Origin of the sequence: Parahoeflea alexandrii, assembly GCF_024105735.1 — a bacterium.
Classification (GTDB): domain Bacteria; phylum Pseudomonadota; class Alphaproteobacteria; order Rhizobiales; family Rhizobiaceae; genus Hoeflea; species Hoeflea alexandrii.
Window position 1 is genome coordinate 229,582 of sequence record NZ_JAAAML010000003.1, and the last position, 224,205, is coordinate 453,786.

General features: G+C 62.6%; 225 protein-coding genes, 1 tRNA gene, 1 other RNA gene and 1 pseudogene (2 of these 228 cut by a window edge). 135 read left to right on the forward strand and 93 right to left on the reverse strand.

What is annotated here, in order from left to right:
• The 4 genes from GTW23_RS15945 to bhcC form a co-directional block, all read right to left on the reverse strand.
• Positions 1–263, reverse strand: partial view of an efflux RND transporter periplasmic adaptor subunit gene (locus tag GTW23_RS15945; protein WP_252916479.1) — the 5' end (the start) only. It extends 706 nt beyond the left edge of the window; the window shows 263 of its 969 coding nt (coding positions 1–263); its start codon is at positions 261–263; the stop codon falls past the left edge of the window.
• Positions 264–514: 251 nt separating this feature from the next.
• A complete protein-coding gene (locus tag GTW23_RS15950) occupies positions 515–1,663 on the reverse strand; it encodes a hypothetical protein (protein WP_252916480.1) in 1,149 nt (382 codons plus the stop codon).
• A complete protein-coding gene (locus GTW23_RS15955) occupies positions 1,660–2,862 on the reverse strand; it encodes a glycosyltransferase family 2 protein (protein WP_252916481.1) in 1,203 nt (400 codons plus the stop codon). The genes GTW23_RS15950 and GTW23_RS15955 overlap by 4 nt, the downstream gene beginning before the upstream one ends.
• A gap of 89 nt (positions 2,863–2,951) precedes the next feature.
• Positions 2,952–4,115: a 3-hydroxy-D-aspartate aldolase BhcC gene (gene bhcC / locus GTW23_RS15960; protein ID WP_382264597.1), complete on the reverse strand. Its 1,164-nt coding sequence runs from the start codon at positions 4,113–4,115 to the stop codon at positions 2,952–2,954.
• A 230-nt stretch (positions 4,116–4,345) separates the two neighbouring features.
• Between bhcC and GTW23_RS15965 the strand changes: the two genes are divergently transcribed.
• The 3 genes from GTW23_RS15965 (at position 4,346) to GTW23_RS15975 (ending at position 5,745) form a co-directional block, all read left to right on the forward strand.
• Complete coding sequence (locus GTW23_RS15965) at positions 4,346–4,594, forward strand: hypothetical protein (RefSeq protein ID WP_252916482.1); 249 nt, start codon at positions 4,346–4,348, stop codon at positions 4,592–4,594.
• Between the two features lie 129 nt (positions 4,595–4,723).
• Positions 4,724–4,800: transfer RNA gene (locus GTW23_RS15970), tRNA-Pro, on the forward strand.
• Between the two features lie 201 nt (positions 4,801–5,001).
• The gene (locus tag GTW23_RS15975; RefSeq protein ID WP_324288638.1) at positions 5,002–5,745 is read left to right on the forward strand and encodes an EAL domain-containing protein; all 744 of its coding nucleotides are present in this window, start codon (positions 5,002–5,004) and stop codon (positions 5,743–5,745) included.
• A 39-nt stretch (positions 5,746–5,784) separates the two neighbouring features.
• On the opposite strand, the gene GTW23_RS15980 is transcribed toward GTW23_RS15975, so the two are convergent.
• Positions 5,785–6,678: a LysR family transcriptional regulator gene (locus tag GTW23_RS15980; RefSeq protein WP_152009554.1), complete on the reverse strand. Its 894-nt coding sequence runs from the start codon at positions 6,676–6,678 to the stop codon at positions 5,785–5,787.
• A gap of 100 nt (positions 6,679–6,778) precedes the next feature.
• On the opposite strand from GTW23_RS15980, the gene GTW23_RS15985 reads away from it, so the two are divergent.
• Positions 6,779–6,973 carry a hypothetical protein gene (locus tag GTW23_RS15985; RefSeq protein WP_152009553.1) on the forward strand — a complete coding sequence of 65 codons (195 nt, stop codon included), beginning with the start codon at positions 6,779–6,781 and terminating at the stop codon, positions 6,971–6,973.
• A 78-nt stretch (positions 6,974–7,051) separates the two neighbouring features.
• Positions 7,052–7,450, forward strand: a complete 399-nt coding sequence (locus GTW23_RS15990) for a tautomerase family protein (protein ID WP_252916484.1) — start codon at positions 7,052–7,054, stop codon at positions 7,448–7,450.
• Here GTW23_RS15990 and GTW23_RS15995 read toward each other — a convergent pair.
• Positions 7,409–8,140, reverse strand: a complete 732-nt coding sequence (locus tag GTW23_RS15995; protein ID WP_252916485.1) for an ArsR/SmtB family transcription factor — start codon at positions 8,138–8,140, stop codon at positions 7,409–7,411. The genes GTW23_RS15990 and GTW23_RS15995 overlap by 42 nt on opposite strands.
• A 70-nt stretch (positions 8,141–8,210) precedes the next feature.
• On the opposite strand from GTW23_RS15995, the gene GTW23_RS16000 reads away from it, so the two are divergent.
• From GTW23_RS16000 to GTW23_RS16010, 3 genes are all read left to right on the forward strand, one after another.
• Positions 8,211–8,540 carry an NIPSNAP family protein gene (locus GTW23_RS16000; protein WP_252916486.1) on the forward strand — a complete coding sequence of 110 codons (330 nt, stop codon included), beginning with the start codon at positions 8,211–8,213 and terminating at the stop codon, positions 8,538–8,540.
• A complete protein-coding gene (locus tag GTW23_RS16005) occupies positions 8,537–8,965 on the forward strand; it encodes an antibiotic biosynthesis monooxygenase family protein (RefSeq protein WP_252916487.1) in 429 nt (142 codons plus the stop codon). Before GTW23_RS16000 ends, GTW23_RS16005 begins: the two co-directional genes overlap by 4 nt.
• Positions 8,966–9,131: 166 nt before the next feature.
• On the forward strand, positions 9,132–10,295 hold the full coding sequence (locus tag GTW23_RS16010) for an MFS transporter (protein ID WP_252916488.1): 1,164 nt from the start codon (positions 9,132–9,134) through the stop codon (positions 10,293–10,295).
• 62 nt (positions 10,296–10,357) lie between these two features.
• Here GTW23_RS16010 and GTW23_RS16015 read toward each other — a convergent pair whose 3' ends face one another.
• Positions 10,358–11,116, reverse strand: coding sequence for a cobalamin B12-binding domain-containing protein (locus tag GTW23_RS16015; RefSeq protein ID WP_193217300.1), 759 nt, complete (start codon positions 11,114–11,116; stop codon positions 10,358–10,360).
• Positions 11,117–11,420: 304 nt separating this feature from the next.
• Positions 11,421–13,370 (reverse strand): 1-deoxy-D-xylulose-5-phosphate synthase, encoded by a 1,950-nt coding sequence (gene dxs / locus GTW23_RS16020; RefSeq protein WP_252916489.1) that lies wholly within the window; start codon positions 13,368–13,370, stop codon positions 11,421–11,423.
• Positions 13,371–13,752: 382 nt separating this feature from the next.
• Here dxs and bchI point away from each other — a divergent pair, with 382 nt between their 5' ends.
• The 6 genes from bchI to GTW23_RS16050 are packed head-to-tail and all read left to right on the forward strand — an operon-like array spanning position 13,753 to position 20,297.
• Entirely contained in the window at positions 13,753–14,784 is a 1,032-nt protein-coding gene (bchI, locus tag GTW23_RS16025; RefSeq protein WP_252916490.1) for a magnesium chelatase ATPase subunit I, read from the forward strand.
• Complete coding sequence (locus GTW23_RS16030) at positions 14,777–16,612, forward strand: VWA domain-containing protein (protein ID WP_252916491.1); 1,836 nt, start codon at positions 14,777–14,779, stop codon at positions 16,610–16,612. The genes bchI and GTW23_RS16030 overlap by 8 nt, the downstream gene beginning before the upstream one ends.
• Positions 16,612–17,511 carry an alpha/beta fold hydrolase BchO gene (gene bchO, locus GTW23_RS16035; protein ID WP_252916492.1) on the forward strand — a complete coding sequence of 300 codons (900 nt, stop codon included), beginning with the start codon at positions 16,612–16,614 and terminating at the stop codon, positions 17,509–17,511. Before GTW23_RS16030 ends, bchO begins: the two co-directional genes overlap by 1 nt.
• Before the next feature lie 54 nt (positions 17,512–17,565).
• The gene (locus GTW23_RS16040) at positions 17,566–19,098 is read left to right on the forward strand and encodes a phytoene desaturase (protein ID WP_252916493.1); all 1,533 of its coding nucleotides are present in this window, start codon (positions 17,566–17,568) and stop codon (positions 19,096–19,098) included.
• 7 nt (positions 19,099–19,105) lie between these two features.
• On the forward strand, positions 19,106–20,119 hold the full coding sequence (locus GTW23_RS16045) for a phytoene/squalene synthase family protein (RefSeq protein ID WP_252916494.1): 1,014 nt from the start codon (positions 19,106–19,108) through the stop codon (positions 20,117–20,119).
• Position 20,120: 1 nt separating this feature from the next.
• The gene (locus GTW23_RS16050) at positions 20,121–20,297 is read left to right on the forward strand and encodes a hypothetical protein (RefSeq protein WP_252916495.1); all 177 of its coding nucleotides are present in this window, start codon (positions 20,121–20,123) and stop codon (positions 20,295–20,297) included.
• Between the two features lie 14 nt (positions 20,298–20,311).
• Here GTW23_RS16050 and GTW23_RS16055 read toward each other — a convergent pair whose 3' ends face one another.
• Both GTW23_RS16055 and crtD read right to left on the reverse strand, forming a co-directional pair.
• Positions 20,312–21,169: a carotenoid 1,2-hydratase gene (locus GTW23_RS16055; RefSeq protein WP_252916496.1), complete on the reverse strand. Its 858-nt coding sequence runs from the start codon at positions 21,167–21,169 to the stop codon at positions 20,312–20,314.
• Between the two features lie 26 nt (positions 21,170–21,195).
• Positions 21,196–22,740, reverse strand: coding sequence for a 1-hydroxycarotenoid 3,4-desaturase CrtD (gene crtD, locus GTW23_RS16060; RefSeq protein WP_252916497.1), 1,545 nt, complete (start codon positions 22,738–22,740; stop codon positions 21,196–21,198).
• A 128-nt stretch (positions 22,741–22,868) separates the two neighbouring features.
• Here crtD and GTW23_RS16065 point away from each other — a divergent pair, with 128 nt between their 5' ends.
• The 12 genes from GTW23_RS16065 to pufC all read left to right on the forward strand — a co-directional run bounded on the left by GTW23_RS16065 (position 22,869) and on the right by pufC (position 33,899).
• Positions 22,869–23,738: a polyprenyl synthetase family protein gene (locus GTW23_RS16065; RefSeq protein WP_252916498.1), complete on the forward strand. Its 870-nt coding sequence runs from the start codon at positions 22,869–22,871 to the stop codon at positions 23,736–23,738.
• A 4-nt stretch (positions 23,739–23,742) separates the two neighbouring features.
• Positions 23,743–24,906 carry an acetylserotonin O-methyltransferase gene (locus GTW23_RS16070; protein WP_252916499.1) on the forward strand — a complete coding sequence of 388 codons (1,164 nt, stop codon included), beginning with the start codon at positions 23,743–23,745 and terminating at the stop codon, positions 24,904–24,906.
• Positions 24,907–25,009: 103 nt separating this feature from the next.
• On the forward strand, positions 25,010–25,954 hold the full coding sequence (gene bchC / locus GTW23_RS16075; RefSeq protein ID WP_252916500.1) for a chlorophyll synthesis pathway protein BchC: 945 nt from the start codon (positions 25,010–25,012) through the stop codon (positions 25,952–25,954).
• On the forward strand, positions 25,951–26,958 hold the full coding sequence (locus tag GTW23_RS16080) for a chlorophyllide a reductase iron protein subunit X (protein ID WP_252916501.1): 1,008 nt from the start codon (positions 25,951–25,953) through the stop codon (positions 26,956–26,958). The genes bchC and GTW23_RS16080 overlap by 4 nt, the downstream gene beginning before the upstream one ends.
• 56 nt (positions 26,959–27,014) lie before the next feature.
• Entirely contained in the window at positions 27,015–28,505 is a 1,491-nt protein-coding gene (gene bchY, locus GTW23_RS16085) for a chlorophyllide a reductase subunit Y (protein WP_252916957.1), read from the forward strand.
• The gene (gene bchZ, locus GTW23_RS16090; RefSeq protein WP_252916502.1) at positions 28,502–29,962 is read left to right on the forward strand and encodes a chlorophyllide a reductase subunit Z; all 1,461 of its coding nucleotides are present in this window, start codon (positions 28,502–28,504) and stop codon (positions 29,960–29,962) included. The genes bchY and bchZ overlap by 4 nt, the downstream gene beginning before the upstream one ends.
• Before the next feature lie 36 nt (positions 29,963–29,998).
• Positions 29,999–30,235 carry a hypothetical protein gene (locus GTW23_RS16095; RefSeq protein WP_152009532.1) on the forward strand — a complete coding sequence of 79 codons (237 nt, stop codon included), beginning with the start codon at positions 29,999–30,001 and terminating at the stop codon, positions 30,233–30,235.
• A gap of 119 nt (positions 30,236–30,354) precedes the next feature.
• Positions 30,355–30,576: a light-harvesting antenna LH1, beta subunit gene (gene pufB, locus GTW23_RS16100; RefSeq protein ID WP_152009531.1), complete on the forward strand. Its 222-nt coding sequence runs from the start codon at positions 30,355–30,357 to the stop codon at positions 30,574–30,576.
• A gap of 12 nt (positions 30,577–30,588) precedes the next feature.
• On the forward strand, positions 30,589–30,789 hold the full coding sequence (gene pufA, locus GTW23_RS16105; RefSeq protein ID WP_152009530.1) for a light-harvesting antenna LH1, alpha subunit: 201 nt from the start codon (positions 30,589–30,591) through the stop codon (positions 30,787–30,789).
• A gap of 129 nt (positions 30,790–30,918) precedes the next feature.
• Complete coding sequence (gene pufL, locus GTW23_RS16110; protein WP_152009529.1) at positions 30,919–31,764, forward strand: photosynthetic reaction center subunit L; 846 nt, start codon at positions 30,919–30,921, stop codon at positions 31,762–31,764.
• Between the two features lie 10 nt (positions 31,765–31,774).
• Positions 31,775–32,743, forward strand: coding sequence for a photosynthetic reaction center subunit M (pufM, locus tag GTW23_RS16115; RefSeq protein ID WP_252916959.1), 969 nt, complete (start codon positions 31,775–31,777; stop codon positions 32,741–32,743).
• Between the two features lie 4 nt (positions 32,744–32,747).
• Entirely contained in the window at positions 32,748–33,899 is a 1,152-nt protein-coding gene (gene pufC / locus GTW23_RS16120) for a photosynthetic reaction center cytochrome PufC (RefSeq protein WP_252916503.1), read from the forward strand.
• Positions 33,900–34,246: 347 nt separating this feature from the next.
• On the opposite strand, the gene idi is transcribed toward pufC, so the two are convergent.
• The 16 genes from idi to bchF all read right to left on the reverse strand — a co-directional run bounded on the left by idi (position 34,247) and on the right by bchF (position 51,362).
• Positions 34,247–34,771, reverse strand: a complete 525-nt coding sequence (gene idi / locus GTW23_RS16125; protein WP_252916504.1) for an isopentenyl-diphosphate delta-isomerase — start codon at positions 34,769–34,771, stop codon at positions 34,247–34,249.
• Positions 34,772–34,785: 14 nt separating this feature from the next.
• Positions 34,786–35,565, reverse strand: coding sequence for a spheroidene monooxygenase (locus GTW23_RS16130; protein WP_252916505.1), 780 nt, complete (start codon positions 35,563–35,565; stop codon positions 34,786–34,788).
• A gap of 73 nt (positions 35,566–35,638) precedes the next feature.
• Positions 35,639–36,856, reverse strand: a complete 1,218-nt coding sequence (gene hemA, locus GTW23_RS16135) for a 5-aminolevulinate synthase (protein ID WP_152009525.1) — start codon at positions 36,854–36,856, stop codon at positions 35,639–35,641.
• A 21-nt stretch (positions 36,857–36,877) separates the two neighbouring features.
• Complete coding sequence (gene puhE / locus GTW23_RS16140) at positions 36,878–37,720, reverse strand: putative photosynthetic complex assembly protein PuhE (RefSeq protein WP_152009524.1); 843 nt, start codon at positions 37,718–37,720, stop codon at positions 36,878–36,880.
• Between the two features lie 12 nt (positions 37,721–37,732).
• Positions 37,733–38,836, reverse strand: coding sequence for a magnesium-protoporphyrin IX monomethyl ester (oxidative) cyclase (gene acsF, locus GTW23_RS16145; protein WP_252916506.1), 1,104 nt, complete (start codon positions 38,834–38,836; stop codon positions 37,733–37,735).
• Complete coding sequence (locus GTW23_RS16150) at positions 38,833–39,138, reverse strand: hypothetical protein (RefSeq protein ID WP_152009522.1); 306 nt, start codon at positions 39,136–39,138, stop codon at positions 38,833–38,835. Before GTW23_RS16150 ends, acsF begins: the two co-directional genes overlap by 4 nt.
• A complete protein-coding gene (gene puhC, locus GTW23_RS16155; protein ID WP_252916507.1) occupies positions 39,135–39,641 on the reverse strand; it encodes a photosynthetic complex assembly protein PuhC in 507 nt (168 codons plus the stop codon). The genes GTW23_RS16150 and puhC overlap by 4 nt, the downstream gene beginning before the upstream one ends.
• A gap of 4 nt (positions 39,642–39,645) precedes the next feature.
• Positions 39,646–40,326: a photosynthetic complex putative assembly protein PuhB gene (gene puhB, locus GTW23_RS16160; protein ID WP_152009520.1), complete on the reverse strand. Its 681-nt coding sequence runs from the start codon at positions 40,324–40,326 to the stop codon at positions 39,646–39,648.
• Positions 40,323–41,120 (reverse strand): photosynthetic reaction center subunit H, encoded by a 798-nt coding sequence (gene puhA, locus GTW23_RS16165; RefSeq protein WP_252916508.1) that lies wholly within the window; start codon positions 41,118–41,120, stop codon positions 40,323–40,325. Before puhA ends, puhB begins: the two co-directional genes overlap by 4 nt.
• Positions 41,121–41,146: 26 nt before the next feature.
• Positions 41,147–42,589, reverse strand: coding sequence for a BCD family MFS transporter (locus GTW23_RS16170; protein WP_252916510.1), 1,443 nt, complete (start codon positions 42,587–42,589; stop codon positions 41,147–41,149).
• Entirely contained in the window at positions 42,586–43,287 is a 702-nt protein-coding gene (bchM, locus tag GTW23_RS16175; RefSeq protein WP_252916512.1) for a magnesium protoporphyrin IX methyltransferase, read from the reverse strand. The genes GTW23_RS16170 and bchM overlap by 4 nt, the downstream gene beginning before the upstream one ends.
• Positions 43,288–43,296: 9 nt before the next feature.
• Complete coding sequence (gene bchL / locus GTW23_RS16180; protein ID WP_375589034.1) at positions 43,297–44,241, reverse strand: ferredoxin:protochlorophyllide reductase (ATP-dependent) iron-sulfur ATP-binding protein; 945 nt, start codon at positions 44,239–44,241, stop codon at positions 43,297–43,299.
• Positions 44,238–47,996 carry a magnesium chelatase subunit H gene (locus tag GTW23_RS16185; RefSeq protein WP_252916514.1) on the reverse strand — a complete coding sequence of 1,253 codons (3,759 nt, stop codon included), beginning with the start codon at positions 47,994–47,996 and terminating at the stop codon, positions 44,238–44,240. Before GTW23_RS16185 ends, bchL begins: the two co-directional genes overlap by 4 nt.
• Positions 47,971–49,554, reverse strand: coding sequence for a ferredoxin:protochlorophyllide reductase (ATP-dependent) subunit B (gene bchB, locus GTW23_RS16190; RefSeq protein ID WP_252916516.1), 1,584 nt, complete (start codon positions 49,552–49,554; stop codon positions 47,971–47,973). Before bchB ends, GTW23_RS16185 begins: the two co-directional genes overlap by 26 nt.
• A 3-nt stretch (positions 49,555–49,557) precedes the next feature.
• The gene (locus tag GTW23_RS16195) at positions 49,558–50,859 is read right to left on the reverse strand and encodes a ferredoxin:protochlorophyllide reductase (ATP-dependent) subunit N (RefSeq protein ID WP_290129009.1); all 1,302 of its coding nucleotides are present in this window, start codon (positions 50,857–50,859) and stop codon (positions 49,558–49,560) included.
• Positions 50,856–51,362 (reverse strand): 2-vinyl bacteriochlorophyllide hydratase, encoded by a 507-nt coding sequence (gene bchF, locus GTW23_RS16200; protein WP_252916518.1) that lies wholly within the window; start codon positions 51,360–51,362, stop codon positions 50,856–50,858. Before bchF ends, GTW23_RS16195 begins: the two co-directional genes overlap by 4 nt.
• Positions 51,363–51,635: 273 nt before the next feature.
• On the opposite strand from bchF, the gene GTW23_RS16205 reads away from it, so the two are divergent.
• From GTW23_RS16205 to GTW23_RS16250, 10 genes are all read left to right on the forward strand, one after another.
• Positions 51,636–52,649 (forward strand): hypothetical protein, encoded by a 1,014-nt coding sequence (locus GTW23_RS16205; protein ID WP_252916519.1) that lies wholly within the window; start codon positions 51,636–51,638, stop codon positions 52,647–52,649.
• A gap of 85 nt (positions 52,650–52,734) precedes the next feature.
• Positions 52,735–54,090, forward strand: coding sequence for a transcriptional regulator PpsR (gene ppsR, locus GTW23_RS16210; protein WP_193217297.1), 1,356 nt, complete (start codon positions 52,735–52,737; stop codon positions 54,088–54,090).
• 92 nt (positions 54,091–54,182) lie between these two features.
• Positions 54,183–55,079, forward strand: a complete 897-nt coding sequence (gene chlG, locus GTW23_RS16215; RefSeq protein ID WP_382264564.1) for a chlorophyll synthase ChlG — start codon at positions 54,183–54,185, stop codon at positions 55,077–55,079.
• A gap of 25 nt (positions 55,080–55,104) precedes the next feature.
• On the forward strand, positions 55,105–56,487 hold the full coding sequence (locus GTW23_RS16220; protein ID WP_252916521.1) for a BCD family MFS transporter: 1,383 nt from the start codon (positions 55,105–55,107) through the stop codon (positions 56,485–56,487).
• A 5-nt stretch (positions 56,488–56,492) separates the two neighbouring features.
• Positions 56,493–57,722 (forward strand): geranylgeranyl diphosphate reductase, encoded by a 1,230-nt coding sequence (locus GTW23_RS16225; protein WP_152009508.1) that lies wholly within the window; start codon positions 56,493–56,495, stop codon positions 57,720–57,722.
• A complete protein-coding gene (locus GTW23_RS16230) occupies positions 57,722–58,000 on the forward strand; it encodes a hypothetical protein (RefSeq protein ID WP_252916523.1) in 279 nt (92 codons plus the stop codon). The genes GTW23_RS16225 and GTW23_RS16230 overlap by 1 nt, the downstream gene beginning before the upstream one ends.
• Before the next feature lie 191 nt (positions 58,001–58,191).
• Positions 58,192–59,829, forward strand: a complete 1,638-nt coding sequence (gene bchE, locus GTW23_RS16235; protein ID WP_252916524.1) for a magnesium-protoporphyrin IX monomethyl ester anaerobic oxidative cyclase — start codon at positions 58,192–58,194, stop codon at positions 59,827–59,829.
• Positions 59,826–60,512, forward strand: a complete 687-nt coding sequence (gene bchJ, locus GTW23_RS16240) for a bacteriochlorophyll 4-vinyl reductase (protein WP_252916525.1) — start codon at positions 59,826–59,828, stop codon at positions 60,510–60,512. Before bchE ends, bchJ begins: the two co-directional genes overlap by 4 nt.
• Before the next feature lie 306 nt (positions 60,513–60,818).
• On the forward strand, positions 60,819–62,063 hold the full coding sequence (locus GTW23_RS16245) for an efflux RND transporter periplasmic adaptor subunit (protein WP_252916526.1): 1,245 nt from the start codon (positions 60,819–60,821) through the stop codon (positions 62,061–62,063).
• Positions 62,060–65,248, forward strand: a complete 3,189-nt coding sequence (locus tag GTW23_RS16250) for an efflux RND transporter permease subunit (protein ID WP_382264557.1) — start codon at positions 62,060–62,062, stop codon at positions 65,246–65,248. Before GTW23_RS16245 ends, GTW23_RS16250 begins: the two co-directional genes overlap by 4 nt.
• 103 nt (positions 65,249–65,351) lie before the next feature.
• Here the strand turns inward: GTW23_RS16250 and GTW23_RS16255 are convergent, their stop codons facing one another.
• Positions 65,352–66,290, reverse strand: a complete 939-nt coding sequence (locus tag GTW23_RS16255; RefSeq protein WP_252916528.1) for a DUF808 domain-containing protein — start codon at positions 66,288–66,290, stop codon at positions 65,352–65,354.
• 398 nt (positions 66,291–66,688) lie between these two features.
• Here GTW23_RS16255 and GTW23_RS16260 point away from each other — a divergent pair, with 398 nt between their 5' ends.
• Positions 66,689–67,534, forward strand: coding sequence for a DMT family transporter (locus GTW23_RS16260; protein ID WP_252916529.1), 846 nt, complete (start codon positions 66,689–66,691; stop codon positions 67,532–67,534).
• Between the two features lie 62 nt (positions 67,535–67,596).
• Here GTW23_RS16260 and sthA read toward each other — a convergent pair whose 3' ends face one another.
• Positions 67,597–68,991: a Si-specific NAD(P)(+) transhydrogenase gene (sthA, locus tag GTW23_RS16265; RefSeq protein WP_252916530.1), complete on the reverse strand. Its 1,395-nt coding sequence runs from the start codon at positions 68,989–68,991 to the stop codon at positions 67,597–67,599.
• Positions 68,992–69,243: 252 nt separating this feature from the next.
• The gene (locus GTW23_RS16270; RefSeq protein ID WP_252916531.1) at positions 69,244–70,125 is read right to left on the reverse strand and encodes an AraC family transcriptional regulator; all 882 of its coding nucleotides are present in this window, start codon (positions 70,123–70,125) and stop codon (positions 69,244–69,246) included.
• Between the two features lie 163 nt (positions 70,126–70,288).
• Here GTW23_RS16270 and GTW23_RS16275 point away from each other — a divergent pair, with 163 nt between their 5' ends.
• Complete coding sequence (locus GTW23_RS16275) at positions 70,289–71,203, forward strand: aldo/keto reductase (RefSeq protein WP_252916532.1); 915 nt, start codon at positions 70,289–70,291, stop codon at positions 71,201–71,203.
• An 87-nt stretch (positions 71,204–71,290) separates the two neighbouring features.
• On the forward strand, positions 71,291–73,171 hold the full coding sequence (locus GTW23_RS16280; protein WP_252916533.1) for a monovalent cation:proton antiporter-2 (CPA2) family protein: 1,881 nt from the start codon (positions 71,291–71,293) through the stop codon (positions 73,169–73,171).
• A gap of 271 nt (positions 73,172–73,442) precedes the next feature.
• Here the strand turns inward: GTW23_RS16280 and cysN are convergent, their stop codons facing one another.
• From cysN to GTW23_RS16295, 3 genes are read right to left on the reverse strand one after another with little or no spacing between them, the layout of a single operon-like run.
• Positions 73,443–74,906 carry a sulfate adenylyltransferase subunit CysN gene (gene cysN / locus GTW23_RS16285; RefSeq protein WP_252916965.1) on the reverse strand — a complete coding sequence of 488 codons (1,464 nt, stop codon included), beginning with the start codon at positions 74,904–74,906 and terminating at the stop codon, positions 73,443–73,445.
• A gap of 35 nt (positions 74,907–74,941) precedes the next feature.
• Positions 74,942–75,874 (reverse strand): sulfate adenylyltransferase subunit CysD, encoded by a 933-nt coding sequence (cysD, locus tag GTW23_RS16290; protein ID WP_152009495.1) that lies wholly within the window; start codon positions 75,872–75,874, stop codon positions 74,942–74,944.
• Between the two features lie 21 nt (positions 75,875–75,895).
• Positions 75,896–76,708: a phosphoadenylyl-sulfate reductase gene (locus GTW23_RS16295; RefSeq protein ID WP_252916534.1), complete on the reverse strand. Its 813-nt coding sequence runs from the start codon at positions 76,706–76,708 to the stop codon at positions 75,896–75,898.
• Between the two features lie 274 nt (positions 76,709–76,982).
• On the opposite strand from GTW23_RS16295, the gene cysQ reads away from it, so the two are divergent.
• Positions 76,983–77,768: a 3'(2'),5'-bisphosphate nucleotidase CysQ gene (cysQ, locus tag GTW23_RS16300; RefSeq protein ID WP_382264760.1), complete on the forward strand. Its 786-nt coding sequence runs from the start codon at positions 76,983–76,985 to the stop codon at positions 77,766–77,768.
• A 56-nt stretch (positions 77,769–77,824) separates the two neighbouring features.
• On the opposite strand, the gene betA is transcribed toward cysQ, so the two are convergent.
• Positions 77,825–79,501, reverse strand: coding sequence for a choline dehydrogenase (betA, locus tag GTW23_RS16305; protein WP_252916971.1), 1,677 nt, complete (start codon positions 79,499–79,501; stop codon positions 77,825–77,827).
• A gap of 86 nt (positions 79,502–79,587) precedes the next feature.
• Here betA and GTW23_RS16310 point away from each other — a divergent pair, with 86 nt between their 5' ends.
• Positions 79,588–79,833 (forward strand): type II toxin-antitoxin system RelE family toxin, encoded by a 246-nt coding sequence (locus tag GTW23_RS16310; protein WP_252916537.1) that lies wholly within the window; start codon positions 79,588–79,590, stop codon positions 79,831–79,833.
• 6 nt (positions 79,834–79,839) lie between these two features.
• Positions 79,840–80,190 carry a helix-turn-helix domain-containing protein gene (locus tag GTW23_RS16315; protein ID WP_252916538.1) on the forward strand — a complete coding sequence of 117 codons (351 nt, stop codon included), beginning with the start codon at positions 79,840–79,842 and terminating at the stop codon, positions 80,188–80,190.
• Between the two features lie 19 nt (positions 80,191–80,209).
• On the opposite strand, the gene betB is transcribed toward GTW23_RS16315, so the two are convergent.
• The 5 genes from betB to GTW23_RS16340 all read right to left on the reverse strand — a co-directional run bounded on the left by betB (position 80,210) and on the right by GTW23_RS16340 (position 85,293).
• The gene (gene betB, locus GTW23_RS16320) at positions 80,210–81,676 is read right to left on the reverse strand and encodes a betaine-aldehyde dehydrogenase (RefSeq protein ID WP_252916539.1); all 1,467 of its coding nucleotides are present in this window, start codon (positions 81,674–81,676) and stop codon (positions 80,210–80,212) included.
• Between the two features lie 48 nt (positions 81,677–81,724).
• Entirely contained in the window at positions 81,725–82,006 is a 282-nt protein-coding gene (locus GTW23_RS16325) for a cytoplasmic protein (RefSeq protein ID WP_252916540.1), read from the reverse strand.
• Positions 82,003–83,541 (reverse strand): choline-sulfatase, encoded by a 1,539-nt coding sequence (betC, locus tag GTW23_RS16330; protein WP_252916541.1) that lies wholly within the window; start codon positions 83,539–83,541, stop codon positions 82,003–82,005. Before betC ends, GTW23_RS16325 begins: the two co-directional genes overlap by 4 nt.
• Positions 83,538–84,131, reverse strand: a complete 594-nt coding sequence (gene betI / locus GTW23_RS16335; protein WP_152009489.1) for a transcriptional regulator BetI — start codon at positions 84,129–84,131, stop codon at positions 83,538–83,540. Before betI ends, betC begins: the two co-directional genes overlap by 4 nt.
• A 127-nt stretch (positions 84,132–84,258) precedes the next feature.
• Positions 84,259–85,293, reverse strand: coding sequence for a DMT family transporter (locus tag GTW23_RS16340; protein WP_252916542.1), 1,035 nt, complete (start codon positions 85,291–85,293; stop codon positions 84,259–84,261).
• Positions 85,294–85,636: 343 nt separating this feature from the next.
• Here GTW23_RS16340 and GTW23_RS16345 point away from each other — a divergent pair, with 343 nt between their 5' ends.
• From GTW23_RS16345 to GTW23_RS16360, 4 genes are all read left to right on the forward strand, one after another.
• Positions 85,637–86,245, forward strand: a complete 609-nt coding sequence (locus GTW23_RS16345) for a glutathione S-transferase family protein (protein ID WP_252916543.1) — start codon at positions 85,637–85,639, stop codon at positions 86,243–86,245.
• A gap of 144 nt (positions 86,246–86,389) precedes the next feature.
• Entirely contained in the window at positions 86,390–87,556 is a 1,167-nt protein-coding gene (locus GTW23_RS16350; RefSeq protein ID WP_152009486.1) for an acetyl-CoA acetyltransferase, read from the forward strand.
• Positions 87,553–88,308, forward strand: coding sequence for an SDR family NAD(P)-dependent oxidoreductase (locus GTW23_RS16355; RefSeq protein ID WP_252916544.1), 756 nt, complete (start codon positions 87,553–87,555; stop codon positions 88,306–88,308). The genes GTW23_RS16350 and GTW23_RS16355 overlap by 4 nt, the downstream gene beginning before the upstream one ends.
• A gap of 125 nt (positions 88,309–88,433) precedes the next feature.
• Positions 88,434–89,369, forward strand: coding sequence for an RES family NAD+ phosphorylase (locus GTW23_RS16360; RefSeq protein ID WP_152009484.1), 936 nt, complete (start codon positions 88,434–88,436; stop codon positions 89,367–89,369).
• A 118-nt stretch (positions 89,370–89,487) separates the two neighbouring features.
• Here GTW23_RS16360 and GTW23_RS16365 read toward each other — a convergent pair whose 3' ends face one another.
• A complete protein-coding gene (locus GTW23_RS16365; RefSeq protein ID WP_252916546.1) occupies positions 89,488–90,330 on the reverse strand; it encodes an EamA family transporter in 843 nt (280 codons plus the stop codon).
• A gap of 224 nt (positions 90,331–90,554) precedes the next feature.
• Entirely contained in the window at positions 90,555–90,887 is a 333-nt protein-coding gene (locus GTW23_RS16370) for a hypothetical protein (RefSeq protein ID WP_252916548.1), read from the reverse strand.
• A 279-nt stretch (positions 90,888–91,166) separates the two neighbouring features.
• Here GTW23_RS16370 and GTW23_RS16375 point away from each other — a divergent pair, with 279 nt between their 5' ends.
• Positions 91,167–91,610 (forward strand): hypothetical protein, encoded by a 444-nt coding sequence (locus tag GTW23_RS16375; RefSeq protein ID WP_252916550.1) that lies wholly within the window; start codon positions 91,167–91,169, stop codon positions 91,608–91,610.
• A gap of 136 nt (positions 91,611–91,746) precedes the next feature.
• Here GTW23_RS16375 and GTW23_RS16380 read toward each other — a convergent pair whose 3' ends face one another.
• Positions 91,747–92,388, reverse strand: a complete 642-nt coding sequence (locus GTW23_RS16380; protein ID WP_252916551.1) for a transglycosylase SLT domain-containing protein — start codon at positions 92,386–92,388, stop codon at positions 91,747–91,749.
• A 369-nt stretch (positions 92,389–92,757) separates the two neighbouring features.
• On the opposite strand from GTW23_RS16380, the gene GTW23_RS16385 reads away from it, so the two are divergent.
• On the forward strand, positions 92,758–93,762 hold the full coding sequence (locus GTW23_RS16385) for an asparaginase (protein WP_252916553.1): 1,005 nt from the start codon (positions 92,758–92,760) through the stop codon (positions 93,760–93,762).
• 3 nt (positions 93,763–93,765) lie between these two features.
• Here the strand turns inward: GTW23_RS16385 and GTW23_RS16390 are convergent, their stop codons facing one another.
• On the reverse strand, positions 93,766–94,800 hold the full coding sequence (locus tag GTW23_RS16390) for an AraC family transcriptional regulator (protein WP_324288434.1): 1,035 nt from the start codon (positions 94,798–94,800) through the stop codon (positions 93,766–93,768).
• Positions 94,801–94,903: 103 nt separating this feature from the next.
• Here GTW23_RS16390 and GTW23_RS16395 point away from each other — a divergent pair, with 103 nt between their 5' ends.
• The 7 genes from GTW23_RS16395 (at position 94,904) to GTW23_RS16425 (ending at position 103,126) form a co-directional block, all read left to right on the forward strand.
• Positions 94,904–95,731, forward strand: coding sequence for an NAD(P)H-binding protein (locus GTW23_RS16395; RefSeq protein ID WP_252916556.1), 828 nt, complete (start codon positions 94,904–94,906; stop codon positions 95,729–95,731).
• Between the two features lie 32 nt (positions 95,732–95,763).
• Complete coding sequence (locus GTW23_RS16400) at positions 95,764–96,159, forward strand: DUF4345 domain-containing protein (protein WP_152009477.1); 396 nt, start codon at positions 95,764–95,766, stop codon at positions 96,157–96,159.
• Between the two features lie 91 nt (positions 96,160–96,250).
• On the forward strand, positions 96,251–96,736 hold the full coding sequence (locus GTW23_RS16405; protein WP_152009476.1) for an anthrone oxygenase family protein: 486 nt from the start codon (positions 96,251–96,253) through the stop codon (positions 96,734–96,736).
• 102 nt (positions 96,737–96,838) lie between these two features.
• Entirely contained in the window at positions 96,839–98,959 is a 2,121-nt protein-coding gene (locus GTW23_RS16410; RefSeq protein WP_252916558.1) for a S9 family peptidase, read from the forward strand.
• A 184-nt stretch (positions 98,960–99,143) separates the two neighbouring features.
• Positions 99,144–100,337, forward strand: coding sequence for a TadE/TadG family type IV pilus assembly protein (locus GTW23_RS16415; RefSeq protein WP_252916559.1), 1,194 nt, complete (start codon positions 99,144–99,146; stop codon positions 100,335–100,337).
• A gap of 372 nt (positions 100,338–100,709) precedes the next feature.
• Positions 100,710–101,801 carry a vWA domain-containing protein gene (locus GTW23_RS16420; RefSeq protein ID WP_152009473.1) on the forward strand — a complete coding sequence of 364 codons (1,092 nt, stop codon included), beginning with the start codon at positions 100,710–100,712 and terminating at the stop codon, positions 101,799–101,801.
• Between the two features lie 230 nt (positions 101,802–102,031).
• Positions 102,032–103,126, forward strand: coding sequence for a vWA domain-containing protein (locus GTW23_RS16425; protein ID WP_252916561.1), 1,095 nt, complete (start codon positions 102,032–102,034; stop codon positions 103,124–103,126).
• A 54-nt stretch (positions 103,127–103,180) separates the two neighbouring features.
• On the opposite strand, the gene GTW23_RS16430 is transcribed toward GTW23_RS16425, so the two are convergent.
• The 4 genes from GTW23_RS16430 to GTW23_RS16445 all read right to left on the reverse strand — a co-directional run bounded on the left by GTW23_RS16430 (position 103,181) and on the right by GTW23_RS16445 (position 106,019).
• Positions 103,181–104,104, reverse strand: a complete 924-nt coding sequence (locus GTW23_RS16430; RefSeq protein WP_252916562.1) for a c-type cytochrome — start codon at positions 104,102–104,104, stop codon at positions 103,181–103,183.
• Positions 104,105–104,144: 40 nt separating this feature from the next.
• Positions 104,145–104,591, reverse strand: coding sequence for a c-type cytochrome (locus tag GTW23_RS16435; RefSeq protein WP_252916564.1), 447 nt, complete (start codon positions 104,589–104,591; stop codon positions 104,145–104,147).
• A 201-nt stretch (positions 104,592–104,792) separates the two neighbouring features.
• Complete coding sequence (locus GTW23_RS16440; protein ID WP_152009469.1) at positions 104,793–105,395, reverse strand: superoxide dismutase; 603 nt, start codon at positions 105,393–105,395, stop codon at positions 104,793–104,795.
• A gap of 165 nt (positions 105,396–105,560) precedes the next feature.
• A complete protein-coding gene (locus tag GTW23_RS16445) occupies positions 105,561–106,019 on the reverse strand; it encodes a PilZ domain-containing protein (RefSeq protein WP_252916565.1) in 459 nt (152 codons plus the stop codon).
• A gap of 345 nt (positions 106,020–106,364) precedes the next feature.
• Here GTW23_RS16445 and GTW23_RS16450 point away from each other — a divergent pair, with 345 nt between their 5' ends.
• Positions 106,365–106,631, forward strand: coding sequence for a hypothetical protein (locus GTW23_RS16450; protein WP_252916569.1), 267 nt, complete (start codon positions 106,365–106,367; stop codon positions 106,629–106,631).
• A gap of 106 nt (positions 106,632–106,737) precedes the next feature.
• Here GTW23_RS16450 and GTW23_RS16455 read toward each other — a convergent pair whose 3' ends face one another.
• The 3 genes from GTW23_RS16455 to GTW23_RS16465 form a co-directional block, all read right to left on the reverse strand.
• A complete protein-coding gene (locus GTW23_RS16455; RefSeq protein ID WP_252916571.1) occupies positions 106,738–107,361 on the reverse strand; it encodes a LysE family translocator in 624 nt (207 codons plus the stop codon).
• A gap of 119 nt (positions 107,362–107,480) precedes the next feature.
• A complete protein-coding gene (locus tag GTW23_RS16460) occupies positions 107,481–108,023 on the reverse strand; it encodes a histidine phosphatase family protein (protein WP_252916572.1) in 543 nt (180 codons plus the stop codon).
• A gap of 123 nt (positions 108,024–108,146) precedes the next feature.
• On the reverse strand, positions 108,147–108,884 hold the full coding sequence (locus GTW23_RS16465) for a dienelactone hydrolase family protein (RefSeq protein WP_252916574.1): 738 nt from the start codon (positions 108,882–108,884) through the stop codon (positions 108,147–108,149).
• 225 nt (positions 108,885–109,109) lie between these two features.
• Here GTW23_RS16465 and GTW23_RS16470 point away from each other — a divergent pair, with 225 nt between their 5' ends.
• From GTW23_RS16470 to GTW23_RS16485, 4 genes are all read left to right on the forward strand, one after another.
• Positions 109,110–110,003, forward strand: a complete 894-nt coding sequence (locus GTW23_RS16470; protein ID WP_252916575.1) for a LysR family transcriptional regulator — start codon at positions 109,110–109,112, stop codon at positions 110,001–110,003.
• Positions 110,004–110,099: 96 nt separating this feature from the next.
• Entirely contained in the window at positions 110,100–110,723 is a 624-nt protein-coding gene (gene wrbA / locus GTW23_RS16475) for an NAD(P)H:quinone oxidoreductase (protein WP_252916578.1), read from the forward strand.
• Positions 110,720–111,361, forward strand: coding sequence for a DsbA family oxidoreductase (locus GTW23_RS16480; protein WP_252916579.1), 642 nt, complete (start codon positions 110,720–110,722; stop codon positions 111,359–111,361). The genes wrbA and GTW23_RS16480 overlap by 4 nt, the downstream gene beginning before the upstream one ends.
• Before the next feature lie 18 nt (positions 111,362–111,379).
• Positions 111,380–112,279, forward strand: coding sequence for an EamA family transporter (locus GTW23_RS16485; protein WP_252916580.1), 900 nt, complete (start codon positions 111,380–111,382; stop codon positions 112,277–112,279).
• Here the strand turns inward: GTW23_RS16485 and GTW23_RS16490 are convergent.
• Positions 112,263–113,201, reverse strand: coding sequence for a LysR family transcriptional regulator (locus GTW23_RS16490; RefSeq protein WP_252916581.1), 939 nt, complete (start codon positions 113,199–113,201; stop codon positions 112,263–112,265). The genes GTW23_RS16485 and GTW23_RS16490 overlap by 17 nt on opposite strands.
• 157 nt (positions 113,202–113,358) lie before the next feature.
• Here GTW23_RS16490 and GTW23_RS16495 point away from each other — a divergent pair, with 157 nt between their 5' ends.
• The 5 genes from GTW23_RS16495 to GTW23_RS16515 all read left to right on the forward strand — a co-directional run bounded on the left by GTW23_RS16495 (position 113,359) and on the right by GTW23_RS16515 (position 119,529).
• Positions 113,359–114,534 (forward strand): cytochrome P450, encoded by a 1,176-nt coding sequence (locus GTW23_RS16495; protein ID WP_252916582.1) that lies wholly within the window; start codon positions 113,359–113,361, stop codon positions 114,532–114,534.
• Positions 114,535–114,591: 57 nt separating this feature from the next.
• Positions 114,592–114,915, forward strand: a complete 324-nt coding sequence (locus tag GTW23_RS16500; RefSeq protein WP_252916584.1) for a 2Fe-2S iron-sulfur cluster-binding protein — start codon at positions 114,592–114,594, stop codon at positions 114,913–114,915.
• A complete protein-coding gene (locus GTW23_RS16505) occupies positions 114,912–116,138 on the forward strand; it encodes an NAD(P)/FAD-dependent oxidoreductase (protein ID WP_252916586.1) in 1,227 nt (408 codons plus the stop codon). Before GTW23_RS16500 ends, GTW23_RS16505 begins: the two co-directional genes overlap by 4 nt.
• 117 nt (positions 116,139–116,255) lie before the next feature.
• A complete protein-coding gene (locus tag GTW23_RS16510) occupies positions 116,256–117,293 on the forward strand; it encodes a TRAP transporter substrate-binding protein (RefSeq protein ID WP_252916587.1) in 1,038 nt (345 codons plus the stop codon).
• 514 nt (positions 117,294–117,807) lie between these two features.
• Positions 117,808–119,529 (forward strand): DNA sulfur modification protein DndB, encoded by a 1,722-nt coding sequence (locus GTW23_RS16515; RefSeq protein WP_252916589.1) that lies wholly within the window; start codon positions 117,808–117,810, stop codon positions 119,527–119,529.
• Positions 119,530–119,810: 281 nt separating this feature from the next.
• Here the strand turns inward: GTW23_RS16515 and GTW23_RS16520 are convergent, their stop codons facing one another.
• Positions 119,811–121,193: a TIGR03808 family TAT-translocated repetitive protein gene (locus GTW23_RS16520; protein ID WP_252916972.1), complete on the reverse strand. Its 1,383-nt coding sequence runs from the start codon at positions 121,191–121,193 to the stop codon at positions 119,811–119,813.
• A 238-nt stretch (positions 121,194–121,431) separates the two neighbouring features.
• Here GTW23_RS16520 and GTW23_RS16525 point away from each other — a divergent pair, with 238 nt between their 5' ends.
• Positions 121,432–121,626 (forward strand): CTP synthetase, encoded by a 195-nt coding sequence (locus GTW23_RS16525; protein ID WP_152009453.1) that lies wholly within the window; start codon positions 121,432–121,434, stop codon positions 121,624–121,626.
• Positions 121,627–121,771: 145 nt separating this feature from the next.
• On the opposite strand, the gene GTW23_RS16530 is transcribed toward GTW23_RS16525, so the two are convergent.
• The 3 genes from GTW23_RS16530 to GTW23_RS16540 all read right to left on the reverse strand — a co-directional run bounded on the left by GTW23_RS16530 (position 121,772) and on the right by GTW23_RS16540 (position 123,762).
• The gene (locus GTW23_RS16530; RefSeq protein ID WP_252916591.1) at positions 121,772–122,161 is read right to left on the reverse strand and encodes a hypothetical protein; all 390 of its coding nucleotides are present in this window, start codon (positions 122,159–122,161) and stop codon (positions 121,772–121,774) included.
• 220 nt (positions 122,162–122,381) lie between these two features.
• Entirely contained in the window at positions 122,382–122,972 is a 591-nt protein-coding gene (locus tag GTW23_RS23425) for a DUF2780 domain-containing protein (RefSeq protein ID WP_290129012.1), read from the reverse strand.
• On the reverse strand, positions 122,884–123,762 hold the full coding sequence (locus tag GTW23_RS16540) for a dienelactone hydrolase family protein (RefSeq protein WP_252916595.1): 879 nt from the start codon (positions 123,760–123,762) through the stop codon (positions 122,884–122,886). The genes GTW23_RS23425 and GTW23_RS16540 overlap by 89 nt, the downstream gene beginning before the upstream one ends.
• Before the next feature lie 342 nt (positions 123,763–124,104).
• On the opposite strand from GTW23_RS16540, the gene GTW23_RS16545 reads away from it, so the two are divergent.
• From GTW23_RS16545 to GTW23_RS16565, 5 genes are all read left to right on the forward strand, one after another.
• Positions 124,105–124,866 carry a hypothetical protein gene (locus tag GTW23_RS16545; RefSeq protein WP_252916596.1) on the forward strand — a complete coding sequence of 254 codons (762 nt, stop codon included), beginning with the start codon at positions 124,105–124,107 and terminating at the stop codon, positions 124,864–124,866.
• A gap of 43 nt (positions 124,867–124,909) precedes the next feature.
• Positions 124,910–125,320 carry a carboxymuconolactone decarboxylase family protein gene (locus tag GTW23_RS16550; RefSeq protein WP_252916597.1) on the forward strand — a complete coding sequence of 137 codons (411 nt, stop codon included), beginning with the start codon at positions 124,910–124,912 and terminating at the stop codon, positions 125,318–125,320.
• Between the two features lie 7 nt (positions 125,321–125,327).
• On the forward strand, positions 125,328–126,317 hold the full coding sequence (locus GTW23_RS16555; protein WP_152009447.1) for a magnesium transporter CorA family protein: 990 nt from the start codon (positions 125,328–125,330) through the stop codon (positions 126,315–126,317).
• Positions 126,318–126,402: 85 nt separating this feature from the next.
• Positions 126,403–126,876, forward strand: coding sequence for a YchJ family protein (locus GTW23_RS16560; protein ID WP_152009446.1), 474 nt, complete (start codon positions 126,403–126,405; stop codon positions 126,874–126,876).
• Between the two features lie 172 nt (positions 126,877–127,048).
• On the forward strand, positions 127,049–127,939 hold the full coding sequence (locus GTW23_RS16565; RefSeq protein WP_252916598.1) for a polysaccharide deacetylase family protein: 891 nt from the start codon (positions 127,049–127,051) through the stop codon (positions 127,937–127,939).
• A gap of 111 nt (positions 127,940–128,050) precedes the next feature.
• Here GTW23_RS16565 and GTW23_RS16570 read toward each other — a convergent pair whose 3' ends face one another.
• On the reverse strand, positions 128,051–128,962 hold the full coding sequence (locus GTW23_RS16570; protein ID WP_252916599.1) for a fatty acid desaturase: 912 nt from the start codon (positions 128,960–128,962) through the stop codon (positions 128,051–128,053).
• A gap of 100 nt (positions 128,963–129,062) precedes the next feature.
• Entirely contained in the window at positions 129,063–129,623 is a 561-nt protein-coding gene (locus GTW23_RS16575) for a glyoxalase superfamily protein (protein ID WP_252916601.1), read from the reverse strand.
• A 345-nt stretch (positions 129,624–129,968) separates the two neighbouring features.
• Here GTW23_RS16575 and GTW23_RS16580 point away from each other — a divergent pair, with 345 nt between their 5' ends.
• Positions 129,969–132,464: an ATP-dependent helicase gene (locus GTW23_RS16580; protein WP_152009440.1), complete on the forward strand. Its 2,496-nt coding sequence runs from the start codon at positions 129,969–129,971 to the stop codon at positions 132,462–132,464.
• Positions 132,465–132,514: 50 nt separating this feature from the next.
• Here the strand turns inward: GTW23_RS16580 and GTW23_RS16585 are convergent, their stop codons facing one another.
• Positions 132,515–133,378 (reverse strand): LysR substrate-binding domain-containing protein, encoded by an 864-nt coding sequence (locus GTW23_RS16585; RefSeq protein WP_252916602.1) that lies wholly within the window; start codon positions 133,376–133,378, stop codon positions 132,515–132,517.
• Positions 133,379–133,486: 108 nt separating this feature from the next.
• On the opposite strand from GTW23_RS16585, the gene GTW23_RS16590 reads away from it, so the two are divergent.
• The 6 genes and pseudogenes from GTW23_RS16590 to GTW23_RS16615 form a co-directional block, all read left to right on the forward strand.
• The gene (locus tag GTW23_RS16590) at positions 133,487–133,651 is read left to right on the forward strand and encodes a hypothetical protein (protein ID WP_252916603.1); all 165 of its coding nucleotides are present in this window, start codon (positions 133,487–133,489) and stop codon (positions 133,649–133,651) included.
• 250 nt (positions 133,652–133,901) lie between these two features.
• On the forward strand, positions 133,902–134,753 hold the full coding sequence (locus tag GTW23_RS16595) for an META domain-containing protein (RefSeq protein WP_252916604.1): 852 nt from the start codon (positions 133,902–133,904) through the stop codon (positions 134,751–134,753).
• A gap of 273 nt (positions 134,754–135,026) precedes the next feature.
• Positions 135,027–135,359: a Flp family type IVb pilin gene (locus GTW23_RS16600; RefSeq protein ID WP_152009437.1), complete on the forward strand. Its 333-nt coding sequence runs from the start codon at positions 135,027–135,029 to the stop codon at positions 135,357–135,359.
• Between the two features lie 123 nt (positions 135,360–135,482).
• Positions 135,483–135,860: a DUF2946 family protein gene (locus GTW23_RS16605; RefSeq protein ID WP_252916605.1), complete on the forward strand. Its 378-nt coding sequence runs from the start codon at positions 135,483–135,485 to the stop codon at positions 135,858–135,860.
• A gap of 42 nt (positions 135,861–135,902) precedes the next feature.
• The gene (locus GTW23_RS16610) at positions 135,903–137,309 is read left to right on the forward strand and encodes a PepSY-associated TM helix domain-containing protein (RefSeq protein ID WP_252916607.1); all 1,407 of its coding nucleotides are present in this window, start codon (positions 135,903–135,905) and stop codon (positions 137,307–137,309) included.
• A 393-nt stretch (positions 137,310–137,702) separates the two neighbouring features.
• Positions 137,703–138,203, forward strand: a pseudogene (locus tag GTW23_RS16615) (GGDEF domain-containing protein); the annotation flags it as partial.
• Positions 138,204–138,311: 108 nt separating this feature from the next.
• On the opposite strand, the gene GTW23_RS16620 reads toward GTW23_RS16615, so the two are convergent.
• From GTW23_RS16620 to GTW23_RS16635, 4 genes are all read right to left on the reverse strand, one after another.
• Complete coding sequence (locus GTW23_RS16620) at positions 138,312–138,728, reverse strand: MAPEG family protein (protein WP_252916608.1); 417 nt, start codon at positions 138,726–138,728, stop codon at positions 138,312–138,314.
• A gap of 124 nt (positions 138,729–138,852) precedes the next feature.
• Positions 138,853–139,107 carry a DUF2164 domain-containing protein gene (locus tag GTW23_RS16625; protein ID WP_152009432.1) on the reverse strand — a complete coding sequence of 85 codons (255 nt, stop codon included), beginning with the start codon at positions 139,105–139,107 and terminating at the stop codon, positions 138,853–138,855.
• Between the two features lie 71 nt (positions 139,108–139,178).
• On the reverse strand, positions 139,179–140,816 hold the full coding sequence (locus tag GTW23_RS16630) for a chloride channel protein (protein ID WP_252916609.1): 1,638 nt from the start codon (positions 140,814–140,816) through the stop codon (positions 139,179–139,181).
• A gap of 3 nt (positions 140,817–140,819) precedes the next feature.
• A complete protein-coding gene (locus GTW23_RS16635) occupies positions 140,820–141,317 on the reverse strand; it encodes a thioesterase family protein (protein ID WP_252916610.1) in 498 nt (165 codons plus the stop codon).
• 159 nt (positions 141,318–141,476) lie between these two features.
• On the opposite strand from GTW23_RS16635, the gene GTW23_RS16640 reads away from it, so the two are divergent.
• Positions 141,477–142,892 carry an FAD-binding oxidoreductase gene (locus GTW23_RS16640; protein WP_252916611.1) on the forward strand — a complete coding sequence of 472 codons (1,416 nt, stop codon included), beginning with the start codon at positions 141,477–141,479 and terminating at the stop codon, positions 142,890–142,892.
• 65 nt (positions 142,893–142,957) lie between these two features.
• Positions 142,958–146,854: an AsmA family protein gene (locus GTW23_RS16645; RefSeq protein ID WP_486651771.1), complete on the forward strand. Its 3,897-nt coding sequence runs from the start codon at positions 142,958–142,960 to the stop codon at positions 146,852–146,854.
• 123 nt (positions 146,855–146,977) lie between these two features.
• Here GTW23_RS16645 and GTW23_RS16650 read toward each other — a convergent pair whose 3' ends face one another.
• From GTW23_RS16650 to ssrA, 4 genes are all read right to left on the reverse strand, one after another.
• Entirely contained in the window at positions 146,978–147,223 is a 246-nt protein-coding gene (locus tag GTW23_RS16650) for a ribbon-helix-helix domain-containing protein (protein WP_252916613.1), read from the reverse strand.
• A gap of 3 nt (positions 147,224–147,226) precedes the next feature.
• Positions 147,227–147,442 (reverse strand): DUF4169 family protein, encoded by a 216-nt coding sequence (locus tag GTW23_RS16655; protein WP_252916614.1) that lies wholly within the window; start codon positions 147,440–147,442, stop codon positions 147,227–147,229.
• Positions 147,443–147,455: 13 nt separating this feature from the next.
• Complete coding sequence (locus tag GTW23_RS16660) at positions 147,456–148,019, reverse strand: SspB family protein (RefSeq protein WP_252916615.1); 564 nt, start codon at positions 148,017–148,019, stop codon at positions 147,456–147,458.
• Between the two features lie 248 nt (positions 148,020–148,267).
• Positions 148,268–148,638: a transfer-messenger RNA gene (gene ssrA, locus GTW23_RS16665) on the reverse strand.
• 116 nt (positions 148,639–148,754) lie between these two features.
• On the opposite strand from ssrA, the gene GTW23_RS16670 reads away from it, so the two are divergent.
• The 10 genes from GTW23_RS16670 to GTW23_RS16715 all read left to right on the forward strand — a co-directional run bounded on the left by GTW23_RS16670 (position 148,755) and on the right by GTW23_RS16715 (position 158,392).
• Positions 148,755–149,063: a DUF2853 family protein gene (locus GTW23_RS16670; RefSeq protein ID WP_152009425.1), complete on the forward strand. Its 309-nt coding sequence runs from the start codon at positions 148,755–148,757 to the stop codon at positions 149,061–149,063.
• A 218-nt stretch (positions 149,064–149,281) separates the two neighbouring features.
• Positions 149,282–150,442, forward strand: coding sequence for a WD40/YVTN/BNR-like repeat-containing protein (locus tag GTW23_RS16675; protein WP_252916974.1), 1,161 nt, complete (start codon positions 149,282–149,284; stop codon positions 150,440–150,442).
• A 184-nt stretch (positions 150,443–150,626) separates the two neighbouring features.
• Positions 150,627–151,421, forward strand: a complete 795-nt coding sequence (locus GTW23_RS16680) for a thymidylate synthase (RefSeq protein WP_252916616.1) — start codon at positions 150,627–150,629, stop codon at positions 151,419–151,421.
• Positions 151,422–151,423: 2 nt separating this feature from the next.
• Positions 151,424–151,774 carry a MazG nucleotide pyrophosphohydrolase domain-containing protein gene (locus tag GTW23_RS16685; RefSeq protein WP_244615195.1) on the forward strand — a complete coding sequence of 117 codons (351 nt, stop codon included), beginning with the start codon at positions 151,424–151,426 and terminating at the stop codon, positions 151,772–151,774.
• Positions 151,767–152,282 (forward strand): dihydrofolate reductase, encoded by a 516-nt coding sequence (locus GTW23_RS16690; protein WP_152009422.1) that lies wholly within the window; start codon positions 151,767–151,769, stop codon positions 152,280–152,282. The genes GTW23_RS16685 and GTW23_RS16690 overlap by 8 nt, the downstream gene beginning before the upstream one ends.
• Before the next feature lie 143 nt (positions 152,283–152,425).
• Entirely contained in the window at positions 152,426–153,541 is a 1,116-nt protein-coding gene (hflK, locus tag GTW23_RS16695; protein ID WP_152009421.1) for an FtsH protease activity modulator HflK, read from the forward strand.
• Entirely contained in the window at positions 153,541–154,494 is a 954-nt protein-coding gene (gene hflC / locus GTW23_RS16700; protein ID WP_152009420.1) for a protease modulator HflC, read from the forward strand. The genes hflK and hflC overlap by 1 nt, the downstream gene beginning before the upstream one ends.
• A gap of 16 nt (positions 154,495–154,510) precedes the next feature.
• Positions 154,511–154,699 (forward strand): DUF2065 domain-containing protein, encoded by a 189-nt coding sequence (locus GTW23_RS16705; protein ID WP_152009419.1) that lies wholly within the window; start codon positions 154,511–154,513, stop codon positions 154,697–154,699.
• 106 nt (positions 154,700–154,805) lie between these two features.
• Positions 154,806–156,281 carry a DegQ family serine endoprotease gene (locus tag GTW23_RS16710; protein WP_244615194.1) on the forward strand — a complete coding sequence of 492 codons (1,476 nt, stop codon included), beginning with the start codon at positions 154,806–154,808 and terminating at the stop codon, positions 156,279–156,281.
• A gap of 329 nt (positions 156,282–156,610) precedes the next feature.
• The gene (locus tag GTW23_RS16715; RefSeq protein ID WP_252916617.1) at positions 156,611–158,392 is read left to right on the forward strand and encodes a B12-binding domain-containing radical SAM protein; all 1,782 of its coding nucleotides are present in this window, start codon (positions 156,611–156,613) and stop codon (positions 158,390–158,392) included.
• A 278-nt stretch (positions 158,393–158,670) separates the two neighbouring features.
• Here GTW23_RS16715 and GTW23_RS16720 read toward each other — a convergent pair whose 3' ends face one another.
• Both GTW23_RS16720 and serB read right to left on the reverse strand, forming a co-directional pair.
• Positions 158,671–159,225: a GNAT family N-acetyltransferase gene (locus GTW23_RS16720; protein WP_252916618.1), complete on the reverse strand. Its 555-nt coding sequence runs from the start codon at positions 159,223–159,225 to the stop codon at positions 158,671–158,673.
• Positions 159,222–160,112, reverse strand: a complete 891-nt coding sequence (gene serB / locus GTW23_RS16725; protein ID WP_252916619.1) for a phosphoserine phosphatase SerB — start codon at positions 160,110–160,112, stop codon at positions 159,222–159,224. The genes GTW23_RS16720 and serB overlap by 4 nt, the downstream gene beginning before the upstream one ends.
• Between serB and miaA the strand changes: the two genes are divergently transcribed.
• Positions 160,111–161,016 carry a tRNA (adenosine(37)-N6)-dimethylallyltransferase MiaA gene (miaA, locus tag GTW23_RS16730; RefSeq protein ID WP_252916620.1) on the forward strand — a complete coding sequence of 302 codons (906 nt, stop codon included), beginning with the start codon at positions 160,111–160,113 and terminating at the stop codon, positions 161,014–161,016. The two genes, serB and miaA, sit on opposite strands and share 2 nt — an antisense overlap.
• 109 nt (positions 161,017–161,125) lie before the next feature.
• Entirely contained in the window at positions 161,126–161,899 is a 774-nt protein-coding gene (locus tag GTW23_RS16735) for a GGDEF domain-containing protein (protein WP_152009414.1), read from the forward strand.
• Between the two features lie 118 nt (positions 161,900–162,017).
• Here the strand turns inward: GTW23_RS16735 and GTW23_RS16740 are convergent, their stop codons facing one another.
• Positions 162,018–163,991, reverse strand: coding sequence for an ATP-binding protein (locus GTW23_RS16740; RefSeq protein ID WP_252916621.1), 1,974 nt, complete (start codon positions 163,989–163,991; stop codon positions 162,018–162,020).
• 325 nt (positions 163,992–164,316) lie between these two features.
• Between GTW23_RS16740 and GTW23_RS16745 the strand changes: the two genes are divergently transcribed.
• Complete coding sequence (locus tag GTW23_RS16745; RefSeq protein ID WP_152009412.1) at positions 164,317–166,092, forward strand: acetolactate synthase 3 large subunit; 1,776 nt, start codon at positions 164,317–164,319, stop codon at positions 166,090–166,092.
• Positions 166,093–166,119: 27 nt separating this feature from the next.
• Entirely contained in the window at positions 166,120–166,692 is a 573-nt protein-coding gene (gene ilvN / locus GTW23_RS16750; protein ID WP_152009411.1) for an acetolactate synthase small subunit, read from the forward strand.
• 11 nt (positions 166,693–166,703) lie between these two features.
• Here the strand turns inward: ilvN and GTW23_RS16755 are convergent, their stop codons facing one another.
• Entirely contained in the window at positions 166,704–167,549 is an 846-nt protein-coding gene (locus GTW23_RS16755; RefSeq protein WP_152009410.1) for an aldo/keto reductase, read from the reverse strand.
• A gap of 121 nt (positions 167,550–167,670) precedes the next feature.
• Here GTW23_RS16755 and GTW23_RS16760 point away from each other — a divergent pair, with 121 nt between their 5' ends.
• From GTW23_RS16760 to GTW23_RS16780, 5 genes are all read left to right on the forward strand, one after another.
• Positions 167,671–168,264 carry a LysE family translocator gene (locus GTW23_RS16760; RefSeq protein WP_152009409.1) on the forward strand — a complete coding sequence of 198 codons (594 nt, stop codon included), beginning with the start codon at positions 167,671–167,673 and terminating at the stop codon, positions 168,262–168,264.
• Between the two features lie 166 nt (positions 168,265–168,430).
• On the forward strand, positions 168,431–169,024 hold the full coding sequence (locus GTW23_RS16765) for a LysE family translocator (RefSeq protein ID WP_152009408.1): 594 nt from the start codon (positions 168,431–168,433) through the stop codon (positions 169,022–169,024).
• A gap of 26 nt (positions 169,025–169,050) precedes the next feature.
• On the forward strand, positions 169,051–169,731 hold the full coding sequence (gene nthA / locus GTW23_RS16770; RefSeq protein ID WP_252916622.1) for a nitrile hydratase subunit alpha: 681 nt from the start codon (positions 169,051–169,053) through the stop codon (positions 169,729–169,731).
• Positions 169,728–170,387: a nitrile hydratase subunit beta gene (gene nthB, locus GTW23_RS16775; protein ID WP_252916623.1), complete on the forward strand. Its 660-nt coding sequence runs from the start codon at positions 169,728–169,730 to the stop codon at positions 170,385–170,387. The genes nthA and nthB overlap by 4 nt, the downstream gene beginning before the upstream one ends.
• A complete protein-coding gene (locus tag GTW23_RS16780; RefSeq protein WP_382264505.1) occupies positions 170,356–170,751 on the forward strand; it encodes a nitrile hydratase accessory protein in 396 nt (131 codons plus the stop codon). The genes nthB and GTW23_RS16780 overlap by 32 nt, the downstream gene beginning before the upstream one ends.
• A 95-nt stretch (positions 170,752–170,846) precedes the next feature.
• Here the strand turns inward: GTW23_RS16780 and GTW23_RS16785 are convergent, their stop codons facing one another.
• Together GTW23_RS16785 and GTW23_RS16790 are read right to left on the reverse strand one after the other, a co-directional pair.
• Positions 170,847–171,296, reverse strand: a complete 450-nt coding sequence (locus tag GTW23_RS16785) for a group III truncated hemoglobin (protein ID WP_152009404.1) — start codon at positions 171,294–171,296, stop codon at positions 170,847–170,849.
• On the reverse strand, positions 171,289–171,447 hold the full coding sequence (locus GTW23_RS16790) for a hypothetical protein (protein WP_193217292.1): 159 nt from the start codon (positions 171,445–171,447) through the stop codon (positions 171,289–171,291). Before GTW23_RS16790 ends, GTW23_RS16785 begins: the two co-directional genes overlap by 8 nt.
• Before the next feature lie 86 nt (positions 171,448–171,533).
• On the opposite strand from GTW23_RS16790, the gene GTW23_RS16795 reads away from it, so the two are divergent.
• The 3 genes from GTW23_RS16795 (at position 171,534) to GTW23_RS16805 (ending at position 173,666) form a co-directional block, all read left to right on the forward strand.
• Positions 171,534–171,923 carry an RrF2 family transcriptional regulator gene (locus GTW23_RS16795; RefSeq protein ID WP_152009403.1) on the forward strand — a complete coding sequence of 130 codons (390 nt, stop codon included), beginning with the start codon at positions 171,534–171,536 and terminating at the stop codon, positions 171,921–171,923.
• Between the two features lie 94 nt (positions 171,924–172,017).
• Positions 172,018–172,479, forward strand: coding sequence for a GNAT family N-acetyltransferase (locus GTW23_RS16800; RefSeq protein WP_252916625.1), 462 nt, complete (start codon positions 172,018–172,020; stop codon positions 172,477–172,479).
• 59 nt (positions 172,480–172,538) lie between these two features.
• Complete coding sequence (locus tag GTW23_RS16805; protein WP_252916626.1) at positions 172,539–173,666, forward strand: ATP-dependent DNA helicase; 1,128 nt, start codon at positions 172,539–172,541, stop codon at positions 173,664–173,666.
• Positions 173,667–173,732: 66 nt separating this feature from the next.
• Here the strand turns inward: GTW23_RS16805 and GTW23_RS16810 are convergent, their stop codons facing one another.
• Complete coding sequence (locus tag GTW23_RS16810; protein ID WP_252916627.1) at positions 173,733–174,398, reverse strand: hypothetical protein; 666 nt, start codon at positions 174,396–174,398, stop codon at positions 173,733–173,735.
• A gap of 161 nt (positions 174,399–174,559) precedes the next feature.
• Positions 174,560–175,681, reverse strand: a complete 1,122-nt coding sequence (locus GTW23_RS16815; protein ID WP_252916628.1) for an NADH:flavin oxidoreductase — start codon at positions 175,679–175,681, stop codon at positions 174,560–174,562.
• Between the two features lie 101 nt (positions 175,682–175,782).
• On the opposite strand from GTW23_RS16815, the gene GTW23_RS16820 reads away from it, so the two are divergent.
• Positions 175,783–176,151 (forward strand): winged helix-turn-helix transcriptional regulator, encoded by a 369-nt coding sequence (locus tag GTW23_RS16820; RefSeq protein WP_252916629.1) that lies wholly within the window; start codon positions 175,783–175,785, stop codon positions 176,149–176,151.
• A 78-nt stretch (positions 176,152–176,229) separates the two neighbouring features.
• Here GTW23_RS16820 and GTW23_RS16825 read toward each other — a convergent pair whose 3' ends face one another.
• Positions 176,230–176,907 (reverse strand): TorF family putative porin, encoded by a 678-nt coding sequence (locus tag GTW23_RS16825; RefSeq protein ID WP_152009397.1) that lies wholly within the window; start codon positions 176,905–176,907, stop codon positions 176,230–176,232.
• Positions 176,908–177,378: 471 nt separating this feature from the next.
• Here GTW23_RS16825 and GTW23_RS16830 point away from each other — a divergent pair, with 471 nt between their 5' ends.
• Together GTW23_RS16830 and GTW23_RS16835 are read left to right on the forward strand one after the other, a co-directional pair.
• Positions 177,379–178,053 (forward strand): spermidine synthase, encoded by a 675-nt coding sequence (locus GTW23_RS16830; RefSeq protein ID WP_152009396.1) that lies wholly within the window; start codon positions 177,379–177,381, stop codon positions 178,051–178,053.
• A gap of 280 nt (positions 178,054–178,333) precedes the next feature.
• Positions 178,334–179,839 carry a globin-coupled sensor protein gene (locus GTW23_RS16835; RefSeq protein ID WP_152009395.1) on the forward strand — a complete coding sequence of 502 codons (1,506 nt, stop codon included), beginning with the start codon at positions 178,334–178,336 and terminating at the stop codon, positions 179,837–179,839.
• A 52-nt stretch (positions 179,840–179,891) separates the two neighbouring features.
• On the opposite strand, the gene GTW23_RS16840 is transcribed toward GTW23_RS16835, so the two are convergent.
• The 3 genes from GTW23_RS16840 to GTW23_RS16850 form a co-directional block, all read right to left on the reverse strand.
• Positions 179,892–180,470, reverse strand: coding sequence for an HD domain-containing protein (locus tag GTW23_RS16840; protein WP_152009394.1), 579 nt, complete (start codon positions 180,468–180,470; stop codon positions 179,892–179,894).
• Positions 180,467–181,669: an alkane 1-monooxygenase gene (locus tag GTW23_RS16845; protein ID WP_252916630.1), complete on the reverse strand. Its 1,203-nt coding sequence runs from the start codon at positions 181,667–181,669 to the stop codon at positions 180,467–180,469. The genes GTW23_RS16840 and GTW23_RS16845 overlap by 4 nt, the downstream gene beginning before the upstream one ends.
• A 134-nt stretch (positions 181,670–181,803) precedes the next feature.
• A complete protein-coding gene (locus tag GTW23_RS16850; RefSeq protein ID WP_252916631.1) occupies positions 181,804–183,189 on the reverse strand; it encodes a diguanylate cyclase in 1,386 nt (461 codons plus the stop codon).
• A 270-nt stretch (positions 183,190–183,459) separates the two neighbouring features.
• Here GTW23_RS16850 and GTW23_RS16855 point away from each other — a divergent pair, with 270 nt between their 5' ends.
• Both GTW23_RS16855 and GTW23_RS16860 read left to right on the forward strand, forming a co-directional pair.
• On the forward strand, positions 183,460–183,735 hold the full coding sequence (locus GTW23_RS16855) for a hypothetical protein (protein ID WP_252916632.1): 276 nt from the start codon (positions 183,460–183,462) through the stop codon (positions 183,733–183,735).
• 207 nt (positions 183,736–183,942) lie between these two features.
• Positions 183,943–184,686, forward strand: a complete 744-nt coding sequence (locus tag GTW23_RS16860) for a pyridoxine 5'-phosphate synthase (RefSeq protein ID WP_252916633.1) — start codon at positions 183,943–183,945, stop codon at positions 184,684–184,686.
• 692 nt (positions 184,687–185,378) lie between these two features.
• Here the strand turns inward: GTW23_RS16860 and GTW23_RS16865 are convergent.
• Positions 185,379–186,266 (reverse strand): SDR family oxidoreductase, encoded by an 888-nt coding sequence (locus GTW23_RS16865; RefSeq protein WP_252916634.1) that lies wholly within the window; start codon positions 186,264–186,266, stop codon positions 185,379–185,381.
• 182 nt (positions 186,267–186,448) lie between these two features.
• On the opposite strand from GTW23_RS16865, the gene GTW23_RS16870 reads away from it, so the two are divergent.
• The gene (locus GTW23_RS16870) at positions 186,449–186,814 is read left to right on the forward strand and encodes a winged helix-turn-helix transcriptional regulator (RefSeq protein WP_152011564.1); all 366 of its coding nucleotides are present in this window, start codon (positions 186,449–186,451) and stop codon (positions 186,812–186,814) included.
• Positions 186,815–186,821: 7 nt separating this feature from the next.
• On the opposite strand, the gene GTW23_RS16875 is transcribed toward GTW23_RS16870, so the two are convergent.
• A complete protein-coding gene (locus GTW23_RS16875; RefSeq protein ID WP_252916635.1) occupies positions 186,822–187,829 on the reverse strand; it encodes a L,D-transpeptidase in 1,008 nt (335 codons plus the stop codon).
• A 247-nt stretch (positions 187,830–188,076) separates the two neighbouring features.
• On the opposite strand from GTW23_RS16875, the gene GTW23_RS16880 reads away from it, so the two are divergent.
• From GTW23_RS16880 to GTW23_RS16890, 3 genes are all read left to right on the forward strand, one after another.
• A complete protein-coding gene (locus tag GTW23_RS16880; RefSeq protein ID WP_252916636.1) occupies positions 188,077–188,571 on the forward strand; it encodes a hypothetical protein in 495 nt (164 codons plus the stop codon).
• 195 nt (positions 188,572–188,766) lie between these two features.
• The gene (locus GTW23_RS16885) at positions 188,767–189,384 is read left to right on the forward strand and encodes a MarC family protein (RefSeq protein WP_252916637.1); all 618 of its coding nucleotides are present in this window, start codon (positions 188,767–188,769) and stop codon (positions 189,382–189,384) included.
• 47 nt (positions 189,385–189,431) lie between these two features.
• Entirely contained in the window at positions 189,432–189,842 is a 411-nt protein-coding gene (locus tag GTW23_RS16890) for a DUF2721 domain-containing protein (protein ID WP_252916638.1), read from the forward strand.
• A 51-nt stretch (positions 189,843–189,893) separates the two neighbouring features.
• Here GTW23_RS16890 and GTW23_RS16895 read toward each other — a convergent pair whose 3' ends face one another.
• Positions 189,894–190,697 (reverse strand): lipid II flippase Amj family protein, encoded by an 804-nt coding sequence (locus tag GTW23_RS16895; RefSeq protein ID WP_252916639.1) that lies wholly within the window; start codon positions 190,695–190,697, stop codon positions 189,894–189,896.
• 261 nt (positions 190,698–190,958) lie between these two features.
• Here GTW23_RS16895 and GTW23_RS16900 point away from each other — a divergent pair, with 261 nt between their 5' ends.
• The 4 genes from GTW23_RS16900 to GTW23_RS16915 all read left to right on the forward strand — a co-directional run bounded on the left by GTW23_RS16900 (position 190,959) and on the right by GTW23_RS16915 (position 195,335).
• On the forward strand, positions 190,959–191,579 hold the full coding sequence (locus GTW23_RS16900) for a TetR/AcrR family transcriptional regulator C-terminal domain-containing protein (RefSeq protein WP_252916976.1): 621 nt from the start codon (positions 190,959–190,961) through the stop codon (positions 191,577–191,579).
• Positions 191,580–191,660: 81 nt separating this feature from the next.
• A complete protein-coding gene (gene ilvC / locus GTW23_RS16905; RefSeq protein WP_152009382.1) occupies positions 191,661–192,680 on the forward strand; it encodes a ketol-acid reductoisomerase in 1,020 nt (339 codons plus the stop codon).
• Between the two features lie 159 nt (positions 192,681–192,839).
• Positions 192,840–193,985, forward strand: coding sequence for a GGDEF domain-containing protein (locus GTW23_RS16910; protein WP_252916640.1), 1,146 nt, complete (start codon positions 192,840–192,842; stop codon positions 193,983–193,985).
• 144 nt (positions 193,986–194,129) lie between these two features.
• On the forward strand, positions 194,130–195,335 hold the full coding sequence (locus GTW23_RS16915; protein WP_252916641.1) for an acyltransferase family protein: 1,206 nt from the start codon (positions 194,130–194,132) through the stop codon (positions 195,333–195,335).
• 10 nt (positions 195,336–195,345) lie between these two features.
• Here GTW23_RS16915 and GTW23_RS16920 read toward each other — a convergent pair whose 3' ends face one another.
• On the reverse strand, positions 195,346–195,657 hold the full coding sequence (locus GTW23_RS16920) for a DUF1272 domain-containing protein (RefSeq protein ID WP_252916642.1): 312 nt from the start codon (positions 195,655–195,657) through the stop codon (positions 195,346–195,348).
• A gap of 38 nt (positions 195,658–195,695) precedes the next feature.
• A complete protein-coding gene (locus GTW23_RS16925; protein ID WP_252916643.1) occupies positions 195,696–196,958 on the reverse strand; it encodes an aminotransferase-like domain-containing protein in 1,263 nt (420 codons plus the stop codon).
• 386 nt (positions 196,959–197,344) lie between these two features.
• Between GTW23_RS16925 and GTW23_RS16930 the strand changes: the two genes are divergently transcribed.
• The 10 genes from GTW23_RS16930 to GTW23_RS16975 all read left to right on the forward strand — a co-directional run bounded on the left by GTW23_RS16930 (position 197,345) and on the right by GTW23_RS16975 (position 205,754).
• Positions 197,345–199,717, forward strand: coding sequence for a putative monovalent cation/H+ antiporter subunit A (locus GTW23_RS16930; RefSeq protein ID WP_252916644.1), 2,373 nt, complete (start codon positions 197,345–197,347; stop codon positions 199,715–199,717).
• On the forward strand, positions 199,717–200,136 hold the full coding sequence (locus GTW23_RS16935; protein ID WP_152009378.1) for a Na(+)/H(+) antiporter subunit B: 420 nt from the start codon (positions 199,717–199,719) through the stop codon (positions 200,134–200,136). The genes GTW23_RS16930 and GTW23_RS16935 overlap by 1 nt, the downstream gene beginning before the upstream one ends.
• Positions 200,136–200,513, forward strand: coding sequence for a Na+/H+ antiporter subunit C (locus GTW23_RS16940; protein ID WP_152009377.1), 378 nt, complete (start codon positions 200,136–200,138; stop codon positions 200,511–200,513). The genes GTW23_RS16935 and GTW23_RS16940 overlap by 1 nt, the downstream gene beginning before the upstream one ends.
• Before the next feature lie 13 nt (positions 200,514–200,526).
• Positions 200,527–202,098 (forward strand): Na+/H+ antiporter subunit D, encoded by a 1,572-nt coding sequence (locus tag GTW23_RS16945; protein WP_152009376.1) that lies wholly within the window; start codon positions 200,527–200,529, stop codon positions 202,096–202,098.
• Positions 202,095–202,568, forward strand: coding sequence for a Na+/H+ antiporter subunit E (locus GTW23_RS16950; RefSeq protein WP_152009375.1), 474 nt, complete (start codon positions 202,095–202,097; stop codon positions 202,566–202,568). Before GTW23_RS16945 ends, GTW23_RS16950 begins: the two co-directional genes overlap by 4 nt.
• Positions 202,568–202,963 (forward strand): cation:proton antiporter, encoded by a 396-nt coding sequence (locus GTW23_RS16955; RefSeq protein WP_152009374.1) that lies wholly within the window; start codon positions 202,568–202,570, stop codon positions 202,961–202,963. The genes GTW23_RS16950 and GTW23_RS16955 overlap by 1 nt, the downstream gene beginning before the upstream one ends.
• Positions 202,960–203,301 (forward strand): monovalent cation/H(+) antiporter subunit G, encoded by a 342-nt coding sequence (mnhG, locus tag GTW23_RS16960; RefSeq protein ID WP_152009373.1) that lies wholly within the window; start codon positions 202,960–202,962, stop codon positions 203,299–203,301. Before GTW23_RS16955 ends, mnhG begins: the two co-directional genes overlap by 4 nt.
• Positions 203,302–203,560: 259 nt before the next feature.
• The gene (locus GTW23_RS16965) at positions 203,561–203,983 is read left to right on the forward strand and encodes a Ros/MucR family transcriptional regulator (protein WP_152009372.1); all 423 of its coding nucleotides are present in this window, start codon (positions 203,561–203,563) and stop codon (positions 203,981–203,983) included.
• A 357-nt stretch (positions 203,984–204,340) separates the two neighbouring features.
• Positions 204,341–204,931 carry a helix-turn-helix domain-containing protein gene (locus tag GTW23_RS23525; RefSeq protein WP_324288438.1) on the forward strand — a complete coding sequence of 197 codons (591 nt, stop codon included), beginning with the start codon at positions 204,341–204,343 and terminating at the stop codon, positions 204,929–204,931.
• Positions 204,918–205,754, forward strand: a complete 837-nt coding sequence (locus tag GTW23_RS16975) for a DUF6456 domain-containing protein (RefSeq protein WP_252916645.1) — start codon at positions 204,918–204,920, stop codon at positions 205,752–205,754. The genes GTW23_RS23525 and GTW23_RS16975 overlap by 14 nt, the downstream gene beginning before the upstream one ends.
• On the opposite strand, the gene GTW23_RS16980 is transcribed toward GTW23_RS16975, so the two are convergent.
• A complete protein-coding gene (locus GTW23_RS16980) occupies positions 205,717–206,145 on the reverse strand; it encodes a SufE family protein (protein ID WP_152009369.1) in 429 nt (142 codons plus the stop codon). The genes GTW23_RS16975 and GTW23_RS16980 overlap by 38 nt on opposite strands.
• 199 nt (positions 206,146–206,344) lie before the next feature.
• On the opposite strand from GTW23_RS16980, the gene GTW23_RS16985 reads away from it, so the two are divergent.
• The gene (locus GTW23_RS16985; RefSeq protein ID WP_252916646.1) at positions 206,345–207,241 is read left to right on the forward strand and encodes a PhzF family phenazine biosynthesis protein; all 897 of its coding nucleotides are present in this window, start codon (positions 206,345–206,347) and stop codon (positions 207,239–207,241) included.
• Positions 207,242–207,412: 171 nt separating this feature from the next.
• On the opposite strand, the gene GTW23_RS16990 is transcribed toward GTW23_RS16985, so the two are convergent.
• The gene (locus tag GTW23_RS16990; protein ID WP_152009367.1) at positions 207,413–207,736 is read right to left on the reverse strand and encodes a DUF5330 domain-containing protein; all 324 of its coding nucleotides are present in this window, start codon (positions 207,734–207,736) and stop codon (positions 207,413–207,415) included.
• 469 nt (positions 207,737–208,205) lie between these two features.
• On the opposite strand from GTW23_RS16990, the gene GTW23_RS16995 reads away from it, so the two are divergent.
• The 3 genes from GTW23_RS16995 to GTW23_RS17005 are packed head-to-tail and all read left to right on the forward strand — an operon-like array spanning position 208,206 to position 211,349.
• On the forward strand, positions 208,206–210,104 hold the full coding sequence (locus GTW23_RS16995; RefSeq protein WP_252916647.1) for a sensor histidine kinase: 1,899 nt from the start codon (positions 208,206–208,208) through the stop codon (positions 210,102–210,104).
• Positions 210,079–211,011, forward strand: coding sequence for a peptidoglycan-binding domain-containing protein (locus GTW23_RS17000; protein ID WP_252916648.1), 933 nt, complete (start codon positions 210,079–210,081; stop codon positions 211,009–211,011). Before GTW23_RS16995 ends, GTW23_RS17000 begins: the two co-directional genes overlap by 26 nt.
• Positions 211,008–211,349 carry a DUF1491 family protein gene (locus tag GTW23_RS17005; protein WP_252916649.1) on the forward strand — a complete coding sequence of 114 codons (342 nt, stop codon included), beginning with the start codon at positions 211,008–211,010 and terminating at the stop codon, positions 211,347–211,349. The genes GTW23_RS17000 and GTW23_RS17005 overlap by 4 nt, the downstream gene beginning before the upstream one ends.
• Positions 211,350–211,429: 80 nt before the next feature.
• Here GTW23_RS17005 and GTW23_RS17010 read toward each other — a convergent pair whose 3' ends face one another.
• On the reverse strand, positions 211,430–212,371 hold the full coding sequence (locus tag GTW23_RS17010) for a helix-turn-helix domain-containing protein (protein ID WP_252916650.1): 942 nt from the start codon (positions 212,369–212,371) through the stop codon (positions 211,430–211,432).
• 128 nt (positions 212,372–212,499) lie between these two features.
• Between GTW23_RS17010 and GTW23_RS17015 the strand changes: the two genes are divergently transcribed.
• From GTW23_RS17015 to GTW23_RS17030, 4 genes are all read left to right on the forward strand, one after another.
• A complete protein-coding gene (locus GTW23_RS17015; protein ID WP_252916651.1) occupies positions 212,500–213,516 on the forward strand; it encodes an NAD(P)H-dependent flavin oxidoreductase in 1,017 nt (338 codons plus the stop codon).
• 5 nt (positions 213,517–213,521) lie between these two features.
• The gene (locus GTW23_RS17020; protein WP_252916652.1) at positions 213,522–214,388 is read left to right on the forward strand and encodes an NAD(P)H-binding protein; all 867 of its coding nucleotides are present in this window, start codon (positions 213,522–213,524) and stop codon (positions 214,386–214,388) included.
• 84 nt (positions 214,389–214,472) lie between these two features.
• A complete protein-coding gene (locus GTW23_RS17025) occupies positions 214,473–214,730 on the forward strand; it encodes a hypothetical protein (RefSeq protein WP_252916653.1) in 258 nt (85 codons plus the stop codon).
• Positions 214,731–214,748: 18 nt separating this feature from the next.
• Entirely contained in the window at positions 214,749–215,531 is a 783-nt protein-coding gene (locus GTW23_RS17030; protein WP_252916654.1) for an MOSC domain-containing protein, read from the forward strand.
• A gap of 124 nt (positions 215,532–215,655) precedes the next feature.
• On the opposite strand, the gene GTW23_RS17035 is transcribed toward GTW23_RS17030, so the two are convergent.
• Positions 215,656–216,813 carry a hypothetical protein gene (locus GTW23_RS17035; protein WP_152009358.1) on the reverse strand — a complete coding sequence of 386 codons (1,158 nt, stop codon included), beginning with the start codon at positions 216,811–216,813 and terminating at the stop codon, positions 215,656–215,658.
• A 149-nt stretch (positions 216,814–216,962) separates the two neighbouring features.
• On the opposite strand from GTW23_RS17035, the gene GTW23_RS17040 reads away from it, so the two are divergent.
• Positions 216,963–217,196 carry a hypothetical protein gene (locus GTW23_RS17040; RefSeq protein WP_252916655.1) on the forward strand — a complete coding sequence of 78 codons (234 nt, stop codon included), beginning with the start codon at positions 216,963–216,965 and terminating at the stop codon, positions 217,194–217,196.
• Between the two features lie 125 nt (positions 217,197–217,321).
• Here the strand turns inward: GTW23_RS17040 and GTW23_RS17045 are convergent, their stop codons facing one another.
• The 4 genes from GTW23_RS17045 to GTW23_RS17060 all read right to left on the reverse strand — a co-directional run bounded on the left by GTW23_RS17045 (position 217,322) and on the right by GTW23_RS17060 (position 220,337).
• Complete coding sequence (locus GTW23_RS17045; RefSeq protein ID WP_152009356.1) at positions 217,322–217,933, reverse strand: LysE family translocator; 612 nt, start codon at positions 217,931–217,933, stop codon at positions 217,322–217,324.
• 150 nt (positions 217,934–218,083) lie between these two features.
• Entirely contained in the window at positions 218,084–219,358 is a 1,275-nt protein-coding gene (locus GTW23_RS17050; RefSeq protein WP_252916656.1) for an NAD(P)/FAD-dependent oxidoreductase, read from the reverse strand.
• A gap of 104 nt (positions 219,359–219,462) precedes the next feature.
• The gene (locus GTW23_RS17055) at positions 219,463–219,951 is read right to left on the reverse strand and encodes an anthrone oxygenase family protein (protein ID WP_252916657.1); all 489 of its coding nucleotides are present in this window, start codon (positions 219,949–219,951) and stop codon (positions 219,463–219,465) included.
• Positions 219,948–220,337, reverse strand: coding sequence for a hypothetical protein (locus tag GTW23_RS17060; protein WP_252916658.1), 390 nt, complete (start codon positions 220,335–220,337; stop codon positions 219,948–219,950). The genes GTW23_RS17055 and GTW23_RS17060 overlap by 4 nt, the downstream gene beginning before the upstream one ends.
• An 87-nt stretch (positions 220,338–220,424) precedes the next feature.
• On the opposite strand from GTW23_RS17060, the gene GTW23_RS17065 reads away from it, so the two are divergent.
• Positions 220,425–221,021: a TetR/AcrR family transcriptional regulator gene (locus tag GTW23_RS17065; protein ID WP_252916659.1), complete on the forward strand. Its 597-nt coding sequence runs from the start codon at positions 220,425–220,427 to the stop codon at positions 221,019–221,021.
• Positions 221,022–221,112: 91 nt separating this feature from the next.
• Here the strand turns inward: GTW23_RS17065 and GTW23_RS17070 are convergent, their stop codons facing one another.
• The 3 genes from GTW23_RS17070 to GTW23_RS17080 form a co-directional block, all read right to left on the reverse strand.
• Positions 221,113–221,667, reverse strand: a complete 555-nt coding sequence (locus tag GTW23_RS17070; protein WP_252916660.1) for a DUF1254 domain-containing protein — start codon at positions 221,665–221,667, stop codon at positions 221,113–221,115.
• Positions 221,660–222,247 (reverse strand): DUF1214 domain-containing protein, encoded by a 588-nt coding sequence (locus GTW23_RS17075; protein ID WP_152009350.1) that lies wholly within the window; start codon positions 222,245–222,247, stop codon positions 221,660–221,662. The genes GTW23_RS17070 and GTW23_RS17075 overlap by 8 nt, the downstream gene beginning before the upstream one ends.
• A 149-nt stretch (positions 222,248–222,396) precedes the next feature.
• Positions 222,397–224,205: the 3' portion of a transglycosylase domain-containing protein gene (locus tag GTW23_RS17080; RefSeq protein WP_252916661.1), read on the reverse strand. 399 nt of this gene lie beyond the right edge of the window; the window shows 1,809 of its 2,208 coding nt (coding positions 400–2,208); its start codon lies off the right edge, out of view; its stop codon occupies positions 222,397–222,399.

The following is a 224,205-nucleotide window of genomic DNA, read 5'->3' on the forward strand; positions in this document are numbered from 1 at the left end:
TCGAGTGCAGCGATCTGGAAGGCGATCTTGTCGTCCTTGACCAGGCCGAGTTGCTGTCCTGCGGTCACCAGATCGCCCTCACTAATGGTCAGTTCCTGGATCACGCCACCGATCCGGGCACGCGCTGGCACGATGTCGCGCGATTCGACGCGCGCCTGTACGGCTTTCCATTCGGTGATTTCGGTGGGCGACAGCGTCAGCGTCTCGGCCTGCGCGACACTGGCGGAGACGGAGACAAGAAGCGCAAAGCTGAGCATTTTCATGGGTTGCCTCATTTCGATCGGTCCGGATGGATAGCGGCGAGCATGATCATGGAATGACGGGCTGTCATTGCGCGAGATCAATCGCCGCTATCCTGTTGGTGACCTATATAGGCGCTTATATATAAGATCGCAAATATAAAATAGATCGAGCAGAAGGGAGAGGGCCCTTGGGGGCAGAGAGCGGGGCGTGGGCTCGGGATTGGAGGCTCTTCGAGCGACGCCCGGATCACGTCCGGAGCGGCGGTGGATTGCTAGGCAAGCTTGTCATCAAGCAGGTGCACCGGAAACAGCATGGCGTTGATCAGCCGGTAGAACTCCGCGGCCGAGGCGGTCCGGTCCATCTCCATGTCGAAATGGAGATGCTGGTCCTTCAGTCCCTGGAAGCGGGGCAGTTTGGGATTGCGCCTGAATTCCGGCTTGAAGCCGGCCAGCCCTTTCTTGCCGCGCCATTGCGTGATCGCCTGGGCATAGGCGGCCTTTCTGGTGTGGAATTCCTCGCCCGACGTCGCGGTCTCACAGTCATGGGCGCAGGCCTTGATAAAGCCTGCTTCCCATCCTTCGAGCTCAATGCCGCAACGCTGCTTGAACCGTTCCATGCTCAAGGCAATGGCTGCGGCGTTGCCCATCCCGGTGGTGAAGGGAAAGCCCTCAAGCCGAGCCTCTGCCTCGGGCAATGCGTGTTCCGGTGTTCCCGCAAGGCCCTGCACTGAAAGGGGCCGTTCCCAGTACACCATGCATTGCGCCATCAGCACGGTCTTGCACAGGCTGTCGGTTTCGGGCGCCTCCTGCTCGAAATAGACATCCGAGAACGCTGCCCGTATTCGCTCCAGCAACTCTCGCCTGACGGCGCCGTGCCAGGCACCGAAGAAGCAGTCCGGCCGTGCGCCTGCATCTGCCCAGTAGAACAGCTTCTGCATCATGTCCTTCTGCTGGGGCAGGTTGAGACTGCTGCCGGTGCCGATCCGGGCGATCTCGCGTCCCGCGCGCGCTGCCGGCCAGACATAGCCGGCCCGGCTCCATGACAGCGCATCGGCCTGCGGCACGCGCTTGAGCGTGGCTTCCAGCACCGCGCAGATGTCAGGGTCGGCGTAGTCCGACGCCTCGATCAGGCAGATCCATTCGCCGCGCGTATGCGGGACCATCCAGTTCCAGCAGGCAGCCTTGCTGGCAGCTGCTGCAAGTTCGCCACTCGCGGGCCCGGGCGACATGACGGTCAGGCGGGGATCAGACTGTTGGGATGCAAAGCGGGACAGCGGTTCGGTGTCGCTGGAAAAGTCGCCGATCAGGATCTGGAAATCATCACGCGCATTGCCCAGCATCTGCCGCACGGAATCAATGACTGCGGCCTGCGATCCGGGACTGTGTCCAAACACGGGAATGCAGATCGAAAGCAGGGTCACAGGGCGAACACCTTTGTGCCTGCCAGCAGGTTGTCCATCGGCATGATGACATGTTCGGCAAAGCGGTAGAACTCTTCCGGCGTGGTGGGTCCGAGCTCTGCCTCGCGCACATGCAGCGTCTCGTCGCTGACCCCGGAAAGCTGATTGATGGTCTTGGGCGGTGCAAAAGCCGGCGGCTTGAACATCGCGGCCCACCTGCCGCCCTCCCACGCCGCAAAGCCGCGGGCAAAGCAATCAACCTTGGCGTCATATTCCTCGCGGGTATGCGAATAGCGGCATTCATCCATCGCGGCATGGGCGAAGTTGGCGCCAAAGCCCGCGAGATCAATCCCGTAGGTGTGGCAGAACCAGGTGGTGGTGGTGGCGATGCTCAGGCACAACGATGCGCCTGAACCGGCCAGCCGGAACGGGAAGAAGGGCTGGTTCAGGCTGATGCCGCCGGTCGTTTCCGTCTCGAAAGTGGCGAGCCTCGTCCCCATCGTCTCGCGCGACACTGTTGCCGCTGAATTGGATGCGGCGCAGGCCCCCAGTACCGACAAGGGTCGCTGCGAATGGACGATGGCCCTGGCAGTGGAAACGACCTTGCAGCTGCTTTCCCAGTCGACATTGGGGTGTTCGAAATAGCGGCCGCCATAGCTTTGTTTGACTCGCTCCATCAATGAGCGCTTGATCGCTCCGTGATAGATGCCGACCCCGACACCCGGATGCCGCTTGCGCTCGCTCCAGCGGTACAGCTGATCAGCCAAGGCCTGTTTTGACAGGATGCTCGCACCGCTTGCCAACGGAATGCGGGCCAGTGTGGGCGCCGGACGGTTGTCAGGCCACTGGAAGGTCATGCACTCCCAGCTGATGGCATCTGCATCGCGGTACTTCACCTCGAAAAGGCGGGTCAGCTCGGAAAGCCGCGGATCGACAAAATCATCATCGCCGATCACCGTGATCCAGCGGCCCTCTGTCTGCTCCACCGCCCGTTCCCAGTTGTTCACCATCGGCAGCACAGCCGGGGCAGGGGGGATCAGCCGGAATCGTCCGTCCTTGAGTTGCTTGTTGAGGAACGCGTCCAGCGGGCCCGGATCATCGGAGTTGTCGGCAACGATCACCTCGAAACCGCGGCTTTCACTCGCCGCGAGCGCCTTGATGGTCTCGATGCAATAGCTCTGGCGGTTTCGCGTCGGCAGGCAGATTGACAATTGTACCATGAAGAGCCTTCGTCGACGGTCGGTTCCCCTGAACCACTAGCCGATGAAACTTGCGTTATGCTTGCCCGAACCGATCTCCGGCGACGGCATCAGAATGCCTTGCCCCGTGCCGAGACCGGCCAGAGGCATTCAACCTTGCCGTTGCGCAGCCCGACATACCAGTCATGAAGATTGCAGGTCGGGTCGCAATGGCCCGGCACCAGCCAAAGCCTGTCGCCGACCTTGAGTGCGCCGGCAGGATCGGTGATCTGGCCGTGCTCGTCCGAACACTGGACATAGCCCACGTCGCCGCGCCCGAACACCACCGGCAGGCCGCTATCGACGGAGAGCACCTTCAGCCCTGCGTCACACACCGCCAAGTCGGTTTTGACATGGCTCATCACCGATGTGAGAACAAACAGCGCGTTCTCGAATTCGCCGTGGTCCAGGCGCTTGCCGTCCAGATCGAGAATGCGGCCGTAGTCCGCGTCCATGAAGGCATAGGACCCGCACTGCAGTTCGGTGTAGACGCCCGAATTGCCTTCGAACGCAAAACTGCCCGTGCCGCCACCCGTGACGCTGTCGCACTTCACGCCGGCAGCTTGCAGCGCCGCCAAGACGTCTTTGACGAGAGCAATCGCCGCATCGGCCTTGGCCCTTCGGTCCCGGTGATCTTGCAGGTGCTGCATGGCGCCCTGATAGGCCTGGATGCCCGCAAATATCAGGCCCGGGGCGGCGTTGACTGCTTTGGCCAGCGCCACCACCTCTGCCGGGTCCGTCACCCCGCAGCGACCCGCACCGCAATCGATCTCGACGAGACACTCAAGCGTGGTGCCATGCCGAGTGACTGCCTCTGAAAGCTCTGCAACATTCACCGGATCATCGATGCAGCAACTTACGCGAGCCCCCAGCTTTGGCAGTTGCGCCAGCCGGTCGATTTTCAGCTTGCCGCGCACCTGGTTGGAGACGAGCACATCGCAGATGCCGCCACGCACGAACGCCTCCGCCTCAGAGACCTTCTGACAGCAGATCCCGGTCGAGCCTCCGATTGACTGCTGCAGCTTCGCCACGTCGACGGACTTGTGCATCTTCCCGTGAGCGCGCAGGCGCATACCCATCTCCCGCGTGCGCCCGGCCATCCTGATCAGGTTGCGCTCCAGTGCATCGAGATCGAGCACCAGGCACGGCGTCTGCACATCGGCCTCGTCCATGCCGGGCAGGGCAGGGATATCATAGCCAACCGTCAGTCCGGCGAGATGGGGTTCGGTGTTCACGGTGTAACCTTTCCGTGTCCGCAAGGCGCGCGCATCGGGATCTTCCATGCGATGAGTATGACTTCGCTTTGTTTTGACGGGAAGATGCGATTCCGCTTTTGCGCGCCGCGTGTTGACCCGGCCCGAGCGATCGGCTCTTGTGTGCGGTAGAGGCTTTGGGCAGAGGTGCAGACGAGCATGACACATGGCGGCAACGGTCAGGGCAGAAGATTTGCCGGAAGGATTGAACCATGAGATGGGCACTGGTGGATTTCGGGCATCCGTTTTACCGGCCGCTCACGCGCCGCATCATCATTTTTGCTTTGGTCCTGGCATGGACCGTGGTCGAGTTCTTCTCAGGCTCCACCGGTTGGCTGCTGTTCTTCCTGGTGCTCTCCGCTTATGTCGGCTGGGGGTTTTTTCTTTCCGGCCAGCCCGATCAAGCTGCTGAGGATCAGCGCGGCACGCCGCCGCCTCCGGGCTCCGGCAAGGACGGCTAGACCTCCGCAAGCTTCTGATACCCTTCTGTCCGGCGGCAACCGCGATACTGATCCCGACGGGTCGCTGATTTCATCAAGAAGGGGCTTGTGGCCACGCCTGCCTCGGTCTATAAGCCAGCCCGCTGGTCACGGAGTGTAGCGCAGCCTGGTAGCGCACGTCGTTCGGGACGACGGGGTCGGAGGTTCGAATCCTCTCACTCCGACCAGATTTTTCCCGATTTTGCTGGTCCTATGGTTTGTCGCCACTTCATTGGTATGGGCTTGTCACGGCCAAAGTGGTGCCCGACACCTTCTCTTAACGGCTTTTGCCTATGGTCTCCGAACATAGCGAGCGAGAGACCAAAATGACTGACCGGAAGACGTGCGAAGGGTGCCGAAACGGTGCAAAATTCGCGGCTGACATCACCATGGCTTTCCAGCCGATCTTGGATGTCCGGAATAAGCGCATGTTTGCCTACGAGGCACTCTTGCGTGGCGCGGAAGGTGAGGGCGCAGGCGTCCTCCTGTCCCAGGTCACCGATGCGAACCGCTACGCTTTCGACCAGAAATGCCGGGTGACGGCGATCGAGCTTGCGACCGCGCTCGATCTCGCTGAACATGATGCCTACCTCTCCATCAATTTTCTGCCCAACGCGGTCTATGAACCCAAGGCCTGTATCAAGTTGACCCTGGAAACCGCGATGCGGACCGGATTTCCGGTCGAACGGATCATGTTCGAATTTACCGAATCCGAGCGCGTCGACACGGCGCATCTGCTCAACATTCTTCACGCCTACCGCAATCTGGGCTTCAAGACGGCCATCGATGATTTCGGTGCCGGCTATGCGGGCCTCGATCTTCTCTCCAAGTTTCAACCCGACGTGGTCAAGCTCGACATGGGTCTGATCCGGGATATCGACGGATCTCCGGTCAAGGCCACCATGCTTCGCCACAATGTGCACATGTTACATGATCTCGGTATCGAAGTCGTGTGTGAAGGCGTTGAAACGCAAGCCGAGTTTGACGTGCTGCATGATCTCGGCGTCGACCTCATGCAGGGCTACTTCTTTGCCAAGCCCGCCATAGCTTCCCTGCCGGAGCCACACTGGCCAGCTCGCTCCGCATTGCCCGTTTCTGAAGCGCAGCGGTCGGACCTCGACCTCGCGGTCTAGCCATCTCCGCTCGCCGGTCATCTGCGGCTGGACAGGCTTTTACGCCGCGTGCTCGACCAGAAAGTCGATGAATGCCCGCACCCGTGGCAGGTGCTGCCGCCCCGGGGGCATCAGCGCGGTAATTGGCACCGGTTCGGAGACATGGCAATCGACCAGCAAGGGCTTCAGCCGACCATCGGCGATGGCGTCCTCGATGACGAAACTCGCCAGCCGCACGATTCCAAGCCCCGCCAAAGCCATTTCCGCCAGGATGTCGGCATTGTCGCAGGTGACCGCCGGTTTGACAGCCACCGGGACAACCTTGCCGTCGACCTTGATCGGCCATTCCGCGAGACGCGCGAATCCGGTGATCGCCAGGCAGGCGTGGTCCTTGAGATCGGCGGCCGATTGTGGTTCGCCGTGGCGCTCGAGATAGGCCGGACTGGCCGCAATAATCCGTCTTGATTGGCCAAGCTGCCGCGCAATCAGGCTTGAATCCGTCAGCGCTCCGGTCCTGATCGCCATGTCGAGCTGTTCGCCGATCACATCGACGCGGCGGTCGGCCACCGAGACCACGAGGTCGATGTCCGGATAACGGGCCCTGAAATCCGGCAGCACGGGCGCCAGCCGGTGCTTGGCGAAGGCCGTGCCCATATTGACCCGGATGGTGCCTTGCGGCCTGCCGCGGGCGGACATCACCTCCGCTTCGGTCGCTTCGATCGCAGCGAGGATCTCGCGGCCGCGATTGAGCAGGGTTTCTCCCTCTGCCGTCATCATCAGCCGCCGGGTCGTGCGCTGCAGAAGCTTCACACCCAGCCGGTCCTCGAGCCGCGTGACTGCCTTGGAAACGCCCGAAGGCGTCAGTCCTGTCTCCTCGGCGGCCGCGGCAAAACCGCCGCGTTCCACCACCCGGACAAATATCCCGATCTCGTCGGATGCTGCGGTTCTATTCATGACTGAAAGTCCGGAGTGATCCTCAATAATGGCAGATTATAAATCCTGAAAACAATAATACAACTCTGTCAACGCCACGACATCACCGAAGGAGACTGACATGTCGATACAGAGCAACCGGCCACCACATCATGATCTGCATGCAATCGATCATCTGCCGGATTTTGACCGGTACCGCGAACGGGCCCACCAGGAGCGCACGAGAGCCATCAACCATGCCATGTCGCTGATCTGGAGCCGGATGACGGGTCGGCGGACACGCCGGCAGAAGGATGCCGCATTCTGGGTGGCCTGACCGGCTCCACTGCCTTTGAACGGATCCGTTCGCACCTGCTGCGCCGGTCCGGCCTTGTTGTCAAAAAGGGAGACGACCATGCCCCTGGTCAAGTTCAATGTGCCGCAATCGCTTGCCGATGACCGGGTTGCCGGTTTGCGCGACGCCGTTCACGAAGCGCTGGTGGCGACGGCCAATGTACCGGGAGATGATCTGTTTCACGTCGTCCACCGACTGGATCCGTCGAGTCTGGTTCTGAACCCGAGCTTCCCCGGTCTTGAGCGCAGTCCGGAGGCGGTTATCGTCGAGATCACCTTCCGGATGGGGCGGACGGAAACCCAGAAACAGGCGCTCTACCGCGACATTGCCCGCCTGGCGCAGGCCAGGGCCGCGATACGGCCTGAGGATGTCATGGTCGTACTCTTTGAAAACACTTCGCTCGACTGGAGCTTTGGTTCAGGTATCGCGCATTATGCGCTGGCTCCGGTTCCCGTGTGAGTTTTGGTCTTGCCGGCAAAAGGTGGCCAGCAATTCGGTCTCGCCCCGCTCGGTGAAATGCACAACGCGAGAAGCTGCTTCACGGCGAGCCCAACCCAGGCTTTCAAACCGGGAGAGCAGGGTCTGGCCGAGTGATCCGGCCAGGTGCGTGCGCCGCGCACTCCAGTCAAGACAGGACCGGCACAAGGGCCGCCGCTGGGTTTCAAGTGCTGCCAGATCGATGCCGAACTGCATCATCCGTTCACGACCGGCCTCAGTCAAAACCGGTTCGCCGTCCACCTCGTCCAGCATCGCCGACGCCAGAAGTCCGTCATAAAGAGCAACCCCGAGCTCGCCCGCCAGATGGTTGTAGCAGACCCGCGCCTTTCTGAGCGCCGGATCCTTCGGCCCGGTGCGGGTGCGCGTCAGTCCGCGCCGGGCCGCGAGCCCCATCATGGTTTCCAGAAGCGCGCCGACATCATCATCGGCAAGGGCAAAATAGCGATGCCTTCCCTGTTTGCGTTGGATCAGGAGGTCGGCGCTTTCGAGCTTCTTGAGATGGGAACTCGCCGTTTGCACGGTCACGCCAGCCTCCGCGGCCAGTTTGCTCGCGGTCAGCGCCCCGCCGGCCATCAGCGCGGTCAGCATGTTGGCGCGCGCCGGATCGCCGATCAACGCGCCCAGCTGGGCTATGTCTGGACCTTCTTTCATACTTCGATGCTAGTCGAAGCATAAGCGATCGTCAACGTGGCATAGAAAGCTTCCCAAACCGGAGGCATACATGATCACCTGTTTCATTCGCTATCACATCGATCCGACGAAGAAAGCCGAGTTCGAGCACTACGCACGTAACTGGGGCAAGGCGATACCGCGTTGCGGCGCCAATCTGATCGGCTACTTCAGTCCGCACGAAGGCTCATCGACGCTCGCATATGGCGTCTACTCCCTCGACAGCCTGGCTGCCTATGAGGCCTATCGGCAACGCCTGAGCGAGGACCCGCTGGGCCGCGAGAACTATGAGTTCGCCCAGCGCGAAAAGTTTCTGCTGCGCGAGGATCGCACTTTTCTCAGGCTGGTCTCCGGCCCGCACGCCGGGGTGGTCCGGCCATGATTGCTGTCATCTTCGAGGTCGAACCTGCCGATGGCCGTCGCCAGCAGTATCTCGATATTGCTGCCTCGATGCGTCCGTTGCTCGACGAGGTCGATGGCTTCATCTCGGTCGAACGCTTCGAAAGCCTCACCACGCCGGGCAAGCTGCTGTCGCTCTCATTCTTTCGGGACGAGGATGCCGTCAAGCGTTGGCGGACCCTGAGCGCCCACCGCAATGCCCAGGCGCGGGGCAGGGCGGGCGTGTTTGCCGGTTACCGGCTTCGGGTTGCTGAGGTGCTGCGCGATTACGGACTGCATGACCGGGATCAGGCCCCGGCCGATAGCAAGGAGGCCCACCCTCACGGATTGGCGGGTGAAGACCGGCATGGGAGCAATTCCAGCGAAAGTGGAAACCGGCTTCGCGATCGGAATGACATAAAAACATAAGTAGAGCATTTCCGGTGACTTGGTTTTCATCGGAAATGCTCCAGCCCATGGCGCAATTCATCGGCATGGATTAAAGCTCGGTCGGTGATTTGTGATTGGTCCCGTTTTTCTTGTCCTGGCTGCTGCACGGGTCACGCCCACTTCTATCGCTGAAGGCCTGTCCCCGATGTCAAAGCCGGAATTTGCGGCGACCCGCTACTATGCCGTGGCATTCTGGGCGCCGGCGGTCACCGTCACCTATTTGCCGATCTGGCTTAACGAACGCGGCATTACCGATGCACAGATCGGGCTGATCAACACCCTTCCGATGCTTGGAATGCTGCTGTTCAGCGTCTTCGTCGGACGCCTTGCCGACCGGGCCGCCGATTGGAAGCAGGCCATCACGATCGGCACCGGCCTGGCCGCGGCCTGCTCTCTGCTGCTCGGCTTTGCCGAAGGCTTCTGGATGATCCTGCTCATCTGGACACTTGCCACGCTTCCCGCTGGCCTGGTCAGTCCGGTGGCCGATGCCGCGACCATGCGGCTGTCACTGCGTCTTGGCTTCTCCTTTGGCGTGACCAGGGCCTGGGGCACGGTCGGCTTTCTTGCGATGTGCTACGCCACCGGTTTCCTCGTGCTCTGGTTCGGGCCCGAGACCTTTGTCTGGCTTTTGGCATTCGCCTGCTTTGCGCGTTTCCTCGCCGCGATCGGCTTGCCGCGCCTGCGCGATGCCGAACAGCCGCGCACCCGGTCCGAGGGTGCCTTCCTGTCGCGCGATGTCATTGCCGCATTCCGGCCCTGGGTGCTGCTGCCGGTGATCGCCGGCGCCATCCTGTTTGCCAACCACATGGTCATGAATGCCTTTTCGTCGCTGGTCTGGAAACAGCAGGGCCTGAATGAATCCACCATTGGACTTCTCATTGCGCTCGGAGCGGCAGCGGAAGCCGCCACCATGTTTGCCTGGAAGCGGATCAATTTTCGCTTTCCGGCCCGCATCCTCATCTTGATCGCCGGCGCGGTCTCGGTCCTCAGGTGGACCGGCATGAGCATGTCCCCGCCGCTGTGGCTGATCGTGCTGATGCAGCTCGGCCAGGCGATTACCTTCACATTCTCCTATCTCGGATGCCTCTACTTCATCGCCAAGCGCACCGGCGAAGACATCTCGGCCGAGGCTCAAAGTCTCTTCGGCGTCATGATGCAGGGGTTTTCGATTCTGGTCGTCGCCAGTTTCGGTGTCGCTTTCGGCCTGATCGGCGTCAACGCCTTCTGGATTTGCGTCGCGCTTTCGGCGGTTGCCATGGCGATGGTTCAGGTGTCGCTGAAAATGCGCGGGCCCGATCCGTCTGATTGAGATGGTCGCGCATGGCGCTTCCTGGTCGCCTTGTCAGGCCATTGCCCAGCAGCTTGGGCGCGTCAGCCTCTACTCTTCAGGAGCGTGTTTGCCTGCTCGATGGCCTGACGCACATCCAGCGCCACGATGTCGGCGCCCGCGGCCTTGAGCTCTGGCGCCCGGTCACTGAGGGAGGCGCCGCCGAGCAGGATCGACATGGATGGATCCGGGCAGGCTTTGCGGATTTTGTTGATGATGGCGCTGATTTCGTCGACGGAGGAACCGACCGCGACGGAGACCCCGATCATCCGGTAGCCGCCCTCACGGGCCATCCCGTAGGCGCGGTTGCCGGCCTGCAGACTTGGCCCGCCCTCCACCGACCAGCCTTCCTCATGAAAGACCGAGGAAATCACGCTCAGTCCGAGCGTGTGGTCGTTGCTGGGCATTCGCATCAGCAGGATTCGTGGGCGCTCCTCGTCGTGAAACGAAGGGCCTTCGACATCGGCAAGGCTGTTCAGCAGCAGCTGCAGTCGCGCGGTTGCGGCGGTGATGCTTGCGAAACTCTGCTGGTCCTCGCACCACATTCGGCCAAGTTCCTCGGCCACCGGAACGATCAGCGTTTCGCAGATGACCAGAAGCGGTGCGCGTTCGCTGCGAAGCCGGTCGAGTGCTGCGCGAAAGTGCTTGGGATCCTTTTCCAGCAGCGTGCTGAGAAACTGGCGGAAGTGAACCGTCCCATCCATGAGTTGGCGTTCAGCCGCCCCGGTGTCGGCGGCGGTTTCATGGTGGTGGAAGTGTTGCCGGATCGCGCCCTCGAGCCTGCTGCGGTCGGCAGTTCCCATCTGGGATTGCGACCCACTGCCTCGAATGCCCCTTAGCGCACGCGCAGACGATCCCCTCGTTCCCTCGGTCATGTGTATTCTGTCCGGGATGAACGGCTGGTGTCCACCTCCCTCTTCATTGCCGGACATTGATCCTCCCCATCACACGGAATTGATCCCGCATGAGGAAAAGGTATGACGGATTTGGCAAAGAAACGAGTGCCAGATAGGTGATACTGCAATGCGGTTATTGCCGAAACGGATAAAAAGCCCATCCCTCGTGCAAGAATTCCAGTGGAATTTCAGGGCGCAACTCACCCGTCTATCATATGGCGGCCAGTTGCGCCTTCTTGTTCGGCTGCTTCTGTTGTTTCCTGACCAGGCTTTCCAAGGCCGTGGCCATGAGGTGAGGGGCTGTCAGACCCGACCGGTCATACATCGTCTGAGGAGCCGCGTGCTGCTCGAACCGGTCGGGCAGGCACAGGCTGCGAATGGCGAAGGAGCCGTCAAGCTGACCGGTTTCCGTCAGGTGCTGCAGCACACAGGCTCCGAAACCGCCGCTGGCGCCTTCTTCCACCGTGATCAGCAGGTCGTGACGCTTGGCCAGTTGCGCGATCATCGCGGTATCGAGGGGCTTGGCGAAGCGGGCATCGGCCACGGTGGCAGTCAGCCCATGCGCTTCAAGCATGTCGGCAGCCTCAAGGCATTCGCCGAGCCGGGCGCCGAAGGACAGGAATGCTATGTCATCGCCCTGCCGGACAATGCGGCCCTTGCCGATCTCGAGCGGTTCGCCCCGTTCGGGCAGCGCCACACCGGTTCCCTCTCCGCGCGGATATCTGAACGCAATCGGCCCGCTATCATGCGCGGCGGCGGTGGCCACCATGTGGACAAGTTCGGCCTCGTCGGCGGCCGCCATCACCGTGAAGCCGGGGAGGTTGGACAGATAGGCGATATCGAAGGCCCCGGCATGGGTCGGCCCGTCGGCGCCAACCAGGCCGGCGCGGTCAATGGCAAAGCGGACCGGCAGCCCCTGCAGGGCGACATCGTGGACGATCTGGTCATAGGCGCGCTGCAGAAAGGTCGAATAGATCGCGCAGAACGGTTTCATTCCCGCCGCCGCCAGCCCCGCAGCGAAGGTCACGCCGTGCTGTTCGGCAATGCCCACATCGAACATCCGCTCGGGATGGGCCTTTGCAAACACATCGAGGCCCGTTCCCGATGCCATCGCCGCGGTGATTGCAACAATGCCCCTGTCGCGGCTGGCTTCATCGGTCAGCGCGTTGGCAAACACCTTGGTGTAGCTCGGAGCACCCGGTTTGGATTTGGCAAGCGTGCCTGTTTCGGCGTCAAAGCTTCCGACGCCATGATACTTGTCGGCGCTGTTTTCCGCCGGCGCATATCCCGCGCCCTTGCGGGTGATTGCGTGAATGAGAACCGGGCCATCGGCGATGCCCTTGAGGGTACGAAGAACTGACAGCAGCTGCGGCAGGTCATGTCCGTCGACCGGGCCGACATAGGTAAAGCCCATGTGTTCGAACAGGCTTGAAGTGCCGGTCAGCGCACCCATGGCCTGGCGCGCCCGTGCGGCCCCGGTCCTGAACGGTTCGGGCAGCATCGAAGCCGCCTTCTTCATCACGGCGTCCATGCCGATGGCCGGAGCCTGGGCGCAAAGCGCTGACAGGTGTGTGGAAAAGGCACCGACCGAGGGCGAGATCGACATTTCATTGTCGTTGAGAATGACAAACATCCGCTTGCCCAGCGCGCCGGCATTGTTCATCGCCTCATAGGCCATGCCCGCCGACATCGCGCCGTCACCGATGACCGCCACGACGTCGCCCGTGCCAAAACCGAGCGATCGGGCGGCGGTGAAGCCGAGGCCGGCCGAGATCGATGTCGAGGAATGCGCCGCGCCGAACGGGTCGTATTCGCTTTCCGACCGCTTGGTGAAGCCGGATAGTCCGCCATCCTGTCGCAGGCCGGCCATGGCCTGGCGCCGGCCGGTCAGGATCTTGTGGGCATAGGCCTGGTGGCCGACGTCCCAGATCAGCTTGTCGCGGGGGGTGTCGAACACGGCGTGGATCGCGACCGTCAGTTCGATAACGCCGAGAGTGGAACCGAGATGGCCACCGGTTGCGGCCACTTTCGCGATGGTGTCGCGCCGGAGTTCGTCGGCCAGGCGAACCAGATCTGCATCCTCAAGCCGGCGAATTTCCTCGGGGCCGTTGATGCCGTCCAGTATCGGTGTCGCGTTCTCCGGTTTCGAAACGATCCCCATTGCCTGCCTCCATCTTCGCCGGGTCTCATGCCCGCCAGACACCGCCCTTCTTTCAGGCCGGTCCTGCGCATACTCTGCTCAATACCGGCAAATGTAAACTATAATTTACACCGCAAATGTAATGTAAAATATACAGACGGTGCAGGCTCGAAGAAAATTTGTGAATGAATTCAACACTTCGCTCTCAAGCGGCTGCTGGCGCACCCCAGCGTCACACCAAGGCGGGAGACATTATCCAGATTGCAAATGGTGCGGGAGTGTATATTCTGGTTTACGTTGAAGTGTCCAATTGAATGGACATTATCGGTTTGAAGTCCGGTCCTCATCCATAGCCTGAGCGCGTGGCCGGGAGCGGATAGAATGGAATGAGAGGTCACCACCCATGGCAAAGCCTTATCCCTTCAGCGCAATTGTCGGACAGGAAGAGATGAAGGATGCGCTGCTCATGGCTGCGGTCGAGCCATCTCTGGGCGGTGTTCTGGTGTTCGGTGATCGCGGAACCGGGAAATCCACGGCGGTGCGGGCTCTGGCGGAACTGGTGCCCGAACTGGCCGGGACCAGAGGCTGCCGCTACAATTGCGATCCGGCTCACCCGGCTGACCCGTGCCCGGTTTGCGCTACGGCGCCGAAATCGGCGCGAATCAAGAGCAGGGCGCCGATGGTCGATCTTCCGCTCGGTGCCACGGAAGACCGCGTTTGCGGCGCGCTCGATATCGAGAAGGCGCTGGTTTCTGGCGAACGCGCATTCGAGCCGGGCCTGCTTGCCAAGGCCCATCGCGGCTTTCTCTATGTCGACGAGGTCAATCTTCTCGAGGATCACCTTGTGGACCTGCTGCTCGATGTTGCCGCTTCCGGCGTCAATGTTGTCGAGCGCGAGGGCCTGAGCGTGCGCCATCCCGCCCGTTTCGTTCTGGTTGGCAGCGGCAATCCCGAAGAGGGCGAATTGCGCCCGCAATTGCTTGATCGTTTCGGCCTGTCGGTCGACGTCTCTTCCCCGCGTGACATCGCCTCGCGCATCGAGGTGCTCAAGCGCCGCGATGCCTATGAGCAGGACGCCGAGGCTTTCCACGCAAAATGGGCCAAGGATGAGCAGCGCCTTGCCGCGCGAATTGTCGCTGGACGCAAGGCTGTCGGTTCAGTCGCGCTGTCCGACCGCTTGATGACCATGATGGCGCATCTGTGCATGCAGTTGGGGGTCGATGGCCTGCGTGGCGAACTGACACTGATGCGCGCGGCCCGCGCCAAGGCGGCGCTTTCACGGCGGAAGGAAGCCACGCTCGAGGATGTGCTGGCGGTTGCGCCGATGGCCTTGAGGCACCGGCTCCGCCGCGATCCGCTCGACGAAGCCGGCTCGAAGACCCGGGTCGACCGGGCGATCAGCGAAGTTGCGGGAGAGCCGGTTGGGCATGCCTGAAAAGAACGACGGCACACAGATCAACCCGCGCTGGGCGGATGCGCTTCTGTCGGCCCAGATCCTGGTCGCTGGCGCCGGGCTGATCGGCGGCATCAGGCTGCGTGCGGGCACCGGTCCGGTGCGCGACCGCTGGCTTGAAGCTGTCCATGCGCTGTTTGATGCCCAGTACGGCCGCGGCCTGCCATGGATCCGGATCCCGGCCTCTTCGGCCACCGGACGGCTGACCGGTGGAATTGACATTGCCGCCACTCTGGCCGCCGGACGCCCGGTGCATGAAAACGGCATTCTGGCCCGCGCCGACGGTGGTTTCATCATTCTGGGCATGGCCGAACGTCTGGCCGATGCCAGTGCCGCGATCATCGGGCGCGCGCTTGATGATGGCGTGGCGACCGGATCCTCCGGTCGTGTGCAGCCGGCCCGTTTCTCGCTGATTGCGCTTGATGAATCCGTCGATGATGAAGAGGATCTGCCTTCGGCGCTCGCCGACCGGCTGACGCTGGATCTGTGCCTTGACGGCCTGTCGATCCATGACGCGCTCACCGATTCCGACCTCGCCCGCAGGCTGGCGCAGCCGCTGCCATCAGCCGGCGATTGTGCTTCGGCCATGCGTGCGGTTACCGTTCCTGATGAGGTTCGCGAGGCCGCCGCCGCCGTCAGCATGGCGTTGCCCGGAAGTCCTGTCCGCCGGGCGCTTGATCTCATCCGCGTCGCTCGCATTCTGGCTGTGCTCGAGCACGGCACGGATGTGAAGCCGGACCATCTGGCGACCGCGGTCAGGCTGTGCCTGGGCATGAACATGGCCCCGCAGTCCGAACAGCCGCAACCCGCCGAGACACCCGAAAGTGCCGAGGGGGACGATCAGTCACCACCACCCTCGGAACCGCCGGCAGGCGAGGATCAGCCGGATACCGAGGTCTCGCAGCCCGACCCGTCGGAAGAAGACATGCTGGTCGCTGCCGCCCAGGCCTCGCGCGCTGTCCTTGCCGAACTTGACCGGCCCGACCGGTCGATGGCCGCCAAGCTGGCTCGTACAGGAAAGTCCGGCGGCATCAAGACCGGCAGCCGCAGGGGCCGGCCCGCCGGCATCGTCTCGCGTCCTCCCTACGCGGAGGCCCGGCCCGATGTCGTCTCCACCTTGCGCGCGGCCATCCCCTGGCAGCGGTTGCGCAATCCGGATTTCGCGCTTCGCGCAGATGGCTCGGCGCCGCCGCTGCGTATCCTCCCAAGCGACTTCCGCTATATCCGGTTCCGTCACCGCACCGAATCCACCGCCATCTTCGCCGTTGATGCGTCCGGCTCCACCGCCATGGAACGGCTGGCTGAAGCCAAGGGGGCGATCGAACTGCTGCTTGGCGATTGCTATGTCCGGCGCGATCAGGTCGCGCTGATCAGCTTTCGTGGAGTTTCGGCAGAGACCCTGCTCGAGCCGACCCGGTCGCTGGTCCGCGCCAAACGCTCGCTGACCGGTCTTCCCGGCGGCGGCCCGACACCGCTGGCAGGCGCGATCCGGCGGTCGCTCGAAATCGCCGGAATGGTCCAGCGCCGCGGCCAGTCGCCGTTGATCGTCTACCTGACGGACGGCAGCGGCAACATCGCGCTCGATGGCAAGGCCGATCGGGTCCGCGCCGGCGAGGACGCGCAGATGCTGGCGCGGCACGGGGCGGCACTGGGCTACCGCTCGATCCTGATCGACATTTCGCGCCGGCCGCGCGAATCAACACGCGAACTGGCCCGCTCCATGCAGGCTCAATACTGTCCGCTTCCCATCGTCTCGGCCAGCGCCGTCAATGCCATTGTCAGCGCCGAGCTGTCGAAAGGCGCCGGGTAATGACGCTCTCCGGCTCCTGTCCCACTCTGGCGGATGCGGGCCGGAACTGGCCGTTTCGTGATGCAAGCCGCATGCTGCGTGTTGGCCGGCTGGACTGGCACGTCCAGAGCCTCGGCGATCCCGAGGCGCCAGTGGCGCTGCTGGTGCATGGAACAGGTGCTGCCACCCATTCCTTTCGCGGCCTGATCCCGCTTCTTTCCAGGCGTTACCGGGTGATTGCCATGGATCTGCCCGGACACGGTTTCACCTCGGGCGCCCGCGCTGAGGATCTGACCCTGCCGGGCATGGCGCGCGCTCTTGCCGGCCTGCTCCGGGCGCTTCAGGTCGAACCCGCACTCGCCATCGGCCACTCCGCGGGCGTTGCCGTTCTCATCCAGATGGCGCTCGATGGCGCTATCCGCCCCTGCCGCATCATCGGTCTCAACGCCGCGCTCGAGCCGATCCGCGGCAACGCGCTGCTCTCGCCTCTGGCCAAGCTGCTGTTCGCCAATCCGCTAACCTCGCGGCTTGTCTCGTTCCAGGCCCGGATCGGCAACATGGCCGACAATCTCATCAAGGCGACCGGCTCCGCGGTCGATAAGACCGGCCGCGATTGCTACCACATGCTGCTGCGCCAGCCCTCCCATGTCAGCGGCGCGCTCGGAATGATGGCGAACTGGCGGCTGGAGCCGATGCTGGCGCGGTTGGGAGGGTTGAAGACCCCGGTCACGCTCATTGCCGCGGCCGATGATCCGATGGTTCCCTCAAGTGTCTCCGACCGCGCCGCACGTCTGATACCGGAGGGGAATTTCATCGCGGTCCCCTGTGGCGGACATCTGTTGCACGAGGCTGATCCGCAACGCGTCTGCGAGCTGATCGAGGCATCATGCGCCCCGGCCTCCGCCCGGTCGGTGGCTTGAGATGCAGGATCGACCGACGCGAAATCGAAGCAAGAGCCCCCGGGGAGCGACGCCATGATGACCGTCCACGATCCATCGCTTGCCGGTGGCCAAAGCCACGACGCCAGACCCCACGCCATTGTCATCGGGGCAGGGTTCGGCGGCTTGGCTGCAGCCGTCAGGCTGGGCGCGCGCGGCTATCGGGTCACCGTCGTCGAGAAGCTCGACGAGCCGGGAGGGCGGGCATCGCAGTTCCGCCAGGATGGCTTCACCTTCGATGCCGGTCCGACGATCATCACCGCTCCGTTCGTGTTCGAGGAACTCTGGGCCCTGTGCGGCCGCAGGCTCTCCGACGATGTCGACCTCAGGCCGCTCGATCCGTTCTACACGGTCCGCTTCGATGACGGTCAGGAGTTCCACGTCAATGGTGACGACAAGGCGATGGAAGCCGAGATCGCGAAATTTTCACCCGGCGATGTCGCCGGCTACCGGCGCTATCTCGCCGAGAGCGAGCGCTGCTTCCAGGCTGGCTTCACCGGCATGATCGACAAGACCTATGCGACCCTCGGCGCCATGGCCGGCGCCTTGCCCGACCTGATTTTGCGCCGGGCCGAGCGCTCGGTCTACAAGCTCGTTTCCAAGTACATCAAGAACGAGAAACTGCGGCAGGGGCTGAGCTTCCATCCGCTGTTCATCGGCGGCAACCCGATGCGGTCTTCGGGCGTATTGAGCCTGATTTCCTATCTCGAACGGGAATACGGCGTGCACTACGCCATCGGCGGCACACACGCGCTGGTCAAGGGACTGTCAGGGCTGATCAAGGGGCAGGGCGGCGTGATCCGCACCGGGGTGGAGGTTGCCGAAATCACGGTCGAATCCGGCCGCGCCACGGGCGTCCGGCTCGCTGACGGAGAGCATCTCCCTGCATCGATTGTTGTCTCGAACGCCGATGCGGGCTGGACCTACACCAAACTGTTGGCAAACCACCCGCGCAAGCGCTGGACCGACGCCAAGGTCGATCGTGCCAAATACTCCATGAGCCTGCTTGTCTGGTATTTCGGCACCGACCGCCGTTACGAAGATGTCGGCCATCACACGGTGATGATGGGGCCGCGCTACGGCGGGCTGCTGCATGATATCTTCGATGCCAAGGTGCTCGCCGATGATTTCAGCCTCTATCTGTACCGTCCGACCGCCACCGATCCATCCGTCGCGCCCGAGGGCTGTGATAGCTTCTACGTGCTGTCGCCGGTTCCGAACCTGGATGCGGGAATTGACTGGACCGCCGCCGCCGAACCCTATCGCCGCAAGATCGAGGCCCATCTCGAGGCGACGCTGCTGCCCGGCCTTGGCCGGCATGTCGTGACGCAGCGCCTGATGACGCCGGTGGATTTTCGCGACCGCCTGCTCTCGGTCAAGGGGGCGGCCTTCGGCATGGAACCGGTGATCACCCAGCTCGCCTGGTTCCGTCCCCACAACAAGAGCGAGGAAGTCGAAAACCTGTTTCTCGTCGGGGCCGGAACCCATCCCGGTGCCGGGCTTCCCGGCGTCGTCTCCTCGGCCAAGATACTCGACAAGGTAGTGCCCCATGCCAGCACCGTCGTCTGAGACTTTCATGCTCGATCCCGGTCTTCGCCGCGAGTGCGAGGAAGCAATCCGTGCCGGCTCGAAATCGTTTCTGGCGGCCTCCATGCTGCTGCCCGGCTCGACCCGGTCGGCTGCCCGCGCACTCTATGCCTTTTGCCGCGCCGCCGATGATCTGATCGATGAGAGCGCCGATCCGGCGGAAGGGCTTTTCGAGATCCGCGCCCGGCTCGACGCCATCTATCGCGGCACGCCGGGCAGCCATCCCGCCGACCGCGCCTTTGTCGCCGTTGTCGAGCACTACGCCATGCCCCGCGCGCTGCCCGCGGCCCTGATCGAGGGCTTCGAATGGGATGTCGAAAACCGCACCTACCGCAGTTGCGACGAGCTTTGCAGCTATGCCGCCCGCGTCGCCTCAAGCGTCGGTGTGATGATGACGCTGATCATGGGCGTCTGTGACCGTGCGGTGCTGGCCCGCGCCGCCGATCTCGGACTTGCGATGCAACTGACCAACATCGCCCGCGATGTCGGCGAAGACGCCCGCCGGGGCCGCATCTACCTGCCGCTCAACTGGCTTGACGAGGCTGGCGTCGATCCCCAGGCCTTCGTGTCGGACCCGAAAGCCTGTCCGGCGATGCGCGCCACCGTCGAGCGCCTGCTCGATGCGGCCCACATCCTCTATGCCCGCGCCATGACCGGAATTGCCGGCCTGCCGCTGAGTTGCCGCACGGCAATCCGCAGTGCGGCCTTGATCTACCGCGAGATCGGCCGTGAGATCGAGATCGCCGGTCACGACAGCATCACCGCAAGGGCACACACCTCGACCCGGCGCAAGCTCGAGCTCATAGCCCGCGCGGCGGCGACGCCGTTTCTGTTCCAGCCGGTTTCCACCGAACCTGCCCATCAGGAGGTCCGTTTCCTGGTCGAGGCCGCCGCTGCCGGTCGCATCAACGCGCCATCCGGGCTCGATGCGAAGGCCGGACGCATGATCGAACTGATGACCCTGTCGGAAACCCGTCGGCGCGCCGTGGAAGCGGAGGCGTGATATGAGCCACTACGCCGGCCTGATCGAGATCGCGCTGACCTTCGGCGGCTTCATCCTGTTCATCATCTGGCAGATGCGCACGCTCAAGCGCGATATCCGGGCGCGCGAAGAACGTGAGGCTCGCGAGCGTGCGGCGGATTCTGAACAGGCGGTAGACGAGGCGCCGAAGACGAGCTGATCAGAATGATTTGATCAACCGGCCCGGCGCGGCATCCGGAACGGCAGCATCGCCTTGACGATGGGCGAAGCGAAACGGTCGCCCGACAGGCTTTCATGCATCAGCTCTATGTCTGCGCCCAAGAGCCGGGTGGCCATCACCGAACGGGTGTAGAACGGCCCGTCCTCCAGCGTTCGCACGATCCGCGCCTTCGCCTGTGCGCCCGGATCGTGATGACCCGAACGCGGCACGCCCCAGAAGCCTTTTGAAAGCTGCGTTTTGTCCGGCATCTCGAACGGGCTTATGGTCCCGTCGCGGCCGATCCGGAGCGCGATCAGGCCACGGCCGCCATCCTTGCGGATCGAATCGTAGAGGATCACCGCATCGCCACCGGGCAGCAGCCCGCGCGCCCAGTCCCATATCCTGAAACCCTCTTCGAGCGGTTCGGTGCCCCAGTTGCTGTCCATGTAGCCATGGCCGGACCACTGCTCAGTGCCCCCGTCCATATCAAGTGTGATCCGCCCGGTAGGCGAGACCGGCCACCATTTGTGCGATCCGTTCTGGTCGATGTTGAAAACCTGCGACGTCACGGCATCGGGCGAGAACCGGATTGATCCCTTGATGCGTCTGGGAAGGAACTGAGCCGGCGGACGCGGTACGGAAACCTCGTCGAAATCGATGATGATGTCCGCTCCTTCCCGGCGGATAGCGCTCGGTCCGACCTGAAAGGAGGTGGCATTACGCTCCGTCTGGCGGCGGCCGCGCTCGGTCATGCTCCAGCGGTTGCCGTCTGGCCGGTAGAGCGCGACGTTGATGCAGACGTGATCATCCGGATCTCGCCGCCCGGCCCAGTGGTAATAGGGTGAGAACACCGAGCCGACAAAGGCGATCACCGACAGCCCGTACCGGCCGCAATCGCTCAGGCCGTCGACATACCACCAGAGATAACCGCCCGCCGGGACGGCAGCATCGAAGCGCGGTCCACGGCCAGGCTCTCCGCCGCCAGCATGCCGGAAAGCGTCGCCATCGGCACGCCCGGACCCGGATGGGCGCTGCCTCCTGCCAGATACAGACCCTGAATCCGCGTCCGCGCTCCCGGCCTCTGGAACGAGGCCATCCAGCCGTGCGAGGCTCTCCCGTACAGGGCTCCCCCGGTCGCGGGAAACAGCCGGTGAAACTGGTCCGGTGTGGTTGGAACGACCTCCATTAAGGTTCGATCCACGCTCAGTCCGCAGGCCGACAGATGGTCCAGTGCTTGGTCGAGGCATTCCCCGGTCTCCTTGGTGGTGAAGGTTTTCGTGTCGCCATCCGCCGGCGCGTTGAGGATGAACAGCATCCGCTCGCCATCGTGACCCGCCGCGAGCCCACCCTCATGGCTGCGATCCTGCGCGCAGATGTAAGTGGTCGGGATCAAGGGCATGGTGTGCTTGCCGATCAGCGCCTCGAACTCCGCGGCGTAATCATCGGAAAAGAACACATTGTGGTGGGCGAGGGGGAAGCCGGATGTCCTGGCGGTCATTGCAAAGGTTACGGCGGAAAGCGACCGCGCCTCGGGCGGGGTTCGCGCGACACCGGTACCTCCGGCTTCTCCGGTCAATGCGGCGAGTGCCGAAATGTCGCCATTGAAGATGATGCTGTCAGTCGGAAGCGTTTCACCATCTTTGAGCGTGACACCCTTCACGCAGCCGTCCCGGGTATCGATGGCTTGCACTTCGGTGTTGTAACGAAAGCGCACGCCCATATCAGCGGCCAGGCGCTCCATCGCGCGTGCCACCGCGTGCATGCCGCCATCGGCCAGCCAGATGCCATCCTGTTCGACATGGGCGACCAGCATCAGTGTTGCCGGAGCCATGAAGGGCGACGAGCCGCAATAGGTGGCGTAGCGCCCGAAAAGTTGCTGCAATCGCGGATCTGGAAAATAGGAGCCGAGCGCCGACCACATTGAGGACAGCGGCTTGAGAGCAAGCTGGTCGCGCAGGTTGAAGAGGCCAATCCGCTGCATCAACGCCAAGGGTCCGGGTCTCTGCGCGTCGATATAGCTCGGCTTCAAGGTGGAAAACATTGCGGCGCTGTCGGCCGCAAACCGGCGATAACCTTCGGCATTTTCCCGATCCGAGAAATCCGCGATGGCGCGGGCGCTGTCCTCGATGCTGGCAAAAAGGTCGAGCCGGGCGCCGTCGCGCCAGCCATGCCGGGCGAGCAGCTCGGCCCGTTTGAGCCCGATCCGGGCACCCAGATCCGCACCGGCCAGTGCGAAGAGCTGTTCGAAGACCCAGCGCATGGTCAGCACAGTCGGCCCGGCATCGACCGGCCGTCCGCCGGCACTCAGTTGCCGCATCTTGCCGCCCGGCGCGCTGGTTCTCTCAATCACGGTGACGTCGAAGCCCGCCGCCGCCGCCGAGATTGCGCTTGCAAGCCCGCCGGCGCCCGCGCCCACCACAATCACAGTGTGCGTTTGCCGCATCGTTTGTTGTCCCTATCCAAATCGGCAACCGGTGCGTTGACAATTCAATCAACTGTGTCAGGATAAATTGACATACATGAGCGTCATTTAAAAGTGACAATCGTGATGGTGATGGAGGGAGACGCCAGATGGATCTGCAAGGCCGCATAGAACGCAACCTCGAGCGGGCCGTCACCTACGCCACCGCGGGAGGCAATCCCTCGCTGATGTGCGATGCGCTGAGATATGCCGTCTTTCCCGGCGGCGCGCGGATCCGCCCGAGACTGTGTCTCGCCGTGGCGCTGGCCGCGGGCGATAGCGCCCCCCAGGCGTCAAGCGCGGCGGCGACCGCGATCGAACTTCTGCACTGTGCATCTCTGGTGCATGACGACCTGCCGTGTTTCGACGATGCCGATATCCGTCGCGGCAAGCCAAGCCTGCATTCGGCTTTCGGTGAAACCACCGCGGTGCTTGCAGGCGATGCGCTGATCGTGCTTGCGTTCGAGACGCTGGCGCGCGAATGCCTGGCCACACCCGACCGGATCGCGCCACTGATCAGCGTCGTTTCCCGTGCTGTCGGCATGCCGCACGGCATCATTGCCGGACAGGCCTGGGAGAGCGAGGACCGCATCGACCTCAAGGTCTACCACCGTGCCAAGACATCTTCCCTGTTCATTGGCTCGACGACAGCCGGCGCCATCGCCGCCGGTGTCGATCCGCAGAACTGGTACCGGCTGGGCGAAGCGCTCGGCGATGCCTTCCAGGTCGCCGACGACCTGCGCGATTGCGCCGCCAACGCCGATGAGATCGGAAAACCCTGTGGCCAGGATGCCGCCCACGATCGCCCCAATGCGGTCCGGGAGCTCGGGCTCGAAGGGGCGATACATCGTCTGCAGGATCTGGTCGGGGAGGCCGCGGCCTCCATTCCCGACTGCCCCGGATCGGGCATGCTCAAGCAATTGATCCTTGATGAATCAAAACGCCTGGTGCCCAAGAGCCTGGCAACCGCGGCGGCCTGAGGCCGTGCCGGTCGAGGTGTCGGTCTCCGGTTCGTGCGACGATTTCGGCCCGCGGCCGGACTGGCGTTCGCGGCTGCAGGCATGGCGCGCGCGCCAGGTGGCACGGCCCGCGTTCCGCAGGTTTGTTCAGCGCATGCCGCTGTCGAGCGGCTTTTCCCGGGGCCGTGAAGAAGAGCTGTTCTCGATCGTCACCGGCTTCGTGCGAAGCCAGATCCTGTTTGCCGCGTTGCAGAGCGGCCTTATCGACGCCGTCGCCGGCGGGCCGGTCACCATCAGGCATCTCGCCAAGACAACCGGCCTCGGCGAGGACCGGCTCCAGCGCCTGTTGCAGGCAGCGCAGTCGATCCGGCTGGTCCGGCTCGGTGCCGATGGTTACGTCACGCTCGCCGATCACGGTGCCGTCGTCCAGAGCGATGCGGGCATTCGCGCCATGATCCGTCACCATGCGCTTCTCTACCGCGACCTGGCCGATCCGGTCGGCCTGTTTGACGGCACACGCACCGATACGGAGCTGCGACGTTTGTGGTCTTACGCCGGTGCGGGCCGCGAATCATCGGTCAAGCCTGGTGATGCAGCTGCCTATTCGGAGCTGATGGCGGCCAGCCAGTCGATGCTCGCGGGCGAAATTCTCGAGGCCTATGATTTCGGCCGCCACAAGCGCCTGATTGACGTGGGCGGAGGCGAGGGCGTCTTCGTCGCGGCGCTGGCCGAGCGGCATCCCGGGCTCAAGCTTTCACTGTTCGAATTGCCCCCGGTGGCCGACCGGGCACGCATCAGGTTTGCTTCCCAGCCGCTGAGCCAGTGTCCGCACTGCCATGGCGGCAGTTTTCTCGATGATCCGCTGCCGCGTGGTCATGACTGCGTCACCCTGGTGCGGGTGCTGTTTGATCACGAGGATACGATTGTTCTCAGGCTGTTGCGCAACATCCGCGCATCGATGGAGCCCGGACAAACCCTGGTAATTGCCGAGCCGATGGCGGGCGAGGGATCGCAAGCGCAACGGCTCTCGACCTCCTACTTTGGCGTCTACGTCCTGGCCATGGGGTCGGGCAGGTGCCGCACGCCCGAAGAGATCATCGGGCTCGCCCGCGCGGCAGGCTTCTCCGGTTTCGATATCCGCCCGTGCCGGTCCGCCCTGATGGCGACCCTGGTGATCGCGCGTCCATGAGAATTGTCACATTGAGTGTAAATAAAAGTTGACATACTGAAGAGTAAAATAAATATTACATGCAGGAGGAGTGTCCTGCCTGAGTCAGGCTCGACCAATCAAGATGCAAACAACAGCAGTCGTCTTCGAACAACCGGAACACATCGGACTTCAGTCGCTGAACGTGGCTGACCCTGGTGCCGGCGACGTGATTGTCGAGGCAATCTGGAGCGGCATCAGCGCCGGCACCGAGAAGCTTCTATTCGAAGGCCGCATGCCTCAATTTCCCGGCATGGGCTATCCGCTTGTCCCCGGCTACGAAACCGTGGGACGGGTGATTTCCGCCGGTCGCGACTGTTCTTCCGAACTCGAGGGGCAACTTGTGTTTGTGCCTGGTGCTCGCGGATATCAGGATGCCGCGGCCCTGTTCGGCGCATCCGCCTCCCGGCTCGTAGCCGCCGCTGACCGCGTGATCCCGATCGATGATGGCCTGGACCGCGATGGAACGCTTTTGTCACTCGCAGCTACTGCGTACCACGCCCTTACCTTGCCGGGGATGGCGCCGCCGGACCTGGTCATCGGTCACGGCATTGTTGGCCGTCTGACCGCCCGGCTGATTGTCGCCATGGGCAATCCGGCACCGGTTGTCTGGGAAACCAGCCCCGCGCGCCGCCAGGGCGCGAGAGGATACGAAGTCACCACGGCGGAAGCCTGCGAAGGCCGCAAATGGTCCTCCGTGCTCGATGCAAGCGGCGATCCCGACATTCTCGACAAGGCCATTGCCGTGCTTGAGCGCGGTGGCGAAATCACCTTGGCCGGCTTCTACGCCGAGACCATGAGTTTCCGCTTCACCCCGGCCTTCATGCGCGAAGCGCGGTTCCGCATCGCAGCCGAGTTCAGGCCCGCCGATGTGCATGGCGTGCTCTCTCTGCTGGCAAGCGGCCGGCTCTCGCTCGACGACCTGATCACCCATACCGCCAGCCCCGGCAAAGCCGAGGCTGCCTACCGGACCGCTTTTGGCGATCCGGACTGTTTGAAAATGATACTCGACTGGAGGGAACTGCAATGACCGAAGGCTTCGGCGGAAACGCCACGGACCGGATTCATGACCTCCTGCGCGAAGAGGCGGAGATCGAGCCTGATCAGCCGCACACCGGCCCGGTCAAGAAAGACACGCAGATCATCGCAATCTATGGCAAGGGCGGCATCGGCAAATCCTTCACGCTTGCAAACCTGTCCTGCATGCTGGCCCAGCTCGGCAAGAAGGTGCTGCTGATCGGCTGCGACCCGAAGAGTGACACCACGTCCTTGCTGTTCGGCGGTCGTGCCTGCCCGACCATCATCGAGACATCCTCGAAGATGAAGGCCGCTGGTGCCGAGATCACCATTTCGGACGTCTGCTTCAAGCGCGATGGCGTCTTCGCCATGGAACTCGGCGGTCCGGAAGTCGGTCGCGGCTGCGGTGGGCGCGGCATTATTCACGGCTTTGAAACACTCGAAAAGCTCGGCTTCCACGACTGGGACTTCGACTATGTGCTGCTCGACTTCCTCGGCGACGTGGTCTGCGGCGGCTTCGGCCTGCCGATCGCCCGCGACATGTGCCAGAAGGTGGTTGTTGTCGGCTCCAACGATCTGCAGTCGCTCTATGTCGCCAACAATGTCTGCTCGGCGGTTCAGTACTTCCGCAAGCTCGGCGGCAATGTCGGCGTCGCCGGCATGGTCATCAACAAGGATGACGGCTCGGGCGAGGCGGCAGCTTTCGCCGAAGCGGTCGGCATCCCGGTTCTGGCCGCGATCCCGCAAGACGACGACATCCGCAAGAAGAGCGCCAACTACCAGATCATCGGCCACCCGGACAATCGCTGGGGCCCGCTGTTCCGGACGCTGGCCACCAATCTTGGCCTGGCTCCCCCGGTACTGCCCGAGCCGCTTGACCAGGATGGCCTGATCAACCTGTTCGATGCCTCCGACACCGGCGGGGACTACGTGCTTGTCCCGGCGCTGCCGGAAGACATGTGCCCGGCCTCCGCCCTGGCGCGTCCGTCCCTCGAAGTCGTCTACGACACGGTATGATGATGGAAGATCTCTCCCCAGCTCGCGACGATATCGCTCCCGCAACGGCCGAGGAAATGCCGGTGGAAGGCATGTCGTGTGCATCGGGCGCTCAAAAGATGAAGGCCCAGGCCGTGGCCTCGGGCAAGTCCGAACTGATGGACCGGCTTGAGGCGGACTATCCCAAGGGCCCGCATGACCAGCCGCAATCCATGTGCCCGGCCTTCGGCTCGCTCCGTGTCGGGCTGCGCATGCGCCGCGTCGGTACCATTCTGTCGGGCTCGGCCTGCTGCGTTTACGGGCTGACCTTCACCTCGCATTTCTATGGCGCCAAGCGCTCGGTCGGCTATGTGCCGTTCAACTCGGAATCGCTGGTCACCGGCAAGCTCTACGAGGACATCCGCGATGCCGTCCACGAGATGGCTGATCCGGACGCCTATGATGCCATCGTGGTGACAAGTCTGTGTGTGCCCACCGCCTCGGGTGTCCCGCTGCAGATGCTGCCCAAACAGATCAACGGCGTGCGCATTGTCGGCATCGATGTCCCGGGCTTCGGTGTGCCGACCCATGCGGAAGCCAAGGATGTCTTGTCCTCGGCGATGCTGACCTACGCCCATGAGGAAGCCGAGAGCGGTCCGGTTCAGGCGCCGCGCGCGGGTGTCGAGGAACGTCCCTCGATCACGCTTCTGGGCGAGATGTTCCCCGCCGATCCGATGATGATTGCCGCCATGCTCGAGCCGATGGGCCTTGCCGCCGGTCCGGTTGTTCCGGTGCGTGAGTGGCGCGAGCTCTATGCAGCACTTGATTGCGCCGCGGTCGCTGCCATCCATCCCTTCTACACCGCCTCCGTGCGCGCCTTCCGCGCCGCCGGGCGCAAGGTCATCGGCTCCGCGCCGGTTGGCTTTGAAGGCACCGACGCCTGGCTGCAGGCGATCGGCGACAGCTGCAATGTCTCCCAGGCCCGGATCGACGCCGCCCGCAACGCCTTTGGCGGCGCGATCCGCGGCGCTCTCTCGGAAAACCGCATCAAGGGCCGGATCACGCTCTCGGGCTATGAAGGCTCGGAGCTGATCGTCGGTAGGCTGCTGGTCGAAAGCGGCGCGGATCTCAAATATGTCGGCACCGCCTGTCCCAAGACTGAATTTTCCAGGCTGGACGCCGATTGGCTCGAAGCTCATGGCGTTCATGTCGAATACCGCGCTTCGCTCGAGCAGGATCTCGCCGCCATGGCTGAGTTCAAGCCGGATCTGGCCATTGGCACGACGCCTGTCGTGCAGAAGGCCAAGGAACAGGCGACGCCCGCTCTTTACTTTACCAACCTGATCTCGGCTCGGCCGCTGATGGGCCCCGCAGGAGCCGGTTCGCTTGCCGCCGTGGTCAATGCAGCGATTGCCAACAAGCCGCGCTTCGACCGCATGAAGGCCTTCTTCGAGGGCGTCGGCCAGGGCGACAATGCCGGCGTCTGGGAAGACACCCCGGTCGACCGTCCCGCCTTCCGCAAGAAATTCGCCGCCAAGGCCGCCGCATCGAAAAATGCGGTCGATTCCGGGGAGGCAGTGGGCACATGACGCTGATCATCGATCATGACAGGGCAGGGGGCTATTGGGGCTCGGTCTATGTCTTCACCGCGATCAAGGGCATGCAGGTGATCATCGACGGTCCGGTGGGCTGCGAAAATCTACCGGTCACCTCGGTGCTGCATTACACCGACGCGCTGCCGCCGCACGAACTGCCCATCGTGGTCACCGGGCTTGGCGAGGAAGAACTCGGCCAGCACGGCACTGAAGCCGCGATGAAACGCGCCCGCGCAGTGCTCGATCCGGATCTTCCAGCCGTTGTCGTCACCGGTTCGATTGCCGAGATGATCGGCGGCGGCGTAACGCCCGAGGGCATGAACATCCAGCGGTTCCTTCCGCGCACCATCGACGAGGACCAGTGGCAGTCCGCCGACCGCGCGCTCAAGTGGCTGTGGACCGAATACGGCCCGAAAAAGGGCAAGGTGCGTGACGTGAAGCCGCGCAAGGAAGGCGAGAAGCCCAAGGTCAACATCATCGGCGCGATCTACGGCACCTTCAACCAGCCTTCCGATCTGGCCGAGATCCGCCGCCTGGTCGAAGGCATCGGCGCTGAAGTCAACATGACCTTCCCGCTTGGCAGCCATCTTGCCGATGTCGGCAAGCTTGCCGACGCTGAAGCCAATGTCTGCCTGCACCGCGAATTCGGCCGACTGCTCTGCGAAGCGCTCGACCGGCCCTATCTGCAGGCCCCGATCGGCATCCATTCGACCACTGCCTTCCTTCGCTCGCTTGGCGAGATGCTCGGCCTTGATCCCGAGCCTTTCATCGAGCGCGAAAAGCACACGACGCTCAAGCCGATGTGGGATCTGTGGCGCTCGGTCACCCAGGATTTCTTCGCCACCGCGAGCTACGCCATTGTCGCCGGCGAGACTTACGAGCGCGGCATCCGCAATTTTCTCACGGAGGAAATGGGCATGCCCTGCACCTTCTCGGTGCAGCGTGTGGCCGGCAAGAAGACAGACAATCAGGCTATCCGCCAGATGATCAAGGACAAGCCGCCGCTGGTCATGTTCGGCTCCTACAACGAGCGCATGTATCTGGCCGAAGCGGGGGGGCGTGCAATCTACGTTCCGGTCTCGTTCCCCGGCGCGATCATCCGACGCCACACCGGCACGCCGGTGATGGGCTATTCGGGCGCGTCCTGGCTGATCCAGGAAGTGTGCAACGCGCTGTTCGACGCGCTGTTTTCAATCCTGCCGCTGGCCACCGACATGGACCAGGTCGAGGCGACACCGGCAAAACTGCGCGGTGAAATTCCCTGGGCGCCGGAAGCAAAAGCAAAACTCGATCACGCCATCGGTCTTGAACCGGTGCTGGTCCGGATTTCCGCGGCCAAGCGGCTGCGCGATGCCTCGGAAGCGGAAGCCCGCTCCCGCGGCAGCGAAGTCGTCAACCAGGAAGACGTGGATTTGGCAAGCCAGGCGCTCAGGCGCGGGCGGGCCGCATAGAACGCCGGGAAGGTTCCGGCAGACAAGGAGAGTGCGATGAGCATGACAATGCACCACAGGGAACGGCAGGCCGCCCGCGGTCAGTCACGGGCTGACCGGATCGAATACCGGCTTCTGGTCGCCATAGCCTTTGTCATCTGTTTCGTCATGGCGGGTGCGTCCCGCCTCGTCGCGGCGATGCGCGGCAAGCCGCTCGACAGCCATGGCCGCTCTGTTTTTGCGGAAGCGAGGGCCTCGGCCCACGCCACCGCGGGTTACGCGTTTCTCGCCTGACCCGAACGTCTTTGCCGGTGTCCAAATCCGGCAATACCCCGCCGAAGACGCCTCTTGGGGCGGTCTGAGGCAGACCCGGCTGCGGGGAACCGCAGCGCTTGTGACTAGGAGGTACTTCAATGTCCAGTCCAAACACCGTTTCGCTTTCGGGAATGACCGAAGGCGAAGCACAGGAGTTCCACTCGTACTACCTCCAGGGGATGATTGCATTCGTGGCAATAGCCGTCGTTGCACATCTTCTCGTCTGGTTTTGGCGCCCGTGGATCCCCGGTCCGGAAGGCTACGCCTCGCTTGAAGGCGTCGGTCAGTCGGTAACCGCACTCCTGCCAATGCTCGCGTAAAGGAGAAGCGAAATGTGGAGAATTTGGATGCTTTTCGACCCGCGCAAAACGCTGGTCGTCCAAGGTGTTTTCCTTTTCGCGCTGGCGGTGATGATTCATCTCGTCCTGCTCAGCACGACTCGCTTCAACTGGCTCGAAGGCGCTCCGGTGGTAACCGGCGCACTCGACCCGTCGACGGGCATCCTGGGGCTTCTCCCCACGATGATCGGCTGAACGCTGACAAACATGACTGCGGGCGGGGCAATGAGCCAGCTCACCCGCCCGCGGTCGAAATCCGGAATGGGTAAAACCTGGAACGGGACTGCGCGAATACCCCGCACTCTCTAAGGTTGGAGACAAGCCATGGCGCTGCTGAGTTTTGAAAGAAAATACCGCGTTCGCGGTGGCACCCTGATAGGCGGTGACCTGTTCGATTTTTGGGTCGGACCATTTTATGTGGGCTTCTTTGGCCTTACGACTGCGTTTTTTGCCGTCGTTGGAACCGCGTTGATCCTCTACGGGGCTGCGCTCGGACCAACCTGGAACATCTGGCGGATTTCGATTGCACCGCCGGATCTGAGCTACGGGCTCGGGCTCGCACCTCTGGCCGAGGGCGGCTTGTGGCAAGTCATCACCATCTGCGCGATCGGGGCGTTTGTATCCTGGGCTTTGCGCGAAGTGGAAATCTGCCGCAAGCTCGGTATCGGCTACCACGTGCCTTTCGCTTTCGGTGTGGCGATCTTCGCCTATGTCACGCTGGTCGTGATCCGTCCGATGCTGCTCGGCGCCTGGGGGCACGGTTTCCCCTACGGCATCTTCAGCCATCTCGACTGGGTGTCCAACGTCGGATACCAGTATCTGCACTTCCACTACAATCCGGCGCACATGCTGGCGGTGTCGCTGTTCTTCACCACCACGCTGGCCCTGTCGCTGCATGGGGGTCTGATCCTCTCTGCCGCCAATCCGGGCGGTGACGGCACGCTGCGCAACAAGCAGGACGTGGTCAAGACACCGGAATACGAAGACACCTTCTTCCGCGACATCATCGGCTACTCCGTCGGCACCCTGGGCATCCACCGCCTGGGTCTGGTGCTGGCGCTGAACGCCGGCTTCTGGAGCGCGGTCTGCATCGTCATCAGCGGGCCGCTCTGGAACAAGGGCTGGCCGCAATGGTGGAACTGGTGGCTCGATCTGCCGATCTGGAGCTGAAAGGGATCTGATCATGCAATATCAAAACATCTTTACCCAAGTCCAGGTCCGTGGTCCCGTCGAAGCCGGTATTCCGCTGCCCCGGGGTGACGACGAACGCGTCGGAACACCATTTTACAATTGGCTTGCCGGCTGGTTCGGCAATGCCCAGATCGGACCGATCTATCTCGGGTTTCTCGGCACTGCGTCGCTGATTGCCGGAACCATCTGGTTCGTCATCGTCGGGTTCAACATGCTGGCATCCGTCGGCTGGGATCCGATCCAGTTCATCCGTCAGCTGTTCTGGCTGGCGCTCGAGCCGCCGCCGGCGAAATATGGCCTGTCGATCGTGCCGCCGCTCAACGAGGGGGGCTGGTACATCATTTCCAGCGTCTTCCTGCTGGCCTCGGTTTTGCTGTGGTGGGCGAGGATCTATGTCCGGGCACGGGCACTCGGTCTTGGCACCCACGTCTTCTGGGCCTTCGGCGCGGCGATTTGGCTGTTCCTGGTGCTCGGGCTGTTCCGGCCGTTGCTGATGGGCAACTGGGCCGAGGCCGTGCCTTACGGCATCTTCCCCCATCTTGACTGGACCGCGGCTTTCTCGATCCGCTACGGCAATCTCTACTACAACCCGTTCCATTGCCTTTCGATCGTCTTTCTCTACGGCTCCGTGCTGTTGTTTGCCATGCATGGTGCGACCATCCTGGCTGTCACCCGCTACGGCGGTGAGCGCGAACTCGAGCAGATCACCGATCGCGGCACCGCATCCGAACGCGCGGCGCTGTTCTGGAGATGGACCATGGGCTTCAACGCCACCATGGAATCGGTTCACCGCTGGGCCTGGTGGTTTGCCGTGCTCACGCCGATCACTGGCGGAATAGGAATTCTGCTGACAGGCACCGTTGTCGACAATTGGTATCTATGGGGCATGAAGCACGGCATCGTCGCGCCATTGCCCGACATGTGGCCGACCGTCGTCGATCCGGCCATAGGGGGTTAAGACCATGAAACTCTGGATACCGTTTGCCGCCGCTGCCGGCGTGTTTGTCGGGGCCGCCATCATCTTCGGCGCCGACTGGGACCTGCCGCCCGTCGATACCGATCAGATCGGCTATCGCGGAACCGGCATGTACCACACGCTCGACCGCGAGGATCAGGCAGCCCTCAGGCTCGCCAATGTCGCGCCCGAACCGCTCTACGAGGCGGACCCGGAAGGCGACCGTGCCGGCGAGTTCTATGAAAACGTTCAGGTGCTCGGGGATCTGTCCACCGACGAGTTCAACCTGTTCATGGCCTCGATCACCGAGTGGGTGTCGCCCGTCCAGGGCTGTGCCTATTGTCACAATGAGGAGAACCTTGCCTCCGACGAGGTTTACACCAAGGTCGTCGCCCGCCGCATGATCCAGATGACGCAGACCGTCAACGTGGACTGGCAGGCTCATGTCGCCGAGACCGGCGTCACCTGTTACACCTGTCACCAGGGTCAGCCGGTGCCGGCAAATGTCTGGTCACGCAATCTCGTGCCGGGTGAAAAGGGAACGGCCCTCGGCTGGAGCGGCGGTCAGAACATTGTCAACGAGACGGCCGGCAACACGTCCTTGCCGATCAATGCCCTCGAAAGCTATCTGCTCGAAGACAAGCCGATCCGCGTTCACTCGCTCACCGCTCTGCCCAATGGCGAGAATACCGCCACCACCAAGGAGACCGAGGAAACCTGGGGCCTGATGATGCACATGTCCGAGAGTCTCGGCGCCAACTGCATGACCTGCCACAATTCCCGCGCCTTCAACGACTGGGACCAGAGCCCGCCGCAGCGCGTGACGGCCTGGCACGGCATCCGCATGGCGCGTGAGATCAACCAGACCTACATGACCGGACTGGCCCCTGTCTTCCCGGACAATCGCAAGGGGCCCGAGGGTGACGTTCTCAAGGTGTCATGCGCCACCTGCCACAACGGAGTTCAAAAGCCCCTCTACGGTGTCTCGATGCTCAGGGAGTTCGTCGATTCACTGGGCACGAAGACCAACACCGATGTGCCGGACTACACCACCTACAAGCCGGGGGAGACGACCACCATGTCGCCGGCGAACACCACGTCGATCGAACCGCTCAACGGTGCGATCGGGGAGGATACGGCTCTGGCATCCGCCGATTGAGCCTTGCAGCAGCAGGCAGCGCTTTCCCTCAGCGTGCGCTTGCGCAAAGGAGAACCGGAGATCGCGAGATCTCCGGTTCTTCTGTTTTCAGCCGAGAAAAAGAATCAGGAGAAAGCGGGATCCGGCTTCGAATCCTCAAACAGGCGAAAACGCTACGACAGGGCATACCCTTTCGGTTCGGATGTCGCCGGAGTTGCTCTGGAATCGGGAAATCAAGTGCTTGGCTGTCGAGACAGAGCGCGCCTGGCCGAGAAAAGAAACAGGCGTTGGCAGCGCCCTTTGCTCCGGTTCAGCGAGGCGAGTGACGACTTGCCGTCATGGCGTTGGCCGTCAAGGCTGCCGACAGCTCAGAAGACAAGATCGGGATAGCGCTCGGCATAGATCCGGAACCAGGGGGTGAAGTTCTCGGGCTGCCGGGCAATCTCCGCATGCAGCTCGTCCTTGCTGATCCAGCGCGTCTCTTCGACCTCGAGCGGATCGGGCAGGAGCTCGACCGATGTGCGGTCCGCGCTGCCGATATACATGGTGACCTTCTCGTGCTCGTGCAGGCCATTGCCGACATCGGCCGAATACTCGACCACACGCCTGCGCGACAGCGGCACATTGAAGCCCAGCTCTTCGCGCAACCGCCGGCGCGCGCAGCGGTCGATCGGCTCGTCCCAGTAAGGGTGAGAACAGCAGGTGTTCGCCCACAGGCCGCCGCAATGATATTTCGAGGAAGCCCGTTTCTGGATGAGCAGGTGCTCGCCGTCAAACACGAAGATCGAGATCGCCAGGTGAAACAGCCCGTCGACATGGGCCTTGAGCTTTTCCACCGGATAGAGCGAACCGTCTCCGGCGATGGCGGGAATGATGATGGGATGCGTGTTCATTCTGTTTTCCTGTCTCATCCTGCTGCGGCCGATCGTGCTGCCATGGCACCGGCCCCGGACCGTGTGCGGTCTTCTGCCTTTCCCGAAAGATCACGATCCAGTCCTGACATGTCCGTCAGGCCCTGCCAATCGCCTTGCGTGGCCAGCAGGTTGAATCGCGTAAAGCAATACTCCGAAAACCAGTTTTCCTGGTAGGCGAGGCGGACAGCCTCGCCATGGGTGGCGCTTTCCCTTGAGAACCGTTCCATCGCCTCGGCCGATTGCCACATCGACACGGTTACCTGGTGCAGCCAGGGAATTTCGCCAGTGCCGATCATGAAACGCCGCATGTCTTCCCGTTCCACGGTCTCGGAGATTGCCGGCACGCGGGACCAGAAGCGAAACAGCTTGGATGGCCGGATCGAGGCCCGTGTCAGCGCCACCAGCGGAAGCTGCTGGTCACGGGCATCAGCCGCAACCTCGAACCGGTGACCATCCCACCGGCCGCGGCTGGCGACAGGCTCGAGATAGAGTGTCGCCATCCGGTCAGCCACCTGGCGGTGACCCTCGAGCCCAACCGCCGACGCGATGCGTTCGCGCGCGACCTCCATCGACGGCCATTCGGCCAGCAGCGTGTAGACGCTGAAATTCGGACGCGTCGAAAAACCGGCGCCGGAACCGGTTCCCATAAGCTTGAAAAACCGCAGGTCAGGGATCTTGCGCAGCGCAGGCTTCGCCAGCCCCATCTGCGAAAATGCCCAAAGGCGCTTTCTCAGCGTGGCAAAGCCGAACAGCGAAAATGTCACAACCGTCACCGGCCACTCTCCGTTCCCTATCGCCGCCGGCGCATGGTCCGGAGCGTTGCTGCCCCGGTTGACTTGACCGGGGTCAGGCCACCGCCCGCGACAGCGCGCATTGCGACCACAGATCGCACAGCGAATCCACAAGATGTCTCAGATCCCCGTCGCTGTGCATCGGGGTCGGGGTAAAGCGCAGCCGCTCGGTGCCCACCGGTACGGTCGGGTAGTTGATCGGCTGGACGTAAACCCCGTAAGTGTCGAGCAGGATGTCGGAAATCCATTTGCATTTCTTGGCGTCGCCGACCATCACCGGCACGATGTGGCTCGGATTCTGCATGTGCGGAATTCCCTTGGCATCGAGCATTGCGCGGAATTTGGCGACATTATTGCGGTGCCCGGCACGCTCGAACTCGCTGACCTTGAGATGCTGGATCGACGCGGTTGCGCCGGCTGCCAGCGCGGGCGGAATGGCGGTGGTAAAGATAAAGCCGGACGAGAAGCTGCGGATGAAGTCACAGACGGCCGTAGAGCCGGTGATGTAGCCGCCCATCACTCCGAAGGCCTTGCCCAGCGTGCCCTCGATGATCGTGACCCGGTCCATCAGCCCGTCACGTTCCGCAACACCGCCGCCGCGCGGGCCATACATGCCGACCGCATGCACCTCGTCGAGATAGGTCATGGCGCCGAACTGCTCTGCAACGTCAAGAATCTCTTCGATCGGGGCCATGTCGCCGTCCATCGAATAGACGCTTTCGAACGCCACCAGCTTCGGCGCCGCGGGATCGTCCGCCGCCATCAGCTCGGCCAGGTGCTTGGGATCATTGTGCCGCCAGAGGCGCTTCTCGGCGCGGCTGTGGCGGATCCCCTCGATCATCGAGGCATGGTTGAGTGCGTCCGAATAGATGATCAGCCCCGGGATCTTGGCCCCAAGCGTGCCCAGCGCTGCCCAGTTGGAAACGTAGCCCGAGGAAAAGATCAGCGCCGATTCCTTGCCGTGCAGGTCGGCGAGCTCCCGTTCAAGCAGAACGTGGGCATGGTTGGTGCCCGAAATGTTGCGGGTGCCGCCCGCGCCGGCGCCGCACTGGTCGACAGCCGCGTGCATCGCCGCGATCACCTTGGGGTTCTGGCCCATGCCCAGATAGTCATTGGAACACCAGACCGTGACATCGTGGGTGCTGCCGTCCTGGCGGTGGCGCGTGGCACGGGGGAAACCGCCTGCATGCCGCTCGAGTTCCGCAAAGACGCGGTAATTGCCTGCCTTGTGCAGGGTCTCTAGCTGTGAAGTGAAGTAGCGGTTGAAGTCCATTTGGGTGATCCCCCTAATCTCTCAGGCCCGTGCGGTCGCTCGGGAAGTTTTGGTTTCCGGTGTGGTGTGAATGACGGCCGGGTGGTCCCGGTTCTTCTCCGAGGAGACCTTGTTTGCCTTCTCCATCGCCCAGCCCCACAGGGCTGAGTCACGGACCGGCAGCACAAGAAACAGATGTTCGATCAGCGCCAGGGCGGCAAACGAGGCGAGCAGCGTCCATTTGACGGCCGCATGGTCGGTCGCCGCGGTCGCCGCTGCCGCCACCAGCCAGGCCAGCAGCACGGCGCTGCCGCAAAGCGACAGGTAGAACCAGCCGCTGGTCCGGTCGGTGCGGAAATAGCTTTTCAGATAGGACAGGCGGTCGGGCAGCATGTCGCTGATGGCGTGACGCGCGCCGAGATAGATGTTGAGCTTGGTCGAGATGCGCATCACCCAGAGCAGGCAGAATGTCAGAAGCCCAGTGGTGTTGACCGCATCGCTCATCAGCCACAGCAGGCCGAGCACGGTTGCGAAAAGGGCGATCTCGTGGTCACGCACGGTCAGGAATGCCGCCCTGAAGCGGGTCTTCTCGCGCGGCGCTTCTCCGGCGGCAACGCGCCGGGGACCGGTGACCAGCCCGATCAGGAAGGTTGTTTCATGCCAGGCCCACAGCGCCAGCGCCGAGAAGAAGGCGAGATAGGCCGAGGCCGCGGTTGAGATATCTGCGGTGGCGATCATTCCAGAGAGACCCAGGAGGGCAACTCCGGATGCCAGCGCCATCACTGTCTTGAAACGGCGGCTTCCTGCCCGCGCCAGCCCAAGCACCAGCCCGGTGGCGATCCACCAGGCGAGGCTTGCGATCAGGACTGCGGACAGGAAGGTCATCCGTTCGGCTCCTTACCAGACCGGCTGCAGCCGGCTCTTGACCGGGATTGCGTTGCTCTTGGTCGGGATCATGTAGAGCCGGGCGAAGGTCAGACCGGCACGGCCCATGTGAAAGGCCTTGGCGATCTTGCCAGAGATCCCGCCGCGCTCTTCGGCGGCATTGACCTGATCATTGATCCGGTTGAGCTTGCGCACGCAGGCAATGAAGCCCGGATGATCAAGGTCGAGCGTGATCGGGAACACCTGCTTCGTGATTTCGCTGGTCAGGCGGAAGACCTTCATGTCGTAGTCCTCGATGCCGATATCCAGCGCCTTGTGGAATGCCGGACGGGCATGATCGCGCACATACATGGTGGAGAACACGGCCAGCAGGAAGAACTTGATCCAGTAGACGTTGGCTCCCGAGAGCAGCTTCGGATCCGACCGCATGATCAGCGAGAAGGCTTCGCCGTGACGGAACTCGTCATTGCACCACTCCTCGAACCACTTGAAGATCGGATGGAAGCGCTTGTCCGGGTTTTTCTGCAGGTGCCGGTAGATGGTGATGTAGCGTGCATAGCCGATCTTTTCCGACAGGTAGGTCGCGTAGTAGATGAATTTCGGCCGGAAATAGGTGTATTTCTTGGCCTTGGCCAGAAAGCCCATGTTCACGCCGATGTTGAACTCTTTCAACGCGTCGTTGATGAAACCGGCATGGCGGCTTTCATCCCGGCTCATCAGTCCGAACAGTTCGCAGATTTCCTTGTTGGTGCCGCGGCGCTTCATTTCCTTGTAGAGCACGCAACCGGAAAACTCGGCTGTCAGCGAGGAGACCAGGAAGTCGATGAACTCCCGGCGCAGCTCGTCGGGCAGGGCGTCGATGTCGATCTGGTCCCAGTCGGCGTTGCGCTTGAAATGGCCCTTGTTCGGATCCGAACGCATTTCCGCGATCAGTTCGTCCCATTCCTCCCGTACGCCCGACACGTCAAGACGATCCATCTCGTCGAAGTCGGTGGTGTAGAACCGCGGGTTGAGCATGGTCGATTCGACCGCGGTCTTGGTCGTGTCATTGATGTCGGGCTGGGCGCCCGCAGCGGCTTTCGATCTGGCAAGATCGGGTTCAACGTGCTTGTTCATGCCCGTGCCCTCTCTGAAAAGCTGAATTCACACAGTTCCATGAACTCGAAATCGCCGGTGGCGCGTGTCCATGTCCGTTCAAGCGCGCTGGCGCGCGTGATCGTCGCCGTCCGGCGGAAGCTCTCGCAATGGCCGTAGGGCACTTCCACTGGCGCGCCGTGCACCATCACCTCGTCACCGGGATGGACCACCACGCCGTTGTCGAAGCGCAGGTGAGCGCCCAGTTCCTCGAATGTATTGTTGATTTCGACAGTGCACGGAACCTCTTCCCTGCGCCGTCCTATCAGCGGTGTCTTGCTCATGGCTTCTCATTCCCTCTCGAAGCTAGCAGTTCAGCATAAGCGGCGGCGTTATCAGGCCCGAAGGCATTGAGATAAATCCGTTCGCCGGTGGCGGTATCGGAGAGCGACACGGAGCCGTTCTCCCATCTGATCAGCCGGTAAGGCAGCCCTTCAGGCGTTTCAGCCATCAGCCGCATCCGTGACAGGGCCCTGAGCGAGCCCCGCACGAAACCACCCTCTTCCGGCGCAAGGGTGATGATTGGTTCGCCCGTCCGGGCATCTGAAATCGTGATTTCCGTGTCATGCGCCCCGGCGATCACGATGTCGCGGACTGCCTGCGGCTGGCCATAGACGTTGAGCACCGTGCCAATACCGGTCTTCATCCCGAAGAGCGTCGCGGCGATTGAGAACCCGAGCAGTCCCAGGCCAAGCACCAGCGGAAACCGCGGAAACCGCCGCGCCTTGCGGCTCGGCGATTGCGGTCCGCGGTCTGCCTCGGGATAGTGGGGGCTCAACGCGTTCATGATCTTACTCCGCGGCTTCGATTGCCGGGGCGGATGACACCGGTCCGGTCTGTTTGGGGGAGGCGGATGCCAGTCTTTCAACGATCCTTGGCGTTCTGCTGACTGCCAGCGCGGAGGACAGCACGTTGGCCGCGATGGCCACGTCCTTCAGGCAGATCATCTGCGGCATCAACGCACCTTTCTTGAACCCGCGCACATGCGGCCAGAACACCAGCCAGGACAGCCGGTCGCCGGGCTTGAGCGTCAGCGCGATGTCGCCATTGCCGTTCGTGTCCTCGCGCATATCCGCCGAGAGGATCCGGGTGAAGGGCAGGTTGAACGTCGCCGAAAGCGCCACACCGATGCGCATGACGATGCGCTTGTTGGTGATCGTATAGAGCGTGGTCTTCTGTACCCCCCAGGCGAAGGCCTCCAAAAGGCCGATCGCGATGGTCGACAGGATGGCGAGCGCGCCCGAAGAGAACAGGATTTCGCTTGGCAGCCGGCCATCATAGATGCCGGCGGTTATGTTCCACAGCACCAGCACCCCGAAATAGCCCGCGATCCAGCGTGTCTTCATGATCTGGCGAGAGACCTGTGCCGATGACGGCGCACCCTGCCAGAGAATATGCTCGCCTTCGGGCAGCCGGCCGGGTAGGCCGGGCACCGGTTCATAATCGTGTTCTGGTCCGCCGGTCTCGCTCATGCCAGCGGCTCCTGGCGGCTCGGGTCGGCATAGAGCAGGCCGGAACCGAAATAGGCGGTGATCTGGTCTTCCTCGAGGAAGCTCACGCTGTCCGACTGCTTGGTGCTGGGCACCGATGCGAACTGCTCGCCGCGCAGGGCGTGCACATAGAAGATGCGTTCGCCGTCCCCGGTCTTGCGGAAGACACCGAAATTGATTGGCACCAGGATCTGTCGCGGCGCATCGCCCACTTCGGTGGTGGCTTCGAGGTAGCGCAACATCTGTTCCGAGCGGTCAACCCAGACATCGGAAACGGTGCCGGCAACAACCAGGTCGTAGCCAACCACCCGCACGCCGACGGGATTGATCTCGCCCTCGGCAACGGCGAAGTCGCTCGCCACCCGCAGCGGCACGATCTTGGCCTTGCCGTCATGGCTGAGGTCCGGTGTGTCGGACCGTTCCGCCCAGGAGCCGGGACCGATCGAATCGAGCATCGGGTTTTCGCCGGTGGGCAGGTAGGGCGCGCCCGAGAAATTCGCGATCTTGGCGCCCGGTACGGGCCGGTCGGCATTGTCGCGCTTGTCGTTGGGGACCGACACCTCACCGTGGCCGTGCGGCAGCAGGAAGGTCTTGGCCGGCGGCAGGAACAGCCAGTCGTCGCGGTTGAACGCGCCCGACTGATCGGCTTCCAGCGGGTAGCCTTCGCGGCGGTCTTCCTGCCGAATGTAGAAAAGCAGCAGCGCGAAAAACACCCAGAACGCGTATAGCGTCACCTGGGCGACATCGATGTATCCTGTAATGGCTCCGGTTTCCATGACTTCTCTCCTTGCTGCGCGGCGCTTCAGCCGGGCATTTCTGCCAGTCCGAAGCGTGGGCTCCGGGTTTGATTGGGGATTGAGCGGCGGGCAGCGAGCGGCCCGAGAGCCGCGAGCGCCGCAAACAGCAGCCCGATTTCGAGGTGATAGACAACGCTGTACCCGGCAGCCGGTGCGCTGAGCGCGGCACCGGGCTCAGCCCCGGCCACAAGGCTGTTGACGCCGTCGCGGATCAGCCCGCCGGCGGCAAGCCCGAGCCCGATGGCCGTTGCCTGAACCGCGCCCCAGGCGCCGATGGCGAGGCCATTGTCGGACTTTTCCGCGATATCCATCGCTGCCAGCATTGTGCAGACGGCAAACAGACCTCCGCCAAAGCCGATGATACCCGCGCCGGTGCGGAACAGGTTGGCTGCATGAAGCGGCTCGGAAAAGATGATCGCCGAAAAACCGGTAATGCCCGCCACCAGCCCGAGGGCTGCCAGCCGGTACATGTTGGCACCCTTCTGCAGGGCGCGGCCGGCATGGGCGAAGCCGAGCAGGGTGCCCGCGGCCCAGATCGCCGTCAGCAGCGTCGTCTGGCTCACCGTAAGCTTGAGAACCTCGCCGCCATAGGGCTCGAGCAGCACGTCCTGCATCGAGAACGCGCCGGCGCCGAGCGCCACCGCGACCAGCAGGCGGATGGTTCCCTTTTCCTTGCGGTAGGCGGCAAAGGCCTCGGAAAAACGCGGTGTCTCGCGGTTGTGCCGGGTCGCCACCGGGTTGCGCGGCTCCTGTTTCCACAGGCAGATGACGTTGAGCACAACGGTGACGACGGCGGCGCCCTGGACCACCTTGATCAGGATCAGAGGCGAGTAGTTGCGCAAAAGGATGGCGAAGACGATCGAGGCGATCAGCATGCCGACCAGCAGCATGACATACATCAGCGCCACCACCCGCGGCCGGTTTTCCTCCGCCGACAGATCCGTGGCGAGCGCCAGCCCGGCAGTCTGCGCCATGTGCATGCCAAGCCCCGTGAGCAGGAAGGCCAGCAGCGCACCCGCAGGTCCCGCCCATTCCGGGCCGGTGGTCTGCGATTGCAGCAGCAGAAGCGCGAATGGCATGATCGCCAGCCCGCCGAACTGCAGGATGGTGCCTAGCCAGATATAGGGCACGCGACGTACCCCGAGCGCGGATTTGTAGGTGTCGGACCGGTGGCCGATCAACGCCCGGAACGGGGCGGCCAGCACCGGGATCGCCACCATCAGCGCCACCAGCGAGGTGGGCACGCCGAGCTCGACGATCATCACCCGGTTGAGCGTGCCGGTCAGAAGCACCGCAGCCATGCCGATGGACCACTGGAACATCGACAGCCGCATCAGCCGGCCAAGCGGAAGGTCCTCGGTCGCCGCATCTGCAAACGGCAGATAGCGCGGACCGAGCGACTTCCATGTGTCGAGCATCTTGCGGTTGGCTGTGGCGACGATCTTCATGAGCGGACGAGCTCCTGCGCCTCGGAGATGTAGAATCCGCTCGAAATCCGCGCGGTCTCACCCCGGCTCCAGTCCTGCATGTCGCCGCGTGCAAGCATCCGGTTCATCATCTGGTCGATCACCACCGGATGGATCAAAGGCGAGCGGTCGCTGCGCGGAAACAGGCCTCCCAGCTTGTGCATCGCGGCAAGAAACCCGGTACGCGGGGCAAGCGTGAACACCATCTTCCGGCTGGTGCGATGCGCCAGTCCGGCGATCGCAGCAGTGGCTTCATCGCCGCTGTAGTGAATGAGTGCATCCATCGACACCACGGCATCAAAGTCGCCATGTTCCGGCGACAGCATGTCACCGGCGGTCAGGCGCACCGATCCGTCATTGCGGATCGCAGGCAGGGCTTCGTTTGCGTGCTCGATCATCTGCGGCGAGAGGTCGACGCCCAGCACATCCGCGCCGCGGTGGGCCAGCTCGATTGCCAACGGCCCGGCGCCGCAGCCGGCATCGAGGATGCGCCAGCCGCTCAGGTCTTCGCCAAACCGGTCGAGGATTGCCTGGCGCATGGCATCCCGTCCCGCACGCACCGTGGCGCGCACACCGGACACCTTTTCGGTCGAGATCAACCGTTTCCAGGCGTCGAGCGCGGTGCGGTCGAAATAGGTCTGGATCTCATCCCGGCGCTTGATGTAGGCGGCGTCCTGCATGGTCCTGTCTCACTCGAAACCGAGGAAATCGAAGATCTCCCGGTCCTTCATCGGGTTGGCCGAGAGCTCTTCCGTTCCGGCCCACAATTGCTCGGCCAGCTTCATGTATTCCTGCTGGATCGACACGATCTCCGGATCGTCGCCCATTTCGAACAGCGTGCATTTTTTCAGCCGGCTCCTGCGCACGGCGTCGGAGTCGACGATATGGGCCAGCCGCTTGAGGCCGATCGCCTCGTTGTAGCGGTCGATCTGGTCGGTTTCGCGTGAGCGGTTGGCGATGACGCCGCCAAGCCGCACGTCGTAGTTTTTCGACTTGGCCTTGATGGCGGCGACGATGCGGTTCATCGCGAAGATCGAATCGAAATCGTTGGCGGCCACAACCACGGCGCGCTCTGCATGCTGCAGCGGAGAGGCGAAGCCGCCGCAGACAACGTCGCCGAGCACGTCGAAAATCACCACATCGGTGTCCTCGAGCAGGTGATGCTCCTTGAGCAGTTTGACCGTCTGACCTACAACGTAGCCGCCGCAGCCGGTGCCTGCGGGCGGGCCGCCGGCCTCGACGCACTGCACGCCGTTGAAGCCCTCGAACACGAAGTCTTCGGTCCTGAGTTCCTCGGGATGAAAATCGACACCTTCGAGCACATCGATCACCGTCGGGATCAGGCTCTTGGTCAGGGTGAAGGTGGAATCGTGCTTGGGGTCGCAGCCGATTTGCAAGACCCGCTTGCCCAGCATCGAAAACGCCACCGACAGGTTTGATGATGTCGTCGACTTGCCGATGCCGCCCTTGCCGTAGATGGCGAAGACCTTGGCCTTGCCCGCGTCCATTTCGGTTTCCAGATGCACCTGGACGCTGCCGTCGCCGTCACCATTGCCATCCAGGCCTGCGGCCTGCTTGAGCTTGGCGGTACGTGCCTCGTCCATGATCGTGCGCGGGTGGGTAAAGAGATTCATTCTGCAGCCTCCACGGACAAGCCTTCGGCACGATCTTCCATTTCCTCGCCCGCAGCGCAGAGCGCGGCCCAGGTATCGTCGTCCGGTGTCCAGTAATTTCTGTCTTTTGCCTCGATCAGGCGGTTGACCATGCGCAGCGATGAAGCGGGGTTCATCTCCGAAAGCCGCCGGCGCATTGCCTCATCGAGAATGAAGGTTTCGCTCAGCTTCTGGTACACCCAGGGCTGAACGTCGCCGGTGGTCGCCGACCATCCGACGGTGTTGGAAATCTGCGCCTCGATCTGGCGCACACCCTCGTAGCCGTGGGCAAGCATGCCCTCGAACCATTTCGGGTTGAGCGAACGCGTGTGGGTTTCAAGCGCCACCTGTTCACCAAGTGTCCGGACCTTGCCTTCGCCCTGGGTTTGGTCGGAGATGAACACCGGCAACTGCTTGCCGTTCTGGGCCAGTGAAACTGCTTTGGAAATACCACCCAGCGTGTCGAAGTAATGATCGATCGTGGTCACGCCGAGTTCGACCGAATCGAGGTTCTGGTAGGCCATGTCGACCTTGGCAAAGACATCGTTGAGCAGCTCGACCTGCGCCGACGACTTGCCCTTGCGGTCGATCGCAAAGCCCTTGCGGCTTGTGTAGGTGTCGGCGATTTCCTGGTCGTCGGTCCAGGCACTGGAGCCGATCAGGAAATTCACGTTGGCGCCATAGGCACCATCCGCATTGGAAAACACCCGGTAGGCAGCCTGCTCGAGGTCGCAGCCATGCTCGGCGGCATAGGCGAGCGCATGCTTGCGGATGAAATTCATGTCTTCCGGCTCATCGGCCACTGCCGCCAGGTAGGAAGCCTCGGCCAGCATCGAAGCCTGCAGCGGCAACAGATCCCGGAAGATCCCCGAAAGCGTCATCACCGCATCGATCCGCGGTCGCTTGAGCTCGTCGAGCGGGATCAGTTCGGCGCCACAGACCCGGTTGTAGGCGTCTAGCCGCGGCCGTGCGCCCATCAGCGCCATGGCCTGGGCCATCGGGCTGCCCTCGGTCTTCAGATTGTCGGTGCCCCACAGCACGATGGCGATGGTTTCGGGCAGCATGCCGTCGGTTTCGAAATAGCGCTCCAGCACCTTGGCCGCCTGCCGTGCACCGTCCTTGACGGCGTAGGCGCTTGGAATGCCGAACGGATCGAAGCCATGAATGTTGCGCCCGGTGGGCAGCATGTCCGGTGTCCTGAGAAGGTCGCCGCTGGGCGAGGGTGCCACGAAGCGGCCGTCGAGCGCGGTGATCAGCCCGTCGAGTTCACGGTTGTTGGCAAGATTGGCATTGGCCCGAACAAGCCGTTCGATCAGCGCGTCGGCCTCGTTGCCGCCGCCGCGTGCGGCATCGATGGCCGCAGTGTCGAAATCGGCGATGGCGTCGATCACTTCCGCTGCGGGCGATTTGGCCTCGTCGGCCTCGGCGATCTGGGCCAGCATCTCGCGACGCTCATCAAGGTTCATGGCGCGGCCGGCCACGTGCAGCCCGTGCGGGATCAGCGTATATTCGAGCTCAAGCATGGCAGCCGTCAGTTGCGCCACATAGCGTTCGGGATCGTCAGCCGGCACCGCACGGTTGAGCTCCAGCTGCCCGGCCTGGATCATGATCAGCTCGAACGCCTCGGTGCGTTCCTCGGTCTGGCTTGCATCCAGATTGCGCAGCCGGTCGAGCGAGGATTTGAGTTCGCTCAGGCCCTTGTAGAGCCCGGCATTGGTCACCGGCGGGGTCAGGTAGGACACAAGCGTTGCCGCCGACCGGCGCTTGGCAATCGTGCCTTCGGACGGGTTGTTGGCGGCATAGAGATAGAAATTCGGCAGATCCCCGACCAGCCTGTCCGGCCAGCACTTGCCCGACATGCCCGACTGCTTGCCAGGCATGAATTCGAGCGCGCCATGGGTGCCGAAATGAAGAACCGCATCGGCGCGGAAATTGCGCTTGAGATAGGTGTAGAACGCGGCGAACGCATGGGTCGGAGCAAAGCCCTTCTCGAACAGGAGCCGCATCGGGTCGCCCTCATAGCCGAAGCCCGGCTGGACTGCGACAAGCACATTGCCGAACTGCCGGCCGAGCACGAAGATCGACTTTCCGTTGGTGAAGATACGGCCTGGTGCAGGCCCCCATTGCGCCTCGATCTCGTCGAGGTGCTTCTCGTTGCGGACATGATCGTCGGCGCTCACCAGCGCATGCACATTGGCCAGCGCGCCATACTGCGCGGCATTGCCGTTGAGCACCATGTCGCGGAGGTCTTCAACGCTTGTGGGAACCTCGATCGTGTAGCCTTCGTCCCGCATCCTGAGCATCGTCGCATGCAGCGATTCAAACACCGACAGGAAGGCTGCTGTGCCCATATTGCCGGCGTTTGGCGGGAAGTTGAAAATCGTCAGCGCGACCTTGCGGCTGGCACGTTCGCTCTGGCGCAACGTCACCAGCTTTTCGATCCGTCCGGCCAGCACTTCCACCCTTTCTGGATGCGCGCTCATGCAGGAGCGGCCCTTGGGGCAGGTGCCGAGATTGCGGGCACAGACGCAAGGCTGGGTTCCTGACGCATTCTCGGTGCGGCCGCCGAACACCATGGTGCCGGTGGCGCCGTCGAGTTCCGGGATCGCCACCATGATGGTGGTCTCGATCGGCATCAGGCCGCGGTCGGATTCCTCCCAGCGCTCGATTGACTGGAACTCGGTCACATGCGCCGCCACGTAGGGTACGTCGAGTGTTGCGAGCGTCTCGGCGGCGGCTGCGGCATCGGAATAGGCCGGGCCTCCGACCAGCGAGAATCCGGTCAGCGACAGCATCGCGTCGATCCGGGTTCCGGTCTGCCCGCCCGACAGGAAGGCCTCGATCGGGCCGCGCATGTCGAGGCCCGAGGAAAACACCGGCACGACGTTGAAGCCACGGCGTTCAAGCGACCGGATCACGCCGTTGTAGTGGCCGGTGTCGCCCGACAGGATGTAGGAGCGCAGCAAGAGCAGGCCGATTGTGCCCCTGGCGCCGGGCTTGAGTGGCAGCGCCTTGATCCCGGCGCTGACCCGGCCCTTGATGTCGGGGTGATAAACGCCCTGTTCGGGATACTCGACCGGCGCCTGGGCTGTGACCTTGCCGCGCAGCGCGCGGCGCTCGCCATCGGCATACTTGTCGACCAAGAGCCGCACCAGGTTGGCGATATTGGCGTCTGATGCGGCAATCCGGTACTGCATGGCGATGAAATAGTTGCGCACGTCCTGCGCGGTGCCCGGGATGAACCGGAGCAGTTTCGGCAGCCGCTTGAGCATTGCCATCTGGCGCTCGCCTGCGGTCCGGCCGGTGTCCTTCTTGTTCTTGGACCGATCGCCGCGCAGTTTCTTCAAAAGGGCAAGCGGACCCTTCTGCTCGCCGTCCATCTTGAACCGGCCCATCGAGGTGTTCTTCATGATTTCGCCGGTCGACATGCAGCACATCATCGCGTCGCAGTGATCGCGCCGGGCGGCAAGCGACGGCCCGATGGCCTTAACGTGCTCCTCGATGAACAGCATCGAGGCGACAATGATGTTGCCCTTGGCGATGTCGTCCTTGCAGGCCTGCAATTTGTCCGGATTGTCATTCCAGTCGGTCGCCGCGTGCACGCTCAGGTGCAGATTGGGCAGTTCGTCCGCCAGCATCCGCCGCGCATCATCCACCGCTGCCGACATGTGATTGTCGAGCGTGATCAGAACCACATTGACTGGAGCGGTGTTAACGCCCGAAGTGTGCTTTGGCATCGTACAATGTCTCTATGGTGATCGGATTGAGCCCGTTTTGGGCCGCGTAGGATTCGGTGTTGCGCCGCGCCTTTCCGCGGACGAAGAAGGGGATCTTGCGCAGTTCGCGCTCGGCGTCGCTGGTCCAGGCCGGCTGGTCATCATTGGCGGCAGTTGAGGCCGCGGTGTCCGGGGCCGGGGCAGCAGGCTGTTCAGCCTGCGGGTCGGGCTGGTGGGCGCCTGCAGGCCCGCCATGGCTCAGATGCGAGGATCCGGCATCGTCATGGAACTCGAAATCGCCGCGGAACATCTGCAGCAGGTGCTCTTCAAGCCCCATCATCAGCGGATGCACCCAGCTGTCGAAGATCACGTTGGCGCCTTCAAAGCCCATCTGCGGCGAGTAGCGTGCGGGGAAATCCTGCACATGCACCGGGCTCGAGATCACGGCGCAGGGCAGCCTGAGCCGCTTGGCGGCGTGACGCTCCATCTGCGTTCCCAGAACCAGTTCCGGCTGGGCGGCAATGATGGCGTCCTCGACATCGAGATGATTGTCCGAAATTAGTGGCTCGACGCCGTATTTCGCAGCCGCCTCGCGGACATCGCGGGCAAACTCGCGCGAATAGGTGCCAAGCCCACAGACCTTGAAGCCGAGTTCTTCGGAAGCGATCCGGGCTGCGGCGATGGCATGGGTGGCGTCGCCGAAGACGAACACCCGCTTGCCGGTGAGATAATTGGAATCGATCGAGGCCGAGTACCAGGACAGCCGTTCGGCACCGGTTTCAAACAGTTCGGACGGTACCGAAACGCCCGCGACCTTGGCTACCTCGGCGACGAAGTCGCGCGTGGCACCGACGCCGATCGGAACCGTTGTCACCATCTCCTGGCCGAACTGGCGCTTGAGCCAGCGGGCCGCCGTGTCGGCGATTTCGGGATAGAGCACGATGTTGAAATGGGCCTGCGGGATCTGGGCGAGATCGGCCGGCGACGCGCCGAGCGGCGCCACCGTATTGATGCGGATCCCCAGCGATTCGACCAGCCGGACCACCTCGACGATGTCGTCGCGGTTGCGGAAGCCGAGCGAGGATGGGCCCAGAATGTTGCAGCTTGCCTGCTCGGGGGCAGTTTCCGGCTTGCCGGCGCCGCCGGCAAATGCCCGGACCAGCCGGTAGAAAGTCTCGGCAGCCCCCCAGTTCTCTTTCTTCTGGTAGGACGGCATTTCCAGGGGCACCACCGGAACGTTGAGGCCAAGCGTCTTGGCCAGTCCGCCAGGATCGTCCTGGATCAGCTCCGCTGTGCAGGAAGCTCCGACCAGGAGCGCTTGAGGCTTGAACCGGGCCACCGCGTCGCGCGCGGCGGTTTTGAAGATTTCGGCGGTGTCGCCGGAAAGATCGCGTGCCTGGAATGTTGTGTAGGTCACCGGCGGGCGCTTCTTGTTGCGCTCGATCATCGTGAACAAGAGGTCCGCATAGGTGTCGCCCTGCGGCGCGTGCAGCACGAAATGGACATCGCGCATCGAATTGGCGACGCGGATGGCGCCGACATGGGGAGGGCCTTCATATGTCCAGACGGTCAGTTCCATGGCTCAGCTCCCCACTTTCAGAAGCTCGCGCCGCATCAGCGGCCGGGCAATCAGTTCGGCCAGGTCGCCGGCCTGCTCGTAGCCCTGCAGCGGCGTGAAGACGAACTCGATCGACCACTTGGTCGACCGGCCCTCGGCCTCGAATGGATTGCCAAGGCCCATGCCGCAGATGATCAGGTCCGGATTGTCGCTGTGCACCCGGTCGATCTGCCGCTCCACATCCTGGCCCTCGCTGACACGCACCGTGTCGGGCAGCAGAGCCAGCTCGGCGCCAACCACGTCACGATTGAGATAAGGCGTACCCACCTCGACGATCGATGTGCCCATTTCCCGTGACAGGAAGCGTGCCAGCGATGGCTCGAGCTGCGAATCGGGAAACAGGAACACCGATTTGCCTTCGAGCACCGGGCGGTAGCGCGCAACGGCGCGACGGGCGCGTTCGCGACCCGGCGCGGTGATCGCGTCGAATTTGGCTTCGGGCACACCGAAGCTATCGGCAATGGCGCGGTACCAGGCGGTTGCACCTTCTTCGCCAAGCGGGAAGGGGGCCGAGATCCTTTGTGCGCCGCGGCGTTCAAGCGCCTGGGCGCAGGCGCCGACCCAGGGCTGGGCCAGGATGAACCGTGTGTTGGGGCCGACTGGCGGCAAAGTGGTCGAGGAGCGCGAGGGCAGGAACCGGACCGGGCCGATGCCGAGGCCGTCGAACACCCGCATCATCTGGTCTTCGACCACATCGCCAAGCGCGCCGACAACAACGAGAGAGGCCGGCGCATCGGCTGCTTCCGCAGGCATGTCCGGAACCAGGGCTGCGAGGAAATTGTCCTCTCCCTGGGTAAAGGTCGTCTCGATGCCCGATCCCGAATAGGCCATCACACGGCAGGCGGGCGAATGCTCGCCATTGAGACGGCTGGCCGCGCGCGGCAGGTCGAGCTTGATCACTTCCGACGGGCAGGATCCGACCAGAACCAGAAGCTTGATCTCGGGACGGCGGGCCAGAAGCCGCGTCACCACCTTGTCGAGCTCGTCATTCATGTCGGCCATGCCGGCAAGGTCGCGCTCGTCGATGATGGCGGTGGCGAATCGCGGCTCGGCGAAGATCATCACGCCGGCTGCCGATTGCATGAGGTGAGCGCAGGTACGCGAGCCGACGATCAGGAAGAAGGCGTCCTGCATCTTGCGGTGCAGCCACATGATCGAGGTCAGGCCGCAGAACACTTCATGCTGACCGCGTTGCTTGAGCACGTCGCGGGCCGGTTTGGCGGCGGTGTCGGAACAGGCGGTGCTGGCGTCAAATATTGTGGTCATGCCGAAGCCTCGATGTTTGAATGGGAGGAGGCGTCCAGGCGTGCCAGACGGAATTTCCAGAGGAACTGTCCGGCATTGACGACGTAGGAAACATAGGCGGCGACGGCCAGAGCCATCAGCTGCCCGTCAGAAAGCAAGCCGCCGAACAGCGCCGCCAGATAGGCGGTGTGCAGGGCGAGCACCAGCATCGAGACCATGTCTTCCCAGAAGAACGGGCGGGCGAAGAGATAGGCGCCGAACACCTCCTTCTCCCAGATCGAGCCAGTGATCATGATGGCGTAGAGCGTCATTGTCTTGATGACGATCGAGGCATGGGCGGCCATCAGCCAGGAACCGGTCAGCCACCAGTGCGCGATAAGGCCGACGGAAATTGCAAAGACCAGGAACTGGATTGGCGCGAGAATGCCTTGAACCAGAGTCCAGACCGATTGGTCGCGACGGATGCGCTCTTCAACCGAGTAGAGACCGACTGGATTTTCGCTGAGCGAAACATGCGCATTCATCTGGCTCTATCCCTCTCCACTCGAGACCCCGATGTGAAGAGGTTAGTCACAGAATTTGAAAGTGTCAATTTTAATTGACGTCATATCAGGTTTACAAAGAGAACAATTCGTATCATTCTCTTCATGCCACAGCGGGAGAGACTCCATGACGGAGATCCGGTTGGTCTGGGTTCAAGGGCAGGTGCATTTTCAACGCCCCTGCTGCCAGACCCAACCCTCTTGACGGACTGCGTGGGTGCCGCGGATCGGAGCGGCCGGAAAGGTTTCGGGGTCATGAAAACAGATCCGCAAGTCCCAGGTACCGCCAGTGTCGGCGGAGTTTCCGGTGCGTTGAAGCAAGAGCGGGCCGGTAACGACCTGTACAACATCATCGAGCGCGTCGTGGTGAAGACCTGTTTCAAGGGTGGTCTTCCGGGGTCGGGATCAAGAGATGCCGGTGCCGCAGGCCAGTCCGGTCCATCCGTCGCCCCCACCATCAACAGGACCGGTCATCCATGTCCGGACGCGAGTGTCGCCATGACATTATCCCAGTCCGAAGACCAGCTCTCCGGCGCCATGCCGGGTTCCTCCGCAATGGAGGGTGTCAAACGGTTCATATCGGTCCTCGACAAGATCTATGCCAAGGTGCTCTCGGACGGCGAGTTCGATTACATCGGCTTCATGCGGGCGCGCTCCCTCGGACCTTCCGAGATGCTCGACCTCCTGGAAGCCTGCGCGGTTCGTTTGGGCGAGGAGTGGGAGTGCGACAGCCTCGGCTTTGCCGTGGTCACGGTCGCCACTTCGCGGCTGCAGCGCATATTGGCGCGGTTGAGCCAGGATAACCGTTGTTTCGAACGGTCTGCTGGTGATCGTTCGATGCTGTTGCTGGTGCCGCGCGGCGAAACACACCTGTTTGCCGTCAGCCTGATCGAGGAGCGTTTCCGCCTTCGGGGCTGGGAAACCAGCATGATCTTTACCGACCGTATTCTGGATTTGTCAGAGGTGATGAGGTCCGGTGATTTTCAGCTGGTATGCATTGCATGGCTCGACAATAGGCTTAAGAATCGGGTTGAATCCGTTCTGCAAGCAATTCACACGTCCGTAAATCGGGAACGGACCTGTGTAATCGCTGGCGGGCCGGCTGCTGCGGAACACTCCCAGTGGCTGGAAGAACGGGGCGTTGAAAAGGTTTGCAGCAATGCCCAAATCGCGTTAGAGACAGCGGAGAGGCATGGCGCAACTCGCATTTCGGCGCAAATTGCGACGGGAATAAACGGCTCCCTGTTGGAACCGTTGCGAAGTGCCTGATCGGAAAATGGAACAACAAACCTCCAGGACACTCCACCGAACCTTTGAAAAAACCCTTCAAGCGTTCGCGGACCTCCCGCCTTCTGTGTCGCTCACCATGGCGTCGCTCGGTGGTGACGTGACTCTCCTGGTCGACGCTTCCGGATCCATTATCGATGTTGCCTACCTCGACGCGGCAATCCAGCGATTTGGTGTCGAGGACTGGCCCGGACGGGCCTGGACCGATACGGTTACCGGCGAAAGCGTCGACAAGATCCGCAATCTCATCGATGAATGTGCCAAGACCGGCGCCAGCCGTACCCATCAGGTCAATCACCCCGGCGCCCGGGGCTCGGATCTGCCGATTGAATACGTGCTGCGCCGCATCGACGGTTTTCCCTATCTCGTGGCGTCGGGAACCGACCTTCGCAAGTTTGCCGAAGTCCAGCAGCAATTGATTCAGGCCCAGTTCGAGCTGGAGCGGGAATATCGCCGCGTGCGCGAATCCGAGGCCCGCTATCGCGTCATCTATCAACGCATGGATGCCGCACTTCTGGTCGTTGATGGCGAGACCAGGCGGATCATAGACGGCAATGCCGCCGCCGGCAGCATCTGCGGTGTAACCCTGGACAAGATGGTCGGAGACACTCTGGTCTCCCTGGTCCAGCGCGATGGTCGCGAGCGCTTGATGGAGGCCCTGGCCGAATCGCGGTCGCTTGGGCAGAGCCGAACGCTTGCAGTCTCCGCGTCATCCGACGGTTCCGCGATCGAACTCAGGATCAGCCCGTACCGCGAAAACGGCAAGATCAATTATCTGGTCTCCATTTCCAGCCAGGTCGAGGAAGATTATCCCACCCGCAGTCTTACGGCTGACAAGTGGGGTTGGACCGAAGCCGTGCCCGAGGCCCAGATCGTGATCGATGCGAAGGGCGCCATCCACTCGGTCAATGGCCGCTTTCTCGACATGATCCATCTGCTCAGCCGCAGTCTTGCCGTCGGGCGCAATGTCAACAACTGGCTTGGTGCCTCGAGTGTCGACATGCAGGTCCTGTCCAACCGGCTGCGCGACGAGGGCGAAGTACGCCAGTTCCTGACCGTGGTGCGTGACGATATGGGTGCCAGCAGGCCGGTCAGGCTGTCCGCGACACGCATCGACACCGGCGGTGATCCGCTCTACTCGGTCATCGTTACGGAGCAGGGCACGCGGGAAATGCCTGCCGCCGCGAAAGCCAATGGCGTGCATGGGGCCACGTCGGATTTCTCGGAGTTGATCGGGCGGGTGCCGCTCAAGGAACTGATCCGCGAATCGGCCGACGTCATCGAGAAACTCTGCATCGAGGCGGCGCTGACCCAGACCGAAAACAATCGGGCCGCCGCTGCGGATCTTCTCGGCCTCTCCCGCCAGAGCCTGTACCTCAAGCTCAAGCGCTACGGTCTCGAGGACTACACCGGCCGGGCCTGAGCCTGTCTGCTTGGTCCGTCGCCAACTGTAAAATAACATTTACACTGTCAATTTGAATTGACGTTATCGCTTCCCGGTCATAGACTTTTGTCATGACCATGGCGCAAACAACTCCCGCTTCTCCCAGGGTGCCCACACCGGGTGCGGTGCTGGCCTTGCTCAAGCCCGTCACCTGGTTTCCGCCGATGTGGGCCTTTGCCTGCGGCGCGATTTCCGCCGGGCAGATCACCTCCGACCGATGGGTCGCGGTGGGGCTCGGCGTTCTGCTCGCCGGGCCGTTGCTCTGCGGCACCAGCCAGGCGGTCAATGACTGGTTCGATCGCCATGTCGACGCCATCAACGAGCCTGACCGTGTGATCCCTTCGGGCCGCATGCCCGGCCGCTGGGGGCTGGGTGTGGCGATCTTCAATTCCGTCCTCTCGATGGTCGTCGCCGCTTTCCTGGGCTTGACGGTCTTCATTGCCGCAGCCATCGGGCTGGCGCTCGCCTGGGCCTATTCGGCACCGCCGTTCCGGCTCAAGCGCAACGGCTGGTGGGGCAATTCGGCTTGCGGATTTTCCTACGAGACCTTGCCCTGGATCACCGCCGCCGCTGCGGCCTTGGGAACCGTTCCGAGCGGTGAGATCTTCATCATCGCGTTCTTGTACGGCCTTGGTGCACTGGGCATCATGACGCTCAATGATTTCAAATCGATGGAAGGCGACACCAAAATGGGTATCGCCTCGCTGCCGGTGCAGATGGGCGCCAGGGCCGCGGCCATGTTCGCCGGCCTGTCGATGATCGTGCCGCAGCTGGTGGTGGTTGGTCTGCTGTTGGCCTGGAGCCACGCCTGGTCTGCTGCGGCAGTCGGCGCGCTGGCCTTCGCGCAGGCCGTGGCATTGCCCCGCCTGGTTGCCGATCCGAAGGGCAAGGCGATCTGGTACTCGGCGCTCGGCGTCGGGCTCTACGTCACCGGCATGATGATAACCGCATTTGCGATCCGGCCCTGAGCCGGACCTGGGAGGGAGAGAGGCAATGGCTGGATACGCGGCAACGGGACAGAGCGGAGCCACTGCGGGCCTGGGCTGGCTCTCGATCGTGCGGCTTGGACTGGTACAGGCGTCGCTGGGATCGATCGTGGTACTCACCACATCGGTTCTCAACCGCGTCATGGTGGTCGAGCTGATGCTTGCCGCCGTCATCCCCGGGCTCCTTGTCGGCCTGCACTACGGCGTTCAGATCTCGAGGCCGCTCTGGGGCCACGGCTCCGACCGTGGCGGCCGGCGCACGCCCTGGATCCTTGGCGGCATCCTGTTGCTGGCGCTTGCGGGAACCGGCGCTTCAGCCACCACGCTGCTGTTCGGCGCGCATTTCTGGCTGGCTATGGCGCTGGCGATCTTTTGCTTCGCCCTGATCGGACTTGGCATCGGCGCTGCGGGAACCTCGCTGCTGGCCTTGCTGGCAAGCCGCACCGCGCTGCATCGCAAGCCCGCTGCCGCAACCATCGTCTGGATGATGATGATCGCCGGCATTGTCGTCACCGCGATCATCTCCGGCGCCTGGCTTGATCCGTTTTCCTTTGTCCGGCTGATCACTGTGACGGCGATTGCCGGAGCCATCGCCTTCACGCTGACCTGTCTCGCGATCTTCAATGTCGAACGCAACACCATGCCGGTCGACGGCCCGCCGGCGGCGCAGCGGCTTGATTTCCGCCGGAGCCTGGCTGCGACCTGGGGCGATCGTGACGCGCGGCTGTTTACCGTTTTCGTTTTTGTCTCGATGCTCGCCTACGCCACCCAGGATCTCATTCTCGAGCCCTTCGGCGGATTGCTGTTTGGCCTTACGCCGGGCGAAACCACGCAGATTTCAGGTCTGCAGCACAGCGGCATCCTGCTTGGCATGGCAATGGTCGGCGTGCTCGGCTCGCTGTTTGCCCGGAAGAAGCCGCTCATCCTCAAGGCCTTCATCTTCTTTGGCTGTGTCGGCTCGGCGGTGGCGCTGGCCGGTCTTTCTCTGTCTGCATTGGTTGCGCCGGCCTGGCCGCTCAAGGCCAACATCTTCGTGCTCGGCGTCGCCAATGGCGCTTTCGCCGTCGCCGCCATCGGCGCGATGATGATGCTGGCCTCGGGCGGCGACGGTGCCTCCGAGGGCATCCGCATGGGTGTCTGGGGCGCCGCCCAGGCAGTCTCCTTCGGCCTCGGCGGCTTTCTCGGCACCGTCGCAATCGACGTTACAAGAACCCTGACCGGCGACACGCCCTTGTCCTTTGCCGTTGTCTTCGGACTTGAGGCCGGTCTGTTCGTCGTCGCCGCGGCAATCGCGCTTCTGATCAGGACACCGGCGCACCGGCAGCCCGGCCTTCCAGCCCGGGAGCGGGTGCCTGAACCTGCCCCCTCCTACGCAATTCCAGCGGAGTGAAGATCATGCATTTGAACACCCATGATGCACCACGCGACCATGTCGCCCCGACCCATTATGACGTGATCGTCATCGGTGGCGGCCCCGCCGGCGCGCGTGCGGCCGAACGGCTGGCCGCAGCCGGACGAAGCACCTTGCTGGTCGACAAGGAGGGCCGCACCAAACCCTGTGGCGGGGCCATTCCATCCAATGCCATGGCGCAATATGCAATCGCGCCCGAGCAGATCAAGGCGCGCGTTCGCGGTGCCCGGATGACCGGCCCGAGCGGAGTTCAGGTCGGCATGGAGATCGGCGATGTCGGCCATGTCGGCATGGTCGACCGTGACCAGTTTGACCCTTATCTTCGCGAACGTGCCCGGCTTGTCGGGGCAGATTATCGCGCCGCGAATTTCGCCTCGCTCGAACACCGGGCCGACGGGCTGGTGGACATCAAGCTTGCCAAGAGCAAGGATCGCGACGCGGAGACGCTGACGGCCTCGGTGGTGATCGGCGCTGATGGCGCCAATTCGGCCGTGCGTCGCGCGATCTTCGGGCCGAAGTTGCGCCCGCCCTATGTGTTCGCCTATCACGAAATCGTCCGCTCGCCGGCGCCGGGTGCCAACAAGGAATTCGATCCTACCCAATGCGAGGTGATCTATGACGGCGAGATCTCGCCCGATTTCTATGGCTGGGTGTTTCCGCACGGGCCCTATACCAGCGTCGGCTGCGGTTCGGCGGTGAAGGGCTTCGATCTCAAGGCCGCCACCCGTGAACTGCGCGAGCGCTTTGGCCTGGCTGACGCCGAGACGGTCCGCGAAGAAGGCGCACCGCTGCCGCTCAAGCCGATGAAGCGCTGGGATGATGGCAGGAACGTGCTGCTGATCGGTGACGCGGCAGGCGTGGTCGCACCCTCCTCGGGTGAGGGGATCTGGTATGCCATGCACACCGGCGATCTTGGCGCCGAAGCCGCGATCAAGGTTCTCGAGACCGGCAATGCCAAGCATCTCGCCAGCGCCCGCAAGCGCTTCCAGAAAGCCCATGGCAAGGTCTTCCTTGTGCTCGGATTCATGCAGTGGTTCTGGTATTCGAGCGACAAGCGACGTGAGAAATTCGTCAAGATGTGCGCCGACAAGGACGTCCAGCGGCTGACCTGGGAAAGCTATCTCAACAAGAAGCTGGTCCGAAAAGATCCGATGGCCCATGTCCGCGTGTTCCTCAAGGACATGCGCCAACTGCTCAGACCGGCAGCGCACTGATGTGGCCGGACTGGGTGATCGCTTTCGTCGGTGACGGGCGAATTGCGCTTCTGGCGCTGGCCGTCATTGGCCTGGAAGCCTTGGTGATTGTGGTCTTCATGCGCTCTCGCGCGCGTGTCGGCTCGCTGATACTGACCATGGCCTCGGGTGCGGGCCTGCTCGGCGCTCTCTATGCCGCGCTGTCGGGCGCGTCAGCGGGCATGATTGCCGTCTGGCTGGTGCTGGCGCTCCTCGCTCATGCGTCCGACATGGGGACGCGTCTCTTCCGCAATACCTGACAAATACGGAATGTCCGCGTTTCAATTGCTGGTGCGGCCTCTGTTTCAGGCTCTGCGAGCTGTTCAGCGGTGCTTGGCGCCTTATCTCTCCTGCCACCCGATCCGCATGCTGCCAATATGTTGATCTATGTCAAAAATAGATGACACAAATCATGTCAATCTAATTAGACATGATTTGATGGGAGGCCAGCATGCGCATTGTACTCGTACATCCGAACTATCACTCGGGCGGCGCGGAGATCGCCGGCAACTGGCCGCCGGCCTGGGTCGCCTATCTGGCGGGCCATCTCAAGGACGCGGGTTTCACCGACATCCACTTCATCGATGCGATGACCAATGATCTCTCTGACGAGGATCTCGCATCCCGGCTCACCGAACTCAAGCCTGATGTGGTCGGTGTAACCGCCATCACGCCGTCGATCTACAAGGCGGAGAGGGTGCTTGAGATTGCCAGAGAGGTGGTGCCCGGTGCACTCAGGGTGCTTGGCGGCATCCACGCCACATTCATGTACAAGCAGGTGCTCTCCGAGGCACCCTGGATCGACGTCATTGTCCGAGGCGAGGGCGAGGAAATCTTCCGTGAACTGATCCGCACCGTCGCCGAGGAGCGCTGGCCCGAGGGAAGGGCGGCCATCAAGGGCCTCGCCTACATCGCCGATGACGGCAAGATCGTCGCCACCCAGGCTGCGCCCACGGTCAAGGATCTCGATGCCATCAACCCGGACTGGACGCTCTTGGAATGGAGCAAGTACATCTATGTCCCGCTCGGCGTGCGCGTCGCCATCCCCAACATGGCCCGCGGCTGCCCCTTCACCTGTTCCTTCTGCAGCCAGTGGAAATTCTGGCGCGACTACCGGGTGCGCGACCCAAAGAAGGTGGTCGACGAGATCGAGAACCTGGTCAACCACCATCAGGTCGGCTTCTTCATCCTCGCCGACGAGGAACCCACGATCAACCGCAAGAAGTTCATCCAGTTCTGCGAGGAGCTGATCGCCCGCGGCCTGCCCGACAAGGTCAAGTGGGGCATCAACACCCGCGTCACCGACATCATGCGCGACAAGGAGCTCTTGAAGTTCTACCGCAAGGCCGGCCTGGTCCACATCTCGCTCGGCACCGAGGCCGCAGCCCAATTGAAGCTCGACCGCTTCAACAAGGAGACCAAGGTCTCCGAGAACAAGGAAGCCATCCGGCTCCTGCGCGAGGCCGACATCTTCGTCGAGGCACAGTTCATCGTCGGCCTCGAAAACGAGACCGCCGAGACGCTCGAGGAAACCTACCGTATGGCCTGGGACTGGCAGCCCGATCTCGCCAACTGGGCCATGTACACCCCTTGGCCGTTCACCCCGCTGTTTCAGGAACTGGGCGACAAGGTCGAGATCTTCGATTTCGAGAAATACAATTTCGTCACCCCGATTATGAAGCCGGAAGCCATGGACCGGGCCGAACTGCTTGACCGGGTGATGAACAATTACCGCCGCTTCTACATGCAGAAGGCATTGTTTCACTATCCCTGGCGCGGCACCGGCTTCCGGCGAAGATACCTGCTCGGATGCCTCAAGGCCTTCCTCAAGGCAGGCTTCGAGCGCAAGTTCTATGATCTCGGCAAGGCCAATTACTGGGGTCCGCAATCCAAGAAGGGCGTCAACTTCAACTTCGACCGCACCCGCAAGATCGCGCCGGCACAGATGGAGGACTGGGCTGCCATCCACGACCGCAAGGTGGCGCTGGAGAAGGCTCGCGCCAAACTCAGGGACGACGATACAGGCACCGTGATGGCCTGCGGCGGCGGCACCGAGCAGATGGAGGAAAGCCGGGAGCCCGCGGAATGAGCGATGCGGTGAGCCCGGTTCTTTTCCGAGCCGCAGACAGGCCGGGTCCGGCCGCAGTGGGCCCGGGCATGGGTGAAGAGGCGCTTGGCCTCAACACGGACGCCCCGTCACCGCATGCCGTCCACAAGGTGGGGCCGAACGCCGTGATCCAGACCCGGCTTGCCCTGATCGACATCTGCGGCGCCGGGCATGCCCGCGCCCTGTTCTCGGAGGCCGGATTGATCGACTGGTTCGACCTCCCGCCCGACAGCATGGTGTCCGCCGAGCCCGTAAACCGGCTCAACATGACCCTGTTCTGGCAGCTTGAAAGCCCGGTTTTTGAAATGCTCATGGCCGATGCAGGCGTCCGTACCGGGCGCTACATCCTGGAAAATCGAATCCCCCGTCCGGTTCGCAGACTGCTGCAGAAACTGCCGGTGTGGCTTGCGGCGAGGGCTCTGCTCAAGGCGATCCGCGCCCATGCCTGGACCTTCGCGGGAAATGCCCGGGTCTCGATTGCGCCGGGTCACCCGGCAATCATCGAGATCCGCTCAAATCCGATCGCCGTCCCCGGCTGCCCCTGGCACCGGGGCGTGTTCGAAATGCTGTTTTCCGGGATTCTTGGAAAGCCCGTCCATGTTGATCATTCGACCCTGTTCGATGGCCAGTCATGCGATCGCTTCATGGTTCGCTGGAACGTCTGACCCGGCGGTCCCGCGCGCACGCCCCGACCGCTAACTCTTGGATGCCGATCTCGATCACATGGCTTGTCCGGCAAGCTCATGGATTCAAGGCATGCAGCACATTTTCGGACACTGTTTTCCGCTGCACTGCAAAAAAAGACCCATTTGACGGTCTATTCTCAAAAATTGCAGATGCCGTTCTCGCATCACGCGCTATGTTGTCAATCGACCGACCCGACACCGCCCCCGATTACGGGGACATTGGCCAGGGAAAATTGGGATGTCGCACGCGAAACCAGATCGCGGCCATTAACGGAAGTCACGACTTTGAAGCTTTGGAAACAACTCGTCTTCTCGCTTGTCCTTGTCGCTGCCGCCTTTGTGACATGGTCCTGGGCCTATCCCGGAGCGCATGATGTCCTGGTCCGCAGCGGGCTTGAAAAGATCTCGTTGTTTGCCCCCGACGCGGATGGTCAAGACAAGGCATCTGCCGGTGCGCCGGGCGCCGGCGCTTCAGGCCGCCCACGCGGCGGTCGGGAGGCAATCGTTATCGTCGCGCCGGTCAGTGAGGGTCTCGTCAACGACCAGCTCACCGCAATCGGCACCGGTCAGGCGGTTCGCTCGGTTTCGGTGCGCACCCTGGTCTCCGGCCAGATTGCCGACATTCCGGTGCGGCCGGGCGGCAAGGTCGACCGTGGTGACGTGCTGATCCGCCTGGATGCGGCACAGGAGGAACTCGCCGTCGAGCGTGCCAAGCTCACTGTCAATGACGCCCGTGCCAAGGTCGACCGGCTGCAGAGCCTCGTTGCCAGCAGTGCGGCTTCGAGCGTCGAGGCCGATCAGGCGCAGAATGCGCTGGATGCCGCAGAAGTCGCCCTGCGCGAGGCCGAACTCAACCTCGCCCGGCGCACAGTGACCGCACCGATCAGCGGCTCGCTCGGCATCCTCGCCGTCAACGCCGGTGACTACGTCACCAGCCAGAGCGAGATCGCCAGCATCGATGACCGCAGCCAGATCCTGGTCGAATTCTTCGTGCCCGAACGCTTTGCCTCGGGCATGGAAATTGGCAAGGAGGTGATCGCGACTGCCAGTTCCCGCCCGGGCGAGCGCTTCACCGGCGCCATTTCAGCAGTCGACAACCGTGTCGACGAGGCGAGCCGCACCTTGCGTGTGCGTGCCCAGATCGCCAATCCCGACGACACGTTGCGCGCCGGAATGTCATTTGAGGTCAGTATCCGCTTCGAGGGGGACCGATGGCCCGCCGTCGACCCGCTGGCGGTCCAGTGGGATTCGGCCGGTGCCTATGTCTGGAAGGTCACCGACAGCAAGGCCGCGCGCGTCGACGTCGCCATCATCCAGCGCAATTCCGATTCCGTGCTGGTCAAGGCTGACCTGAGCGCGGGCGATGAAGTCGTCACCGAGGGTGTGCAGAGTGTCAGGCCCGGTTCCACCGTGCGGATCGTGGGCGGCAGCCAGCAGCCGGAGAACAGCGGTGCGTCCGAGGGCGCGGGCGAGGAACCGACAGCGCAGCGTTCAACCACAGGCAAGACCGGCAGCGGGAGCGGCGCATGAGCGGCTACAATGATGACCTGACGGACCGGGAACAGACGACAGTCGACGCGGAAACAGGTGGCGGCACAGCTCTGATGATCCGCCGTCCGGTGCTGGCCCTGGTGATCAGCCTGCTCATCGTGGTTGCCGGGCTGGCCGGCCTCTACGGCGCGGAAATCCGCGAACTGCCCGATGTCGACCGGCCGGTGATCACCGTCACCACCAACTTCGCCGGTGCCTCGCCGGAAACCGTTGACCGCGAGCTGACGGCGATCGTAGAGGGCGCGATTGCCCGCGTTTCAGGCGTTGCCTCGATGTCGTCGACCTCGACGCTTGGCCGCAGCCGGGTGACCGTCGAGTTCTCCGACAGCACCGATCTCAATGTCGCCGCGTCCGATGTTCGCGACGCGCTCGGTCGCGTGACCAACAACATGCCTGATGGCGCCGACGATCCGCGCATCGTCAAGGCCGATGCCAACTCCGATCCGGTGATGCGTCTGGCGGTCACATCCGACCGCTACAACGTTCAGGACATGACCATTCTTGTCGAGGACCTCGTGGTCGACCGTCTTGCGGCTGTCCCCGGGGTCGCTGATGTCAATGTCTATGGTGACCGCGAAAAGATCTTCCGTGTCGATGTCGACCAGTCTCGTCTCGCAGCCTTCGGGCTGACGCTGGCCGATCTGCGCAGCGCCTTGAGCAATGTTGCCCTTGATGTGCCCGCCGGCTCCCTGACCGCCCAGACCTCCGACATTGTCGTCCGTGCGACCGCTGATGTCACCACGCCGGAAGGCTTCGAGGATCTTTACATCAATGACCGGATCCGCTTTCGCGACGTCGCCAATGTGACACTGGGCGCCGACCCTGGCGATTCCGTGCTGCGCGCCAATGGCCGCACCGGTCTGGGCATGGGCATCATTCGCCAGTCCGCCTCCAACACGCTCGAGATTTCGCAAGGAGTGCGCGCGGCGACGCAGGCCATTCAGGCAATCCTGCCCGAAGGCGTCGACATCCGTGTGACCAGCGATGATGCCACCTTCATCAGCGGCGCCATCGATGAAGTGCGCACGACACTTATTCTCGCCGTGCTCATCGTCATTGCCATCATCTTCCTGTTCCTGCGCGACTGGCGCGCCACCATCATTCCGGCCGTCACCCTGCCGGTGTCGCTGATCGGTGCCTTCGCGGCGATCTGGCTCGCCGGCTTCTCGGTCAACATCCTGACGCTTCTGGCGCTGGTGCTGGCCACCGGCATGGTCGTCGACGATGCCATCGTGGTGCTCGAGAACATCGTCCGCAAGCGCAACGAGGGCATGGGGGTGCGGGCTGCGGCGGTGATCGGCACCCGCGAGGTTTTCTTTGCCGTCATCACCACGACTGCGACGCTGGCCGCGGTGTTCATTCCGATCTCGTTCCTGCCGGGGCAGGCGGGCGGGCTGTTCACCGAGTTCGGCTTCGTCCTGGCTTTCACCGTGATGATCTCCAGTGTGGTCGCTCTGACGCTCTGCCCGATGCTGGCGTCGCGGTTGATCAAGCGGCGCGACATGTCCGCCGCCAAAACCAAGCCCAGCCGCTTCGTGGCGTTCGGCGGTTACATGTCGGGTGTCTACTCCCGGCTGCTGCGCCGCGCGCTCGATGCGCCTCTCGTTGTCATTGTCATTGCGCTGATGGCGGCGGGCGCCGCCTTTGCCCTGCTTCCCACCATTCCCCAGGAACTGACGCCACCCGAGGACCGGGCGGTTGCACTGGTCCGCATTTCCGCACCGCAGGGGGTCAGCCTCGATTACACCCGCTCGCGCATGACCGAGATCGAGCGTCTGGTCTCTCCGCTGCGCGACAGCGGGGAAGTGCAGAACATCTTCGCCATCGCCGGCACCGGCGGATCCTCCAACAACGGCTTCATGGTGCTGACCCTTGCGCCGTGGGGCGAACGCGAGCGGTCCCAGGCCGACATCGTGGGCGAACTCAACCGAGCCATCGCCACCGTGCCGGGCTTGCGTGCCTTCGCCATCCAGCCCAACAGCCTGGGCATTCGCGGCGCCGGAAACGGACTGCAGTTCGCCTTTGTCGGCAACAGTTACGATGAGTTGGCCGAGGTCGGTCAGCAGATGGTTGAAAAGCTTGAGCAGGATCCGCGCTTCAACCAGATCCGGCTCTCCTATGAAACCACCCAGCCGCAGATCTCCGTCCAGATCGACCGCGCCCGGGCGTCGGATCTTGGCGTCAATATCGACGGGCTGGCCGAAGCTCTGCAGGCGCTGCTCGACGGCAGGGAGGTGGCGCAGGTGTTCATCGAGGACCGCTCGTTCCCGGTCAAGCTGCTGTCGACCAACAACCCGATCAACGATCCGACCGACCTTGAATCGATCTATCTCAAGGCGGGCGATGGACGCATCGTGCCGATGTCCACCATCGCCACGCTGACCGAGAAGGCCGTTGCGCCTGACCTGCGCCGTGAAAGCCAGATGCGCTCGGTTTCCATCACCGCGGGCCTGACGCCCGCCTTCGCGTTGGGTGACGCCTGGGCGGAAGCGGTCGTCATGGCCGAGCCGCTGATGCCCGGCGGCGTGCGGATCATTCCGCTCGCAGAAGCGGCAACACTGGATCAATCCTCCAACGACATGCTGATCACATTCGGAATTGCCATCATCGTCGTGCTTCTGGTCCTGTCGGCGCAGTTTGAAAGCTTCGTCAGCGCCTTCATCATCATCTCTACCGTGCCGCTGGGGCTGGCCTGTGCCATCTTCGCCATGGCGATGACCGGCGGCTCGCTCAATGTCTACAGCCAGATCGGGCTGGTGTTGCTTGTGGGGGTGATGGCCAAGAACGGGATTCTGATCGTCGAGTTTGCCAACCAGTTGCGCAATACCGGCATGGATATCCGCTCCGCCATCGAGGAAGCCTCCAACATCCGCCTCAGGCCGGTGATGATGACGATGATCTCGACGGTGCTTGGTTCTGTTCCGTTGCTGCTGGCCTTCGGTGCCGGCGCGGAAGCCCGCGTTGCACTCGGCTGGGTCATCGTCGGCGGTCTCGGCCTGGCGATGATCGCCACTCTGTTCCTCACGCCTGTCGCCTATCTGCTGCTGGCCCGTTTCGCCACGCCGTCCGCCGAGGAAGAGCGCCGGCTCGATGTGGAGTTGCGCGAAGCAGGCGAGTTGGCAAACAGGCGCAACGCGCAGCCGGAGCTTTCGCCCGGCGAATAAACCGGCAGAAAAAGACCCGCGGCCCGATGGCGACAATTGGCGGGGCATTTTCGTGCCTGGCCGCGCTCTCGTAGGGCGCGGGTAGCGGGGGTGGACTGACGGCTTAGCCGCGCTTGAGAACGCGCTTTCCAACACTGTAACCGGCCAGCAGAACCAGTCCGACCGCCAGGCCGAAGATGCCGCTGATCAGGGCTTCCATGGCCCAGCCGAGAAGGCCCGGTGCGAAAGTGACGGAATCCCGCACCATCGCTGACATGTCCTTGACGAAATGCTCGAGCGTGTCGAGGCCGAAGGTTGCCAGGCCATGGATGATGATCGACCCGCCAACCCAGAGCATGGCGGCCGTGCCGACGCTCGCAACCGTTTCCATGAAGGCGGGCATGCCGCGGACGATCGCACGGCCAAGGCTGCGGGTCGCGTCGAAATAGGCGCCCTGGGCCATCTTCAGCCCGACATCGTCCGCCTTCACAAGGATCGCCACGCTGCCATAGACCAGAACGGTGATGCCGATGGCCACCACCGCAAGCACAAGGCCTTCCATCCACAGCGAACTGGCCTCGATCGAGGACAGCGCAATGGTCATGATTTCGGCAGACAGGATGAAGTCGGTCTTGATCGCACCCGCAACCCGCTGCTTCTCGAGATGGGCGTGGTCGATCGGATTGCCGTCATCGACAGGCAGCGGTTCGGGATGAAACAGGTGCCATATCTTCTCCGCCCCCTCGAAACACAGATAGGCGCCTCCGACCATCAACAGCGGTGGCAGCATCCATGGCGCGAACGCGTTCAGCAGCATGGCGATCGGCAGCAGGATGACCAGCTTGTTGAAAATCGATCCGCGCGCAATCTGCCAGACGATGGGCAGCTCCCGCGCTGCCGGAAGGCCGTGGACATATTTCGGCGTGACCGCCGTGTCGTCGATCAGGATGCCGGCTGTCTTGACCCCGACCTTGGCAGCCTGCGCTGTAACGTCGTCGAGTTGCGCTGCAGCCAGCTTGGTCAGGGCTGCAACGTCATCCAGAAGGGCAAGCAATCCGCTCATTTTGTCAGTTCCTATTCTTGCCTGCTCCGTGGCCGGTGTCGATCGGCCTATCTGATGCGGTCGGTGGCGGCAACTCCGGCCGGCATCGCATTGGCAACTTGCGAAATCCGGAAAGGTTCCGCAAGCTTCGTGGGGCAAATATCCCGGGGACGCCGCTCCGCCCGCTCAGGACACGCGCGCATGAAGCGTCTGCATCCTGCTCGCCGGCGAGAACGGGCCCAGCACCCTACACTGTAGATTGCGCGGTGTGCGGCCCTTGTGCCGCCTGCCGGTGGCAAGCCTGTTTCTCTGTTGCGGGTTGCATTCGTGACGCGGATCGGGATCATGCACGGCGGGTAGAGGCAGCCTTTGAGGGGGAAGACGTGCAGCAACAGGGGTTTGAATTGCGGGCCAGCACCATGACCGGAATCGTCATGATGTGTGTGGGCGTGGCCAGCCTCTGCGTCAATGATGCGCTGGCCAAGACCCTCACCGAAGGCTATTCGCCGCTGCAGATCCAGTTCATGCGCAACCTGATCGCGCTGCCTTTCGCGTTGCTGATTGCATTCAAGATGGGCGGAACACCGGCTCTGCGTTCTCATCGTCCGCTGGCGCATCTACTGCGCGGCACGCTGTGGATCAGCGCCACTTTCATGTTCTTCACCAGTATCATGTATCTGGGCCTGGCCGAGGCGACCGCGCTGATCTTTGTCGCGCCGCTGTTCATCACCGCGATCTCCGCCATGTTCCTGGGCGAGCATGTCGGCTGGCGCCGCTGGCTGGCCGTGCTTGCGGGTTTTGCCGGCGTTCTGATCGTGGTCCGGCCCGGCGGGTCGACATTTCAGCTGATTTCGCTGCTGCCGGTGGCGACCGCCTTTGTCTACGCGTTGCTGATGCTCAGCGCTCGCTGGGTGGATTCGCGCGAGAGCGTCTGGACCCTGCTGCTTTACCTGACAGCGACCGGCGCCTTGCTGAGCGCCTTCATCGTGCCGCTGGTCTGGGTCCCGGTGCGGCTTGAGGATGTGTGGCTGTTTGTCGGCATAGCCGTCTTCGGAACCGCGGGCATGACGCTGATTACCCAGGCGTTCCGGCTGGCGCCGGCGGTCGTCGTGGCACCGCTCGATTACACCGCCCTGTTGTGGGCCACCATCCTCGGCTGGCTGTTCTGGAACGAGATCCCCGACGCGATGACCTTTGTCGGCGCGGCGGTGATCGTTGTGAGTGGTGTTTTCATCATCCTGCGCGAACACTCAGCCGTCGAGTGATCGCGGTTCGCGCCATGACGGTGAACCAAGTCTGCGGGTCAGCCAGTGAACCGTCCCGGTGATCAGTTCGTTGGCATCCGGTTCCAGGCGTCGAGGGCTGCGATCTTGTAGGCTTCGGCCAGCGTCGGATAGTTGAACGCGTTCTCGACGAAGTATTCGAGCGTGCCTTTGAGATTGAGCACCGCCTGGCCGATATGGATGAGCTCGGTCGCTCCCTCGCCGACAATGTGGCAGCCCAGGAGCCGCCGCGTCTTCAGCGAGAAGATCATCTTCAGCATGCCGTTCCCCAGCCCCATGATGTGCCCGCGCGAGGTCTCGCGGAACCGCGCCACGCCGCATTCATAGGCAATGCCGCGCTCGATCACTTCCTCCTCGGTCATGCCGACGGTGGAGATTTCCGGCACCGAGTAGATCCCGTAGGGAAAGAATTTCGGCGGCTCATGGGCATGCCGGCCAAGCGCGTGGCAGGCGGCGATACGGCCCTGTTCCATCGATGTCGAGGCCAGGCTCGGAAACCCGATCACGTCGCCAGCGGCATAGATCGACGGCACTTCGGTGGCGAACGTCACCGGGTCGACCTTGATCCGCCCGCGGCTGTCGCTCTCGAGCCCGCAGGCCGCAAGGTTGAGGCTGGCGGTGGCGCCCATGCGGCCGGCTGCAAACAGCACCATCTCGGCGCGGATGTTGCGCCCGCCCTCCATCTGGATCTCGCACATGCCGTCGTCGAGCTTGCTGATCTTCTCGGCTTTCCGGCCGAAGCGCAGCACCATGCCGCGGTCCTTGAGTTGGTGGGTGAAATCGCCGATCAGCTCCCGGTCGATGAAGTCGAGCATGGTCTCGCGCGGCTCGATCAGCGTCACATGCACGTCGAGCGAACTGAAGATCGTCGCATACTCGATTCCGATGACCCCGGCGCCGATCACAGCGATCGAGCGGGGCAGGTGGTCGAGCGACAGGATCCCGTCGCTGTCGAAGATCTGCCTGTCGTCAAACGGTACGTAGTCGGGGCGGAACGGCACCGTACCGACCGCCAGCAGGATGGAATCGGCGGAGAACTCGAAGCTCTCGCCCTGTTCGCCATCGACCGCGATGGTATTCTTGTCCTTGAACCGGGCATCGCCCCTGAGCGTGGTGACCTGGTTGCGGGCAAATTGGTGTTCGAGCACCTCGATCTCGTGGTTGAGCGTAATGTCGAGCCGGGCCCTGAGATCGCCCGCCGTCAGGTCCTGCTTGACCCGGTAGGACCGGCCGTAGAACCCGCGCTCGCGCCATCCGGAAAGGTTCAGCGCGGTTTCCCTGAGTGTCTTCGATGGAATGGTGCCGGTGTGGACCGAGACCCCGCCGACCCGGTGGCCGCGTTCCACGACCAGAACCTTCTTGCCGAATTTCGCAGCCTGGATGGCCGCCCGCCGCCCCGCCGGGCCGCTGCCGATAACGATGAAGTCGTAATGTTCCATGAATAGAAGCCCAGGGTCCGGGATTGATTAAAACTTTAATCAATCAGACCACGAAGCTTCTAAGGAATCGTTGCTGCGCTGCGGGAAAGGTGGGGCAGGCCTGCATTGATCGCAGATGGTTGTCGAAGATTGCGGTGCGGTGAGCGGCTGCCACGGGAGGAAAGGGGATGTTCGCTGCGGTGAGTGAATCGAACCGAATGCCACGGCACGCAGGCTTTCAATCTTTTGATGCGGCGCGGATTGTCTCCACGATTATGCTGGTTCGAGGGCCACGGTACCTTCCCTGCTCGGAGCCGTACCGAACTTGCGCTGGTAGTCGCGGCTGAAATGGGTGGGGCTTTCGTAGCCCACCTCGAAACTTGCCGACGCCACGCTGTGATGGCCTGCTCTCAACAGGTCGCGCGCGGCAATCATGCGCAAATCCTTCTGGTATTGCAGGGGCGTTGTCCCGGTGACCTGTTTGAAATGACCATGAAACGAGGATTGGCTCATGCCTGCCAACTGGGCGAGTTCCGGTATCGACAGGTTCTGCCGGAAATCCCTCTTGATATGCACGATTGCCTTCGCCACACGGCTTGCATGACTGTCGATCGACAACAGGTTGCGCAACATTCCTCCAATCGGTGAGATGAGCAGGCGAAAGTGGATCTCCCGCAGAATAGACGGGCCCAGAACCTCGGCTTCAACGGAGCTGTTCATCAATGCAAGATACCTGCCGATCGTCTCGATCACCTTTGTGTCGGCGGGACCTGCTGCAAGCGAGCGGTGAGGCATCATCTCCTTGGAAACGGAACTGATCTGGTCATAAAGGCTTCTCAGCATGCCGTGCTCGAGGGATACAATCAGCGCCAGGTAGGGCTTGTCCACGGAAGCGGAAACAATGCGCGATTGGACGGGAAGATCGTGGCTGACAATAAGCGCGCTGCCGGCGTGCAGGGTGACGAACTGATCGCCGACCGACGTCTCCTTTGCCCCCTGCAGGACCAGGCACGCCACCGGCTTGTAGACGACTGCATCAAATTCGCTGACCTCCATGGTTTGCAGGACGGTCAAATTCGGCAATGCGGCGCGATTGTCCTGCCTGTGGCGGTTCGAATAGGCGAGTGCCGGGGCAATCAGGTCTGAATACTGCATGTTTTCATCCTATTTGGATGTTTTGTACCATTTCTTGAGGCATTCTGCATCCATTTCTCCTTTCAATTGGAGGAATTGGCAGATCTTTCGAAGGATGTGGCAGGCGGGGCCAATTCGTGTCCGATAGTCTGGCCCGATCGCTTAATCGCAATCGGAGACGACCATGGCCATGATGACGCGCACTTTTCCGCTCAACGAAAACGTTGATATTCCCGCTGTGGGATTTGGCACCTATCTTATCTCAAACGAGGATGCGCCCAAGGCCGTCCAGGCCTCGATCGAATGCGGCTACCGCCACATAGACACGGCATCCGGCTACCGGAACGAGGCGGCGGTTGGTGAGGGGATCAAAATGGGCCTGGCATCGACAGGCCTCACCCGAGAGGACATTTTCGTGACCACCAAGCTCTGGCCCGGCAATCCCGCATGGGGAGACGCGCCAAAGACACATGAGCAAACCCTTGCTGAGTGCGATGCAAGTCTGGAACGGCTTGGCCTGGACTATGTGGATCTTTACCTGATCCATGCACCCTCTGGCGGACCGGAGCGCCTCTCCCAGTGGCGCGCGCTCATCGAACTACAGGCTGCGGGAAAGGCACGTTCCATCGGCGTCAGCAATTTCAACCTAGCCCATCTGGAAGAAATCCGGGCCGCGGGGCTGCAGACACCTGACGCCAACCAGATCGAACTGCATCCCTGGTCACAAAAGCCGGAACTTCTTGCCTACATGGCCGAGAACGGAATTGCGCCGATCGCCTACAGCAGCCTTGTGCCGCTTTCCACTTGGCGCACCGTGGAGGGGCAGGCCAGTGCCAAGACGGACCAGATGAAAGCCGACAGTGGCGTGTTTACGGACATGGCCGCAAAATACGGCGTAACCGAAGCCCAGTTCCTGCTTCGTTGGGGCGTGCAGAACGGATATGCGGTATTGCCAAAGAGCCTGAATCCAGAACGTATGAAGCAGAACATCGATCTCGAAGGTTTTGAAATCGACAAGACCGACATGGCGGCCGTAAGGACAATGGATCGTGGCCAGGGCGTGGCCTGGGCGACGGGCGATCCAAGCACCGCCGTTTAAACAAGAGGCGAAGCAGTCCCTGTTCGGCCTGACAAGGGGTCGGTTCGGGCAGGGAGCCGCATTCGATTACAACCCCGGAGAGACGCTATGACCGCCGAGTTCATGTTCATTACCTTTACGCTGTTTCTGGCCGGCATGATCGCTGTTCCGCTTGCCTCACGCTTCGGGCTAGGCTCGGTTCTGGGGTATTTGATCGCGGGAATTGCCATCGGCCCTGTCTTACACTGGGCCGGTGTTGACGTTGCCGCCCTTCAGCATTTCACCGAGTTCGGCGTGGTGATGATGCTGTTCCTGATCGGTTTGGAAATGCAACCCAAAGTGCTTTGGGCCATGCGGGCGAAGATCTTCGTGATGGGCGGTCTGCAGGTTGGTCTGACCACCGTGGCGGTTATGGCAATAGCCATGCTGTTCGGACAGGCATGGACCATTGCGCTCGCCATAGGGCTGATCTTCGCCTTGTCTTCGACGGCGATCGTCACGCAGACGCTAAATGAGAAGGGATTGATGCGCAGCGATGGCGGGCAGGCGGGTTTCGCGGTGCTGTTGTTCCAGGACATCGCGGTCATTCCAATGCTCGCGCTGATTCCGCTGCTTGCGCTGAAGGAACTCAGCGACGCTTTGCATCAGGGTGATAACCATGGCGGAGGGCACGGCGATTCAGCGTTGAACCTTAACCTGGTTGAAGGCTTGCCCGGCTGGCAGACCGCACTGATTACAGTGGCTGCCATCGTTCTGGTGGTTCTGGCAGGCCGCTATCTGACAGGTCCGATCTTCCGGTACATTGCACGCGCCCGGCTGCGTGAGCTTTTCGTCAGCACTGCATTGATGATGGTCGTCGGCATCGCGCTTCTCATGACAATGGTCGGCTTGTCGCCTGCGCTTGGAACCTTCCTGGCGGGTGTCGTCATGGCCAACAGCGAATACCGGCACGAACTGGAAAGCGACATCGCCCCCTTCAAGGGTATCTTCCTCGGCGTCTTCTTCATCACTGTCGGGGCGAGTATTGATTTTGCGCTGTTGAGCGAGAACGTTGCGCTGATCATCGGTCTGACGCTTGGCCTGATCCTGCTTAAATGTGTCGTCATGCTGGTGCTTGGCCGTGTCTTCAAGCTGGCCGGAGGCGACAAATGGCTGTTTGCGCTGGGCCTTGCGCAGGCCGGCGAATTCGGCTTCGTGCTGGTTTCCTTCACGGTTGCCAATGCCGTTGTTCCATCGCCGATCGCCGACCTGCTGCTGCTGGTCATTGCGATTTCGATGCTTCTCACCCCGGCCCTGTTCATCCTCTATGACTGGCTGATTGCGCCGCGTTACTCGCGCCAGCAGGAACGCGAGGCTGACGAAATTGCCCATGGTTCAGGGATCATCATCGCGGGCCACGGCAGGTTTGGCGGCATCGTCAATCGGGCATTGCGGGCGGCCGACTACGAAACGACGGTGATAGATTACAGCAATGATCAGCTCAAGATGCTGCGCCGGTTCGGCCTCAGCGCCTATTACGGCGACGCGACACGTCCCGATCTTCTCCATGCTGCCGGTATTGAAAGTGCCAAGGTCCTTGTGATCGCCATCGACAACAAGGAAGCGGCAACCGAACTCGCGCGCCACATGCACGAACATCATCCCCGGGTTCATGTCATTGCCCGCGCCATCGACCGTTGGCACGTCTACGACCTCTGGTCCGCCGGTTGCCGCGACATTATCCGCGAAACCTATGACAGCTCGATCCGTGCGGCGCGGTCTGCCTTCGAAGCGCTCGGCCATCCCCGCGAAAAGGCGGAACGGCTTGTTGGCGCGTTCGAAACGTTCGACCGCAAGACGATGATTGAAACGGCGCAAGCCTTCATACAGAGCGAGGATCCGCATTCCGACGACAGCGAATACTCCCGCTTGATCCGCGAAAATCAGGAAGCCTGGGAAGCGCAATTGAAAGCCAGCATGCAGGAAGTGCTAAAAGCGCGCCAGGATTGATACCGACATAAAATCAGATGCAGAGCATTGAGGAGCTGGAGTCTGCTGCATGATCCTTCTTGACGTCAGATAGCCTTATCGGTCAACGAGCTGTACGCAGTGAACTGGAGCACCAGAACAACAGATGAACGGCCGATCAGGCCCGGCGACCGACCGCCTTCCAACAAACACCGCATCTGATGCGATCCATGCATGTGCCAGCGTCCTGCCCAAAGCTCCCGTCGCGCGCGCAATTTCAGCATTCGGCCTGATTCGCCCACCGGCCGCCCATCTACTCCGCATCCACCTCCTCAGGCCCCGTCACCCGGATCTCTCCGGCATGCGAGCGCGCAAACTCCGTTTTCAGGAAGGCCTCCAGCAACCGCGCCGGCAGCGTGACCGTGGCGCGGTCGGCGTCGGGCAGGGCGTCGAAGCGGCCGGATTTGGAACACTTGCCGTCGATCATGCCGCCGGCAACCGTGTTGAGGCTTTCCGGATCGATCAGGATGAAGGCGCCGGTTTCGCGGTTGGTCTCATACGGGTCGAAGATCGCCGTGTCCTCGAAATCGAGATCGACCACACCGATGCCGTTGACCGGCAGGAAGGTGGCGTCGTCCCAGTTTCCGGTCGCAAGGTCCAGCGCCGAGGTCGGGCGCACCATTACCCGCTGGCGGCGCGCGCCGGCCTTGAGCCAGTAGCGCTTGCCCGGCACGACGCCGTCGGGTGACAGCGCCACCAGCCGGGCGCTGAAGGCGCGGCCGGTCTGCGGCCGCTGGTCGATGGCCGCGATCATGTCGCCGCGCGCCACGTCCACCGGCCGGTCGAGCACCAGCGTGATGGCATCGCCGGAAACCGCCGCGTTGCGTACCAGGTCGTAGGTGACGATGGCCTTGACGTTGGCTTCCACGCCCGAGGGCAGCACCACAACGCTGTCGCCGGGCTTGATCGATCCGCCGGCGACCGTGCCCTGGTAGCCGCGAAAGCCTTCGCCGGGGCGCGAGACGCGCTGCACCGGCAGCCGGAACCCGGTGGTCTGGCCTGTGCGCTGGGTGGCTTTCTCCAGCGTCTCCACCAGTGTCGGGCCCGAGTACCATGGCATCACGTCGTCACCGCGGAGCACGATATTCTCCCCCTTCAGCGCCGACACCGGAATGGCGGTGACCTGGCGCACGCCGAGCGACAGGGCGATCTCCTTGAAGTCGCGCGAAATCGCCCGGAACCTGGCCTCGTCATACTGCGCCAGGTCGATCTTGTTGACCGCCAGCACGAACTGCCGGATGCCCATCAGCGCCGCGATCGTCGCATGCCGCCGTGTCTGTTCGAGAATGCCCGCGCGCGCATCGACCAAGAGCACCGCCAGATCTGCGGTCGACGCGCCGGTCGCCATGTTGCGGGTGTATTGCACATGACCGGGCGTGTCGGCGACGATGAAGGAACGCCGGTCGGTGGCAAAATAGCGGTAGGCGACATCGATGGTGATGCCCTGTTCGCGCTCGGCCTGCAGACCGTCCAAGAGCAGCGCGAAATCGGGCAGGCCGAGCTCGTTCTGCTTGCCGGTGGAATCGCGCCTCAGCGTCGCCGCCTGATCTTCCTTGACCGCCTTGGTGTCCCACAACAGCCGGCCGATCAGTGTTGATTTGCCGTCGTCGACGGAGCCGCAGGTGATGAACCTGAGCGGCCGCGCCTGTCGCGCAACCGTCTCCGGATGGGCCTCGACATGGGAGCCGGCGCCGGTTGCGGTGTCGGCGGAATCAATGTCTGCGGCGGTCTGCGAAAGTGTTTGAGAATTCATCAGAAATAGCCTTCGCGTTTCTTCTTTTCCATGGAGCCGGACTGGTCGCGGTCGATCGCGCGGCCCTGCCGTTCGGACACGGTTGCGATCTCGAGCTCGGTGATCACTTCATCGAGTGTGGTTGCTTCCGATCGGACAGCGCCGGTCAGCGGGTAGCAGCCCAGCGTGCGAAACCGCACCATCTCTTCGCGCACCTGTTCTCCCGGCAGCAGTTCGAGCCGTTTGTCCGCCGCCCAGATCAGCATGCCGTCGCGCTCGACGATCTTGCGGCGCGCGGCGAAATAGAGCGGCACCAGCTCGATCTGTTCGGCCTGGATGTAGCGCCAGATGTCGACCTCGGTCCAGTTCGACAGCGGGAAGGCGCGTACGCTTTCGCCGGGATGGATCATGCCGTTGTAGATCGACCACAGTTCCGGGCGCTGGTTGCGCGGGTCCCAGGCGTGGTCGGGTGTCCGGAACGAGTAGATCCGTTCCTTGGCGCGGGAGGCTTCCTCGTCGCGCCGCGCGCCGCCGAAAGCCGCGTCGTAGCGGCCCATGTCGAGCGCCTGCTTCAGCGCCTGCGTCTTCATGATGTCGGTGTAGCGCGCCGAACCGTGGCTGAACGGGGTGACGTTGTCGCGCAAGCCTTCCGGGTTGGTGTGCGAGATAAGATCCAGTCCATGTTTGGCGACCACCGCATCACGGAAGGCGATCATTTCCGGAAACTTCCAGCCGGTGTTGATGTGCACCAGCGGAAACGGCAGCTTGCCCGGGTGAAACGCCTTCAGCGCAAGGTGCAGCAGCACAGAGGAATCCTTGCCGATCGAATAGAGCATCACCGGACGCTCGAATTCGGCCGCCACCTCGCGGAAGATGTGGATCGCCTCGTTCTCGAGCGCTTTCAGATGCGGGTCGAGCGGCGGCTTGCCGCGCCCGTGTTCAATCACGTTCATGTCGATGTCCTTCGCGGGGTCTCAGGAAGCCGGCCTTTGGGATGCCGAAATCGTTACTTTGGGTTGGCCTTGCGCACGCGAGCCGGAAACCGAGGCCGACAGGTGCAGCCCGCATTCGCGGCGCTCGTCCTGCTCCCACCACCAGCGCCCGGCGCGCTCCGGCTCGCCCGGCTTGATGGCGCGGGTGCAGGGCTCGCAGCCGATCGAGGGAAAACCCTTCGCGTGCAGCGGGTTGACCGGCACATCGTCGGCGCGCGCGCGCGCCTGCAGGGTTTCGAGCGACTGATCGGCCAGCGGATTGATCTTGAGCAGGCTGCGGTCGGCGTCCCATTCGGCGAGCGGCGCATTGGCCCGGTTTCCCGACTGGCCGCGCCTGAGGCCGGTCACCCAGATCTCGGCATCCGCCAGCGCGCGCCCCAGAGGCTGCAGCTTGCGGGCATGGCAGCAGGCGTGCCGCGCCTCGACGCTGTCGTAGAACCCGTTCATGCCGTAGAGCGCGACGAAGCCGTCGACCTCGTCCTTCCATGGCCGGAACACCTCGATTGACAGGCCGTACTGCGCCTCGGTCTTGTCGAGCAGTTCCAGTGTCTCGGCAAACAGCCGCCCGGTATCGAGCGTGACGATGCGCAGCTCGGCGCGTGTTGCCGCGATGATCGAGGTCAGCACCTGGTCCTCGAGCCCCAACGAGGTGGTGAACACCGCCCGGCCCAGCGACGCGATGCGCAGGATCCTGCCCGGCAGCGGCATCGAGGCAAGTTCCGCATTCAGCTGGGCGGCAAGCTGGGGCCCGAAATCGGGATCTGCGGCTACTTTGGAAGTTTGGGGCTTGGTCATGAGAGCGGCTCCGGTTGAAGTCTCAATTTTCAACCACCGTGTCAGCAAAGACGAGGCATCACAGTCTTTTTGGCCGGGCCGAAGAGGTCTGTTGTTCTGCTCAGGCGGGGTGCAACGGAAAAACCTGTCCAATTACCGCCATTGTTGCATTGCACTCATGATTGACCGGGCGCTGCAATCATGCGACGCCAGAACGCAACGACAATCCGACCCTGGACAAGTGCAGATGGGCGCCGCAGACCGATCCGATTCCGACCATCAGCCCTTGCCGGACCTGATCGACACCTTTGAGAAAGCGGCGATTGCGGCGGGCAGGGAAATACTGGCTGCCCGCGCCGCCGGTGCCAGGGTTTCCATCAAGTCGGACTCCACGCCCGTGACCCAGGCCGACCGCGCCGCCGAAGCCATCATCCTTGCCAGGCTGACGGAACAGTTTCCCGACGTGCCGGTGGTTGCCGAGGAAATGGCCGAGGACGGCAAATGCCCGAACTCCACCCAGGCCTCCTATTTCCTCGTTGATGCGCTTGACGGCACTGGCGATTTCATCGCCGGCCGCAACGAGTTCACCGTCAACGTGGCGCTCATCCGGGATCTGAAGCCCGTGGCCGGTGTCGTCTACGCCCCGGCGCTGGGGCGCATCTGGAGCGGCGCCGGACTGAAGGCCCATGTTGGCGAAGTGACCGCCGAGGGCGAAATCCGCAACCGGCGGGAAATCCGCACCCGCGCCCTGCCGAAAACGCCGGTCGCCCTCGTCAGTCTCAGCCATCGCGAGCCCGAGACGCAGGCCTGGCTCGACAAGCTCCCCGCCCACGAAACCGCCCATATCGGCTCGTCGCTGAAATTCTGCCTCGTGGCTGAGGGCAAGGCCGATGTCTATCCCCGGCTCGTGTGCCTGCACCAATGGGACATCGCCGCCGGTGATGCCGTGCTCCGCGCGGCTGGCGGCGTGACCCTCGGCCTCGACGGCAATCCGCTCGAATACGGTGTCGACAATTCCGACTTCGGGTGTGGCCGTTTCGTCTGCTGGGGCCAGCATCCCGATGCGGCCGCCGCCAGGTGATCACGCCTTGAGGCTTGATCTCATCACATCCCGGAAATGATCGCTGCGGGTATGGCTCAGGCCTGTTTCAGCCTGTCGGTCTCGCGCCAGTCGGGGTTCATCCAGGGTTCGAGATTGCTCGGCGCCAGCGGGGTGCGGCCGAGAATGTGATCGGCGGCCTTCTCGCCGGTCATGATCGACGGGCCATTGAGATTGCCGTTGGTCACCCGCGGAAAGATCGACGAGTCGGCGACCCTGAGGCCCTCGACGCCGATCACCCGGGTTTCCGGGTCGACCACGGCATGGGGATCGTCGGCGCGGCCCATACGGCAGGTGCCGCAGGGATGGTAGGCGCTCTCGGCGTGTTCGCGGATGAAGCCGTCGATCTCTGCATCGCTCTGGATATGGCTTCCTGGCTGGATTTCCTTGCCCCGGAACGGGTCGAAGGCTTTTTGCCCGAACACTTCGCGGGTGATCCGCACGGCGCGGCGGAAATCGCGCCAGTCTTCCTCGTGGCTCATGTAGTTGAAACGGATCACCGGCGCGTCCTTCGCCTCGCCCGAACGCAGGGTGACAGCGCCGCGCGAGGGTGAGCGCATCGGCCCGACATGGGCCTGGAAGCCGTGCATGGGGGCGGCAGCCTTGCCGTCATAGCGGATCGCGCCGGGCAGGAAGTGGAACTGGATATCGGGGTAAGGGACACCCGCTTCCGAGCGGATGAATGCTGCGGCCTCGAACTGGTTCGAGGTGCCGAGTCCCTGCCTGAGGAACAGCCATTGCGCTCCGATAACGGCTTTTGAGAACAGGTTGAGCTTCGAGTACAGCGTGATCGGCTGGATGCATTCCTGCTGGATATAGACCTCGAGATGATCCTGCAGATTGGCGCCCACGCCCGGACGGTCGGCGACCACCTCGATGCCGTGTTCGCCAAGATGTGCACCCGGTCCGATGCCCGACAGCATCAGCAGCTTCGGCGAGTTGAAAGCCGAGGCCGCGATGACAACTTCACGCCGTGCCTTAACAACCTGAATCGAGCCGCGAACGTCGAGCTCGACCCCGGTGGCGCGGTGATTCTCGATGACAACACGACGCGCCAGGCCCTTGACGAGACTCACATTCTTGCGCTTCAGCGCCGGCTTGAGATAGGCTTGCGCTGCCGACCATCGCTGACCCTTGTGGATGGTCTGCTCCATCAGGCCGAAGCCCTCCTGGCGCGATCCATTGTAGTCCTGCGTCACCCCGTAGCCTGCTTGCCGGCCGGCTTCGATGAAGGCCGAGAACAGCGGATTGACCGCCGGCCCACGCTGCACATGCAACGGTCCGTCGGTGCCGCGCCAGCCGTCCTCGCCGCCGATGCCGCCATCCTGGTGCGAGGTTTCCATGCGCTTGAAATAAGGCAGCACGTCGGCGAACGACCAGCCATTGGCGCCTTGCTCGGCCCAGTGGTTGAAGTCCTCGGCGTGGCCGCGCACGAACACCATGCCGTTGATCGATGAAGACCCGCCGATCACCTTGCCGCGCGGCGCGGCAAGCCGCCGGTTGCCCAGATTGGCTTCCGGTTCGGTGGTGTAGCCCCAGTCGTAAAGCCCCATGTTCATCGGGTAGGACAGCGCCGCCGGCATCTGGATGAACGGCCCGAAATCCGATCCGCCATGTTCGATGACGATGACCGAATATTTCCCGTCCTCGCTCAGTCTTGCTGCCATGGCCGATCCGGCGGAACCTGCGCCGACGATGACGAAATCTGCTTGCATGGTCATGGTGATGCTCGTCTCTAATGGAGGGTTTGCCCTGCAGTGTCATGATTGACGGGAATATAGCTAAGAGCTATATTCTGCCGATGAAGCGGGTCGTCTATTCCAAGGCAGCGGTAAAAAGCCTCGCCCGGATGCAACCGAAGCGGCGCGCGGCCATTTTCGCCAAGGTGGATGCATTCGCGCGCGGCGAACTGGTCGATATCAAAAAGCTGTCCGGGTCCGACCTGTACCGCATCCGGGTAGGCCAGGACCGCGTCATCATCGACGACCAGGGCGTTGTCGTCTTGGCGATCAGCGCAGGCCCGCGCGGCGGCATCTACAAGGAGTGACTCTCGATGGGCGAACTTCAGAAACTGACCATTGACGGCAAGACCTACGTTCTCGTCGGTGAAGAGGACTATGAAGACATGATGGACAGCCTCGAGGCACACGCGATCCTTGAGCGCGTCAGGGCGGGCGAAGAGACCTGGCCTTCCGAACTCGTGCATGAACTCATGGAAACCGACAGCCGCATCCGCACCTATCGCAAGTATCGCGGCATGACCGGAAGCGAACTTGCCGCAGCTGCGGGCATTTCCCAGCCCCACCTTTCCGATATCGAAAACGGCAAGAAGGCTGGCTCGGTCGATGTGCTCAAGCGCATCGCAACCGCCCTTCGTGTCGATCTCGACGATCTCGTGGTGTGATAAGCCCATCACCTGCACCTCAATACGGGCTGTCTACGGGGCCGGTGGCGACATAGACGCTCTTGAGCCGCGTGTAGTGTTCGATCGCCGCGCGGGAGTTTTCGCGCCCGATGCCTGACTGCTTGACGCCGCCGAAGGGGGCCTCGACCGGGGTGAGATTGTAGGTGTTGATCCACGTCGTGCCGGCATCGAGCTTGGCGATCACCCGGTGCGCGCGGGTGAGGTCGGCGGTGAACACGCCGGCCGCCAGACCGAACTGGGTGTCGTTGGCCCGCCCGATCACCTCGTCCTCGTCGTCAAAGCTGAGCACGCTCATCACCGGGCCGAAGATTTCTTCCCGCGCAATCGTCATCTCGTCGGTGACGCCTGCAAACACGGTCGGCTGGATCCAGGCGCCTTTCTCGAAGCCCTGCATCTCCGGCACGCCGCCCCCCGTGACCAGCCGCGCGCCCTCAGACTTGCCGGTCTCGATGTAACCCAGCACCTTGTCGCGCTGTGCTTTCGAGACCATCGGTCCCAGATGCGTGTCGGGGTCGAGCGGATCGCCGAGCCGGATCGCCTCGGTGCGGGTCTTGAGCCGTTCGAGGAAGCGGTCATGCACGCCGCGCTGCACGAACACCCGTGTGCCGTTCGAGCAGATCTGCCCGGTCGAGTAGAAATTGCCGAGCATTGCCCCGCCGATGGCGCTCTCGATGTCGGCATCGTCGAACACCAGGATCGGCGACTTGCCGCCAAGCTCCATCGTCACCGCCTTGATCGTCTGTGCTGCCGCCGCCAGCACCTTGGCGCCGGTCGGCACCGAGCCGGTCAGTGACACCTTGGCGATATCGGGATGCGAGGCGAGCACCGCCCCGACATCGCCAAAACCCTGCACCACGTTGAAGAGGCCGTCCGGCAGGCCTGCATCCTTAAAGGCTTCCGCCAGCATCAGCGCCGTCAGCGGGGTCACTTCCGACGGCTTGAAGATAAAGGCATTGCCGCAGGCAAGCGCCGGGGCCGATTTCCACGCTGCGATCTGAACGGGATAGTTCCAGGCGCCGATGCCGGCGCAGATCCCGAGCGGTTCGCGGCGCGTGTAGACGAAGTCGCCGCCCAGATCGACATGCTCGCCGGTGATCGCACCCGCGAGCCCGCCAAAATACTCAAGCGCATCCGCTGCCGAGGCCGCGTCGGCCACCAGCGTTTCCTGGATCGCCTTGCCGGTGTCGAGCGTCTCGATCCGGCTTATCTCTTCGTTGCGTTCGCGCAGGATCTGCGCCGTGCGCAACAGGATCCGGCCGCGCTCGACGCCCTTCAGCCTGGCCCAGGCTGGCTGCGCGGCCTTTGCCGCCGCGACAGCCTGCTCGATCACCGCCGGCGTTGCCGAGTGCAGCCGGGCGTTTACCTCGCCGGTGGCCGGGTAGATGCTCTCGAAGGACCGACCGGAGGCGTCCTCGCGGTACTGTCCGTTGATGTGGTGGGATGCTTTCGGCTGTGCGGCGGTCATTGTCCGGCCTTTCGCTTTTTCGTGTTCATCTCTCGGCGGTTCTCGCCATCAGGCCCGGCCGGAACCGAACCACCTGTCCTTCATCTCCCGCAGGAAGACCGGACTCATGCCGAACCCGGCCGCGTCCCCGATCACCGCGTCGATGCCGCAGCTCGGGCACAATGCCGTCCATTCGCCTTGCGCGCGGCTTTTGTCCGTCCAGTGCAGCACGGCGCTCGCCGTGAACACGCTCTCGCAGTGGAAGCAGCCGCAGCGCCGGCTCTTTTCGAGCTCCGTGCGATTGTGGACGGAGTGGCTCTGGGCCCGTTCGAGTTCCTGCCTGTTCATCATTCCCCGCGCGGAAACCGTTGTGATTCTTCGAGGATGTTGAGGTCCATGTGGTTGCGCATGTAGCGCTCCGAGGCCTTCTGCAGCGGCTGGAAATCCCACGGGTAGTAGTTGCCGTTCCTCAGCGCCTCGTAGACCACCCAGCGCCGCGCCTGGCTCTGCCGCACCTCGGCGTCATAGGCCGCCATGTCCCAGCGGGCCCGGACCTGGGCCATGTAACCGGCCACAAGATCGGCATGGGCGGGCTCGGTCGCGAGATTGGTGAGCTCATCCGGATCGGCTTCGAGATCGAACAGCAAAGGTTGGTCGAGTTCGCAATGGCTGAACTTGTACTTGCCGTCCCGGATCGCCACCAGCGGCGCCTGCGAGCCTTCTGCCGCATACTCCATAAGCACCGGCGTGGTGCGCTTCTCGCCGCCCATCGACGGGACCAGGCTTTCGCCGTCGGTCCAGGGCGCGACCTCGTCAAGCGACACGCCCGCAAGGGCTGCCAGCGTCGGCGTGATGTCGAGATTGGAGGTCGGCTCGGCAACCCGGCGACCGTCGGTGCCCGGCACCGAAATCATCAGCGGCACCCGGGAAGAGCCGTCGAAGAAGCTCATCTTGAACCACATGCCGCGTTCGCCCAGCATGTCGCCATGGTCGGAGCAGAACACGACGATGGTGTTGTCGGCCATCCGCGTGGCTTCCAGTGTCGCCAGAATCCCGCCGATCTTGTCGTCGAGATAGGAAATGTTGGCGAAATAGGCCTGCCGCGAGCGCCGCACATTCTCGTCGGTGATATCGAAATTCTCGGAATCGTTTGCCTTGTAGAGCCGCTGCGAATGCTGGTCCATCTGCTCATAGGGGATCGGCGGCACGCGCGGTTCGAGTTCCGCGCAGCCCTCGTAGAGGTCCCAGTACTGCTTGCGGGCGACGTAAGGATCGTGCGGATGGGTGAACGACACCGTCAGCGCCCAGGGGCGGGCTTCCTGATTGTCGCTGGTCCGCGAGAGCTGGTGCAGCTTCTGGGTGGCGAAGAACGCCACCTCGTCGTCATATTCCATCTGGTTCGAGGTCTCGGCCACACCTGCGCCGGTGACGGACCCAAGATTGTGGTACCACCAGTCGATCCGTTCGCCGGGCTTGCGGTAATCCGGCGTCCAGCCGAAATCGGCCGGATAGATGTCGGTGGTCAGCCGTTCCTCGAAGCCGTGCATCTGGTCGGGGCCGACGAAATGCATCTTGCCCGACAGGCAGGTGTAGTAGCCGGCGCGTCTGAGATGATGCGCATAGGTCGGAATGTCGGAGGCGAACTCGGCCGCATTGTCATAGACCCGCGTCCGTCGCGGCAACTGCCCTGACATGAACGAGGCGCGGCCCGGCGCGCACAGCGGCGAGGCGGTATAGTTGTTGGCAAACCGCACCGAGCGCGCGGCGAGTTTCTTCAGGTTCGGCGCGTGCAGGAAATCCGCCGGCCCGTCGGGAAACAGCGTGCCGTTGAGCTGATCGACCATCAGGATGAGAATGTTGGGCCTCTTGGCGCCGGCGTTCGTCATACCGTCCTCCCGCGAATTTCCAGCAATTGCGTTTCGATGTGATCCTCGACCAGCGCCACCGCATCATGCCGGGCCGGACCTGTGCCGAGCGCCTTGCGGATGTAGAGCCCGTCGATCATTGCAGCCGCACCCTCGGCAATGCGCTCGGCTTCGTACTGGCCGCAGAGTGGCGCGAGCCCGCTCATCAGGTTGGAATGCAGCCGCCTTGCATAGACTGAAAGCAGCCGCCGGATCTCCGGCGCGCGCTGGGCGTCGACGTAGAACGCCAGCCAGGCCGCGACCACGTCCTCGGAGAACTGCTTGTCGGAGAAGCTGACCGCGATGACCGCCGAGACCCGCGCCCTATGGCTCCGCGCGGTCTTCAGGGCTTCCACCGTGTCGCGTCTCAGATCGCGGAGCAGAGCCCGCACCGACGCCGTGATCAGTTGCTCCTTGGAGCCGAAATAATGGTGTGCGAGCGCAGGCGACACGCCGGCGCGACCGGCGATGTCCGACATCGTCACATCCATCGAGCCGCGCGCGCCGATGGCTTCGATGGCCGCATCCGTCAGCGCCTTGCGGCGAATTGGTTCCATGCCGATCTTGGGCATTTGCATACCTTCCGAGAAATGGATGGTCGAGGCCGGACCCTCGACGGCAGGCCAAGTCTAGTTTTGATTGACTGATCAATCAACCAAAATTTGCCATAGCTTTTGCCTCGACTTGTTCAGGGAAGCGCTATGCCGGGTCGGAAGCAGGTATGTCGGTGTCCTCTGTCACGGCCGGAACCCCGGTGGCGATCAGGGTCTCGCCGACCGGCGCGGGTGTCTCGGCCCGCTCGGGCGCGCGCAGTTCGCGATAACCGATATAGAGCCCGGCGCCGATGATCAGTGCCATCCCGGCAAGCGTGTTGAGCGCGGGAACCTCGCCCCAGAAGAACCAGGCTGCGGTCGCGGCAAACGGCAGGTAGGCATAGTCGAACGGCGCGATCAGGCTCGCATTGGCCACCTGGTAGGCGCGGCTCAGAAGAATGTATCCGGTCATCCCCACTATGCCCAGGAGCGCCAGGTCGGCCATCTGTGCTGCGTCCGGCACAATGAATTCAAGCCGCAGGTGATGGAACTCCGGTCCCATCGGCACCAGCGTGGTGACCAGCCATCCCAGCGGCCAGATCATCAGCCCGGATCCGCCGATGGTCCACAACCCCATCGTCAGGCTGCTTTCGCCGTCGCCGACGCGCCGGGTCAGGATCATCGATGCCGCGTAGGACATGGCGCAGATGAGCGGCAGCAGCGCCACCCACTGGAAGCTGTCCTGGCCGGGCGCCATGGCGATCAGCACCCCGCTGAAGCCCACCACAAGGGCTGCGATCCGATGCACTCCCATGCGCTCGCCCAGGAACAGCGCCGCCAGGATGCCGATGAACAAGGGTGCGGAGAAGAAGATCGTGGAGACTTCTGCCAGCGGCATGAACGGAAAGGCCGCGTAGAACATGGCGAACCCGCCGGTCAGCAGAAACGCCCGCAGCAGGTGTATAGGCCACAGCGGCGTATAGAGACTGTGCTTGCCGCCAAGCCACGTGATCAGCGGCGCCAGCACCAGCACGGCGATGCAGGCGCGAGCAAAGATCAGCATCCAAAGGGGTTGCGCCCCGAGCAGGTCCTTGATCAGCAGGTCCTGGCCGACAAAGCACCAGGCGCCGCCAAGCACGCAGGCAATGCCCTCGATCGGGCGCGACGATTGTGCGGGCGCAAGGGAGGCCACTGCGGTCATTGTGAAATCCCCCGGTTTCATCTCGTCGGCTGCAGGCTGCGAACCAGCGGACCGCGCGGCGTGAACTCGACTGGGCAGCCTGAAAACCATGGCCGATTTTTCGATGTCGCGCGCGCCATTCCGCGACATCGAGGCCGAAAAATGCCGGACGCGCCGGGGCCGCCACCCGGGCCATTTCCAGCGCATGCACAAAGCCGGCCCGACACGCCGGACGGCGAGGCGACGGCGACGATTTCCGGCACTCCCGGCCACGCGCAGGGTCGCTCTATTAATGCTGACATAAACTGTCATCATGACAGTGCTAGTCGGGCCTCGGAACCATCAACCGGACAGGAGATCCGAAATGCTGACGCTCTACCACTCGCCCCAAACCCGCTCATCCCGCATCATCCGCCTGCTCATCGAGCTTGGCGTGCTTGATCAGGTCGATGTCCGCATCGTCACAGTCACGCGCCAAGACGGATCGGGCGGCGCCGATCCGTCCAATCCGCATCCGGAAGGCAAGGTGCCGCTGCTGGTGCACGACGGAGTCGAGCTATGGGAATCAAACGCCATCATTGTCTACCTGACCGACCTTTTTGCCGAAAAGGGGCTTGGCCGGCGCATTGGTGACAAGGACCGCGGCACCTATCTGAGCTGGCTTGCCTGGTATGGAAATATCGTCGAGCCGGTGTTGGTCTTCACCGCCGCCGGGCTTAACCATCCCTATCTCGATGCCACATTCCGTGGAGCGCCGGAGGTGGCGGCGCGGCTCACCGCCCAGCTCGAAAAGACGCCCTATCTGATGGGCTCGGAATTTTCCGCAGCCGACCTGCTTGTCGCCTCGCCCTACACATGGATGCCGCAAGCCACGCCGGATGTGCAGGTTGTCCGGGACTGGATAGAGCGCTGCGAGAGCCGTCTCTCGGCCAGGCAGACCATGGAGTTCGACAGGGCGCACATGCCCGGATAACCGGATAGTGCGCTGACGGCATCTCATCCCCGCGACCAGCGCGAACAGCCCGGTCGCGGGGTGAAATCCGTTCTCCCCTTTACAAAGCCGCCCGCGGGATCAAAATGCGCGCCAGCACAGACAAGATTCCCGGGAGAGTAGATCATGAGCGCCTGTATCATCGGCTGGGCCCATACGCCCTTTGGCAAACACAGCGACGAGACTGTCGAAAGCCTGGTCACAAGGGTGGCGCGAGAAGCGGTCGAGCATGCCGGGCTCGAAGCCGGAGACATCGACGAAATTTATCTCGGTCATTTCAACGCAGGCTTTTCCGCGCAGGATTTCACTGCAAGCCTGGTGCTTCAGGCCGACGATGATTTCCGCTTCAAGCCTGCCACCCGGGTCGAGAATGCCTGCGCCACCGGTTCGGCCGCCGTCCACCAGGGCATCAAGGCGATCCGCGCCGGCGCTGCGAAGCGGGTACTGGTCGTCGGCGTCGAGCAGATGACCACGACGCCCGGGCCGCAGGTCGGCGCCAACCTGTTGCGCGCCTCCTATCTGCCGGAGGATGGCGACACGCCGGCGGGTTTCGCCGGCGTCTTCGGCAAGATCGCCGACGGCTATTTCCAGAAATATGGCGACCAGTCCGACGGGCTTGCGGCAATCGCCGCCAAGAACCACAAGAACGGCGTCGACAACCCTTGGGCGCAGATGCGCAAGGATCTGGGCTACGAGTTCTGCCGCGCCGAAAGCGACAAGAACCCTTACGTCGCGGGCCCCTTGAAGCGCACCGACTGCTCGCTTGTCTCCGACGGCGCCGCGGCCATCGTGCTCGCCGATGTCACCACCGCCATGCAGGCGCCGCGCGCCGTGCTGTTCCGCGCCGCCGAGCATGTGCAGGATTTCCTGCCGATGTCCAAGCGCGACATTCTGGCCTTCGAGGGCTGCGCGCTCGGCTGGAAGCGGGCCTTCGCCAATTCCAAGACCGCGCTCGACGATCTTTCCTTTGTCGAGACCCACGACTGCTTCACCATCGCCGAACTGATCGAATATGAAGCCATGGGGCTCGCCAAGCCGGGGCAGGGCGGCGACGTCGCGATGAGCGGCGCCACGCAGAAGGACGGCCGGCTGCCGGTTAATCCCTCCGGCGGCCTCAAGGCCAAGGGCCACCCCATCGGCGCCACCGGCGTCTCCATGCATGTGCTTTCGGCGATGCAGCTGACCGGCGAGGCCGGCGGCATCCAGGTCAAGAATGCCGAACTCGGCGGCATCTTCAACATGGGCGGTGCAGCGGTGGCCAACTACGTCTCCATCCTCGAGCGCATCCGGTGACGTCTAGCGCCACCGGTCACGTCGTCGTCACCGGTGGCGCGTCCGGCATCGGCGAGGTCACAGTGCTGGCACTGATCGATGAAGGCGTTGCCGTCACCATCCTCGATGCGAACGACGAGGCTGTGGCCCGCCTGGAAGACCGGCTGGCGGGCGAGGATGTGCAGGCACTCACCTGCGATGTCACCGACGAGGAGGAGGTGGCCGACTGCCTTTCGCAGGCCGTCGACGCCTTCGGGCCGGTCACTGGTCTCGTCAATTGCGCCGGCATCGCCCGCGACATCCCGGCCGAGAAGACCAGCGCCGAGATCTTCCGCCAGATCCTCGACGTCAATCTCACCGGCAGCTTCATCACCTGCCGCGCCTGCCTCGACCAGATGGGCGACACGCTGTCGATCGTCAATCTGTCCTCGGCGTCGGGCATCCGCGCCAATGCGGGCAGGGTGGCCTACGGCGCCTCCAAGGCCGGCGTCATCCTGATGAGCCAGGTGCTCGCCAGCGAGTGGGGCGCCTCGGGCGTCCGCGTAAACGTGGTCGCGCCCGGACCGGTCGACACGCCGCTGATCTCGAACCTCCACACCATCGACGACCGCAAGCGCTGGACCGCCCAGATCCCGCTGCACCGCTACGGCCGCCCGGACGAAATCGCCGACGCCATCCTGTTCCTGCTGTCGCCGCAAGCCAGCTACATCAACGGCCATGTTCTGACAATCGACGGCGGGTTCAGCTCTACGGGGATCCTGGCGGGGCGGTGAGGCATGTAAGTCAAGACGTTAGGAGAGAATCCAAGTATAAATAAAAAGCGGCTCGAGAGTGAATTAGTTATGGCTGATAAGTCAGGCAAATTGCATGATGTTTTTACGAAACATTTGGAAAAAATATGTCGCCACCCTCACGATTTGAAATTCGACAAGAACTGAAAAAGCTTAACCGATTGGACCCGGAGCGCGCCTTATATTCGGCAATAAATTCAACTTATATAAAAATCATGCACGGACTCGTCACTGTCGTGGGGATGGCAGGTGGGGGAGAGCTTTTTTATCGAGTGCGTCGAACTAAAGGCTCAAAGCCAACGCTGGTGTCTGAGCTACAGGCACCTCCTGAGAAATTTGTGACTGGTTATCAAAGATGCAACCCACCCGGAACTCCGATGTTTTATGCCGCGTCAAGGCGCATAGGGGCGCTTGTCGAGGCACGCGTTGAACCCGGAGAGATCGTCTATTTAAGCGAATGGATAGGGCGCAACCGGATACCGGTAAATAGGATATTCGAGAATGAAGAAAATCAAATAGTTCCATTCGTCGAAATGTCCACAATTCATGGGCCAAACCAAGATATCATTCTAGCTCATCTGGATACTATGTTTACCAAGCGCATACACTCCACGTTTGGAGACGATTACAAATTTACAGCAGCAATAGCTCAACAGCTAACAACAAAGTTCCCGGAAAACGAAGAGCATGATGTTCATGAAGACGGGTATGTTGCATTAAAATACCCTTCTGTCTTGAATCGAGAGAACATCCATAACACCGCCATGCATGCGAGCTTCGCTTCGGAGCGACTCGAACTGTTGCATGTAATGGAGTTGCGCGTAAATTCTAATGATGAAGATGATTTTTCAATCGAAGTAATAGATACTGCCGTAAATATTTTGGGAGACAAATTTGAATGGACAGGCAATCCCAAGCTTATTCCAGAGATGTTGGATAAAAAACGTAGCGTCCCATTTATTTTTAATGGAAATAAATGGAGCAGGAGGTTGTTTCAGGGGGATGTAACAATGGAATATATTAATAACTTAATGAAGGAGTGAATTTTATTATTTATGTGTTGCAATGTATTTCTTGAAATTATTTACTGCGTGAGCCAATATGCAGTTGAAATGAACGCACATTCAACACATTGAGACCATCTTATTTCGGCGGAAGATCTTACCCCCGCCGCCCGATCGAAACCCCGGCCGCCGTCGCCCCGATCACCAGCGCCATGCCGGCCCATTGCGCCGGGCTGAACCATTCGCCGAGTGCCACCGCGCCGATGGCAGTGGCCACCACCGGGCTGGCAAGCGAAAGATAGGTGGCGCTTGAGCCGATCCGGCCGATGCCGCGGGTCCAGACGAAATAGGCAAACGCGGTGCCGAGCAGCATCAGCCAGCCATAGCCGAGCATTTCGCTCAGCCCCGGCGCTGGCGGCAGGCCCTCGATCACCAGCGCAACCGGCAAGAGCATAGCGCCGCCGAAGATCAGTTGCCAGGTGGTGGTCTCGAGCGGCGTCCCCATCCGCCCCCAGCGGTCGATCAGCACGGTGCCGATCGCCATCGACAGCGCCCCGCCGATCGCCGCCGCGACACCGATCGGGTCGGGGCGGGCCTCCGGCGACAGCACCAGAAGGCCGACCCCGATCACGCCGGCGACACCGGCCAGCAGCTGGACCCGGTTCGGCGCGCGGCGGATCAGAAATGCGGAGATCAGCACCACCACCAGCGGCTGGATTGCGCCCAGCGTCGCCGCCAGCCCGCCCGGCATCCGCGACGCGGCGACGAAAAGCAGCGCGAAGAACAACCCGATATTGGTGAACCCGATCGCCGCGTGGCGCTTGAGCGCGGCCATCGGCGGGATGCGCGGATTGAGCATCAGCAGGATCAGCCCCGCCGGAAGCGCCCGCATCGCGCCAACGAGCAGCGGATGGCTGACCGGCAACGTTTCGGTAAACACCACATAGGTTGAGCCCCAGAGCATCGGCCCGAGAAGGGTAATCAGGATGGTGCGCAGCATGGGGACTCGGAGCGGTTGGGTGGGGTACAGCAAGCTTAGCGCCGATCAAGTCCGATTGGAAACATTTGAACGACGGAGCAACGTGACCCAGGCAACGCTAACCTCGCGCGACGTCCGACAAAGAGGCGGCATTGTCCGTGTTCAAGTTGTTGGTGTCCCCAATTGGGAGGCCATCCGTGTCTTGCGGTGGGATCGGGGGCCATGCAGGCTGACACGGAATTGTTTTAGATTCCCGCCCACAGGATGCAGCTGAGCAAGCCGACCACAAAACAGACCGGCAAGACATTTGGGGAGCTCAGCCATCTCCCGGAAGACTGCCGTCCCAGCAAGACCAGAACGCTGGTGGTTACTCCGGCCGCCGCACCCAGGCCCAGAAAAAGAGTTATGGCCACGTCGATAAATGCGCCAGCCCCATCGGCTCTGGAATTGCTTTGATATTGCAGCACGGCAACCAAAACTGCGACTACGGTTGCCCAGAACAGCAGTCTCCAATGCCACAGGAACCCAAACAGCACGAAGCCGATCACGTATGGGGGCACAACAATGAAGAACAGCATAGATCACTCGGACAGTTGCAAAAGCCAGACTCATTCCATCATGTGTGGCTGGGTCAAGCCATTTGCAATTTTTCCGGGTACAATCCTTCACGGGCGCTTAACAGATAGAGTCCCTTCAGCTACGAATTGGTTGTCGCACTGAAGCAGCGATAAGAGCGCTGCCGCACCAGTTCGCAAGTGCACCTGGCGAAGCCAATGCAGTTGCTTGCTTGTATTTTGTGCAGATAGGCAAGGCTCGACCAGGGGGGCCCATTTGCCAGGTCGGTATGGTCTCATCTCATGCATGGATTTCGAAGATACTGGATAGATGCAATCGCGGTATGCGCCATTCTGGCGGTATTCGCCTACTATGCTCAGAGGCCCTATTCCTGGCTCCTGGAGCATGAATGTTCCGATACCGGCACCGTGATCGCCGATGAAGTCTTTGTCAAAAACGGTTTCGAGTTGGTGGCGAGCTATTGGGTGAAGCTGCCGCCACGGACAGGTTATGCCAATACCTATGAAGACCTTCTTGCCCAGTATCCAGACTGTTGTGGGATCTATAAAGGCCCTCCGGCAGATTATATGCAATCACCATCCTGGTGGCAGACTGTGACCAACCAATATGCAAAGGCTGTCTTGGTAATACTGGATATCAAATCCAAGCAAGGAGCCGATTATCGGACTATGGAGTTTTCCCGACTGGTAACCTTCGATGCCTGCGGAAACAATGTTCCGAACTGAGCGTCGCAAGCCACGGCCTTTCAAACACAGCCAACCCTGTTCCTGGAGTTGGCAATTGCAAGGAAAATGATGGGAGGTCTTGCCGGGCTTGAGCCGTTTCCATTTATCTGGATAATTAGGTCGGAGACAACCGCTCTCACTCCTTCGATCCCGGCTGCAGGCCCTCGGTGAGCAGCGCCGCAACTTTCGCCGACGCCTCGGCCTTTGTGACCTGGCCGTCACCATTCAGGTCGAGTCCACGGTTGAGCTTGTAGGCTTTCGATCCTTTTCGAAAGAGCACGTAGCCGGGTTCCTTGTCGACGGCGCGCGGATAGAGCACCGCCATGTAGGCGCTCGGCAGATCCTTCATCCGGCCCGCATAGGGGGCGAGATAGGCTTCCACGGAATCGAGCTGGTCGATGGCGCTCATCCGGGACAGGGCCGCCGTGCTGGTTCCAAGCGACCTGGCCGTTGCCGGCATGAACTGGATCAGTCCGGTGGCGCCCGAGCCTGCCCGGTTGGTCTCGGAAGGGTCAAATGTGCGGCCCGTCTCGAACGCCATGATTGCCATCAGGTGGTTCGGGTCCATCGCGAGCCTGCCGGCGACGGCGATCACCTTGCGCCTGAAGGCGGACGAAACATGCGCGCCCCAGGCGACGGCTGCATCCTGATCGCCGGGTGCGCGCGGGCGCGATCCGGATTCCGGTTGCGGTTTGAGGCCGGGCGAGGGCGGTTGGTCGGACGCCAGCCGCAGCCTGAGCCAGGAGAACAGGCTATCGAGGAATGGGATGTTGGGCATGCGGGTTTCCCGTCTGCGATGTCAGGTGAACGATGCGGACAAGTCTGGGCCAGCGCCTGCGAGTGTGGATGAACTTGCCGGCTGCCCGGTTGGCGCGCTTTGGCGCGGCAAGGTGCGGGGTTCAAGGAGCCGCGTGGCAGGCGGTCGGCAAAACCGGAGCCGGTTCAGATCCTTGGGGAGATGCAAGAGGGAGAGTCGGACTCTGTGCCAGGTGGCGGCGGGCCGTCTCCGGGCATGGTGAACGGGGCAAAGCTGTCCGCGCTTTTATCCCCGCCTCTTGCCCGAAGCTGCGGCTTCTGCGATCACACGCGCATCACAGCACCCGCTCATACGGGCGCCACCACGCAACCACCGCCAGGAAATCAAGCCATGCAGAACCCCGTCCTTGTCGAAGTCACCCGCGGAGAGATCGTCGAAAGCCGTCATCGCGGCATGGCGGTGGTGGTGGATGGCGACGGCGCGGAGGTGATGAGGCTCGGCGACGTCGAAACCCCGGTGTTCCCGCGCTCGGCGGTCAAGTCGATGCAGGCGCTGCCGCTCATTGAGACCGGCGCTGCGGACCGCTATGGCTTTGGCAACAAGGAACTGGCGCTGGCCTGCGCCTCGCATTCGGGCGAGCCCGGTCACATGCAGCTGGCCGGTGAAATGGCTGGCCGCGCCGGCCTGAGCGAAGCCGATTTCGAGTGCGGTTGCCATTGGAGCTCGGAACAGAAAGTGTTGATCGCCCAGGCCCGCGCCGGCGACAAGCCCAACCAGCTCGGCAACAATTGCTCCGGCAAGCACGCCGGCTTCCTCTGCCTCGCCTGCCATGCCGGCGTCGATCACCACGGCTATGTCGGCTATGACCACTTCGTCCAGGCCTCGGTCCGCGATGTCATGTCCGATCTGACCGGCACCGCGCTCGGCCATGACAATTGCGGCACCGACGGCTGCTCGATCCCCACCTACGCGGCGCCGCTCAGGAACATCGCCCACGGTTTTGCCCGCATGGCATCTGGCGCGGGCCTCGGGCCCGAGCGCGCGAAAGCAGCCGAGCGGCTGATGTCAGCCTGCATGGCCGAGCCGTGGCACGTGGCGGGCACGGGTCGCGCCTGCACCGCCCTGATGCAAATCGCCCCGGGCCGGATCTTCGCCAAGACCGGTGCCGAGGGCGTCTTCTGCGCGACTGTTCCAGAGAAGGGCTACGGCATCGCGCTCAAATGCGAGGACGGCTCCACCCGCGGCGCCGAGGCAATGATCGGCGCGGTCCTGGCAAAGCTCTTTGCAGATGACGAGGAAGTCTCTTCCCGGCTTGGCGACTGGTCGCGCAAGACGCTGAAGAACTGGAACGGCATCGAAGTCGGCCGCATCCGCCCCTTAGGCGAACTGGCCTGAGCTTCAGCCCGCGGACTGCGCCGGCTGGTAGATCGGCTTGGCACGGTCGGGCTCGGCGCGGCGGATGCTGCCCGGCGGTTTGCCGAAGACCCGTTTGAACGCCCGGCAGAACGCGGCTTCCGACTGGTATCCAAGATCCATCGAGATTGCCGCCAGACCGTCGCCGGTGTCGATCAGCCGGGCGCGGGCCACCCGCATCCTCCATTCGGTCAGGTAGCGAAGCGGCGTCTGGCCGACCAGATTGGCAAAGCGCGCCGCAAATGCCGAGCGCGACATCCCGACCTCATCCGCCAGCGTGTCCACGCTCCAGTCCTCGCCCGGGCGGCGGTGCATCAGCGCCAGGGCCTTTCCGATCTGCGGATCGCGCAGCGCCGCCAGCCAGCCGGTCTCTGTGGTGGGCGCGGTTTCGAGCCAGGACCGGATTGCCTGGATCACCACCACGTCCGACAGCCGGGTGATCACCGTTTCGCCGCCCGGTTTCAGCGATGCCGCCTCGCTTGCGATAAAGCGCAGCGTGCTTTGCAGCCATCCGCCGGTCTGGTCGTCCCAGGCGTCGATATTGATGATCTGCGGCAACAGTCCGAGCAGGTGCTCGGCGGCGACATCATCAAACCGCACCACGCCATACATGGTCCGGGTCATCGCGCCACCGCCGCCGTGGCGCATGATCTCGTAACGCTCGCTCACCTTTTCCACCGGCAGTTCGAACAGCGGCTCGCCGGCCATGTCCGGTGCGCTGGAGATCACGTGGGGCGTGCCGTGCGGGATCAACGCCAGGCTGCCCTGCTGCAGGGGGCGCGGCTCGGCGCCTTCCAGTTGCAGCCAGCAGGCGCCGGATGTCACCACCATGAAGATCATCACGCCCTCCAGCCGCGGGATGGCGATCGCCCAGGGCGTGGTCAGCTCGCCGCGGCAATAGAGCGTGCCAGTCAGCCGCAGCATGTGCAGCGTTTCGGCAAGAGGGTCGGATGTGAGGGGAATGCTCGGATCAGGTTTTGACATCAGAATGGGATAGCGGTGTTTTTGCGGATTGTCCATGAGTTTGGACGATTTGCATACCAATAGAGCTTTTCAATCATTGTTCATCCAGAATTCGAGGCGTAGGTCTAGCGCATCATCAATCGAACGCAAGGAGCTTCACATGAACACCGCACCCATTCTCGTCATCGGATCCACCGGCAAGACCGGCAGCCGCATCGTCAGGTCGCTGACCGAAAAGGGTTTTCCCGTCCGCGAAGGATCGCGCAACTCGGCCATCCCGTTCGACTGGGAGAAGCCTGAAACCTGGGCAGCGGCACTCGCCGGCGTCAAGGCGGCCTATGTCTCCTATTTCCCGGATCTCGCCTTCCCTGGCGCTGCCGCAAAGATCGAGGCTTTGACCAAAGCTGCCAAGGCAGCCGGTGTCCGCAAGCTGGTCCTGCTGTCGGGCAGGGGAGAGGCGCACGCCCGCCATTGCGAGGAGATCGTACGCAATTGCGGGCTTGATTTCACGCTGGTCCGCGCCGCCTGGTTCGCCCAGAATTTTTCCGAAGGCTATCTTCAGGCGCCTGTTCTCGATGGTGTGGTGGCGCTTCCGGCCGGTGACATCAAGGAGCCGATCGCCGATGTCGACGATATCGCCGATGTTGCCGTCGCGGCGCTGACCGATGACCGCCACAATGGCGAACTCTACGAGATTACCGGCCCGCGTCTGCTGACATTCGCCGAGGCTGCCGCAGAAATTTCTTCCGCCGCCGCAATTCCCGTCCAGTACGTGCCGATCACGCTGGAACAGTTCCACGCCGGCATGCTCGACATCGGCGGTCCGCTGATCGCCGATGTCTTCACCGAGATCTGCCGCGAGACCCTCGACGGTCACAACGCCTATCTCACCGACGGCGTCCAGCGGGCTCTGGGCCGCGCCCCGCGCGACTTCGCCGACTTCTGCAGCAATGCCGCGGCAAGCGGTGCCTGGAAGAAGGCCGCCTGACCTGGCTTTCCGTCTCAAACAGGAGTGATCCCATGAACACCTCTCTGCTTCAAAAGGCCGTGCTGCTCGTGGCTGGCATCACGGCGGTCTACATCGGCGGATCGGTCATCATTTCCCCGGATGCGTTCTACGCGGCCTACGGCATTTCCCTGCACGGCGATGTCAGTCTCGCAAACGAGCTCAGGGCGATGGGCGGCGGCGTATTGATGCTCGGCCTGCTGATCCTCTCGGGACTGGTGATCTCGCGCTTCGCATTGGCGTCGACCGTGCTGGCCGGGGCCATGTTTGTCGCCTATGGCGCAACCCGGTTCCTGAGCCTTGGTCTCGACGGCCAGCCCGATGCCGGTCTTGTCACGGCGATGATCGCCGAGCTTGTGATCGGGTTCGCAAGCGTGGCGGCGCTGATCGCGGCACGCAGAACGGCCTGATCCCAGGATCTGTCGGGCGGCTGCCAGACGGCGGCCGCCTCCAATTCCCAAACCCTCCAGGCACGGCGCCTGGCAACCGAAAGAAAAGCCGATGTCCCTCTGGTTCCTTCTTCTTTGTGCACTCACGCTGATGGCCTATGCAGGCATCGGCGGCATCTTCCTCGCGTTCTCCGATTTCATCATGCGCTCCTTCGACCTGGTCAGAAACCAGGCCGGCATCGAGACCATGCAGGTACTCAATGTCGAGATCATGCGATCGATCTTCATGGTTCTTTTCATGGGCCTGGTCATCCTCTCGCTCGTCATCATGATCTATGCAGCGCTCAATCTCGACGGCACCGTTCGCAGCCTGCTGCTGCTTGCAGGTATCTCTTACGTCATCGGCGTCTTTGCCGTGACCGCTGCCGGCAATGTGCCGCTCAACAACCAGCTTGCGGCCCTTGCGCCGGCCACATCGCAGGCCCTGGTTTTCTGGAAAGAGGCTTACATGACCCGCTGGGTCGCTCTCAACAGCTTGAGGACGCTGGCCTGTTTCCTGGCGTCGGGGTTGACCCTGGCCGCGCTCATCGTCCGGTAAACATCATGGCTCAGGCGGTTTTCGCGCCGCCTTGCCTTGATCGGCCCCGGCGCGGGCTCTATGTCGGGTTACCGGCCCCTTCCGGGCTGATCCTTCCCGCACATGGAGTTCTCCTTGTCCGCCTCTAAATTGTCTGCCTTCAAAAACCTGCCTGTTGCCCCGATCGCTGCCAAGCGACCCGTAACCGACACTCGTCACGGTATTGCGCGCTCTGATGATTACGCCTGGATGCGCGATGACAACTGGCAGGCGATGTTCAAGGATCCTTCCATCCTCGATCCGGCGATCCGCACCCATCTGGAGGCGGAGAACTTCTACCAGCAGGCGGCGATGGCGGACACCGAGGCGCTGCAGAAGACACTGTTTGCCGAAATGCGCGGCCGCATCAAGGAAGATGACAGTTCGGTGCCGTCGCCCGATGGCGCCTGGCTCTACGGGGTGCGCTATGTCACCGGTGGCGAGCAGCCGAAGTATTTCCGCATTCCGCGCGGCGGCGGCGATGAGCAGATCACGCTTGATGGTGACCGGGAAGCCCATGGCAAACCCTATTTTCGTCTGGCCGGTACCGGTCATTCGCCCGATCACCAGGCGATGATCTGGGGGTATGACGACAAGGGTTCTGAATTCTTCACCCTCAAGGTCCGAGATCTCGCAACCGGCGCGGATTCGTCCGACCTGATCGAGAACACCGGTGGCGGTGCCGCCTGGGCGGCCGATTGCAAGGGGTTCTTCTACACCGCAGTGGACGACAACCACCGGCCCAGCAAGATCTTCTACCATCGCCTCGCGACACCCCAGAGCGAGGATGTCCTGGTTCACGAGGAGGCCGACACCGGCTTCTTCATGGGGGTCTCCGGCTCCCGGCTCGATGATTTCATCATGATCGGCATCAATGATCATGAGACCTCGGAATGCTGGGTCATGCCGGCCGATGATCCGCAGGCCAAACCGCAACTGGTGGCGGCCCGCAAGACCGGCATCGAATACTCGCTCAGCGAAGGCGGCGATGTCTTCTTCATCCTCACCAATGCCGGCGGCGCCAAGGACTTCAAGATCATGCAGACCCCGGTCGGATCTCCCGGGCCTGAAAACTGGAGCGAAGTCGTCCCCCACAAGCCCGGCCGGCTGATCCTCTCCGTCAGTGCCTACCGCAATCACCTTGTCTGGATGGAGCGGGAGAACGGCCTGCCGCGCATCGTCATCCGCGACCGCTTGAGTGGCGAGGAACACGCCATTGCCTTCGACGAGGAAGCCTATTCGCTCGGCTTCCAAGGCTCGATGGAATACGACACCGACACCGTCCGGTTCAGCTATGCCTCGATGACGACCCCGTCCGAACTCTACGATTACAACATGACCACCCGCGAGCGCACGCTTCTCAAGCGTGACGAGGTGCCTTCGGGCCACAATCCGGGCGATTACGTCACCCGTCGCGTCATGGCCCCGGCCGATGACGGCGAACTTGTGCCGGTCACGCTTCTCTACCGCCAGGACACAAAGCTCGACGGCACCGCGCCGTGCCTGCTCTACGGCTACGGATCCTACGGGATTTCGATCCCCGCCAGCTTCAACACCAACTGTCTCTCCCTGGTTGACCGCGGCTTTGTCTACGCCATCGCCCACATTCGCGGTGGCAAGGAGAAGGGCTTTTCCTGGTATGAGGAAGGCAAGCGCGGCAAGAAGATCAACACCTTCACCGATTTCATTGCCGCGGCTCGCTATCTCGACAGGGAGAACTTCACCTCACATGACCGAATTGTCGCCCAAGGCGGTTCCGCCGGCGGCATGCTCATGGGCGCGGTTGCCAACATGGAGCCTGAAGCTTTCGGCGCGATCATCGCTGCCGTGCCGTTCGTTGATGTGCTCAACACCATGCTCGACGACACGCTGCCGCTGACGCCGCCGGAATGGCCGGAATGGGGCAACCCGGTTGCCTCCGTCGAGGATTACCGGACGATTGCGGCCTACTCGCCCTACGATAATGTGAGCGCACAAGCCTATCCGCCGGTGCTGGCGGTAGCCGGCCTGACCGATCCCCGCGTGACCTACTGGGAACCCGCCAAATGGGTCGCCCGCCTGCGCCAGATGTCGACCAGCGGAAATCCGGTTCTCTTCAAGATCAACATGGCCGCCGGTCACGCCGGTGCCTCTGGGCGCTTCCAGCGGCTTGAAGAGATTGCCTATGAATATGCCTTCGCGCTCAAGGTTGTTGGAAAGGTTTGAGACGGAGAATCGAAGCAAAAGGCGCAGCAAAGAATGTATTGCCGCATTTGAGTAAAATATCAAAACATATGATTATGATTGTATAATATGGGTTATCAGTGTTTTTACCATTCGCCTTAAGCGTATGCTCATAACCGGCGTTTAGAACGGGTCCCATCGTATTCCAATGATGTGGAGTCCGCGAATGACCAATTGCGCGATCATGAAGATCTCGAAATTGTTGTCCAACGATGATGGCAATTTCACAATGATGGCGGCGCTGATGCTGCCCATACTGTTTGCTGCAGGAACGCTCGCAGTCGACGCCACCAATGCGTTCTCGATGAAGACACGGCTGCAGAATGCGGCCGACAGCGCTGCGTTGGCCACCACCAGCCAGCTTGCCCAGGAAAAGATCACGGAAAGCCAGGCCGTCGCCTATGCCGAGAATTTTTTCAATGGCCAGGTTGCCGACGACGCCAATGCCTTCACCGCATTTTCGGCCACCCCGACTGTCACGCTCTCCAAAACCGGAACGGGCAAGAAGACCGTTTTCACGGTCAAGGTGGCGGCAACGGGAACGCAAGAGCTTACCGGATTTGCCAGGTTTGTCGGCAAGGAAACACTGGACGTCACGGTCAACGGTACCTCCGAGTCCGCACGGGATGGCTCCAATCCGCTGTCCATGATGCTTGTGCTCGACCGTTCGGGGTCAATGGACTGGGCATCCGGCCGAACCACAACCCAGACTGTTCCGCGCTATTGCGGCTGGGGCTGGTATCGCTATCGATGCGGCACCACCACGCAGGAGGTCGACGTTCCGAAAATCGAGGTGCTCAAGGAAGCGGTCGCCAATCTGGCCGACCATATCGCCGAGTCCGATCCGACCAATGAATATGCGCGGATGGGTGCAGTTGCCTACAATTCCTCGACCGGCAACAGCGACAAGCAATCCATCAGCTGGGACAAGTCGGACGTGACCGATTTCGCCAACGGGCTGAATGCCACCGGTGGCACCAATTCGGAATACGCCATGAAATGGGGCTATGAGCAGGTCACCGGGTCTGGCGAGATCAATGCCCATGTCTCCAAGAACGGCTCCAGCAAGCCGTCCAAGTTCATCGTCTTCATGACCGATGGGGAAAACAACGTCGGCTCCAGTTCCCAGGATGATTACGCCGACAAGCAGACGCTCCGCTACTGCGACAAGGCCAAGGAGGACGGCACCATCATATTCTCGGTTGCTTTCCAGGCCCCCACGCGAGGCAAGGAGCTGCTCAGCTCCTGCGCCTCGGGTGAGAACTACTACTACGATGCAGAAAGCGCCGATGAGCTGACCAAGGCGTTCAAGGATATCGGTGAAGAGGCGGTCAAGCTGGTCACCCGGCTCACCCGCTGAACGCCGTGCCGCGCGGGCACGCCAGATGCCCGTGCGGGAAACACCCTGCTCGAACGGACCGAAGAGCCAATGTCCTGAACGGCTCACCCGCGTTACGGAAATGATCGGATTGGATAGCCCGTGCTTCATCTCAAGTGCGGTGACGGGGAGCCGGGATGCCCCATTTTGACCGGCGGTTGCCATCCGTCTGGGGGCCATCGGGTACCATAACGGGAAAGGGTTGAGAGCCTCTCGGTTTATTGCCGGAAATAGCCGCGGATCTGTCCCAATCCGGCAACCGATAAAATTTGAACATATGTTTTAAGCCAACGCTTATGGCCTCTGCTGTATTTTCCGAGCATCGGCAGTTCCAGATGAAAACGGAATCGAGCAATGTCAGACTTGGCAAAGAAGAAGTTTACCCAGCTGTTGGAGAACAACAAAGGCAACTTCGCGATCATGGCGGCGTTGAGCATTCCGGTCGTCTTCATTGCGGCAAGTCTTGCAGTCGACACAACCAACGCGATGTCGATGAAGAACCGCCTGCAAAACGCCGTCGACAGTGCCGCACTGGCGACATCGACACGGCTTGCGCAGGAGGAGGGGCTCAGCCTTGATGATGCGAAAGCCTTTGCCGTGTCGTTCCTTAACGGACAGATCGAGGAAGACATGCCGGCCTTCACGGACTTGAACGTCAAGCCGACGGTCAACATTACCACCGAGGAAGAGGACGGCGCCACCGTCTGGCGCGTTGCAATCTCGACCGTGGGGACCCAGACACTGACGCCCATGGCGCGCCTGATGGGACGGGAGAACATAAGTGTCGACGTTTTTGGCCAGTCCGAGAGTGCCTCGGGCAAGACCCAGGGCGCCTTTTCCATGGCACTGGTGCTTGACCGCTCCGGCTCGATGGACTGGAACCTGGATGGACAGCGCAAGATCGACGTGCTCAAGGCTGCTGTCGGCGGGCTTCTCGACCAGATCGAGACCGCAGACCCCGCGCAAAACTATGTTCGTATCGGTGCTTCCAGCTACAACACCCGCATGACCGGTTCGCAAAAGCTTCACTGGAAGCCGAAAAAGACCAGGGATTTTGTCAATGAGCTGCCAGCCGATGGCGGTACCGATTCCACAGAAGCTTTTGGTTGGGCCTATGAAAGCGTGACGGCTGCCAAGGAAGCAAAACAACATCAGGCCCGGAACGAACAGGAGCCGCAGCGCTTCATCGTCTTCATGACCGATGGCGACAACAATTACAGTTCCGCCGATTCCTCCACCAAGATCCTCTGCAAGGAAGCAAAGGAAGCAGGTGTTCAGGTTTACACCGTGGCTTTTGCCGCACCGACGCGCGGCAAGCAGCTTCTGTCCTATTGCGCCAGCAGTTCGGCTCATTTCTTCGATGCCCAGAGCAGCGCCGATCTGATCGCCGCTTTCAAGAGCATCGGTGAGCAGACCTCACAGGTCGCTTCACGCCTCACGCACTAGTTCTCTCGGCAGACCCCACCAAAACAATGGCTCGCATGGTTGCGCACGTTACACGGCAGCAACCGATGCGGGCCAATTGCTTTATGTTGGAGCTTACAACCTGAAGTATCCCGTTTCGGTACATGTACAAAACGCCTGTTATCTAAAGATTTACCGAATGCGTTAGAGGGATACTTACGGGTGGTGTTGTACAAGAAGGTACAGTTGCACCAACACAAGCGAGGTCGATCATGACCAAGTCAGCCAAGAACACAAAGTTTTCACAGATGATCCGCAGCCGGGACGGCAACTTCGCCATGTTGGCGGCCGTTCTCCTGCCGGTGGCAATGATCGCCGGCAGTCTTGCACTGGATACCACCAACGCGCTTTCGATGAAGACCCGGCTGCAGAATGCCGTCGACAGTGCCGCGCTGGCGACCGCGACGCGGCTCTATCAGGAAGAAAACCTCAGCGTCGCTGATGCGAAGATCTTCGCTGCAAGTTTCCTGAAAGGCCAGGTCGAGGAAGATTCAACTGCCTTCGACGGGTTTTCGATTTCCCCGACCGTCACCATTACCCCGGTGAACACCAATGGCGGCACCACCTGGAAGGTGTCGGTGGCAGTAACCGGAACCCAGAAAGCCACGCCGATGGCCAAGCTGATCGGCCGCGACACGCTCAGCGTCAATGTGACCGGCAAGTCGCAGAGCGGTTCCGAATCCTCGCAGGGATCTATCTCCATGGCACTGGTGCTTGACCAGTCGGGATCGATGGACTGGAAACTCGATGGCGAGAAGAAGATCAATGTGCTCAAGCAGGCCGTGTTTGGTCTGATTGACCAGTTCAAGGCCGTCGACAAGAACGGTGACTACATCCGTCTCGGCTCGGTCAGCTACAACTCGAATGTCACCGGCAAGAACAACATGACGTGGAACGTGAACCGGGTTCACAACTTTGTCGGGCAGCTCCAGGCCACCGGCGGCACGGACTCCACCGATGCCTTTAAATGGGGATATGAGAAAGTCTCGTCCACGAAAGAGACCGACGAACACAAGGCCAGGACCGGGCAGGAACCGGAACGGATCATCGTTTTCATGACCGACGGAGATAACAATTACACCTCCGCCGACACCTCGACGAAGAAACTCTGCGACGAAGCCAAGGCGGATGGCCTGACGATCTACACGATCGCATTCGCCGCTCCCACGCGCGGTCAGCAGCTGCTCTCATACTGCGCCGACAAGCCCGAAAACTACTATGATGCGCGCAACAGCCAGGAGCTGATCGACGCCTTCAAGAACATCGGCGAGCAGACATCGAAGGTGGTTTCCAGGCTTACGGAGTAAGTCAGGAGGCTGGTCGCAAGTGCCGCGCAGTCTTGCCCGTCACTTCACGCGGCCTTACTCCCAGCCATTGTCCCTTTTTGGCAGGGCCTTCAGATAGGCGGCGATCGCATCCCGGTCGCCGCTTGTCAGTTTGGCCATGTTCTTCTGAACATCCACCATCGAGCCGCCGGCACTGTCGAAGTCGGGAGTGAAACCGCTTTCGAGATAATAGGCGATATCGGACTTGCTCCAGCCGCCGATCGACTTGCTTCCGGGTGTGATGTTCGGGATCACCCCTTCACCGTCCGGGTTCTGGGCGCCGGACAGCCAGGCGTCGGACACAAATCCGCCGATCAGGTTTCGCGGTGTGTGGCATTCGCCGCAATGGCCTGGCCCTTCAACCAGATATTGCCCCCGGGCGATTTCGGTGTCCGGCCCGCCCAGCGTGACGTGAGGCTGATCCGAGAAGAACAGAAATTTCCACCCGCCGAGCGAGCGTCGTATGTTGAACGGAAACCCGATCTGATGGGGCAGGGACGCTACATCGCTCGAAGGCAGGGTCTTGAAAAACGCGAACAGGTCGGCGATGTCCCGGTCGTTCATGCGCGTGTAAGACGTGTAGGGAAAAGCCGGATAATAGTGCTCGCCCCGGGGTGAGACGCCGGCCAGCATCGCATTGGCAAAGTCGGCAATCGACCAGCCGCCGATGCCGGCTTCAGGATCGCTCGATATGTTGGGCGCGACGAAGGTGCCGAAATCGCTTGCCAGCCGGACCCCGCCCGAAAGCATGAGTTTCGCATCGCCCTCCGCACCGGGCGCGGCATGGCAGGAGGCACAGCCGCCCGCCCAGAACAGTGTTTCGCCCGCCGCCGCATCGCCATCGATTGCAGCGATGGCGTCAAGCCGCTCGGCGGCAACCGGCCGCGGTGAGGTAACGGCGAAGGCAATGCCTGCGCCGGCAACCACGGCCACACCAAGTCCGAGCGCCAGCCGTTTCACGGCAGGCGCCCGAGGATGTTCAGAGCCAGGCTGACCGGCATCAGCTCTTCTTCTGGCGATAGGTCTCGTGACAGGTGCCGCAATTCTTGGTCAGTGGACCGAACGCGGCCTTCAGGCCGTCGAGGTCGGCAGGGGCAGCCGCAATACCAGCGTCTGCGTCAGCCTTGAATTTGGCAATGGCTGCTTCGAAACCCGCGCGGTCCGACCAGATCGCCGCAGCCGCTTCGGTCTCCATTCCGGTTTCCGAACCTTCCGGGAAGTAGTTGCCGAATGTGGCCGCCACTTCGCTGATGGTTGTCAGCGCGGCAAGTGTTGCAGCCGCATCGAACTCGCTTTCACCCTTGACCATCTTGGCCATGGCGCCGGTGGCACCGCCAACCTTCTTCATCATTTCCTGGCGAACCACCTGCGGTTCGTCGGCGGCAATCGCGGGGGCAAACCCGGCAGCGCCGATCAGGGCTGCGGCAAACAAAGTCCGGAATTTCATGAAGTCTCTCCTGCAGGTGGTTAATGGGTTGGCTTTCATGTTTCACAACATGATTACATTCTGTCGATGACAGGGAAGTCAAAAGATTGTGAACACTGTGTTACCGATTGAGGCTTCGCAACTGCGGTTCCCGCCATAAAAAAACCCGGCGGTCATGCCGCCGGGTTTTCCACTATTTAAGGTGCAGGCGCTTGCCTGTTCTCAGACGGCCTTCTCGTACATTTCGGCGACGTGATCCCAGTTGATCAGGTTGTCGACGAATGCTTCGAGGTACTTCGGACGGGCATTGCGGTAATCGATGTAGTAGCTGTGCTCCCACACGTCGCAACCCAGCACCGGCGAGGCGCCGTGCATCAGCGGATTTTCGCCGTTCGGCGTCTTCATGATTTCCAGCTTGCCGTTCTTGACGGCGAGCCAGGCCCAGCCGGAGCCGAACTGTCCGACACCGGCTGCAACGAAATCGGCCTTGAACTTGTCGAACCCGCCGAGATCGGAATTGATCGCTTTTTCGAGCGCGCCGGGCATCTTCGAGCCGCCGCCGCCCTTTTTCATCCACTGCCAGAAGTGCAGATGGTTGTAGTGCTGGCCGACATTGTTGATCAGTCCGGCGTTCTTCTCGTCAAAGGCTGCCTTGCAGATCTCTTCGAGAGACTTGCCGGCGTGCGCGCTGCCTTCAAGCAACTCGTTGCCCTTGGTGACATAGGCCTGGTGATGCTTGTCGTGGTGGAATTCCAGCGTCTCGCGCGACATGTAGGGCGCAAGGGCATCATAGTCATACGGCAGGTTTGGCAGTTCGAGGGCCATGGGGGTCTCTCCTCTAGGAAATTGGATTGGCAGCGGACCATCGTCCGCGGCGTCGCCAGAACATAGGCGCGCCATCTCCTCCTAGCAACGGGGCAGTGGCAAAAAGGTTCCCTCCGGCCGCGAAAAAGGCTGGGCAGACAAACCCTTCCGCGTGGCCTTCAGTTCTCAGCGGGTCCTGCGTCCGAAGCCGCCCGGGCGGTGCCTTTGCACGGGGCGAGGAGCTGCGGGATCTCCGAATATTGGTCTGGATCGCGCATTGCTTACAGCGATGCTCTCGTCGGCGTAAGGTTCAGGCGTCAGCACCTGCTGGCGCGCCTTGCCCGTTACCAGTTTCTCGCCGATGAAGCGGACACCGCACTCGCTGCCTCTTTGCCACACCCGTTCGCACTCGATCTTGTAGCCGTCGATATCGACATGCAGCATGAACCGGTCGGGCACAAACCAGCCGCCTTCAAACACGACATGCGCGCCGGTGGCGCTGATGTCGCGCAACGTGCAGGGGATGGCGCTGAATTCCTGGTTGAAGGCTGCGTAAGCGCCTTTGAGCACGCGCGTCCTTGGCGGCCGCGCCTGGTCGGCGGCGTTCGGATCGTCTGGATGGTCAACCGGCTCGTGGCTGGACACGGTCTCTTTCCTCGTTGGCGGCATGGACGTCTGCGCGACAGACCCTTCATTCTTGTCGCATGCCCGGGTTAGTCTAATGTTAAAGCAAGCTCTAATGTGCTCCGTCTGAGCGTGGTTCTCAGAACTCTTGAGTTCGGAAGCGGGATAGCCGGGATGCCCGGCGCGCTGCTGGATGCTCGACCATTTGTGCGGCGACTGGGGCCCTTTGGCAGTCGCTGCTTGCCGCTACGGCTGCAGGCGTCCGGAACCCGGATTGGAACCAAACCGCCCTTGAGGTGTTTGTGCTGCGACACCGATGTCGTGAAGTTCACATCAAAACGCCCAATGCAATGCAAGGACAGGAAAATGAAAACCAGCTCTATCGTCGCACTCTCCGTCGCAGCCGTGGTCATCGCCGCCGGCGCGTTCTATTTCGTTGAAGTCGATCAGACCAGGGAAGCACGTCTGCCCGATGTCGACGTCAGCGTCGAGGGCGGCCAGGCTCCGGAGTTTGACGTCAAGACCGGTGATGTCGAAGTCGGCACCACCGAGAAGGAAGTTCTCGTCCCCAAGGTCGTGATGGAAAAGGAAACCGTCACGGTGCCGACCGTCGAGGCTGAACCGGCCGGTTGATCCGGCAACCTGATCCACAGCCCCGGCGTGACCGCCGGTAACCAGATGCGGCGGTGCCCGAGAGGGCTCCGCCGTCTTGCTTTTGCGGCTCGAGTTCAGATTGTCTTCAGCGTTCCGCCAGCGCCAGCCGCAGACCCATCAGTGCGAACATCGAGGCAAACGACCGCTTGACCAGGCGCATGATCCTCGGCCGCGAAATGACGTGGTCACGCGCCTGCGCCGCCATGAGCCCATAAAGCACGAACACGATGAAGGTGACGGCCATGAAGACGCCGGCAAGCAGGAGCATCTGGAAGCTTGCATCGGCCGCGCCGACATCGACGAATTGCGGCATGAAGGCGAGAAAGAACACCGTTAGCTTCGGATTGAGCAGATTGATCAGGATGCCCGCGCCAACAATCCGCCGCCCCGACTGCACCGGCAGGCTTTCGCCACTCGAGGCGTCGATCTTCAGCGCGCCCGTATCGCGCCACATCTGCCACGCCATGTAGAAAAGATAGAGTACGCCGAGATATTTGAGCGTCTGGAAGGCCAGCGCACTGGCATGCAGCAGCGCCGCCAGCCCGGCAATCGAGGCCGCCACATGCGGAACGATTCCCAGCGTGCACCCGAACGCCGCCAGGACCGAGGCCCGCGCCCCGCGGGTCAGTCCCGCAGCCAGGGTGTAGATCACCCCGGTCCCGGGAAGCAGCACCACGATCAGCGTGGTGATGAGGAATTCGAGGCTCATGACTGTTCTCCGGCGGCGTGTCGGAAGAAACAGTGATCGCAGCGGACGGGCAAAGTCAATTGCTCCGGGCCGCGCTTACAGTGTCTGGATCGACGCCGGGTGACCCCATCATCGCGGCCTCAGGGGTCGATCAGGATGCTGCCAAGAACCTCGATATCGCCGTCTGTCTGGCGGATAACCAGGACTTCGCCCGACCGTGTGCCGCGCCCGGCGAGTGCGGAGATGTTGACCTGGTGGGTGACGAGCATCAGCCGTCTTTCCGTCGATCGGATCAGGTCCAGAGTCTCCTGGGTCTGGCTGTCCCGTGTCGAGAAATCCTGGAAAAACGAGTTGAGCGACGGGGCATCGCTGACCGGTCCCAGCTCCAGCAGTTCGGCGGTTTCGCGGGTCCGGCACCACTGGCTCGACAGGACCTGCGCAAACTCGATGCCGCGCGCGCGAAAGGCTTCGCCGATGCGGCGGGCCTGATCGCGTCCGCGTTCGTCGAGGTTTCTCTGGGTTGAGCAGTCGCCCAGCGTGAAGCGGGAAGGGTCGCCGGTGCCAGGCGCGAGCGCGTGGCGCATGATGGCGATGGAGCCGGGTCGGTCCAGGGCCTCCCAGTCATTGGCCCAGGCGAGGCCCGGCAGGAGGAGAAGAAAAACGACAAATGCAGGAAATCTCATAGGCTCGGGTCTCGCTTTGTGTGCCCGGTCAGTGCCGGAACATCCAAACTCATCAACGGCAGTACGTCGTGACTTTGTGGGCGCTCCCCGTAAACCGATATGGAGACCGCCCGCACAGCCTGGTCAGCCGGGGAGATGTTCGTTCAGGAAGTTCGAGAACGCTTCCCAGCTCTCGGTATCGGCGCGTTCCTGATAGCGGGAGGAGCCGAACACGGTGAAGGCATGCGGGGCCTTCGAATAGATCTCGATCGTGTAGGTATTCCCGGCCTGCTCGAGTTCGCCCGCCAGCGTCGCCACATCCTGCAGGGTGATCGACGTATCCGCGCCGCCATGCATCACCAGGATCGGCGGTTCGTCTCCGCTCCATGACTGGCCTTCCGGCGTGCTCAGCCCGCCGTGAAAGGTGGCAAACCCCTTTGCCTTGTCCGCCATGTCGCTTCGCGCCATCTCGAGCGCCACCGCGCCGCCGAAGCAGTATCCTGTCACCAGCATCTCGTCGGTACCGGAGCGTTCCAGGGCCTGTTCGATGCCCGCCTCGACCAGTGTTCTCATCCGCTCCCGGTCCTTGTAGAGCGCGCCGGTCGCCGCCACGCGGTGATCCATTGTTTCGGTCGGAGTGTCGTTGCCGAACATGTCCAGAGCAAAGGCGTTGTAGCCCATTTCGGCCAGCATGTCGGCTCTCTGGCGTTCGTAATCGGTCATGCCGTCCCAGTCGTGAACGATCAGCACGACACCCTTGGGATTGCTGGCCTCGGCCCAGTATCCGGAGAAGGTTTCTCCGCCGACCGTGTAGGAAACATCCGCGGCAAAAGCCGGGGCAGCAGCCATCAGAGAGAGTGTCAGAAGGGATGTAAGACGCATTTTTGCTCCAATTCTTAGCTGTGCAAGAAGGCTTTCAAGCCGCTCTGCCCACTGGCCCTGGCAAATGGATCAGCTTTTTCCGCGGTCAAGGGCAGGCGGTTTTCTGCGCTGGCCGGTGGCTGCTCACGATTTGGCCTTTGCCACAATCGTGCTAATCCGGTCGGGCACGGGACAGACCGGACGGACTGCAGCAATCCGGCCGGTGCGGCAGCGGGGAAAGCGGGAATGGACAAGCTCTCGGTCATGAATGCCTATTGCCGCATCGTCGAACGCGGCAGCCTTGCCCGCGCGGCCGACGATCTCGGCGTCTCGGCAGCCCTGCTCAGCCGCGAATTGAAGCTGCTCGAAGAGAGCCTTGGCTGCGTGCTCTTGACCCGGACCACGCGGGCGATGTCGCTGACCGATGCCGGGCGTCTCTATTACGAGCAGTCCCAGGCCATTCTCGATGCGGTCAGCCGCTCCGAGGACCGCATCCGCGAGGGCGCCGGCACGGTCCGCGGCCATCTCAAGGTCAACGCCTCCAGCTCCTTCGGCCAGATGGTGATCGCGCCGTTCCTGCCGAAGTTCCTCGAACACTACCCCGATCTCAAGTTTACACTGTCGCTCGATGACCGTGTGGTCGACATGGTCGAGGGCGGCTTCGATGTCTCGATCCGCATCCGAGCGGCAATGCCGGATTCGGCGCTTGTTGCGCGGCGCATCGGCACCGCCCGGCAGCGGATCTTCGCCGCGCCCGCCTACCTGAAACGCGCCGGAGCGCCCGCCACCCCGGACGATATCGGCAGCCACCGGGTCATCGGCTTCCTGCTCGCCGACCATCTGACCGGCTGGAACCTTTCAGGTCCGGGCGGCGAGCGTTCCATCACGCTGGATCCCGCCGTCAAGGTCGGCAACAGTCTTGTGTTGCGTGACATGCTGATTGCCGGCCACGGTATCGGCACCCTGCCGGATTTCGTCTCCGATGAAGCCGAGGCGCGCGGCGAACTCGTTCGGGTGCTGCCGGAGTGGGAACTGCCCGCGCCGGAGATCTTCGCCGTTACCGCTTCACGGCTTGGCATGGATGCGCGGGTTACCGCTTTCATCGAGCATCTCCGCGCCGCGCTCGATCGCCATTCCTAACGCCACGTAAACAATCCTTTGCGAGCCAGCGGCTTATTCCCGCGCCCTGTCTGGCCGATCTTCCCGGCATCGAAACACCACGCCGGAGAAGATTTCATGACCCGCATTCTCGTTCTCTACTATTCCAGCTATGGCCATGTCCGCGCGCTCGCCGAAGCTGAGGCCGAAGGCGCGCTCAGCGTCGCAGGCACCTTGGTCGACATCCGCCGCATCCCAGAGACCGTGCCCGAGCCGGTGCGCCGCGCCGCGGGCTACGTCGACGATGACACCCCGGTGGCAGCCCCCGCCGATCTCGCCGCCTATGACGGCATCATCTTCGGCACGCCGACGCGCTTCGGCATGATGGCCGGGCAGATGAAGCAGTTTCTCGACCAGGCCGGCGGGCTGTGGGCGAAGAACGCGCTCGTCGGCAAGGTCGCCGCGGTCTTCGCCTCCACCGGCTCGCAGCATGGCGGCCACGAGGCGACGCTGCTGTCGACCCACATCCCGCTGATGCATTTCGGCATGCTGATCGCCGGTCTGCCCTACACCTTCGCCGGCCAGACCTCGGGCGAGGGCATCATCGGCGGCGCGCCCTATGGCGCCGGCACCATCGCCGGTGCCGACGGATCGCGTGCGCCGACTGAAACTGATCTCGCCGGCGCCCGCTTCCAGGGTGCCCATGTCGCCCGCATCGCCGCACGGCTCGCCGGCGCCGATCTCGCTCGGGAGGCAGCATGATGGCCACGCTCACCATCGACTTCTTCCACGACGTCGTCTGCTGCTGGTGCTTCAACATCTCCTCGCGCATGCGCAGCCTGGCCCGCGAGTTCGATCTCGACATCCGTCACCGCAGCTTCGTGCTGCAGGCAAGCCGCAAGGAGATGGCCGCGCGCTGGGGCACACCCGCTGAGGCCCGCGAGACCATCCTCGGTCACTGGTCGGTCTGCCGCGATGTCAGTGACCGGCCCGACCTGATCGACGTGGAGGCCATGCGCTTGGCCCGCTTCGACTATCCGCACGGCTTCGAGGCGGCGCTTGCCTGCAAGGCCGCCGAGGCAATCGGCGGGCAGGCGGCACACTGGGACCTGTTCGACCGCATCCAGCTCGCTCATCTGGCTGAAGCGCGCGATATCGCCGACAGGCAGGTGCTTGCCGAGGCCGCCCGCGACATCGGGCTTGATGCGGCCGCCTTCGTCCGCGCCATTGCCGATCCGGCGACCGCCCAAGCGGTGGAAGCCGACCGCCAGGCCGCCCGCCTTCTGCAGGTACGCAGCATCCCAGCCCTGATCATTCGCGACACCGGTGCGCGGCTGGTCAATGGCCCAGTCGAGCATCTGCGCGCGCAACTCCGCGCCGCCGCTCACTTGGTTGCTTGAGCCTGAAAGGACATCACGATGAGACAGTCGTCCGACATTTTTCTGACCGCGCTGGCCCCGGCAATCTGGGGCAGCACCTATCTCGTCACCACCCAGATGCTGCCTGAAGGTTACCCGGTGACACTGGCCGTGCTCCGCGCCCTGCCGGCCGGGCTGCTGCTGCTGGCACTCACCCGCTGCCTGCCTCCGAGGGCCTGGCTCGGCCGCACCTTCCTGCTCGGCGCGCTGAATTTCGCCGTGTTCTGGTCGCTGCTTTTCGTTGCCTCCTACCGGCTGCCCGGCGGGGTCGCCGCCACGCTGGGCTCGCTGCAGGCGCTGATGGTGATCGTCATGGCGCGCGGCTGGCTCGGCACCCGCATCCGCAAGGGCGCCGTCGCCGCTGCGATCGCCGGTGTGTTTGGCGTGGCGCTGCTGCTGCTTGGCCCGGATGCGGGGCTCGATCCGGTCGGCATTGCCGCAGGCCTCGGCGGTGCTGCCTCGATGGCCGCCGGCACGGTCTTGAGCCGCAAGTGGCAGCCCCCGGTCTCCGCTCTCAGCTTCACCGCGTGGCAGCTGACGGCGGGTGGCCTGTTGCTGGTGCCCGTGGCGCTTGTCGTCGAACCGGCGCTGCCTGCACTGACACCGGTCAATCTCGCCGGTCTCGTCTGGCTCGGCCTGGTCGGTGCGGCATTCACCTATTGGCTCTGGTTCCGCGGCCTGTCGCGGCTCGAGCCGGGGGCAGCCTCGATGCTCGGCATGATGAGCCCCGTGACCGCCGTCATTCTCGGCTGGCTCTGGCTCGGCCAGGCACTGACGCCGCTGCAGATTGTTGGCGCCTTGATTGTGCTCAGCTCCGTCTGGCTCGGCCAGATCGCCAACCGTCCGTCCGCCGTTTTGCCCGGGCTGGCTCTGGCACCCGCAGTCAGCCGTCCGCGCTGACAGTGTGTGCCGGTTCCGGTTCTGGCTGGCCCGCCACGCATTCGAGGATCAGCTTTCTGAGCCAGTCGTGCATCGCCGATTTGTGGGTGCGGGTGGTCCAGACCAGGAAGACCTCGAATGGCGCCGGGCAGGGGGATTGGACGATCCGCACCGCATCGCTGTAGGTCTCTGCGACGCGGCCCGGAACGGTGGCGATCAGGTCGGTCCCGGCAATCACCTTCTCGAGCCCCGCCGGGCTCGGCACCTCCAGCACCGTGTTGAGTTTTTGCCCCAGCGTGTCCAGCTGTAGCAGGTAGCGTGAGCGCCAGGTGCCGCCATAGGTCACCGTCGCGTGCGGGGCGGAAACATACTGCTCGAGCGCCAGCGGCTGGTCGGCCAGCGGGTTGTCCCGGTCCATGACGCAGACATAGCGTTCGCTCAGCAGCGTACGAGAATAGAATTCGTGCCCGTCCGCCTGCAGCGGCCCCATCAAAAGGTCGGCATCCGACATCTTCAGGAGCTGGATGCCTTGCGTGGTAGAGTTCAGCGCGGTGATCCTGATTCCCGGCGCCCGCTCCCTCAGCGCCTTGACGACGCCGGGCAGGATAATTTGCCGCTCGTAATAGTTGCAGGCGATTGTTACCGTCTGCTCTGCAGCGCCCGGGTCGAAGGAGACAGGGGTGGCAAGCGTCTCGATCTCGTCAAGCATCCGCATCGCGGAAGTGACGATGATGCCGCAGCGTTCGGTCGGCACCACCCGTCCGCCTTGCCGGAAGAACAGCGGATCGCTGAAGGCGCGGCGCAGCTTCTCGATGGTGTAGCTGACCGCCGACTGGTTGACCCCCAGAACCTCCGCCGTTTCCGTGAACGAGCGGTTTTCGTAAAGCAGGCGCAAGGTGCGCAGCGCCGCGAAATCCATTGCCAGCAGGGTCGGCTGTTTCATTGCGGAAATCCCCGGTCACAGAAGCAGGTTCGTCTACGATATCAGAAAATCTGATTTGCCAAATCAAATTCATCTAATTGTTAGATTGAGCGCCAGTCCCTAAGGTTCCGGCCTCGACACGGGAGATGGCGGCACAGCTTGGGAGGGCTACGCGACAATGGCTTTTGCGCCGACGGATGAAACGATCACCATAGATCAGCTGACGCGCGATCCCTATGCGGTCTATCGCAGGCTGCGGGCGGAAGCCCCGGTTGTCACCGTCAGGTCGATCGGCAGGACCCTGCTGACCAAGGCGGCCGACACCCGCGCTGTCAAGGACAACCCGGCTCTGTTTAGCTCCAACGATCCCAACACGCCGATGCAGCGCGCCTTCCAGGCCCACACCCTGATGCGCAAGGACGGTGAAGACCACATGCGCGAACGCATGGCGATGACCCCGACCTTCTCACCGGCCAATCTGAAGACCCTCTGGATCCCGGCTTACGAGAAGCTTGCCGGCGAATATCTCGACAGGCTGCCGCGAAACGAGACCGTCGACCTGTTCCCCGCGCTCGCCGGACCGCTGGCGGCTCGCATCCTCGCCATCATTCTCGGCATCCCCGGCGCCACCGACGAGGAGATGCAGTACTGGAGCCAGGCGCTGATCGACGGTGCCGGCAATTTCGGCTACGCCGATGAACCCTTCGCCCGCGTCGACGCCTGCCACGCCGCCATGAACGCCATGGTGGAAGCCCGCGTCCCGCTGCTGAAAGCCGAGCCGGACCAGTCGGCGCTCTCGGTCATGATCAACGCCGCGGACCCGATCCCCTTCAGCCAGGTTCTCGCCAATCTGAAGATCGCCATTGGCGGCGGCATCAACGAGCCGCGCGATTCACTGCTCACCGTGCTCTATGGGCTTTTGACCAATCCCGACCAACTGGACGAGATCAAGCGCACCGGCAACTGGAGCGGCGCCTTCGAGGAGGGCCTGCGCTGGGTCGCGCCGATCCAGGCCAGTTCGCGCTGTGCCAATGAGGATACTGAAATCCGCGGCGTCGATATCCGCAAGGGCGAGATCATCATGACCGTCCAGGCCTCCGCCAACCACGACGAGGAGCTGTTCGAGGACGGCCACCTCTACAACGCGCTGCGTCCGAAGACTTCGCACCAGAGTTTCGGCAGCGGCCCGCATCATTGCATGGGCACGCACCTGGCGCGCGCCACTATCGGCAAGATCATATTGCCGATGATCTTCGAGCGCTTCCCCGACATGCAGCTGGTCGAGCCGGAGAAAGTGGTCTGGTGGGGCTTCGGCTTCCGCGGCCCGCTCAGCCTTCCGGTCAGGCTCAACTGAGATGTCAGGCTCAACTGATATGCCCGGTTCAACCGGCCAGATCCGAGGACACCGGTAATGCCGAAAATCACATTCGTCTCCCCCGATGACGGCCGCACCACGGTCGAGGCCGCCGGTGGCGACAGCGTCATGCAGGCGGCGCTCGCCAATGGCATCGAGGGAATTGTCGCCGAATGCGGCGGCGCGATGATGTGCGCCACCTGCCATTGCTATGTCGACGAGGACTGGCTGTCGCGGACCGGCGCCGCCTCCGACGAGGAACGCGCGATGCTCGATTTCGCCGCCAGCGAGGTCAGGCCCTCAAGCCGCCTGTCCTGCCAGATCGCGATCACCGAGGAACTCGACGGCCTGACGGTCCATCTTCCGGAAGCCCAGATATGAGCTCGGAACGCGTCGTCATTGTCGGTGGCGGTCACGGCGGCTTCCAGATGGCCGCCAATCTGCGCAGCGAGGGATTTGCCGGCGCCATTACGCTCATCGGCGAGGAGCCGGGCCTGCCCTACCAGCGGCCGCCGCTGTCAAAGGCCTTTCTCAAGGATGGCGACGCCGCACGGCTGCATTTCCGGCCGCAGGCGTTCTTCGACACCAACAATATCGAGCTGATGCCCGGAACGCGGGTAAGCCGCATCAATCGGGAAGCCAGGCACGTCACCACCGCCACAGGCACCGAGATCGGCTATGATCACCTGGTGCTGGCGACCGGCAGCCGCAACGTCCGGCCGCCCGTGGCCAATCTTCATCTCGAAAACGTGCTCTCGCTGCGCAATCTCGCCGATGCGGCGGACCTGCGCGCCCGTCTTTCCGCCGCCCGGCATGTGCTGGTGATCGGCGGCGGCTTCATCGGCATGGAATTCGCCGCCGTTGCATCTGATTTCGGTGTCGAGGTTACAGTCATCGAGGGGGCGGACCGGCTGATGGCGCGCACCGTTTCGGGCGCGGTTTCAAAGCATTTCCTGGCACTCCACGAAGGCCGTGGCACCAGGGTCCGGCTCGGCCGCTTCGTCTCGGAGCTACTCGATGACGGTACGGGCCGTGTCGCGGGCGTCCGGCTCTCCGACGGAACAGAGATCGCCGGCGACCTGGTGTTGATCGCAGCCGGTGTGGCGCCCAACAGCGAGCTTGCCGCCGAGGCCGGGCTTTCGGTCTCCAACGGTATCGATGTCGACACGCTTCTGCGCACCTCCGATCTCTCGATCTCCGCGCTCGGTGACTGCTGCAATTTCCCCGACCCGGTCTCGGGCAACCGGGTGCGGCTGGAATCGGTCCAGGCGGCCACCGACCACGCCCGCACCATCGCCAAGAGGCTCACCGGAAAGCCCGCGCCCTACACCGCCGTTCCCTGGTTCTGGAGCGACCAGAGCCATTTCAAGCTGCAGATCGCTGGCCTCGGCTCGGGCGCCGACGAGCAGGTCGCCCTGGAGCCGGAAGCCGGCGGTCTGGTTGTGATCAATTTCGCCGCCGGGCGGCTCATCAGTGTCGAGACTGTCAATTCCGCTGCGGCGCATATGAGCGCGCGCCGGCTTCTGGCTTCGGGACGACCCGTCGCGCAGGCCGAACTCGCAGCCCACAACTACAATCTGGTGGACTATGCGCGCGCGGTGTGAACCGGCACGGGGAGGGAGGCCCCGGAAAGAGAATACCAAAAGGGGAAATGCAATCGCCTGAACAGCACGGCTCAGGCGATTGACCGAATGCAGACAACGATCAAGGGAGGAAACCAAATGATCAGACGCAATTTCATCTACTCCGTGGTGGCCGGCGCGCTGGCGCTGACCGCACTGCCCGCAACAAGCTTCGCTCAGGAGGTCACGCTCCGGCTGCATCAGTTCCTGCCGCCGGTGGCCACCGTGCCGAAGCACATTCTCAAGCCCTGGGGCGACCGGCTGGCCGAACTCTCCGGCGGCCGCATCAAGATCGAGCATTTTGACGGCATGTCGCTCGGCGGTCGTCCGTCGGACCTGATGGACCAGGCCCGCGACGGCGTTGCCGACATGACCATGACCGTGGTCGGCTACACCCCCGGCCGCTTTCCGCGCACGGAAGTCTTCGAACTGCCGTTCATGATGACCAACCCGATCGCCACCTCGCTCGCCTACTGGGAAATGGTCGACACCGATTTCCAGAACAATGAATACAAGGATCTCAAGGTGCTGGGCGCCTGGGTGCACGGCCCCGGCGTGATCCACACCAAGGATCCGGTCACCAAGCTCGAGGACATGAAGGGCAAGACCCTGCGCGGCCCGACCCGGGTGATCAACGACATGCTCTCCGAGCTCGGCGCCGAGCCGGTCGGCATGCCGCTGCCGGCCATTCCCGAGGCCCTGTCCAAGGGCGTCATCAACGGCACCGTCATCCCCTGGGAGGTCACGCCCTCGATCCGGCTCACCGAACTGGTCAAGAACCACACCGAGTTCGGCGGCCCCGAGGCGCTCTACACCGCCACCATCGTGCTGGTGATGAACAAGGCCAAGTACGACGCGCTGCCGGAGGATCTGCGCGCCATCCTCGACGCCGAATCCGGCGACAAGCTCTCGGCCTTCGCAGCCGAGGTGATGGAAGCCTACGACAAGCCCGGCCGCGACATCGGGGTTGCCGCCGGCAACAACATCATCCAGCTCGACGAGGCCGAAGTCGCCCGCTGGAAGCAAGCCGCCCAGCCGGTCATCAACCGCTGGGTCGCCGAAATGGACAAGCAGGGCATCGACGGCAAGGCCCTGATCGACCAGGCCAAGAAGCTCATCGCCGAAAAGTCGATGTAAGGCTTGAGAAAAACCCAGGGCGCTCGGCGAGGGGAGCGCCCCGGATGGCATCCGGGAGATGCGGCACCGAGCGGGCAGAAATGCCCGCTCGTTTTGTGTTGGTGGTAGGGTGGTTGGGAGGGCGATGCGAGTCCCGATGTGCCGTCGGTTGCTTCGGCCGACCACAGGTCCGTAATGGGCGGTAAGCCGCCATTGGCTGCGTCGGGACAAAGCGACTAAAATGGGGCCGAACGCTGACTTTCGCGTTCGTGCAGTTTGGCGTCCGCTAACGACCCAATTGCGGACAGGCAACGCGCCGGAACCGAGCGGAAAGCTGGCTCACCTTGCATTTCTAAGCGACCGAATCGAATGTTCGCAATTTGCCTGACCCTGCAAGCGCAGCCTAAGGGATATTTAAGGTCGGACAATAGCTGCTTAAAAGACATTATTAAAATATCCCTGGGAAATTATAAATTGACTCCAGGGCGTCATTGTTGTACTTCTCTGCCATTGACCTAGAGACAGGAGAGACACAATGTATGGAAATACCGAAGGGATGCCGAAGACGATGATTTCGGAAGAAGCCGAAGGGAAGCTGACCAACCTCAGCTCGATGCTCGACCTCGGGACTGACGACGAGCCCGTAAATGTGTTGATGGGATACAACTTGGGTAACCCAACCTGGTCCGCTGACGTGAAACTCGCGACGTTCGTTGAGTGGTCGGAGATCGCGAATGATCCTGACAAGGGCGACATCGCCCAGCGGCGCCTCGACCCCAATCATGCGAAGAGCCTTGCCGGCTTCATGTTGAAAGGGTTGATCAACGCGGCCAAGGTTCGGCGTACGCTGCAGGGCAAGCCAATCCCCAAAATCTATTCCGAAATCCAGGATCGGCTGGGAACCAAGCCCTATTGTGCGTTACAGCCTGTTGTGGCCAACATTCGAGCAATTGACCCAAACAACCCCTCGATCCGTGCCGAACGCGGCATGACCAAGACTGGTGAGACAGTTGGCTTCAAGGTCTTCATGCCGCGGACCTACCGTTGGTGGGTCGTCGACGGCCAGCACCGCCGTTTCGGTGGCGAAATGCTGATGGACTGGCTCAAGGAAGTGACGCGGACAGGCCGCTATCCTGGGCGCGGCGGAATCATCGACCTCAAAGGCGAGATCAGCGAAGACGAAATGCTCGTCTGGGTTGAGGCCCTTGAGTGCGCTCGCACCTTTGCAACCGTCAAAATCGAGTTCCACCTTGGGCTAGGCATCCCTCAGGAGCGCCAGCTCTTCCATGATCTCAACAATCTGGGGAAGAAGATAAACGTCTCCCAGGCAACCGAGTTCGATCAGGGTAACCCGATCAACAACTTCGTGCGCGTCGTTCTCGAGGAGGGCATCGGTATTGCCATTACTGAACGCGACACGAAGGACTGGGCAAAAGACGATGGAGCTATGTTGCGAAAGGATCTCGCTGCCGTTAATTCGATCGCCTTCCTCAACAAGACGAACGCGCGGACCGCGACCCCTATCGTCGTTGCAGAAAGGCAGGAGGACGTCGCTCGGCTCTGGGAAGCGATTTGCGCCCTGCCTGGGTTCGGCGAAGACGGCGCCAAGCTCAAGACTGTGGCTGCCCAGCCTGTGGTGCTTAAGGCGCTGGCCAAGGTCACCTTTGACCTGCTGTACTCGAACCGGCGCCCCGAGAACGGTCGTGAGCTTTTCGACCGGCTAGTTGCCAACCTTGCTGACATCAAGTTTGAGCACGCCAACCCGATGTGGCGATACTACGAAATGTCCGAGGAAGAGCGCTCGGATCCGGAGATTGAAGGATTGGCCGATTTCCTTCCCGACGGAGGCTTGATTACGCCGGAGTCCAACCGTGACCTTGGCGCCTTTCAGGGCGGGATTATGCGCTTCGGCGCGAAGCACAACGACATCTATCCAATCCTTGGAGATATGATCCGCTGGAAAATGGATCTGCCCAATCGTCACTTGACCGGCGAAGGCATTGAAGCCGAAAGCAAGCCTCATAGGTTTCCAGCCGATGGCACGAGCTGTCGCTTCACCTATGGAGGCAAGGACTATAATGGAAAGATTGCCAATGGGCTCCTGATTGTCGAAGGGTTTGGCGACGGCTTCAAGTCCTTTTCAGCCGCCTCCCATGCGATCACGCAAACTAGCCGCAACGGCTGGCTGGACTGGCACTTTCAGGATTTGACTGGCACATGGGTTCTTGCTGACGAGTGGCGCAAGCAAGGCGCTTAACCCGATTGATTGGCTGTGGCACCTCAGACTGCTTTTAGTTCTGGGGTGCCCCAGTCGTTCGCAAATCGACACCCAATGAAAGTTGAGGTTTAGTTCTGCGCGGCGGACCCACCATAAGAGTAGGGCTGACGATAGGAGGGATTGTCCGCTTCCCACCAAGATGTGGACAAAAGAGGAAAGCAACGCCTCCCTCGTGAAGCCGGACACCCGTTTCCCTTACTTCATTCGCCGACGCTGCCCCCGTGCTATGCCCCTTCCCACCTCATGCCGCCCCAAACCCCTCAAGCCACCACATTCCGCTCCAGCGTCAGGTGCCCATACCGCCCCGCGCCAACCTTGGCCAGGTCCTTGGTCACCACCTCGTTCCAGCGGCAGCCGATGATGGCACCGCCCGGGGTGGTGTCGAACATGTTGCCCGAAATCAGCGCCGAGCCCGCGCCCTCGACCACGGAGACGGCGACGCCGGCGCCTGAGTTGCGGATCGTGTTGCCGGTGAAATTGACCGAGCGCAGGAACGGGCCCCAGCCCATCAGCACGCCCCATTTCGGCGCGCCCTCGATGACGTTGCCGCTGACCGCCGCATCCGCCTCGATGGCGATGCCGATGCCGAAGCCGGCATATTCGGCCGGGTAGGGGCCCTGGGTTGTGAGGTTGCGGATGATGTTGCCGGTGAGCGAGGCGAGCCGTCCGCCCTCGTTGAAATTGGCGACCGAGATCCCCACCGTGCCGCCGTCGATGAGGTTGGAGGCGATCACCGCGCCCTCGAAGGAGAACTCGGCATAGATCGCCGTCTCGCCCGAGCGGATCGCCTGGTTGGAGGTAATCTGGATGTTGCTCGCCTGGTTGGCGCGGATCGCCGAGAACGCGCAATCGGAGACGTGGTTGTTGGTCACCATCACGTTGCCGGCGCGGAAGATGTTGATGCCGTTGCCGTTCTGCCCGGTGCCGCCGGCGCGCGCGGAAATCCGCATCACCCGGTTGCCGTCGATCAGTGTCGCGTCCTCGCCCACCGACCAGCGGTGCACCAGGATGCCGCCATTGGCGCAGTCGCGCACCACGTTGCGGGTGATCGCAAGGCCGCGGCTCTCGACGGCGTAGATCCCCGCCAGCCGTGCGCCAAAAATCTCGCTGTGATGGATCCGCCCACCGCAGGCTTCCAGCGTCACCCCGTGCCCGTCGGCGCCGGCGATCGCCATGTCCTCGAGGATCGCCTCGCTGACGCCGCGCAGGTGCAGGAGCCCCGAGACATGGCCGCCCAGCCGCTGGTTGGCGCCGTCGAGCGTGAGGCCCGAGAGTTCGATCCGCCGCGCGCCTTCGGCCAGCATGAAGTGCCCGCGCCCGCCATAGATCAGCCGCGTTGCGCCCGGCACGCCGGTGATCCGGGCACCGTCGGGCAGGTCGATGTTGGAAACGACGTAGCTGCCCGGCGGCAGCCTTAGGATCCGGCCCGCCGCCGCAGCCTCGTCGATGGCGCGCTGGAACAGCCGGCTCTGGTCGTCGGCCACGCCGGGCAGAAGCCCGGCAAGATCGGCGTCATGTCCGCCGCGCAGGTCGATCCGGCTGAACAGGTCGCCGGCCCTGGCTTCCGGCGACGCCAGTGGCAAGGCAAGGCTCGCGGCGCTTGCGGCGGCAAGGCCGGAAAGAAGGGCGCGGCGGCTCAATATGTGACGGGTGTTGCTCATGCGGCTGATGGAGCAGGAACCGTGCCAGTTGCACCTGTGCCGGAATGGCACAGTCTTGCCGGCCAATCGCTGGCGGGAACACAACGGGATTGGCCAGGCTGCCCGAAAACGGCAATTTCGTTGAGCCAGATCAAAATGTCGCACCCGGCTCCGGTCTAGTCTGCGCTCCAGGGGACGCCGGAAGCAGTACGGCTCCCGGACCGAAAGACAGGAGACACTCATGCTCAAGCTTGCAGCAATGATCTATATCATCGTGGGAAGTATGCTGGCGGGCAGCTTCGTCGTCGCGGCATTGACGATGGGCCGCATGGACGCACTATCGATCTCGGTCGCGGCAGTTCTGGGTGCGGTGGCTGCTCTGCCGGTCGCCTGGATCGTCGCCGGCAGACTGAACAAGGCCATCCGTCCGGCCTGATGCGCCGCGTTTCCGGTTTCCGGATCCCGGGGGGGACGTCCGGAAAACCGGCAAAGCGTGCGCACGGCCACGGACGGGAGGAGCGCGGGGCTGGCTCGGGAGTGGCCGCCCCGCTGCTTCATCCGGTGGCGTTTGCCAGCTCCAGCTATCGCAACCGCACCAGCGGAAAAAAGGCATAGGCCAGTTGTGCGGCCAACCCGAGCAGCGCCGGTGCGGTTTGGTAAAGCGCCAAGTGTTCGCCAGGACTGCGTCCGGCAAGCAGCACCGAAACAAACAGTTCCGCTCCCATGAGCAGCGCCAGCGCAACCACGCCCATGACAAGCCGCGGGCTGAACCGGCTCTCGACGTCGAAACGGCGCAGTGCCCAGCCGCAGGCAATCCATGAAACCGCGAGCATCAGCGGCAGTTCAAGTGCCACCGCGCCGAGCGCGCCGGTCGTGGGCTCCACCAGCAGGGTCCGGATTGTCCCGAGCACGAACCCCGCCGCAAAGGTGGCACAGAAATAGGCCGCAGCTGCGTTCAATGCTTTGACCATACTCCGGGTCATCCCTTTGCACCGTGTTGTCCCGTTGCGCCTTTTTATCCCGTTGCAATGACCTGCCGGTTTATACGTTCTACCGGCCAGATGTCTTCCCGGCCTTGATATGCGTCAAGCATACAAGGCCACCGGAGGACCCAGCTGTACAGGTCACATAAGAAAACCCGGCGATTTTCACCGCCGGGTTTCCAAACATGTTCTCAACCGCTGTCGGTGATCAGACGAACTGCGACAGGCCCGGGATCGAGGCGACGATCTCGTCGATGGAATCGCCGGCGCCGTTCTCGCGCGCATAGCCCATGGTTTCCTTGGCGACGCTGGAGATTTCCCCCATGCCCAGGCCCATGCCCATCAGCTTCTGGCCAAGCCCCATCACACCGCCCATCGACAGCATGCCGCCGCTCGGCGCCTGCGCGATCAGGTCTTCAGCGCCCGGCACCGAAGCCAGCATTTCCTTGACCTTGTCGGCCGGACCTTCCGACTGAAGGAATTCGAGAATGGCGCCGACCGCCTTGGCTGCGGTGTCGGGGTCGATGCCGACATTGGTGGCGATACGGGAAACGAGATCGTTCAAGGGGATATCCTCCGGCTGTGTGACGTTAACGTAAGCGTAAACGCGAGATTTCGCCAATGCAAGCTGCCCCGGCGGATTTCGGCGCAAAACCAGGCCGAAATTTTGCCCAGGCCCGACCTGCGGCCGACCGGCAACGCGTTGCCGATCAGAACATGGTGCCCTTGAGGAAGGCAAGCGTCCGTGTCCATGCCAGATCCGCCGCCTGCTTGTTGTAGCGCGCCGCCGAAGTGTCATTGTTGAAGGCGTGGTTCACCCGCGGGTAGACATGGATCGCAAACACCTTGTCGTTGCTCAGAAGCGCGGAGCGGTATTCCTGCAGTCCGGCATTGATTCGCTCGTCGAGACCGGCATAGTGCAACAGCATCGCGGCCTTGATCCTGGGGACATCGGCCGTGTCCGGCTGGCGTCCGTAATAGACAATGCCGGCTCGCAGTTCAGGATCTGCCACTGCCAGTTGATTGACCAGAGCGCCGCCCCAGCAGAACCCGATGGCGGCCACCCGTTCGGTGGTTCTGGGGTGACCCGAAAGCCAGCCACGCGCCGCCACCGCATTGGCGATGTTGTCCTCCGGCTTCAGCTCGCTGACCATCTCCCGCGCCGTGTCCTCGTCCTCGGGCGTGCCACCCAGCGGCGAAAGAAAGTCGACGGCAAGCGCGGCATAGCCCTCAAGTGCCAGCCGCCGGGCAATATCCCGGATATGGTCGTTGAGCCCCCGGTTCTCATGAACGACGATGATGCCTGGAACCGCTTCCGTGGCGAAAGCGGGTATGGCCAGGTAGCCTGCCATAACCCCCGTAGCGCCTCTGAATCTGACTTCTGATGAGGCCACCCGGCGGTCGTCCGGCGCAATGATGGCAGCCTGCGCACCGTTGGCGGCCAGAAGCGGCGCAATCGCGGCAGCCGCGGTTCCGGAGCCGGCAAGCTTGGTCAGCTTTTCCATGAACCCGCGCCGGTCCAGCGTCAGGTGGGTGTAGTCGTCATAAGCCTGGATCATGGCCTGAGTAACGGTTGGTTTGTCTGCCATGCTCGTTCTCCCGATTTCAATCCATACAGATACGCAGATTTATTAAATTAGTATCCGCGAAAGACAACGAAATGATGTTCTACCATAAAAATAAAGGGTTTTCCCCCGTTCCCCAGGACCGTGCTGTTAACAGCAAGGCCTGTCACATCCGACGCCGTGTGCCTGTCTTTCACAGTCTAAGGTCCGTGTGTGAATGATATGTTTAGCTCCGCCATTGCCTGCCCGTCAGCGCGGACTGCATCTGCAACACCCGGCGGTCGCTTCATGGTCATCCCATGCTTTTCGCTGCGGCCCATTTCGGCTATGGAAACTGGACGGATTTATGGCCAGGGAGAGGGTGCGATGGGGATGGCAAAACGGGTGTGGGCGGCGGGAGCTGCAAGACAGTGGGGCAGGGCGGGGCTTGTCCTGCTGGTGGCTGTGCTCCTCGCAGGCTGCGAGAGTGTACCGGTGGAGCAGGGGCCGACCCATCTCGACCAGTTCCAGATCACCCAGATCGATGTCGACTTCTCCCGCGCCGAGCGGCCGTTGCTGGTGGCTGAACTGGATGGCGAGATCAGTCAGTCGGTCTCCGGGTCCAATCTCGGAGCGATCGGAACCCGCCTCGGCGTGGTCAATCAGCGTGACAGGCAACTCGCACTCGAGCAGGCGATATCCGAGAACGTCAAGGCGCATGTGCGCGATGCGTTCACGCCGCTGATGCGTGGCCAGCGTCCGGCGCGGGCCGTGGTGACGATTCGCTCGGTCTTCATCCGCAGCCGGGCCAGTCTTCAGCAGCTGACCGGCGCCAATGTCTTCATCAATGGTGAGAAGCGACCGGACAACGCCCAGTTCGTTGCAAGCATCGTGGTCTATGACATTGCCACCGGGATTCCCGTCGGCATGGCGGGGCCGATCACCCGCACCGATGACGGCGCGATCACCATCGCCGGAGGCGGGCCCAAGGCACCGCCTTACAGCAGCGCGGCACGGCTCAACCAGCTTGCCTTCGAATTCGCGCAAGGGGCAGCAAATGTGATCCAGCGCGAAGCCGCAACCGGTGAATATGTCGACGGCGACCAGGGCGACACCCGGGTGCTCTGGGAACGCAGATACAAGCTCTAGCATCAACCGGCCCGCGGCCCGGTACGAAAGGAAGCCAAACGCCATGACAACCTACAGCCCCGCCGACAACCCCGAGGCCGATGCCCGCGTCAAGGCGGTGTTCGATGACATTCGCAAGACCCGCGGTACCGATTTCATCAACAACATGTGGCGCTGGCTCGCGGTCGACCCGGCGTTGCTTGAAAGGACCTGGACCGAGGTCAAGGAGGTGGTCGGCAAGCCGTCCTCGATCGATCCACTGACCAAGGAGATGATCTACATCGCCGTCTCTGTCGCCAACAACTGCAGCTATTGCATCCACTCCCACACGGCCGCGGCCCGCGCCAAGGGCATGACCGAGGAACAATATGGCGAACTGCTCGCCATCATCGGCCTGGCCGGCAAGACTAACCAACTGGCCACCGCGCTGCAGGTCCCGGTCGATAACGTGTTCGATGCCGGCAGGGCCGGATGATCCAGGGATGATAAGGCTTTACGATGGTCAGGGCATTTGCCTCGACACGCCCGACACGGATGATGCCGCGCTGCCCGAAACGGTATGCTGGATCGACATGCTGCACCCGGTGCCGAAGGAAGAGGCGCAGGTCGAGGCGCTGATCGGCGTGGAGGTGCCGAGCCGGGACGAACTGCGCGACATCGAGCCCTCAAGCCGGCTCTACATCGAGAACAGCGCGGTCTATCTCACCGCCAGCGTGGTCTGGAAGGCCGACACCGATTTCGCCGAGATCGCCGACATCGGCTTCGTGCTGTCCGGCGACCGGCTGGTCACCATCCGCTATGCGGAGCCCAAGGCCTTCACCATGTTTGCCGCCAGCGCCCACCGCGAACTCGCTCACCGCGAGATCGCCGGCGCCGGCGGTCATGATGTTATGACCCGTCTGCTTGAGGCGATGATCGACCGCAGCGCCGAAGTGCTCGAACACCGCTCGCGCCGCATCGACGCGCTTTCCACCGAGGTGTTCTCGCGCGGTGCGGCAAGCAATCCCGAAGCCGTCACCCGTGACCTTGAGGCCACGCTCGGAATCATCGCCGGCCATCAGCGCACCGTCGCCAAGGTGCGCGAAAGCCTGATGTCGCTCGCCCGGGTCACGAGCTTCCTGCAGACGCTGCCTCAGATCATGGGCGACAAGGTACTCAAGCAGCGCTGCCGTTCGATGGCGGTCGACGTCCAGTCGCTGTCCGAGCATGCCGATTTCATCTCCGAAAACATCATCTTCCTGCTCGATGCCTCGCTCGGCCTGATCTCTGTGCAGCAGAACCAGGTTATGAAGGTGCTTTCGGTGGCGGCGATGATCTTCCTGCCGCCGACCTTCATCGGCACGGTCTATGGCATGAACTTCCAGGACATGCCCGAACTGAGCCAGCCCTGGGCCTACCCGGTCGCACTGACGATGATGGCCGTCTCGGCGCTCGGCCCCTATCTCTGGTTCAAGCGCAAGGGCTGGTTTTGAGGGCGTAGCTGCAGGACGCTGCTCCCGTCTTTGCATTCCAGCCGCATGCCGAAACCCCTGCCGGACCGACGCCAAGGAAACCACCATGCCCTCATGCCCCTGCGGATCCATGCTCGACCTTTCCGCCTGCTGTGGTCGCTTTCACGCGGGCGAGCCCGCGCCGACGGCCGAGGCGCTGATGCGCTCGCGTTATGCCGCCTATGCCCTCGGGCGGCTCGATTACATCACGGCCACCTGTGCCGGCCCCGCCGCCGCCGGCTTCGATGTGAAGGAAGCGGAGCAGTCGCAACTGGGTACAAACTGGCTTGGGCTCGAGATCGTGCGGAGCCGCAAGGGCAGGGAAGCCGATGAAGACGGAACGGTCAGCTTCATCGCCCGCTACAGCCACAATGGCACTGCGGGCGCACTTGAGGAGACTTCGCAATTCCGCCGCATCGACGGCCGCTGGCTCTACTGGGACCGGCTCAACGAGGCCGCGGCCCCGCGCCAAGCCAACGTCGGCCGCAATGACCCGTGTCCCTGCGGATCGGGTAAAAAATACAAGAAGTGCTGTAGCTGAAACCGCAGGTTCCGGGCTCGGAAGCGGCCTGTGCCAATCTCGAATTTCACCGTACTTTCTCAGGATGTTGACGTCCGGCCTCGCTTCAAAGGTGCGGGTTGGGGCGTCATCAACGCTCGGTTAACCATAATCCGCGAAAATCTGGCATCGACACTTTTGTGAGTTCAGTGCCATGGTTTCGCGTCTTGCCCTTTTTTGCGTCCTGTCGAGCCTCGCCATGGCTGGCTGTGCCTCAAAACCTCCGTCCGGTTCCGACGCCGCCCGAACCGCCTATGTACCGGTTGCCGGACAGCAGTCGCTGCTCGGCCGCGACAAGGCCGGTAACCCCGATGGCAATCCGGCTTTTGCCGCCTTCCGCAATGCGCCGGGACGCAAGAGCTTCGGCTCGCTCGCCGGACGGACGCTGACGGTCTCCTCGATCTCCGAGATCCGGCTGGCCGACAAGGAAGTCATCCTGACCTTTGACGACGGTCCGATCCCCGGCAAGACCGACCAGGTGCTGGCAACGCTTAGGCAATACGGCGTCAAGGCAACGTTCCTGATGGTCGGCCAGATGGCGAGCAATTATCCGGCGATCGCCCGACGGGTTGTTGCCCAGGGCCATTCCATCGGCGGTCACACCTACAACCATGCCAACCTGGCGAATGCGGGCTATACGCGCGCGCTCACCGACATCGCCAACGGAAATGCCGCTGTCAGCAGGGTCACCGGCACCCCGGTCGGCTTTTTCCGCTTTCCCTATCTGGCCGATACCGGTGCATTGCGCCAGGCTGCCGCCGATCGCGGCCTGGTCATTCTGGATGTCGACATTGATTCCAAGGACTATTTCAAGCTGAGCCCGGAGACCCTTGCCGCAAACACCATGGCCCGGGTCCGCGCCAAGCGAAGGGGCATCATCCTGATGCACGACATTCATGGCCGCACCGCTGCGATGCTGCCCACGCTGCTGGCGCAGTTGAAGGCCGGCGGCTACAAGGTCGTGGCCCTGCAGTACCGCCGCTCGCGCATGCCGCAATTGTTGGTGGATGCCGAAAACGCAAGCAGCAAACCGCGCCGGATGTAGGTCCGCAGCTCCAATGACCAATGACGGGACCAATGACGGGGACAGTTTACTTTTCTTGTCCTTGAAATGTCAGTTTGCCTTGAAGCCCGAAGAGAAAACTAAACTGTCCTCTCACTTAGCCGCCGCCACGCCGCCGTTGATGGCGGGTGCGTACCTTGCATGAAAGCTTGAGTACCCCTTTTCCGTCACCTTGAGATGTTCAGCCGCCAGCCTGTGCAGGACGGGAAGCTTGTGGAACGGCACCGACGGATAGGAATGATGTTCGGCATGGTAGGGCATGTTCCAGGCCAGCTGCCGCACAGCGGCATTGGTCAGCGTGGTGCGGGAGTTCTCCAGCATGTTGGCGACATGGGCGCAGCGCCCGTGCTCGGCCAGCAGATAAAGCCTTAGGAACGGCTGGCCGAGCGCCATCGGGATCAGCCAGATGAAGACAAGCGCCGTGCTGCCGAGCGCAATGCTGCCCGTCAGCAAGACAAGATAGACGCCGATCATAGCCCACGCCTCGTTGCGCACCATCGAGCGCTTGGCCTCAGGCACGAACTCGTCCCCGCAGCGCCCGGCGGCATGGCGCAGGATGGTGCCGAGATGATCGATCCACACCGGAAGGCCGGAGACATAGAGAAGATACTGCGCCCAGGTATCGGGCTTCGGCGACGCCAGTTCCGGATCCTTGCCCGGGACTTGCGTGAAGCGGTGATGGGCGAAGTGGAAATAGCGGAACCAGCGCGGCGGAAGCAGGATCACGTAGCCGCTCAGATGTGCCGCCGCCACGTTGAGCCAGCGCGTGCGGAACGGGGTGGAATGGCTGGCCTCGTGCAAGAGCGTAAACAGGAAGACGAGAAGGATCCCCTGCGGCAGCATCAGCACCGGCCAGAACGGCACCCGGGCCAGGACAAACGCGGCGAGCAGCGCGATCGCGCCCAGGTGCAGTACGAGGTGCAAGAGGCCGGCCCTGTCCGATGTCTCGGTCAGCTCGCGGCACTGCGCGGGCGTCAGGCTGGCGAGGAAACTCTTGTGATCCATGCGGCTGGCGTCTCCGGTTCAACGTAAATCTAGCCAAATCCCCGCCCTCGCGATAGCGCTGCGAGGGCGGGTGGCGATGCGCCGTTATCTTCAGACGGCTCTACCCGTCCTTGCGTTCGATGAAGCGCAGCCGGTTGCCGAACGGATCGATCACCTGCATCTCCATCCCCCAGTCCTGGCTCTGCAGGCCCGGCCGGTTGTAGCGATAATTCTTGCCGGACACTTCCGCATGAAGCGCCGCGACGCCGGTGCAGAAAACCACGGCATTGGCGCCGGGCGTCGCATCGCCCGAATGCTCGCTCAGGTGCAGCTTGAGGTCGCCGCGCGAGACCTGCATGTAGATCGGGGTGTCGGGTTCGAAGCGATGCTCCCAGTCGACGCTCATGCCCAGAAACCCGAGATAGTATTCCCGCGCCTTGTCCACGTCGAAGATGCGGAAGATCGGCGTGGCGCCTTCGGATTGCAGCTCGGCATCTGCCTTTGTCTCTCTTGCTCTGCCCGTTGCCGCGTCGATCCGGGCGGAGAGAATGTTCCAGCTATCCAGCCCGAACTGGCGGGCGACGATCTCCAGCGCCTCGCTGTGGGGCATGTCGATGCCCTTGTCAGCCAGCCGCTCGCGCATGGCTTTCGCCATGGCCTTGGAATCCAGATATGTACGCATGATGGTCTCGATCCTTATCAATGGCGAAAATCCTGGTCAGTATCCGCGTTGCTGACGGTTTCGCCGTGAAGGATGAAACCTGTCGTGATCCGTGGTGCTTTCGCCTTGCCCTTATCGGGTGCGGATTGCCGGCAGCATCGGGCCGTTTCGCAATCCTTGCCAAATCCGTCCGAAATGGCAAGCCCGAGTTGTGAAAGGTGGGGGACAGGTTACTTTTGGCGGTCCGGTTTCGCAGTGGCGTCATATCCCAAGGCGCCAAAAGTAAACTGTCTCCGAGATCCCCGACATGACGGACCAAACCGCGAACGCTGGTCTTTCCGCCCCGAATCACTACATTCACGGGGTATGAACAGACCAGATGACGATATCCCGTTTTTCGGCGACGAAGATCCCGCGCCCCGCGCTCCCGCAGCCAGCGCCTCGGGTGGCGGAATTGCCGCGCGTGCCATGGCTGCGCGCAACGCATCGCGGCCCGCGCCGAACTACCTCGCGGGCCTCAATCCAGAGCAGGCCGATGCAGTCGAATCCATCGAAGGCCCGGTGCTGGTGCTGGCTGGGGCGGGCACCGGCAAGACCCGCGTGCTGACCACCCGCATCGCCCATATCCTCAATCTCGGCCTGGCATTCCCGTCGCAGATCCTTTCGGTCACCTTCACCAACAAGGCGGCGCGCGAGATGAAGGAGCGCGTCGGCGTTTTGGTCGGCGGCGCGGTCGAGGGCATGCCCTGGCTCGGCACCTTCCACTCGATCGGCGTCAAGCTGCTCCGCCGCCATGCGGAACTGGCAAGCCTTCGTTCCGATTTCACAATTCTCGACACCGACGACGTCATCCGGCTGTGCAAGCAGCTGATCCAGGCCGAAGGCATCGACGACAAGCGCTGGCCCGCGCGGCAGTTCGCCAATTTGATCGACGGCTGGAAGAACAAGGGTTACGGCCCCGCCGACATCCCCGAGGGCGACAGCCGCGGCTTTGCCAATGGCAAGGGCAGGGCGCTCTACCAGGCCTACCAGGAGCGGCTGCAGACGCTGAACGCCGTCGATTTCGGCGATCTGCTCTGCCTGCCGATCCGCATGTTTCGCGCCAACCCGGATGTGCTGAAGGACTACCAGCAGAAGTTCCGCTTCATCCTGGTCGACGAGTACCAGGACACCAACACCGCCCAATACATGTGGCTGAGGTTGCTGGCCCAGCGGCCCGCCGGCGAGCGCCCCAACATCTGCTGCGTCGGCGATGACGACCAGTCGATCTATGGCTGGCGCGGCGCGGAAGTCGAAAACATCCTCCGCTTCGAGAAGGATTTCCCCGGCGCCAAAGTCATCCGGCTTGAGCGCAACTACCGCTCGACCGAGCATATCCTCGGCGCTGCCGGGCATCTGATTTCCCACAATGAAGGCCGACTCGGCAAGACGTTGTTCACCGAGCAGTCCGACCCCGAGCACGAGCGCGTGATGGTCCATGCCGCCTGGGATTCCGAGGAAGAGGCCCGCGCCATCGGCGAGGAGATCGAGCAGGCGCAGATCAAGGGCCGGGCACTCAACAACATGGCGATCCTGGTCCGCGCCTCGTTCCAGATGCGCGAGTTCGAGGAACGCTTCGTCACGCTGGGGCTGAACTATCGCGTCATCGGCGGCCCGCGCTTCTATGAGCGCCAGGAAATCCGCGACGCGATGGCGTTCTTCCGCGTCGTCAGCCAGCCCGCCGACGATCTCGCCTTCGAGCGTATCGTCAATGTCCCCAAGCGCGGCCTGGGCGAAGCGGCGGTGCGCCAGGTCCATGACGTCGCCCGCGCCCGCGGCATCCCGATGTTGGCCGCCGCGCGCGAACTGATCCTGACCGATGAACTGAAACCCAAGCCGCGCAAGTCGCTGACCGACGTGGTCGAGATGTTCTCCCGCTGGCAGGGGATGATGGAGACGACACCCGGCCACGAACTGGCCGAGACCATTTTGGAGGAATCCGGCTACACCGAGATGTGGCAGAACGACCGGTCCGCCGACGCGCCGACGCGGCTCGAAAACCTGAAAGAGCTGGTCGAGACCATTTCCGGCTTCGAATCGCTGCGCGCCTTTCTGGAGCATGTGGCGCTGGTCATGGACACCGACAACAACCCCGATCTCGACGCCGTCTCGATCATGACGCTGCACTCGGCCAAGGGGCTGGAATTCGAGACCGTGTTCCTGCCCGGCTGGGAGGAAGGCCTGTTCCCGCACCAGCGCGCGCTCGACGAGGGCGGGCGCTCGGGCCTCGAGGAAGAGCGCCGGCTCGCCTATGTCGGCCTCACCCGCGCAAAACTCTATTGCCACATCTGGTTCGTCTCCAACCGGCGCATTCACGGGTTGTGGCAATCGACACTGCCCTCGCGCTTCCTCGATGAACTGCCCGAGGCCCATGTCGAAGTTGCCGAAATGGACACCGGCTACGGCGGCTATGGCCGGGGTGGGCGCTTCGGGGCGTCAGGCGGCCGCCACTCCGGCGGCCCCTACGGCGCCTCGCGCTTCGACAAGGCCGAACCGTTCGCCGGCAACTACAACACGCCGGGCTGGAAACGCGCCCAGGCCAACAAGACCGACGCCGCCCGCGACAACTGGGGCACCCGCTCCGGCCACGCCGTCGAACGCATCGCCTACGGCGAATCCGGCCCGCGCGGCTCCACCATCGAAGGCGAACTCGTCGCCAAGTCCACTGGCACCACCTCCGCCTACTCGGTCGGCGACCGCGTCTTCCACCTCAAATTCGGCAACGGCAATATTGCCGGGATCGATGGCAACAAGCTGACGATCGATTTCGACAAGGCGGGGCAGAAGCGGGTGCTGGATGGGTTTGTGGAGCCGGTGGGGTAGGGGGCTTTAATGCCCGCCTGTCGCGCCTGGATGCCAGAGCGCAATCCGAGCTACCCCCTTACCCTCCCCAATTCCCCCACCAGGTAATCCGCGAATATCGCCACATGCGGGGCGCAGGCGGCCTTGTTGTAGTGCACGCTCATGGCGATCTCGGGCAGGGGCGGGAAGCCGGGCTGGCCGTCGAGGATCCGCAAGGTCTCCGGCAGGATCGAGGCTTCCATCACCGAGACGGCGGCGCCGTTGAGCACGGTCTGCTCGATCAGGTTGACGCTGCGGGTCGAGCAGGCGATGCGCCACGGACGCTCGATCTGCTCAAGCGCCCGCAATCCGGCTTCCCGCACCGAGCAGCCGTTCGGAAACAGCGCCAGCGAGAGCCGCTGGTCGGGATCATCGACATAATCGGGGGCGGCGACCCAGTGCAGCGATTCGTAACGCGCGATCCGGCCCTTGACCTGGTCCGAGCTGTGGGTGGCGAGCAGGATGTCGATCTCGCCGCGCTCGAGCATCGGCAGCAGGTCGATCGAGCTCTCGCAGGTCAGTTCGAACTCGATCAGCGGATAGTTCGACGAGAAGGCCGCCAGCAGCGGCGCCAGCAGGTAGCTCGCATAGTCGTCCGGCGCGCCGAAGCGGATCAGGCCTTCGGCTTCGGGCCGCCGCATGTGCGCCAGCGCCGCCTCGTTGGCGGACAGGATGCGGTTGGCATAGACCAAGAGCGCCTCGCCCGAATTGGTGATCTCGACGGAACTGCGGTTGCGCTCGAAGAGCCGTTCGCCGGCGATCTCCTCCAGCCGCTTGAGCTGCAGGCTGACCGCGGATTGCGTCCGCCCGATGGCTTCCGCGGCGCGGGTGAAGTTGCGGTGCGCGGCAATCGCCACGAAGGAGCGGAGCAGGTCGATTTCGAGATCACGTTGCATGGCCTTGATTAACAATCCTCATCATAAGAAGCAATTTAATTCGTTTTGCGCATCAGGTCGCCGGATCTATGGTTGTCCCATCGTCACAGCCGGAACAGGAGAAAAGCCATGTTCAACCTGATCGCCAACGCCATGTTCGAAGCCACGCGGATGTCCGCTCCTGAAACAACGCAGCCGCGCAACCGCTGGTCATTTAGCGGTGATCGCAGCCCGGTTGCGTCATGCTCGAAAGGTGCGTCGACAGGCAAGGCCGATACCGCGCCAGGCCGCTGAGACCACCGCTGAGACCAGCGCTCAGACCGCCACAGAGGGCAGGGCCTCACTCATGATCATTGCAAGGCATCGAGAGCCGGTGGCGTGGGCCGCCGGCTCCCCTGTGCTGTTGAGCGTTCCCTTTTCGATACGTGCATCATAAGAGTCGGTTGGCTCCGATGAATGCCGGATGAATTTGCCGTTCAAGGCCGGTTCAATCGAGTGGCGGCACAACAGGGCATCGCTCAATGGTCAACAAGGGGTTCCGGCCATGAAAAATCTCGTTCGCAGCTGTCTCGCTCTCGGTTTCCTGCTTGCCGCCCAGGCAATGGCGAAGGCTGAGGAAATCTATCTCCAGTCGGTCCAGTCCGGCAAATATGTCACGATCGTGGGTGGCACGCTTGCCGCCGCCGCCACGGACGCCCGGAGCGCCAGCCGCCTCGACACGGTCCGGCTGGAAGGCAACAGGATCGCGTTTCGCGATTCTGCCACCGGCAGCTTTGTCCGCGCCGGCGTTGGCCAGGGAACCTTTCTGGCCGCGGGCAGCCCGCATATCAGGGGCTGGGAGACCTTCGAGGTGATGGGTGTCAACGGACGCGACGTCGCGCTGCGGTCGGTGCAGAACGGCAAGTTCGTCCGCGCCGGCGTTGGCAAACGCTCGCATCTGGCAGCCGTATCCGAGCGCGCTTCCGGATGGGAAACCTTCCGCTTCGTCGAAGTCCGTGCGGCGCAGCAGAACGAAGCCCAGGCGGGCGGCGTCGATCTGGGCGACATTGTTGGCAACTACCGCATCACCCATATCGCCGCCGACAACGGTTTCCTGGTGCAGCTCGGCCAGCAGATGGCGGCGCGCGCACGCCTGGGGCTCGATGATCGCGGCCGGGTCAGCGCCACGATCGGCTGCAACAGTCATTCCACCCGCATTTCGGTCCGCAATGGCCGTGTCCAGCCCGACGGGCAGGTGATGCAAACCAAGATGCGGTGCGCCGGCCAGGGCGAAACCGCGGCGGAGGATGGGCTTCGCCGGGCGCTCACAACCAGCAGGCTCATTGTCCGCGAAGGCCGCACTGTGACCTTCAAGGCAGCCAACGGTGCGGAGCTGATGAAGATCCGGCGGATGTAACGGCCGCCGATTGCCGCCAAAAAACGGCGCAGCTTCAGCACTTTACGCCGCCGGGAGGCATCCTCCAGGCGGCGTCAACCTGCACCAGGCCACGTCTTGCCGGTGGTGCGGATCTCCCATAATGGAACTGCTGTGCCGTTCTGGCACATTCTTAACCAGTGCCGTCAACGGTTTTGAAACAGATTGCGTGCAACCTTGCCGTGTCTGGCCAATGATTGGCCGGACCCGGTCGATGATTGACCGGGCGTGCACACTGATCTGAAAGGGACCTCCATGATGAAGGTACTCTGCACCCGCGCCGCCGACTGCGAGTCCGGTGCAACCGCGATGGAATATGCGCTCACGGCGGCGGTCCTCTCCGTGGCCCTTCTCACCGGGGCCGGAACCGTCGGTACGGCCATCCAGACCCAGTTCGGGCTTGTCTCAAACACGCTTGCGATGTCCTCCAGCCGGCCCGGTGCGGCCGCCGGCGGCACAAGCCTTGTGTCGCTGCAGACTTCCTCACAGGGACAGGCCCGGGCGCATGGTCAGCCGCAATCTTATGGGCACACCCAGTCACATGGGCATGCCATGACCGCAGGCCACGCCTTGCAATCACCTCCCTGATCCCCCCGAGCCACGCCGCGGCGCCGGCAGACACTCGGCAGCAATGCCCCCTCTCTGCGCAAAAACCCTGCCGAGTTGAAAAATCCGCTGTATCGCGTGGCGGTATTTGGCTAGGGGTATGGCATGATGCAGGGATTGAGAGAGCTGGAAACGAGACGACTGGTCTTTGCGACCCTGTTCGTTCCGTTGCTGCTTGCCTCGTTCTTCTCGGTCCACACCATGCCGCGGTTCTCCGGTCAGGGCATGGAGATCGTCATCTGTACAGGTACCGGCTTCGAGACGGTCTCCCAGGGCGATGAAGGCGATCCGGCCGGAGATCCCGCGAAATCGCTTTGCGACTGGTCGATGCAGGTGCATGCGGCGGCCCTGCCGCAGGCGGGCGCGGCGCTTGAGCCGGTAGCGCTTGGCGATGCCGAAGCTCTCGCTTTCGAAAAAACCATCCTGCGTGCCGGCGTGTTCAAGTCCGGCCGCCATGCCCGGGCGCCGCCCGTCCTTCTCTGACACCCGTAATTCAAAGCAATTCTTTTGTCAGAGGAGAGACTGATGGTCTCGATCGATTCGTCCGGTGCGCCGGCGCAGGCCACAGCGCCTGCCGGCACCAGCAAACTCTATCTCGCGGCATGGCGCTGGCATTTCTATGCCGGGCTCTATGTCATCCCGTTCTTCGCCATGCTGGCCATTACCGGCATGGCCATGGCCTGGATCGCCTATATCGATGGCCGTGACGGCGAACGCATCGCCGTTCAACAGCAAGCGGTGGCCCAATCCGTCTCGGTGCAGGCCGATGCAGCGCTGGCCGCCATTCCCGGCGGCACGCTCAGGCAATATGTCGCCCCCCGCGCCGCAGATCTCGCCGCCATCTTCCGCGTCGATCTCGACGGCAAGGCGACCATGGTCGCGGTCGACCCCTACACCGCGACCGTGCTTGCGGAGTATCCGCGCCGCAGCGGCTGGTATGACTTCTTCGACAACGTTCACAGCGACCTCCTGCTCGGTGTCACCGGCGACCGGATGATAGAGATCGCAGCCTCCCTCGGCATGGTGCTGATCGCCACCGGGCTTTACATGTGGTGGCCACGCAATGCGGGCTGGCGCGGAACGCTGGTCCCGTCTCTTGGCCGCGGCGGCAGGGCGATGTGGCGTTCGCTGCACGGGGTGGTCGGCTTCTGGATCTCGCTGTTCCTGGTGTTCTTCCTCGTCTCCGGCCTGTCTTGGGCTGGCGTCTGGGGCGGGATGATGGTGCAGGCCTGGAGCCAGTTTCCGGCTGAGAAATGGGACAATGTTCCGCTCTCCGACGAGACCCACGCTTCCATGAACCATGGCCCGAAGGAAGTTCCCTGGGCGCTGGAACAGACCCCGATGCCCGCGTCCGGCAGCCAGGCCGGTGAGGCAGGACTGGCCGCAGGGTCCGAGGTCACCATCGACAACATGGACCGGTTGGCCCGCGCAATCGGCTTCGACGGCCGCTACCAGATGAACGTCCCCACCGGCGAAACCGGCGTCTACACTTTCAGCCGGGATTCGATGAGCACCGACAGTACCGACCCGATGTCGGACCGCACCGTGCATGTCGACCGCTACACCGGCAACATCCTGGCCGACGTCCGCTATGAGGACTATTCCTGGGCGGGGAAGGCCATGGCGGTGGGTATTGCGCTGCACATGGGCACCATGGGGCTGTGGAGCGTGCTCGCCAACACGGCTGTCTGCCTGTCGGTGCTGTTCCTGTGCGCAAGCAGCGTGGTGATGTGGTGGAAGCGCCGGGCAGGGGGCTTGCGCCTCTCCGCGCCGCCCCTGCCGCGCGACATGCCGCTCTGGCAGGGCGCCACATTTGTTGCGCTCGCAGTCTCGATGGCGTTCCCGATGGCGGGTCTCACCCTGCTCGTGGTGATGGTCGTGGACATGCTTGTCCTCTCCCGCATCCCGGCGCTCAAACGCGCGCTCTCCTGATGCACTGACAACGGGAAGGCCGCGTCCGAAGGGGCGCGGCCTGGCTCTCGCACCGTTTCGTGCACCGGCCTGATCCGCCCGCAGAGGCCCGACCGGTCATTTCAGCGTTTCTTAGAACAATTGCGATATCGAAGCAGTTGCATTCCCAAAATCATGCGCGGAAAGCGATGCTGGAGAAAGGCCGAAACGATGTTCGAGATCCGCACCAGGCGGCAGGTCTACAGGATGACGGCGATCATCACCCTGTTCGCGGTGCTGATCCCGGTTTTGACATTCGCGCTGCCATTTGCCTTTTTCGGCAAGGCCTATCTCGGCTTCTTCGCCATTGCAGTCTTCCCAGCGGCCCTGATCCCGCTGTTTCTGGCACCGCCGATCGCCATCATCATTCTCCAGATGTTCCGCAGGCAGACCCTGACCATCGACAAGGTCGACGAATACATAAGGTACGACGCGCTCACCGGGGTCCTGACCCGCACCTACCTGCTCGGCAAGAGCCGGGAACAGCTTGCAGCCGGTGGCGGCGCATTCCTGATGATCGATGCGGATCATTTCAAGGCGATCAACGACACCCATGGTCATGATGTGGGCGACGAGGCGCTCAAGAAGCTGGCCGAGGTGCTGCGCAAGGCGCTGACAACCGAGGCGCTGATCGGCCGGCTGGGCGGAGAGGAATTCGGCGTTCTGCTGCCCGGTGCCAACCATGCCAGAGCCGCCATGGCCGCTGAAGCGGTCTGCAGCCTGATGCGGTCGGAGGCCGGCACCATCGCCGGCCATGAAATCGGCCTGACGGTCAGCATTGGCTGCGCCGTACATATTCCCGGACAGACACTCGAACGCATCATGAAGCGCGCCGATGCCGCGCTCTACCAGGCCAAGCGCACTGGCCGTGATCGTGTCTGCGTTGCCGAAGCCGAAGGCGCCGTGTCCGTGCAAGAGCCGGAGGCAGTTGTCGCCGACACTGCCGGAAAACCGGCGCGCGGCGGCGACCGCAACAACAGGCGCTTAACCCGCCAGCGTCCACAGCCCGTGGCCGAGCAGGCCGATCAGCAGAACCACCTGGGCCAGGAACGACAGGCCGAAGCCGCCGCCGCGCTGCCAGCCCGGCGCGTCCTCCTGGATGAAGTGCCAGGCATGCAGTGCCCGGCCGATGGTAAAGACCAGCCCGAGCCCGTGCGCCGCTGAAACCGGCATGCCGATCAGGGCACCGATGAGCAGCATGACGAAGAACATCGGCATGTTCTCGACCGCATTGGCATGGCCACGGATGATCCGGATCAGGTGCTTGATCCCGCCGTCGCCGATCGAGACCTTGTACCTGCCTCGCAACCGCCCGGTTTCGGTCGCGATCCACAGCAGGATCGCCATGTTGAGCGCGGCGTAAATGCCGACTGCCGAAAGGACTGATGTCAGGTCTTGCATTGTGGATCTCCGTCAGATGGGTAGGTTGGACCATGCGGTCCCGGGCCTATGCGATGCCGGGTTTTGTGCATGAAGTAAACAGGTTTGGTGTCCTGCGCCTGGTTTGTCGCGCGATGTTCGCGGGCTAGCGCAAATGCCTGGTCGGCTGCTCCAGTTGAAACACATCGTCCCGCAGACTGTCCATCCGCTTTCCTATCAGGTCCTGCGCATCGTAGAGCCCGCGATTGTAGAAATACGCGCCCATCTTCTCGCTGAAGAACCGCATCAGCATTTCCGCCGGCAGCGAACCGATATCCTGGTCGAGCTCGTCGCGGAAATACTCCTGGATTTCACCCACCATGGCCTTGGTTTCCTCGCGGCTGAACGTGATCGGCTTCATTGGTCTCTCTTGGATAGCTGGAATTGGAAAGTGCGGGGGACCCGGGCAAACCACGAGCCGGTTTTTGGCCGCTAGCGATGCTCTTCCTCGCTGGCGGCGATCAGGCGGCGGTTGAAGTGACTGACCGCCTTGACCTGCTCGGCCCAGGCCACGATCCGCCCCGTCTCCTCGTCGGCCACCACCGGCAGGCGCGTATGCCCGCTCGAATCGAACACGCGCAACGCCGTCTCCAGCGTGTCGGTTGGTTTGAGCGACGGTGTCTCTCGCTCGGGGTCAAGGTACTCGGCTTCGGCATCGTCGGCCGGCAGCGTCATGAAATCCATCACCCGGGCGTTGCGCAGCTCGGTCCGGTGCGGCCCGTCCTTGACGAACAGCCCGCGCATTTCAAGTTGCCACTGGAAATAGGAATGCCCGTGCAGCGCCAGGTTCGCCCCGTGCGCGATCGCGACGGTGAGCAGCAATGCGATCGACAGCGCATAGCCGCCGGTCAGCTCGAACACGATCACCGTGGTCGAGATCGGCGCGCCGAGCACCGCACCCGCCACCGCGCCCATGCCGAGGATCGAGTAGAGCGCCTGGCTCGAGGCAAGTTCGGGAAAGGCGCTTGCCGCGATGATGCCGAAGGCGCCGCCGGTCATGGCGCCGAGATAGAGCGAGGGGGAGAACACCCCGCCGCCGAACCGCGCGGCCAGCGTGACCGCCGTGGCCAGCGTCTTCATCAGGATCAGTGTGAGCATCAGCGCCAGCGGCAACTGCCCCCACAAAGCCAGGTCCGTGGCCTCGTAGCCGACGCCGAGCACATGGGGAAAGGCAACCCCCATCAGGCCGACGGCCAGCCCGCCGCAAATCGGCAGCGCCCAGATCGGCACTGGTGAGCGCCGCGCCACATATTCGGCCGAAAACAGCGCGAACTGAAAGGCTGCGGCCACCATCGCGCAGACCACGCCCAGCAGCGCGAACGCCGGAAACTCCCAGTAAGAGGTGATCTGGTAGGAGGGCACGATGAAGGCCGCGGCATCGCCGAACCAGAGCCGCGAGACAATCGCGCCCGCCGAAGACGCGATCACCACCGGCACGAAGGCGCGCGAGGCGTAGTGGCCGAGGATCACTTCATGGGCAAACAGCACGCCTGCGATCGGCGCGTTGAAGCTTGCCGATATCGCCGAGGCGACGCCTGCGGCCATCAGCGTCCTCCGTGCATAATCGGGCAGGTGCAGCCGTTCGCCCACGGCATTGGCCAGCGTCGCGCCGAGATGGATCACCGGACCCTCGCGGCCCGCGCTTCCGCCGGCACCAAGGGAAAACGCCGTGGTGAACGCGCTCAGCAAGCCTTCGCGCAGGCTCAGCCGCCGCCCGGTCAGGGCCCGCGCCTCGATCACGTCGGCCACGCCGCCGGTGCGCCGGGAGGGAAGAAAACGGCTGACGATGATGCCGACAACCACGCCGCCCAGCGTAGGCCCGGCGACGATCATGTACCAGGGTGTTTGGCGGGCGACCGAGAGCACCTGTTCGCTGGTGTCGCCGAGCCAGTAGAGCTGGACGATGCCGATCAACTGCCGGAAGCCGATCGCCGCCCAGGCCACCGACAGGCCGATGACGAGCGACAACAGCCAGATCACCGGCTGACGATGTTCGACAAAGGCCCTGATGTTGGGCAGCACCCATTGCCGGATGCGTCCAGGCACTGTGCGGACGATCTCAGGCAGCATCTCTCATCCTGTCTGGTGGGCCGGTTTGCGCGCGATCCCGACGGACCGTCCGGCGCGTTCGGGCCGGGGCAGGCGCCTGTGCGCTTCAGCCATGCGGCCGACATTGGCGACGACGTCATCGGGCATCGGCGTTGTCCTGGGGCCGCTCATGTCGATATGCAGCAGCATCGCCTCGCAGGTTGCAGACAGCCAGCCGTCCACATGCATCAGTTCCTGGAACAGGTGGATCCGCTTGGCGTCAAAATCCATGAGCCGTGTATTCACGCTGACCCTGGCGTCGGGCTTGAGTTCGCGGACGTAGCAGACATGGGCTTCGGCTGTAAAAAAGCTGAGGTTCCGCTCGGCGAGGTAGCCAGGTCCACAACCAAGCAGCTCAAAGACATGATCGACGCCCTTGTCGAACAGCACATTGTAGTAAGCCATGTTCAGGTGACCGTTGTAATCGAGCCAGGCCGGATCCAGTCCGCGCACTGGCGCGATCACCGGAGCATCAAAAATCATGGCTTCTCCCTTACCAATGTCTGCCAGCGGCCACTAATCTTCACCCTCAGCGCCGCCCACACTGGACAAGAGCGCCTCAGTTTGCACATTACCTCATCACGCCGAAGCAGCAAGCATTTGGCAGATAAAGCGTAAACACCATTGACCGGAGAAAACCACATGGGTCTGAGCGACCTCCAACCCGGCCTTCGCAACGAGGAAGGCATCCAGGCGGTCATCGGCGTGCTGCGTCAGCGTTTCGGCGAGCAATTGCAGACCGGTGAGGCGTTGCGCGCCCAGCACGCCCACACCACCACCTATATTCCCGGCCAATTGCCCGATGCGGTGGTGTTCCCCGGCAACGCCGAGGAGGTCAAGCTTATCGTCCGGGCCTGCGCCGATCATCGCGTGCCGGTGATTCCCTTTGGCACCGGCACTTCGCTGGAAGGTCAGGTCAACGCGCCCAACGGCGGCATTTCCATCGACATGTCGCGCATGAACAGGGTGCTTGAGGTCAATGCCGAGGATCTCGACTGCACGGTCGAGCCGGGTGTGACCCGCGAGCAGCTCAATACGTATTTGCGTGACACCGGTCTGTTTTTCCCCATCGATCCGGGCGCCAATGCCTCGATAGGCGGTATGACCTCGACGCGTGCATCGGGCACCAATGCGGTGCGCTATGGAACCATGCGCGACAATGTCATCGCCGTGACCGCCGTGACCGCGTCTGGCGAGGAGATCCGGACTGCCCGCCGCGCCCGCAAGTCCTCCGCCGGCTATGATCTGACCCGCCTGTTCGTCGGTTCCGAAGGCACGCTTGGCGTGATCACCTCGGTCACGCTGCGTCTGCAGGGCATCCCGCAGGCGATCTCCGGCGGGGTTTGTCCGTTCCCGACCGTCGAGGCCGCCTGCAACGCGGTCATCATGACCATCCAGATGGGCATTCCGGTGGCCCGCATCGAACTCCTCGATGCGCTGCAGATGAAGGCCTGCAACGCCTACTCGAAGCTCGACAATCCCGAGAGCCCGTCGTTGTTCCTCGAGTTCCACGGCACCGAGGCCGGCGTTGCCGAACAGGCGGAGCTGTTCGGCGAGATCGCCGCGGAATGCGGTGGCGGCGAATTCCTCTGGACCACCAATCCCGAGCAGCGCACCGAACTGTGGAAGGCGCGCCACAATGCCTACTGGGCCTCGTTGCAGCTCAGGCCCGGTGCCAAGGGCATCTCGACCGATGTCTGCGTACCGATCTCCAGGCTCGCCGAATGTGTCGCCGCAACCCAGGAAGACATCGCCGCCGCCGGATTGATCGCGCCGATTGTCGGTCACGCCGGAGATGGAAACTTTCATGTTCTCATCCTGCTCGACACCGATGTTCCCGCCGAGATCAAGGCCGCTGAGGACTTCGTCGGGCGGCTCAATGCGCGTGCCCTGGCGATGGATGGAACCTGCACCGGTGAACATGGTATAGGTCAGGGCAAGCAGCCCTATCTCTCCCTGGAAATGGGGGAGGGGGTATCGGTGATGCGGCAGATCAAGCAGGCGCTCGACCCCATGAACATCATGAACCCGGGCAAGATTTTTTCGTTCGAGAGCTGAAACCAACAGGCGCGGTCGTGCTGACCGCAAGGGAGGATTGAAAGCTGGTACGGATCTTTGTTGCCATTGGCGGATTGCTTGTTCTGGCGCTGTTTACGGCACTGATTGCGCCCTATTTCATCGACTGGAGCAGCTACCGGACAGCGTTCGAGGCCGAGGCAAGCCGGATCATCGGCCAGCCGGTCAAGGTGCGCGGCGACGCGGATGCGCGGCTGCTGCCGTTTCCTTCGGTCACGTTCTCGGATGTGGTTGTTGGCGAAGAGGCCGAGCCGGCCATGACCATCAGCCGGTTCTCCATGGATGCGGAACTGGCGCCGTTCCTGAGCGGCGAGGTGCTGATCTTCGACATGCGGGTGGAGGCTCCGAAGGCACTTGTCCGGGTTCTTGAGGATGGCAGGCTCGACTGGGCGCTCAAGCGCAAGCCGACGCCGCCGGGTGATCTGGTGGTGCTCGAACGGGTCACCATCAGCGACGCCGACATCACCATTGCCGACGACCAGAACGGCCGCACCCACCGTCTGCGCGACATCGACGCGCTGGTCTCGGCGAAGTCACTCTCAGGCCCCTGGACAGTTGAAGCCGAGGGCGAGATCGCCGGCCATCGCGGCGGGGTGTCGATCACCACCGGGATTGCCCAGTCCGACGGCTCGATCCGGATGCGGGTGAGGGCGGTGCCCGACGACTGGCCGGTGCTGCTTGAAACCGAGGGCGAGGCGCGGATCGAGGACAACAAGCCGGTCTATGACGGCCTGTTCACGTTCACCGCCCTGTCGGATCCGGGCGAGGGTGGTGTTGTCTCGGCGAAACCGCTGCTGGTCGCCAAGGGCGATTTCGCCGCGACCAACGAGCGCCTCGCCATCGAGGAATGGCGGGCCGAGATCGGATTTTCGGCAGATCCCTATATCGTCACCGGACAGGCCACCATCGACACCGGGCCAAATCCCGAATTCCTGCTGATTGCCGACGGGCAGCAGATCGACATGGACCGCTTGTCGGGCGATGAAGCCCCCGCCGATGAGACGGTCGCAGCAGTGCCGCTGGGCCAGCGGCTTGCCCTCGTCAACGCGATGATCGACCGGCTGCCGCCGCCACCGCTGCCCGGACGCATCTCGCTCAATCTGCCTGCGATCGTTGCCGGGGATACCACCTTGCGGCAAATCACGCTCGATGCCCGGCCCGATGGCAATGCCTGGCTGGTCGACAGCTTTTCCGCCAATCTTCCCGGCCGCACAACGGTGGAAGCGCGCGGCCGCCTGGTCTCCGGAACCGGTGCCGGTTTCGACGGGACCCTGACGGTCGCCTCGACCCAGCCCTCGGGCCTTGCCAACTGGCTGGTCGGCGATGTCGATCCGGTGATCCGTCGCCTCGGCGCTGCGGGGTTCTCCGCCAATGTCAGCCTGTCTCCGTTGCTGCAGCGCTTCGAGGCCCTGGAGGTTGCGGTCGGTCCGGCCATTCTCAAGGGAAGGCTCGAACGCCAGACGCCTCAGACCGGTGCACCTTCGCTCTCCGTCGAACTGGCGGGCGACACGTTCGACGCCGATGCGGTGCGGGCGCTTGTGCTGCTCGCCGGCGCCGAGAGCAACGCGGTCCGCCCGCTTGATGAGTACAATTTGGCGGGCCGTATTCAGGCCGACACCTTCGCTATCGGCGATTATCGCCTCGCAGGCCTGGACAGCTCCATGGTCTGGCGCAATGGCGAACTGACCGTCGAGCGGCTGCAGTTCGATGATTTCGGCGGCGCTTCGGGAGAATTCAGCGGCACCGTGACCGGGTCTTTTGCAGCGCCGGCCGGCGAGATCACCGGGCGGCTTGAAGCCGCGAACGCTGCCGGGCTGTTCGTTCTTGCCGAGCGCATCAGCGGCGGCCATCAGCTAATCCGCCGTCTTGGAGCAAACGGCACCGCCTTCGATCAGTTGAGCGCGGATGTGAGGCTGACGCTTGATCCCGATGCCGGCCCTGCGCTTAATCTCAGCGGTGTCACCGGTGGCAGCAGCTACCGGGTCACCGCGTCGGGCACTGGCCTTGCGCCGGGCGGAGACGGCCCCAAAACCATTACCATCACAGCGGAGAACTCCGAAGCCTACCGGATTATCGAGCAGCTCGGTTATGCGGTCCTGCCGCTCGAGGGCGTGGGGCCAGCGGCACTGCAGCTCAACGCCTCCGGCGGCGCCGATGACGGCGACCTGGTGATAGACGCCCAACTGACCGCAGCCGGCGCGCAAGTGACGCTCGACGGCAATGCACGCATCCCGGCGGTGGAACCCTCGTCAGGTCTTTTCAAACTGGCCGTGACCGCGGACGATGTCGAGCCGTTCGTGATGATGTTCGGCCACTCGCTGCCCCAGGCCGGAGCCGGACTGCCCGTGTCGATGACGGCAAGCCTGGCCATGAACGATGACATGCTGCTGCTCTCGGAGATCGCGGGAAGGGCCGAAGAAAATGCCTTTGCAGGCCGGCTTGAGTTCGACCGGTCAGCGGCCGATATCTCCGGCGAAGGCCGGTTGCGTGTTGATTTCGCAAATCTCGAATGGCTGGCCGAACTGGCGCTCGGGCCGCAACTCTTCGGCAATGACGGTGCGACCTGGAGCGATCAGCCATTCCTTCCGCCGGCCCCCGGCCAGCCGCAGTTGCGGATCGCGCTCGAGGCCGGGCAGATCGATCTCTCCCGCGGTGGCGTGGCCCGTAACGTCAAGGCCGACCTTTCCACCGGCCTCGGCCTGATGGCGCTTGAAAACGTGGAGGCCGACTGGTTTGGCGGCCGTCTGGGTGGCCGTGTCTCGCTGAGCAATGCAGATGGCTCGGTGTTCCTGTCGGGCCGGATCGACGCCGGGGGGGCCGACCTTGCCGCTCTTGAGCGCGCGGTGCGCGGCGCTTCCGTGTTTTCGGGCACGTCCAGCGCCAGCGTCAGCCTCGAAGGCACCGGCAAATCCCTGCGCGAACTCGTGTCTTCGCTTGCCGGCGGCGGCGAGCTTTCGGTCGGGGACCTGGCCGTTGCCGGCCTCGACCCGACCGCTTTTGACCGCATCCTCGGCAGGGCAGATCGCGAGGGCTTCGAGATCGAGACGGGCGCGGTGGCTGAGCTGGTAGACGAGCTGATGAGCGGCGGCGAAATGACAGCGGAAAACCTGAGCCTGCCGTTCACCCTGACCGGCGGTGTCATGCGCTTCAGCAATACCGGGTTCAGCGATGAAGGGGCGGAACTGGCCGGCGACGCCCGGGTGGACCTCGTCGGCCTGCGGCTCCAGTCGGACTGGCGGCTGACATTCGAGCCGGGTGTCGAGGCTATTGCCGGTGGCGACCCTTCGGTGGTGTTCACGCTTGGTGGCCTGCTGGTTGATCCGGCCGTATCGATCGATGCCGGCCAGCTGACAAACTATCTTTCGATGCGGGCCTTCGAGCGCGAGCGCCGCAAGGTCGAACTGCTGCAGGCTGGGGTTGTCGAGAAGCAGCGGCTGCGCCGCGAGATCGCGCTTCTGAACGAACGCGCGGCTCAGCGCGAGGCCGCCGAAGCCGCACGGTTGGCCGCAGAGGAGGCTGCCCGGATCGCCGCGGAGCAGGAGGCGCAACGGGCCGCTGAACAGGCCGCCCGTGAGGCCGAAGAACAGGCTCAGCGCGACCGGGAGCAGCAGGCCGCGGCCCAACGCGCCGCGGAGGAAGCCGCGCGGCTTGCGGCGGAAGAACAAGAACGGCAGGCCGAGGAAAAGGCGCGGCGTCTTCAGCAGGAACGGCAAGCGGCCCAGCGGGCTGCAGAGGAGGCCGCGCGGCAGGAAGGCCTTGCGGATGAGCAAGGCGCGATTGAGCGCCGGCCGTTGCCGAGCCCGCTCGAGAGCCCGCCCAATTCACCGGCCGATCCGCCCTCGGCCATCGCCGACGATCCGCAAGCCCGGGATCTGCCACGGTTGCGATTTGACGATCTGCCCGGTGTCGAGGACCCCATCCGCAGCCTGATCGACGGAAATTAACCGGCTCCGCCGGACTTTGCTTGCCGGCGTCCGGGTTGTTTCTGCTGGTTGCGGTATCTCTCCAACGACGCGACCGCGGGTCGCCCGGGCCCCTCGTATCTGGGCGCGCGAGTTGCAGCGGCCTCAGTCGTGCGAAATGGTCTCATCCCGGCGCTTGAGCGCCCAGTCGAGCACGGCGAGCCGGATGGCCGATGACAGGTTGACCGGTGTGACTTGCGCGCTGTCGATCTCGGCAATCAGGGCTGCGACCGCGATGTTGCGCTCATCGGCCATCTGCCTGAGCGCATCCATGAACGCGTCTTCGAGTGTGATGCTGGTGCGGTGGCCGCGAATGCTCACCGAATGTTTGCGCATACGGCCTTCGGCCATGCCCTAGGAGGTTCCCTTGTCGGGCTCGGGTGCCGATGTGTCCGGTTCGCGGCGTGAGGCATCGAGTTCGCGGTCAGCCTTTTCGTTGCGGGCCCGCGCCAGCGTGCGTTCAGCCTTGGAACGACCGTGCTCAAACCGGTTGCGTTCGGCCTCGGCCTCCCTGGCGGTGCGGTCGCGCCGCTTGCGGGCCATGCGCAGATTGACGACGTCGCCGCTCACAGCACTGCTCTCGTCAGTTCTTCTTGCGGAAGGAATCGAGCGAGACCACATCCGCGCCAGGCTTCTTCGACCCGTCGGGATCGGTGTCGTCATCATCGCCATTGTCCGCGGCGGCTGCATCGTCCTTGGCCGAGGGCTCGACAAGCCGTTCGATGGTGCCTGCCAGTTCCGCGCGGTCGTCATCCTCGTCGTCGCCGCCATCATTGGCTGCCACATCGAGAACGGTGTCGAACTCCAGTTCGAAATTGACCGACGGATCGTAAAACCCGCGGATGGCGGCAAACGGCACCACCAACTTCTCGGGTTTGTCGGAAAAGGACAGGCCGATCTCGAACAGCGATTCCGTCACTTTCAGGTCCCAGAACTGGTGCTGCACCACGATGGTCATCTGCTCCGGGTAGCGCTCCTTGAGCGCGGTCGAAATCCGCACGCCCGGGGCTTCGGTGAGGAAAGTGATGAAAAAATGATGGTCGCCCGGCAGGTAGCCGGTCACTGCCACTTCGGACAGCACCTTGCGGATCACGCCACGCAGCGCGTCCTGGGCAAGAATGTCGTATCGAATGTGGTCTTGCGGCATCAGCGCGTTCTTTCCTGTCTGGGCTCGGTTGGGGAGCCAATTCGCATTGATCAGGGCGGTTTGCTGCCGCTGATTCATTTATCTTTCTTAGCGGAAAGCCGGTTTGCTTGAAAGCTGTGTTGCGGGAGAAAGCCGGATTGTATCCGCAAACATTCACTACACAGCGCATCCGGCGGTCCGGAACCTGCGGCGTTCCCGGCTGCATGCGGAAGGGGCTGTTGGATGCGCCCGGTCTGCGCAGGAGGGAAAGTGGAGGTTTCTGTTGCCAGGTACCTCCGAACCCCGCCTAGAAGTGCGACCCCCTAGGACTTAATTTGAAGTGTCACACCGCCATTAGGCAGCGAGACGAGCTTCCGCATAGTTGTCGTTTGCAACTACAAGTTTAGCCCGATAACGGTGGTACAATGCCGAACAAAAAGTCGCTCTTTACACCCTCGTCGATCCTGTTTCGCCCCCATCATCATCCGGCCGTAAGGCCTTTGCGGCGTGTCGCCGGATCATGGTGGAGGCGCCGGGTACCGCCCCCGGGTCCGAATGGTTTATTGCAACGCTCGTTTATTGTCATAGCTGCTTGCGCAGCACTCCCAATATAGGGGGCCTCCCCCCCGATGAAAAGGGGTTAATCACCGCAACGGACTATTGACAGCTTCTGCTTCCGCGCCAAACATGCAGATGTTGAATTGCTAACGGAGGGCGGTTCCGGGAGGGGCGGCTTCCAGTCCAAGGGGAATATCCATGACTGACTACGCAGCCGATGTGAAGAAATATGACGCCGGTGCATCCGATGAAATCATCGGCAAGATTGTCAAGCATCTCGGAATTGCACTGAGAAGCCGCGATTCTTCGATGGTTGCTTGTTCGGATCCGTCGGAGCTTGCGCGCGTTTCTGAAAAATGGTGTGGCAAGAAGCTCGGCGTCAGCGGGGCTGCCGCAGATGATGCAGTCGCCAAGGTCTGCGAAATGATGAAGGGCGACAACTCCAAGGCGCGCGTGACCTTCTACTATCTGGTCGCCAAGGAACTCGGCAAACTCGGCGATCTCTGATCCCGAGCCGCCAGATCTGCAAAATCCCGCCATGGTCAGTCCGGCCATGGCGGGATTTGTATATCCCGACAGCGGATGAGCAGGCACCCATCGTGCATGGCCTGAACCACTGTCCTCCAAGCCATACATGAGCGGCAGCGGATATCGCTCTGTCCCTTGCTAGGCACCGGGCAGGGCCGGTGGTATTGTCCTCTCCGGGTTGGAGGAGGGTGATCGTGATGGCTACCGGCGGCATCACCATTCTGGTCGGCACCACAAAGGGTGCCTTCCTGATTTCAGGCGGAGACAGCCGTGCAGGCTGGACCGTCAGCGGACCGTTCTGCGAAGGCTGGCCGATCAACCACATCGTTGGTGATCCGGCGACGGGAGCGCTCTGGGCCGCGGGCGGCGGCGACTGGCACGGGGCCGGCGTCTGGCGCTCTCTCGATGGCGGCGGCACCTGGGAGCTTGCGCGGTTGACGCGCGGCACGATGGATGACTGGGCCGAGAACGACCCGGACTTCGCGGCCATGATCGGCTGGAACGGCGAGGTCTTGCCGTTCACCGACACGTTCTCGCAGATCTGGTCGCTGGGCCATGCCCACGGCACGCTCTATGCCGGAACCAAGCCCGCCAGCCTGCTGGCGAGCACCGATGGCGGGATATCGTGGGAAAAGGTCGAGGGTCTGAGCAATCATCCCTCCGCCGGCAGCTGGAACCCCGGCGCCGCAGGCCTGGTGCTGCACACCATCGTCGCCGATCCGGCGGATCCGAAAAAGCTCTGGATCGGCATCTCCGCCGCCGGCGTGTTCGCCACCGAGGATGGCGGCGTCACCTGGGAGCGGCGCAACCGCCTTTCCAATTCAGACAATTGCGGCCATCACGATCATCCAGCCGCGCCGCGTGACGGCGAGATCGGCCATTGCGTGCACAACATGATGCGTGCGCCGGGAGCCGGCGACCTGCTGTACCAGCAGAACCATCACGGTGTGTGGCGCTCGGTCGACGGGGGGCGCAACTGGGATGACATCACCGAAGGGCTGCCTTCGACATTCGGGTTTCCCATCCGGGTGCATCCGCGCGACCCCGACACCATCTGGACCCTGCCGCTCAACGGCGACAGCCAGGGCCGCTATCCGCCCGATGCGGCGGCGGCGGTCTGGCGTTCGCGCGATGGCGGGGCAAGCTGGCAGGATCTGCGTCAGGGCCTGCCGCAGCAAAGCTGCTTTTTTACCGTGTTGCGCCAGGCCATGGCAGGCGATGCGCGGGACCCGGCCGGGATCTATTTCGGCACCAACTCGGGCTCGGTCTTCGCCAGCCTCGACGAGGGCGACAGCTGGGACGAGATCGCCCGGCACCTGCCGACGATCCTGGCCGTCGAGGTGCTGGACCGGGCCTGACCTTGAAAACCGGAAACCGTATTAGCGCAGGGTAATGGAAATCCTAAAACAAGCTTTTGTGCGAGTTGCCGGATTCAATCTGACAAGCTGAGCAACCCGGTTACGGGGATAACCCGCCCGCAGCGTTTAAGCCCGCGCCCAAACCAGCTAGGATCGCACTTCCTCGAATCATCAAGCGGCGGCCATGCAGCAATATCACGACCTTCTCCGTCTGGTTCTCGACCAGGGTTTTGACCGCGACGACCGCACCGGGACCGGCACGCGCAGCATCTTTGGCCACCAGATGCGCTTCGATCTGGCGGCGGGCTTCCCGGCGCTGACCACCAAGAAGCTGCATCTCAAGTCGATCATCCACGAGTTGCTGTGGTTCCTCAAGGGCGACACCAATATCGCCTATCTCAAGGCCAACGGCGTTTCGATCTGGGACGAGTGGGCCGATGAGAACGGCGACCTCGGTCCGGTCTACGGCGCGCAATGGCGCTCCTGGCCCGCGCCCGACGGCACAACCATCGATCAGATCGCGGGTGTCGTCCGCCAGATCGAGACCAATCCGTCCTCGCGACGTCACATCGTGTCGGCATGGAACCCGGCTGAGGTCGACAACATGGCGCTGCCACCGTGCCATTGCCTGTTCCAGTTCTATGTCGCCGATGGCAAGCTCTCCTGCCAGCTCTACCAGCGCTCCGCCGACATCTTCCTCGGCGTGCCCTTCAACATCGCCTCCTATGCGCTTCTGACCATGATGGTGGCGCAGGTGACCGGCCTCAAGCCGGGCGATTTTGTCCACACGCTCGGCGATGCCCACATTTACAAGAACCACTTCGATCAGGCGCATCTGCAGCTTTCGCGCGAGCCGAAGGCTTTGCCGGTGATGCGGATCAACCCGGATGTCACCGACCTGTTCGCCTTCACCTACGAGGATTTCAGCCTCGAGGGCTACGACCCGCACCCGGCGATTTCAGCGCCGATCGCGGTGTGACCGTGGAATTGCACGAAATTCAGCAGAAGGTGGAAGCGGTTTCACGGATCTACGCAAAGAACTGCGATGTCCGCCGCGACGACGACTGGTATTTTCTCAAGATGCAGGAAGAGACCGGCGAACTGCTGCAGGCGTGGCTCCGCTTGACCGGACGCGGTCGCCAGAAGGGTGACACCGACGCCCAGATCCGGCAACAGCTTGAGGATGAACTCGCAGACTGCCTGGCCCAAATTCTCCTGATCGCCGAACGTTTCGATGTCGACGTGGAGAAGGCCGCCGAGCGGAAGTGGTTCAAATATCTGCCCGGAGACAATGATACCGAGAATAAAGATGCCGGAAATGCCGATGAATAGCCCTAAAATCGTCCTCGTCGCAGCCCATGCCCGCAACGGCGTGATCGGCCGCGACGGCGACATGCCCTGGCGGCTGCCATCCGATCTCAAGCATTTCAAGGCGGCAACGCTTGGTACGCCGGTGATCATGGGCCGCAAGACCTATCTTTCCATCGGCCGGCCGCTGCCGGGCCGCGCCAACATCGTGGTTTCGCGGTCTGGGTTTTCTGCCGAAGGGGTGGAAACGGTCACAAGCCTCGACGACGCGCTTGAACTGGCAAGGGACCGCGCAGGCGAGACCGGCGCCGACCGGGTATCCGTCATCGGCGGCGGCCAGATCTATGCCCTCGCCATCTCTCTTGCCGACGAACTCCTGCTCACCGAGGTCGACGCCGAGATCGAGGGGGACACGATCTTCCCCGCCATTGATTCGAGCCTGTGGCAAAAGGTCAGTCTGTCCGATCCGGTAAAGACCGAAAAAGACAGCCATACTGTCCGTTTTGCCGTCTGGCTGCGACAAAACCGATAATTCGACCGGATTATGTGGCAATCGGCATCTGATCACACGATGCCGCGTTGAAAGCCGCGGGCGCGATACCTATAACGTGGACAACGTGCAAGCACCGGAAAGTTTCCGGCGCGTGCCATAACACGGTTTGGAAAGAGGTCTTGATGCCCTGGAGCAATCAAAACGGAGGAGGCGGCGGCCCATGGGGCGGCGGCGGTAATGGTGGTGGCAACAATCAGGGACCGTGGGGCAAGGGCCCCCAGCCGCCACGTGGCGGTGGCAATCCGCCCGATCTTGAGGAGTTGATCCGCCGCGGACAGGACAAGTTGCGCCAGGCCTTCCCGGGCGGTGGCGGATCCGGTTCCGGAAGCTCGAAACTGATTGTTGGCCTTGTTGCACTTGGTCTGGTCGGCCTCTGGCTGATGCAGTCCGTCTACACGGTCCAGCCCGATGAGCGCGGCGTCGAGCTGCGCTTCGGCAAGCCCAAGGAAGAGATCTCCCTGCCTGGCCTGCACATGATCTTCTGGCCGTTCGAAACCGTCGAACTGGCAACCATCGTCGAACGTGAAATGAGCACCGGCGGATCGTCCCGCACCGGTTCGAGCGACGGCCTGATGCTGTCCGGTGACCAGAACATCGTCGATGTCGAGTTCAAGCTGCTCTATTCGGTCCAGGATCCGGCGGCGTTTCTGTTCAATATCGCCCGACCGGAAGATACTTTGCGCCAGATAGCCGAAAGCGCCATGCGCGAAGTGGTTGGCCGCAGACCGGCCCAGGATATTTTCCGCGACAACCGTGAGGCCATCGCCACGGAAGTGCGAACCATCATCCAGAGCGGGATGGACGCTTTCCCGTCCGGCATTGCCATCAACCAGGTTGCCATCGAGGACGCAGCGCCGCCGCGGGAAGTGGCCGACGCCTTTGACGAGGTGCAGCGCGCCGAACAGGACGAGGATCGCTTCGTCGAAGAAGCCAACCAGTATGCCAACCAGAAGCTCGGTCAGGCCCGCGGTGAGGGCGCCCAGCTTCGCGAAGAAGCCTCCGCCTACAAGGACCGTGTCGTCAATGAGGCGACCGGTGAGGCGGGCCGTTTCATTTCGGTCTACGAGGAATATGCCAAGGCGCCGGAAGTTACCCGGTCGCGCCTTTACCTCGAAACACTCGAGCGGGTTCTCGGCGGATCTGACAAGGTCATCATCGAACAGAGCGGAGGCGGCGCAGGCGTCGTGCCCTATCTGCCCTTGCCGGAAGTCCGCAAGAATGCAGGAGGCACAAACTAATGGCTAACCGTCTTCCCCTTATCGGCGGCCTGCTGGCCGTCATCATCTTCATCGTCTGGTCGTCGATCTTTGTGGTCAACGAACGCGAGCAGGCAATCGTCGTCCGCTTCGGTGAAATCCAGAGCGTCAAGACAGAGCCTGGCCTCTATTTCAAGCTGCCTTTCGCGTTCATCGATGCCGATACCGTGCAGTATGTCGAGGACCGCGTGCTTCGCTTTGACCTGGATGATATCCGGGTACAGGTTTCCGGCGGCAAGTTCTACGAAGTCGACGCATTCGTGCTTTACAAGATCGCCGATGCGAGAAGGTTTCGCCAGACCGTCTCCGGCGATCAGGTGGCAGCCGAATCCCGGCTTCGTACCCGCCTGAACTCCGCCCTTCGTACGGTTTACGGTCTGCGCGGCTTTGAATCGGCCTTGTCGGAAGAACGCACATCGATGATGCGTGAAGTGCGTGATCAGTTGCGTCCGGAAGCCGAATCGCTCGGACTGCGCATTGATGATGTGCGCATCCGTCGGACCGACCTCACTCAGGAAGTCTCGCAGCAGACCTACGAACGGATGAAGGCCGAGCGTCTGGCCGAGGCTGAACTGATCCGTGCACGAGGCAACGAGGCAGCGCAGCGCATTCGCGCTATTGCCGACCGTCAGGTCGTCGAGATCGTCTCCGAGGCAGCCCGTGACTCGGAAATCATCCGGGGTGAGGGCGACGGCGAACGCAACCGCATCTTTGCCGAGGCATTCGCACGCGATCCGGAATTCTTCGAGTTCTACCGTTCGATGAACGCCTACAGCCAGGCCTTGGCCGATACCGGCACCACCATGGTGTTGTCGCCCTCGTCGGAGTTCTTCAGGTACTTCAACAACAGTGCCGCGGGTTCCGGCGCTGCAGTGCCGGCGACCCCGGCTGCGGCACAGGCACCGGCAGCACCTGCGGCTGATACGGGCAACTGATGGACGGAGATCGCCGGTGAGCACGTTCTTCCTGGCGGTCGGACTTGTGCTTGTAGTGGAGGGGCTGGCCTATGCGCTGGCCCCTTCTTTTATCCGGCGCATGGCCGAGCAGCTTCCCCGTCTCGCCGATGAGCACCTGCGCATTTTTGGCGTGGCGGCGCTGGCGATCGGCGTCGGTCTGGTCTATCTGGCGAGGCACCTTTGATACGCCGGATCGTGCTAAAACGAACACAGGGCTGGATGTGCCGCGTCAGTGCCATATCTGCTTATCCGGTGGCGAAGAAACAGTGTCGTTCAAGGAGACCGTCTCAATGAGAAGAATTCGTTTTCGCTCTGTGCGAATGGCATTGGCAGCGGCTATGCTGGTGGCATCCCCGATGGTGGCGCCGGCCTATTCGCAATCGGCGCCCGGGCCTGTGTCGGTTGCCGACCTGGCCGAGGGACTGCTCGACGCCGTGGTCAACATTTCCACCTCGCAGAATGTTGGCGGCGGGCGCACGCAGCCGCGGATGCGGGCACCGGAAGGCTCGCCCTTCCAGGATTTCTTTGATGAATTCTTCAACGACCGGCAGGGGCAGGGACCACGCAACCGCAAGGTTTCATCCCTCGGCTCGGGTTTTGTCATTGATGCCGAGCAAGGCATCATCGTCACCAACAATCACGTCATCGAAGGCGCCGACGACATCGAGGTCAACTTCGCTGATGGATCGAAGCTCAAGGCCGAACTGGTCGGTGCCGATTCCAAGACCGATCTGGCGGTGCTCAAGGTCGAGCCGGTCAAGCCGCTGACCGAGGTGCCGCTCGGAAAATCCGAACAGATGCGCATCGGCGACTGGGTGATGGCCATCGGCAATCCCTTCGGGCTCGGCGGCACCGTGACCGTGGGCATCATTTCGGCGCGCGGACGCGACATCAATTCCGGCCCTTACGACAATTTCATCCAGACCGACGCCGCCATCAACCGCGGCAATTCCGGTGGTCCGCTGTTCAACATGTATGGCGAGGTGATCGGCATCAACACGGCGATCATCTCTCCCTCGGGCGGCTCGATCGGCATCGGTTTTGCCGTGCCGACGGAACTCGCGGTCAACGTCATCGACCAGTTGCGCGAGTTCGGCGAAACCCGCCGCGGCTGGCTCGGCGTGCGCATTCAGCCGGTTACCGACGAGATCGCCGAAAGCCTCGGCATGGCTGAAACCAAGGGCGCGCTGGTCGCCGGCGTCATCCGTGGTGGCCCGGTCGACGACGGGTCCATCGAGCCGGGCGATGTAATCATCCGGTTTGACGGCAAGGATGTCGACAACATGCGGGATTTGCCCCGGGTCGTCGCAGAAAGTCCGGTCGGCAAGGCCGTCGATGTCGTTGTCATTCGCAAGGGCGAGGAGCAAACCGTCAAGGTCACGCTCGGCCGGCTCGAGGACAGCGAACAGCAGGCAGGTCTCGATGATGGCGGCGAGGACGGGTCCGGCCTGCCCGATGCGGTCACCACCGTCGATGTGCTGGGCATGACGCTGGCTGAACTCGATGACGAAGGCCGTCAGGAGTTTGCCATCGCCGACGATGTCGAAGGCGTGGTCATCACCGCCGTGGATCCGGATTCGGCGGCTGCGGAGAAGCGGATTGAACCCGGTGACGTGATTGTCGAGATCGCCCAGGAGGTGGTGGCGACGCCGCAGGACGTGGAAGAGCGGATTGCCGCACTGAGGCAGGACGGCCGCCGCAACGCGCTGCTGATGCTCGCAGGACGGACCGGCGAACTGCGTTTCGTGACCGTTCGCATGGATTGATCCAGCCGGATTTGGGCATGGAAGAAAAGGCGGCCGGTGAGCCGCCTTTTTTGTGACCGGTCCTTCGTGCGAAACCTGTTTCGAGTTGTTCGTGTGGCCGGCTGATGCCTTCAGGCGGCCAATCCGGTCCAAGCGACTTTCCATGCCAGATCCACTGTCCCGGAGGGTCAATCCCGCTCTCCTGATCCCGGCCGGCGGATCAAGCGGTTCACCGAATTGATTTGTGTCCGGTCCGGATTGATGATTGCATGCGGCAGGTTCAAGTTTGGTCCCTGTGGCCTGTTGTGCCGGACCGGGACCTGGACAATGCGTTTGGAGCGGAGACTGTAATGGCAGAATCGGGCGACGCTGAAGGCAGACGGTTTCAACTCGTTCTCATCAAGCCGTCCCACTACGACGATGACGGATATGTTATCCGCTGGTGGAGGTCGATGATCCCGTCGAACTCCCTGGCCGCCGTCTACGGCATCGCTGTCGATTGCGCCGAGCGGGAAGTGCTTGGCCCCGGGGTTGGCATCGACATCGTGGCGATTGATGAGGTCAACACTCGTATCGACATAGCCGGACTCCTGAAGCGGTTCGAGCGCAACGGCAATTTCGGGCTCGTCGCCCTTGTCGGCGTCCAGTCCAATCAGTATCCTCGCGCCCTTGATCTGGCACGGCCGTTCCGCGAAGCCGGACTGCCTGTGTCCATGGGCGGGTTTCATGTCTCGGGCTGTCTGTCCATGCTCGACGGCAAGGCCGTGGGACTGGACCAGTGCCGGGAAATGGGCGTCTCCATGTTCGCCGGCGAGGCTGAAGGTCGCCTCGACGTTGTGCTGCGCGATGCGGCCGCCGGCACACTCGAGCCGGTCTACAATTTCCTCAATGATCTTCCCAATATCGGCGGCACCCCTGTGCCCTTCCTGCCCAAGGACAATGTCCAGCATACTCTGGGTCTGAGCACCAGCTTCGATGCCGGAAGAGGCTGCCCCTACCAGTGCTCCTTCTGCACGATCATCAATGTCCAGGGTCGCAAGTCACGCTTCCGCTCGGCCGATGACGTCGAGAAACTGGTGCGCATGAACTGGGCGCAGGGCATCCACAAGTTCTTCATCACCGACGACAACTTCGCCCGCAACCGCGACTGGGAGGCGATTTTCGATCGCCTCATCGAGCTCAGGGAGAATGACGGCATCCCGCTTGGCCTGATGATCCAGGTCGACACGCTGTGCCACAAGATCGATAACTTCATCGAGAAGGCAAAGCGGGCCGGGGTGACGCGGGTCTTCATCGGGCTCGAAAATGTCAATCCGGACAATCTGGCAGCCGCCAAGAAGCGCCAGAACAAGATCACCGAATACCGCCACATGCTACTCGCCTGGAAGGCGCAGGGCATCATCACGATTGCCGGATACATCCTGGGTTTTCCCGCCGACACCCCTGAGACGATCCGGCGCGACATCGCCATCATCCAGAACGAGTTGCCGCTCGACATCGTCGAGTTCTTCTGCCTGACGCCCTTGCCCGGGTCGGAAGATCACCAGGTCTTGTGGAAGGCGGGCGCCGAGATGGATCCCGACCTGAACATTTATGACGTGGAACACATCTGCATGGCGCACCCGAACATGAGCAAGGCGGAATGGGAAGGCATCTATCGCGAGGCCTGGTCACTCTACTACACGCCTGAGCACATGCGCACACTTCTGCGCCGGGCTGTGGCGACCGGGGTTCCGTTGCACAGCCTGGTCAAGCTCCTGGTCACATTCGCGACCGCCGTGCCGCTTGAAAATATCCATCCGCTGCAGACCGGGATCCTGCGGCTGATGCATCCCTCAGAACGCCGCCCGGGTCTGCCGCGGGAAAACCCGTTTGTCTTCTGGCCGCGGTTCATCTGGCAGAGCCTGCGCAAGAACGCCCTCATCATCGGCAGGATTGTCCACCTTTCGGTCGTTGCCCACCGGATTTCACGGCGGGATGACGCGAAGCGCTACATGGACCAGGCCCTGACACCCGTCGACGATCATGATGACGAAACGCTGGACCTCCTCACCAAGACCACCGGTGGGGCAACCGCCGTGGCCCATCTCAAGAACGTTGCCCGGCTCACAACGGTCTCCAAGGCCGGTTGAGACCGACAGCCGAGACTGCATGCTCCCGTGATCTTGGCCAGCGGGCCTGTCCGCTTGCTGTAGCTCTAGGGCTGCAAGGGCAGGGGGCTTGGAGCCGGTCATCTTTAGATGGAATCGTTTTGACCCAGGGATTTCGTGATCTGGCCGGGAGCGGCAGGCGACGCGGCGCCAGCTTCGTCAAAATCCTCGCCCGGCGCACTTCATCGCGCTTGCGGTTTTTCCTGGTAGGCACGAAAAACCCTGTCCACCAAACCGCCGCCAGCTAAAGATGATTGGCTCTAGCTGCGGGGATCGTCCGGCAGCATCTTGTAATAGACATGCCGGATCAGCTGCGGATGACTTTGCGGGACGTTGGGATGGTCGAAATCGAGCTCCGGCCTCGCCGTCATGCCGATGCGCCGCATCACCGCTGTCGAGCGATGATTGCCGGCCACCGCGAAACTGATGATCCGTTCAAGGCCGAGCTTGTCGAAGCCGAAATCGCGCCAGGCCCGCGCGGCTTCGCTGGCAATGCCCTTGCCCCAGAACTGCGGCGCCATCCGCCAGCCGATTTCCACGGTTCCGTCCGCTACGCCCGGCACGTTTCGTGTCGCGTTCAGCCCCGCGAAGCCGGCGGTCTCTCCCGTCGAGGCAATCTCGATCGCCGCCAGGCCGAAGCCGTTCCTCGTGATCCCGTCCGCAAGCTGATCCATCATCTGGTCCGAGTCCGCACGGCCGCGGCGCATCGGGAAGAACTCCATCACCCGGTCGTCGGAATTGATCAGGTGAAACAGCTCGCGGTCGCTCTCCCGCCAGTTCCGCAGGATCAGCCGCTCGGTCCTGAGCGGCATCATGAGGTGACGAAATCGGCCCGCCGGTAGCCCTGCAGGTAGAGCAGCGCGGTCAGGTCGCCGTGATCGATGCGGATATCGGCCTGCGCCGCCACCGAAGGCTTGGCATGCAGCGCGACGCCCGATCCCGCCCGCTCGAGCATGCCCAGATCATTTGCGCCGTCGCCCACGGCAATCGCGTCGGACGGATCGAGATTGAGCCGGCCGGCGATCTCCTCGAGCGCATCGACCTTGGCCTGCTTGCCGAGGATCGGTTCGCGTACCGTTCCGCTGAGGACGCCGTTGTCGCTTTCAAGCACATTTGCGCGGTTTTCATCAAAGCCGATCATCCCGCCGACGACCGATGTGAACGCGGTGAAGCCGCCGGACACAAGCGCGGTATAGGCGCGGTTTGCCCGCATCGTGCTGACCAGCTCGCGTCCCCCGGGCGTCAGCGTGATGCGGCTGTCGATCACCCTGGCAATCACGTCGACCGGCAGGCCCTTGAGCAGCGCCACCCGCTCCCTCAGCGCCGGCTCGAAGGCGATTTCTCCGTTCATCGCCCGCGCGGTGATTTTCGAGACCTTGTCCTTCAAGCCGACCTCGGCTGCCAGTTCATCGATGCATTCCTGGCCGATCATGGTCGAATCCATGTCCGCGATCAGCAGCTTCTTGCGTCTGGTCTCGGCAAACTGCACGGCCACGTCCACCGGCTGGTCACCGATCACGTCCCTGATCCTGGCCAGCGCAGTCTCCGCGGAAACATCGTTCTTGAGCGCGATGTCGCAGGCCACGCCATCGGCAAGCCAGTAGAGACCGGCGCCGTCCACCGAAGTGACGGCGGCTTCCCCGAGCGCTTGCGTGAGAACAGGGTTTGACGGATTGGCGACAAGCGTGGCAACGAGAGCCATGATGGAAATACTCCAGGAGCAGAAGAACGGGAATGTCTCGGCGGTTCTGATAGCCGGGCCGACCGCCAGCGGCAAGTCCGCCCTGGCGCTCGCGATCGCGCGCGAGCTGGGGGGCGAGATCGTCAACGCCGATTCCATGCAGGTCTATGGCGTGCTCGATCGCCTGACCGCGCGGCCTGCGGTGGATGATCTCAACACGGTTCCGCACCATCTTTACGGCCACGTGCCGCCGGGATCGCTTTACTCCACGGGCATCTGGCTCGATCAGGCAACCGAGGCCATCGCCGGCATCAGGGCGCGCGGCGCGGTGCCGGTGGTCGTTGGCGGTACCGGACTTTACTTCCGCGCGCTCACCGGCGGTCTGTCCGACATGCCGGCCATTCCCGAGCCAATCCGCCAAGAATTGCGCGCCCGGCTGGAGACGGAAGGCGTCGAGGCGCTGCATCGCGAACTTGCCCGGCTCGATCCACGGATGGCCGAACGGCTGCGTCCGGCAGACCGCCAGCGCATTCTGCGCGCGCTGGAAGTGGTTCGCGCCAGCGGCCGCTCGATCACCGAGTTCCAGGGGCGCGGCGGCGCAAGCATAGTCGATCCACGAAGCGCCCGATGCATCGTGCTCGACCCCGAAAGACCTGTGCTGCACGCGCGCATCAATGCCCGTTTCGCACGCATGGTCGAGGAGGGGGCGCTCGACGAGGTCAGGGCACTGCTTGCGCTCGAGGTCCCGCCGCTGCATCCGGCGATGAAGGCCATAGGTGTGCGTCAGCTCGCAGATTACCTTGCCGGTCACACATCGCTTGAACGTGCGGTTGAACTTTCAACCGCCGCCACCCGGCAATACGCAAAGCGGCAGATGACCTGGTTTCGAAACCAAATGGGCGATGAATGGCAAAGAACAGGATAGTGACCTGCCGACTATGCTTGTCATCTTGCGATCTGAACTGAATTGTTAAGTCAAACATAAGGGGTTGGCATTAGTCTTCCATCCACGATGTTTGATTTCAGTTGGGACAATGCGTTTTCACAAGGCTGAGCTGTTTCTGTTTTTGCTGATGCTGCTGATCGGGATCGGCGGTTTTTTCTCGTGGGCGGCCTTTTCCGCTGCGACCGGCGGGATTGTGGTTGGCGGCGTCGAAACGGCAGCGAACTTCGCCTTCATGGGCGCGGTGCTCAGCGCGTTGGCTGTGGTCTGCGGCTCTCTGCTGGTTTTCCCGATCATGACCCGAAGCCTGCGCGAGCGCGGCACCTTGCAGCGCATGACCGAATCTCTCTCGGTCCGCTCGCAGTCCCTGGAGCATGCCGCCGTCACCGACGGCCTGACCGGAATGTACAACCGCCGCTATTTTGACGAGGCGCTTGCCGAATATCTTCAGGCTTTCGGGCAGATCGACAAGCCGATCGGCATGGTCATTCTCGATCTCGATCACTTCAAGAAGGTCAATGACACCCATGGCCACGATGTCGGCGACGAGGTCTTGCGTCAGGTGGCGGATTGCCTGCAGGTCTTCACCCGGTATCACGATGTTCTCGCCCGGCTCGGTGGAGAGGAATTTGCCATCCTGTCCCCTAACATCAACGAACGGCAATTGTTCAACCTGTCCGACCGGATTCGCCAGGCGGTTTCAGATCTCAGGATCATCGATGGCAATGTCACGCTGAGGGTCACCGTCAGCGCCGGGCTTGCGATCTGGGATGGCGTGGAAAGCGGTGAGGAACTCTATCGCCGCGCCGACAAGCAGCTCTACGAGGCCAAGCGCAAGGGCCGCAACCGCGTCTGCGCCGCCTGAAAGCCGCCACGAGCAGAAACAACGCCCTAGTCCATCGGCCAGACGACGGAGAGTCCGGCATTTTCATAAATTAAGGCAAGCGCGGGCCATTTTGACCATGAGGGCCGGTCGTTCGGTGTCAGTCCTTGAGCAGCGAGGACAGCGGCTTTTTCAGCAAAGTCGAGCGAATCGAGTTGAGTTCGTGGCGCGGCGTTGCCGGCGGCGCGGGCCTGTAGTCGCCTGAAGCCGTGCCGGTTTCGCCACCAAATCTCTGCGGCGGTGGTGCGGCGGCTGGTACTCCTGCCTGCGAATGATCGGCATGCCCCAGATCGGTGCTCCGGCGCATCGCCGGCGCGTCGCCGAATTCATCTGCAGGATCGATCGAAGGCATCTGCGGCTTGATCGATGAGGGCTGCGGCCTGTGCGGATCGGGTGCGGGCGCATAGGTCTTCGCGGATTCATCGATATGACGCATGCGCATGACGATCTTGCCCAGGTCGACCGTGTTCGGATCGCCGCGATGCACCGGCTGCAACCCGGAATTCGCCCGCGGCAGCACTTCTTCGGGCACCCGCTCGAACACCATTCGCATTGGAACGGCAACAGCCTCGCCGAAGGCAATCGCTTCGCCGTTGCCGATCGATGACAGGAAGCTCATGGTAGAGGCGGACGAGTCCGGAATGGCCGAACGGATGATGTCCTGGTCACGGTCGTTGGAGAGCCGCATGGCAAACACGGTGGAACACTGCGACAGGATGGTCGGATCGAGTTCGCCCGGACGCTGGGTGATCACGCCGAGGCTGACGCCGTATTTGCGGCCTTCCTTGGCGATCCGGGAGATGGCCTGGCGCGTCGGAAAGAAACCGAGTTTCGGATCGGCGGGAACGTAGCGGTGCGCCTCTTCGCAGACCACGAGAATGCGCACGCCGCCCGCACTCCACAGCGCGATCTCGAAGGCCATCCGGCACAGGATCGAGGCCACCGAATTGACCACTTCGGACGGGATGCCCGCCAGCTGGAAGGTGGTCACCGGCTTGCCTTCCCCGGGAATGCGGAAGATGTGGCTGATGGTGGTCAGGATGGTGTCGTGGATCGTGTTCGAGGAGAACATGAACTCGTAGCGCGGATCGTTGATCGCGGCCTGGATCCGCACCTTGAGCGAACGCAGATGCGGCTTTTCGGCCCGGCCTTCGAGCTTGCCGATGCGCTCGTCGATCAGCGCCAGCAGGTCTGCGACCCGGTAGGGAACCGGCGTGTCGGCTGTCAGCGATGATTTTTCCGGCCCTCGGCGGATCAGCGTCGTGTCGGTGGTCCCCTTGAACATCCGTTTGGCTTCCGGGATCAGATCGCGCAGGACGTCGATTTCCTCGGCGATGGCCGGACGGCCGCGGAACAGGACCTCGGTGAATTCCTCGAGTTTGAACAGCCAGAACGGCAGGTCAAGCGTATCGGTGTCGATCACCACGGACTTGCTCGGAAACGCCGCCGCGAACTCGTTGTGCGGATCGAGAATGAGAACCCTGAGCGAAGGATCGGCGATCAGCGCCTTGTTGAGCAGCAACGTCACCGCCGTGGTCTTGCCGACGCCAGTGGTGCCGACAACGGCGAAGTGCCGCGACAACAGCGACGGAATATGAATGAGTGCGCCCAGAGAGGTGTCCTGCGTCAGCTTGCCGATGACTGCAGTGTCGCTGACACCCGGATCGTAGATGACTGCAAGATCCGCGGAGCGCATCCGGTGCGCCACCGCCCCGAGATAGGGATAATGCGTGATGCCGGCGCTGAATTCCGGTTTGCCGGTAATGCCGGTATGGATCTCGCCAACCAGCTCGACTTCGATGTGCATGACGTTTTCATCGGATTCCGACCATGCGGTCGATGCGGTCTCCATCGAGCAGACAAGCGCCACCACACGGTTGGTGCCGACGCTGATCGAGATCAGCCGCCCCACCGACCAGAGTTCGGCCAGGCCGTTGCCGTCCTTGCCTGCGATCGCGCTGACCGTCGCCTTGGAACCGGAGCAGCCGACCACGCGGCCCATGAGCCGGCTTCCGGGCGGGTAGGTGCCACGGCGCGCGCGGCCGTCCTCCTCGTCAGGAGCCGGTGATGTCATGTCGTTGTCTGTGGTCTGTCCATTATCCATCCCGGCCACCATCGCATCCCCGGGTTAATGGGGAGTTGCGGCTTCTTGCAATTGGAGGGTTTGAGCCGGATTTTCTCGCAATTAATCCGTTGACGCGGGGTGTGCGAGGCGATACGAGTTTGATCATGAACAAGATCGCGAACATTCTCGTGGTAGGACCGCGCATGGGCAGGGTGGCGTAGCCACCCGGCGAAAGCTCCCATGCGCGAAACACAGGCTCCTCCGGGGGCCTTTTTTTATGGCTTGAACCGGGTTATTGAGCCCGGCACACAGACGGGAAAAGGGGTCAGGCGAAATGGCCGGCAAGCAGATGGAAATGACAGGCGCGGAAATGGTTCTGCAGGCGCTCAAGGACAACGGCGTCGAGCATATCTTCGGATATCCCGGCGGAGCGGTTCTGCCGATCTACGATGAACTGCACCAGCAGGATGACATCGAGCACATCCTCGTGCGCCACGAGCAGGGCGCCGGCCACATGGCGGAAGGCTATGCCCGCTCCACCGGCAAGCCTGGCGTCGTTCTCGTCACCTCCGGTCCCGGCGCCACCAATGTGGTCACCGCGCTGCAGGACGCGCTGATGGATTCGATCCCGCTGGTCTGCCTCACCGGCCAGGTTCCCACCTCGCTGATCGGCTCGGACGCCTTCCAGGAATGCGACACCGTCGGCATCACCCGGCCATGCACCAAGCACAACTGGCTGGTCAAGGACGTCAACCAGCTCTCCCGCGTCATCCACGAGGCCTTCCGCATCGCCACCACCGGCCGCCCCGGACCGGTTGTGGTCGACATCCCCAAGGATGTTCAGTTCGCCACCGGCATCTACACCCCGCCGTCGCCGGTGATCGAACAGAAAAGCTATCAGCCCAAGCTCTCCGGCGATCTCGAGAAGATCCGCGCCGCCATCGATCTGATGGCCGGCGCCAAGCGTCCGATCATCTATTCGGGCGGCGGCGTCATCAATTCCGGCCGCGAAGCCAGCCAGTTGCTGCGCGAACTGGTCGAACTCACCGGTTTCCCGATCACCTCGACCCTGATGGGCCTGGGCGCCTATCCCGCCTCGGGCAAGAACTGGATGGGCATGCTGGGCATGCACGGCACCTATGAAGCCAACATGGCGATGCATGATTGCGATGTCATGATCTGCATCGGCGCCCGCTTCGATGACCGCATCACCGGCCGGCTCGATGCGTTCTCGCCCAACTCGAAAAAGATCCACATCGACATCGATCCGTCCTCGATCAACAAGAATGTCCACACCGATATCGGCATTCTCGGCGACATCGGCCACGTTCTTGAGGACATGGTGCGCCTTTGGCGGGCTTCCAAGAAGACCGACCGCAGTCAGCTCGCCGACTGGTGGACCCAGATTGCCAAGTGGAAGGGCCGCAACTCGCTGGCCTATCCGTCCAACAAGGACGTGATCATGCCGCAATACGCGATCCAGCGGCTTTATGAACTGACCAAGAACCGTGACACCTACATCACCACCGAGGTCGGTCAGCACCAGATGTGGGCGGCGCAGTTCTATGGTTTCGAGGAGCCCAACCGCTGGATGACATCGGGCGGCCTGGGCACCATGGGCTATGGTTTCCCGGCTGCCGTCGGCGTTCAGGTCGCCCATCGCGACAGCCTGGTCATCGACATTGCCGGCGATGCCTCGATCCAGATGTGCATCCAGGAGATGTCCTGCGCGGTCCAGTATGAGCTGCCGGTCAAGATCTTCATCCTCAACAACCAGTACATGGGCATGGTCCGGCAGTGGCAGCAGCTGCTGCACGGAAACCGCCTGTCGCATTCCTACACCGAATCCATGCCGGATTTCGTCATGCTGGCGGAAGCCTATGGCGGCGTCGGCATCCGCTGCGACAAGCCCGACGACCTCGACGGCGCGATCCAGCAGATGATCGACACGCCGCGTCCGGTGATCTTCGATTGCCGTGTTGCAGCGCTCGCCAACTGCTTCCCGATGATCCCCTCGGGCAAGGCGCACAACGAGATGCTGCTGCCCGACGAGGCCACCGACGAAGCCGTCGCCAACGCCATTGATGCCAAGGGCCGCGCGCTCGTATGAGCCGCGCCCGTTACAGGAACTGATCCCATGAACGCTCAGCACCAGCCCACCGGTTCGGCCTACTTCATCGCCGCCGAAACCGCCCGCCCGGAAAGCCACACGCTATCGGTCCTCGTCGACAACGAGCCCGGCGTCCTCGCCCGTGTCATCGGCCTGTTTTCAGGCCGCGGCTACAACATCGAGAGCCTGACGGTCTCCGAGACCGAACACGAGGCGCACCTGTCGCGCATCACCATCGTCACCACCGCCACCCCGAACGTGCTCGAGCAGATCAAGTCGCAGCTCGAGCGCATCGTGCCGGTCCACCGGGTGGTCGATCTTACCGTCCGTTCCGCCGAACTCGGCCATGACAAGCCGCTCGAACGCGAACTGGCGCTGATCAAGGTCTCAGGCACCGGCGACAACCGGGTCGAGGCCTTGCGCCTGGCCGACGCTTTCCGCGCCCAGGTGATCGACGCCAACACCGAGCATTTCATCTTCGAGATCACCGGCCGCGTCTCCAAGATCGAACAGTTCATCGCGATCATGCGCCCGCTTGGCCTGGTCGAGATCTGCCGCACCGGCATCGCCGCCATGAACCGCGGCCCGCAGGGGATGTAGTCAGCGGTCTTTCAGATCATCTGAAGCGGTTCGCGCGAGCGCGGCGGCGGGAACATCCGGTCGAGCTCGGCCAGTTGCTCCCCGCTGAGATCGATATCGGCACTGGCGCGGTTCTCGGCCACCCGGTCCGGGCTTGATGACTTCGGAATGGCGATGGCGTTGTCGCGGCCAAGCAGGAAGGCCAGCGCCAGCTGCGCCGGTGTGACGCCGAGCTGTCCGGCCATCTTTCCCAGGCCCGGATGGCGCATCAAGCGGCCTTCATCGAGCGGCGAATAGGCCATCAGCGGCATTGTCAGTTCCTGCATCCAGGGCATGAGATCGAACTCGATGCCCCGCGTCGACAGGTTGTAGAGCACCTGATTGGCGGCGCAGTTGCCGCCGCCCGGGACGGCGGACAGCTGCCGCATGGCCAGAGTGTCGAAATTGGACACGCCCCAGCGGACGATCTTGCCGGCGCCGCGCAATTCCTCGAAAGCTGCTACCGTTTCACGCAGCGGGTGCCGACCGGGCCAGTGCAGCAGGTAGAGATCGATCCGGTCGGTCCCCAACCGCCTGAGGCTGGCCTCGCAGGCGGCAACCGTGCCCTTGTGGCTGGCATTGGACGGCAGCACCTTGGAGACGAGGAAAACCTCGTCGCGCCGGCCCCGTATGGCCTCGCCGGTCACACTTTCCGCGCCGCCATCGGCATACATCTCAGCCGTATCGATCAGCGTCATTCCGCACTCGATACCCGCCTGCAGGGCGCGGACTTCCGCGGCGGAGTCCTTGCGGCTTTCACCCATGTGCCAGGTCCCGAGCCCGAGGGCAGGAACCTCGGTCCCGTCCGCAAAGCGCGCCTGAGGTATCGGCTGGGTCATGAAGCTCTCCTTCGGCCTGTTCTATCAATATTTTCAAACGGTCGGATCAGCATTTTTTGATTGTCTCGTTTCCCCGCTCGGCTATCAAGCATAGGCTGGTCAGTATCCGGAGGGAAAGAACATGGCAGTCGAAACCTTCCTGACGCTGATCGCCTTTGCGTTCGTCGCCGGGGGCACGCCGGGGCCCAACACCATGATGCTGTTCAGCTCGGGCGTGAATTTCGGCTTCCGCAACACCGTGCCGCACATGTTCGGTATCGGTATCGGCTTCCTGCTTCTCGTTCTGGGTGTTGGCTTCGGGCTTGGTGCACTGCTGACCACCTTTCCCGCGCTCTATCTGGTTCTCAAGATTCTGGGCGGCAGCTATCTTGTCTACATAGCCTGGCGGATCGCCAGAACTGACACGCTGCCGGAGGCCAAGGCCGGCGCGCGGCCGATGACTTTTCTCGAGGCGGCTGCGTTCCAGTGGGTCAATCCCAAGGCGTGGGTGATGCTGGTCACTGCCATGGGAATCTACACCGATCCGGACCACTATGCCGATACCGTGATGCTGATCTTCCTTGCCTTCGCCATTGCCACCGTGCCTTGCGTGATGGCCTGGGCCGGTTTCGGCTCGGTGCTCAGGGCCTGGCTGGCTGATCCGGTGCGGCTGAAATGGTTCAACATCACGATGGCTTTGTTGCTGGTGGCGAGCCTCTGGCCGATGCTGCGCTAGGGCTCGAAAGGGATTGCACGGCTCTCTCGCTCGGCGTCGTCACGGCGCTCGCACTTGTGTCCGGTTTCCATCACATCTTCGAATGCGGACATGACGACAATTTGCTTGTCTCCTCCGGGAGCTCATCTATCAAGCAGGAGCCGGCATTCAGCCGGCGGGAACAGCCATGGCACTGGAAACCTTTCTGTCGCTGATCGTATTCGCCTTCGTCACCTCGGTGACGCCGGGGCCGAACAACATGATGCTGTTTGCCTCTGGCGTGAATTTCGGCATCCGCCGCACGGTTCCGCACATGGTCGGCATCGGAGTCGGGTTCTTTTCGCTGCTGCTGGGTGTCGGCTTCGGCCTGGGCGCGCTGCTGGAAACCTCACCCGTCCTTTACACAGCGCTCAAATTCGCCGGCGCCACCTATCTTCTCTTCATCGCATGGAAGATCGGCAGTTCGCGGGCGCTTCCCGACGGCAGGGTGGGCGCCTCTCCGATGACGCTGATGCAGGCAGCAGGCTTCCAATGGGTCAACCCCAAGGCCTGGGTGATGGCGGTCACGGCCATGGCGGTCTACACCAACCCGGACAACCACACCTTCACCGTGCTGCTCGTCGGTCTTGCCTTTACGCTCACCAATTTCCCCAGCGTGTCGATCTGGGCCGGTTTCGGCTCGGCGCTGAGATCCTGGCTGTCCGATCCGGTGCGGCTCAAATGGTTCAATATCACCATGGCCGTGCTTCTGGTTCTGAGCCTCTGGCCGATGTTGCGGTAGCGCTTGCGGAGGATTAACCTGCCATCATGACAGACAATCATCACTACCATGACCATGATCACCACCACGACAACGAGCTCGATCCGTTCGCGGCCCGCGTCAAGGCGCTCGAGACGATCCTGACCGAGAAGGGTCTGATCGACCCGGCTGCCATCGACGCCATTGTCGAGACCTACGAGCACAAGGTCGGCCCGCGCAACGGCGCGCGTGTTGTGGCGAAAGCCTGGGCGGAACCGGACTTCGCCGAATGGCTCGCCCGCGACGCCACCGCGGCCATCGCTTCGCTCGGCTACACTGGGCGCCAGGGCGAGCACATGCAGGCGGTGTTCAACACCCCCGACACCCACAATCTCGTCGTCTGCACGCTGTGCTCCTGTTATCCCTGGACCGTGCTCGGCGTGCCGCCGGTCTGGTACAAGGCGCCGCCCTACCGCAGCCAGGCGGTGATCAATCCGCGCGGCGTGCTGGCCGAATTCGGCCTCAAGCTACCAGAGGACACGCGCATCCGGGTGTGGGATTCCACCGCCGAGCTGCGCTACATGGTGGTGCCGATGCGCCCGGTGGAAACAGAGGGGCTGAGTGAGGATGAACTTGCCCGTCTGGTCACCCGCGACTCGATGATCGGCACTGGCCTTCCACTCAGGCCCGGATCGCTCGGTCCCGGCGCGCTGTGGCCGCCCGAGGCCGATCCCGGAGCCGGGATATGAACGGCCCGCACGATCTCGGCGGACAGATGGGTTTCGGCCCGGTCGCGCCGGAAACCGACGAGCCGGTGTTTCATGCCGACTGGGAGCGCCGCGCGCTCGGCGTCACGCTGGCATCGGGCACGCTCGGCGCCTGGACCATCGATGAAAGCCGCCATGCCCGCGAAAGCCTGCATCCGGCGACCTATTATTCGGCGAGCTATTACGAGATCTGGATCCGGGCGCTGGAAGCCCTGCTCGAGCGGCACGGCTTTGTCTCCGCCGACGAGCTTGCGGCCGGCCACAGGATCTGGCCCGGCGTGACGCCCAAGCGCGTGCTGCATCCGGCCGACGTCGCGGGCGTGCTCGCCCGGGGAGGTCCCTGCAACCGCGCGGTCGAGGCAGCACCAAAATTTGCCGCAGGGGGCCGGGTCCGCACCATCAACGAACACCCTGAGGGCCACACCCGGCTTCCGCGCTACGCCCGCGGCAAGCTCGGCTTGATCGAGGCGGTGCGCGAGGGGTTTGTCTTCCCCGACACCAATGCCCACGCCAAGGGCGAGGCGCCGCAGCATGTCTACACCGTCAGCTTCGACGGGCGCGAACTCTGGGGGCAGGGCGCCGATCCGGCGCTCACCGTGTCGATCGATGCCTGGGAGAGCTATCTTGAGCCCGTCTGATCCCGCAGCTTCTTCCCGACCGCGGTTTGAACTTCCTCCCGGCACCGGGCCCGACGAGCCGGTCTTCGCTGAACCCTGGCAAGCGCAGGCCTTTGCGCTTGTGGTCGCGCTGCATCAGCGCGGCCTGTTCAGCTGGAGCGAATGGGCGGCTGAATTGTCGAAGCAGATAGCCCGGCCCGGAGCGGCCCAGGACGGCAGTGATTATTACCAGCACTGGCTTTCAGCGCTGGAAGTCCTTTTGTCGGAAAAGGGCGTGGCCGGTCCGGACAGGATCGACGCCGTCTCCGCCTCCTGGCAGCGCGCCGCGCATGCCACGCCGCACGGGCAACCGATCCTGCTCGAGAACGATCCGGAGCGGCGTTAAGCCTGAAACGAGGGTGGGCGCAGCCTGCTTGTCTGGCTTTGGCGAACGGCACCCTCGGTCGTCTCGGACATTCACACTGTCACGTGTCTCCGGGCTCAATCGAGCCATGCGGGTGTCTGGTTGAAGGGCGTGCCAAACCGCGCCAGCCACAGGCTGCGGGCGATGCGCCGGGCCACGACCGTGATCGGTCCGGCGGTCGGCGGCGCGAACAGCGTCGAAGTCGTGCTCTCAAACAGCTCCAGCCAAAGCCGGAAATCATCCTCTTCGAGGTCCGGCAATCCGTTGTGCTTGACCACCGGCTGCCCGGAATACTCGCCCGAATGCAGCAACACCGAGCGCCAGAACCTGTTCATCCGGTCCAGATGCACGTCCCATTTGCCCGCCAGCCGCTCCTCGAACAGCGGCCCCAGGCGCGGATGGGCCTGGATATCGCCGTAAAACCGGTCGACCAGCAGGCCGATCTCGCGCGGCGAAATCTCGACCACCGGTGTGCGCGGCCGAGCCGGACGGGCGGTGATGACGACAGGTGCAGGCCGGTCAGCCATAAAATTTGAGTGCGATCAGCAGCGTAACCGCTCCCCAGAAGCACATGTTGACGAAGGAGCGGATCAATCCGCCATCCTCTTCCACGGTGATTCCGATCTTGCGGCGGACCAGGTCGCCCGGGAGCAGGAACAGCCAAAGCAGTGTTTTCATGTCGATCTCTTTTCTGGTATTTGAATTACCACTATTCCATCGTGGCGAGAAATGCAATATATGAAATACCACTATTGAGGATTCCCATGCGGCTCACCCTGCACACTGATTACGCATTTCGGGTTCTGATGGCGCTGGCGCGGGCGCCCGACAAGGTGAAGTCGGTCGATGATCTGGCCCAGGAATTTGATGTTTCCAGGCACCATCTGATGAAGGTCGCCCAGAACCTGACCGCCGGTGGTTTTGTCACCACCGTTCGGGGCCGCAAGGGCGGATTGCGCCTGGCCGTGCCCGCGCGTGAGATCAACCTCAGGGCTGTGGCATTGCACATGGAGCCTGATTTCAACATCGCCGGTTGCTTTGGCGACGAGCAGTGCTCGTTCCTGCCGCGCTGCGGCCTCAAGGGCGTGCTCGGCCAGGCCAAGCTTGCCTTCCTGCAGACGCTCGGAAAGCACGATCTGGACTCGATCCTTTAGCGTTGCCCTTGTGCAACGCCCGCCACCCGGCCAATCTCCGCTTCTTCGGCGCGCCGGTCCGCCGATGCAAGACTTGTTGAAACAGGATCCGCGCATGCCACTGAAGATCACCATTCGGCCAATCCGGCACCAGGACCACGAGGAGTGGAAGGCTCTGTGGAAGGACTACAATGCATTCTACGGGCGCGAGGGCGCCAGCGCTTTGCCTGAAGACGTGATCCAGGCCACCTGGAACCGGCTGATGTCGGAAGCTGGGCCGGTCCATGGTCTTGTTGCAGAATCCGAACGCCGCCTCGTCGGATTTGCCCATATCATCTTTCACCCCAACACCATCCACATCGAAGACACCTGTTATCTCCAGGACCTGTTCACGGAAACGGAATGTCGCGGGCGCGGCGTCGCCCGGCAATTGGTCGGGGCCGTCTATGAGATCTGCCAGAGCAGAGGTGTGTCCAGTGTCTACTGGCACACGCATGCGTCGAATACGGCCGCCCGGCTGCTCTATGACAAGCTCGCGACAAACACCGGTTTTCTGGTCTATCGCGCAAAAGCCTGACAGTCTTCGCGGCGCATTTGCCGGGTCGCTTAGCCGTTCCGAATCTGCCATGAGAAGCTATGAAATTTTCACCCCAACAGGATGAGGCGCTGAAAGCCGTCTCGCGCTGGCTCAAGGACGGTCGCACGCCAATCTTCCGCCTGTTCGGCTATGCCGGCACCGGCAAGACCACGCTGGCCAAGTATTTCGCCGAACACGTCGATGGTGAGGTGCTGTTCGCGGCGTTTACCGGCAAGGCGGCGCAGGTGCTGCGCGCCCGTGGCGCGAAGAACGCACGGACCATCCATTCGCTGATCTACCGCCCCAAGGGCGAAGAGGAGGTCTCCGACGAGGAGACCGGCAAGACGACGGTCTCGCCCCTGTTCTCGATCAACCGGCAGAGCCCGCTGGCCCAGGCAGCCCTGATCATCATCGACGAATGTTCGATGGTCGACGAGGCGCTGGGCAAGGATCTGATGAGCTTCGGCACGCCGATCCTGGTGCTCGGCGATCCGGGGCAATTGCCGCCGATCTCCGGCGGCGGTTTCTTCACCGAGCACGAGCCCGATATCCTGCTCACAGAGATCCATCGCCAGGCCCGCGACAACCCGATCATCGATCTCGCCATGCAGGTGCGCGAGGGCCGCGAGATCATGCATGGCGACTACGGCACCGCCCAGGTGATCGGCAAGAACGAGGTCGACCGCGACATGGTGCTTGATGCCGACCAGGTGCTGGTCGGCATCAACCGCACCCGCCGCCGCTACAACCAGCGCCTGCGCGAATTGAAGGGCTTTGACCAGACCTATCCGCAGGCCGGCGACAAGCTGGTCTGCCTCAGGAACGACCCCGCCAAGGGCCTGCTCAACGGCTCGCTCTGGCAGGTGATGACCTCTTCCAAGGAAACCGTCAAACCCGGCATCAACCTGTTGGTCCGGCCCGAGGACGACGACATGGACCGCGGCTCGGCCAAGATCAAGCTTCTGAAAAGTGCCTTCGATGATCCGGATCTCGAAGTGCCCTGGCAGACCAAGAAACGCTACGACGATTTCGACTACGGCTACGCGCTGACCGTTCACAAGGCGCAAGGGTCGCAATGGAACTCGGTCGTCCTCTTCGACGAAAGCTTCGCTTTCCGCGACAGTCGTGAACGCTGGCTCTACACCGCGATCACCCGCGCCGCCGAACGGCTGGTGATTGTCAGATAGCCAGCGCCATCGCAAGCCAACGACCGCCCGACCGATCGCACCTCGGTCCGGATAAATCGATCCCTGCTATGCGGAAAGCGGATCCAGAAAGCCGTGAATCTGGCCGAGGCGTTCGGCAATCTCCGATGCCAGTGCCGCAGGGTTCTTGACCGCGGCCTCCGATGGAACCCAGGCGGCCTGTGCGATGATGTTCGCTTTCACCGCCAGCGCCGGCACCCTGCATTCGACTCGGGTGCAGTAGACCACCAGCGCAAGATTGCCACCGAACGGAGAGACCAACTGGCAACTCAGATCGCCCGCTCCGATCAGGCCGGCGCACAGATAGGTCGCTCCGGTGGTGACAACGCTGCCGTCCTGTTCAAGCCGTGAACGATGCTCGGCCGCGGCGCGCTCGGTTTCCGCCACAATGTCGCTGACGGTCTCCAGGCGCAGCTCCTTGAGATCAATGCCGGTCTTTTCCGGATCATAATTGACGCTTTCGACGACAGGGACCGGATTGCCGCGTCCGTCGACGGACAGGTCGCGCACCTCACGGCATAATGTGAGATCTCGGATCAGCAGCGCCTGTCCGTCAAACCCCTCGGCCCGGTAGGTCGGGCCTCCCCGGTGGATGGTCCCGTCCGCTGCTTCCAGGCCGAAATCCACGAAACGATAAAAACCGGGGCAGTCCCCGGCTCGTGCCTGACTGTTCATGAAGATCAGCAAGAGCGAAGTGAAGATGATCGTGCGCACGGCTCCTCCGGTTCCGTGAGGATTAAACCGTTTCCACAGGCAAAGTGCCATCGCAAAGCGTGTCGTATCACCTGAAAGTGAGATCTGCTGGCATCGCAAGCCGACCACGTCATCAATTGAAGATCGCCGCCGGAAACATCTCCCGGCGGCGATTGGCGATGTCAGACCAGTTCGGCCATCGAGGCCGGGTCGAACGGTTGCAGATCGTCGGTGTTGCCGGTCTTGATCTTGGTTACCCAGTGCGGGTCCGACAGGATGGCGCGGCCAACCGCGATCAGGTCGAATTCCTCGGCTTCCATCCGCTTGACCAGACCTTCGAGACCGACCGGCGAAGATGACTGGCCGCCAAACGCTGCCAGAAACTCGCCCGAAAGGCCGACCGACCCGACCGAGATCGTTACAGCCCCGGTCAGCTTCTTGGCCCAGCCGGCAAAATTGAGCCCTTCCTCGCCGTCGATCTCGGGAAACTCGGCTTGCCAGAACCGTCGCTGCGAGCAGTGGAAGATATCGACGCCGGCTTCCTTGAGCGGCAGCAGCCAGTCGCTCATCTCGTCCGGCGTGGTGGCAAGCCTGGTCTTGTAGTCCTGCTGCTTCCATTGGCTCAGGCGCAGGATCAGCGGGTAGTCGGGACCCAGCGCCGCGCGTGTCGCGGCCACCACTTCAGCGGCAAACCGGGCGCGTTCCTTCAGGCTCGCCCCACCATAGCGGTCGCTGCGCTGGTTGCTGGCCGACCAGAAGAACTGGTCGATCAGATAGCCATGGGCGCCGTGCAGTTCGACCACGTCGAAGCCCAGCCGCTTGGCGTCGGCGGCCGCGCTGGCGAAGGCCGCAATCGTGTCGGCGATGTCTTCTTCGCTCATCGCCACCCCATTCGGGTCGCCCGGGCCGTTGAGGCCGGAGGGGCTCTCGACCGGCGCTTCAGGCTTCCACCCGCTCATGCCGCGCGTGGCGCCCGTGTGCCAGATCTGCGGTCCCATCTTGCCGCCGGCGGTGTGAACATCGTCGATGACCCGCTTCCAGCCGCCAAGCGAATCCTCGCCGAAAAAGAACGGAATACCTGCTTCGTTGCGCGAGGCCGGGCGGTCGATCACCGTTCCCTCCGACAGGATCAGGCCGACATCGCTTTCCGCGCGGCGGCGGTAGTAGTCGGCCACATTCGCGCCGGGAACCCCTCCAGGTGAGAAATTCCGGGTCATCGGCGCCATGACGATGCGGTTCTTCAACGTCAGCGACTTGAACTGGAAGGGGCGGAACAGGCTGTCGGTGCTTGGTGTGGATGGCATGATCTGTATGGTCCTTTCAAAACGGACCTATCAAGTATACATTTGATACCTGCGATCAAGAGCGCACTCTGAATTGCCTAGGTATAGCAAAGGAAACCACCATGGACAAAGCCACCTGCCAGAGCTTCTCGGCGGATTGCCCGAGCCGGCAACTGTTCGATCAGATTGCCGGCAAATGGTCGATGATGGTGCTGACGGTCCTTGATGGCGGGCCGATGCGGTTCAACGCCATCAAGCGCCATTTGCAGGGTGTCACCCAGAAGGCACTGACCGACTGCCTCAGGCGGCTGGAGCGCAACGGTCTGGTCGAGCGGCGGGTGATCCCGGCCTCACCCGTCGGCGTTGAATACGAGATCACCCCGCTTGGACGCACGCTTCAGCCGCCCTTCAGGGCGCTCTATGCCTGGACGATCCAGCAGATGCCTGCGGTGGAGGCGGCCCGCGCGGCTTTCGACGAGCGCGTCCGGTGATCGATCCCGGCCGCCCGTCCCGGGTGCGACCGGTCCGGAGGCATCAGCCCTGGCAGGAGCGAATGCCTCCGGCAGGGCTTACTTCTTCAGGGCGGAGAACGAGGTGTCGAATGCCAGGCGGGCGACGAAGCGTGCCGGGTCCCTGTTTGAATCGTAGTAGCGCAAGTCCAGCGTGACGGTATCGTCGGCAAAGCTGCGCGAGAAACCGGCGTCCCAGGCGATCTTGTCCGAGCCGAGGTTCAGCGTGCCGAAATCCGAGCCCACTGACCCGGAGAACGCGATCTCGTAGGGCAGGCCGGAAAACTCGGTGTTGGCGGTGATCCAGTTGCTGCCGGCATCGGGATCCCAGTAGATGTCGCTGCCGACCGAAAAGCTGTCGGTGACCGCGAAGGAGCCCTTGGCATAAAGTTCGCCGCTGACACTGCCGGAATTGTCATAGATGTAGCGGGCGTAGCCGAGATCCAGCGACAGTTTGCCGAACTCGGGGCGGATACCGCCATACAGGTCGATTTCAACATCGTCGGGCGCAATGTCGACCCGGGACGCCCACACGCCGGCATAGACGATGCCGTAGGTGGCTTCCATGTAGCCGTCGATGATCGGCTTGTCGGCGGACTGGGTCGAGCCCCGGGAGATATAGTTGTTGGCGACGCCAACGCCGAAGCCGACGTCGAATTCATTGTCACCGGCATGCGAAGACATCGCACCGGCTGCGACGAGCAGGCCGGCGGCGAGACCAATTTTGAGAGGTTTCATGGGAGGCTCCAGAGAAGCGGTTGTGCAACGCAACAATCAGATCGCCAAAACCGCGAAATTGACAAGCGGGATTTTGCGTCTGGACGTCGCCGCCCATCAAATGCGGCCGGCTGTCATAAATCCGCAACACACCGAATTCTTCTCAATAAAATGCTGATTTTGCGACAATATCAGAGTTTTTGTCGCCGTGGATGGTTTGAAATCGGATCTGGCCGCCAGAATTGTCGCGGCGCAGCACAAATCCACGGGAAAATGCTGAAAACACGCATTTTCTGCGATCCGGATCATGCGCGTGCCGGAACTTGAAACCTCCGTCCTTGGCAGGAGATGACCTTTCCCGAACGAGCAGGAAGGGGGCATTGTGATCCGGCCCGGTGCGCACCCCGCGGACTGGCATGGTCCGGGTTTTGCGCCGGCGCCCATCCGGTGTATTGCACCGGCCTGTTTCGCTCTCAAGCCAAGGTGACTGCGATGATTCCCTGGGAACGGCTTGATGCCGTCACGCTCGAAGATGGCATCGAGCTCAAGCTGATGCGGCGTGGCCGCGAATACTCGATCATGCTTGGAGCCAACGAGCTGATGAACAGCCGGCTGAGCGGCTCCGAGGAAGCTCTGGCCAGTCTTGCCGCCGAGAGGCTTCAGGGCAGGCAGGCGCCGCGCCTGTTGATCGGCGGGCTCGGCATGGGGTTTACCTTGCGCGCTGGGCTCAGAGCGCTTGACGACCATGCAAGCCTGACCGTTGCCGAACTTGTGCCCGAAGTGATCGACTGGGCGAGGGGGCCAATGACGGAAGTCTTCAGCGGATGCCTGGAGGATCCGCGTGTCATCCTGCACCAGGGCGATGTCGGTGCGCTGATCGCGGACAGTGAGCAGGCCTGGGATGCGATCCTTCTCGACGTCGACAATGGTCCCGACGGCCTGACGCGCCAGGGCAATGATGCGCTCTATTCCGCTCAGGGGCTTGCCCGTGCCCATCGCGCGCTAAAGCCCGGCGGCGTCTATTCGGTCTGGTCATCCGCGCCCGATCCCGCCTTCACCCGCCGGCTCAGGCAGGCCGGCTTTCAGGTTGCCGAAGTTCCCACCCGGGCGAGCACGAAAAAGCGCGGTGCCCGGCACATGATCTGGCTCGCCACAAGGCCGGGTTGAGTCTCTCCGGCAAACACGTCAGACCGCGCCCCGGGGCCTCAGTGTGGCCTTCGAATTGGTTTGAACGAGGTTCTTGCTTGGGCGGTCTATCCCGATGTCTTGTGTAAAGTATTGAAAATCTGATGAAATACTCGGAAGTATAAAATGTTGCAAACGTGGTTTATTAGTTATTAGTAATAAAAAAATAGCCTGCTTTTGAGACCATGATGATCTTGTTGCACGCCTGACAACGGTGGATTTCCCGCTTCTACTCAAGGCATCGGATCGGGAAAAAACTGCAATGAGCAATGTGTCGGGACACGAAGAAATCTCCGGAAAGCTGGCATTTGTCGGCATGGACCAGTCGCAGATGGCGGCATTGAACTCGCTCAGGCCTTTGATTGCGGAGGCGGTCGGCCCGGCGCTCGACCGGTTCTATGCGCATGCCAAGTCCAATCCGGAAACCGCCCGCCATTTCCGGGACAACGCCCATATCGAACACGCCAAGCAGAAGCAGGTCGACCACTGGGGCATCATTGCGACCGGAAAATTCGATCACGCCTATATCGACGGGGTGACCCGTATCGGCAAGGTCCACGCCAAGCTCGGCCTTGAACCGAAATGGTACATAGGCGGCTATTCGTTGATCCTCGAGGAACTTGTCACCCGGATCATCGCCAAGGAACTCAAGGGCTTCGGCACGGGCAAGAAGGCGGAAAAGGCAGCCAAGGGTGTTTCCGCCGTCGTCAAGGCAGCCCTTATCGACATGGATTACGCCATATCGGTCTATCTCGATGAACTCAGCGAGGAACGGGCAAGGGCCGAGCGTGAGCGCGAACGCCTGAAGGCCGAGCAGGACACGGCGCTTGCTGCACTGGATCGGGCTCTCACCACCCTGGCGCAGGGGGATCTGCGCTCCTCGATCACCGAAAACCTTTGCCCGGACTTCGACGATCTGAAGAACAAGTTCAACACCGCTGTGTCAAAGCTCGATGAAGCCTTCCTCGACATCGCGACCGCGATCAGCCAGTCGGCCTCCGACACCCGCGAACTTTCCGGCGCGACAGACGACATGGCGCGGCGCACCGAGCAGCAGGCGGCGGCGCTCGAACAGACCGCCGCGGCGATCGAAGAGATCAGCACGATTTCCAAACAATCCTCCGAACGGACCAAGGAAGCCCGCGAAGTCGTCGGCCAGACTTCCGAGCAGGCCGCGCGATCGGGCCAGACGGTGACCGAGGCCATTGCCGCCATGGGCAAGATCGAGGAATCGTCCAAGAAGATCACCCAGATCATCTCGGTGATCGACGAGATTTCCTTCCAGACCAACCTCCTGGCGCTCAATGCCGGCGTCGAGGCCGCGCGCGCCGGCGAGGCGGGCAGGGGCTTTGCCGTCGTCGCCCAGGAGGTTCGTGAACTGGCGCAGCGTTCGGCATCGGCGGCCAAGGAGATCAAGGAACTCATCGAGGCCTCCTTCAGCGATGTGCTGACCGGTGTCGAACTGGTCAACAAGACCGGAGAGGCGCTCGGCAGCATTGGCAGCCAGGTGCAGATCATCAGCGATCACTTCGCCACCATCTCCCAGGCGGCGCAGGAACAGTCCACCGGTATCTCCGAAATCAACAGCTCGGTCGGCGCCATGGACCAGATCACCCAGCAGAACGCGGCCATGGTCGAAGAGACCAACGCCGCCACGCAGAACCTGCTCGGGATCAACCAGACGCTTGCCGAACTGGCCTCGCGGTTCACCGTCTCCGGCCAGAGCACCCAGGTGCTCAAACAGACGGGTTACGCAAGGGTTGCCTGATGCCATTCGGGCCTGCCGCTTTCGCTTTCCCGCAGCCGGGCCGGGCCGTCCTTCAGTCAGTCGCCGACATGCGGCTGCGTGTCCGGGCATCGACCTGGGCCCTGATGCTTTCGAGCAACGGGTGCCGACTGGTGGCGTCGGCACCATAGCTTAGATTGAAACCGTAGTCGAAACCGCTGGGATTGCGGCCGGTCGAATGGGTCAACATGGTCTCGATCTTGTCGAGGCCCTTGGCGAAAACGGCTTCAGGCGTCTGCGCCCCGGCATACTCGTCCCACAGCGCGATCATCTCGGTCTTCAGATCTTCAGGCAGGGGAGCGCACAGCTCCACAAGGTCCGCCCGTTCCCTTTGAGCGCGGTCGTCGCCGGCGCGTTGGTCGGTTGCCGGCACATCGCCGGAGATCGCCTCACCGAGATCATGCACGATGCAGATCTTGATCAGCCTGAGGAGGTCGATCCCTTCGAACGTATCGCCAAGAAGGATGACCAGCAGGCACAGCCGCCAGCTGTGCTCGGCGGTGCTCTCCTGCCGCCCTTTCGGTGTACGGCCGCTGCGCAGCGTGTCTTTGAGCTGGTTGGCGGCGTCAAGAAAGGTGAGGATTGCGGAAATCCGACCTGGGTCGAGCGTCATGGTTTCTCCGCAGCGGTCTGTGCAAGTGGGCATGGCGTGGTCCAGCGTGTTTCATAGTCCGCCGCCCGGGCCGGATCGAGATTGGTCTTGCCGAGGTCGCTTTCGGCCCAGGCCTTGACCTTCGGGTCCATCACCCGGAACCACAAAGCTGGAAAGGCGGCGAGGACGAAGCACCCGGGATAGCCCGACGGCAAGGTCGGCAGGTTGTCAAACGAGCGTAGCGCTTGGTAGGGCCTGAGCGGATTGGCGTGATGGTCCGAGTGCCGCTGCAGGTGAAACAGCATCAGGTTGGAAATGATGTGATTGGTGTTCCATGAATGCCGCGGTTCACACGGAGCGTAACGCCCGTCGGGCTTCTGGTCCCGCTTGAGCCCGTAATGCTCGATGTAGTTTGCAGTGGTCAGGTGAAACCAGCCGATCAGGTTGTGAACCAGAATGAACGCCAGCATGGGCCAGCCGAAGAGTGTGATCAGCGTGACGTCCGCCGCAAGCGTGATCGCGTAGCCCTGCAGAATGTCGTTGCGCCAGTGCCAGAAGGGAAGGCCCTTGCGCGCCAACCGGGCGCGTTCCATCCGCCATCCGCGAACGGCCGTGCCTGGAATCTCGCGCAATGCGAAGCGCCACAGGCCTTCACCCAGCCGCGCCGAGGCCGGATCCTCCGGTGTGGCGACATGAACATGGTGGCCGCGGTTGTGCTCGATGCAGAAATGGCCGTAGCCGGACACAGCGTTCGCCAGTTTCGCACCCCATTGGTCGAGCCGGTTCGGCTTGTGGCCAAGTTCGTGTCCGACGGTGATGCCGGTGCCTGAACTGACCCCCGCCGCCACGACCAGCCCGATCCAGGCCCACCAAGGGGTGTCCGGCTGCCCCGCGGCAACCGCTGTGGCCAGGAAGGAGAACCAGAACACCGGCACCGAGAGAAACAGCAGCACCCGGTAATACGGGTCCGAGGCCATCGCCTCGACCACTTCTTCGGGCGGATTGTTGGGATCGACGCCGACCAGATGGTCTCCGACAATGAAGATGCCATAATAGAAGACCACCGGAACCAGCGCCCACCAGGCGTTTCCGGTCGTCATCATGACAAGCGCCGCCAGTCCCGGCAGCGCAGGGGAGAGCACCGACAGCACCCAGAGTCCGCGTTTTCTGTCGCGATACTCTATGCGGTCCCCGGTCTTCGTCGTGCCGATGAAGATCATTGCCCGGCTCCCTGGAGCGGTGTGCGAACGCCTGATGTCCGTTCCCGATGGTAGGCCGGTCCGGCGCCGGGGGCAAGGCGGGTATGTATGACGGGGCGGCGGCCCAAGTGTCTTGGCGGCTGGGCAGGGGGCGGCTACGCGGCGCTTGCGATCACTTCGTCCCGTCCGGCTTCCTTGGCGCGATAGAGTGCCCTGTCGGCACGCTGCATCAGAGACGGCAGATCTTCGCCCGCAGCAAGCGTGGCCACACCGATGCTCACCGTCACCCGCAGCAACTGGCCTTCAAAGGCGAATGGCACCTCGGCGATTTCCTTGCGCAGACGGTTGGCAGTGCATATCGCATTGGCGGCATTGGCTTCCGGCAGCAGAATGGAGAATTCCTCGCCACCGATACGTCCGATCAGGTCATGAGATCTGAGGCTCCGGGTCCAGCGCTCCACCAGCCCTTTCAGAATGGCGTCACCAGCCGCGTGGCCGTACTTGTCGTTGATCTGCTTGAAGTGGTCCGCATCGAGAAGAAGCAGCGACAACTCGCCGTTCCGCCGTTTGGTCCGCTCGATTTCCTTGCCGGCAAGATCCATGAAACGGTGCCGGTTCATCGCGTCGGTCAGGCTGTCTGTCCAGGCGAGGCGTATGAGTTCCCGCTCCTGGCGTTTGAGCTCGGTGATGTCGAAGCGGAAGCCGACCAGACCGCCTTCGCTGGTGCGGCGTTCCTGAACCCTCAGCCATGTGTCGCCCGGCAGATGCTGCTCGATCGGCTCGCCCGGATTCTGGTGCATCTCGAGGCGTTCTGCGATCCATGCCTCCTCGTTGCCGATCGCGTCGGGGTATTGCCCGTTCTCGACACCGTTGCGGATGATCTCTTCAAAGCTGGCGCCGGGGACGATGTATTTGGCGCTTTCGGCGTAGATTTCGCGGTAGCGCTCGTTGCAGATCACCAGCCGGTCGTCCTTGTCATACAGCACGAAACCGTTGGGCAGGGATTCCATCGCGTCGATGAAGCGGCGTTCTGCCGCGTTCGCGCGGTTGAGCAATTGCCGCATTTCAAAACTGTCGATGACCATTGCGGCGAGATCGGCGAGCGATTCCCTTTCGTCGTCGGTAATGGTGCGCGGCTTGGTATCGAGGATGTTCACCGTGCCCAGGTTGAGCCCGCCGCTGGCCCGCAAGGGTGCCCCTGCATAAAACCGCAGATGAGGCGCGCCGGTCACATAGGGGTTGTCGGAAAACCGTGGATCCTTCGTCGCGTCTTCGACAACGAACACTTCATCCTGGCAAATCGCATGCGCGCAGAACGTGAGCTTTCTGGAGATTTCGTTGTAGGCATTGCCGATATGCGCCTTGAACCACAGCTTGTCGCCTTCAATCAGCGAAATGGCCGCGATCGGGACGTTGAATGTCTTTGCTGCCAGCCGGGTGATCCTGACATGCGCCTCTTCCGGAAGACTGTCCAGAATCTCATAACTGCGCAGCTTCTCCAGACGCTCCATTTCTTGTGCGGGCAGGGGGTAGAATGGCATCAAGGTTCCTGTCTGATCCCGTTTGGTTCATGAGTATGCGCCGTTGGCTGGATCAGTGAAAAGGTCACCGTCATTTCCTGGCTGCGCCGCCACCGAAACCATCAGATCATCGCCGAAAACCCCTAATAAAGCACTACCTAAAGAGCGGTCTTGGCTTCTGTCCGACCGGTTCGCAGACCGTCCGGGAAAACCGGTGCTCGCCGCTGTGACCTATTTTTTAAGACTGTGTGGCTAACGTGCTTCGTGATGATTTGCACAAGGAAGATCCGCATGCGCACCCTGTCTTTTCTTGCGATGATGACGACTGCCGTCATGGTGGCTACACCGGTTCAGGCCCTTGATTTCGATCGCCTGCTCACCCAGGCATTCGGATCGTCCGATCCGAAGGATCTCGGGGGGCCGATCTTTGCCCTGATCGGGCTGTTCCTGCTTGTCTTCTTCTGGGCTGCGCTCAGGATCGGCCGCAAGCGCCAGCGCCGTTTGATCCAATCCTATGACGAGCAGTTGCAGGAGTATTCCGGGCGCCTTCGGCGCGGCAAGAACTGACAGGCCGGGTGCGCCGCGCCCGAGCCGAATGGACAGCCTGCGGACCGGATCGGGTATCCCGCAGCATGTCTGGATGCCATTCATTCACCCGAGGAATGCTGGCTTTCCCGAAATTCATTTCACTTCGGCCGCCAATGCTTTAGATAACGCCGGTAGCCGTGGCTCTGTCCCTTCGGCCATCCAATCGTCCGAGTCCGTGAGGCCGTTATGCCCGCTCAGCTTTCCGTCAATCTCAACGCCGTAGCCATGCTGCGCAACCGTCGCGATCTGCCGTGGCCCAGCGTCACCGGGCTTGGGCGTATCGCGCTCGCCAATGGTGCCCATGGGCTGACCGTGCATCCGAGGCCCGACCAGCGCCATATCCGTTTCTCCGATCTTCCCGAGTTGCGAGCGCTCATCGACGATGAATTCCCGCAGGCCGAGTTCAACATCGAAGGCTACCCGACGGAGGAGTTTCTCGACCTCGTTGAGGCCAATCAGCCGGAACAGGTTACGCTTGTGCCCGACGACCCGTCGCAGGCAACCTCGGATCACGGCTGGGATTTCGAAGGCAAGGGCAATTTTCTGCGCTCGGTGGTGCAGCGGCTGAAAAAGGGCGGCGCCCGCGTCTCGCTGTTCTGCGATCCCGACGCCAGCCGCGCGGCACTGGAAGCCGCGAGCGCCACCGGCGCTGACCGGGTGGAATTCTACACAGGGCCCTATGGCGGAACCTGGGACGATCCCGCCCGCGCGGCGGTGGAGCTCGGCAAACTCGAAGCCTCGGGCAGGATCGCCGCCGAACTGGGGCTCGGCATCAATGCCGGCCACGACCTGACGGTCGACAATATGCCGGCCCTTGCCCGCGCGCTTCCCAACCTGCTTGAAGTCTCGATCGGCCACGGCCTGACCGCCGATGCGCTCGAACACGGCATGGCCGAAACCGTCCGGCGGTTTGTCAGGGCCTGCGGCTGAACCACCTAGATGCCGATGAGCAGTGCGTTACGCCAACTGAAGATGGTCGTTGAAATGTTCGCCAAACGTTAGGCTGCTTTTGGTTGTAAAATGACCTGCATTCTGTTTGATTGACCTGCATGAGATTCTTCCTTTTTTCGATATTGGCGGTTCTCTTGGCGGGGTGCACGACCACTGACCAGGCGAACACCGCCCTCACTTCAAAGTTTGTGGGGCAAAAGACGGACACCTTCTTCCTTCAATATGGTCCCCCGAGTTCGCGGCATGAACTTGATGACGGCCGTACGATGTATGTGTGGGCTGAGCGAGCTCGTACCTATTCGACGCCGAGCTCATCTACTGTCAACATGATCGGAAATGTCGCTTACGTGAACACAACCCCGGGCGCTACTTTCGAAGTTCAATGTCAAGTCCGGATTGTATCCGGAGCCAATGGCACAATAGATCAAATTGTTGTTCAAAATGATTCAATTGGTGACTGGCAAATGAGCCGGTGCAATGAGGTGTTCAACAAGGTTTAACTTGTTGTTCCCAAAGAATCCGAAAACCTCCGGCCTCGTCCAGTGTGTTCCGTTCTTTCTTGATGTCCCCATCGGTCACAGTCCGGCCCCCTGCATCACTGTCAGATGCAGGGAAACCGGTGTCATGGCCGGAGATCAGAACCATGACGGTGGCTGGAACGGTGCGCCGGTTCAGCCGAGAAGCGCCGCCTTGCTTGCATCCAGGAAGGCTTCGAGCGGCATCGGTTGAGCGCCCGAAAGCGTGGCGGCGTCGGTGGTCACCATGGAAATCTTGCCTTCGCGCGTGTTGGCGTCGAAGGAGACGAAGGTCGGGATAAAGGGGGCCGGAACGCCGGCGCCGGCCATGCCCTGGGCCAGTTGCTCATCATTGAGGTGGACGACGGTGAGCGGCTTGCCGGTTGCCTTTGCAGCCATCGCGGCGATCTCGTCGGTGGTGTAGGCCACCGGGCCGGTCAGCGTATAGGTCACGCTGTCGGAAGCGGGTGCTGCAACGCCCGCCGCGATTGCCCTCGCGATGTCATCGCGGGCGATATGCGCAATCTTGCCGGTGCCTGCCGAGCTGTACCACTGGCCGCTGGCAAGCGCCGCCGGCAGCGCCATGAACAGGTTCTCCATGTACCAGCCATTTCGGAAGATCGTGTAGGCGAGGCCGGAGGTCTTGATCGCTTCCTCGGTCTTCAGGTGATCGGGCGCAAAGGTGACCTTGCTCTCGGCCGGATTTGGCATCGAGGTGTAGAAGATGCGGCCGACGCCGGCGGATTTCGCCGCCGCCACCGCGGCAAGGTGCTGGCGCAGGCGGGTGCCTTCGCCGTCAAGCGCGTCGGTGGAGATGATGATCACGCGGTCCACACCGGCAAACGCGCTTGCCAGCGTGCCGGCATCGTTGAAATCGACCTCGCGGGTCTCGACGCCGCGGGAGGCCAGGTCCGAGAGCTTTGCAACGTCGCGCGAGCCGGCGACGATCGTGGAGGCGGGCACCTTGTAGCTGTCGATGAGGTGATGCAGCACGGCCGCGCCAAGCTGTCCCGAAGCGCCGGTGACGAGAAGTTTGCCAGTCATGTTTTTTCCTTTCGTGGGAGACAGCTCGAGCAGCATGTCTCGAAAATAAAGTAACTCTCTTATTGAGAGTTACTGCACATATGGTATGTGGAGGGAACGCGAAAGAAGGCAGTTTTGCTGCCGATAGGCACCAGAAAGGAACCACCATGGATGCGCATATCCCGTTCTCCGACCGGATCAGGATGATGCAGGGCGACCACAAGCTCGAGAATTGTCCTGTGCGCCAGGTCATGCAGGGGATATTCGGCAAGTGGAGCACGTTGCTGCTGCTGGCGCTCAGCGAACGGCCCTACCGTTTTGGCGAGTTGCGCCGCCTGGTGCCTGATATCTCGCAGCGCATGCTGACCCAGACGCTTCGCGATCTCGAGCGTGACGGCTATGTCTACCGCAAGGTCTTCGCCACCAAGCCGCCCAGCGTCGAATACGGCCTGACCGGCCTGGGAACCTCGATGCTCACCCCGCTCAACGATCTGGTGGTCTGGGCCGGGGACAATTTCACCGCCGTCGATGCGGCGCGGCGGCGGTTTGACGCTGAGGCGGGAACCTAGGCAACGCTCAGACGCTGGTCCGGTCGCGCATGATGACGAAATCGGTGGCCGAACGGGTCTCCGGATGCGCAGGCAGGTCGGTCAGCATCATGGTCGCACCCGGGTGCAGATTGCGGGCGATCTGGGCATAGACGTCCGGCGGGATCACCAGTCGCGCCGTCACGGCGATTTCACGTTGCACATCCACCGCCGCCTCGTCGCCGGTTCCAAGACCGATCGCCATCCAGTCATAGACATGGGTTGCGGGATTGACGCCCTTGAGCAGGTAGACATGGGTGCCGAGCGGCAACCGCGGATGCTCGATACCGATCCCGGCATTGATGAACTCCGAGCCGTTCCGAAGCGCGATCAGGCGGCGGTCGGCACCGCTGACGATGATCGCAATAGCGTCATCCCTTTCGCCTTCCTTGTCGCGCGGCAGCTTCTTTCCGGCGACATGGGTGGTCATTGCTTCCACCGTCTTCAGGTCCGCATTTGATAGAACCAGCCCGGAATGGCTCAGGCTGCCGATTCCCGAGCGGTCATTGGTGACGATCACCGGGGTTCCGTTGTGGGTGACGCCAAAGACCAGATCGGCAAAGGCACGCGGCAGATGCACGCAGCCATGTGAACTTGGATAGCCGGGCAGCCCGCCCGCATGCAGCGCGCAGCCGCCGAAGAAGAACTGGCTGTCGGGCATGGCGGCGTTGTTGTAGGCCCGGGAGTGATGCATTTTTTCCTTGATCAGCACCGTGAACACGCCGGTGGGCGTCTCGTAGCCCTTGCGTCCGGTGGACACCGTCGACACCCCGATGCGGATGCCGTTCCGGTAGACAAATGCGAGCTGGTCAGACAGTGACACCAGCACGGCCACGGGACCATCCAGTGCCCGTTCCGGATACCAGGACCACTCCCCGGGCTTGAGATCGGTGACCGGTTTTTCGGTCTGCGCGAAACTGCCGCGTCCGGCTGCAACCAGCGCCGTGGCGCCACCGGCCGCCAGAACGGCCCTGCGGGTCATGTTTGTCTGTGTCATCCGCTTCGATCTCCAGGGTGGCCGTTCAATGCTGGGCACGGCAATTCAATTAGAATAATTGCATATTTGCCCGTCAGTTCAAGATGGCCTTTGGAAGCTCCCTGCAACGTCTCCGGCAAAGGGCCGGCGCCTTCCGTTCCGCTGCTGCTGGCCCGTCCGGCCCTTTGCTCGACCGCGTGTTCACGACGGCGCTTGAAATTGTGCCACGGCCCGGTATGAAAACCCCGGGGAATTTTGCGGGAAAACCATGAGTCGGCTCACCACCACGATCAACGCGGCAGCATCTGCAGCACTGTTAAGTGCGGTGCTGGCCGGCTGTTCCGCGCAATCGGGCCCCAAGAAGCCGCGGTCGGTAACGCCGCCCAATTTCGAATCGCTCACGCCGCCGCAGAGCCTCCTGCGTGAGGATACGATCGAGGCGGGCACCCATGACCGCAGTTCGAGCCGGCTTGCCTATGTCGGGGTCTGGGCCGTGTCAGGCGATGCCTGTGCGATGATGGACCAGACCGCTTTTGAAGGTTACGCGGTGATCACGCCCGGGTCTCTCAGGCATCCGGATGAAACCTGCAGCTTCGACGCGGGCCCGCCGGGACAGGCCTATTCGCAGTTCGAGGCAAGCTGCGAAGTTGGCCGCAAGACGATCAAGCGCATGATCACGGTAGACATGGCGACCCGCAACACCATGCGCCTGAGTGTTGACGGCGCAAGCCAGGCGATGACCCGCTGTCATTTGCCGAAGTGAGACGGCAGAAACGACAAAGTTTCCCCTCCGCTCGTCCGTGGCTCGGCTCCAAGGCTTGCATGACGGTTGCCGGCTCGCATGATTGTCACCTCGGCAGCCGACCTGACCGGCTGTGCAAGCCCGCCGGGACACTGTAGCCTTCCGGCGTGAAACGTATCGAACCGGTGCCGCAATCCCTCAAACGTGGGTAGCAGAATGACAGCCAGTATTTTTGAACAGTTTGTAACACTCTGGGTGGTTATCGATCCGATCGGCACGATCCCGGTTTTCGTCGCTGTCACGGCAGCACTGGATCCCGCCGCGCATCGCCGGATCGCGGTCCAGGCCGCACTCATCGCCGCTTGTGTGCTTCTGTTTTTCCTGGTGGCCGGACAATTCCTGATCGATGCGCTCGGCATCAGCCTGCCGGCGTTTCAGATCGCAGGCGGGCTCATCCTGTTCCTGTTTGCGCTGACCATGATCTTCGGTGAGTCCAAGCCGGAGCGTGAAACCGCCGAGGCCGCAGCCGACGACGCCCCGTCACCCGCCATCTTCCCGCTTGCGGTGCCGTCGATCGCTTCGCCCGGCGCCATGCTGGCAGTCGTTCTGTTGACCGACAACAACCGCTTCAGCATTTCGGAACAGGTTGTCACCGCTGGCATCCTGATGGCTGTGCTCGCCTGCGCCCTGGTTCTGATGTTGCTCGCCGGTCCGATTCTCAAGATCATCGGCAAGGGTGGCGCGGCAATTGTCAGCCGGGTCATGGGGATGATACTGGCCGCCGTTGCGGTGGATGCCGTGATCAACGCGATCTTCGACATCATTCCCGCCTGAACGATCTGAATTGATTTGAACGAACCTGATTTGAGAGGAAACACCGCATGCAAGCCTTGCCGGATACGCTGTCGATCGCCCAGGAAATCCAGCTCTCGGTAGCCCCGGTTTTCATGCTCACCGCCATTGCAGCGCTGTTGACCCTCCTGTTCAATCGCATGTCCCAAACCCATGATCAGATCCGCGCACTTGGCGAGCTTCCGGAAGGTGAGGGACCTGCGCCCCGTCCGGAAAAGTCCGCCTCAGCCGCGCTGGCAGCCCGGATCCGCCGCATCCGGTGGGCCATAAGGTGCAACGTGACGGCCGCCATTCTGATCTGCGCCGTTGTGGTGTCCATCTTTATCAGCGATTACCTCGTTCCCGACCTCTCCAATCTCATCGCCGCCCTGTTCATTGGCGCAATGGCCTTGCTCGCCGCCGGGTTCATTCTGCTTCTGCGTGATGTTTCCAAATCCTGAACTGATCGCCTCCAGGCTCCGAGCCGGTGCCAGCAGATGACAGCCAGGTTTCTAGATCCATCTTGCGACAGCTACGATCAGATGCGCGCCTGGAACCAGCAGGATCTGCGCGAAAACGGTTCCGGCAAGCCGGCTCAGCACCATCCACACCAGCACGCGCCGGTAATGTGAATGGCTGACCTCGCCTTCGACCACGTCGTCGGTGAGACCTGCGAGATAAGGATCGATCAGTACGAACATCATGATGGTGGCGACGCCATTGATGACCGCTGATAGCGAACTGGCGGTGACCCTGAATTCCGGATCAATCGAACCGGCATAGATCGCCGAGAGCACGCCCACGGTCCAAAGCGCCGTGGCTGCGAAATTCATCAGCACATAGGCTGCCGGAAACCCGCTTGAAACCTTCAGCGATGTGAGGTTCTGGTAACGCGGCAGCGCCACCGACTGCATCACCACGGCAGCTCCGCGCGGCGTCAGGGTGTTGAGCATCAGCCGGACAAGATTGCGCCGTTGCTTGAAGCTCGCGACGGCGCCGGTGGCCACGCGCTGGACCGTCGGGATCAGGAGGCCCCCAAGGATCGTCGCCACCGAGGCAGAAGCCAGGATCAGGGCGAAATCCGATTGCAGATGGCTGGAAGCCGCATCAAGGATCGAGCTCTCCACGCGTTTCGCCAGCAATGGCGCCTGGAACGAGTTCGAGGTCCGGGAAATCAGCACCATGGCATTGAACAACGAGAACGCGATGGCGATCTGCCCGGTCCTGATCCCGGCAATCCGGAACGCGAACGCCAGCGTGCCGATCAGGTGGATGACGAAGGTCAGAAGAATGATGGCGAAGAGTTGATAGTCCATGCCCGGTGTCCCCAAAACCTGAATGTCGAAAGCGGAGCTATGGACCGGTTTCTGGTTTTATTGCGGCGGCAAGGCGAATGATTTTTCGGACTGTGCAAACCTCGCACAGGGGGCTCGCTTGCCGACTGCGGATCGGAAGTCTTCTTTTATCTGGAGCGGATGTTGACACAGTACCGTACGGTACGGTACATCGCCGCCATGACATTGACCTTCGCCCCAGATACGACTCCACGGAAAGCCGCAGCGGCTGCTGATGCCGCCATGGTTGCGTCGCAAGGCGAGGGGCCTTCGGAGCGTCAGCAGGAAGTGCTTGATGCGGTGCTCAAGCTGATGGTGGCAGAGGGCGACGGGTTTTCGGTCGCCGCCGTGGCGCGCGCGGCCAGCTGCTCCAAGGAGACGCTCTACAAATGGTTCGGCGACCGCGACGGGCTCCTCACCGCCACCGTGCGCTGGCAGGCCTCAAAAGTGCGGATGCCGAAGCTGCCTCAGGACCGGCTGACGCGCCAAAGCCTCGAGGCGGCGCTGACCGGCTTTGCCGCAAGCTGGCTCACGGTGATCACCGGCGATCTGTCGATCGCGCTCAACCGCGCCGCCGTCAGCCATGCCGGTTCGGGCAAGAGCCGGCTTGGCGAAATCGTTCTGACCAACGGGCCTTTCGCGATGAAGCGGCGCATCGAACCGCTGCTCGAGACGGGCAGGGCGGCCGGGCTGCTTGACTTCGAGGACGTGACCGACGCCTTCCGCAGCTTCTTCGGACTGGTTGTCGCCGACACCCAGATCCGGTTGCTGCTGGGCGAGGACAGCCACCCGGACCAGGTCGAAATCAACATGATCTCCGCTCAGGCGGTGACGAAATTCCTCAGGCTGTATGGCCGGGGGTGAACACGAACTTCCGGCAGCGGGGCAGATCGCAGATCCCGCAGCCGGACCACACACGACAACGCGAACCAACGGGAGTGTCTCATGCGCGTATATTATGATCGCGACGCCGATCTCAATCTGATCAAGTCGAAGAAGGTGGCCATCATCGGCTACGGTTCGCAGGGCCGGGCGCATGCGCTCAACCTCAAGGATTCGGGCGCCGGTAACGTCGCCGTGGCGCTGCGCGAAGGCTCGGCAACCGCCAAGAAGGCCGAAGCCGATGGCTTCAAGGTGATGAGCGTGGCCGAAGCCGCCGGCTGGGCCGACCTGATGATGATGGCGACCCCGGACGAACTCCAGGCCGACATCTACCGCGATCACATCGAAGCCAACATCCGCGACGGCGCAGCCATCGCATTCGCCCACGGCCTCAATGTCCATTTCGGCCTGATCGAGCCCAAGGCCTCCGTCGACGTCGTCATGATCGCACCCAAGGGCCCCGGCCACACCGTGCGCGGCGAATACCAGAAGGGCGGCGGCGTGCCGTGCCTGATCGCCATCCACCAGGACGCTTCGGGTAACGCCCATGATCTGGCACTTTCCTACGCCTGCGGCGTCGGCGGCGGCCGCTCCGGCATCATCGAAACCAACTTCCGCGAAGAGTGCGAAACCGACCTGTTCGGCGAGCAGGTTGTTCTCTGTGGAGGTCTGGTCGAACTGATCCGCGCCGGTTTCGAAACCCTGGTCGAAGCCGGTTACGCGCCGGAAATGGCCTATTTCGAGTGTCTTCACGAGGTCAAGCTGATCGTCGACCTGATCTATGAAGGCGGCATCGCCAACATGAACTACTCGATCTCCAACACTGCAGAGTGGGGCGAGTACGTTTCCGGCCCGCGCATCATCACCGCCGAGACCAAGGCCGAGATGAAGCGCGTCCTCAACGACATCCAGACCGGCAAGTTCACCTCCGACTGGATGCAGGAATACAAGGCTGGCGCCTCGCGCTTCAAGGGCATCCGCCGCATGAACGACCGTCACCAGATCGAGGAAGTCGGCGAAAAGCTGCGCGGCATGATGCCCTGGATCAAGGGCAACGCGCTCGTCGACAAGTCGAAGAACTGATCCGATATCATATCATTTCGACACGAAAGCCCGCCGATCCGGCGGGCTTTTTGCATTCTGGATGGCATTTGAATGAATCCGCTAACCGGAAGCTCATCGTATCGGGATAGGCTGTGACGTGTTGCAGGACCGTTTCAACCCATTGGGGTATGTCGGAGTATGGAGACATTCACGCTTTTCTTCGCCAACATGACCATTCTGGTGGTGTTGTCGGCCTCATTTCTTGGTCTTGCCCGGAAGTTTGACGACCAGGCCTATTGGCGAGCCTTGTCGGCGGCAAATCTCCTGCTCGCCATGGCGCTCGGCGTTTTCGCCTTGGAATCCCACCTGCCGCTGGTTTCGGTCTTTCTGCTGCCCAATCTGCTGCTGGTCCTTGGTTTCGCACTGCATTGGAATGCTGCCAGCCAGTTTGCCGGCCACGCAACGCCTCTCCATCGCCTTTGGGTTCCCGCCGTCGCGCTCGCGGCGATCAACGTGCCGGCTTTGATCACCGGCAGTTACAGCCTGGTCTATGTCGCCACCAACCTGATGGTAATGGTCCTGGCGGCGATGACGGCCTCCACCTATGCCGGCAAGGACCTCGGCGGATTGATGTCGCGCCATGGGCTTGTGCTGGCATTCGTGCTGATGGCGGCGGAAGGTGCGACCCGTGCAGTGCACGGTCTCTCCCTCGGCGGGGCGATGGGAGCAGGGCTAACCGACGATGCCGTGCTTGCAACCCATCTTGTCGTCTCGCTGGTCTTCGTCACCCTGGCCGGCATTTTTGCGCTTGGAATTTCCTTCGAGCGCACCGCCGGGCAGCTCAGGGAGATTGCCAGCCGCGATCCGCTCACCGGCATCTACAATCGCCGAGAGTTCGATCGCCGGCTTGACGAATTGCTCTCGGCGAAGCCGGGCGGCACTTTCGGGGTTCTGCAGTTCGACCTGGATTACTTCAAGAAGATAAATGACCAGTTTGGCCACGCCGCCGGTGATGACGCGCTTGTTGCGCTCGCCGGTCTGATCCGCCGAAACATCAGGGACGGCGATTGTCTGGCACGCCTCGGCGGAGAGGAATTCGGTGTGCTGCTGCCCGATGTCGGCCGCGACGGCGCCCTCAAGATTGCCGAGCGCATCCGCCATCTGGTCGAGACCATGCCGTTGGAATTCGCCGGCGACGGCTACCGGCTGACCGTGTCGGCGGGTCTCTACCATGGTACCGGAAAAAAGATGAGTCGTCGTAGCCTGATGCAGGCTGTCGACCACAGTCTTTACCGGTCAAAGAACAACGGCCGCAACCAGGTCTCCCTCGCTGAAGCCGCCTGAAGGTGGACTGTCGCAGGAGCCGTCTGGCGATAGGCTTGTTTCGAGGCAAATCCGTTCGGTGATCCGAACCGGATTCGGACAGTCGGTTTGTAACCTGTGAACAGATCAGGCCGATTTGAACAAGAAGGAGACGCGGAGAGAGCGATGGAAACCGGGAACAGGCAACGCCTGCACCACTGGGATTTTTCCCGGGCGCTCTATCTTGTGCTCGGGATTCCGTTTCATGCCGCGGTGATCTATTCGCTGAGCCATGAATGGTCGGTGGCTTCGCCCGAAAAGAGCCAGTTGCTCACCTGGCTTGCCGATTTCCTTCACAGTTTCCGCATGCCCGGCTTCTTCCTGCTCGCCGGCCTGTTCTCGATGATGCTGCTCGACCGGCAGGGCGCCTGGCCCTGGCTCAAAAGCCGGCTGACGCGGCTCGGCCTGCCGCTTTTGTTCGCAACGTTGCTGATCGTGCCGTTCCAGATCAGCGTCCAGCAGGTGGCACTTGTCATCAAGGGCACGGTGCCGGCCGCCGATCTGCCCGGCATGATCGCGGCTCAGCTCAGCCATTTCGGCGAACCGTGGATCGCGCATCTGTGGTTCCTCTGGGTGCTGATTGCCTATTGCGTCGGCCTCGCCATGCTGCAGGTTCTGAGCCGCGGGACATTACGCGCCCGGCTGGAGGGCTTCGTCGCCTGGGTCGGCGACAACCGCATCCTCTCGCTCGCGGCCTTTGCCGCGATCTGCGAACTCGTCGCCCGTGCCCAGGAAATCGTGGTCGCAGCAAGCCCCTACTACGGAAACGCGCTGATCAACTACAATCTCTATGTCGTCTATTTCGGCTTCGGCGCACTGGTCTATTCCAGCCGCAAGCTCAACGACCTGCTGCTCAGGCCCGGCTCGGTTGCCGCGCTGACCGGCGTGGCGCTGGTGATCTTCGCGCAAGTGCCGCACGCCGACCTGATCGAACACACCCTGAAGGTGATGGCGGCAATCCTTGGAGCCCTTCTGATCGTCGGCTACATCTCGAACCTGGCGCACCGGCATTTCAACCGCCCCGATGCGCGGGTGCGAAAACTGGTCGATGCCTCCTTCACCATCTACCTGTTCCACCACCCGGTGATCTACGTGCTGGCAACGCTGTTCCTGCTTGTAGACCTGCCGCCGGTCCTCGAATTTGCGATTATCGCCATCTCGGCCGGCCTGATCTCCTACGCCATCCACCTCGCCGTCAGCCGCAGTGCGATTGCGATGCTGATGTTCAACGGGGCGAGGCGGAAAAAGGCGCAGGCCTCGGCGCCCGCGTACGCCAACGCTGCCCAGCTGCGCGCCATCCCGACGGAAAGATCCTATCCGCTGCGCGGGTGAGGGGGAACGACTAGCGCTCTTCCGGCGGTATGTCCTTGAGACGCTGCGATAAGGCCGCGGCATCCTCCATCGAACGGGACATCTGCCTGCGGCTGGTCGAAGCAGGCCGCTTGGCGACCGACAGTCCCGGTCGCCACTCGGTTGCCGGACGGATCGGCCGCGGCGCAAACCCGCCGCCGCAATTGGGGCAGACATTCAAAAGCACGTTATCCACGCAATCGGCGCAGAAGGTGCATTCATAGGTACATATTCGCGCATCCGTCGCGTGAGGCGGCAGATCCTTGTCGCAGCATTCGCAGTTCGGTCTCAATTCCAGCGCCATCGCAATGCCTCCTGTGACAACACCATTGGGGGCTCGCCTTAGCCGCCCCGCACCACCCGCCCGAGCCGCTTGATGCCTTCCTCGATCATCGCCTCGGAGGCGCAGGAGAACGACAGCCGGATCGTGTTGGCGCCGGAGCCGTCGGCGAAGAAGGCCTTGCCGGGGACGAAGGCGACGCGTTCGGTCTTGATGCTTTCGGCCAGCAATGAAGCGCCATCGAAGCCTTCGGGCAGGGTGACCCAGACGAACATGCCGCCATCGGGTTTTGTCCATGTCACGCCTTCGGGCATGTGGCGCGCGAGGGCCGCGAGCATGGCGTCGCGGCGTGCCTGGTAGGTGGCCTTGATCTTTTTGACCTGGGCCTCGAAGCCGTCGGACGCGACCCGGTGGATCGCCATCTGGTTCAGCGTCGCCGAATGCAAATCGGCCGCCTGTTTCATCAGGACAAGCTTCGAGATCACCGGGGAGGCGGCGCAGACCCAGCCAACCCGAAGGCCCGGCGCCAGCGTCTTGGAGAACGAGCCGCAATAGATCGTGCGGCTGGTCTCGATTCCGCCAGTGCGGGTAATGTCGAGTGCCAGCAGCGGAGGGATCTCGTCACCGTCATAACGCAGCGACTGATAGGCGGCGTCCTCGATGACGGCGATGTCGAGCGCTTCGGCCAGGTCGAGAATGGCGGCGCGCGCACTTTCGGGCAGCGTCTCGCCGGTGGGGTTGGCGAAATCGGCCGAGGCATAGGCGAACTTGACCGCACCGCCCTTGGCTTGCGCGGTCTCGCGGTAATCGGCAGCCGAGCGGTTGCCCAGCGGCGTCAGGCGGTCGTATTTCGGTTCATAGGCGTTGAAGGCCTGCAGCGCGCCGAGATAGGTCGGCCAGCCGACCAGCGCGGTGTCGCCTTTCGACAGAAACAGCTTGCCGAGATAATCGAGCGCCTGCTGCGAGCCGGAGGTGATCATGATGTTGTCGGCGCTACACTCGACCCCGAGCGAGGCCATGCGGCTGACCAGCCAGTCGCGAAGCGGCTTGTAGCCCTCGCTGACCGAGTATTGCAGCGCGGCACCCTTGCTGTCCCCGGTCAGAGCCGAGGTCAGCGCAGCACCAAAGGCTTCGGCCGGAAACAGCGCCGGATCGGGAATGCCGCCGGCAAACGAGATCACGTCAGGCTGGTCGAGCAGCTTCAAGAGTTCGCGGATTTCGGACGCCTTCATCCGTTCCGCACGTGTGGCGAAAAGTCCCGGCCAGTCGAGCCCGTGCCCGGCGATTGTGCCGCCGCCCGCGTCAGCCTGCATCTGGGTGCTCATGTCGGTTCCTCCCGAGTGCGGCCGGCGCTGTCTGCTGCGCGCCAGCCCGTTTGCCGCAATGTTTGTTCATTTCAGTCCGATGGGCCGGTCCGGGCGCAACAAAACTGCGTTCGGCACGGGCTGCAAGCAACAATGATCACGAATCGCAAAATATGTCAACAATACTGACCTAATTTGATTTGGTCTCCCGGAGGGTGGGTGGAACGCGCCGTCTTGCTGCCGGTAAATCGGTTAGATTGCCGCCGGGAACAAAATCCCGGCATGCGGCCATTGCTTTTCCACCAATAATGCAAAGGATTGCCTTGTCCTTGTCGAAGCTGATGACTAAGTGACGGGCACAATACCGCGCCAAGCGGAAACCAGAGGGCCGTCCCCGGGGAATATTGATGAGTGCCAGCGCGCCTGGAGCGACATTTATTGTCTTGATGCTGCCGTTTCTGGCGGCTTTGATAACCCCGTGGCTGACACGACGTCTCGGCCACAATGCAGCCTGGCTTCTGGCCTTGGCGCCGGCGGCGATCTTCATTCATTTTCTTGGCTTTTCTGCGGAAGTTGCCGACGGCGGAATTGTCACGGGCGGGTTCCAGTGGGTTCCCTCCTACAATGTCAGCTTTTCCTGGCTGATCGACGGTCTGTCGCTCACCTTCGCGCTTCTGATCTCTGGCATCGGCGCGCTGATCATTCTCTATTCCGGCGGTTACCTGAAGGGCCACAAGCAGCTCGGCCGGTTCTTCTCGTTCATGCTGCTGTTCATGGGCGCCATGCTCGGCGTGGTGATTTCCGACAGCTTCCTGATGCTGTTTGTCTATTGGGAACTGACCTCGATCACCTCGTTCCTGCTGATCGGTTTCGACCACACCCGCGAGGCATCGCGCCGCGCCGCCATCCAGGCGCTGGTGGTCACCGGCGGCGGCGGTCTGGCGCTGCTCGCGGGTCTCCTGGTGATCTGGAACATCACCGGCGTCAGCCAGGTCTCGCTGCTCCTGAACTACGGCGATGAAGTCCGGGCAAGCCCGTTCTACCTGCTGGCACTGTTTCTGGTATTGGGCGGGGCCTTTTCCAAATCGGCGCAGTTCCCGCTGCATTTCTGGCTGCCCAACGCCATGGAAGCGCCGACGCCGGTGTCGGCCTATCTGCACTCCGCCACCATGGTCAAGGCCGGCGTTTACCTGTTGATGCGGCTCAATCCGGTACTCGGCGAGACCGTCTGGTGGGAGACCATCCTGCCGGTGTTCGGCGGCGCCACGCTGATCGTCGGCACGCTGCTGGCCATTCGCCAGACAGACCTGAAGCTGATGCTGGCCTACACCACGGTGTCCTCGCTCGGACTGCTGGTCATGCTGACCGGCTTCGGCTCCGAATACGCGATTTCCGCCGCGGTGCTCTATCTGGTGGCGCATTCGCTGTTCAAGGGCGGGTTGTTCATGGTCGCCGGCCTCATCGACCATGAGGCCGGAACCCGCGACGTCACAAGGCTTGGCGGCCTGCGCAAGGCCATGCCGGTGACCTTCATTGCGGCCCTTGCCGGCGCGATCTCGATGGCCGGCCTGCCGCCGTTCCTCGGTTTCCTCGCCAAGGAGGAGATCTACTACGCGCTCTGGGCCACCGATCCGTGGTCGCTGGCTTTCGTCGCCGTCGCTGTTGTCGGCAACGGCCTGATGTTCGTTATCGGCTTTGCCGTCGCGCTCAAGCCATTCCTCGGCCCCGAGGTCAAGACCCCGAAACATGCCCATGAAGGTCCGGTGCTGCTCTGGCTCGGACCGCTGACACTGGGCGTTGCCGCGCTCGTGGCGGCGCTGATCTCGCCGCTTACTCACCGCTTCATTTCTTCGCCGATGGCAAGCGCGATTTCGGGCGAGGCCGAAACCGTGACCATCTCGGTGATCCCGCACATGGGCCCGGCTCTGATCCTGTCGCTGGTCACCATCGCCTTCGGCATCGTCGCCTACCGCATGCTCGACCGGTTGCGTGCCGGCATGGCGTCGCTGCTTCAGACCATCGGATGGGGGCCTGACCGCGGCTTTGACCAGTTTGTCTCCGGCATCGTTCGCCTCTCAGGCGCCGTCACCCGCATCGTCCAGCCCGGCCGGCTTGATTTCTACATGACCGCCACTTTCGTGATGATCGCGATCGCGCTGTTTGCACCGATGGCCTGGTATGGCGAATGGCCGTCGATGCCGGTCTGGCCCGCGGATGTCCAGTTCCACGAGCTTGCGGTGTTTGCCATCGCCTTCCTGGGTCTTGGGGCGGTCATTTATGCGCGGGACCGGTTGACGGCGATTGTCTCGCTGGGCGTGCAGGGCTTTGCCGTGGCGCTCTTGTTCATGCTGTTTGGCGCACCTGATCTTTCCTTCACCCAGTTCATGGTGGAAACGCTCGCCGTGGTGATCCTGGCGCTGGTGATGACGCGGCTCAAGCTGTCTGCGTCCGATCATCGTGCCACCCGCGACAAGTTGATCGACATGAGCGTGTCCCTGGTTTGCGGCACCGGATTCGCACTCTATCTGCTTGCGGTCACCCAGCAGCCTTTCAATCCCTATATCAGCGATTTCTTCGCCGCCTACTCCAAGATCGTTGCCCACGGCACCAATGTGGTCAACGTCATCCTGGTGGACTTCCGCGGCACGGATACGCTGGGTGAGATTGCCGTGGTGATGGTCACTGGTCTCGCAGTGCTGTCGCTGATCCGGGTCAGCGTCGGATATGCCGGCATCAAGATCGGTGACAATGATCCCGACCGGCGAGAGGAGACCCGATAATGCGTACGGTGATTTTCCGCGCCATCGCGCCTTATCTGACAAGCCTGATGGTGCTGTTTTCCATCTTCGTGCTGCTGCGCGGCCACAATGAGCCGGGCGGCGGCTTTATCGGCGGGCTGATCGCGGCCTCGGCTCTGGCCATTTACGGCATTGCCTGCGGCGTGGAACCGGTTCGCCGCGCGATCTACTTCCATCCCATGGGCATTTCCGCATTCGGTCTGTTTGTCGGAACGCTTGCGGGTGTGCTTTCGGTGTTCGCGGGTGTGCCGTTCATGACCGGGCTTTGGGTCTACCCGACATTGTTCGGCGTGGAAATTGCACTCTCCAGCGTGCTGGTGTTCGACATCGGTGTCTATCTGGTCGTCGTCGGAGCCATCGGGTCGATTGCGCTGGCGCTTGAGGAAAGGGACCGGGACTGATGGAACCTCTCTTTGCACTTCTGGTCGGCGCGCTGTTCACCGTGGCGATCTACCTGTTCATGTCCAAGCACATCATCCGTGTGCTGATGGGCGCTGCGATCCTGAGCAATGGCGTCAATCTGCTGATCTTCACCGCCGGCAGGATCACGCGCGAGGTCCCGCCGATCATCGGTGCGGATTCCGACGTGTTGCAGGCCTCGGCCGCCAATCCGTTGCCGCAGGCTCTTGTTCTCACGGCCATCGTCATCGCGTTCTCCTTCTTCGCGTTTCTGCTGGTGCTGGGTTACCGCGCGTTTCAGAAACTGGACACCGACAACAGCGACGAGATGCGTGTGGCCGAGCCCGTCAATGAATCAGCCCCGCCGTTGGGCTATTGAGGAGACAGCTGTAATGGCGGGAAAATCTGTGGGCCTTGAAGACCTTTCGGTCGCCTTTGTGATGGAGCCTCTGGCCGCAGCCGACTGGCTGATCCCGGGACCGGTCGTGTTCTGCCTTCTGGTCGGATCGGTGCTGCTGATGCTGCGCAAGCGCACGGACCTGCAGCCGCTGATCGCGATTCCGGCACTGGTGGTGTTGTGTGCGATGACACTTGGCTTGTTGGCCCATGTGGTCGTCAATGGCACCGTATCGATGACCATGGGACGCTGGCTGCCGCCCTTCGGCATCTCCTTTACGGTGGATGCGATGGGGGCGTTCTTCGCCGCGACATCATCGCTGGTAGCGCTTGCGGCGGGGATCTATGGTCGCGGCGATGTCGACCATTCGGGCCGGCGCTACGGTTTTTACCCCTTCCTGCTGCTGATCATGGCCGGGGTGCTTGGCGCCTTCATGACCGGCGATATCTTCAATCTCTATGTCTGGTTCGAGGTACTGCTGATCTCCTCCTTCGGGCTGCTGGTGCTGGGCAACGAGCGGGCGCAGCTCGATGGCGGCGTCAAGTACGCCTTTCTCAATCTCATCGCCACGACGCTGTTCCTGATTGCGACCGGCTATCTCTATGGCCTGTTCGGCACCCTCAACATGGCCGATATCGCGATCAAGGCGACCGAACTGCGTGGCACGGCGCCGCTGATGACGCTGGTGACGCTGTTCCTGCTTGCCTTTGCCATGAAGGCTGCGGCGTTTCCGGTCAACTTCTGGCTCCCCGCCTCCTACCACACGCCCAAGCTGGTGGTTTCCGCCCTTTTTGCCGGATTGCTGACCAAGGTCGGCATCTATGCGCTGCTCAGAATCCTGGGCATGCTGTTTCCGGTGGAGCGTGAGGAACTGTCCTTCATCATCGCCATCGTCGCGGCGCTGACCATGGTGCTTGGCGTCATGGGCGCGCTGGCGCAAAACGACATTCGCCGCGCGATGGGCTTCCTGGTCATCTCCGGCATCGGCGTGATGATGGCTGGTCTTGCGCTTGGCAGCCCGGCAGGCCTGTCGGGCGCGATCTTCTACGCTGCCCACTCCATGGTGGTCATGACGGCGCTTTACTTCGCTATCGGCATTGCGGCACAGCTGGGTGGCAGCTTCATGCTCTCCTCCGCCGGGGGGCTTTATGCCCGCAGTGCCGTCCTCGCATTTCTGACCCTGATGCTGTTCCTTTCGGTTTCAGGTCTGCCCCCGTTCTCCGGTTTCTGGCCCAAGGTGGTGCTGGTCAAGGCTTCGCTGGACGTCGGCGCCTGGTGGCTGGCGGCAGCGATTCTTGTGACCGGGCTGCTGACGACCATTGCGGTCGGGCGGATCTGGGCGCTGGCCTACTGGCGGCCCGCCAACGCGGGTGCGCTGGAACAACACGCTGCCGCGCAATCCCTGCCGGCCGGGGCAATGGCGGCTCTTGCCGGTCTGGTGGTACTGTCCGTCGGTGCGGGCCTCTGGCCCGAGCCGGTGCTGGTGCTGGCCCAGGATGCGGCGCTCGGACTGATTGATCCATCGGCCTACGTGCTGTCGGTGTTCCCCGGGGAGGTGCCGCAATGAGCTTGCTTCTGGTCAATGTGCTGCTGGCGCTGGTGTGGACGGCGGTCAGCGGATCGTTCTCGTTCCTCAATTTCGCCTTCGGATTCGTGCTGGCGATCTTTGCGCTTTCGCTGATCCGCGAGCAGGTCGGCTCGGTGGGATATTTTTCCCGCGCCCGGCGGGTGCTGTCGCTGTTCTTGCTGTTCATCTACGAGCTCGTGCTGTCGGCATGGCGGGTGGCGACGACGGTTCTGTCGCCGCGCATGGATATCAAGCCCGGCATCATCGCCTATCCGCTCAAGGTGGACCGCGACTTCGAGATCACCATTCTTGCCAACCTGATCACGCTGACACCGGGCACGCTCTCGATTGATGTGTCTGACGACCGTCGTATCCTCTATGTCCACGCCATGGACGCATCCGACCCCGAGGCCACAAAGCGCGATATCGCCGAAGGCTTCGAGCGCAAGATCATGGAGGCGTTTCGCTGATGAGTGCGGACATCATTCTCGATTACGCCGTGACACTGGCGCTCGCCACGCTCTGTCTGGCGTTTTTCGTCACCATCTACCGGATCATCAAGGGACCGACCCTGCCGGACCGGATCCTCGGTCTTGACATGCTGGTGGCGATCGCCATCGGCTTCATCGCGGTGATCGGCATCAAGACCGGCTTTACGCTTTATGTCGATGTTGCCATTGCGCTCGGCCTGGTCGGTTTTCTCGCCACCGTGGCATTCGCCCGCTTCGTGCTCTCGCGCGGCAAGACCGAGGACGACCTTTTGTCCGAAGCACGCGAGGCGGCAGCCGCAGCCCGCCGTGAGGCGAAGGCTGCGTCCAGGGCCGAGAACCGTGAGCGGCAACACAGCACAAGGTCTGGACAATGAACGAGATCGTCACCCTTATATCGGCAGCGCTGCTGGTCATCGGCTCGCTGTTTGCCCTGGTTGCTTCGGTCGGCCTTGTGCGCCTGCCGGATCTCTACACACGCATGCATGCCGCCTCCAAGGCCGGCACCATGGGAGCGTGCCTGATGCTGATCGCGCTTGCGATCCACGCCGCCGATTTCGGAACCATGTCGCGGGCGCTCGCCGGCGTGGTGTTCTTCCTGCTCACCGCGCCGGTTTCGTCGCATCTTCTTGCCAAGGCCTCCTATGCTGTCGGCTACCGTCTCCATTCTTCTTCCGTCATGGATGATATGGCGCCGAAAGATCAGGCTAAATGATAAATCAATGTGGTTTAATATTGATTGCAACCCATGACTTTAATTTATCGGCAAGCTCGCGCATTAATTACAGAATTTTATCAATTTGTGTAAAATTGTATTAATGCGGTTAGCGATATACAAGAAATAGTACTTGTTTAAGGTATAAAACAATGTAAATCCAACGCAGCGGCATGTTCTGCGGAGTTTGCGTTGTTTGTAACCAATTTTAATCCGATAGCCAGACAGCCTGCATGTTAGAGAAAGTTAGGACCAGTCTATGACAGAAACAAACAAGGACAGTGGCTCGGATCTGCTCATTGAGTTGACCGCAGAAATTGTCGCAGCTTACGTGAGCAACAACTCGGTAGCTGCAAATGATCTTCCCAATGTCATTTCCCAGGTGCATGCGGCACTTGGCGGCGCCACCATGCCGACTGAGGAGATCGCCGAGAAGCCGAAGCCGGCAGTCTCGGTTCGCCGCTCGATTCAGAACGACTATCTGATTTGCCTGGAAGACGGGCAGAAGTTCAAGTCGCTCAAGCGCCACCTGATGACCCATTACGGCCTCACTCCGGAACAGTACCGGGAAAAATGGGATCTGCCTGCGGACTATCCGATGGTCGCGCCGTCCTATGCCGAGGCGCGGTCACGTCTGGCAAAGGAAATGGGCCTGGGCCAGAAGCGCAAGCGCGGCAAGTAAGATCCGTCTGTCTGTCGCGCCGGTCCTGCCCGTCAACCCGGGACCGTCAAGGCAGGAAGCCGGAACAGATGTCGCCAGGACGGCTTGTCCGTCGGGCGACCATGAAAAGACCGCAGCCCCAGGGGCTGCGGTTTTTTCGTTCTCGCTGGCATCGGCCAAATGCCGGCGGCATCGAACCCCGCAAGGGGCGGGCTGCCGGAAGGTAGAAAAGGTGTGAGGAAAAAATTCCTCCAAATCCGGGTCTAAAGCAACAAAAACAACGTAGAATCAACGCTAGGGTGTGGTCGATGGGTGGCTGCACGTCCCCATGATCTGCATATCATGTAAGAAAATATTCCTATAATGGAGATTTTCGTCATGACATTGAAGCGCCAGGACAAGGCACCCCGCAGATCAGCAACTCATATCACCGGGACCGTGCCGGAAGCAGGCTTGCCATTGGCGCAGGCGTTGAGCGATCCGTTGCCCGACGACGGGACCGTGCTTGCGCTTGCGGCCGTCGCCGGCGGTGCCCGAATTGCCGATCGAGCCGACGCGGCAGCGGAATCGGCGGATGCACCGCATCCGGGTGTCGACCCCCGGGGCCGGCAGGGCAGGGCTGCGTGCCGCTCCGCGATCCTCGACATACAGCGCTGCCGCGTCACCTGGCGGCTGGTTGCGCAACTCTTCGCCCAGGCCTGCGAGCGTGACCTGCCCGAAGGCGCCGCCCGCCGCAGGCCGAGGTGCCACATGCGCCAGATTGCCATGTATCTGAGCCACGTCGTGCTCTCCGTGCCTTACCAGACGATTGCCACCGCCTTCGGTCGCGACCGGACCACCGTCATGCACGCCTGCGCCGTGGTCGAGGACCGTCGCGATGACGCTGGCTACGACCGGTTCGTCGAGCAATGCGAGCGCTGCATCAAGGCCGTCTTCGCCCCGCTGGAGCATGATGATGCAGAGCTCTGATCTTATGCGGCTGCGCAACTCACTCGCAGGCTTGATCGGTTATCTTGCCCGTGGCCCGGCGCTCGTGGATCAAGCGGAGAACCCGCAGCGGGCAGCGAGCGCCTCGTCCGTCAAGCTGGAGCTGATCCGGGATGACGGCGCCAGGCGCAAGGTCGATCCGCGCCTGCTCAGGGCGGCACTCGGACACGGGTTGATCGCGGCCGCTTCGTCCCGGACTTCCTTGCCCGGGGAAGAGCAGGCCTACGCGGCAACCCCCGAAGGCCTTGCTGCACTCAGGCGCTGGCTTGCCGATCCGCAGACGGCATTTCAGGATCAGCACCGACGGCTCGCGACGGCCTCCGACCCGGAGCATGGGTCGATCACCATCAATGGCAATGAATCCCCGCTTGCGGCACTGGCACGGATCAAGGGCAGGGACGGCGGATTGTTTCTCGAACCATCGCAGGTCGAGGCAGGTGAGCGGCTCAGGGCCGATTTCACCCGCGGACAGATGCAGCCGTCGCTTGGCCAGAGTTGGGAACCGGTGCGCTACGGGCGGCGATCGGGGGCAACCGATGGAGCTGCCGAGCTCGGCGAGGCGGCGCTGTCTGCGCGGTTGCGGGTGGAAGCGGCCATGGACGCGGTCGGGCCGGAACTCTCCGGCGTGCTGCTTGATGTCTGCTGTTTTCTCAAGGGCCTGGCCGTGGTCGAGCGGGAACGGCAATGGCCGGCACGATCAGCCAAGCTGATGCTGCGCACCGCCCTTGCGGCGCTGGCCCGTCATTATGCCGGCCCACGGCGCAGGTTCAGCCGGCCGCCCGTGCCGCCGCCGCATGCGCCTTGATCCGCAGCACCATCGAGCGCAGCCCGTTGGCGCGTTGTGTCGAGAGATGTTCCCCGAGGCCCAGCTGTGTCATCAGCGCCCCTTCATCGAGCTCTTCGACTTCAGACGCCTTCTTGCCCGAGGTTGCGGCCAGAACGATGGCGACGAGCCCGCGCACGATATGGGCGTCCGAATCGCCCCGGTAGACCATCACCGGATCGCCGGGCTCACCCGGTTCGGTCTCGGCAACCAGCCAGACCTGGCTGGCGCAGCCCTTGACCTTGTTCTCGTCTGTCTGGTCCGACACAGGCATCTCCGGAAGCGCCTTGCCGATCTCGATGACATAGCGGTAGCGGTCTTCCCAGTCGTCAAGATACTCGAAATCGTCGATGATGGTCTGAAGCTTGGACATTGGGTTTTTCCTGTGACTTGCCAGTCATATAGGCGGATTTGAGCGTTTATGCACCCCATCCCGCCGTGAAATCCTCGGGAACTGACACTCCTGGAAACGGGCGCCGGCGGATACCCGGCCGTTTCCAACCGCGCCCCGGTTGCGCGGGATCGGGCCGACGGGCTAGAGCTTCTGCCTGAGCAGATGAGGCGGATGAACCTTGAGATACGCGTTCCGGACAGTCGATGTCTTCACCACCCGCCGCTTCGGCGGAAACCAGCTTGCCGTTATTCTCGATGCCGACGGACTTGAGACCGCGCAGATGCAGGCGATCGCGCGGGAATTCAACTATTCCGAGACCGCGTTCGTCCTGCGCCCGCACGATCCCGGAAACACCGCGCGGGTGCGGATATTCACCCCGGCGACGGAGGTTCCCTTTGCCGGGCACCCGAATGTCGGGACCGGCCATGTGCTGGCAAGCCTGCAGCGCGACGGTGCGCGGTCCGAAAGCTTCGTCTTCGAGGAGGAGGCCGGGTTGGTTCCGGTTTCGCTGCGCTGGAGCGGTGGGGAGGTCGAAGAGGTCCGCCTGACCGCGCCGCAGTCGCTTTCGACGGGATCGCGCTTCACTGGCCTTCAGCTTGCCGCCTGCCTGTCACTGGACGTTGCCGATATCGCGACCGGGCATCACCAGCCGCTGATCGCGTCCATCGGTCTTCCTTTTCTCGTGGTCGAGATTGCCAGCCGCGCGGCGCTGCGGGCTGCAAGACCGGATATCGCCGCAATATCGCAGATCCTGCCGGCCGAGGGCGCCGACGCGATCTATCTTTATTGCCGTGAGATTGAAGCCGCTGATGGCGAAGTCGATCTGACGGCGCGCATGTTTGCGCCCTGGGATGGCGTTCCCGAAGATCCGGCAACGGGAAGCGCCACCGGTGCCGCCTGTGCGCTGATCGCCGGGATCGGCGGGAGCGCCGTCACGCCGGTTCGTTTCAGGGTGGCGCAGGGCGTTGACATGGGACGCCCGAGCCTGATTGCCGTCGAGGTTGATGTGGCCAATGCCCGTGTGAGCATTTGCGGTGCCTGTGTGCCGGTTCTCTCAGGCGAGATCGAAGTCTGAAGCTGTTGCGCGTTCCGCTAAGGTACCGGAAAAAAGAAACGCCGCCGGGAGGAAGGGCTGTTCCCGGCGGCGGCGCGTCAGACGCGACTTGAGTTGGCAGTGTCTAGCATCATCTAACTTACAGGCGGACAACCCGGACCTGGCTCCGCAACGGAGCGGGGACCGGGAAGATTAGTTGGTGACCGGCAGCGAGCCTGTCACCAGATCGGGTTCGCCGTCGGCGAATTTGGAGTCGAGAAACTGGTAGGCGATGCGGGCGCCTTCGCGGGCGCGCACCCCGAGCGCAGCGAAAGTTTCGCTGCCGGTCTCGCAGATGTCGGGTTTGCGCTCGCAGATCTGCTTGATGTCGGCCAGCGCCTCGACGGCCGCCGCCATGCTCTGGCCGACCTCAAGCTGAGGTGCGCCTTCAAGTGCTTCCCGCGAACCGGAATCGAGCACCGGCAAGGTGATCAGCACGAGCGAAAACCAGAAACTTCCCTTTATCAGAAACCACATTGTTGAGCCCTTCCTTTTGCCCGCCGTCTTTGGGCGGAAATGCCCGGGTTGTCCCGAACTTGACCGGCATCATGATGCAAAATCTTCAAGGCCGGTTTGAAGCGGGTGATAGGTTTTGAGCCAAATTTGTCGAAAGTTTTAGCTAAATGCCTGGCAGGCGCGGCGAGCTGCGAAATCCGCGCCATATCGCGCCAGGACCGTGCCCTGCCAGGCAGGGGCATTGTTCGGCAGGAACCTGCCAAAACCCGCGATTGGCTGGATTCTGCTGACCCGATGCGGGATGGCCCGCACCGCTTGCCGCCCGAAAGCAACGATTAACCATGTTCGCCAAAGACGGTCCAGCATGGGTTTGCACCACCGGATTCTGTCCGTTCAGGCGGTTTCGGACGGTCCGGCTTATCCTTTCCTTAAGCCGGCAATGACAATGTTGACCAAACAACAAACAACTGCGGCGTGTACGGATTCGGCAGTGACAAAATTTGACGATCTCATCGACAGAATCAAGCTGGCTGGACGGCACACCGCCGAGTCCTGGCTGGGTTCGGTTGCGCCCGGTGCCGATGCTGATGCCCAGGAGAGCAGGGTCCGCGCGATGACCGGCTGCCTGTCGAGCATCATTGTCGCGCCGCTTTTGGCTGCTCCGGTTCTGCTGACGACTTTCGCCTGGCCCTACGCGGTGTCGGGTGCGCTGGCCGCTGCCGCGCTGCCGGTTGCCGCCGCCGGATTGCTGGCCGCTACCGGCTCTGAGCGCCTCGCCGGCCGCGCAGCACTTGGTGGAGTTGCGGTCGCGCTGGTGTTGCTGGCAACGCTGAGCGGCGGCATGGCTTCTCCGTTTATGCTCTTGCTTGCCCTGCTGCCGCTTGAGGCGTCAATCCGGTCAACACAGCTTTCAGGCCTGGTCGCGGGCCTCGTCGCGGCAGCCTTGGCCGGCCTGGCAATCATGGCACTCGATCTCGGCGGAAACGCCTCTGCCGTTCCGGCTGGCGCTCAGGCCGCCGCAACGATGGCATCTGTCTTCTACGCGCTCGCGCGAGGCCTCGCCTTCACTTTGCAGGGTCCGGCCCCCGTTGCGGTTCCGGCGGTCCCGGCGGTCAAGGTTGCACCGGAGAGGTCCGGGTCTGACGGGGACAATGTTCTCGACCGTCTGCCCGGCCTGCTGACGCTGCATGATGCCCGCGGCAACGTTGTCCGGGTCGCGGGCGCCGACCAGGCGGAGTTCGCCTCCAAGCTTGGTGATGTCAGCGGCACGGGCTTCATCAATCGCATCCATGTCGCCGACCGCATCGCCTTTCTTGATGCCGTCGACAGCCTTCGCCGTGGCGAAAGCCGCAGCCATGTCGAACTGCGGTTCGATTGCCCGGGCGAGACCTCGCAATTCGTCCATGTCGCCGTGGCTTTGGCGGCCGAACGCAACGAGGACGGCGGCTTCACCGGCATTCTGGCACAGACCCGCGATATAACCGCCGAGGTCGCGGATCATTTCCACGCCAGCGCGGTGGTCGAGCAGGCCGAGAGCGCCAATGCTTCCAAGACCCGCTTCCTCGCGGCCGTCAGTCATGAGCTGCGCACACCGCTCAATGCCATCATCGGGTTTTCCGACATTCTCGCGCGTGAGCTGTTCGGCAAGCTGGGCGATGAGCGCCAGCGCGAATATGTCGGCCTGATCCACCAGTCGGGGCAGCATCTGCTGTCGCTGGTTAACACCATGCTCGATATGTCGAAGATCGAGGCTGGCCGTTACGAGGTCTTCGTCGAGGCGTTCCCGATCGGCGAGGTCATCGACAGTTGCGACGCGATGTTGCGGCTGGAGGCATCCAACCGCGGCGTGACGCTGACCCGCAGGCTGGCGCGCGGCGTCGGCGAAGTGGTGGCCGACCGCGGCGCCGTCCACCAGATGCTGATCAATCTGGTCGGCAACGCCATCAAGTTCACCGAGCCCGGCGGCGTGGTCAATGTCGATGCGGCCATTCGCGACGGCCGGTTGCAACTGATTGTCAGCGACACCGGCATCGGCATTGCTGCCGACAAGCTCGCCTGCATCGGCGAACCCTTCGTCCAGGCCCAGAACGAGCTTGGTCGCCACTATGAAGGCACCGGCCTCGGTCTCTCGCTGGTCAAGGGGCTAGTCGATCTGCATGGCGGTGCGTTCTCGATCGAAAGCACCGAAGGCGAGGGCACCGTCGTGACCATCGAACTCCCCGCCGACGGTTCCGGCGCCAACAGGCAGTCGGCCAACTCCGCGGAGGATCCGGCAACGGTGTTTCCGCCGTACCTGCCGAAGGCCACTCCGATGCCCGCCGGACGGCTGGTACGAATTGATGAAGAAACCAGGAATGAAGACTATGCCGAGACAGCGCGTATCGCCTGACTTGTATGATGATGAAAACGGCAAGGGGCCAGGCATTCTCGGAATGCTTGGCGCGCTGGTTTCCGCGCATCCCTCGCTCGCCGGGGGCAGCGTCGCGTTTGCGGTCATCTTCGGCTTCGTCGCCACAAATGCGCTGTGGCATCAGCCCGGTCAGCATCCCGCGCCGATTCTCAAGACCAGGGATGTCGGCACGTCCTCCGTTCCGCTCGCCGCGGCAAAGCGCGACGCGCTGACCCCGCTTATCAAGAGCGTTCCGACCCGGACCGTGACCACTTACCGGATCGAGCGCAGCGACGACACGCCGACCGCCTCGATCCCGGTTCCCAATGCCGCCCCGGCGCCGGCAATTGCTCCGGCTGCACCGCTCGCCGCGGAAACGGTGGTAGTTCCGGCCGCCGATCCGGTGCTGACGCAGATCCAGACCATCCTTGCCGGCAAGGGGCTTTACCAGGGTGCGATCGACGGCCTGATGGGCCCGAAGTCCGCTGCCGCCATCCGCGCCTGGGAAAAGGCCAATGGCTACACCGAGACCGGTGAGGCGACCACGGCGCTGCTTGCGATCATGGACCAGGCCGGCGCACAGCCGGCTCCCGTCGAGGTGACCAGTGCCCAGCCGGTGGCAAGACCGGCCCCGATACCGCGGCCTGCGCCCGCGGTTGCGTCCGACACCCGGGCCGGCGAACCTGTCACCTTGCCTGCGGTGACCGCCGAGGGGCCGAGTGAACTGGTGCGGCAGATTCAGTCCGGCCTGTCCAACATCGCCTATGCCGACATCACCGTCGACGGAGTTGCCGGGTCCCAGACCCGCGCCGCGATCAGCGCCTTTGAGAAGCATTACCGCTTGCCTGTCACCGGTGAACCCAACGAGACCGTGCTCAACAAGCTGCTCGAGATCGGCGCGCTGTGAGACTGAAGGCCGGCATCTTCGTCGCGGCCCTGACGCGCCGTGTCTTCTCGGATGGCGGCATGGCGGCGGTGGAGCGGCACGGCTCGGATGAGGCGGGGGCCATCTTTGTCCGCATCCGGCATCGTGACGGAACCGAAAGCCTGGCTGCACCTGCGCCGCAGACGGCCTTCGACGAGGATCATCCGGAGACCCGGCTGTTCGAACTCCGCAAGACCCGCGTTCAAGAAGCCGAAGTCAACGAAATGCTCGCCCGCGAGGCAAGGTTCGATCCCGATTTCTGGGTGGTCGAAATCGAGACCGACAGCCCCGAAACCTATCTCAGCTTCATCGAGGAATAGGACCTCGTTTACGCGCATTGCGTTATCCAGATCCCGCCAGATCGTTGACCTTCCCGTCCGCTTCACTGCAAGCGGGACACTCAGCCGCGGCCTGCTTTGCGCAGCTGGTTCGGCGAACATCCGAATTTCTGCCGGAAGGCGCGGGAGAAATGGCTCTGGCTCTGGAAGCCGTGGGCAAAGGCAATATCGCTGATCGGTTCGTCGGGCGAGGCGAGGATCCGTTTGCGGCAGGCCTCAAGCCGCGCATCGAGCACGAATTTACCAAATGTCATTCCGTCCCGGGCAAACAGTTTGTGCAGGTGCCGCGTCGAGATCCTGAAATGGCTTGCGGTCACACCAGGCGACAGTCCGGCCTCCGAGAGCCTTTGCCGGATATGGCTTTGGACCGTTACAAGATGTTGATCTGCAACGGTATTCCTTCGGGCATCGGACAATCCGAAGCACAGCATCTGCATCAGTCCCGGCAGCACGTGCTGCGCCGGCATGCCGCCGGTCAGGCTGTCGATGGCGGAAAACAGCGGCGCGGAAAAGCCCGATTGCCGGGTGATGGCGCGTCCGATGAAATTCGACACCCGTATGCCGTTCTCCTCAAGCACGGATTTCGGCAGATGCAGGCAGACCTGCTCGAAGTCCCGGTTGAACTTCATCGCGAACGGCTCGGTCGCATCGAGCAGTACCAGTGATCCCGCATCGAGTTTCGCCTCTATGCCACGCTGCGAAATCGCGCTTTGCCCGGCCAGCTGGAAATTCACGAAAACCGCTTCACAGCCCCTGAGCTTGATGTCCTGCCGTGTCCGCCGGACCACCTGCGCGCCAGCCTTGATCGAGGAGATGCTGGCATTGTCGGGAAGCTCGAACAGCTTGATCTGCCCGTGGAAAGGGTTGCTGTCGACGGGCTCCGGCGACAGCGCTGTGTAGGCCTGGCTGACAGTTTCCTGCCAGTAGCTGAACGGCCGCGCGAGGCCTGTCGTGGACCAGACCTTCGGCGGCATGTGTGTGGGATGCGGATGCTCCAGATGCATTCAAATCGTCTCCGGACTGCACGCAGTAAAGGTCAAAGTGCACTCTCGATCAAGTGGCTCTCTTGCCAGCATCGGGCCGATGCCGTTCGCTGGCTGCACCGAAAAAAACAATATTCGAGGGACCAGCAATGACATCGATCAGCACCCGGCTTACAAAAAAATACGGCATTTCCTTTCCCATCGTTCAGGCCGGAATGGCCTTTGCCGGCATGACGCCGCCGCTCGGAATCGCGGTGAGCGAGGCGGGCGGAATGGGCTCCATCGCCGGCGTCGGCATCATTCCGCCCGAGGGCGTGCAGATGCTTGTCAGCGGCATGAACGCAGGCACATCGCGGCCCTACCATGTCAACTTCATCACCATTTTCACCTCACAGGCACATATCGACCTGATGTGCGAGATGAAGCCCAGGGCAGTCTCGTTTCACTGGGGTCATCCGCAGAAATCGTGGATCGACCAGATGCATGAAGCAGGCATCGATGTCTGGGAACAGGTCGGGTCCGTCGAGGCAGCCATCGCCGCGGTCGCCGACGGCATCGACCTCGTGATCGCACAAGGTTCGGAAGCCGGTGGCCACAATTACGGTACCGCCGGCACCATCGCGCTCACACCCGCGGTGGTGGATGCGGTGGGTGACAAGGCGCTCGTGCTTGCCTCCGGCGGCATTGCCGATGGCCGCGGTCTTGCCGCGGCCCTGATGCTTGGGGCGGACGGCGCCTGGATTGGCACCCGCTTCGTAGCCACGAGGGAAGCTGCCGTTGCCCAGGAGTACAAGCAGCGAATTGTTGATTGCGACACGACAGGCACGCAGCTCACCCATGTCTTCGGCAGGGAGCACCCTGATTTCAATCCGATCCGTGTTCTCAGCACCCCGCTTGTCAGTGAATGGAACGACAGGGTCGATCAGATCGCGGTTGGCGCCGAGCACCACCCGCAGATCGGCGAAATGGACCTTCTGGGTCAGCAGGTGCCGCTGCATCGTTTCACCAACATGGTGCCGATGCAGGGCGCGACCGGTTCATTCGACGAGTTGCCGATGCTGGCGGGTGAGGGCCTTGGCCTGATCCATGATCTGCCGCCAGCTGCAGATGTTGTTGCGCGCATGGCAACCGAGGCCAAAAAGCTCCTGTCGAAATACGGGGCTTGACCTCGATGTCGAAGATACTGGTCTTCACCGCAACCGGTCAGGTTGGGTCGGCCTTGTGTGGCGAGCTCCTGGCGCGCGGCCACGAGGTCTCGGGCGTCACCCGCAGTGATGCCGCCGCCGGCCGGCTGATCCAGCGCGGGATCACGCCTGTTGCCGGCGATATCCGCAACCTCGATGAACTCGGTCCCCGCCTCGCCGGATTCGACGCCGTGTTCCTAGCCTCCTCGGACGCCCAGGATCAGGACCGGACCGAGGCCGCGCTGATCAAATGCCTGCGCGATCACCGCACGCCGCATGTGGTCAAGCTTTCCGCGCAATCAGCGGGCCTCAACCCGCCGGTGAGCTTCGGCATCCAGCATCGCACTGTTGAACTGGCGCTTGAACAGAGTGGACTCGCTTTCACCATCCTGAGGCCCACCTTTTTCCAGCAGTCACTGCTGCTGATGAGCGGCGATGTCGCAAAAAAGAAGGCGATCACCGCACCGATGGGCAAGGGCAGGGCTGCGATGGTCGATGTCCGCGACATCGCTGCGGTGGCAGCGCAGTGCTTGACCGGGCCGGGACATGCCGGCAGGACCTATACGCTCACCGGACCGCAAGCCCACGGCTTTGCCGACGTCACCGAAAAGCTCACCGCGCTGCTCGGATTGAAGATCGGCTACATGAGTCCACCCGTGCCGATTGCCAGGCTGGTCATGCCGTTTCTGACCGGCATGCCGCGCTGGAAAACCAGTCTGCTCGTCGACCTGATGGTGGCGATCAGACACGGCGCGCAGCAGCAGGTTACGACTGACGTGGCGGATGTGACCGGCAGGGAGCCGCGCACGCTGCATGCGTTCCTGAAGGAACACCTTGAAAGCTTTCAGCCATGATGAAACATCCCTGCTGCAGCGTGTGTCCGGCGGTAACAATCTGCCGTGCCCGCTGCCACGGCCGCGACCGGGAGCACTGTTGACGTGAATCCTCAATTTCCTGGCACCCAGGCGGTGATCGAAGCCTTTGCCTGGCTCGAAACAGAGACAGCCTTCACCATCGTTGCCCGATTGAATGTCAGGTTCGCCAAGGCCATGGGTGTGAAGCTGGAGGATAGCAACACGGAAGATCATGCCATACAGGACGGGATGACGATGATCGTAAGCACTGACCCCTATGTCGGCGGCATGAGCGGTGACGGCGCCGGCCCTGTGCCCGGCAGCGCCCACAAACCCTATTGAACTGAAGGACAGACACAGATGAATGGTAAGATAGTTTCGCTTTCGAGCTTCCCGATCAAGGGATTGAGCCCGCAGGCACACCAGAGCGCGCCGCTGAAGACCGGCGACGGCTTTCCCGGCGACCGCCTGTTCGGATTTGCCAAAGCCAGCAGCGGCTTCGATCCGGCCGACCCGAAACCTCTGCCCAAGCACAATTTCATCGTGCTGTTGCAGCATGCAAGGCTTGCCGGCCTTGAAACCGGCTTCGATCCCGAGAGCCGCGTCCTGACCATCCGGACGAAGGACGCGGCGGACATGCGGTTCGACATGAACACGCAGGAGGGCGCCGACGGCGCGAGCGAATTTCTCACCAGGCTGCTCGGCCTGAAAGAGCAGGAAGTCCCGTTCTTTGCGTCTGCGTTTCCGCACCGTTTTACCGATGCCTCGGTCGCTTCCACCACCTTGATGAACGCCATCTCCTTCATCAATCTCGATTCCGTGCGCGCCTTCGAGAGTGAGATCGGGCGCGAGGTCGATGCAAGGCGGTTCCGCGGCAACATCGTCTTTGACGGTTGGCCGGCCTTCAGCGAGCTCGATCTCGTCGGGCGCCATTTCCGGGTGGGGGAGGTGAGCTTCAACATCCTGCACCGGACCCAGCGCTGCCTTGCCACCGAGGTCAATCCCGACACCGCGGAACGCGACATGAAGCTGCCCAACCTGTTGAAGAAGGCCTATGGCCATTTCGACATGGGGATCTATGCCGAGGTGCTCAACGACGGCGTGATCTCGGTCGGGGACGAGGTCGTTCTGATTGACGCTTAGTCTCCGGCGTCAACGGCTTTCATGGTAAGAAACCATTCAGGATCAATGGGTTGATCCATTCTGGTGAATCGCTTTGAAAGCTGCCTGAATCAATCTTTCAACATGACGTTCAGCACGCCCAGTCTCAGCCGGCCTTGCGCGAGGTGGAAACCCGGTGACGCACGTCGCGTGGCGAAATCCGCCGGTCGCTGTCCTGCCGCACCGGCTTGCCGTCGGCGAGCGCCGGCACATGCGCGGCGGCGCCATTGGTGTAGCTGTCGGCACGCTGCCAGGCCTGAAGCCGCGCGGCGCAGCTGTCGCTGTCGAGTTCCTCGATCAGGTCGGTCGCCAGCGTATGCTTGACGGACGGCTTGGCCAGGTGCGGAAAGAAACTCTCGAGTGCCGATTTGATGGTGCTCTCGGGCGCACCCAGACCGATCAGGGCGGTTGCCAGCTGCCGGCCCGACAGGTCCATCATGATGCGCTCGGCAAGTGCATAGCTCGCGCCCATGGCGTCCGCCAGTGAAGTGGCGAACCAGCTCTCCTGATCGGTGACAGCATGACGGGCGAGCTGCGCCAGCCGCACATCGCCGACCCGGCGCCGTGCCGCAGCCGATGTGACGGCGGCATCCTGCTTGGTTCTGCCGGGCGCCAGCGCATCGCTTGCGAGCGGCTTGCGCGGGCTTGTCGGCCGGTTCAGCGGCGATTTCGGGGTTGGGCTTGCTGCTGCCACCATGGCCTTGAGCTGCGCCCGGAGTTTCTCGCTGGGGTCGAGCGGCGGCGCATCGACCGTCGGCCTGGTGTTGGGAGCCGAACCGCTCTCCGGCTCGCGCACTGCTAAAGAAGCCGGATCCGGGATCAGGCCGCGCAGCACCAGGAGCCCGTCCACCGACGGATCCTTCAGTTCCTGCAACTTGGCAATGGCTTTGGGTGAAAGATCCGAGCGCCGCGCGGCGGCCCGCGCATGCGGCGCGCCATGGCGCATCACCGCCCGGGTCAGGGCGTTTTCGTTGAGGAGTGGGTAATGCACGATGAAGGGTGCTGCAATCGCGATCGGCTCGTTGATCAGCATCTCCGCCACGTCCTCGGGAACCCGCGACAGGCGCGACAGCGTTGCCGACGCAGTGCGGCGGGTGTCCAGGCCTGCTTCCCGGTAGAGCGGCATGAAGAGGCGGGAAAACCGGGCCAGATCCTGGCGCGAGGGATGGTCGAGGCACTCAAGACCGCTGATGGCGGCCATCAGCACCGCATCCTTGCGGCGGACACCATCGGGTCGTTCGAGATCGCGGAAATTGTCTGACACGGGCACACCTTACTCAAACGCAACAACACACTTGCCGCAATTTATACCTAAACCGTTAGCGAGCTGTTAACCAAGTAATGGCTTGATGCAATTTAGCAAGGAGAAGAATGTCGAGCGTATTTCCTGTTCCACCGAGTTGGAGTCCAGAAATGACGACAATATTGACCTTCGATCAGTCGCGATGCCGCAAGGCAAATCCCGCCCGGTCCACAAGTAAAGCGGGCGCGGATACAGCTCAGGTTCTGTTGTTCACCGGCGTGCGCCGCGAACCGCTGTCTGCGATGGCGGCGCTGCCCGCACCCGCGGGTCACGAACCGATGTTTGACGACACTGCGCCCGACAAGCCGACAGGCAAGAAAAGGCGGCGCGGCAAGACGGGTTGAGAAGCGGCTGTTTCTGGTCCAGGGCGGGAGACGCCCAAGGAGACGGCCTCACTCCCTTGAGGAGCGGCCCTTAGGGGGGAGCGGCTACAGTTTGCAGCCAGCAACGCGGTCAATCGCAACGCCTCTCATCTTGACGCGATTCCGGCTGCTGCACCGGTCATCAATCCAGCGCTGAGGCGGTTGGTCAGACGCATCGCCCTCGGGCTCCTGAGAAGCGTCCGGGCGCGTGCGGCAAGCGCCACCCAGGCAAGATCGATTGCCACCAGCACCGCCAGCATGGTTGCCACCAGTTCGCCCCACCCAGTCAGCGTAAGCCGCGTCAGGTCGATGATCGAGGGCAGCAGCGCCATGTAGAACATCATGATCTTCGGATTGCCCAGCGTCACCGCCAGACCGGTCGCAAACAATCGCAGGGCCGAACCGCGTTCCGGCATGGCTTCCTCTCCCACGGCCACTGGCGCGATCCACATTTTCCAGGCCAGATAGAGCAGATAAGCTACCCCCAGCCATTTGATGGCGACGAACAGGAGGTGAAAACTCTGTGCCAATGAGGCGAGGCCGAACACGGCAAGCGTCAGCCAGACCGCTTCACCGATCCACATCGCGGCCAGAAAGGGCAGCACATCTCCGGCCCCGCGTGAAATTACCCGGGCCACGAGCGCGGCAATGCTCGGCCCCGGTGAACCGGCCGCGACCAGAAGCGCGCCTGCGAAGATGAACAAGGCCGGCAGTTCCATAAAGCCCTCTTTTCCGGGGATGATTATTGCCATTCACTCGGCGACATCAAGCCTGGAATGCCTGCCCTTGCTTGCCGCATGGCTCGATGCCAGTCCACGGAACTCGCTCAACCGCAGTGTGGATGGCCATCAGCTGCCGGTTGGGCGCAGCTACTTCAGCTTGTGCATCGCCAGCATCTTCATGATCGCGCTTTCGTAATAGGTCTCGGTGATGCCCTTGCGGACCTTGCGCAGGAAATATTTCTCAAACGCCACCTTGGCGAGATGCACCCACATGCCTTCGGACGCCCAGTTGACGTTGCGCGGCGGGTTCTGCGGCTGTGCCAGGAAGGCCACGCCACGGTCGCCGAAATCGGCCAGGCAGAAGGCGTTCCATGTGGCCTCGTCGCGTGCCTCGCGTCCCTCGAGCAGCGCCTTGATGTTCCTGGCCGTTGCCAGAACCATGCTCTCGATCATGTAGCCGGTCTTCGGCACGCCGGTGGGCACCGGGGTCTTTTCCAAGGGCGCAATGGCGATTGCCACGCCGATGCCGAAAATGTTGGGATATTTCGGGTTGCGCTGGTGCTTGTCGACAATGATGAAGCCACGCGGATTGACCAGCCCCTCGATGTCACGCACCGCGCCGATGCCGCGGAAGGCCGGCAGCATCATCGAATACTTGAAATCGAGCGCGTGCTTGGTCTTCTCGGTCCCGTCGTCATTGAGTTCGGATACCGTCATGGTGCCGGCCTCGACCTTTTCCACCTTGGCATTGGTGATCCAGCGCACGCTGCGCTGGCGCATCTCGTGCTCGAGCATGCCCTTGGTGTCGCCGACACCGCCAAGGCCGAGATGGCCGACATAGGGTTCGGCGGTGACGAAAATCATTGGCACCCGGTCGCGGATCTTGCGGTTGCGCAGTTCCTTGTCGAGGATCATGGCGTATTCATAGGCCGGGCCGTAACACGACGCGCCCTGGGCCGCGCCGACGATGATCGGGCCGGGATCGGCACAGAAGGCTTCGAAGGCGACATTGGCGCGGGTGGCGTGATCGACGGTGCAGACCGACTGGGTGTGGCCGTCGGGACCGAGTCCCTCGACCTCGTCGAAGGCCAGTTCCGGACCGGTGGCGATCACCAGGTAGTCGTAACCGACCGAGCTGCCGTCCTCCATCTCGATCCGGTTGTCCTCGGGGTGCAGCTTCTTCGCCGAGGCCTGCACGAAGTCGATGCCGTGCTTTTTCATCAGCGGCGCCAGCTCGATCGTGATGTCGCCCTTTTCCCGCCAGCCGACTCCGACCCACGGGTTGGAGGGGGTGAACTGGAAACTCTCGGTCTTGTTGACGAGAATGATCCGGTGGTTCTTTCCAAGCTCGGCCTTCAAGTCGAAGACCATGGAGATGCCGCCAAGACCGGCGCCGAGGACAACAATATCAGCTTTTGTCATGTGCTTGGTCTCCCTTGGCCCGGATCGACCACGTATATAAATTTTCTCTTATATACGTGGTCGTGCGGCAAACCGCATTGATTGTTGTCAATGGCGCGCAAGGGTCAGCGGATGCGAAGCAGCCCGGCTCCGGCAAGCAGCACCGCAAGGCCGCTCGCCACGGTTCTGATCTGGTTCCAGAACTGCCAGCGTCCGGAGTAATCCTGCCAGATCCTGTTGGCGGTTTCTGTTGCTTCCGGCACGATGACGGCTGCAAGCGCCTCGTTCATCGGCACATTGAACAGGACGGTCACGCCGAAGCCACCCAGCAGATACACGCCCGCCGCAAGGCCGAAGCAGGTGGCAGCACCGCGCTGATGGTCTCGAAACAGCAGGCCCGAGGTCAGCGCCAGCACCACCGGGGTGAGAAAGAAGGCGGGAAAGAACACCGCGTTGCGTACCGAGGCGTTCATTGCCTGCATGGCCTGGATGGCGACCGCCGGATCGGCGGCATCAAGCCCCCACATGGTGGAGCAGACCCAGGCATAGAAGAAGCCGAAGATCGCGGCACTGAGCAGGAGCGAGAGGAGGGGGGCGAGCCGCGTCGAAATCATGCCTGTTCCTCCTGAGCCACGGTTGCCGTGCGGGTGCCCAGGAACGCGGTCCACAGCAGCGTTAGACAGGCCAGCTGACCGGAGATCACCGCAGGCCAGATCAGCCCGAACTGGGCATCGAAGTATTTCTGCGGGCCGAAGGAGATCAGCGCCAGCAGCGCGGCGAGCAGTCCCAGGATCCGGCCGGGCCTTGTCACTCCGCTTCCCAGCAGGATGGCAGCCATGGCCGCGGCCATGGACGCGCCGAGCAGTGGCGCGATGCCGAACAACGGTGTTGCGGCCGGCGGATGCGGCGGAATGCCGGCATAGAGTGCGCCAAGCATGACGGCCTGAAGGATGATCAGGACCGCAAGCGCGGCGCTGGAGGTCTGATTGGGATGGGGCATGGGGTGTCTCCATAAGCGTAATTAAGTGTACGGTTGCAGATATCCGTAATTTGAATTACGTTTTGTGTCAACCAGTGGAGACTGCTGATGCGTGATGAAAACAAGGCCGCCCGCCAGGAGAAGATCGAGGAGGCGGCCTATGCGGTGCTTGAAGCCAAGGGCTATGCCGGAACATCGATGCTGGCGATCGCCCGGGCGGCGCGCGCCTCCAATGAGACCTTGTACAACTGGTATGGCGACAAGACCGGCCTGTTCAAGGCGCTGGTCGTGCGCAATGCCGAAGAGGTCAGGACATTGTTGCAGGAGGGGCTGGACAGTGACGCCAGCCCGTTGGAGATCCTGCAGGCGCTGGGCCCGCGGCTGCTGGCCCTGCTCGTCAGCCCCCGCGCCATCCAGCTCAACCGCGCCGCCGCCGCTGATCCGACCGGTGAACTCGGTGCAGTCATCTCCGAGCGGGGCAGGGAAACCGTCGGCCCGCTGATCGGCGCGGTGATGGAACGTGCCCGAAAGGACGGCGCGCTCAGGTTCGACGACACCGGCGCGGCCGTCGGCCTCTATCTCAACCTGCTGGTGGGCGATCTGCAGATCCGCCGCGTCATCGGCCGCGAGCCTCCGCTCGACGAAGATGCGATCAATTCCCGCGCCGCCCAGGCCTACGAGCGCTTCCTCCGGCTTGTCGCTTAGGCAAAAGCTGTGGGGCGGTCATTTCCGCATTGGCATGGGAGCTTTGAGCCCCCTTCGGCGCAAGGCCGTGCCGCGGGCGGCAGAGGTCCTCTCAGGCCGGGTCGATGGTAATGCCGGTGCAGCTCGCTTCCGCCAGGAATGCCCGTGCCGCCGGCCTCTGGCTCGGCGTCGGGGCGATCGCGCGCAACACCACATAGCCCTGCGGCTGGCTCAATTCCACCAGCACCGCGCGCTCGAGCGCGCGCGGCATGAACCGCCGCAATTGCAGCATCTGCGCCGGCGTGACGAAAGCGATGTTGACCCCGGTACCGATCGCCGAACGGTCATTCATCGAATAGGTTTCATCCGAAGCCGTGTCATAGGCCGCAACCGTCCAGATCGGCACATCGCCCGAAGCCAGGATCCGCACCGGGCCGTTGGAGATGTCGAAATGGCACACGGCGCTGCGGATATGGGGATCCTCGTTGTAGAGCCTTGTGATGTTGGGCTCGTTGGCGAGCGAGTAGAACCGGTTTTCCGCCCCCAGCGCCTCGACCCGGGTCCAGGCGTCCTTGCCGGTCCACATCGGCAGCGCCAGGATGATGACGATGTGAATGAACGCCGCGCCGACCAGACCGATCGCGATGGCCAGCAGGGCACTACGCATCGCGGCACCCAATCTTTTCGATTTTCGGCATATCGAGTTCGACCATGCTGACCGAAGCGGCGGTCGGCGTGTCGATCAGCGTCAGCACGAAGCTGACAGTGTCGGGGGCATCCAACCAGATCCAGTTTCCGGCCTGTGGCGCGGCACTGAGCCGGATGCGGAAGGTGCCGTCGATGTTGCGCAACGTTGTCCAGGAATTGAGGCTGACCGGAACCCGCTCCGGCGCGTCAAGCGGCTCGCCGCCCGCCTCGGCCACCCGCAGCGTCCAGAATCTTGACGGCGGCGTCGACCCGGAGATCTCGTAGCTGCACTGCCCCGAAAGCGCCGCTCCGGTCTCGTCGCTTCGTGCGGTGAACACCAGCCCTTCGGCACGGCCGAGCAGAATGCGGCCGTCCCCGGCGCGGTGCGCCTTTGCGAAGGGATCGGCGCTTGCGGTCTGCAGGTCGGGATAGGCGCTCCATGAACCGAGCCGGATCGCACCGAAGCCGGATGTCGCGGTCAGCATCCACGACGCCGACCATGCGCCACCGGCAAACGCGATCGCCAGTGTCAGAGCAACCAGGGCAGGCAGGCGAAACACGTGGCGGGGTTTCCTTCGTCAAACCGGGCGTCAGATCAGGCGCGCAAACAGCGCCGCGCGTGTCGAAAAAGCACAATCCCGCGCCAAGTACCAGCCATCCCCTTTGAAAAGATAGGGATATGCACCATTGCCGGTCATCACTGGGGTCTTCATTGCTCGGCGGTGGCCACGCCGGGCTGAAGGCTGGCTTCGACCGCGGCAAGCCTTTCGGCCTCGCCCAGCGGCTTGGCACTGTTGAGCTTGTCCATCAGTCCGCGCAGCACATCCGTGGTCTCCCGGTTCAGCGACCGGGTCCGCTGCCTTTGCGGCAGCGCATTGCCGTCCGCGTCGGTTGAGGCGCTGGCCACCAGCGGGGTCGCCCGCGGCTCCGGCAGGGGATTGTCGACGCCGGGTATGGCCCGGAGTTCGATACCCTGGTGGGCGTAATCCATCACCCGCTTGAAGGTCATCGCCGGCAGCGATCCGCCGGTCATCCGGTTGGAGGACGTGTAGTCGTCATTGCCGAACCAGACCGCGGCCGCGAAGTTTCCGGTGTAACCGCAGAACCATGCGTCGCGGTAGGCCTGCGTGGTGCCGGTCTTGCCCGCGGTCAGCACGCCGTCGACGGCGGCGCGCCGTGCCGTGCCGACATAGGGCACCCGTGTCAGCATCTGGTTCATGTAAGCGGCGGCGGTTTCGGTCAGCACACGCTCGGGCGCCGGTTCGTCGCGGCTGAAATCATAAAGCACATCGCCATTGTAGTTCATGATCTGCGCGATGCCATGGCGGCGCGACTGGTAGCCGCCGGCGGGAAACACGGCATAGGCCGTGGCCTGGTCGAGCACGGTGACTTCAGAGGTGCCGATAGGAATGGTGACATCGCGCCGGATAGGTGTTTCGACGCCGAACTTCTTTGTCATTTCCATGATCTGGCCGATCGCATCCTCGCCGAGCCGCTCCTTGGCGAGCCGCACCGGAATGGTGTTGATCGAGCGGGCCAGCGCGGTCTTGATGTCGACGCGGCCGGAATAGCCGCCGGAATAGTTGCCCGGCGCCCAGTTGCCCCAGCGGATCGGCGCGTCGACGATCGGGCTGTCCGGCGTCATGCCTTTTTCCATGGCCAGCGAATAGGTGTAGATCTTGAACGAGGAGCCCGGTTGCCTGAGCGCGCGCGAGGCGCGGTTGAACTGGCTCTCGCCATAGTCTCTTCCGCCGACCATGGCGCGCACGGCACCGCCGTTCTCGATTAGCACCAGCGCCGCCTGGCTTGCCCGGTAGCGATCGCCATACTGGCGCAGCGTCGTCTCGACGGCGGCATCGGCGGCTTCCTGCATGCCCGGGTCGAGCGTGGTACGCACGATCAGCGAATGCTGGGCAAATCCACCGGCGATGCGCTTGACCTCGTCGAAGGCCCAGTCGAGGAAATAATCGGGTGCATCCCGGTCGCCGCGGTCGATGACGCTGGCCGGGTTGCGTCGCGCGCCGATCACCTGGCCCTCGGTCATCAGGTCACCCTGTACCAGATTGGACAGCACCTCGTTGGCGCGGGCCCGCGCCGCCGGCAGGTTGATGTGCGGCGCGTAGCGGGCAGGGGCCTTGAACAGGCCGGCCAGCATCGCCGCTTCCGCGATCGAGACCTCGGTGATGTCCTTGCCGAAGTAGAACTGCGCCGCCGCCGCTGCTCCAAAGGTGCCGCCGCCCATATAGGCGCGGTCGAGATAGAGCCTGAGGATTTCCTTCTTCGACAGGTTGGCCTCGAGCCAGAAGGCCAGGAACGCTTCCTTGACCTTGCGCTCGATGGTCCGCTCGTTGGTCAGGAACAGGTTCTTGGCCAGCTGCTGGGTGATGGTGGAGCCGCCCTGGACCACCGAGTTGGCCTTGACGTTTTCGGTCATGGCGCGGGCGAGGCCCAGGAAATCGATGCCGAAATGATCGAAGAAACGCCGGTCCTCAGTGGCCAGCACCGCCTTGATGAAGTG

Coding starts and splice junctions, on each gene's coding strand:
- GTW23_RS15955 (WP_252916481.1), bottom strand. CDS start 2,862: ATGGTACAATTGTCAATCTGCCTGCCGACGCGAAACCGCCAGAGCTAT.
- GTW23_RS15965 (WP_252916482.1), top strand. CDS start 4,346: ATGAGATGGGCACTGGTGGATTTCGGGCATCCGTTTTACCGGCCGCTC.
- GTW23_RS15975 (WP_324288638.1), top strand. CDS start 5,002: ATGGCTTTCCAGCCGATCTTGGATGTCCGGAATAAGCGCATGTTTGCC.
- GTW23_RS15980 (WP_152009554.1), bottom strand. CDS start 6,678: ATGAATAGAACCGCAGCATCCGACGAGATCGGGATATTTGTCCGGGTG.
- GTW23_RS15985 (WP_152009553.1), top strand. CDS start 6,779: ATGTCGATACAGAGCAACCGGCCACCACATCATGATCTGCATGCAATC.
- GTW23_RS15990 (WP_252916484.1), top strand. CDS start 7,052: ATGCCCCTGGTCAAGTTCAATGTGCCGCAATCGCTTGCCGATGACCGG.
- GTW23_RS15995 (WP_252916485.1), bottom strand. CDS start 8,140: ATGAAAGAAGGTCCAGACATAGCCCAGCTGGGCGCGTTGATCGGCGAT.
- GTW23_RS16000 (WP_252916486.1), top strand. CDS start 8,211: ATGATCACCTGTTTCATTCGCTATCACATCGATCCGACGAAGAAAGCC.
- GTW23_RS16005 (WP_252916487.1), top strand. CDS start 8,537: ATGATTGCTGTCATCTTCGAGGTCGAACCTGCCGATGGCCGTCGCCAG.
- GTW23_RS16010 (WP_252916488.1), top strand. CDS start 9,132: ATGTCAAAGCCGGAATTTGCGGCGACCCGCTACTATGCCGTGGCATTC.
- GTW23_RS16015 (WP_193217300.1), bottom strand. CDS start 11,116: ATGGGAACTGCCGACCGCAGCAGGCTCGAGGGCGCGATCCGGCAACAC.
- dxs (WP_252916489.1), bottom strand. CDS start 13,370: ATGGGGATCGTTTCGAAACCGGAGAACGCGACACCGATACTGGACGGC.
- bchI (WP_252916490.1), top strand. CDS start 13,753: ATGGCAAAGCCTTATCCCTTCAGCGCAATTGTCGGACAGGAAGAGATG.
- GTW23_RS16030 (WP_252916491.1), top strand. CDS start 14,777: ATGCCTGAAAAGAACGACGGCACACAGATCAACCCGCGCTGGGCGGAT.
- bchO (WP_252916492.1), top strand. CDS start 16,612: ATGACGCTCTCCGGCTCCTGTCCCACTCTGGCGGATGCGGGCCGGAAC.
- GTW23_RS16040 (WP_252916493.1), top strand. CDS start 17,566: ATGATGACCGTCCACGATCCATCGCTTGCCGGTGGCCAAAGCCACGAC.
- GTW23_RS16045 (WP_252916494.1), top strand. CDS start 19,106: ATGCTCGATCCCGGTCTTCGCCGCGAGTGCGAGGAAGCAATCCGTGCC.
- GTW23_RS16050 (WP_252916495.1), top strand. CDS start 20,121: ATGAGCCACTACGCCGGCCTGATCGAGATCGCGCTGACCTTCGGCGGC.
- crtD (WP_252916497.1), bottom strand. CDS start 22,740: ATGCGGCAAACGCACACTGTGATTGTGGTGGGCGCGGGCGCCGGCGGG.
- GTW23_RS16065 (WP_252916498.1), top strand. CDS start 22,869: ATGGATCTGCAAGGCCGCATAGAACGCAACCTCGAGCGGGCCGTCACC.
- bchC (WP_252916500.1), top strand. CDS start 25,010: ATGCAAACAACAGCAGTCGTCTTCGAACAACCGGAACACATCGGACTT.
- GTW23_RS16080 (WP_252916501.1), top strand. CDS start 25,951: ATGACCGAAGGCTTCGGCGGAAACGCCACGGACCGGATTCATGACCTC.
- bchY (WP_252916957.1), top strand. CDS start 27,015: ATGCCGGTGGAAGGCATGTCGTGTGCATCGGGCGCTCAAAAGATGAAG.
- bchZ (WP_252916502.1), top strand. CDS start 28,502: ATGACGCTGATCATCGATCATGACAGGGCAGGGGGCTATTGGGGCTCG.
- GTW23_RS16095 (WP_152009532.1), top strand. CDS start 29,999: ATGAGCATGACAATGCACCACAGGGAACGGCAGGCCGCCCGCGGTCAG.
- pufB (WP_152009531.1), top strand. CDS start 30,355: ATGTCCAGTCCAAACACCGTTTCGCTTTCGGGAATGACCGAAGGCGAA.
- pufA (WP_152009530.1), top strand. CDS start 30,589: ATGTGGAGAATTTGGATGCTTTTCGACCCGCGCAAAACGCTGGTCGTC.
- pufL (WP_152009529.1), top strand. CDS start 30,919: ATGGCGCTGCTGAGTTTTGAAAGAAAATACCGCGTTCGCGGTGGCACC.
- pufC (WP_252916503.1), top strand. CDS start 32,748: ATGAAACTCTGGATACCGTTTGCCGCCGCTGCCGGCGTGTTTGTCGGG.
- idi (WP_252916504.1), bottom strand. CDS start 34,771: ATGAACACGCATCCCATCATCATTCCCGCCATCGCCGGAGACGGTTCG.
- hemA (WP_152009525.1), bottom strand. CDS start 36,856: ATGGACTTCAACCGCTACTTCACTTCACAGCTAGAGACCCTGCACAAG.
- puhE (WP_152009524.1), bottom strand. CDS start 37,720: ATGACCTTCCTGTCCGCAGTCCTGATCGCAAGCCTCGCCTGGTGGATC.
- acsF (WP_252916506.1), bottom strand. CDS start 38,836: ATGAACAAGCACGTTGAACCCGATCTTGCCAGATCGAAAGCCGCTGCG.
- GTW23_RS16150 (WP_152009522.1), bottom strand. CDS start 39,138: ATGAGCAAGACACCGCTGATAGGACGGCGCAGGGAAGAGGTTCCGTGC.
- puhC (WP_252916507.1), bottom strand. CDS start 39,641: ATGAACGCGTTGAGCCCCCACTATCCCGAGGCAGACCGCGGACCGCAA.
- puhB (WP_152009520.1), bottom strand. CDS start 40,326: ATGAGCGAGACCGGCGGACCAGAACACGATTATGAACCGGTGCCCGGC.
- puhA (WP_252916508.1), bottom strand. CDS start 41,120: ATGGAAACCGGAGCCATTACAGGATACATCGATGTCGCCCAGGTGACG.
- GTW23_RS16170 (WP_252916510.1), bottom strand. CDS start 42,589: ATGAAGATCGTCGCCACAGCCAACCGCAAGATGCTCGACACATGGAAG.
- bchM (WP_252916512.1), bottom strand. CDS start 43,287: ATGCAGGACGCCGCCTACATCAAGCGCCGGGATGAGATCCAGACCTAT.
- bchL (WP_375589034.1), bottom strand. CDS start 44,241: ATGAATCTCTTTACCCACCCGCGCACGATCATGGACGAGGCACGTACC.
- GTW23_RS16185 (WP_252916514.1), bottom strand. CDS start 47,996: ATGCCAAAGCACACTTCGGGCGTTAACACCGCTCCAGTCAATGTGGTT.
- bchB (WP_252916516.1), bottom strand. CDS start 49,554: ATGGAACTGACCGTCTGGACATATGAAGGCCCTCCCCATGTCGGCGCC.
- GTW23_RS16195 (WP_290129009.1), bottom strand. CDS start 50,859: ATGACCACAATATTTGACGCCAGCACCGCCTGTTCCGACACCGCCGCC.
- bchF (WP_252916518.1), bottom strand. CDS start 51,362: ATGAATGCGCATGTTTCGCTCAGCGAAAATCCAGTCGGTCTCTACTCG.
- GTW23_RS16205 (WP_252916519.1), top strand. CDS start 51,636: ATGAAAACAGATCCGCAAGTCCCAGGTACCGCCAGTGTCGGCGGAGTT.
- chlG (WP_382264564.1), top strand. CDS start 54,183: ATGACCATGGCGCAAACAACTCCCGCTTCTCCCAGGGTGCCCACACCG.
- GTW23_RS16220 (WP_252916521.1), top strand. CDS start 55,105: ATGGCTGGATACGCGGCAACGGGACAGAGCGGAGCCACTGCGGGCCTG.
- GTW23_RS16225 (WP_152009508.1), top strand. CDS start 56,493: ATGCATTTGAACACCCATGATGCACCACGCGACCATGTCGCCCCGACC.
- GTW23_RS16230 (WP_252916523.1), top strand. CDS start 57,722: ATGTGGCCGGACTGGGTGATCGCTTTCGTCGGTGACGGGCGAATTGCG.
- bchE (WP_252916524.1), top strand. CDS start 58,192: ATGCGCATTGTACTCGTACATCCGAACTATCACTCGGGCGGCGCGGAG.
- bchJ (WP_252916525.1), top strand. CDS start 59,826: ATGAGCGATGCGGTGAGCCCGGTTCTTTTCCGAGCCGCAGACAGGCCG.
- GTW23_RS16250 (WP_382264557.1), top strand. CDS start 62,060: ATGAGCGGCTACAATGATGACCTGACGGACCGGGAACAGACGACAGTC.
- GTW23_RS16255 (WP_252916528.1), bottom strand. CDS start 66,290: ATGAGCGGATTGCTTGCCCTTCTGGATGACGTTGCAGCCCTGACCAAG.
- GTW23_RS16260 (WP_252916529.1), top strand. CDS start 66,689: ATGACCGGAATCGTCATGATGTGTGTGGGCGTGGCCAGCCTCTGCGTC.
- sthA (WP_252916530.1), bottom strand. CDS start 68,991: ATGGAACATTACGACTTCATCGTTATCGGCAGCGGCCCGGCGGGGCGG.
- GTW23_RS16270 (WP_252916531.1), bottom strand. CDS start 70,125: ATGCAGTATTCAGACCTGATTGCCCCGGCACTCGCCTATTCGAACCGC.
- GTW23_RS16275 (WP_252916532.1), top strand. CDS start 70,289: ATGGCCATGATGACGCGCACTTTTCCGCTCAACGAAAACGTTGATATT.
- GTW23_RS16280 (WP_252916533.1), top strand. CDS start 71,291: ATGACCGCCGAGTTCATGTTCATTACCTTTACGCTGTTTCTGGCCGGC.
- cysD (WP_152009495.1), bottom strand. CDS start 75,874: ATGAACGTGATTGAACACGGGCGCGGCAAGCCGCCGCTCGACCCGCAT.
- GTW23_RS16295 (WP_252916534.1), bottom strand. CDS start 76,708: ATGACCAAGCCCCAAACTTCCAAAGTAGCCGCAGATCCCGATTTCGGG.
- betA (WP_252916971.1), bottom strand. CDS start 79,501: ATGCAAGCAGATTTCGTCATCGTCGGCGCAGGTTCCGCCGGATCGGCC.
- GTW23_RS16310 (WP_252916537.1), top strand. CDS start 79,588: ATGAAGCGGGTCGTCTATTCCAAGGCAGCGGTAAAAAGCCTCGCCCGG.
- GTW23_RS16315 (WP_252916538.1), top strand. CDS start 79,840: ATGGGCGAACTTCAGAAACTGACCATTGACGGCAAGACCTACGTTCTC.
- betB (WP_252916539.1), bottom strand. CDS start 81,676: ATGACCGCCGCACAGCCGAAAGCATCCCACCACATCAACGGACAGTAC.
- GTW23_RS16325 (WP_252916540.1), bottom strand. CDS start 82,006: ATGATGAACAGGCAGGAACTCGAACGGGCCCAGAGCCACTCCGTCCAC.
- betC (WP_252916541.1), bottom strand. CDS start 83,541: ATGACGAACGCCGGCGCCAAGAGGCCCAACATTCTCATCCTGATGGTC.
- betI (WP_152009489.1), bottom strand. CDS start 84,131: ATGCCCAAGATCGGCATGGAACCAATTCGCCGCAAGGCGCTGACGGAT.
- GTW23_RS16340 (WP_252916542.1), bottom strand. CDS start 85,293: ATGACCGCAGTGGCCTCCCTTGCGCCCGCACAATCGTCGCGCCCGATC.
- GTW23_RS16345 (WP_252916543.1), top strand. CDS start 85,637: ATGCTGACGCTCTACCACTCGCCCCAAACCCGCTCATCCCGCATCATC.
- GTW23_RS16350 (WP_152009486.1), top strand. CDS start 86,390: ATGAGCGCCTGTATCATCGGCTGGGCCCATACGCCCTTTGGCAAACAC.
- GTW23_RS16360 (WP_152009484.1), top strand. CDS start 88,434: ATGTCGCCACCCTCACGATTTGAAATTCGACAAGAACTGAAAAAGCTT.
- GTW23_RS16365 (WP_252916546.1), bottom strand. CDS start 90,330: ATGCTGCGCACCATCCTGATTACCCTTCTCGGGCCGATGCTCTGGGGC.
- GTW23_RS16370 (WP_252916548.1), bottom strand. CDS start 90,887: ATGCTGTTCTTCATTGTTGTGCCCCCATACGTGATCGGCTTCGTGCTG.
- GTW23_RS16375 (WP_252916550.1), top strand. CDS start 91,167: ATGCATGGATTTCGAAGATACTGGATAGATGCAATCGCGGTATGCGCC.
- GTW23_RS16380 (WP_252916551.1), bottom strand. CDS start 92,388: ATGCCCAACATCCCATTCCTCGATAGCCTGTTCTCCTGGCTCAGGCTG.
- GTW23_RS16385 (WP_252916553.1), top strand. CDS start 92,758: ATGCAGAACCCCGTCCTTGTCGAAGTCACCCGCGGAGAGATCGTCGAA.
- GTW23_RS16390 (WP_324288434.1), bottom strand. CDS start 94,800: ATGGACAATCCGCAAAAACACCGCTATCCCATTCTGATGTCAAAACCT.
- GTW23_RS16395 (WP_252916556.1), top strand. CDS start 94,904: ATGAACACCGCACCCATTCTCGTCATCGGATCCACCGGCAAGACCGGC.
- GTW23_RS16400 (WP_152009477.1), top strand. CDS start 95,764: ATGAACACCTCTCTGCTTCAAAAGGCCGTGCTGCTCGTGGCTGGCATC.
- GTW23_RS16405 (WP_152009476.1), top strand. CDS start 96,251: ATGTCCCTCTGGTTCCTTCTTCTTTGTGCACTCACGCTGATGGCCTAT.
- GTW23_RS16410 (WP_252916558.1), top strand. CDS start 96,839: ATGGAGTTCTCCTTGTCCGCCTCTAAATTGTCTGCCTTCAAAAACCTG.
- GTW23_RS16415 (WP_252916559.1), top strand. CDS start 99,144: ATGACCAATTGCGCGATCATGAAGATCTCGAAATTGTTGTCCAACGAT.
- GTW23_RS16420 (WP_152009473.1), top strand. CDS start 100,710: ATGTCAGACTTGGCAAAGAAGAAGTTTACCCAGCTGTTGGAGAACAAC.
- GTW23_RS16425 (WP_252916561.1), top strand. CDS start 102,032: ATGACCAAGTCAGCCAAGAACACAAAGTTTTCACAGATGATCCGCAGC.
- GTW23_RS16435 (WP_252916564.1), bottom strand. CDS start 104,591: ATGAAATTCCGGACTTTGTTTGCCGCAGCCCTGATCGGCGCTGCCGGG.
- GTW23_RS16440 (WP_152009469.1), bottom strand. CDS start 105,395: ATGGCCCTCGAACTGCCAAACCTGCCGTATGACTATGATGCCCTTGCG.
- GTW23_RS16450 (WP_252916569.1), top strand. CDS start 106,365: ATGAAAACCAGCTCTATCGTCGCACTCTCCGTCGCAGCCGTGGTCATC.
- GTW23_RS16455 (WP_252916571.1), bottom strand. CDS start 107,361: ATGAGCCTCGAATTCCTCATCACCACGCTGATCGTGGTGCTGCTTCCC.
- GTW23_RS16460 (WP_252916572.1), bottom strand. CDS start 108,023: ATGAGATTTCCTGCATTTGTCGTTTTTCTTCTCCTCCTGCCGGGCCTC.
- GTW23_RS16465 (WP_252916574.1), bottom strand. CDS start 108,884: ATGCGTCTTACATCCCTTCTGACACTCTCTCTGATGGCTGCTGCCCCG.
- GTW23_RS16470 (WP_252916575.1), top strand. CDS start 109,110: ATGGACAAGCTCTCGGTCATGAATGCCTATTGCCGCATCGTCGAACGC.
- wrbA (WP_252916578.1), top strand. CDS start 110,100: ATGACCCGCATTCTCGTTCTCTACTATTCCAGCTATGGCCATGTCCGC.
- GTW23_RS16480 (WP_252916579.1), top strand. CDS start 110,720: ATGATGGCCACGCTCACCATCGACTTCTTCCACGACGTCGTCTGCTGC.
- GTW23_RS16485 (WP_252916580.1), top strand. CDS start 111,380: ATGAGACAGTCGTCCGACATTTTTCTGACCGCGCTGGCCCCGGCAATC.
- GTW23_RS16490 (WP_252916581.1), bottom strand. CDS start 113,201: ATGAAACAGCCGACCCTGCTGGCAATGGATTTCGCGGCGCTGCGCACC.
- GTW23_RS16495 (WP_252916582.1), top strand. CDS start 113,359: ATGGCTTTTGCGCCGACGGATGAAACGATCACCATAGATCAGCTGACG.
- GTW23_RS16500 (WP_252916584.1), top strand. CDS start 114,592: ATGCCGAAAATCACATTCGTCTCCCCCGATGACGGCCGCACCACGGTC.
- GTW23_RS16505 (WP_252916586.1), top strand. CDS start 114,912: ATGAGCTCGGAACGCGTCGTCATTGTCGGTGGCGGTCACGGCGGCTTC.
- GTW23_RS16510 (WP_252916587.1), top strand. CDS start 116,256: ATGATCAGACGCAATTTCATCTACTCCGTGGTGGCCGGCGCGCTGGCG.
- GTW23_RS16515 (WP_252916589.1), top strand. CDS start 117,808: ATGTATGGAAATACCGAAGGGATGCCGAAGACGATGATTTCGGAAGAA.
- GTW23_RS16525 (WP_152009453.1), top strand. CDS start 121,432: ATGCTCAAGCTTGCAGCAATGATCTATATCATCGTGGGAAGTATGCTG.
- GTW23_RS16530 (WP_252916591.1), bottom strand. CDS start 122,161: ATGGTCAAAGCATTGAACGCAGCTGCGGCCTATTTCTGTGCCACCTTT.
- GTW23_RS23425 (WP_290129012.1), bottom strand. CDS start 122,972: ATGACACTTCGGCGGCGCGCTACAACAAGCAGGCGGCGGATCTGGCAT.
- GTW23_RS16540 (WP_252916595.1), bottom strand. CDS start 123,762: ATGGCAGACAAACCAACCGTTACTCAGGCCATGATCCAGGCTTATGAC.
- GTW23_RS16545 (WP_252916596.1), top strand. CDS start 124,105: ATGGGGATGGCAAAACGGGTGTGGGCGGCGGGAGCTGCAAGACAGTGG.
- GTW23_RS16550 (WP_252916597.1), top strand. CDS start 124,910: ATGACAACCTACAGCCCCGCCGACAACCCCGAGGCCGATGCCCGCGTC.
- GTW23_RS16555 (WP_152009447.1), top strand. CDS start 125,328: ATGATAAGGCTTTACGATGGTCAGGGCATTTGCCTCGACACGCCCGAC.
- GTW23_RS16560 (WP_152009446.1), top strand. CDS start 126,403: ATGCCCTCATGCCCCTGCGGATCCATGCTCGACCTTTCCGCCTGCTGT.
- GTW23_RS16565 (WP_252916598.1), top strand. CDS start 127,049: ATGGTTTCGCGTCTTGCCCTTTTTTGCGTCCTGTCGAGCCTCGCCATG.
- GTW23_RS16570 (WP_252916599.1), bottom strand. CDS start 128,962: ATGGATCACAAGAGTTTCCTCGCCAGCCTGACGCCCGCGCAGTGCCGC.
- GTW23_RS16575 (WP_252916601.1), bottom strand. CDS start 129,623: ATGCGTACATATCTGGATTCCAAGGCCATGGCGAAAGCCATGCGCGAG.
- GTW23_RS16580 (WP_152009440.1), top strand. CDS start 129,969: ATGAACAGACCAGATGACGATATCCCGTTTTTCGGCGACGAAGATCCC.
- GTW23_RS16585 (WP_252916602.1), bottom strand. CDS start 133,378: ATGCAACGTGATCTCGAAATCGACCTGCTCCGCTCCTTCGTGGCGATT.
- GTW23_RS16590 (WP_252916603.1), top strand. CDS start 133,487: ATGTTCAACCTGATCGCCAACGCCATGTTCGAAGCCACGCGGATGTCC.
- GTW23_RS16595 (WP_252916604.1), top strand. CDS start 133,902: ATGAAAAATCTCGTTCGCAGCTGTCTCGCTCTCGGTTTCCTGCTTGCC.
- GTW23_RS16600 (WP_152009437.1), top strand. CDS start 135,027: ATGATGAAGGTACTCTGCACCCGCGCCGCCGACTGCGAGTCCGGTGCA.
- GTW23_RS16605 (WP_252916605.1), top strand. CDS start 135,483: ATGATGCAGGGATTGAGAGAGCTGGAAACGAGACGACTGGTCTTTGCG.
- GTW23_RS16610 (WP_252916607.1), top strand. CDS start 135,903: ATGGTCTCGATCGATTCGTCCGGTGCGCCGGCGCAGGCCACAGCGCCT.
- GTW23_RS16620 (WP_252916608.1), bottom strand. CDS start 138,728: ATGCAAGACCTGACATCAGTCCTTTCGGCAGTCGGCATTTACGCCGCG.
- GTW23_RS16625 (WP_152009432.1), bottom strand. CDS start 139,107: ATGAAGCCGATCACGTTCAGCCGCGAGGAAACCAAGGCCATGGTGGGT.
- GTW23_RS16630 (WP_252916609.1), bottom strand. CDS start 140,816: ATGCTGCCTGAGATCGTCCGCACAGTGCCTGGACGCATCCGGCAATGG.
- GTW23_RS16635 (WP_252916610.1), bottom strand. CDS start 141,317: ATGATTTTTGATGCTCCGGTGATCGCGCCAGTGCGCGGACTGGATCCG.
- GTW23_RS16640 (WP_252916611.1), top strand. CDS start 141,477: ATGGGTCTGAGCGACCTCCAACCCGGCCTTCGCAACGAGGAAGGCATC.
- GTW23_RS16650 (WP_252916613.1), bottom strand. CDS start 147,223: ATGGCCGAAGGCCGTATGCGCAAACATTCGGTGAGCATTCGCGGCCAC.
- GTW23_RS16660 (WP_252916615.1), bottom strand. CDS start 148,019: ATGCCGCAAGACCACATTCGATACGACATTCTTGCCCAGGACGCGCTG.
- GTW23_RS16670 (WP_152009425.1), top strand. CDS start 148,755: ATGACTGACTACGCAGCCGATGTGAAGAAATATGACGCCGGTGCATCC.
- GTW23_RS16675 (WP_252916974.1), top strand. CDS start 149,282: ATGGCTACCGGCGGCATCACCATTCTGGTCGGCACCACAAAGGGTGCC.
- GTW23_RS16680 (WP_252916616.1), top strand. CDS start 150,627: ATGCAGCAATATCACGACCTTCTCCGTCTGGTTCTCGACCAGGGTTTT.
- GTW23_RS16690 (WP_152009422.1), top strand. CDS start 151,767: ATGAATAGCCCTAAAATCGTCCTCGTCGCAGCCCATGCCCGCAACGGC.
- hflK (WP_152009421.1), top strand. CDS start 152,426: ATGCCCTGGAGCAATCAAAACGGAGGAGGCGGCGGCCCATGGGGCGGC.
- hflC (WP_152009420.1), top strand. CDS start 153,541: ATGGCTAACCGTCTTCCCCTTATCGGCGGCCTGCTGGCCGTCATCATC.
- GTW23_RS16710 (WP_244615194.1), top strand. CDS start 154,806: ATGAGAAGAATTCGTTTTCGCTCTGTGCGAATGGCATTGGCAGCGGCT.
- GTW23_RS16715 (WP_252916617.1), top strand. CDS start 156,611: ATGGCAGAATCGGGCGACGCTGAAGGCAGACGGTTTCAACTCGTTCTC.
- GTW23_RS16720 (WP_252916618.1), bottom strand. CDS start 159,225: ATGATGCCGCTCAGGACCGAGCGGCTGATCCTGCGGAACTGGCGGGAG.
- miaA (WP_252916620.1), top strand. CDS start 160,111: ATGATGGAAATACTCCAGGAGCAGAAGAACGGGAATGTCTCGGCGGTT.
- serB (WP_252916619.1), bottom strand. CDS start 160,112: ATGGCTCTCGTTGCCACGCTTGTCGCCAATCCGTCAAACCCTGTTCTC.
- GTW23_RS16735 (WP_152009414.1), top strand. CDS start 161,126: ATGCGTTTTCACAAGGCTGAGCTGTTTCTGTTTTTGCTGATGCTGCTG.
- GTW23_RS16740 (WP_252916621.1), bottom strand. CDS start 163,991: ATGACATCACCGGCTCCTGACGAGGAGGACGGCCGCGCGCGCCGTGGC.
- GTW23_RS16745 (WP_152009412.1), top strand. CDS start 164,317: ATGGCCGGCAAGCAGATGGAAATGACAGGCGCGGAAATGGTTCTGCAG.
- ilvN (WP_152009411.1), top strand. CDS start 166,120: ATGAACGCTCAGCACCAGCCCACCGGTTCGGCCTACTTCATCGCCGCC.
- GTW23_RS16755 (WP_152009410.1), bottom strand. CDS start 167,549: ATGACCCAGCCGATACCTCAGGCGCGCTTTGCGGACGGGACCGAGGTT.
- GTW23_RS16760 (WP_152009409.1), top strand. CDS start 167,671: ATGGCAGTCGAAACCTTCCTGACGCTGATCGCCTTTGCGTTCGTCGCC.
- GTW23_RS16765 (WP_152009408.1), top strand. CDS start 168,431: ATGGCACTGGAAACCTTTCTGTCGCTGATCGTATTCGCCTTCGTCACC.
- nthA (WP_252916622.1), top strand. CDS start 169,051: ATGACAGACAATCATCACTACCATGACCATGATCACCACCACGACAAC.
- nthB (WP_252916623.1), top strand. CDS start 169,728: ATGAACGGCCCGCACGATCTCGGCGGACAGATGGGTTTCGGCCCGGTC.
- GTW23_RS16780 (WP_382264505.1), top strand. CDS start 170,356: ATGCCTGGGAGAGCTATCTTGAGCCCGTCTGATCCCGCAGCTTCTTCC.
- GTW23_RS16785 (WP_152009404.1), bottom strand. CDS start 171,296: ATGGCTGACCGGCCTGCACCTGTCGTCATCACCGCCCGTCCGGCTCGG.
- GTW23_RS16790 (WP_193217292.1), bottom strand. CDS start 171,447: ATGAAAACACTGCTTTGGCTGTTCCTGCTCCCGGGCGACCTGGTCCGC.
- GTW23_RS16795 (WP_152009403.1), top strand. CDS start 171,534: ATGCGGCTCACCCTGCACACTGATTACGCATTTCGGGTTCTGATGGCG.
- GTW23_RS16800 (WP_252916625.1), top strand. CDS start 172,018: ATGCCACTGAAGATCACCATTCGGCCAATCCGGCACCAGGACCACGAG.
- GTW23_RS16805 (WP_252916626.1), top strand. CDS start 172,539: ATGAAATTTTCACCCCAACAGGATGAGGCGCTGAAAGCCGTCTCGCGC.
- GTW23_RS16815 (WP_252916628.1), bottom strand. CDS start 175,681: ATGCCATCCACACCAAGCACCGACAGCCTGTTCCGCCCCTTCCAGTTC.
- GTW23_RS16820 (WP_252916629.1), top strand. CDS start 175,783: ATGGACAAAGCCACCTGCCAGAGCTTCTCGGCGGATTGCCCGAGCCGG.
- GTW23_RS16825 (WP_152009397.1), bottom strand. CDS start 176,907: ATGAAACCTCTCAAAATTGGTCTCGCCGCCGGCCTGCTCGTCGCAGCC.
- GTW23_RS16830 (WP_152009396.1), top strand. CDS start 177,379: ATGATTCCCTGGGAACGGCTTGATGCCGTCACGCTCGAAGATGGCATC.
- GTW23_RS16835 (WP_152009395.1), top strand. CDS start 178,334: ATGAGCAATGTGTCGGGACACGAAGAAATCTCCGGAAAGCTGGCATTT.
- GTW23_RS16840 (WP_152009394.1), bottom strand. CDS start 180,470: ATGACGCTCGACCCAGGTCGGATTTCCGCAATCCTCACCTTTCTTGAC.
- GTW23_RS16845 (WP_252916630.1), bottom strand. CDS start 181,669: ATGATCTTCATCGGCACGACGAAGACCGGGGACCGCATAGAGTATCGC.
- GTW23_RS16850 (WP_252916631.1), bottom strand. CDS start 183,189: ATGCCATTCTACCCCCTGCCCGCACAAGAAATGGAGCGTCTGGAGAAG.
- GTW23_RS16855 (WP_252916632.1), top strand. CDS start 183,460: ATGCGCACCCTGTCTTTTCTTGCGATGATGACGACTGCCGTCATGGTG.
- GTW23_RS16860 (WP_252916633.1), top strand. CDS start 183,943: ATGCCCGCTCAGCTTTCCGTCAATCTCAACGCCGTAGCCATGCTGCGC.
- GTW23_RS16865 (WP_252916634.1), bottom strand. CDS start 186,266: ATGACTGGCAAACTTCTCGTCACCGGCGCTTCGGGACAGCTTGGCGCG.
- GTW23_RS16870 (WP_152011564.1), top strand. CDS start 186,449: ATGATGCAGGGCGACCACAAGCTCGAGAATTGTCCTGTGCGCCAGGTC.
- GTW23_RS16875 (WP_252916635.1), bottom strand. CDS start 187,829: ATGACACAGACAAACATGACCCGCAGGGCCGTTCTGGCGGCCGGTGGC.
- GTW23_RS16880 (WP_252916636.1), top strand. CDS start 188,077: ATGAGTCGGCTCACCACCACGATCAACGCGGCAGCATCTGCAGCACTG.
- GTW23_RS16885 (WP_252916637.1), top strand. CDS start 188,767: ATGACAGCCAGTATTTTTGAACAGTTTGTAACACTCTGGGTGGTTATC.
- GTW23_RS16890 (WP_252916638.1), top strand. CDS start 189,432: ATGCAAGCCTTGCCGGATACGCTGTCGATCGCCCAGGAAATCCAGCTC.
- GTW23_RS16895 (WP_252916639.1), bottom strand. CDS start 190,697: ATGGACTATCAACTCTTCGCCATCATTCTTCTGACCTTCGTCATCCAC.
- GTW23_RS16900 (WP_252916976.1), top strand. CDS start 190,959: ATGGTTGCGTCGCAAGGCGAGGGGCCTTCGGAGCGTCAGCAGGAAGTG.
- ilvC (WP_152009382.1), top strand. CDS start 191,661: ATGCGCGTATATTATGATCGCGACGCCGATCTCAATCTGATCAAGTCG.
- GTW23_RS16910 (WP_252916640.1), top strand. CDS start 192,840: ATGGAGACATTCACGCTTTTCTTCGCCAACATGACCATTCTGGTGGTG.
- GTW23_RS16915 (WP_252916641.1), top strand. CDS start 194,130: ATGGAAACCGGGAACAGGCAACGCCTGCACCACTGGGATTTTTCCCGG.
- GTW23_RS16920 (WP_252916642.1), bottom strand. CDS start 195,657: ATGGCGCTGGAATTGAGACCGAACTGCGAATGCTGCGACAAGGATCTG.
- GTW23_RS16925 (WP_252916643.1), bottom strand. CDS start 196,958: ATGAGCACCCAGATGCAGGCTGACGCGGGCGGCGGCACAATCGCCGGG.
- GTW23_RS16930 (WP_252916644.1), top strand. CDS start 197,345: ATGAGTGCCAGCGCGCCTGGAGCGACATTTATTGTCTTGATGCTGCCG.
- GTW23_RS16935 (WP_152009378.1), top strand. CDS start 199,717: ATGCGTACGGTGATTTTCCGCGCCATCGCGCCTTATCTGACAAGCCTG.
- GTW23_RS16940 (WP_152009377.1), top strand. CDS start 200,136: ATGGAACCTCTCTTTGCACTTCTGGTCGGCGCGCTGTTCACCGTGGCG.
- GTW23_RS16945 (WP_152009376.1), top strand. CDS start 200,527: ATGGCGGGAAAATCTGTGGGCCTTGAAGACCTTTCGGTCGCCTTTGTG.
- GTW23_RS16950 (WP_152009375.1), top strand. CDS start 202,095: ATGAGCTTGCTTCTGGTCAATGTGCTGCTGGCGCTGGTGTGGACGGCG.
- GTW23_RS16955 (WP_152009374.1), top strand. CDS start 202,568: ATGAGTGCGGACATCATTCTCGATTACGCCGTGACACTGGCGCTCGCC.
- mnhG (WP_152009373.1), top strand. CDS start 202,960: ATGAACGAGATCGTCACCCTTATATCGGCAGCGCTGCTGGTCATCGGC.
- GTW23_RS16965 (WP_152009372.1), top strand. CDS start 203,561: ATGACAGAAACAAACAAGGACAGTGGCTCGGATCTGCTCATTGAGTTG.
- GTW23_RS23525 (WP_324288438.1), top strand. CDS start 204,341: ATGACATTGAAGCGCCAGGACAAGGCACCCCGCAGATCAGCAACTCAT.
- GTW23_RS16975 (WP_252916645.1), top strand. CDS start 204,918: ATGCAGAGCTCTGATCTTATGCGGCTGCGCAACTCACTCGCAGGCTTG.
- GTW23_RS16980 (WP_152009369.1), bottom strand. CDS start 206,145: ATGTCCAAGCTTCAGACCATCATCGACGATTTCGAGTATCTTGACGAC.
- GTW23_RS16990 (WP_152009367.1), bottom strand. CDS start 207,736: ATGTGGTTTCTGATAAAGGGAAGTTTCTGGTTTTCGCTCGTGCTGATC.
- GTW23_RS17000 (WP_252916648.1), top strand. CDS start 210,079: ATGCCGAGACAGCGCGTATCGCCTGACTTGTATGATGATGAAAACGGC.
- GTW23_RS17010 (WP_252916650.1), bottom strand. CDS start 212,371: ATGCATCTGGAGCATCCGCATCCCACACACATGCCGCCGAAGGTCTGG.
- GTW23_RS17015 (WP_252916651.1), top strand. CDS start 212,500: ATGACATCGATCAGCACCCGGCTTACAAAAAAATACGGCATTTCCTTT.
- GTW23_RS17020 (WP_252916652.1), top strand. CDS start 213,522: ATGTCGAAGATACTGGTCTTCACCGCAACCGGTCAGGTTGGGTCGGCC.
- GTW23_RS17030 (WP_252916654.1), top strand. CDS start 214,749: ATGAATGGTAAGATAGTTTCGCTTTCGAGCTTCCCGATCAAGGGATTG.
- GTW23_RS17040 (WP_252916655.1), top strand. CDS start 216,963: ATGACGACAATATTGACCTTCGATCAGTCGCGATGCCGCAAGGCAAAT.
- GTW23_RS17045 (WP_152009356.1), bottom strand. CDS start 217,933: ATGGAACTGCCGGCCTTGTTCATCTTCGCAGGCGCGCTTCTGGTCGCG.
- GTW23_RS17050 (WP_252916656.1), bottom strand. CDS start 219,358: ATGACAAAAGCTGATATTGTTGTCCTCGGCGCCGGTCTTGGCGGCATC.
- GTW23_RS17055 (WP_252916657.1), bottom strand. CDS start 219,951: ATGATTTCGACGCGGCTCGCCCCCCTCCTCTCGCTCCTGCTCAGTGCC.
- GTW23_RS17060 (WP_252916658.1), bottom strand. CDS start 220,337: ATGCCCCATCCCAATCAGACCTCCAGCGCCGCGCTTGCGGTCCTGATC.
- GTW23_RS17065 (WP_252916659.1), top strand. CDS start 220,425: ATGCGTGATGAAAACAAGGCCGCCCGCCAGGAGAAGATCGAGGAGGCG.
- GTW23_RS17070 (WP_252916660.1), bottom strand. CDS start 221,667: ATGCGTAGTGCCCTGCTGGCCATCGCGATCGGTCTGGTCGGCGCGGCG.